The sequence below is a fragment of the Microbacterium sp. BR1 genome (assembly GCF_002812725.1).
GTDB lineage: Bacteria > Actinomycetota > Actinomycetes > Actinomycetales > Microbacteriaceae > Microbacterium.
This window is the reverse complement of record NZ_NMUN01000007.1, coordinates 1-181,092: the sequence shown is the minus strand read 5'-3', so window position 1 is coordinate 181,092 and position 181,092 is coordinate 1. Positions and strand designations below refer to the sequence as shown.

The window sequence follows — 181,092 nt, the reverse complement described above, 5'->3', positions numbered from 1 at the left end:
CGAAGCAACAAGAACCTGAAGCTCCTTTCAATCGCGGAAGACGTTTGCCGGTCGCGCGTCCGTGAACCAAGGTCGAAGGCTGAAATGCCGAAGCTTCTGCGCGTTTGTCGAAAGGCGGAAACCGAAAGTTTCGCCCAGAGGAGCGTCCGGTCGTTTGCGAGGTTTAGCCTTTGGCGAAGGTCTCGGGTTTGAACTCGGTGAATCTTTTGTTTGTTTTGCCGTCTTTTCGAAGCGTGTCAAGCGTACGCCTGGGCCTTTTCGCGCGCGCTTTCGGCTTTGCTGCTGTGCGAGCAAATGCGATGACGGTGATGACACCGGTCAGTGCGAGACCCGCTGCGCCCCCGAGGATCGCGGTTCGGTTGAAGCTGCCATTTGTCGTGTCGAGTGCAGTCTTCAACTCGAGATACTTCGCGCGAAGACCGACGGCGGCACCACCGAAGAGGAGTACGGCGGTCGTCGCGACCCCGATGACGAGCGCGGTCGTCTGCACCGGCTCGGGGAGTTCCCCGTATATGTCGACGAGCGCGGTCGCTGCCTGCACCATTGTGCGGAGCACTTCGTTCGCGCCGGACCCGGTCTTGATGAACGCGGTATCGAACGCACCACCGAGCTTCTCGACATCACCGGCCAGGTTGTCCTGACGGATCGCGGCCTGCTGAGCGGCGTAACCTGTGTCGTCGACTGCCTCAGTCCACTTATTGACTTGCTCAGCGCCACCTTCGTACAACAGGGTGGCCGCGTTGAGCGACTCGTTGCCGAAGATCCGACCAAGGGCCGCGAGCCGTTCCTGTTCGCTGAGGTTGCCGAGGCGAGTGCGCAGCTGCTCGGCGATGCCAGCCATTGAAAGCATGTTGCCGTTGCCGTCGAACATGCTGATGTTGTACTTTTTCATCTCCTTGTCCGCCGCAGCGGAGGGAGCCTGCAAAGAAGCAAGAACGCCCCGAAGGGACGTACCCGCCTTCTCGCCGATGATGCCCTGCGTCGCGAAGTACGCGATCGTGCCCGCCGTCTCGTTGAGGGAGAAGCCGACAGACCCCGCGAGCGGGCCAACGTATGACAGGGCGAGAGCGAGGTCGTCGACTGACCCTTGAGCCTTGCCGGCCCCGGCGGCGAGCACGTCCGAGACGTGCGCGGCTTGCTCGGCAGGTAGCCGGAACTGCGTCAGCGTGGTGGCCATGATCTCCGCGGACCGGGCGACTTCGAGTTGTCCGGCGGCGGCGAGAGCGAGCGCACCGTTCAGTGAACCGCCGACGATGTCCGCGACGTTGAGGCCCGCTTTCGCGAGCTCTTCCTGTGCACCTGCAGCCTCGGAGGCCGAGTAGGCGGTGTCCGCGCCAGCTTCGAGGGCCGCGTCGCCAAGGGCGCGCTGATCCTCCACCGTCGCCATAGTCGAAGCGCGAACGTTCGACATCGCCGAATCGAACTCGGCGTACTTCGTGACAGAGATGCCGACGAGCGCGCCGACAGCGACACCCGCAGCGAGCAGGCCCACGGAGAGGGACTTCGCCGCGTTGGCCTGCTGCTCGGTGACCTTCGCCTGTTCCTCTTGCGGGCGCTTCGACCGTTTCGACTCGTCGCCGACCCGTTTGGTCGCGTCAGCCTGCTCGTTCAGCGGGCCCTTCGCGGCCTTCGCCTTCTTGCCCGCGGTGTCCGTCGCGGTGCCGGCCTGGTCGAGGTCGTCTGCCGCGGTCTTCGCGGCCCGCCCGGTCTTCTCGAGCGCTTGGGATGCGTCGCCCTGCTCCTTCTTGAAGATCGCCGCGCCTACGGTCTGGATCTTGAAGAGGAGCGCTCCCGCGTCGAAGCCACCCATCACACACCCCCGAAGAACACAGCGCCGCCTGGTGTGTGAATCCCGAGCCCCCTGCACGCTGAGGCGACAGCCTGGAGGCGACGCAGCAGCCCCTCTTCGCCCGGGAGGGTGGATAGGTCCGCGGTGAGCGTCAGGTGGAGCGTGAGGCGGATGATTGCCCCCAGGATGACCCCGTGTGCGTAGTCCTCGTCATCGGGGAACCGGTCGAGCGTCTCCCGGATCTCCGCTGATGCCATCAACCAGTCGGGGGCGGTGATGATCGCCGTTGAGAGGCGGTCGACGTCGTTGAGGATCTGCTGCGGTTCGACTGCGGCGAGGTCGTCGAGTTGTGCCGCGAATGCCGCGACTTGATCGTCGATGTCGGTCATGAGCGTGCTCCGTTCTGGGCCTGTTTCCGCTGGGCGAGGAACGGGCATGTGGGGTCGTGCAGGACGGTCAGAACCCAGACGCCGGTGTCGAGTTGAGTGAGGTGCCCGTCGTTGAGGCAGTCGGGGCAGGTGTAGTGATTGGCGATCGCGGCAACCGGATTTCTCATGACGCACCCCCGTGGTTCCCGACGAGCGTTCCCCGTTCCCCGTCTATAGAGACGGGGAACACGGGAACACTCCACTCGTCACCCGTTCCCGGAACGTTCCCCGGTGTTCCGGGAACACCCTTGAACTCCTGAAAAGCCCTGGTCGCACGCGTTCCGCCCCACCTCATCCGCTCCTTCACATCACGCACAGAGGAGGGCGGGGGAACAAGCCGGTGCAGTTCGTCCAAATCGGACCGGGGAACATGCACTTGCATAGGAGCAGGGAACCTAGCGAGCAGCGCGTCGCCGCGCGAGTCGAGGGTGAAGTTGCAAACGATCGGTTCCCGTGAAGCCGTGGAGATCGCACGGAGTGCCCCGTGGCGGTCCTTCACGATCGAGAGTTGAGCTTCTCCACCACGCCCCGGAGTGAACGGGGAGACGTTCGTCACGCGGATCAGCGCACCGTCTACGGCCCGTTTCTTCGCCATGGTGCCGGTGGCTCCGTAGTTGCGTGAGTCGGTGCCCTTGGCCTCGTGGTCGATCGCGAGAACCCCTGTACCCGTCCGGGCGAGAGCGGTGAGGACGGCCCGGTGGACTCGGGTGTAGTCGTCGCTGTCGTTGCTCGAGGCCCCAAAGAGGGGGAGGAGCTCACCGATACTGTCGACTACCGCGAGAGTCGGGTTCCATGTCGTCGCGTCCTTCACGACAGCCATCACCGTTTCCGCGTCCTCCGGGATGGACAGCCGGAACCGGGAAGGGTCGATGAGCGTCTCGGCCGCGACTCCGTACTGGCGGAACCGGGTGAGGATCGCGGGTGCCCCGTTGTGGTCGAGGTCGACCCACAGCACCCGGCCCTCGGTGAAGAGTTCGTCTGCAGCCATCGCGCCGGCCACGAGCGTTTTCCCGGCTTCTGGGGCACCGAGCAGGACGTTCACAGCTGCGGCGTACAGCAGCGGTACACCGTCGCTCCTGCGCCCGCCGATCGATGTCTGTGGAGCCGTGAACGTCCCGTTGAGGATCGCCTCGACATCGACATAGCGATCCGGGCGGTCGGCTTCCTGTTCCTTGGTCACTCGGGCACCGCCTCGGTAGGCATCCCGGTCCGCCAGTACACGCGCCACCCTTCATCCATCGCCCGCAGTTGCATCTCGCGGATCTGTGTGGCGGAGTGGTTCGCGCGGAGGTACCAGTAGTCCGCCGCGGCTTCGGCCTGGTCGCGCTGTGCGCGCATCGCTGCCGCTCCCGCGTGAAACCCGTCACGCCAGAGGTCGTGTAGCTCGGCGGGGAGTTCGTGAGGGTCGCGCGACTGGGTGAGGATCTCGTCGACCGTGGCCGCACGTCGCCCTATGGGTGTGACGCGGGCCAGTCCTGGCGACGACGCAGCGATGCTCATGCCGCTTCGTTGATTTCGTTCAGCTGGGCAAGGAGACGTGCGTACCGGAGCCGCATGCGTCCACGTGGACGACTGGCTCCGGTCTCCCAGCGGCGGACGGTGTAGGGGTCGACTCGTAGCTCCATGGCAATCCAAGAGCCAGGCAGCTTGGCGCGCTCACGGATCTCCCGCGCCCGAGGCGGGTCGATCAGTCGCAAGGCGATTGCGTCTTCGGCGATGCTCACTGCTTGCTCCCTTCGTTTGTTCCTCCAGTGTCGCGCGACTGTGCTCTGAATGCGCTACGCTGAAAGTAGCGAGTTTGGAACGGAGCAATCATGAACACAGAGCCGAGCTGGCGCGAAGTCGCTGCGCTGATCACCGCGACCCCGGGATCCGCCGAACAGCGCCTACCGGAGCGCATCAAGTCCCTGCGCGAGTCGCACAGGGATGCTGCGGGCAACCCCAACCCCCTCACACACACCGAGCTCGCACGCCGGTTGCAGGACGTCGGATGGACCACGGATCGAACCACGCTGTGGAAGATCGAAAACTCGGCTGCAGGAAACGGACGCCGGAAGATCACAATCGATGAACTCCTCGCCTTCGCGAAGGTCTTCGGCGTGACCGTGGCAGAACTGCTCCTTCCGGAAGGCGGGGTCGCGCAACTCGAAACACATGCGGCGATGGTGGCCGCGATCGACGCCCTCGAGACCGCTCAGAAGGCTTGGATCGCATACGCGGTCGCGGTGGGTAACGCGCAGCAGTACCTCAACGACGCGACCAACCGGGAGCAACTCAGAGCACGATTCGAGGCGTGGCGAGATGACCTAGAGGAGAACCAGACCGCTCAAGAGGTGACGCTATGGAAACGTGACGTTGCGAAGCGCATCGAGCAGGGGAAGCGCCCCCCCGAAGCCTCGCTGCTGATGCACGCGAGCGATGAGGAGATCGTTGCATCGCCTGAGTTCCGCAGCTTCCGCCAGGGACTGGACGTCCAGCCCGTCTACGCGGCGTACGACGATGTTCTCGGCGGCAAGTTGATAGCGCGCGACGCGATCCAGCCTGGGCGCGCGCGGAAGATCGACGAGGTCGACTGATGGCCGGCCACAACCGTGCCCCCTTACAACTGTCATCATGGAAGTGTCGGAAGCAGGGCCGACTTCACCGCCGCACTAAACCGCGGCCGAACATAGGAGAAACATGGCCCTGACCAAGACCGAAGCCTCGGCACGCTCACGCGCATTTGTCGACGCCGACCAAGAACTCAGCGCATGGCTCGCATCCAAGCTCGCGGAGATCGACGTAGCGAGCGCCGAAGAGCACTTCACCGACGAAGAGACCGCCGCGTCTCGTCTCCTGATCTACAAGGATCTGGGGCGGAGGGCGAAGCGGACGCTCGCGCAGATCGTCCGGGAACACAAGTGACCGCCCTCGACCACGAGCGGGCCAAGTACCTGCACAGTCAAGGCTTCTCCTGCAGCGGCATCGCCCGCAGCCTCAACGTAGCCAAGTCGACCGTGTCCGAATGGGCAGCCAAAGAGGGCCTCAGCTTTGACCGCACCAAGACCGAGAACGCCACCCGGGCGTCGCAAGTCGACCGTGCCGCCCGGCGAAGCCAGATCATCGAACGCCTCTACGACCAGGTCGACACCGTCCTCGACCGCCTCGAACAGACCGAAGACACCCCAGCGCGGGACCAACGCGACTACTCCGTCGCACTCACCAACTACCTTGAACGCGTCACCCGCCTCGAACTCGTAGACGGCGAACCCGGTCTCGCGCAAGCCGAATCGATGCTCGGACGTCTCGCCGAAGGATTCGGGTTCACGATGAAAGGCGAACCCATCTGACACCGCGCTTCGCGCGCGCGCGAGGGCCGAACGTTCGCCCCGCCACGGAAGTTCTCATCGTCACCTGCGGTGCGGTGGGGGTCCTCGTGGGTGGGCGGTCGCCCGGCGAGGCCCATCGGGGTAATTCAGTCGGTGGATTGCGTGCCGGTGGTCGAGGTCGCTTCGGTTCGTGCTCGCGCGAACTCGTCGAGGTTCCACACGAGCCGGGACCACCAGACGGCTGCTCCCATCTCCGCTATGAATCGGCCTGACTTTCGTTCCTATCGGGAGCCTTGTCCAGCAGGTGCCGGATTGGCTGATTCCAGGTCAGCGTAGTACGCGTCTTCGACCTCGATCGGGGTGCGCATGTCGAGCTCGCCGTGGAGGCGCTGATTGTTCCACCACCACACGTACTCAAGGGTTGCTAGCTCGACCTGCTCGACGGTTCGCCAGGGGCCGCGCTGACGGATCAGCTCGGTCTTGTAGAGACCGTTGACCGCCTCCGCGAGGGCGTTGTCGAACGAGTCGCCGACGGTCCCGGTGGAGGGTTTCGCGCCGAGTTCCTCGATCCGATCGGTGTAGACCACGGCGAGGTAGTTCGATCCGTGATCGGCGTGATGAACCAGGCCGTCGAGGCGTCCGCCGGCGTCCCAGGCGGCCATATCGAGCGCCCGTAGTGGCAGGATGTCGGACTTGAGCGTGGCTGCGACGTTCCAGCCCACGATGCGACGCGAATAGACATCGGTGACGAACGCGACATACGCGAACCCGGACCATGTTGCGACGTATGTCACGTCAGCGACCCAGAGGCGGCGCGGGCCGGGGGCAGTGAACCGGCGTTGCACGAGATCCTTCGGCTTCTCCGCTGCCGGGTCGGACTTCGTCGTGAACATCCGCTTGGACCGCTTCACGCCCTCCACCCCGGCGAGCCGCATGAGCCGTTCGGTCTGATCGCGACCGATCTCCCACCCTTGCCGCCGCATGAGTGCGTGCATCTTCCGGCGTCCGTAGACGCCGTAGTTCTCCGCATGTAGGCGAGCGACCTCCGGCACCAGCAGGTCGTCGCGCAGCTGCCTCGCTGACGCCGCACGGCTGACAGCGGCGCGGTAGCCGCGCGCGGTGAGGAAGCCCTGGACTGCCGGTTTGAGGACCCGGCAGATGAGCTCGACCCCGAAACGATCCCTGTGTTCATCGATGAACCGGACCATCTCGGTCAGGGGCGGTCGAGCTCCTTCGCGAAAAACACGCTCGCAGCCTTGAGGATCTCGTTGGCCTTGCGCAGTTCGGCGTTCTCCTTCTGCAGCCGCTTGATCTCCACCGCCGCGTCCGTCGTCAGCCCGGGCTTGACACCGGCGTCGACCTCGGCCCGGCGCTGCCACAGTCGCAACGTCTCCGGGCTCATCCCCAGCAGCCCAGCCACATGCCTAACCGCGCTCATCATCGTCGGGTGCGACGGCCGCGTCTCCGCGAGCATCCGCAACGCCCGCTCACGCATCTCCGGCGAATACTTCCTGTTCATCGTGTTCCATCCTTGCTTGAAGAACGGAACGAAAGTCAGGCCGATTCACTAAGACCGCTGCGATCCCCGTGGCGATCACGGCGTACGACCACCATGTGTACGGCATGACGTGTGTCACGCCGACGCCGATGCTGATCCCGAGCATGATGCCGACGCAAAGCAGCCAGCGGCGATGAACGATCGCGGTCGATTCCACGAGACGCGATGTGGGGTCGGTGTGTTTGGATCCGTGGTTCCTGCTCATGGTCATGTCTCTCTTTCGTGTGTGACTTGTCATTGAAGGCGGGGGCGATGTCGGCACGATGGCCGAGATTTGGACGCGGGGCGGCTAGTGACCGCGGGTGTTTGTGAGGTCCATCGCGCGCGAAGATGGGCCGATGATGCCGACCTATCTTTCTCCCGCTCAGGTTTGCGAGTTATTGCCGGGTATGACCGAGGAGATCCTCGAATCTCGCCGTAAGCAGCGCCTTGATCCCCCGTATTTCAAGCCGACTGGCGAGCGCGGGAAGGTCGTCCTCTACGACCGCGCCGAGGTCCTTGCGTGGGTGCAGCGCAACCGTGTCCAGACCCGAGCAGGCGCGACGTGAGGGCACGCTGACTTGTCACGACGAACCGACTTCCCATAGGCGTTGCGCGAGATCGTCGGCGTACCGGTCGATCATCATCTCGAGTTCGAGCTGCACAACCGGATCGTCGAGGAACCTGCCCAGCGAAACCCGCCAGCAGTAGTGACCAGCCGGCGTTCGATACTTGAACCAACACTTAGGCCTGTAGCGCGCCCAGCGACCATCCGGCATAAGCGCCAGCACGCGCTCGGCGGACTCGCGCTCGGCGGGTGTGGATCCGGCCATGTGCCGCAGCACGAACTCTTTGCGGCTCGGGACCCGGTAGATGAAGTAGTGGAGGCGTGCTGCTGCGCCATCGACGGTGACGTAGTGCGCCGCGGTCGTTGCGTCGCGCGCAATGCGTGTGGTGTAGTCGCGGTATTTCTTGTCAAAGGAAGCCTCGCACGTGCTCATCGTCCCGCCTCCGAGGTTCCGTCGAAGATGTCGGCCATGGCAAGCAAGTCCCGCGCGATCGTTCTCAGGTCGTCACCGGACGAGACCTCGACCTCGTTCGGTAGGTAGAGGTTCGGCGTCTGCTCGCCAGAGATCCGTACGACCCCGTTTGTCAGGCGTCCACAGCCGTACAACTCGACCTCGCCCTGTCGAGTGAGGAAGCTGAAAATCGTGCCCTCGAGTTCGTCGTCGATGGCTTCGATGTCGATGGTCTCGGCCCACGTCGGCACCGAGGCCCGGATCTCCGGGTGTGCTGCGAGGTAGTCGGCTTCGACCTGATCCCACTGCTCGAGGTCCGTGGGGTGTGCGATAGTGGTGGTGTTCATTTGAGTACCTTTCGTGGGTGCTTGGGCCTCGTCGAGTTGCACCTCGGCGGGGCCATTTTTCTTGCGAGGGTCTGTCAGAAGAGACACTTCGTCTCCTTCGCCGCGATCGTGAGAGCCCACACAGTCGCGGGACGCCCGAAGTCCGAGCGGCCCTCTAGGCGAGTAGCGCTCACCGTGCCACTGCGGCACAGTTCCGAGCGACGGGAACGCAGGGAACTGGGCGAGGCCATGGGTGCGTCGTGCGTCCGCACGCGCACCTCGTACGCGGCACGGATCGCATCGTCGGTCATCGGGCCGTCACGCAAGATCGCGACGATGTGTTCCCGCACGGTCGTCGTGTGCGTTTCGGTTTGACTGAGTGCGGCCTCGAGCGACGTGCCCGTGTCGACTGCCATCGCGCGGGCGCGTGAGTTCATGACGCGGCCGAGAACTGGTCTTCGATCCACGCTTCAACATCCGCTTCGCGGAAGCAGATCCGACCGGAGATCTTCGCGTGCTTCGGGGCACGCTTCTGGTTGATCATCCAACGCACCTGGGCGGGGGAACGACGAAGCCGCTCGGCGACCTCGTCTATGAAAAGCAACTTCTCCATCGGGAGCATCCCTTTCGGCTATGTTTCCTAGTCGCCAGTCGACTATGAAGCACAGTAGACCATGAATTCCCGTTAGCGGTCAACTAGCAATTGAGGTACCGTTTGTTCAGTGCAGCCACTCGATACACACATCGGCGCGAACCTCTCTCAGCTTCGGGGTGCGATGACGCAAAAGGACCTTGCTGAACGGATGCGCCAGCTCGGACACAAGTGGTCCCAGGCGACCGTTTGGAGCGTTAGAAAGGTGAGCGACCGTTGCGGCTAACGGAGGCGCTCTCGCTGGTTGGGGTGTTGAATACGCAGATCTCGGTCCTTGTGGCGGATCCGAATGCGGTTGCGGTCAATCGGCGTGCTGAGCTCGAGAGGTTGCAGACAGAAATCGAGCGGCTGACTTTCGAGAGCGAGAAGAAGCGTTCGGCCTCCCAGGGCCTCGAGCATGAACTCGGTGTCTTGGCGGGGGAGGTATCCCAGATCGACATGAGGCTTGCTCGCCTCGTAACTCGCCGCAACTTACTGGCCCATCAGGAGAGTCCTCCAGATGGCTTCGATTAAGCAGAGGACTGACGGGAAGTGGCGTGCCCGGTACCGCGACGGGACAGCCGGGAGCACGCGCGACACTTCTCATTGAAGCGTGACGCGCAGCGTTGGATCGACGAGGTCACCGCAGCCGTAGTCACCGGCCAGTACGTCGACCCCAAAGCGGGACGATCGACGTGGCGGGAGTGGTGCACCGGTTGGATGGCGAGGCAGTCGTGGGCCCCGGGCACGACGGATGCGGCCCGTACATCTGTTGAATCTGTCCCGTGGGTCGATCATGCGATCGGGCGTGTGAAGCCGTCCCAGGTGCAAGCGTGGGTCGCGGCAGAGGTGAAGCGCGGACTCGCGCCATCCACCGTCAAGACTCGCTTGAACTACGTGCAGATGGCGTTTCGTGCCGCGGTGGTCGACAAGGTCATCTCGGAGTCGCCGGCTGCAGGGGTGAAGCCGCCACGGCAACGTCGCGCGGACGCGGCGATGAAGACGCTCACCGCTGAGCAACTGCGCAGGGTGCTCGAGGTCGCGGGCGACTTCCGTCCCTTCGTCGCGGTCTGCGTGTTCGCGGGTCTACGCCTCGGTGAAGCCGCCGGCCTTCAACTACGCGACATCAACTTTCTTGGCCGTTCGATCGCCGTATCGAGGCAGGTCCAGGTCTCGACAATCAAGACGGTCGAGCTCGTGCCACCCAAGGCGGGATCCGAGCGGACGGTATACGTTCCCGACGAACTTCTCCGGATCCTGTCGGCTCACATCGCCGGGGAGGGCATCGGAGCGCCGGACGAGATGCTTTTCCTCACTCCGTTGCAGCGTGTGTGGAACCGCAACAACGCGGCAGGGGAGTGGCGGCGCATCCGAGAGGCAGCGGGCCTCCCCGACGATGTCACGTTGCACGCGCTACGTCACACCTACGCGTCGAACCTGATCGCCGCGGGCTGTGACGTCGTGACGGTGCAGAGGTCGCTGGGGCATTCGCAGCCGTCGATCACGCTCAACGTGTACAGCCACCTGTGGCCGTCTGCAGAGGATCGCACGCGGTCCGCGACGGCGGACTTTATGGCTGGAATCCTGGATTCCGCGGACTCCCTGCGGACTGAACCAGGAAAACCCCAGGTCAGCTAGCCCACCTAGCGGTAGTTGACGAACTGCAGGTCGACGTCGAGGTCGGCGGCCTTCAGTACCCGGATGACCTCTTGCAGGTCGTCGCGGCTCTTCGACTGCACGCGCAGCTCGTCGCCCTGGATCTGCGACTTGACGCCCTTGGGGGCCTCGTCGCGGATGATCTTGCCGATCTTCTTCGCGTTCTCCTGCGAGATGCCGTCCTTGATCGTGGAGACGATGCGGAACTCCTTGCCGCTCGCGAACGGCTCACCCGACTCGAGGCTCTTCAGCGAGATGCCGCGCTTGATGAGCTTGGACTGGAAGACATCCAGAACCGCTTTCGCGCGCTCTTCGCTGTTCGCCTTGATCAGAACGGACTCGCCGCTCCACTCGACGGATGCACCGGTGCCCTTGAAGTCGTAGCGCTGCTCGATCTCTTTGCGCGCCTGGTTCAGGGCGTTCTCGGCCTCCTGGTGGTCGACTTTGCTGACGATGTCGAAGGATGAATCGGCCATCCATCCAGTCTATCCGGCGTCGTTCGTAGACTGGAGGGGCACGATGCATGGAGGTGGGATGCGACCGCTGACCGAGGACGAGGTTCGGGCGTCGTTCGTGAACGTCGTCGACGAAGAGATCAGGCAGCTGCAGTTGCCGCACGACTTCCTGTTGACCGACTGGGATCACCTGGACTTTCTGGCGTGGCGTGATCCCGAGGCGCGTGGACGCGGATACGTCGTCACGGAGCAGGACGGCAAGCCGCTCGGCGTTGCGTTGAGGGCCGCTTCGACGACCTCGCGGGCCCGCTCCGGGATGTGCGACATCTGCCACACGCTCCAGCCCGCCGATCAGGTCTCGCTGTTCACCGCCCGTAAGGCGGGCCCATCCGGTGCGCACGGCGACACTGTCGGCACCTATATCTGCGCCGATCTGTCGTGTCACGAGAACGTCAGGCTCGCGGCTCCGCTCGCCCCCTCCGAGGTGCGGGCGAGTGTCGACCGGCGGATCGACGGCGCCCGACGTCGCACGGAGCGGTTCGTCGAACGGGTGCTGGCGTAGTCTCGCGTCATGACGCAAGGACGGGTTGTGGTGGTCGGTGACGCGCTCATCGACGAGATGCGGGACGACCTCGGGGTGCGGGAGTTCGTCGGGGGAGCGGCCCTCAATGTCGCGGTCGGAGTGGCTCGTCTGGGCATTCCGACGACGCTCATCGCGATGGTCGGCGACGACGACGCCGGTGCCCGCATCCGCGCCTATCTCGCCGACTTCGACGTCGAGCTGCTCGCGACTCCATCGCCCCTCGGGACGTCGCGCGCCGTGAGCGAGCGAGCCGGGGGCGCCGAACCCGTCTACGTGTTCAACGCCGCGGCCCAGGCCCGACGCATCCGTTTCGGCGATGTCGAGCGGGCGGCGATAGCGGATGCGCCGATGACCGTCGTGAGCTGCTTCCCCTTCGATGACGCGGCGCAGGCGGCGGAGTTCGCCACGGCTGTTCACGGCTCGTCGACGCGCCTCGTGATCGATCCGAATCCGCGAACCGGCATGATGCGTGATCTGGCCGAGTTCGTGGCCGGGTTCGAGGATTTGGCGCCGCGCGCGTCGCTCGTGAAGATCGGTGACGACGACGCGCATCTGATGTTCGGGGAATCGCTGGATGACTCGGCCGAGCGGATGCGTGAGCTCGGTGTGCCCATCGTGTTGGGCACGCGCGGCGCGGACGGTGCGTTCGTTCGCGCCGTCGCGCTCGGTGACGATGAGCTCGTCGCACCCATCGCGGACCTGCCCGGGCGGGTCGTCGACACGATGGGTGCCGGTGACGCGACGCTTTCGGCGGTCGTCGCCCGCCTCGCGCAGGATGGTGAGCCCCGCGACGCGGAGGGGTGGCGCGGGGTTCTCGACGAGGCGATGCTCATCGCCGCCACCACCTGCCGGTTCGAGGGTGCGTTGCTGCGAACCCCGAGCGAACTGCGTGGTGTGGATCTCGACAGCCTCGGCACCTGACCCGCGTACTTCGGAGCGCCGCCGATTGGGTAATATGGGAGATCGCGCTTCCGGTCGTCTGAGAAAGTCGGACGGGCGCGCCCTGGCGAGTTACCCAAGCGGCCAAAGGGATCTGACTGTAAATCAGCCGGCGTAGCCTTCGGGGGTTCGAATCCCTCACTCGCCACAAAAACGAAGAACGCCCCCGTGCATGCGGGGGCGTTCTTCGTTCACCGGGTGCTGCGCGGTTCGAACAGCCGCGCGTCCCGCGCTTGGTCAGGGCTTGCCGTTGTCGACCCAGCCCCTGTGTGCCTTGAGCGCGTGGTAGACCGCAACCATTCGGCCAGCCTAGGGCGGGCATGCGCAACAACGACAGGTCAGTCGCGCCAGGAATGCTGGGGGTCGTATCCGAGCAGGCGCCGAGCTTTCGCGATCGAGAGCATCGTGTCGTTCACGCCGAGGTCGCCATGGACAGGCACGTCGGGGAAGACCTCGGCCACGAGTTCGACGTTCGGCCGGGTCGTGACGGTGTCGGCCGCCGCGATGATGAAGCGGTCGAAGCCCGGGGGAGCGACCTGCAGCGCCCGATCGATCGCCTGGGCGCCGTCGCGGGCATCGATGTACCCCCACAGGTTCCACTTGCGATCGCGCGGATCGGCGTCGTACGGGAACGCCGCGTAGTCCTCGGGCACCATGACGTTCGAGAAGCGCAGCGCCGTGATCGAGACATTCGGATGCCACCGCACGAGCTCGATCGCGAGCTGCTCCTCGAGGTGCTTGACCAGCGAATAGACCGACTCGGGGCGAGCGGGGTACTCCTCGTCGACCGGAATGTAGGGCGGCGGCACGTCGAACGGCAGGCCGAGCACGGTTTCGCTCGATGCGTAGACGATGCGCGTGATGCCGAGCCGGATCGCGGCCCAGAACACGTTGAACGTGCTGGGCATGTTGTTGTGGAACGTTGCGACATCCGGGGCGATACCGGGCGCCGGGATGGCGGCCAGGTGGACGACCGCATCGAACCCGTCGTGCTGATCGTTGACCGCGGTGAGGGCATCGACGACCTGGCCGTAGTCGGTGAGGTCCACGCGCACGAAGCCGGGGCCGCGCTCGCCGACGATGTCCATGCCGATGACGTCGTGGCCGGCCGCGCGCAGTTCGCGCAGGACGACAGAGCCGAGCTTGCCGGAAGAACCCGTGAGAGCGATGCGCATCCATCCAGGCTCGCACACAGGCGCGGTGCGAGGGCGGGCGGAGTGCGGTCGATCAGAACGGAGGTGGTGCAGAACTCACGTAACCGGTCGGCGTCTCGACCCTGACGGTGCCGTCGCGCCGCGTCATGAAGCGGAATCTGGTGCTGTGCCGATGCCGATGATCCGGAGGGCACAGGGGGCGCAGATTGTCTTGATCGGTGCGCCCGCCCAGAGCCCACGGCCTGTCGTGGTCGATGTCGGCGTCGAGCGCCAGCCGGTTGCATCCATCCCGCGCGCACTTTCCGTGGCGCAGGATCAGCCACGTGCGCTGCGCCTCGGTCGGGCGGTAGGTGCGACGGTCCATCTCGAGCACGATCCCGCGAACCGGATCGGTGATCACCCGGTGGAAAGCCTGGGCGTCGGTGAAGATCTGGGCGGCGGTGAGCGGATCGATCGGGCCATGGCCCACGAGTTGTGCATCTTCGCGGGGGAGGGCGGCGAGCCGGGCCGCGATGTCGGCCCGGCTGCCGTCGCCCGTCAGCAGAGAGACCGGCACCGTGACGAAGACCTTCGTCTTGACCGCCGTCGGGGTTCCCTCGCCCATCAGCCACGACGCGAACAGATCGGCGCGGATCTGATCGCGGGTGCGCGACTCGCGCGCGTCCTTCGACGTCGCCTTCGCGGTGGCGTCGAGGCGTCGACCCATGGCCACGGCGCTGACGGTCGGTACGAGAGCCGAGACCCACGACATCCCGTCGTCGATGTGCTCGATGACCACGCGACGGTCGCGCATCGCGGCTGCGTGCCGCACATCCTCGCGTCGCGCGTCGAGGCGTTCGAGGAGCCTCGTGAGGCGCGCACGGAACGCTGCGCGCGAGCACGACAGCACCCATTCCGAAGCAGCGGCGTCGAGTTCGGCGATGGCGGCTTCGGCCTCGGCGTGTTGCTCGGGCGACGCGTCGACCGGCGCCTGCAACCGTGCCACGCCCGCGACGACCGCGTCGACCAGCACGAGCGGCGCAAAGCCATCGAGCGCGCGGCGCCAGAGCCACGGCAGCGACTCGGCGGCGGTCGCGGCGGTGTGCGCGAGGGAGCGGAGAGTCTGCTCGGCGACGTTCAGACGCAACGCGAGATCGAACAGAACTCCGCGCACCGCCATCTCTTCGCCATCGGCTCCGACGATGTCCGTGTACACGTACGGGTGCCTGCGAGCGATCTCGATCGCTTCTGCAATGCCAGCCGCGCGACGCGCCTCGTGGCGGATCGCCGCGAACTGATCGCTCTGCAGGTCGTCGAACAAGAACCCCAGCGACTCTTCCATCGACACGCTCGTCGGCGTGGATTCGAGAAGTTCGAGGCGCTCGATCATGAATCCATATTAGTACAAAAATACGATTCCGACAATGATCTAAGGGAAAGTGATAGAACATAGCTTCTATCACTACGCTGATGCTCAGCCCAGGGGAGGAAGACGATGACGCAGCCCGCGCCCGCGCGTGCCGTCGGTGTGCGCGATGTCGCAGCGCATGCCGGGGTCTCGACGCAGACGGTTTCACGCGTGCTCAACGGGCATCCGCATATCCGTCCCGAAACGCGGCAGCGGGTGCTCGACGCGATCCAAGCGCTGGGGTATCGCATCAACAACGCGGCGAGGGCCCTGGGTACCAGCACGTCGCGCACCCTCGGCGTGCTGGCATCCGATGCCGCTCTCTACGGCCCGGCCGAGGGGGTTGCCGCCCTCGAGGCAGCGGCCCGAGCGGAGGGGCGCTGGATCGCCACGGCATACGCGGATGCGTCGGATGTCTCGGCGGTCGAGGCCGCGGTGGGGCACCTGCTCGCGCAGGGCGTCGACGGCATCGTGCTCGTCGGATCGCATGCCCTGACGCTCGAGACCGCGAAGACCGTGGCGGCCGGAGTCCCGATCGTCGCCCTCCACGGCGGCACGGGTACGGTGGCGCAGTCCGCCGGGGCGGCACTCGCGGTCACGCACCTGCTCGATCTCGGCCATCGGCGAATCGCCGAAGTCGCGGGTCCCGGGGATTGGCTCGAGGCGATCGCGCGCTCGAGAGGGGTGGCCGAGGCGCTCGACGCGGCCGGTCTCGCCGTCGCCGCACGGTGGGAGGGCGACTGGAGTGCGGCCGCGGGGTACGCGCTCGCGGGGGACATCGTCGAGGCGCTGGGGCGCCCCGACCCGCCGACCGCGCTCGCGGTGGCCAACGATCAGATGGCTCTCGGTCTGATGGCCGGACTGCACGCGCGCGGCGTCGAGGTTCCGACCGTGCTGTCGGTCGTCGGCTTCGACGACAACCCCGATTCGGCGTTCTACCTGCCCGCGCTGACGACCGTACGACTCGATCTCGCGTCCGAAGCTCGGCGGGTGGTCGCCGAGGTCGTTGGAGGGAGCAGCACGACGAACATCGAGACCCCTCGCCTCGTTGCGCGTCGCTCCACCGCCCCTCGATGAGTCGACGCGACAGTAGTGAAGATCGAATGATACCGGTAACATAGTCTCCGTCGCCGGTCGTACGGCGATCGCCGCGAGACCGATGGAGACTCCGTGAGCACAACCGAAGACCCGTATTCCGTCGAGGCGGCGATCTCGGCCACCCGCGATGACGTGTCCCGTCTGCACGCGGAGTTGGTGCGCAATGACCTGGTCGTCTGGACGGGCGGGAACGTGTCGGGCCGGGTGCCGGGTGCGGATCTGTTCGTGATCAAGCCGTCGGGTGTGTCCTATGACGATCTGGCTCCGGAGAACATGATCCTCTGCGACCTCGACGGGAAAGTCGTGCCGGGGACGCCGGGGAGCGATCGTTCTCCGTCGAGTGATACGGCGGCTCATGCGTATGTGTATCGGCATATGCCGGATGTCGGGGGTGTGGTGCACACGCACTCCACCTACGCGGTGGCGTGGGCGGCGCGCGGCGAAGAGATCCCGTGTGTGATCACGGGGATGGCGGATGAGTTCGGCGGCCCCATTCCGGTGGGTCCGTTCGCGGTGATCGGGGACGACTCGATCGGGCGGGGGATCGTGGAGACCTTGACGGGGCACCGGAGCCGCGCGGTTCTGATGCAGAATCATGGGCCGTTCACGATCGGGGTATCGGCGAAGGATGCGGTCAAGGCCGCGGTGATGTGTGAGGACGCGGCGCGCACGGTGCACATCGCGCGCGAGGCAGGGCCCCTGATCCCGATTCCGCAGGACAAGATCGACGCGCTCTACGGCCGCTACCAGAACGTTTACGGACAGAACGAGGACGATCGCCGATGACCGCCGCCGACGGCGGCAAGCCGGGAACGGCTGCCGAAACGATCCGGTCCGGACGCACGGCGCTCGGCGTCGAGTTCGGCTCGACCCGCATCAAGGCGTGCCTGGTCGACGCGGACGATCCCGCCGATGTGCTCGCCGTCGGCGGCTTCGCGTGGGAGAACGGCTTCGAAGGCGGTCGCTGGACACATCCCCTCGAGGATGTCTGGACGGGACTCGCCGCCGCGTACGCAGACCTGAGGACGGATGCCGAGCAGCGCCACGGTGTCAGCCCGGTCACGGTGGGCGCGATCGGGGTCTCGGCCATGATGCACGGCTACCTCGCCTTCGGCGACGACGATGACCTGCTCGTGCCCTTCCGTACCTGGCGCAACACGTCGACGGGTCGCGCCGCGGCGAAACTGACCGAAGTCTTCGGTGTGAACATCCCGTTGCGCTGGTCGATCGCCCATCTGCACCAGGCGGTGCTCGACGCGGAAGAGCACGTTCCCGACATCCGGTTCGTCACGACCCTTGCCGGGTACGTGCACTGGCGCCTGACCGGGCGCCGCGTGCTGGGCGTCGGCGATGCGTCCGGGATGTTCCCGATCGATCCGGCAACCGGGGATTACGACGCGACCATGGTCGCGGCCTACGATTCGCTGGCGGATGGGCGCCTTCCCGCGCCTCTCGCCGAGCTGCTGCCTGAGGTACTCACCGCGGGTGTCGGCGCGGGCGAGCTGACGTCCGAGGGCGCGGCGCTCCTCGACTCGTCCGGGACCCTCGCCCCCGGCATCCCGTTCTGTCCGCCCGAGGGTGATGCCGGTACCGGCATGGTCGCCACGAACTCGGTCTCGCCCCGCACGGGAAACGTCAGTGCGGGCACCAGCATCTTCGCCATGGTCGTGCTCGAGCGCCCGCTCGCGAACGTGCACCACGAGCTCGACGTCGTCACGACACCGGCCGGGGACCCGGTCGCGATGGTGCACTGCAACAACGGGGCGAGCGAACTGGCCGCCTGGGCCGGCATGTTCGCCCGTTTCGCCGAGGCCGCGGGAATCCCGCTCGGGGCGGACGCCGTCTACGAGGTCCTCTTCCGCGAGGCGCTCGAGGCCGAACCGGATGCCGGGGGTCTGTTGGCCTACAACCACCTCGCCGGCGAACCGATCGCCGGGCTCGACGCGGGCCGACCGCTCGTCGTCCGCACCCCCGACTCGCGCCCGACACTGGGCAACTTCGCCCGCGCGCAGCTCTACGCCGCGTTCGGCACGCTGAGCCTCGGAATGCGCGTGCTGCACGGCGAGCGCGTCACCGTCGACACGATGTACGCGCACGGCGGCATGTTCCGCACGGCCGGGGTCGCGCAGCGGTTCCTGGCCGCCGCGATCGAGGCCCCCGTCGCCGTCGCCGAAACCGCTTCCGAGGGTGGCGCGTGGGGTATCGCGGTTCTCGCCGCCTACCGGAAGGCGGCCGACGACCTCGCCCTCGATGCGTATCTGGCCGAGCGTGTCTTCGCCGCGGCCGGGTTCGCGATCGTCGCGCCCGATCCCATCGACCTGGCCGGATACGCCACCTATCTCACGCGCTACGAAGCCGGGCTCGCCATCGAGCACGCCGCCGTCGCCGCCCTCTGACGCCTCATCGAAAGCAGCACGACATGCCCCGCACCCCCCTCTCCACCTCGCTCGAGTCGTACGAGGTCTGGTTCGTCACCGGCAGCCAGAATCTCTACGGCGAAGAGACCCTCCGGCAGGTCGCCGATCAGTCGCAGGGCGTCGTCGCTCAGCTCGACGGCAACGTGCCCGTCACGGTCGTCTGGAAGCCCGTGCTGAAGGATGCCGACAGCATCCGTCGCCTCGCCCTCGAGGCCAACGCGGCGGACAACGTGATCGGCCTGATCGCGTGGATGCACACGTTCAGTCCCGCCAAGATGTGGATCGGCGGGCTCGACGCCCTGCAGAAGCCCCTCCTGCACCTGCACACGCAGGCGAACGTCGAGCTGCCGTGGGCGGACATCGACTTCGACTTCATGAACCTCAACCAGGCTGCGCACGGCGACCGCGAGTTCGGGTACATCCAGACCCGCCTCGGTGTCGCGCGCAAGACCGTCGTCGGGCACGCCTCCGATGCCCGCGTGCGCGGCGAGATCGCCTCGTGGCAGCGCGCGGCGGCGGGGTGGGCCGCGTCGCGCAGCTTGAAGCTCGCGCGCTTCGGCGACAACATGCGCTACGTCGCCGTCACCGAGGGCGACAAGACCGAGGCCGAGCTGCGGTTCGGCGTGCAGGTCAACACGTGGGGTGTCAACGAGTTGGCGGATGCGGTGGCCGATGCATCCGCATCCGACGTCGACGCGCTCGTCGCCCTGTATGAAGAGGAGTACGACGTCGTTCCCGAGCTGCGCTCCGGGGGAGAGCGCCACGAGTCGCTGCGCGACGGCGCGGCGATCGAACTCGGCCTGCGCTCGTTCCTCGAGGAGGGTGGCTTCGGCGCCTTCACGACGAGCTTCGAAGACCTCGGTGCGCTCAAGCAGCTGCCGGGTCTGGCCGTTCAGCGCCTCATGGCCGAGGGCTACGGCTTCGGCGCCGAGGGTGACTGGAAGACGGCCATCCTGGTGCGCGTCGCGAACGTGATGGGCGCGGGCCTGCCCGGCGGCGCGAGCCTCATGGAGGACTACACCTACGACCTCGTTCCCGGCAGCGAGCGCATCCTCGGGGCGCACATGCTCGAGGTGTCGCCGTCGCTGTCGTCGCAGAAGGCACGCCTCGAGATTCACCCGTTGGGTATCGGCGGCAAGGACGACCCCGTGCGCCTGGTGTTCACGGCCGACCCCGGGCCCGCCCTGGTCGTCGCGATGAGCGACATGCGCGACCGGTTCCGCCTCGTCGCGAACGTCGTCGAGAACGTCGAGGCGCCCGATCTGCCTAAGCTCCCGGTCGGGCGCACGATCTGGAAGCCGCAGCCCGACTTCGCCACGAGCGCCGCGGCGTGGCTGACCGCGGGCGCCGCGCACCACACCGTCATGACGACGGCCGTGGGCATCGAGGTCTTCCGCGACTTCGCCGAGATCGCGAAGACCGAGCTGCTCGTCATCGACGACACGACGACGGTTCGCGGATTCCAGCAGGAGGTGCGCTGGAACCAGGCCTACTACCGTCTGGCTCAGGGGCTCTAGCTCACCGGACCCCGAGGGCTCAGAGAGCCGCGAGCGCGCCCACCGGGTCGTCCAGCAACCGCGCGAAGGCCGCCTCTGCCGCACCCACCAGGAGGCGGTCTTCGCCGAGCGCCGCTGACCGGATGTCCACGTCCTCGCCCGCGGCCGGCATCGCGAGCGAGCGCACGTCATCGAGCAGCTCGCCGGTGCCTTCCTCGGCGATCGTCGCGAGAAACCCACCCAGCACGATCATCTGCGGGTTGAGGACGTTGACCGCGTTGGCGAGGGCCGTGGAGAGGATGCGTCGCTGCCGCGCGATCTCTTCGCGGGCGTCCGGCAGTTCGCTCGCGGCCAGGGCGGCGGCGAGAGTGGGCTCATCGGCGCTGACCAAACGCGCGACCGCGAGCAGACGGGCGCGGCTGACCTCGTCCTCGAGCACGCCGTCCCCGGCGAGCCGGTCGGCCGTCGAGGGGATGCCCGGCCGGTTCTGCCCGAACTCCCCGGCATAACCGGATGCGCCGGCCACGGGCATCCCGTGCACGATCAGGCCGCCACCGATTCCACTCGCGCCGCCGTTCAGGTACACGAGGTTGTCGATGCCGCGCCCCGCGCCGAACAGGTGCTCGGCGACAGCGCCGAGGGACGCGTCGTTGCCCACCACGATCGGGAGTCCGGTCGCTTCGGCGGCGAGCTCGTGCAGCGGCACATCGTGCCAGTCGAGGTGCGGGGCGTTTCGCACCATCCCGTCGACTCCGCGGACGAGGCCGGGAACGGCGAAGCCGAGGCCCACGAGCCGTGCGTCGCGCAGATCGTCCGTACGCCAGGACGCGATCGTCTCGGCCACCAGTCGGACGGTCTCGGCGGGCGTGAGCAGGTGGTCGACCTCTATGCGGCGGCGGGCGGCGACCGTCCCATCGAGTCGTACGGCAGCGATGGCGAGGGCATCGACCTCGGGATTCGCGGCGATCGCCATGATCGACGGATGCGTCACCACGACCGGAGACGGACGTCCCGCGCGCGTCGACGGAGCCGGCGGAAGCTCTTCTGCCAGGCCGATCGAGGCGAGTTCCGCAACCAGGTCGGCGATCGTCGAGCGGTTGAGTCCGGTTGTCGCCGTCAACTGCGCGCGCGACTGGGGGCCCGCCAGATGCAGGATCCGCACCAAACGCGCGAGGTTCGCTCGACGCACGGCTTCGAACGTCGTCGCGCGGTCGGTCATCGCACCAGCGTAGGGGGTCGCCGCGTCCGACGGAATGGTATAGGTTGTGTTCAACAACATTTCCGTTCAGCGAGGATCAGGATCACCCATGAGCACCCCTACGCCCACGCCCGCCGACAAGTTCTCCTTCGGCCTCTGGACCGTCGGCTACAACGGGACCGACCCGTTCGGTGGCCCGACGCGTCCGCCCCTCGACACCGTGCACGCCGTGGAGAAGCTCGCCGAACTCGGCGCGTATGGCCTGACCTTCCACGACGACGACCTCTTCGCCTTCGGTTCGACCGAAGCCGAGCGCGAGAAAGAGATCGACCGGCTGAAGGGCGCACTCGCCGACACCGGCATGATCGTGCCGATGGTCACGACCAACCTCTTCAGCGCCCCTGTCTTCAAGGACGGCGGCTTCACGTCGAACGACCGCGGCGTCCGTCGCTTCGCTCTCCGCAAGGTTTTCCGCCAGCTCGACCTGGGCGCCGAACTCGGCGCCAAGACGTTCGTCATGTGGGGCGGCCGCGAGGGTGCCGAGTACGACGCCGCGAAGGACATCCGCGCCGCGCTCGAGCGCTACCGTGAGGCCGTCAACCTGCTCGGCGACTACGTGATCGACAAGGGTTACGACATCCGCTTCGCCATCGAGCCCAAGCCCAACGAGCCGCGCGGCGACATCCTGCTGCCGACGCTGGGTCACGCCCTCGCGTTCATCGACTCGCTCGAGCGTCCCGAACTCGTCGGCCTCAACCCCGAGGTCGGGCACGAGCAGATGGCGGGCCTGAACTTCGCGGCCGGTATCGCCCAGGCGCTGTACCACGGCAAGCTCTTCCACATCGACCTGAACGGCCAGCGCGGCATCAAGTACGACCAGGACCTGGTGTTCGGACACGGCGACCTGCACAATGCGTTCGCGCTCGTCGACCTGCTCGAGAACGGTGGCCCCGGTGGCACGCCCGCGTACGAGGGCCCGCGCCACTTCGACTACAAGCCGAGCCGCACCGAGGACGAGACCGGAGTCTGGGACTCGGCCGCCGCCAACATGCGCACCTACCTGCTGCTCAAGGAGCGCGCCGCGGCCTTCCGCGCCGACCCCGAGGTGCAGGAGGCGCTCGAGGCTTCGCGCGTTCCCGAGCTCTCGGTTCCGACGCTGAACGAGGGCGAGTCGTACGACGACTTCCTCGCGGACCGCTCGGCGTACGAGGACTTCGACACTGCCTCCTACCTGGGTGGCAAGGGCTTCGGCTTCGTTCGCCTGCAGCAGCTCGCGACCGAGCACCTGCTCGGCGCCCGCGGCTGAGGAGAGCAAATGACGCTCGTCGCGGGGGTCGATTCGTCGACGCAGTCGTGCAAGGTCGTCATCGCGGATGCCTCGACCGGCCGGATCGTTCGCACCGGCCGGTCGGCGCATCCGGATGGCACCGAGGTCGACGCGGAGGCGTGGTGGAACGCTCTGCAGGCCGCGATCGTCGACGCCGGTGGGCTCGACGACGTGGCATCGGTGTCGATCGCGGGTCAGCAGCACGGCATGGTCGTGCTGGATGCGCAGGGCGCGGTCATCCGTCCCGCCCTGCTCTGGAACGACACGCGTTCGGCCGTGGCGGCACGCCAGCTCATCGCGGAGGTCGGGGCTGACACGTATGCGGAGCGGACGGGCGTCGTGCCCGTCGCCTCTTTCACCGCGACGAAGTTGCGCTGGCTGCGCGACGCCGAACCCGAGAACGCGGCCCGCGTCGCGGCAGTGGCGTTGCCGCACGACTGGCTGACGTGGCGCTTGCGCGGGTACGGCCCGGCGGGATCGCCCCTCGGCCCCGTGCTCGACGAGCTCGTGACGGATCGGTCGGATGCCAGTGGCACCGCCTATTGGGGCTCCGCCGGCTATCAGCCCGACCTGTTCGAACGCGCGCTGGGTCACGCGGCCGTGCTGCCACGTGTGCTGGGTCCGCTCGAGCGCGCGGGTACAACGCCGAGCGGGCTCGTCATCGGCCCCGGCGCGGGGGATAACGCAGGCGCGGCCCTGGGTCTCGGTGCCACGGGCGGCGACGGCGTCATCTCGATCGGTACATCGGGAACGGTTTTCGCCGTCACGGAGACTCCGATCGCGGATGCCTCGGGTACGGTCGCCGGCTTCGCCGACGCCACAGGACGGTTCTTGCCGCTCGTCGCAACGCTCAACGCGGCGCGCGTCCTGGATGCTTTCGGCGGGCTGCTCGGGGTCGATCACGATGAGCTCGGTCGCCTCGCGCTCGAGGCGGCACCGGGGCCGAAAAGTCCTGTGCTCGTGCCGTACTTCGAGGGTGAACGAACGCCGAATCTGCCGGATGCCACGGCATCCCTGTCGGGTCTGACGCTCGCCGGTACGACGAGGCCGGCGATCGCGCGCGCGGCGATAGAAGGCATGCTCTGCGGTCTGGCCGCGGGTCTCGACGCGATCCGCGAACAGGGGGTCGAGCTTCACCGTCTGCTGCTGATCGGCGGCGCGGCTCGAAATCCCGCGGTATCGGCGATCGCCGCGCAGGTTTTCGACCTGCCGATCGTCGTGCCTGCGCCGGGCGAGTACGTCGCGCTCGGTGCCGCACGCCAGGCCGCGGGGGTCCTGTCGGGCGTTCTTCCCGACTGGGTTGCCGCGGGGGAGCACGAGGTGCCGGTCGACACCCGGCCGGACATCCGCGCCCGCTATGTCGCCGCCGCGCTAGGGTTCCATCGGTGACTTCGCGAGAACGACGCCCGGCATCCGGCACCCAGCACCTGCTGCGATCTGGGGATTATCACGCCGTCGTCGCCAGCGTCGGGGCGTCCCTCCGGGTTCTGCGGCACCGCGGTCCCGCGGGCGAACGGGATCTGATCGTCCCGTTCGACGCCGACGAGGTCCGGCCCGCCTACCGCGGCGTCTCGCTCGCGCCGTGGCCCAATCGGATCGTCGACGGCCGTTACCGCTTCGGCGGCGTGGACCACGTCCTTCCGCTCACCGAACCCGAGCGCGGGCACGCGCTGCACGGCCTCGTGTCCTGGCTCGACTTCGACGCCGTCGACAAGGGTGCCGACCATGTCACGCTCGCAGCCGAGATCGAGCCGCAGACGGGGTATCCGTGGCGGTTGTGCGTGGAGTCGGCCTTCCGGCTCACGGCCGACGGACTCGAGCAGACCGTCACGGCGACGAACATGTCCGACACCGTGGCGCCGTTCGGAGCCAGCGGGCACCCGTATCTGGTGGCGGGTCCCGGCCGCGTCGACGACTGGACGCTCGAGTTGCCCGCGGACATCGTCCTCGCTGTCACGGACGATCGCCTGATCCCGACGACCGAGCAGGCGGTCGATGCGAGCGACCCGCAGCGCTTCGACTTTCGCCGGGCTCGCCGTATCGCGGATGCGCGCATCGATCACGCTTTCACGGGCCTTCGGCGTGCCGACGGGGTGGCCCGCGTGCGGTTGACGGATGCCTCGGGCTCGGGCGTATCGATGGCCTGGAACGAGGCGTGCCCCTGGGTTCAGATCCACACCGCGGACGTGCCCGGACGGGCGACGGATCGGATCGGATTGGCGGTCGAGCCGATGACCTGTCCACCCGACGCGTTCAATTCTGAGAACTCTCTCATATACCTTGACCCGGCCGCCCGCGCCGGGGGAAGCTGGACCATCGCCGCGATCTGAGCAAGATCGAACGGCACCGTTTTTCCCCTGGTACCACCTCCTTCCTCGGCGTTTGGATCGTCAGTCCGCCGAAAAGGGCGCAAATGAATCCGTTTTGTCCCCCAAAAAGGGGACATACGTGGTGTGCGCAGTGGGGTTATGCTCATTTCAGCTCCTTCTGAAGCATTCGAACCGTCGTCCCCAGCGTCGGGCGGACCGTTTCCCCAAGCGGTTCTGCGATCGGATGGGAAGGAAGCGGGGCCCCCTCGAGTCGCCCAGTCCCCAATGGGCCACCCGAGGGGGCCAATTCTTTGCTCCGGCCCTCCCCACGACTCTTGATCGTGATGACGTCCACAGGTCGCCGAAACTCCTCCGCGCACTCGCGCGGTCACCTGTCAGGATGGAAAAAGCCCGTTCCCTCGTGATCGAAGAGAGCCACCATGTCGCAGCCGCACGGCGCCTTGCCCGCAGAGACCGAAGAAGCGCGCAGTCCTTACTGGAAGTTCGCCGTCTGGATCGCGATCGGCGCCCTCATCGCCGCGGCCCTCGTCTGCGTGGTCGGGGTGCTGGTCGGTGACCAGAACGGGCTGATCGGGCGCGCGTTCCTGACGATCGTGCTGCTGGCCGCATTCGCCGGAGCCGCCCTGCTCGATGCGAGCGTCGCGCCGCGGCGGCCGCAATGGTACGTGCTGGTGAGCATGGTCGGGTGGGTGCTCGCGCTGCTCGCCGGCGCCATCAAGATCTGGGCTCCCATGGACTGGGGCTGGCCGTGGGGGTCGTCGCCCGTCGTCCGCTTCTTCGAATTCGTCGGTATCGTCATCGTCCTGCGCCTGGCGATCCTGCACATCCGTCTCTTCACGAAGACGCAGGGCGAACCGCGGAGCTCCTTCTCGCGCATCGTCGTGCCGATCACGGTGGCGCTGGTCGCTGTGCTCGCGATCCTGCTGATCCTGCCGTTGCTGCTCGCCCGCGCCGTCGAGTTCTCGGAGTTCTACTGGCGTGTCGTCGTCGCGATCACGATCCTCGCGGCCGTCGGCACCGCGCTCGTCCCCCTGGTCAAGGCGCTGAACGGTCCTCGGCGTGTGGCGCCGCCGGCACCGCCCGTGCCCGCACCCGTGTGGCCGACCTACGCCGACGGCGTCACGCCGCTCCCGCCGCTCCCGGATGGTTCGCCCGACTGGAACGCCTACTACACGGGCTACCCGACGCAGCAGACGGCGCCCCCGCTGCAGGCGGCGCCCGTCCCGCCGCCGGTTCCGCCCGTGCCTCCCGTGCCTCCCGCGCCCGAGGCGACGCCTCCCGCTTGAAGTCGCCGCGATGGGTAGCGTAGGTGTGTGGATTCAGACGCGCAGCTCCTGTCCTTGGCCGTCGAGATCGCGCGGGAGGCTGGTGAGCTCGCGCGCACCCGGCGTGACGAGGGAGTCGCTATCGCCGCGACCAAATCGGGCCTCGCCGACATCGTCACCGAGGCCGATCGCGAGGTCGAGCGCCTCATTCGGGACCGTATCGCCCAGGCGCGACCCGACGACGGATTCTTCGGCGAAGAGTCGGCGGCCGAAGAGGGTTCCTCGGGCCTGACCTGGGTGGTCGATCCGATCGACGGCACCGTCAACTACGCCTACGGAATCCCCGCATACGCCGTGTCCATCGGCGTCGTCGAGGGGCCGCCCGACCCGGCGACGTGGACAGCGGTCGCGGGCGTCGTCAACAATCCCGCCACCGGTGAGCTCTTTCGCGCGGCGCGCGGCGAAGGCGCGCATCTCGGTTCGCAGCGACTCGCGATCCGCGACGAACCGGATGCATCCGGCGCGCTCATCGCGACGGGGATGAGCTACGACGCCGAGCGCCGCACGCAGCAGTTCGAGATTCTGGGGCGAGTGCTCCCACTCGCTCGAGACATCCGTCGTATCGGCGCGGCGTCGCTCGATCTCGCGTTCGTCGCCGCCGGCAGGCTCGACGCGTACTACGAGTGGGGCCTCTGGCCGTGGGACATGGCAGCGGGTTCGCTGCTCGTCCGCGAGGCGGGCGGAATCGTCGGCGGCTTGGGGGGATTACCCGCGGGACGCGACCTGCTGATCGCGGCGGGCCCCGAATTCTACGGATCGCTGGAGGCCGTGCTCGCCCGTTGAGCAGTCTGCTCACACATGGCATTCTCAGTCCGGACGGGTTAGTGTTTACCTATTCGTTACCTCCGCCCGAACGGGAGTGACGAGAATCTCAGAAGCCCAATCCCGAAGCCAGACGTCCCGAAACCCGTCGCGTTTCACCGCGATCCCGATCCGAGAGCCCCACCCGCTTGCAGCCCGACGCCCCCGAGTCGGAGCCCGGCCTTACACGCCGTGCTCGCCGTGCCGACGCCTCTGCGTCTGCCCTGGACTCTGCCTCCGATTCTGCTGCGGCGCGTTCGTCCGTTGAATCCGAGACGCGTGCCGCTCGTCGGCGAGCAGCGATTCAGGATGCTCCGCAGAGCCGGCGCCAGGCCCGACTCAGTGGCACGCCGCCTGTCGTACCGGTGGCCGAGACGGCTTCGGATGCTCCGACCATCCCGTCACCGGCCGATCTGACGGCTCCGGTGAGCACGGTCGACAGCGACGCCGCAGACGCGTTCGAAGCCGCGGCTCGTCTGTTCAGCTTCACCGGTGAGAACCCCGTGATCGTGCCGACCTCGGACCCCGTGGCCGCGGACGAGTCGGAAGAGCCGGGGGCCCCGGCATCCGCTGCGCACCGTGTGCCGCGTCGCGCCCGTCGCTCGGGAGCCGCCGTCAGGCGCATCGCGGCGACCGGGTTCAGCATGGGTGTGATGGCGGCGGTCGGACTGCTCACGGTCGCGGTGACCGTGCCCGCTGAGGCCCTCGCCGCGGCGACTCAGGCCGACGCGGTCACCTCGATCGCCGTGGCTTCGAGCGACGAGGTCACTAAAGACAAAGAGATCCAGGCTTTCGTCGCACCCGAGGGTGCCGACACCGAACTCAACCGCGATGAGAAGTATTCGACGGCGACGTTCAGCGAGATCGCTGCGGCAACGGGCATCAGCCGCCACACCAACTTCTTCGTCAACGACCCGAGCGCGCCGATCCAGTGGCCCTTCGCGGTGGGCGTGCCGATCTCGGACGGATACGGTCCGCGCTGGGGCTCGTTCCACTACGGTCTCGACTTCACCCCGGGCGAGGGTGCCGAGATCCAGGCCGTCGCGGCCGGCACGGTTCGCGTGGCAAACGAAAGCGGCGGCGCCTTCGGCGTGCACGTGATCATCGACCACGAGATCAACGGCGAGGTCTTCGCGACGCACTACGCGCACATGCTGTACGGCTCGCTTCAGGTCAAGCCGGGCGATGTCGTGCAGGCCGGCACCGTTCTCGGCCATGTCGGAGACACGGGCCTGTCGTACGGAGCGCACCTGCACTTCGAGGTCTTCGTCAACGGCGCACGCATCGATCCGCTGCCCTGGCTGCGCGAGCACGCCGGCGGTTGATCCGAGGTCATCTCGGTTTCTGCTCGGCGCCTCGCCGATGGTATTCTCTTGTGGTTGCCCGCTTGCGGGTGCGCCCCGATAGCTCAGTGGCAGAGCACTTCCATGGTAAGGAAGGGGTCGTCAGTTCAATCCTGACTCGGGGCTCGCAGCATCCTGGACCGGGATGCGGTGTGGCGGGGTAGCTCAGTTGGTGAGAGCGCACGACTCATAATCGTGAGGTCGCGGGTTCAAGCCCCGCTCCCGCTACGAATGAAGCGCCCCCTCGTGGGGCGCTTCTTTCGTTGCTGGAGCGGTTGGTAGAGCTACCCGAGTTCGCCGGGGTGCGTCAGCCGCCACCATGCGCTCGGCTGCGCGATCCCGCCGTCGAGCGTCACATCGACGGTCGCGGTGTTCGGACCGGCGCTCCAGGTGATGGTGCCGACGGACTCGCCGTCCGCGTAGTTCTGCGGCGTCGACGTGTCCATGGTCACCTTGATCGGAGTGTCGGACCAGGTCCGGATCGATGCGCTTCCGGTGACGATCATCTGCCCCGCGGAGCCCCACGCGGTCGAATACGTGCCGACCCGGTCTCCCCGGCCGATGAGGGGCACACTGTGGAAGCCCGCGCGGATGCTGTCGAGCAGGTTGACGACCCCGTTGCTGACCGACTCGCGAGAGAATCCACCGAGCACGACGCCGGTCACGCTCAGCGGCAGATCGGTTCCGATATCGAGGATCGCCGTGTACAGCAGGGTGTAGTCGTTCTCGCCGAGCGTCCCGGTCTTGAGTCCGGTGATTCCGGATGTCCCCAGCAGGCCGTTCGTGTTGGACATCGTCCCCGGACCCGGAAGAGTCAGAGACGCCGTCGCCGCGATCTGGGCGATCACGGGGTTCGCCGCCGCGATCTTGCCGATCGCGATCATGTCGCTCGGCGTGCTCGTGTTGCGCGGGCTGAGGCCCGTGGGCTCGACGATCGTCGTGCCCGTCAGGCCGTTCGCCTCCAGCCACCGGCGTGCCGCGCTCACGAAAGCGCCCTGCGAGCCGAACGCCCAGGTCGAGACGGCCTCGGCATAGTTGCTCGCCGAGGGGATCAGTATCGTCGCGAGCGCGTCGTGCAGCGACATCGACGTGCCCCGGGGCATCTCGGCGACCGTCGCCCCGAGCACGTAGTACTCGTCGAACAGATCGCGATCGGTCTCGTCGAACGCGATCGTCGGTCCGGGGTCGTCCGGGCCCGCGAGAGGTTTCGCATCGAGGATGACGAGCGCCGTGATCAGCTTGCTGATGCTCGCCATCGGGCGCGGGTCGGCCGATCCGCTGGTCATCCAGATCCCGCTCGCCTCCGCCCCGAGGTAGTCGTCGGCGCCCGCGACGCTGATCGCGGCGGAACCCTCGACGGGCAGGGCGATCGTCGCGGCCGGCGGAACCGAGACATCCGGGGTCTGCCACTCCACGGTGGGTTCGGGCAGCGGGGCGTTCAGGGCCCACGCCGCGTAGCCACCGGCGGAGCCTAGGACGACCGCGACGACGATCGCCACGATGATCCAGGCCTTCCGGCGACGGCGCCGCCGGATCGCGGAATCGGCCCGGGTGCGGCGTGTGGGAAAGACCTGCTCGTCACGCATCAACTCGGTCAGACCGGGCAATCCGCTGGCGGAATCGTCCTGAATCGTGATGGCGGGCCCCCGTCCGTCGACCGAATCCCCATCATGCCCGGCCCGTGTTGCCCCGTCCAGCGCGCGCATCGCGGCTACAGTCGATCGCGAGCGCCATGACGAATCGATTCCCCCGTTCCCTGTACAGTCGCGGGTCTGAGCCGGACCCCCGGTTCAGCCTCGCCAACGAGCGCACCTTCCTCGCCTGGATTCGAACGTCGTTGGCACTGCTCGCCGCGGGCGTCGCGCTCGAGGCGCTGCAGATACCCGTGTCAGCCGGGTTCCGGCTCGCCGCCGCGGTCGTCTTCGTCGTGCTGGGGGTGGTCGCCGCGGGTCACGCATGGTTGTCCTGGCTCCGCACCGAGCGCGCCCTGCGCGAGAATCGGGCGCTTCCCTCCACCGGAGTGAGCCTCGTGATCGTGGCGGGCATCGTCGTAGCCGTCGTGCTGCTCACGGCGGGCTTCTTCTGGTGAGTGCGCCGAGCCACGCACCGTTCGATCCGGGTCTTCAACCCGAGCGGACACTGCTGGCTTGGCGGCGCACGTGTCTGGCTCTCGCGGTGGCGAGCGCGGTCGTGGTGCGCTTCTCGGCAGAGGTCATCGGACCCGCAGCGGCCGTCGCCCTCGGGTTGATCGGTGTCATCGCGGCCGGGGCCGGATATGTCCGCGCATCCGTCCGGTACCGGCGCGCTCATGATGGCCTCGTCGCCGACGGGGAACTGCCGATCGACGGGCTGGCTCTCGCCCTCGTCACCCTGACCTTGCTGGTGGTCGGCATCGCGGCTGCCTTGTTCGTCATCGGACGCGGGTTGGCACGCCTGGGCTGACGACCGCTGTCACGCGGACGTCACAAGACATGATCCCGCCCCGTTGTCAAGGGTGGATCAGCTGCGAGTGAGCCGCAGCACACTGGACGGATAGCGGTTGGAGAACCATGTCCAGCATCCACAACCCGCACTACGCGTTGCAGCCGACCACCACGATGATGTGGCTCGTGCTCGATCTCGGGCGTCCTCTCGGAGATCCGCGCCGCACGGTCGCGCGCGTCTACGAGGTCGAGGCGGACGAAGTCGAGGTCGAGTGGCTTCTCGATCTCCCGTTTCCCGCCCGATACAGCTCGCCGACCGCGGTCGTCCGGGACCTTCAGCGGCGAGAGGCGCGATCCCGATCCGAGCGCCCGGTGCCCATTCCCCATCGCGGTCCGCCCCGTTCGGCTCTGAGCTCGGCGGACTAGCTCCGCAGACGAGCGAATCCCTCGCACAGAAGGGCCCTCTCGCGTCGTCGTCTTCCCCAGCCGTCGACACGAGAGGGCTATCCTGATTCCCCTCGAACATTCGTCTCATCGCACGAAAAAACACGCGCCGTTTCGGGCGCGTATCAGATCGCACAGCGATAGGACACGGTGATCAGTCCCCACGTCACACCGTTGAGATCGGGTTCTCGTAACCTAGCAAAGCCGCTCACAAACTGTCCACCGAAAGGGGGACAGTTTCGAATAATTCGTCGGGGTGTTACGCATCGGTTGCGGGCGAGTTGCGCGGACGCGCGGTGGGCCATCCGCGAGAATGCGGACATGACCCCAGAACGGTGGCAGAAGCTGACCTATTGGCCGCTGATCGTGGCTTCGTTCGCGTTCATCGTCGCTTACTCGTGGCAGGTCATCGCAGAGCTGCGCGGGGGTCCCCGCATCATCACGGCGACGATCATCCTCGTCACCTGGGTCGTCTTCGCCGCCGACTATCTGGTGCAGCTCTCGATGGCGCCGAAGAAGGGCGTGTGGTTCCGCGCGCACCTCTTCGCCCTCGCGGTCGTCATCATCCCAGCGCTCAAGCCGCTCCGGCTCCTGCGCGTGCTGACGCTGTTCCATCCCTTCGGGCGGAGCGCGGGCGATGCCCTGCGCGCACGCCTGATGATCTACGGCGTCGCGTCCGCCCTGATGGTCATCTACATCGCGGCGCTGTCGGTGCTCGAAGCCGAGCGTGCGTCGCCCGACGCGAACATCACCAGCTTCGGCGATGCGATCTGGTGGGCGTTCGTCACGATCACCACGGTCGGCTACGGAGACTTTCACGCCGGTTGACCGTTTTGCGGGCCGCGTTCGTTCGCGGTTTTTCTTGCTTCATGTTTTCTTCGGGTTGTTCGCCGTGCTCGGCATCAGCACCGCAACCCTGGCCTCGTGGGTCGCCGAACGCGCGACCGCCGGTCACGAGGAGTACCAGCCGGCGACCCGAGCGGAGGTGAGCAGGCTCTCGGCGCAGCTCGCGGCTCTCGGTGCGCCGGCGGATCCTCCGGCACCACCCCGTTCTCCGGACGCCTGATGGCGGCGGGAGTGCCCTCCGCGCTGGACTAGGGTTTTGCTGGTGTGCCCGCGAGGGCGGAGAGGTCGGGTCATGCCAGGACGTGGTGCAACCGGGGGAGACGGCGGAGTCGTCGAGGGCTACCGATGGACGCCGGGACGGGTCATCCTGCACATCGCGGTCGGGCTGTTCGCCGGTCTCCTCTCCGGCATGTTCGGGGTCGGCGGCGGAATCGTCATCGTTCCGCTGCTCGTGCTGGTTCTCGCATACCCGCAGCGCCTGGCCTCGGGCACCTCACTCGCGGCGATCATCCCCGCGGCGAGCGTCGGCGTCGTCTCCTACGCCCTGAGCGGTGACGTCGCCTGGATCCCGGCGCTGATCCTGGCAGCGGGAGCGGTCATCGGTGCGCAGGTCGGCACGTGGCTGCTGCCGCGCGTGCCCGTCCGGGTGCTGCAGTTCGGGTTCGCCGCGTTCCTCATCGTCGTCATCGTGAGCCTCTTCCTGATCATCCCGAGCCGCGGCGAGCCGTTCGAGCTCAGTTTCCTCGTCGTGCTGGGCCTCATCGCGCTCGGGCTCGTCACGGGCGTGCTCTCGGGGCTGCTCGGAGTCGGCGGCGGAATCATCGTGGTTCCCGCGCTGATGCTGTTGTTCGGGACGAGCGACCTGATCGCCCGCGGCACCAGCCTTCTCATGATGATCCCGACGGCCCTGTCGGGAACGTTCGGCAACGTGCGCCGAAAGAACGTCAACCTGCTGGGCGCCGTGCTCGTCGGGGGTGCTGCGTGCACGACGACCGCTCTGGGTGCACTCATCACCAAGAGCGTCGATCCGCTCTCGGCCAACATCATCTTCGCGGTGTTCCTCTTCTTCATCGTCGTGCAGATGATCGTGCGGGCCATCCGCGGGCGATCCAAGTAGGGCCGGCACGCCGTCATAGGATGGCGGAGTGCCAGTGAATCCCGAGCTCGTCGGACGTACGTTCCCGGCGACCGAGCCCTACCTCGTCGGACGCGAAAAGGTGCGCGAGTTCGCCCGTGCCGTGTTCGCAACGGATCCCACCCACACCGATGTGGCAGCCGCGCAAGCGCTCGGATACACGGATGTCGTCGCACCGCCGACCTTCGCGATGGTGATCCAGGACCTCACGCTGCAGCAGCTGCTCGCCGAACCCGACTCGGGGGTCGTGCTCGAGCGCACGATCCACGCCGAACAGAAGTTCCGCTACACGCGCCCCATCGTCGCGGGCGACGAGCTGACCGGCCGCCTCGCGGTCACCGGTGTCCGCGCGATCGGAAAGGGCGCCATGGTCACGAGCGAAGCCGAGATCACGGATGCCTCGGGCGCTCACGTCGTGACCGCGACATCCATCCTGCTGATCGGTGGCGAAGAATGACCGACCTGGTTCCCACGGTCGGCGAGATCGTCGCCGACCGCACCGTGCATCTGTCCCGGGAATCCCTCGTGCGCTACGCCGGTGCGTCGGGCGACTTCAACCCCATCCACTACAGCGACGAGGTTGCGGCCCGCGTGGGCCTGCCGGGCGTTCTCGCCCACGGCATGCTGACGATGGGACTCGCGGGCTCGACGATCGTCCCGTGGCTCGGCGACGCCGGGCGCATAACCGATTACGGCGTGCGCTTCACGCGTCCCGTCGTCGTCGACGCCGAGGATGGCGCCGACGTCCGGGTCGTGGCCACGGTGGCCGAGGTCGACGAGGCCGCCGGCACCGCCCGCATCGATCTCGTCGTGTCGCACGCCGAGACGACGGTGCTCGGCAAGGCGCAGGTGCGCGTCCGGTTGGGCTGAGGCCCATGCCCGACATCGATCCGATCCCGCTTGCCGAGCTGACGACGCTGCGCACGGGGGGTCGTCCGACGCGCATGATCGCGGCGCGTACGCGTGATGAGCTGGTCGCCGCGCTCCGTGACGTGTGGTCGAGGGATGAACCGTGGCTGGTACTCGGAGGAGGCTCGAACCTCTTCGTCGGCGACGCCGCGTTCGACGGCACCGTCGTGCGCATCATGACGAAGGGGATCGAGCGCGTGCCTTCCCCGCGCCCCGGTTTCACCCGCCTGCGGATCGAGGCGGGCCACGACTGGGACGACCTCGTCGCGTATACCGTCGCCGAGGGCCTGGCCGGCATCGAGGGGATGTCGGGCATTCCCGGTACGGTCGGCGCGGCGCCCGTCCAGAACGTGGGGGCGTACGGGCAGGAGATCGAACAGACCCTGGTCGAGGTCGAGCTGATCGACGAGGCGACGGGGGACGTCGAGACCGTACCGGTCGACGAGCTCGGCCTCGGGTTCCGCACCTCGGTCTTCAAGGCCCACTACGGGTCGGTCGCCGAGCGACCGTCCGTGATCCTGTCGGTGACGCTCGAGCTCGAAGAGGTCGGTGCCGAGCCGCGGATCGTCCGCGGCGAGCAACTGCGGCGTGCCCTCGGATACGAGCCGGGGGCGTCCGCGACCCTGGGCGACGTGCGCCAGCGCGTCCTCGCGACGCGCCGCGCCAAGGGCATGGTGCTGGACGGTCTTCCTGACGACCGCGCCGACCCCGATACCCGTAGTGCCGGATCGTTCTTCCAGAATCCGATCGTCTCGGCCGCTTTCGCGCACACGCTTCCCCCCGAATGCCCCCGATGGCCGGTGCGACCCGACGTCGAGGTCGACAGGGTGATTCCCCTGGCGTCCTACGACGGGTATGTGCCCGTGGCATCCACGTCGGCGCCCGACGTGAAGATCAGCGCCGCCTGGCTGATCGAGCACGCGGGGTTGCGCAAGGGCTTCTCGTTGCCGCGCTCGCGCGCCGGACTCTCGACCAAGCATGCGCTCGCCCTGACCAATCGCGGGGGAGCGACGGCGGCCGAGATCGCCGAGCTCGCGCGGTTCATCCAACAGCGCGTCCAGGCCGAGTTCGGGTTGGTCCTGCAGCCGGAACCCGTCCTGATCGACGTGGAGCTGTAATCGGTCGGAATCAATTTCAGCCGAACTGATGACTTTGGTCGCCGGGTCGGCTAGAACAGAGGGGTTCCGAAGGAGGAATCCCATGTCGACGATGACATCCCATTCCGATCAGCGCCTGTTCACCGGCGGGGAGTGGCTCACGCCGCACTCGACCGCGCGCATCGAGGTGGAGAACCCCTACACGCGGACCCTGGTCGGTACCGCGCCGGACGCCGACGCGAGCGACGTCGACGCGGCGGTCCGTGCGGGGCGCGGGAGGCCTTCGACCACGGACCCTGGCCGCGCATGAGCCCCGACGAACGCGCCACCCTGCTGGAGCGGCTCGCGGACGAGCTCGAGCGACGCGGTGCCGAGATCTCCGACCTGGTGACGGACGAGATCGGCCAGCCCACGGGCCTGTCACGATTCGTCAACGGAATGATGCCGGCCGGTCAGCTGCGGTTCTTCGCGGGGCTCATCCGCGATTTCGCGTTCGAGGAGGAACGAGCCAACGTCGCGGGTCCGGGCGCCTCGCTCATCCGGTACGAACCGGTCGGTGTCGCGGGTCTGATCGTGCCGTGGAACTACCCCCAGTCGCTGCTGTCGGCCAAGCTCGCTCCCGCGCTCGCCGTGGGGTGCACCCTCGTCATCAAGCCCGCCGCCGAGACTCCGCTCGACGCGCTCGCGCTCGCCGCGGCCGTCGAGGCGGTCGGATTCCCGCCCGGGGTCGTGAATGTCGTGACGGGCGGTCGTGAGACGGGCGACGCCCTGGTGAAGCATCCGGGTGTCGACAAGATCGCCTTCACCGGATCCACCGCCGCGGGCCGCATCATCGCCCGCAACTGCGGTGAACGGCTCATCCCGGTCACGCTCGAACTCGGAGGAAAGTCCGCGGCGATCGTGCTGGACGACGCCGACATCGACGTCACGCTGGCCGGGCTGCGCGGGAACTCCTTCATGAACTCGGGACAGACCTGCTTCCTGCTCTCGCGCGTGCTCGTGCCGCGTTCGCGGCGGGACGAGGTCGTGGACGGTCTCGTCGACGTGGCGCGCTCGTTCCGGCTGGGTGACCCCCGGGATGCCACCACAGAGCTCGGCCCGCTGGTCTCGGAGCGCATCCGTTCGCGCGTCCGCGGGCTGGTCGACGGGGCGCGTGCGCGCGGGGCGCAGGTGCTCACGGGAGGACGTGATCTGCCCGGCGAATCCGGCTACTTCTACGAGCCGACCATCCTGACGGGGGTCTCGCCGGATGACGAGATCGCGCAGGAAGAGGTGTTCGGTCCCGTGGTCACCGTGCTGGAGTACACGGACCGTGAAGACGCCGTGCGCATCGCCAACGACTCGCATTACGGGCTGGGCGGAGCCGTCTTCTCGCGCGACATCGATGCCGCCCGAGACATCGCACGCGCGGTGCAGACCGGCACCATCGGGGTGAACGGGTACTCCCCGGACCTCGCGTCCCCCTTCGGCGGGTACAAGTCCTCGGGGCTCGGACGTGAGCAGGGTCACGAGGTCTTCTACAACTACCTCAACACCAAGTCGATCAACGTCGTGCTCGGAGCCGGATCATGAGGGCCGCGGTCGTGAACGCCTTCGGCGGCGGGTTCGACATCGAAGAGATCGACATCGACGAGCCGCGCGGACGCGAGGTGCTCGTCGATATCAAGGCATCGGGTCTGTGTCACTCGGACCTGCACTTCGCCGAGACGAACTTCGGGATGGAGCCGCCCATGGTGCTCGGCCACGAGATCGCGGGAGTCGTCGCCGCGGTCGGCCCGGATGTCACCGAGTTCGCGGTGGGCGACCACGTCGTGGGCTCGCTCGTTCAGTTCTGCGGAGCGTGCGTCGCCTGCCTGAGCGGCGAAACCGTGCGGTGCCTGCATCCCGAGGCGACCCTGCGTGCGCCCGGCGAACCCCCGCGTCTGAGCCGTGATGGCGAGCCCGTGCTGGCTGCGATGGGAACCGCTGGATTCGCCGAGCAGGCGCTTCTGCACGAGAACCAGGTGGTCGGAATCGACCCCGCGGTGCCCTTCGCCGAGGCATCCGTTCTCGGTTGCGGCACCATCACGGGTGCGGGTGCGGCGATCAATTCCGCGGGTGTACGCCCCGGCCAGACGGTTGCCGTGATCGGCCTCGGTGGCGTCGGCCTGAACGTCGTCAGCGGAGCGCGCCTGGCGGGTGCCGCCCGCGTGGTCGGCATCGATCTGAACGACGAGAAGCTCGAACTCGCTCGCTCGTTCGGGGCCACCGACGTGATCAACGGCCGGAACGTCGACGTCGTCGCGGCCGTGCAGGAAATGACGGGCGGGGGTGTCGACCACGCGTTCGAGGTGATCGGGCGGAAGGACACCGCGCTGCAGGCCATCGCGATGCTCGGCGTCGGGGGCACCGCCAGCCTGATCGGCATCCACGGCGCGGGCTCGACGATCGAGCTCGATCCGAACGACTTCCTGCGAGCGCAGAAGAAGGTGCAGGGCGTCTACATGGGACACGCGAACATCAAGCGCGACATCCCGTTCTACGCCTCGCTCTTCCTGCAGGGGAGGCTCAACCTGACCGACCTGATCTCTGCCGAGATCTCGCTCGGCGACATCGACGAGGCCTACGAAGAGCTGCGCACGGGACGCACGGCGCGCAGCGTGATCACGCGGTTCTGACGCGCGGCTGCGCGACGGCGTTCACGCGAACAGCTGCTGCAGGCGCCGGATGCCCTCGACGAGCTGGTCGTCGCCGAGCGCGTACGACAGGCGGAGGTATCCGCTCGGTCCGAACGCCTCACCGGGCACCACGGCGACCTCGGCCTCTTCGAGGATGAAGTCGGCGAGCTCGAGCGAGGAGTTCAGCGTGCGACCGCGCCATTCGCGCCCGAGCAGGCCGGTCACGTCGGGGTAGACGTAGAACGCGCCGAGCGGAACCGGCACGACCACGCCATCGATCTTCGACAGTTCATCGACGATCAGGCGGCGTCGGCGGTCGAAGGCGAGCCGGAATTTCTCGGCCTCGTCCTGCGGACCCGAGAGCGCGGCGAGCGCGGCGCGCTGCGCGATGTTGTTGACGTTGCTCGAGAGGTGCGACTGCAGGTTCGACGCGAGGGCGATCGCATCGCGCGGACCCACCATCCAGCCCACGCGCCAGCCGGTCATGGCGTAGGTCTTCGCGACGCCGTTGACGAGGATCGTCTGACCGGCGAGCTCGGGGACCGCCTCGACGATCGATACGGCATGCGCGCCCTCGTAGACGAGGTTCTGGTAGATCTCGTCCGAGATCACCCAGATGCCGTGCTCGAGCGCCCATTCGCCGATGGCCCGCGTCTCTTCGGGGGTGTACACCGAGCCCGTGGGGTTCGAGGGTGAGACGAAGACGAGCACCGTCGTGCGCCCGGTGCGCGCGGCCTCGAGTTGCTCGACCGTGACCTTGTAGTCCTGGTCGGCGCCGGCGAAGACCTCGACCGGAACACCATCGGCGAGGGCGATCGCCTCGGGATACGTCGTCCAGAACGGTGCGGGGAGCAGGACCTCGTCGCCCGGGTTCACGACGGCCTGGAACGCCTGGTAAACGGACTGCTTGCCGCCGTTGGTGACGACGATCTGGGCGGGGTCGACCTCGAGCCCGGAGTCGCGTAGCGTCTTGGCCGCGATCGCCTCGCGCAGCACGGGCAGTCCGGCGGCCGGGGTGTAGCGGAAGTTGGCGGGGTCGTGGAGCGCCTCGGCCGCGGCATCGACGATGAACTGCGGCGTTGCGAAATCGGGCTCGCCCGCAGCGTAGGAGATCACGGGGCGGCCCGCGGCCTTCAGTGCCTTCGCTTTGGCATCGACCTTGAGGGTCGCCGACTCGGCGATGGCGGACAGTTTGCGGGAGAGCGGTGCGCGTTCGGTCACGACTAGATCGTAGTCGCGCCTCCCGTGCGCCGCCCTCCCGCGCACCTCCCTAAATGCGCGCGCCGCCCCCGGAACGCAGGCGCGACAGGGCGTCGACCGTGGCGGCCAGGATCAGCACACCACCCGTCACCAGCAGGTTGATTCCGGCGGGCAACCCCAACAGGCCGAGACCATTCGTGATGACGGCGATCACGAGTGCGCCGATGGCGGCGTGCACGAGGCGTCCTTTTCCTCCGAAGAGGCTCACCCCACCGACGACCGCCGCGGCCACACCGCTGAGGACGATGTCACGACCGACCGTCGCATCGACCGAGCCCACGCGAGCGACGCTGAACAGCGCCGAGAGCACCGCGAGCGTCGAACAGATCACGAAGGCCCACCACATGATGAGCCGGACCTTGACGCCCGACCGGCGTGCCGCCTCTTTGTTGCCGCCGATGGCGTAGATGTAGCGCCCGAACTTGGTGCGGTCGAGGACGAAGGTGCCGATCCACAGTACGGCGAGGACGATCGGCACGATGACCGGCACGCCCTCGACGGCGACGACGGACTGCCCGCGGTTCTGGTTCAGCACGAAGACGACGACGCCGCCGATGACGGCGATGGCGGCGAGCTTGATCCAGAGAACGGTGATGGTGCGGTTGGGCACCCCCGCCCGAGTGCGGCGCCGGCGATCCCACCAGGACGTGCCGCCCGACACCGCGAGCATGATGATCAGCAGAGCCCAACCGGCCCAGACGGGCAGGTTGCTGTTCTGGATGGCGACGAGCTCGGGCACCTGCAGGCGGTAGAGGCCTCCGTCGCCGATGATCAGCAGCGCGAGACCCTGGTAGCCGAGGAACAGGCCCAGCGTCACGACGAAGGATGGTATGCCCACCCTGGCGACGAAGAAGCCGATCAAGGCCCCGGTGCCGAATCCCACGGCGAAGCCGATGAGCAGCGCAATGGGCCATGGCACACCGAACTGCGCGTTCAGGACGACGAAGAGCGCCATCGCGACGCCGCCCGTGACGCCGGCCGACAGGTCGATCTCTCCGAGCAGGAGGACGAAGACCAGCGCGATCGCGAGCATCACGAGGGTCGCGGCCTGATTCATCAGGTTCGCGAAGTTGCGCTCGGTGAGGAAGAACGGGCTCAGGAAGCTGAAGAGGGCGCCGAGCACGACGAGTCCGCCGATTGCGGGAAGGGCGCCCATGTCGCCCGAACGCACCCGCTGGACCCAGCCGCGGATCTGATCGCCGAGGCCGCCTTCGATGCCGGACCCGATCATGCCCTCGCCGGTGAGAGGCGGGGCGGCGTCCTTCGATGTGGTGGTCATTCTGCGCCTCCCGTGGCGATCGTGCTGGTCTCCTGGACGGTGAATCCGGGCGGGGTCTTCGTGCCGGTGATGTACCCGACGACGTCGTCGCGGGTCGTGTCGGAGATCTGCAGCTGCGCGACGAGCTGTCCGAGGTAGAGGACCGCGACGTCGTCGGCGACCTCGAACACGTCCGCGAGGTTGTGGCTGATGAGGACGACGGCGACGCCCTGCTCGGAGAGGCGCCGCACGAGGTTCAGCACCTGCTCGGTCTGCGCGACGCCGAGTGCGGCGGTCGGCTCGTCGAGGATGACGACGCGGGCCTTCTTCAGAACGGCGCGGGCTATCGCCACGGTCTGGCGCTGGCCACCGGAGAGCGAGGAGACGCGCTGCCGCACCGATTTCACGGTGCGCACGGACAGCGAACGCAGCGTGTCGGACGCTTCCTTCTCCATACGACCCTCGTCGAACGTGCCGAAGGCGGTCTCTTCCCGCCCGAGGAACATGTTCTGGACGATGTCGAGGTTGTCGCACAGCGCGAGGTCCTGGTACACGACCTCGATGCCCAGTGCCGAGGCCTCGCGGGGCGTCGCGAGGTCGCGGTGCACGCCGTCGATGCGCACCTCGCCCTGGTCATAGGGCTGCACGCCCGCGAGCCCCTTGATCAGAGTGGACTTTCCGGCGCCGTTGTCGCCGACGAGCGCGGTGACCTTGCCGGGGTAGACCTTCAGGTCGATTCCCTTCAGCACGGAGACGGGGCCGAATGACTTCTTCACTCCGACCAGTTCGATAATCGGGTCTGGCATCTTCGTTCCTTCGATGGTCAGTTACGAGGTCGTGGGTGGGGGCGTCGCATCATGCTGTTGATGCGACGCCCCCGGGGTGTTCGCGCTACGGTGCCGTGACGCCGAACTCCTCGCACTTGGCCATGACGTCCGGGGTGCAGACGTCGTCGTAGGCGGCGTCGCCGGCGGCGATGACGTCCTTGACCATGTCGGGCCCGACCAGGACCGGCGTGACCTGGACATACGGCGTGCCGTCGTCCAGCTTCGCGTCGGTGCTGACCGTCTCGCCCTTCAGGAGCGCGACTGCGGTCTCGACCGCGGCGTCGGCCTCGTCTTTGACGGGCTTGTAGACGGTGGCGGTCTGCCAGCCCAGCAGGATGTTCTGCAGGCCCGCGACGTTCGCGTCCTGTCCCGAGACGGCAACGCCGCTCAGGTTGTTGTCCTGCAGGACCTTGATGACGCCCGCCGCGTTCGTGTCGTTGGCGACCCACACGCCGTCGACCTTGCCGCCCAGACTCGTGAGGGCCTGCTCGAAGTTGGTCTGCGACTTGGCCTGATCCCAGACCCCCGGCGGCTCGGCGGCCGGCTTGATGCCCGCGGCTTCCATCACCTCGACGGCGCCCTTCTTGAACATCGCGGCATTGCCGTCCGTCGGGTCTCCACCCATGTAGACGACAACGGCGGTCGCGGGGTCCTTGCCAGCGGCCTGGAGGCCGTCGAGGACGGTCTGGCCCTCGAGTGCACCGACCTTGACGTTGTCGAACGAGACGTAGTAGTCCGCGCCTTCGAAGGGGCGGTCGTAGGCGATGACGGGGATGCCCTCGGCGGTGGCCTTGGCGGCGACCGCCTCGGCCGCACCCTGGTAGTCGACAAGAAGCATGACGCCGCAGCCCTGGGTCAGCTGCTGGTCGGCGATCGTGGAGTACTTGTTGACGTCGCCCTGTGCGTTCTGGATGTCGACCTCGAACCCGGCGCCCTCCAGGCCTTCCTGGAGGTACTTGCGGTCGAAGTTCTCCCAACGGGGCGATGACGCGGCGTCGGGGAGGATGACGCAGGCACGACCGGCGGCGTCGCCGCCGCCGTTGTCACCCGAGGACGAGGGGGTGCCCGAGCCGGAACAACCGGCCAGCAGCACCGCCGAAGCTCCGACGGCAGCGAGCGCCGGGAGCAGGAGAGACTTCTTCATCTTTCGCCTTTCCACCATGAATATGCGATTGCCGGAGCAGCAGTGCCCCGCAGATCGATCATGACGATGTGGCGATCTAACGTCAAGAGTTGAACGCAAGAACGCTCCCAGGGCAACCGAATCGATTCAGAGCCGTCGGCTACTCGGCAAGAGAGGTGGATATGCAGGCTAAACGGCCTGAATATTGTGCAGAATGATCAGTTGCCGCGTCATTCTCGCGGAACGCCACTCGGCAACGATTCAGTAACTGAATCCAAAACGGGACGCGTCGAGTCCTCGGGTTCAGTTCCGGCCGGATGCGGCGCGGTTCTTGCGAGACGTCGAGTCGATGATCACGGCAAGTACCAGGACGACGCCGGTGACGATGAAACGCACGGATGAATCCAGGTTGAGCAGGGTCAGACCGGACGAGATCGACTGGATGACGAGGATACCGAGCAGCGCCGCCCACGCCGTGCCCCGACCGCCGAACAGGCTCGCTCCGCCGATCACCGCGGCGGCTATCGCATTGAGGTTGGTGTCGGCCGCGCCGGAGCTCTGATTGACCGCGGCGAGACGTGCCGCGGCGAGGATTCCACCTGCCGCCGCGAGGGTCGAGCAGAGGACGAACGCCGAGACGTAGATGCGGTCCACACGGATCCCGGCCCGTCGTGCCGCCTCGACCGAGCCCCCGACGGCGTAGACGGCCCGGCCCCAGCGCGTCCGCGTCAGCGCGAAGTCGGCGACGACGACGAGCAGGACGAAGAGCAGGAAGGACAGCCCGACCCCGCGCGACAGATTCAGATACCAGGCCGCCGCAGAGAGCCCGACGAGTACGGCTGCAGCGCGTAGGAGGATCGCGCGGGTGCTCTGGAAGGTCAGGTTCGCCCGCTCACGTCGCCGGGCGGTGCGGAGGCGCCCCCAGGCGCTGCCGGCCACCGCAACCGCGATCACCGCGTACGAGGCCCAGGGCGGCAGGAACAGCTGCTGTGCGAACACGACGAGCCACGAGTCGAAGGGCAGGTTGATCGAACCCACCTCCCCGAGCACCCAGAGCTGCACTCCCAGGATGCCGAGGAGCCCGGCGAGGGTGATCACGAAGCTCGGTATGCCGAAGCGGGTGAAGAGGAATCCGTAGAGCAGCCCGACGACCGTGCCCGCGAGTACCCCCGCGACCATGGCGAGCACGAGCGGCCAGCGGGACTGGACCATCGCGACGGCCAGGACGGCGGCGGAGAGACCCGACACGGACCCGACCGAGAGATCGATCTCACCGACGAGCAGCACGATGACGACCCCGAGGGTGATGGTGCCGATCGCCGCGGACTGCAGCGTCAGGTTGACCAGGTTCGTGCTGGAGAGGAACACCGGATTGAGGATCTGGAAGACCGTCCAGATCACGGCGAGCCCGAGGATCACCGGCAGGGCGCCGAGGTTACCGCTGCGCGTTCGCTCGACGAGCGCCCCCGCACCGTCCCGAATACGTCCGATGAGCGCGCCGATGGGTCGATGTGCCGATTCAGAGGCGGTCATCGGGGCGCCTCCGGCGGCGACGGCCGCGGTCGGCCAGCGAGATGACCCCGTCGCGGGCGGCGCGGGGCTCGGACGGGGGCGGCTCGATGGCCCCGGTTATCGCGGCGAGCAGCGTCTCGGTCGTGATCTCGGCGACGTTGTAGACGCCGTTGTTACGGCCGAGACGCAACACCGCCACCCGGTCGGCCACCGCCATGACGTCGGCCATGTTGTGGCTGACGAGCACGACGCCGTGCCCACGCTCGCGCAGACGCTCGATGAGATTGAGGACCTCGGCCGTCTGCGCCACGCCGAGCGCCGCGGTGGGCTCGTCGAGGATCACGATCTTCGGCTCGCCGACGAGTGACCGCGCGATCGCGACCGTCTGGCGCTGCCCGCCCGAGAGGGTCGACACATGGTCGCGAACGGACGGGATGCGTGCCGACAGATCGCGCAGGAGAGACCAGGTCCGCTGTTCCATCTCGACCTCGTCGAGCCGGCCCTCCGCGACGAGTTCACGTCCGAGCCAGACGTTGGCCACGACATCGAGGTTGTCGCACAGCGCCAGATCCTGGAAGACGGTCGCGATGCCGAGGTCGTGGGCGTCGGCGGGATCGGCGAGGGACACATCGCTCCCGTCGAACTCGAGGGTGCCGCTGTCGGGAGCGTGCACCCCGGCGAGGAGCTTCACGAGCGTGGACTTGCCCGCCCCGTTGTCGCCGACGAGCGCGACGACCTCGCCCTCGTCGACCCAGAAGTCGACGTGACTGAGTGCCGTGACGGCGCCGAAACGCTTCGTGGCCCCGGTCACGGTGAGGATCCGGTCGCGGGTCACCCCGGGCCGGGCGAGGTCCGCTCGTGTGCTGCCGCTCATGGAGTGATCAATCCTGCCTCAACACACGCCTGTTCGTAGTCCTCCGTGCAGATCTGATCGATCGTCCAGAAGCCGTCGGCGACGATCGTCTCGGCGATGTTCGCGCGGGTCACGGCGACCGGGAGCAGAAGAGTCGCGGGGACACCGTCGATCTCGACGGACGAGGTGACCTCCTCGCCCCGGGCAAGGGCGACGGCGACCTCAGCGGCCTTGCGTGCCTGCGGACGAATGTCCTTGAAGACCGTCATGAACTGGTCGCCCGAGATGATCCGCTGGACGGCGGTGAGCTCGGCATCCTGACCCGTCACGAGCGGGGGCGGGTCGAGGTTGGCGCTGCGCACGGCAGAGATGGCGCCGCTGGCCGTGCCGTCGTTCGCCGCGTAGATGCCTTCGATCTCGGCCCCGAAGCGGGCGATCTGCCCCGCGACCCACTCCTGCGCCTTGTCGGGACTCCAATCCGGGGTGTCGTACGCGGCCAGAACGTGCAGGTGACTGGAGTCGATGACGCTGAGCGCACCCTCTTCGAACTGGGGCGCGTTGCTGTCCGTGGGCGATCCGTTGACCATCAGGATCCCGCCGCCGCCGCCCGTCGCAAGGGCGTTGACCAGCGCCTGCGCCTGCAGAACGCCCACCAGGGCGTTGTCGAACGACACGTAGTAGGCCAGGTCTCCGCCGGCGATCAGGCGATCGTACGAGACGACCGGCACACCGAGCCCGGATGCGGCGTTGACGATGCTGACGGCGGCCTCGGCATCCACGGGGTCGAGCACGAGCACCGAGACCCCCGCGGCAAGCAGGGACTCGGCCTGTTCCTGTTGCTTGCTCATGTCCTGATCCGCGTTGGCGTAGAGCACCTCGTAGCCGCCGAGTTCCGCCACCCGTTCTTCGAAATAGGGGCGGTCGAAGGTCTCGTAGCGCGCCGTCTTCGCGTCGGGCAGCAGCAGCCCGATCTTGCCGCCCCCCGCCCCGGCACCCGTGCACCCGCTCAGCATCGCCGCCGCGAGCAGCATCATCGCGATCGCCGCTGCCACGCTCGCGCGAGCACGCACGAACGGGGCACAGCGAATCACCATCGACACGCGACGAGTCTAAGCTCGCGCTCACGCGGGGAGAGCGACGGACTCCGAATCGACGACCACGTGGTCGAGGGCCAGGGCGATCGCGCCGCGCGTCTCGGTCCACTCGCCGAAACTGCACTCCATGATCTCGGGGAGCTCGCCGGACGCCGACAGCGCGGCGCGCTCGAGCGCGTGCCGCATGGGCGCGAGCAGGATCTCGCCGGCGCGAGACAGTTCGCCCCCGACGACGATCGCCTCGGGGTCGAACAGGTTCGTCAGGCTCGCTGCCGCGATCCCGAGGTGCTTTCCGGCGTCCGCGATGACGCGGCGCGCTCGCCCGTCGCCGAGATCCGCCGCCTGGACGAGGTCGCTGAGGCGCCGGAAGGCCCCGTCCGGGGCGAAGAGACTCAGCAGGGCGGGACCCCCCGCGTAGGTCTCGAGGCATCCGCGGTTCGAGCAGCGGCAGACCGGACCGTTCTCGTCGAGCGTGATGTGGCCGATCTGTCCCGCCTTGCCGTTCACGCCGTGGAAGAGATCGCCGCCGACGACGAGTCCCGCGCTGATCGTCTGACCGACGCGGATGTAGACGGATGAGGCGGACGTGCGGGTCGCGCCCTCGCGCGCCTCCGCGAGGCCGCCGAGATTCGCCTCGCTGTCGATGAACACCTCGCGCCCGGTGCGGGCGGCGAGGCTCGCCGCGACGTCCACGCCCTCCCACCCGCGCAACAGGCCGGGTGCCGACACCCGCCCCGTGCGCGGGTCGATGGGGGCGGGCAACGCCAGGCCGATGGCCAGGATGTCGGAGAGCGATCCGCCGATCGAGTCCATCATGTCGCTGAGCAGGAGGGCGAGGCGATCGAGCTCGGCGTCGTGACGGTGATCGACGGGAAGCGGAAGCGTCGACTGGCTGACGATCGTGCGGGTCGCGTCGGCGATGGCGATGTGCAGGTGGCGCGACGAGAAGTGCACCCCCGCGACGATCCCGAGGCGCCGGGCGAGCGAGACGAGCGTCGCGCGCCTGCCGCTGCGTGAGGTGATCGACGTGTTCAGGATCCCGGCGGCCGTCAATTCCTTGACGATGTTCGACACCGTCGCGGGCGAGAGGCCCGTGATGCCCGCAAGTTCGATCTGCGTCAGGCGTCCGTAGCGCTTCAGGCCGTCGATCACGCGGGCACGGTTCGCCTCGCGCAGGGATGTCTGCGATCCCGGAGAGGCCTGATACCGTGCCACGAAGCTCACTGTAGCGGACCTCTCCGGGCGCGCATCCGTTCGTCTGAACGCCGCTGGTTCAGCCGAACTGGCTCATCGTGTTGTCCTTGCCGCCCGCCTTGAGCGCGGCGTCGCCCGCGAAATACTCCTTGTGGTTGTCGCCGATGTCGCTGCCGGCCATGTTCTGGTGCTTCACGGTCGCGATGCCCTCGCGGATCTCGCGGCGCTGCACGCCCGTGACGTAGGCGAGCATCCCCTCGTCGCCGAAGTAGCCCTTGGCGAGATCATCCGTCGACAGCGCGGCCGTGTGATAGGTCGGCAGGGTGATGAGGTGATGGAAGATTCCCGCGCGGGCAGATCCATCCTTCTGGAACGTCCGGATCTTCTCGTCGGCGAGGCGCGCCAGCTCCGTATCGTCGTAGGCGACGCTCATCAGATCGCCGCGGTCGTAGGCCGACACGTCGGCACCCTGCTCGACCAAGAGGTCGTACGCCTGTTGACGGAACTTGAGCGTCCAGTTGAAGGACGGACTGTTGTTGTAGACGAGCTTCGCGTTCGGGATCGCCTTGCGGATCTCGTCCACCATGCCCGCGATCTGCTCGACATGGGGCTTCTCGGTCTCGATCCACAGAAGGTCGGCGCCGTTCTGCAGCGAGGTGATGCAGTCGAGCACGCATCGGGCCTCGCCCGTGCCGGGGCGGAACTGGTAGAGGTTGCTCGCGAGCCGCCGCGGGCGCAGCAGCTTGCCGCCCCGACGGATGACGACGTCGCCGTCGTCCAGCTCGGACGCGGGTATCTCTTCGACGTCGAGGAAGGCGTTGTACTGGTCGCCGAGATCGCCCGGCGTCTGCGAGACGGCGAGCTTCTGGGTGAGGCCTGCGCCGAGCGAGTCCGTGCGCGCGACGATGATGCCGTTGTCGATCCCGAGTTCGAGGAACGCGTACCGGACGGCGTGGAGCTTGGCGATGAAGTCGTCGTGCGGCACGGTGACCTTGCCGTCCTGGTGGCCGCACTGCTTCTCATCCGACACCTGGTTCTCGATCTGGATGGCGCACGCGCCCGCCTCGATCATCTTCTTCGCGAGCAGGTACGTCGCCTCGGGGTTGCCGAAGCCGGCATCGATGTCGGCGATGATCGGCACCACGTGCGTCTCGTAGGTGTCGATCTGGGAACGGATGAATTCCTCGGCCGTCTCATCTCCTGCGGCGCGGGCGGCGTCGAGCTTCGTGAACAGAAGGTCGAGTTCGCGCGCATCGGCCTGCCGAAGAAAGGTGTAGAGCTCTTCGATGAGGGCAGGCACCGAGGTCTTCTCGTGCATGGACTGGTCGGGTAGCGGACCGAACTCCGAGCGCATCGCGGCGACCATCCACCCCGACAGGTAGAGGTAGCGCTTCTTCGTGGTCTTGAAGTGCTTCTTGATCGAGATGAGCTTCTGCTGTCCGATGAAGCCGTGCCAGACGCCCAGGGACTGCGTGTACGACGATGAGTCGCCGTCGTACTCCGCCATGTCGTGCCGCATGATGTCGGCCGTGTACTGGGCGATTTCGAGCCCGGTCCTGAAGCGGTTCTGCGCGCGCATGCGGGCGACGTGCTCCGGGTTGATGGCATCCCAACTCGGTCCGTTCTGCTTCTTGAGGGCGTCGACGGCTTCGATGTCGTCTGAGTAGTGGGTCATGTCCATTCCTTAGGCATGTGGGGTGGATAGTGGGGGTCGAGCGCTCGATCAGGCGAGCTCGACGAGGTACTTCGCGTATGCGGGGAGCGTCAGGAAGGCCGGGAAGTCCTGGCCCAGCGCCACCTCGCGGAAGATCTGCGCGGCATCGTCGTATCGGTCGCCCGCGCGTCGGTCGGCCTCACGCAGAACCTCGCCGATGAGACCTTCGACGTACTCGCGGGTGATCGGGTCGCCCTCCGCGGTGGAGCGGTCCTGGTGGATCCACTGCCACACCTGGCTGCGGGAGATCTCGGCCGTTGACGCATCCTCCATGAGGTTGTCGATCGCCACGGCTCCGAGGCCCCGCAGCCACGCTTCGATGTAGCGGATCGCGACCGACACGTTCGCGTGCACGCCCGCGGCGGTCACGGGCCTGCCGATGTGCACGTCGAGCAGATCCGCGGCCGTGACATGCACGTCATCCCGCTGGCGATCGAGCTGGTTCGGTCGGTCGCCGAGCACCGCGTCGAACTCGGCCATCGCGGTGGGGATCAGGTCGGGGTGCGCCACCCATGTGCCGTCGAACCCGTCGCCGGCCTCGCGCTTCTTGTCCGCCGCGACCTTCTCGAAGGCGCGCGCGGTCACCTCGGGGTCGCGACGGTTCGGGATGAACGCGCTCATGCCGCCGATCGCGAAGGCTCCACGCTTGTGGCAGGTCTTCACGAGCAGTTCGGTGTAGGCGCGCATGAACGGCACCGTCATCGTCACCTCGCTCCTGTCCGGCAGGACGAACCGCGCACCGCGACCGCGGTAGTTCTTGATGATCGAGAAGATGTAGTCCCAGCGGCCCGCGTTCAGGCCGGCGCAGTGGTCGCGCAGCTCGTAGAGGATCTCGTCCATCTCGAACGCCGCGGGGAGCGTCTCGATCAGCACGGTGGCGCGGATCGTGCCATGCGCGATGCTGAGGTAGTCCTCGCTGAACGAGAACACGTCGTCCCAGAGCTTGGCCTCCTCGCTCGACTCGATCTTGGCGATGTAGAAGTACGGCCCGCGTCCCGAATCGATGAGCGCTTGGGCATTGTGGAAGAAGTAGAGGCCGAAGTCCACGAGCGATCCGGATGCCGCGAGCTGCCGCCCCGCGCGGTCCGTGTACCGCATGTGGTGCTCGCCCAGGTGCCAGCCGCGCGGGCGCATCACGATGGTCGGGGTGCGCTCGGCGGTCACGCTGTAGGTCTTGCCTTCCGGCGACGTGAACGACAGCTCGCCGCGGATCGCGTCACGCAGTGACAGCTGGCCCTCGATCACGTTCTTCCAGGTGGGGGATGTGGCGTCCTCCTGATCGGCCAGCCACACCCGCGCGCCGGAGTTGAGCGCGTTGATCGTCATCTTCGGGTCGGTCGGCCCGGTGATCTCCACGCGGCGGTCTTCGAGACCGGGCCCCGCTCCCGCAACGCGCCAGGTGTCGTCGGCGCGGACGTGCGCGGTGTCGTCGCGGAAGCGCGGGTCGTGACCGTTACCGATCTCGAACCGGCGACGCATCCGGTCGGCGAGGCGATCGTGCCGACGGGACGAGAAGCGTTGGTGCAGTTCGGTGAGGAATGCGAGCGCATCGGGAGTGAGGACCTCGTCGTACCGGTTGCCGAGTGCGCCGAGGACCTCGATCGAGGGAGCGGTTGTGGTGGGGGGCAGCGTGCGGGTTTCTGTGATGGTCATGATCTGTGTCCTTCGTGATCGGCGCCTCGGTGGGCTTGCCTCCACTTTGGGTGAAGAAAGCAGATGGACATCACCGATCCAGGCGTGAATTTTTCTGAAAATTCTGCTTTCGTGACAGAATCGGGGTATGAGTAGCGTCACGCGCCCGGTAGCAGGCCTCGAGCCCGACGAGGATGAAGAGGTGGATCCCCTCACGATCGGCCGACGCATCCGGCAACTGCGCACCGCGCGCGGCATGACGCTCGAGGAGCTCGCCGCGGCGGTCGATCGCGTGCCGAGCCAGCTGTCGATGATCGAGACGGGCAAGCGGGAGGCGAAGCTCAGCCTGCTGCGCTCGATCGCCCGCGCACTCGGCACGAGCCTCGACGCGCTGCTCGAGTCCGAGCCGCTGGACGAGCGGTCGACGCTCGAGATCTCACTGGAACGAGCGATGTCGGGACAGACGTTCCGCGCGCTCGGAATCGAGCCGTTCCGGATCGGCAAGACGATGCCCACCGAGGCACTGCGCACCATGCTCGCGCTGCAGGGCGAGATCGAGAGACTCCGCGACGAACGTGCGGCGACGCCCGAAGAGGCCCGGCGTGCCAACGTCGAGCTGCGCCACCTGATGCGGCGGCAGCACAACCATTTCCCGGAGCTCGAGGCGCACGCGGTGCGCATTCTGGAGGCGGTACGGCATCCGGGTGGACCGCTCACCCAGCGATCCGCGTCCGACATCGCGGCCCACCTGGGCTTCACGATCCACTACGTGCCGGACCTGCCGCAGACGACCCGGAGCGTCGCCGACCTCAAGAACGGCCGTCTCTACCTCTCGAGCCGGATCTCGGCGAAGGGCGACCCGCGCACCGCGGTGCTGCAGGCGCTGTCGAGTCGCATCCTGGGGCACGCCGAGCCGACGAGCTATGCGGAGTTCCTGCGCCAGCGCGTCGAGACGAACTATCTCACCGGGGCTCTGCTCATCCCCGAGGCGCACGCCGTGCCGTTCCTGCGGGAGGCGAAGGAGCGGCGCGCCATCTCGATCGAGGATCTGCGTGACGCCTACTCGGTGTCGTACGAGACCGCGGCGCACCGGTTCACGAACCTGGCGACCCGGCACCTCGACATCCCGGTGCACTTCTTGAAGGTGCACGAGTCGGGCACGATCACGAAGGCCTACGAAAACGATGACGTGAACTTCCCGACCGACCGCCTCGGATCGATCGAGGGCCAGATGTGCTGCCGGCGCTGGACCAGCCGCGTCGTCTTCGACGTCGACGACCGCTTCAACCCGTACTACCAGTACACCGACACGGGCAACGGCACCTACTGGTGCACGGCCCGGGTCGAGGCATCCAGCGAGGGCGCCCACTCCGTGAGCGTCGGGGTGCGCTTCGACGACACGAAGTGGTTCATCGGTCGCGACACCCCGAACCGTGGCGTTTCGAAGCACTCGGTGGAGGTGTGCTGCCGCCGTGCGCCCGCCGACCTCGAGGACGTGTGGCGCGATCAGGCCTGGCCGAACGTGCGGACGCCCCGCACGCTGCTCGCGACGCTGCCGACCGGGTCGTTCCCCGGCGTCGACACGACCGACGTCTACGAGTTCCTCGACGCGCACGCCCCTCGCTGAGTCGTTCGGGCGGTCGACGCTCAGGACGGATGCGGGCTGCACGTGTTGCGCCAGACGCGGCACGGGGTTATTCTTGCGAACATTGTTTAAGCGCATAAGAAGCATCCGTACCGTTCGTGGTGCGCGTTCGAGGAGGAACAACATGAAGAACACTCGATGGGGCGCGGTCGCCCTGATCACGGCGGCGGCTCTCGCGCTCGCGGGATGCGGTCGCGCGGCCGAGACGGACGGCGGGCCCGACAGCGCCACCACGATCGGTGACGCGAGCGCGACCGGAACGATCACGATGTGGGCCATGGGCGCGGAGGGCGAGGCGCTGCCCGACTTCGTCGCGCAGTTCGAAGAGGCCAACCCCGGTGTGACGGTCGAGGTGACGGCGATTCCGTGGGATGCCGCCTACAGCAAGATCCAGACGGCGATCGCGGGCGGCACGACGCCCGACATCGCGATGATGGGGTCGACGTGGATGGCCGACTTCGCCGACGCCTTCCAGACGGTGCCCACCGACTTCGAGACCGACGGCATGTTCCCGGGCGCCCTGGACTCGACCGAGATCGACGATCGCGCCACGGGAGTGCCGTGGTACGTCGACACGCGGGTGCTCTACTACCGCACCGACCTGGCCGCAGCAGCGGGCTGGGACAGCGCCCCGACGACGTGGGACGAGCTGAAGCAGTTCGCCGCCGACATGCAGTCCAAGGCGGGCGCCGAGTACGGCATCCGCTTCCCGGCCGGCAACGACTCGTTCCAGGGAACGCTCTGGATGCCGTGGTCCAACGGGGTCGAACTCGAGAACGGCTCGGAGTGGACCCTCGACAGCCCCGAGGCCGTCGAGGCGTACGAGTACTACCAGAGCTACTTCACCGACGGCATCGCCAACCCCGCCGCGGATCGTTCGGCGGGTGCCCAGGAAGCCGACTTCATCTCGGGAGCGACCCCGATGCTCATCGATGGGCCGTTCCTCATCGGCCAGCTCGAAGAGCTCGGCGGAGAGGGCTTCGCCGACACCTTCACGACGGCGGTCCTGCCGACCCGGGAATCCTCGACCTCGTTCAGCGGTGGCGCGAACCTCGCGGTCTTCGCCGACTCCGACAACGCCGTCAGCGCTTGGAAGCTCGCGCAGTGGCTCACCGAGCCCGAGACGCAGACGGCCTGGTACGAGGCCACGGGCGACCTCCCGGCCGTCCAGGCGGCCTGGGAAGACGACGCGCTCTCGTCGCAGCCCACCCTCGCCGCCTTCGGCACCCAGCTCGAGACGGCCAAGTCCGTACCCGCCACCACCACGTGGGTGCAGGTCGCGGCCGCGGGTGACGCCATGCTCGAGAAGATCCGGCTCGGTCAGCAGACTCCGGCCGAGGGGCTGAAGGAGTTGCAGGCGACTGCCGACACCCTCGGTCTGGGCTGAGCCGTGGCCCAGGCGCTCGCGGGGACGACCGGGCTTCGGCTCGGGCGTCCCCGCCCCGCCCGCGGCGTGAACCGTCGACGCCGTCGCGGATGGATCGCATGGGGCTTCGCCCTGCCGTTCGTCATCGTCTTCGCGCTCTTCATGGTCGTGCCGATCGTCGGGTCGTTCGCGATGTCGTTCACGGACTTCCGGGCCGCCGACATCCGCTCGCCCTTCTCGGTCAACTTCGTCGGGCTCGAGCAGTACGCGGCCGTGCTCGGCGACCCGGTGTTCCTGACGTCGATGGCCGTGACCGGCACATTCGTGATCATCGGCATCCCCGTGACCATGGCGCTCGCTCTGGCCCTGGCGCTCGCTCTCAACGCGGGGAACGGTCGCGTCGTCTCGGCTCTGCGGGTGGGCTTCTACGCCCCCGTCGTGACGAGCATCGTCGCCGTCTCGGTCGTCTGGCGATACATCCTGCAGCCCGACGGTCTGCTCAACGCGGCGCTCGCGCTCGTCGGCATACAGGGCCCCGACTGGCTCAACGACACCTCCTGGGCGCTTCCCTCACTCATCGCCATGGCGGTGTGGCGGAACGTCGGGACGCTCATGGTGATCTTCCTGGCGGGGCTGCAGGCCATTCCCGTCGACGTCAAAGAGGCCGCGCTCATGGACGGCGCCTCGGCACGGCGGCGCCTGACCTCGATCACGCTGCCCCTGCTGCGTCCCACACTGCTGCTCGGGGCCGTGCTCATCTCGGTCGGCTTCCTGCAGTTCTTCGAAGAGGCGTTCGTGATGACGCAGGGCGGCCCTCTGAACTCCACCATCTCGGTGGCCTACTACACCTTCAAGCAGTTCGGCTTCGGACAGTACGGCACCGCCTCCGCGGCCAGCTACATCCTGTTCCTGGCCATCGCGCTGTTGAGCCTGCTGCAGTTCCGACTGCTGCGCTCGCGAGACTGAGAGGAGTCGACATGACTCTGACCGCACCCGGGCCCGCATCCGCATCAACTCCCGCACCCCCACCCGTCGTGCCGGCCACCGGGCCCCGTCGCACACCGCGTGCCCCGCGTCGGATGACGGGCCGTGCCCTGACCTACACCGTGCTCGCCGTCGGCCTGGTCGTCTGGCTGACCCCGTTCGCCTGGATGCTGCTGGGCTCGGTCAAGACGCAGCGCGAGATCCTGCAGCGCCCGCCCACGTGGTGGCCGCAGGAGTTCACGTGGGACAACTTCGCCGCGTGGTTCGGCGAACTGGGCTTCGGGCAGTTCTTCGGCAACAGCCTCCTCGTCGCCGTGCTGACCGTTGCCGGCAACCTGCTGTTCTGCTCCATGGTCGGCTACGCCCTGGCGAAGATGGACTTCCCCGGCAAGCGCGCGTTGTTCCTCGTGGTGATGTTGACGCTCATGGTTCCGGGGGTCGTCACCTTCGTGCCCCTGTTCGTCATGGTGTCCTCACTCGGCCTGGTCAACAGCTACGCCGCGCTCGTCCTGCCCTTCATCACGACCCCGCTGGGCGTGTTCCTGATGCGGCAGTTCACGCTCGGCATCCCCGACTCGCTGCTGGAGGCCGCCCGCATCGACGGCGCGGGCGAGTTGCGGATCTTCGCCCGGATCGTGATGCCCCTGTGCGGGCCGCCCCTGGCGACCCTCGGCATCCTGACCTTCCTGGCCTCGTGGAACAACTTCCTCTGGCCACTCGTGTCGGCCCAGACCGAGGACATGTACACCCTGCCCGTGGCGCTCTCGCTCTACTCGACCGGGCAGAACGCGACCGACTACGGTCTGCTGCTCGCCGGCTCCGTCCTCGTGATCACGCCGATCATCCTGCTGTTCGTCTTCCTGCAGCGCTACTTCATCCAGGGCATCGCCTCCACGGGACTCAAGTGACCCGGCGAGCCCCCACGGAAAGGACCCGATGACCTCGCCCCGCTTCCTCACCGCGCCCGACGGCACGCGCTTTCGCGACCTCAACGACAACGGTGTGCTCGATCCCTTCGAAGACCCGCGCGTCGACGTCGACACGCGCACCGAAGACCTCCTCCAGCGGCTGAGCCTGGAGGAGAAGTGCGGGCTGATGTTCCACACGGTCATCGAGGTCGGCGAATCGGGGGAGCTTCTCGAGTCGCCCGGCCGTATCTCGAAGTCGCCCACGTCGACCGTCGTCGTCGGCAAGAACCTGACGCACTTCAACGTGCACGCCATCCGCACGGCCCGGCAGGCGGCCGAGTGGAACAACCGGCTGCAGGCGCTCGCCGAGACGACCCCGCACGGTATCCCGGTCACGATCAGCACCGATCCGCGGCACGCGTTCGTCGAGAACACCGGTGTCGGCTTCGCTGCCGGACCGTTCTCGCAGTGGCCCGAGGGCCTCGGGCTCGCGGCTCTCGACGACGTCGAGACGGTGCGGGAGTTCGCCGAGATCGCCCGGCGGGAGTACCGCGCCGTCGGCATCCGTGCGGCCCTGCATCCGCAGATCGATCTCGCCACCGAGCCGCGCTGGGGGCGACAGGCGCAGACGCTGGGACAGGACGCGGCGCGCGTGACCGAGTTCACCGCGGCGTACCTGCGGGGCTTCCAGGGCGAGGAGCTCGGTCCCGACAGCGTCGCGTGCACGACCAAGCACTTCCCGGGAGGTGGCCCGCAGGCGGGCGGAGAGGACGCCCACTTCCCGTACGGCCGAGAGCAGGTGTACCCGGGCGGCATGTTCGAGTACCACCTCGAGCCCTTCCGCGAGGCGATCCGGCGCGGGACGGCGGCGATGATGCCCTACTACGGCATGCCGGTGGGACTCGTGCGCGACGGCGAGGCCATCGAAGAGGTCGGGTTCGGGTTCAACCGGCAGATCGTGACGGGGCTCTTGCGAGAAGAGCTCGGCTACGACGGCGTCGTGGTGACCGACTGGGAACTCGTCAACGACAACCACGTCGGTGACCAGGTGCTGCCGGCGCGGGCGTGGGGTGTCGAGCACCTGACTCCCGCCGAGAGGATGGAGAAGATCCTCGACGCCGGGGCGGATCAGTTCGGCGGCGAGGAGTGCGTCGACCTGCTGATCGACCTGGTGCGCTCGGGGCGCGTGCCCGAGCAGCGCATCGACGCGTCGGCGCGTCGGCTGTTGCGCGTCAAGTTCGCGCTGGGGCTGTTCGACGACCCGTACGTCGACGTGGACGAGGCCGAGCGCGTCGTCGGAAATGCCGAGTTCCGGCTGCGGGGGGAGCGCGCCCAGTCCCGTTCGCTCACGGTCCTCGTCAACGAGGAGCGCGACGGGCGCCCCGTCCTGCCCATGAGCCCGGTCGGCGCGGTCTACGCCGAGGGGTTCCGTCCCGAGGACCTCGCGGGTGTCGGAGCGATCGTGACCGACCCCACGCAGGCGGATCTCGCGCTCGTGCGGATCGCGGCGCCGTTCGACCAGCGCGACGATCTGTTCCTGGAGGCCTGGTTCCACCAGGGGTCGTTGGAATTCCCGCCGGGGCTCGTCTACCGCCTGCAGCAGCTGGCCGCGCAGTGCCCGCTCGTGCTCGTCGTCACCCTCGATCGCCCCGCGATCCTGACGCCCTTCGTCGGCCACGCGGCGGCGATCGTCGTCGACTACGGCAGCTCGGGACACGCCGTGCTGGAGGCGCTCCGGGGGCGCGTCGCACCGCGCGGCCGTCTGCCGATCGAGATCCCCCGGTCGATGGATGCCGTGCGCCGGTCGCGCGAGGATGTACCGTCGGACACCGAGGATCCGTTGTTCCCCGTCCACTTCGGACTCGATCTTTCCGGGGACGAGGGCGGTCGGCCGGACGAGGAGTGACGGGGCGCATGGGGGATGACAAGAGCGCGCGGCGCCCGACGGTCTACGACGTCGCCGAGGCGGCGGGCGTGTCGATCGCCTCGGTCTCGTTCGCCTTCCGTCGGCCGGACCAGCTCAGCGAGGCCACGCGTGAGCGCGTCCTCGCCGCGGCGCGACGTCTCGGATACGCGCCGAGTGCGGCGGCCCGCGGTCTCGCTCGCGGACGAACCGGCACCCTGGGACTGCACGCCTTCGACCTGCTTCTGGAACGTGCCGAACCGGTCGCCGAGTCGAAGCATCCGCTCGCCGGACTGCACACGCCGCGGCTGGCGGAGAGACGCCTGATCGAATGGTCGGAGACGGACGACGACGTCCTGGCCGATCCGCGGGCGTTCCCCCTGTACGTCGACGAGGTGCAGCGCGGGTTCGAACTGGAGTGCTGGGCCCTCGGACGACCCGTCATGCTCAGCAGCGGTAACAACAGCGACGTGTCGGTGGCCGATACCGCCGGGCGGGTGGACGGACTGGCGATCTTCCCCTCCGAGCAGACCTCGCCGACGCTCGCGCGCTACGCGCCGACGATCCCGATCGTCCTCTTCAGCATCCTTCCCGCGGATGACCCGCACCACCGCGTCCGCGTCGACAACGTCGGCGGGATGCGCGACCTGGCCGACCACCTCGTCACCGTCCACGGTGTGCACGACGTGGCGTTCGTCGGTCGACGCGAGGCATCCGATAGCGCGCAGCGCTTCGACGGACTGTGCGAGGGCCTGGCGACCCACGGCGTGCGCATGCGCACGGAGGCCATCGACGCCACCGTGCGGGGGGACGACGAACTCATTCCGCAACTCGGCGCGCTCCACGCGGCGGGACGGTTGCCGAGGGCGCTCGTCTGCGCGACCGATCAGCACGCGTTCGCCACCCTCGACGCGCTCGCCGCGCTGGGCGTACGCGTGCCGGACGACGTGATCGTCACGGGTTTCGACGGCACGCTCGCGGCACGTCTGAGCACGCCGCCCCTGACGACGGTGCGGCAGCCGATGGAGGCCATGGGGCGTGCGGCGGCCCGGATCCTCGCCGGCGCCGCGGGCGCGCCCCCGGAAGACGGCCGGCCGTTCGACGTCGTGTTCGCGCCGCGCCTGATCGTCCGCGGCAGCTGCGGCTGCGCCTGAGGTCAGGGCTCGATCGGGGACTCAGCCGAGGGTGCGGAGCGCGGCCCAGAGCTCGGCGCGCGCCGCGAACGTCGCGAGATCGCGATCGATCAACCGGCCCGCCGTCGCGACTCGCGCGCGCACCGTATGGCGATGGATGCCGAGCGCCCGCGCCGTCGCCTCGTGGGATCCGTCGTGCTCGAGCCACGACCGAACCGTCTCGACGAGGGCGCTACCCCGCTCGGCATCGTGGCGGAGGAGGGGTTCGAGTTGTGCGCGCCCGGCGGCGCGAGCGTCCGGCCCGCCGAGCAGCGCGAGCACACCGCCCGCGCCGAGATCCGCGAACCGCGCGAGTCCGGCGCCCGCCGCGCGGTCCCGGGCCGTACGTGCCTGTGCGGCGGCAGCGGAGAACGTGTCGTACCGGGTCGGGTCGGAGAGCCCGATCCGCAGGCCCAGGTCCGCGGCCACCTCGGCGAGCACCTCCGCGTCGTCGGGTGAGAGGACGAGAACGACTCCGGATGTCTCACGCCCGAAGAAGAGACGGCCGTGAAGCTCTTCCGCGAGCAGCTCGAAGCGGTCGGTCACGGCCTCGCGGCGCGAGGCCGCGGCATCCGCCACCGCGACGACGACGGGCGCCTCGGGCAGCCCGCCCCACATCTCTCGAGCGATACGCGCCGCGATGCCCGGCTGTCCGGCCAGCAGCATCTGGATGACGCCCGCTCGTAGCTGCCCCCGCGCCCGCGCCGCGCCCTCGCTCTGTTCGAGGGCGAGACCGGCCATCGCGATGACCGCGGTCACGACGCTCCGGCTCTCTTGGTCCAGGTCGCCCGCGGCGATCGCGATCGCCCCGCGCAGGCGCCCGCCGCGGCCCAGTGTCTGGAGCGTGAAGGGTACGTCGCCGACCCGCAGCGTCGAACCCGCCCGCGCGCCGCGCCGGAGCACTCGCCGAGCCTCGTCGTGCAGGCCATCGAAGACCTCGGCGTCCAGCCCCGAGGACGGATGCTGGCGCGTCAGCATTCCGGTCGCGTCGAACAGGCCCACCCAGGTGTCGAGCTGCCGCGAGAGCTCGGCGAGCGTCGCGCCGAGCCCATCCGGCCGGAGCGCAGCGAGGGAGATCGCCCGCTGCGCCGCCAGGGACCAGCTGCGTCGCGCGTACGTCTGGGCCGCGACGGCCTCGGCGTTGGCGCGGGCCACCGCAATGAAGGGAGTGCGGTAGGGAACCTCGACCAGAGGCATCCCGTGCCTCTGGCAGGCCGCCCCGAGTCCCCGGGGAATGCCCTCGCGCACGACCTCGGTTCCGAAGCCGAGGGCGACGACACCGCGGGCGGACAGGCGTGCGACGTACTCGTCATAGGTCGTCGCGTCGTCCGTGTCGAGGAACTGCGTCCCCGTCGTGAGGAGGGCGAGCCCCTCGGAGAGGAACGGAGTGGGGTCCGCGAGGTCCGAGCTGTGGATCCAGCGGATGGGTCGGTCGAGCGCGTCGTCGCGCGGCTCTCCGCCCTCGCCGGCGAGCCGCAGGCCAAGGTCCGTGCGTGCCAGCAGGGCACGCAGCGTGGGTGCCGACGGAGTCGGCGGAGCGGGGGAGGCCACGGGACCAGGCTATACGCGGTGGATAGTAAGCGCGACAAAGTTGTACACGACGGTGAGTGCGCGCGCTTGCCATCCGGGCCTACGCTCCCCATCATGAGCGTCATCGAGAGCTTCACAGCGCTGCCCCTCGGCGGGCCCTCGCTCCCCCAGGAGCGCCGCCTCGTCACGAGCCTGCCGGGACCGCGGTCCCGCGAGATCCTGGACCGCAAGGCCGCCGCCGTGGCGGCGGGCGTCGGGCACACGGTCCCGATCGCGGCCGTCGCCGCCGGCGGGGGAGTCGTCGTCGACGCCGACGGCAACTCGCTGATCGACCTCGGCTCGGGGATCGCCGTCACGACGGCAGGAAACTCCAACCCGCGCGTCGTCGCCGCGGTCACGGAACAGCTGAACCGCTTCACGCACACGTGCTTCATGATCGCGCCGTACGAGTCCTACGTCGCCGTCGCCGAAGCGCTCAACGAACTCACCCCGGGCACGCATGAGAAGCGGACCGCCCTGTTCAACTCGGGGGCCGAGGCCGTCGAGAACGCGGTCAAGATCGCCCGCAAATATACGAAGCGCAACGCCATCGTCGCGTTCGATCACGCGTACCACGGGCGCACCAACCTGACGATGGCCCTGACGGCGAAGAACATGCCGTACAAGCACGGCTTCGGTCCGTTCGCGGGAGAGATCTACCGCGCTCCCATGTCGTACCCGTTCCGCGACGGGCTCACGGGGCCCGAGGCCGCCGAGAAGGCGATCTCGCACATCGAGAAGCAGGTCGGCGCCGACAACGTCGCGGCCGTCATCATCGAACCCATCCAGGGTGAGGGCGGCTTCATCGTGCCCGCCGACGGATTCCTGCCCGCGCTCGCGGAGTGGTGCCGCGAGAACGGCGTCGTCTTCATCGCCGACGAGGTGCAGACCGGCTTCGCCCGCACCGGACGCTGGTTCGCCAGCGAGCACTTCGACGTCGTGCCCGATCTGATCGTCACCGCGAAGGGCATCGCCGACGGGCTGCCGCTCTCGGGCGTGACGGGCCGGGCCGAGATCATGGATGCCACGCACGCGGGTGGGCTCGGCGGCACCTACGGCGGCAACCCGCTCGCGTGCGTCGCGGCGCTCGCCGCGATCGAGTCCTACGTCGAGGACGGCCTGCTCGATCGAGCGGGCGAGATCGGCGACATCCTGACGTCCCGGCTGCGCGCCCTGGCCGCAACCGACGCCCGCATCGGTGACGTGCGCGGCTACGGTGCGATGATCGCCGCCGAGTTCGTCGATCCCGAGACGGGCGAGCCCGATGGCGCGCTCACGGCGCGGATCGCGAAGGACTGCATCGCGAACGGCGTGATCGTGCTGACGTGCGGAACGTACGGCAACATCATCCGGTTCCTGCCACCCCTGACCATCCCGAACCACCTGCTGAACGAGGGACTCGACGTCGTCGAGGGCGCCCTCGCTCGCGATTGAAGGAGAACGCCAGATGAACGAGATCACCCGTGACGTCGTCGTCATCGGGGCGGGGGCCGCGGGTCTGACCGCGGCGAACGCGCTGCGCAAGGCCGGGTTGTCGGTCGCCGTGCTCGAGGCCCGAGACCGCGTCGGCGGTCGGCTCTGGACCGACGAGATCGACGGCGCCATGCTCGAGATCGGTGGACAGTGGGTCTCTCCCGACCAGGACGCCCTGATCGACACGGTCGCCGAGCTCGGTCTCGAAACGTTCAGTCGCTACCGGGAGGGCGACAGCGTGTACATCGGACCGGATGGCGTGGCGCACCGGTTCACCGGGGAGATGTTCCCCGTGTCTGCCGAGACCGAGCGCGTGATCGCCGAGATCACCGAGCGTCTCGACGCGATGGTCGCCGAGATCGACCCCGACCGGCCGTGGGCGCACGAGAAGGCCGCCGAGTGGGATCGGATCTCGTGGGATGCGTGGCTGCGCACGCAGACGGACGACGACGAGGCCGTTCGCAACCTCGCCTTCGCCACGGGCTCGGCCATGCTGACGAAGCCGACGCACAGTTTCTCGCTGCTGCAGTCGCTGCTCATGGCGGCTTCGGCCGGTTCGTACTCGCACCTCGTCGACGCCGACTTCATCCTCGACAAGCGCGTCGTGGGTGGCCTCCAACAGGTGCCCATCCTCCTGGCCGAGCGCCTGGGCGATGACGTGCTGCTGAACGAGCCCGTGCGGACGCTCGAGTGGGGCGAGTCCGGGGTCACGGCGATCGCCGAATCGACGACGGTCCGGGCCCGCTTCGCGATCAACGCGCTCGCCCCCAACCTCTACTCGCGCATCTCGTACGTTCCCGCGCTGCCGCGGCTGCAGCACCAGATGCACCAGCACCTCTCGATGGGATTCGTCATCAAGGTGCACGCCGTCTACGAGACGCCGTTCTGGCGCGACAAGGGGCTCTCCGGCACGGCGTTCAGCCCGTACGAGCTCTCGCACGAGGCGTACGACAACACCAATCACGGCGATGCGCGCGGGACCCTCGTCGGCTTCGTGTCGGACCAGACGGCCGACGACCTGTTCCGGCTGAGCGCCGAGGAGCGCAAGGAGCGCATCCTGGAGTCGCTCTCGCACTACTACGGCCCCGAGGCGAAGAACCCGATCGTCTACTACGAGAGCGACTGGGGCTCGGAGGAATGGACGCGCGGCGCCTACGCCGCGAGCTTCGACCTGGGTGGCCTGTCCCGGTACGGCGCGGACCTGCGCACCCCGGTCGGTCCCATCCACTTCGCCTGCAGCGACCTGGCCGGCGCCGGCTACCAGCACGTCGACGGCGCGATCCGCATGGGTCGCGAGGCCGCCGCTCACATCATCGAGGAGGCCCGCGCATGAGCGCACCCGTGTTCGTCGTGGGTTACACCGCGACCGATTCCGGCGCCGACGCCGTGGCGCTCGCCGCCCGTCTCGCCACCGCCGCCCACGGACGGATCGAGCTCGTCACGGTTCTGCTCGACGAGGGCCGCGGGGCCGTCGTGCCCCCGGACGCCAGCTACGACGCGTACGTGCGCGAGCAGGCGACCGGATGGCTCGATCAGGCCGCCGCGGGACTGCCCGAGGGTCTGGCGCTCGGCACTCACGTGCGCCACGCGGACTCCTTCGCCGAAGGGCTCCTCGAGGTCGCGACGGAACTCGGCGCGGCATACATCGTGGTCGGTGCCTCGCCCGGGGGCCTCCTCGGCCGCTACACGCTGGGTTCCGTGGCGAATGAGCTTCTGCACTCCTCGACCGTGCCGGTCGTGCTCGCACCCGCCGGTGCCCGCACCGTGTCGGCACCCCTCACGCGTATCACCGCGGCCGTCGGAACGCGCCCCGGTGCGGATGCCCTGATCGAGGACGCCGTCGCTCTCGCCACGGCCACCGGCGTGACGCTGCGGCTCGTGTCGCTCGTGACGATCGATCTGCCATCGGGGGTCGACACGGGCGTCATCCGGCTCGCCGGATCGACGCACGCCGACCTGGTCCTCGCGCAGGCCCGTGCGGCGCTTCCCGCCGATATCGTCGCCGAGGCCTTCGCCGCCCAGGGCGCGAGCATCGAGGACGCGGTCGCCGCTCTGGACTGGCAGGACGGAGAGGTCGTGCTGGTCGGATCGAGCCGCCTCGCGCAGCCGCGCCGCCTGTTCCTCGGCTCCACCGCCGCCAAGATGCTCCGGGAGCTCCCGGTGCCCATGATCGTCGTACCCCGCACGCACGCTTTGGAAGGAGACCGCTCATGAGCACCACCCGAGAAAGCGTCCCGGGGACGGGAGACCCGTTGGACGGAGGCCTCTCCAAGAAGGGGCTGAGCGCGGGGACCGTCGGCTTGATCGGCGCGGTCGTCATCGGCATCTCGTGCATTGCGCCGGCGTATACGCTGACGGCGGCCCTCGGCCCCACCGTCTCCGAGGTCGGGTTCCAGGTACCCGCGATCATCCTCATCGGATTCATCCCGATGCTGCTCGTCGCGTTCGGCTACCGCGAGCTCAACCGCCAGATGCCGGACTCCGGAACATCGTTCACGTGGGCCGCCCGCGCGTTCGGTCCGTGGGTCGGATGGATGGCGGGGTGGGGGCTGATCGCCGCCACGATCCTGGTGCTGTCGAACCTCGCGGGCATAGCCGTCGAATTCTTCTTTCTGCTGATCGACCAGATCGCGCAGACGAACGGCGCCATCGCGGATCTCGCGTTCAACCCGTTCATCAATGTCGCCGTCTGTCTGCTGTTCATGCTGGGCGCGACGACGATCTCGTATCGCGACATGCAGACGACGCAGAAGCTGCAGTACTTCCTCGTCGGGTTCCAGGTGCTCGTGCTCGTCATCTTCGCGATCGCCGCTTTCGTGCACGTCGCGCAGGGCAACGCCTTCGACGGTTCGATGCCCGAACTGTCGTGGTTCAACCCCTTCGCGGTCGGTTCGTTCACGGCCGTCGTCGCGGGCCTGTCGCTGTCGATCTTCATCTTCTGGGGGTGGGACGTCACCCTCACGATGAACGAGGAGACGAAGGATCCCGAGAAGACGCCGGGTCGCGCGGCAACGCTCACCGTCATCACGATCGTCGTGCTCTACCTGCTCATCTCGATCTCGCTGCTCGCCTTCGCGGGGATCGGGACGGGCGAGCTCGGACTCGGCAACGAGGACATCCAGGCGAACGTGTTCTTCTTCCTGAGCGGACCGATCCTCGGCCCCCTCGCCTTCCTCGTCTCGCTCGCGGTGCTGACCAGCTCGGTCTCGTCGCTCCAGTCGACGTTCGTCTCCCCGGCGCGTACCCTGCTGGCGATGGGGCACTACGGGGCCCTGCCGAAGAAGTTCGCCGCCGTCACGCCGCGCTTCTTCACCCCGGGCTACGCCACGATCGTGTCGGCCGTGATCGCGTCGGTCTTCTACGCCGTCATGCGCTTCGTGAACGAGAACGTGCTCTGGGACACCATCACGACCCTCGGTCTGATGATCTGCTTCTACTACGGCATCACGGCCTTCGCGTGCGTCTGGTACTTCCGCAAGCAGTGGTTCGACTCGGTGCGGAACGTCTTCTTCACCCTGCTGTTCCCCCTCGTCGGCGGGATCATCCTGGCGGCACTGTTCGTCATCACGCTCGTCGAGAGCATGGACCCCGACTACGGCAGCGGAACCGAATGGTTCGGCCTCGGTAGCGTGTTCGTCCTCGGGGTCGTGATCATCGGCCTCGGTATCGTGATCATGGTGATCCAGCGCTTCCGCAGCCCCGCGTTCTTCCGCGGTGAAACCCTGTCCCTCGACGCCCCCATCAGCGCACGTCGCGCACGTAAGGAATCTCTCCGATGAGCATCACTCCCGAGCGCGAAGCCGCTCTTCTGGCATCCATCCCCTCCGGTCTCTTCATCGGGGGTGAGTGGACGGATGCGACGGGCGCGCGCACCTTCGACGTCCGCGACCCCGCGACGGGCGCCGTCATCAAGACGATCGCCGATGCGACGCCCGAAGACGGCATGCGCGCCCTCGACGCGGCCGTGGCGGCTCAGGATGCCTGGGCTGCCACGCCCCCGCGGACGCGGAGCGACATCCTGCGCCGCGCTTTCGATCTGGTGCAGGAGCGCAAAGAAGACCTGGCGCTCGTCATGACGCTCGAGATGGGCAAGCCGCTCGCCGAGGCGCGCGGCGAGGTCGCCTACGGCAGCGAGTTCCTGCGCTGGTTCTCGGAAGAGGCCGTGCGGATCGCGGGTCGTTACGGGCTGAACCCCGAGGGCACCGGCCGGATGGTCGTCTCGCAGCGTCCGGTCGGCCCGTCGTTCTTCATCACGCCGTGGAACTTCCCGCTCGCGATGGCGACGCGCAAGATCGCCCCGGCGCTCGCCGCCGGGTGCACCGTCGTGATCAAGCCTCCCGCTCTGACACCGCTCACCACGATGCTCTTCACGACCATCCTGGAAGAGGCGGGCCTCCCCGCGGGTGTGGTCAACGTCGTGAACTCGTCGTCGTCGTCGGCGCTGTCGGCGCCGATCATCGCCGACCCGCGGCTGCGGAAGCTGTCTTTCACCGGATCGACCGGAGTGGGACGCAAGCTCATCGCCCAGGCCGCCGAGGGCGTGCTGCGCGTCTCGATGGAGCTCGGCGGCAACGCTCCGTTCGTCGTGTTCGACGACGCCGACCTCGACAAGGCCGTGGAGGGCGCCCTGCAGGCGAAGTTCCGCAACATCGGCCAGGCGTGCACCGCCGCGAACCGGTTCATCGTGCACGACTCGGTCGCGGACGAATTCGCCCGCCGCGTGGGTGAGCGCGTCGCCGCGATGCGGATCGGGCGCGGCACCGAGGACGACGTGCAGATCGGGCCGCTCATCGACGACGACGCCGTGGCGAAGGCATCCGGTCTCGTCACGGACGCCGTCGAACGCGGTGCGCGCCTCGTGACGGGTGGATCGGCGATAGCCGGCGAGGGGTCGTTCTTCGAGCCCACCGTCATCGCCGACGTCGCCCCGGGCAGCGAGATCCTGCGCGAAGAGATCTTCGGGCCGGTGCTCGCGATCGCGCGCTTCCGGGACGAGGACGAGGCCGTCCGGCTCGCGAACGACACCGAGTACGGTCTGGTGTCGTACGTCTTCACGCAGGATCTCGCCCGCGGACACCGCATGATCGATCGCCTCGAGACGGGGATGATGGGGCTGAACGTCGGTGTCGTCTCGAACGCGGCCGCACCGTTCGGCGGCGTCAAGCAGTCCGGCGTCGGGCGCGAGGGTGGCCTGGAGGGCATCCACGAATACCTGTCGACCAAGTACACGCTGATCCCCGTCGACTGACGCGGGCGAATGGGAGCGATCATGACCGAATACGCCGTCGTCAATCCGGCCACGGGCGAGACCCTCGCCACATACGCCACCTTCACGGACGCGCAGATCGAGGCGAGCGTCGCCGCGGCCACCGCCGCGTACCGCGACTGGGCGCGCGACGCATCCGTCGCCGAACGCGCCGAGCGCCTGAACCGCGTGGCGGACCTGCACCGCGAGCGGCGTGGGGAACTGGCCGAGATCATCGTGCGCGAGATGGGTAAGCCGCTCGCCGCGGCGCTCGGTGAGGTCGATTTCGCCGCCGACATCACGCAGTTCTACGCCGACAACGCCGCGAAGATCACGGCCGATCAGCCGATCGACATCCTCGGCGAGGGCACGGCGGTCGTCCGCCGGTCACCGCTCGGCCCGCTGCTCGGGATCATGCCGTGGAACTTCCCGTACTACCAGGTCGCCCGATTCGCGGCGCCGAACGTCGCGATCGGCAACACGATCCTGCTCAAGCACGCCCCGCAGTGCCCCGAGTCCGCCGCGGCGATCGAGCGGATGTACCGCGATGCCGGATTCCCCGAGGGCGTCTACGTCAACCTGTACGCCACCAACGAGCAGGCCGCGACGATCATCGCCGACCCGCGCGTGCAGGGTGTCTCGGTCACCGGATCCGAGCGCGCGGGTGCGGCGGTCGCCGAGGTCGCCGGTCGGAGCCTGAAGAAGGTCGTCCTCGAACTCGGCGGCTCGGACCCGTTCATCCTGCTCTCGACGGACGACCTCGACGCCGCGGTGGAGTCCGCGGTCGAGGCGCGGCTCGACAACGTCGGCCAGTCCTGCAACGGCGCCAAGCGGTTCGTCGTCGTGGATGCGCTGTACGACGCCTTCGTCGAGAAGTTCACCGCGGCGATGGCCGCCGCGACCGTCGGTGACCCGATGAGCGAAGACACCGTGCTCGGGCCGCTGTCGTCGCTCGCAGCCGCCGAGCGTCTCGAGCAGCAGGTGCAGCGTGCCGTCGAGCAGGGTGCGACGCTCGTCACGGGCGGCGTGCGAGACGGCGCCTTCTTCCCCGGCACGGTCCTGACCGACGTCACCCCCGAGATGGATGCCTACGGCGAAGAGTTCTTCGGACCCGTCGGTGTCGTCTACCGCGTCGCGGACGAGGCGGCCGCCGTCGCCCTGGCCAACGACACCGGCTTCGGCCTCGGCTCGTATGTGTTCACGACCGACGAGGCCCAGGCCGAGCGGGTCGCCGACGCGATCGATGCGGGCATGGTCTACGTCAACCTCGTGCTCGCGGACTCACCCGAACTGCCGTTCGGCGGGGTCAAGCGCTCGGGTACGGGTCGCGAGATGGGGCTGCTGGGCGCCGACGAGTTCGTCAACAAGAAGCTCATCCGCGTCGCGTGATCGGGTAGGGACCATTTTCACGGCCGTGACGCGTAGCGGGCGCGAGGCATCCGGGGGGACGATAGGTGTGAGGAGGTCTGTCTCATGGACGAGATGAACGAGGTCGTCAATCGCCTGGGCGAACAAGCATGCTGGGATCGGCTGCGAACGCAGCAGCTCGGCAGGCTCGTCACGCACGTCGGAGAAGTCCTCGATGTCTTCCCCGTCAACTACGTGGTCGACGACGAGACGATCGTGTTCCGGACCGCCGAGGGCAGCAAGCTGTTCGAGCTCACCGTGAACGACGAGGTGCTGTTCGAGGTCGACGACCACTCGGGAACGGATGCGTGGAGCGTCGTCGTGCGCGGTCGCGCCCATCGGCTCGCGACGAGTGCCGAGGTGCAGGCGGCCGATGGTCTGCCGCTGCGGCCCTGGATCCCGACCCTCAAGTACAACTACGTGCGTGTCGAGCCGACTTCTATGACCGGCCGCGCTTTCGTGATCGGCCCGGAGCCCGACCGTTACGGAGTGGCGGACTACTGACGGCACGGACCGACGGGGCAGGCATTCGCGACCTCCCCCGGGCATGACGTAGACTGGGCATGCAGTCGAAATCTGCATTCTTTGCCGTGCCCGCGGTCGGGCGCAATCCTCTTCGTGAGCGCGGTGCAAGAGTGTGGGTCCGGGGCCGGAAACGGTCCTTAGGGCGGTAGCTCAATTGGCAGAGCAGCGGTCTCCAAAACCGCAGGTTGCAGGTTCGATTCCTGTCCGCCCTGCGCGTCAGCCCCGAGCTGACACACGAAAGGTACATTCAGGTGAGTGCAGTGGCCCAAGACGAGCCGAACGGCGAGATCGTCGCGGCGGGCAAGGCTGACCGCGGAAAGAAGCCCGGCTTCTTCGCCCGGATCGCCCTGTTCATCCGACAGGTATTCGCCGAGCTCCGCAAGGTCGTCACGCCGACGCGCCAGGAACTGTTGAAGTTCACGGCCGTGGTGCTCGGATTCGTCGTCGTCATGATGGCGATCGTCTACGGCCTCGACTTCGTCTTCTCCTGGATGGCCTCGGTCGTCTTCGGGGTGCCCGGCGAACTCGTCGGCGCATAGGTGAGAAACACCCCGCCGAGACGCACCCAGACCGAATCATCGGTGGCCCGGATCGGGCTGCCACCAACGGAAGTGATCCAGTGACCGAGAGATTCACCGACGACGCCGACTGGGCGACGGCCGCCGAGCAGTCCAGTGAGGACGACGAGGCGCAGGAGGGCGACCAGCTCGCCGCCGAGGAGCGCTCCGTCGAGCCCGCCGAGCACGCCGCGCTGCACGTCGTGGACGATGAAGACGAGGATTTCGCGGAACTGGATGACATCGAGATCGACGACCCGGAGGCCGACGCCATCGTGAACGACGCCCTGCACATCGACCAGGCCGACGAGGCCGAAGCGGCCGCCGAGGTGCTGACCGAGTCGCTCGAGGACGAAGAGACCGAGCGCGAGGCGGCGGACGCCGACGAGGTCACCCCCTACGACGGCCCCGACGTAAACGGTGAGCCCGACGCGCCGGTGCTCGACGAGGACTTCGTCGCCGAGGTCGCCGACGCCGAGGCGGTCGTCGACGAGGTCGAGGAGGACCCGTACGAGGCGTTCCGCGCCGAACTGCGCTACCTGCCGGGCAAGTGGTATGTCATCCACTCCTACGCCGGGTTCGAGCGCAAGGTCAAGGCGAACATCGAGCAGCGCAAGTCGTCGCTCGAGGTCGAGGACGAGATCTACCAGATCGAGGTCCCGATGGAGGACGTCGTCGAGATCAAGAACGGCCAGCGCAAGATGGTCACGCGCGTCCGGATCCCCGGTTACGTGCTCGTGCGCATGGACCTGAACGAAGACACCTGGTCGGTCGTGCGCCACACGCCCGGCGTGACCGGCTTCGTCGGCAACGCCCACAACCCCACGCCCCTCCGCTTCGAAGAGGCCTTCAACATGCTGAAGTCCCTCGTCGAGATCAAGGAAGTCGCCACGACCAAGTCCGGCAGCGGCAAGGGTTCGGCGACGCAGGCGCGCAGCGTCGTCACCGAGGTCGACTTCGAGGTCGGCGAGACGATCACGATCAAGGAAGGCTCGTTCGCGGGTCTGCCCGGAACGATCAGCGAGATCAAGCCCGAGAGCGGCAAGCTCACGGTCCTGGTATCGCTCTTCGAGCGAGAGACCCCGGTCGAGCTGTCGTTCGACCAGGTCACGAAGCAGTAATTCAGACCACCGCCCCGGAGAGACCGGACGCGGGAGAGCGGATGCGGCACGCATCCGTTCGACGAGAGGAAAAAGAATGGCACCCAAGAAGAAGGTGACCGGCCTGATCAAGCTCCAGATCAAGGCCGGAGCCGCCAACCCGGCGCCCCCGATCGGGCCCGCGCTCGGTCAGCACGGCGTCAACATCATGGAGTTCTGCAAGGCGTACAACGCGGCGACCGAGGCCCAGCGCGGCAACGTCATCCCCGTCGAGATCACCGTCTACGAGGACCGCAGCTTCACGTTCATCCTGAAGACGCCGCCGGCAGCCGAGCTCATCAAGAAGGCCGCTGGCGTTGCCAAGGGCTCGCCGACGCCGCACACGACCAAGGTGGCCAAGCTCACCAAGGCTCAGGTGCGCGAGATCGCCGAGGTCAAGCAGCCCGACCTGAACGCGAACGACATCGAGGCCGCCTCGAAGATCATCGCCGGCACCGCCCGTTCCATGGGCATCACGGTTGAGGACTGAGGGGATAACGACAATGGCTACCAAGTCCAAGGCCTACCAGGCCGCCGCCGCGAAGATCGCGGCTGACACGTTCTACACGCCCACCGAGGCCGTCGCCCTCGCGAAGGAGACCGGCTCGGCGAAGTTCGACTCGACCGTCGAGGTCGCGCTGAAGCTCGCCGTCGACCCCCGCAAGGCGGACCAGATGGTGCGCGGCACCGTCATCCTGCCCCACGGCACGGGCAAGACGGCCCGCGTCATCGTCTTCGCCACCGGGCCCGCGGCCGAGGCCGCCCTCGCGGCCGGCGCCGACGAGGTCGGTGGAGCCGAGCTCATCGAGAAGGTCGCGGGCGGCTACACGTCGTTCGATGCCGCCGTCTCGACGCCCGAGCTCATGGGCCAGGTCGGACGTCTCGGAAAGGTGCTGGGCCCCCGCGGCCTCATGCCGAACCCGAAGACCGGCACCGTGACCCCCAACCCGGCCAAGGCCGTCGAGGAGATCAAGGGCGGAAAGATCGAGTTCCGCGTCGACAAGCACGCCAACGTCCACTTCGTGGTCGGCAAGGCGTCGTTCTCGGCCGAGCAGCTCGACGAGAACCTGAAGGCGGCGCTCGACGAGATCGTCCGTCTGAAGCCGTCCAGCTCGAAGGGTCGCTACATCCAGAAGGGTGCCGTGTCGACCACGTTCGGCCCCGGCATCCCGCTGGACGTCAACGCGATCTGACGCACTGCGTACACGAAGGGCCTCGCCGGAAACGGCGGGGCCCTTCGTCGTTCCCGGCAGGACGTCAGCGGAAGACGACGAGGCTGATCCCGAGCCCGATCATCACCACCGCGATCGACGCGTCCAGGATGCGCCAGGCTCGTTCGGTCGACAGCAGTCGGCCGAGGTAGCGGGCGCCGAACGCCAAGCCCGAGAACCAGACCGCGCTGGCGACGATCGCGCCCGCGGCGAAAGCCCATGGGCTGACGTGCGTCGCCGCGATGGAACCGAGCAGGAAGACCGTGTCGAGGTAGACGTGGGGATTCAGCCATGTGAGGGCGAGCGCGGTCGAGGCGACGGCGATGGCGCCGGTCTGTGTCGCCGTCGCCGCGGTGGGCGTCAAGACCGCCCCGCTCGGGCGCCACGCGCGGCGTGCGGCGAGGCATCCGTAGGTCACGAGGAATGCGGCTCCCGCCCAGCGGACGATCTCGGTGAGCCAGGGGAGGGCTTGCAGTGCGAGACCGATGCCCGAGACGCCCAACGCGATCAAGACGGCGTCCGAGGCCGCGCAGATCGCGGCCACCAGCACGACGTGCTCGCGTCGCATCCCCTGACGCAGCACGAACAGATTCTGCGCGCCGATGGCGACGATGAGCGAGAAGCCGAGGCCGAGCCCCGCGGCGGCCGAGACGAGCATGGTCCGACGCTATGGCGCACGCGGGCATAAGACCAGTTCATGTTTCTTGTGTACCATTAGCCTTGCTTCATGAAGCTCCCGCTCGAACTCGTCGCCACCGTCGCCGCCGCGATCGACGCGGGCACTCTCGACGCGGCGGCACGGACGCTGCACATCACGCCATCCGCGGTCAGTCAGCGGATCCGCGCGCTCGAGGAACGGATCGGGCGGTCCCTGCTCGTGCGTACCAAGCCGCTGCGGGCGACCGAGGCCGGCGAGGCGGTCGTGCGGCTGGCTCGTCAGCTCGCGCTCCTCGAGCACGACACCCTGCGCGTCCTCGGACTCGACGACGAGGGGCCCGTCCGGCTCGCGCTGGCCGTGAACGCCGACTCGCTCGCCACCTGGTTTCTCCCCGCGCTGGCGCGCATCGTCGCGGATGGGGACGTCGCGATCGAACTCCACCGCGACGACCAGGACTACACCGCCCGCTTGCTGGCGGACGGAACCGTCTCGGCGGCGGTCACCTCGCAGAGCGCCGCGGTGGTCGGCTGCTCGGTGACCCCGCTCGGCGTCATGTCGTACCGGGCGTGCGCGACGCCGGGCTTCGTCGAGCGCTGGTTCGCAGACGGTGTCACCCCCGAGGCTCTCTCGTCCGCGCCCGTCATCGAGTACGACCGGCGCGATGACCTGCAGTCGCGATGGCTGCGCGCGCGGGGGGCATCCGTCGCGGCGCCCCCGCGCACGTTCGTTCCCGCGTCGCACGACTTCGCGACGGCCGTCCGTTCGGGGCTCGGCTGGGGCATGCTCCCGCCCCTGCAGGCGGACGGCCCGATCGAGCGGGGCGAGATCGTGCTGCTCGCGGGTGATCCCATCGCCGTGCCGCTGTACTGGCAGCAGTGGGATCTGCGGTCATCGCTGCTCGATCGCGTCGCGCGCGTCGTGGTCGCCGAGGCGCAGCGGATGCTCGACCCGGCGTGAGGGCGAACGGTCAGTCGTCGCTCACGCGCAACACGATCTTCCCGCGCGTGTGCCCGTCCTCGATCTCCCGGTGGGCGGCCGCGGCGTCCTTCAGGTCGAAGACCCGGTCGATGTAGACCTGTATCGAGCCGGACGCGAGCAGGCGGGCGATCGTCGCGAGCACGCCCCCGTCGGGGATGATCTTGTAGGTCGATGCGCGCACGTCCGCCTCCGCGGCATCCTCTTCGAACGTCGGCCAGCTTCCCGTCGGTACATTGACGATCAGGCCGCCGCGGCGCAGCACACCGAGCGATCGACTCCCGGTTTCGTCGAGGGTGTTACCCACCAGATCGATCACGACGTCGACATCGGCGACGACATCCTCGAACTTCGTCGTGGTGTGGTCGATGACGACGGATGCTCCGAGCTCGCGCAGCCACGCGGCGTTCCGGCCCGATGCCGTGGCCGTGACGTGGGCACCGAAATACGCGGCGAACTGCACGGCGAAGTGACCGACGCCTCCGCTGCCCGCATGGATGAGGATCCGCTGACCCTCGTGTGCGTGCGCGGTCTCGACGATCAGTCCCCAGGCCGTCAGTGCGGCGAGCGGCACACCCGCTGCCTCGACGTGCGAGAGACCTGTCGGCATCTTGGCGACGGAGAGCGGCGAAACGACCGCATACTCCGCGTAGCTCCCGGGGGTGCGCGGAAAGGCCGCCATGCCGTACACGGGGGTGCCGGGCTGGAGAGGATGGGTCTCGAACGGCGCGCGAACCACGACGCCGCTGAAATCGAAACCGGGAACCGCGGGGTATGACGTGATCGCCCACGAGACGCCGCGGCCCGAGCGCGTCTTCGCATCGATGGGGTTCACACCCGCGGCGACGACGCGCACGAGCAACTCGCTCATCACGGGAGCCGGGGTCGCCACCTCGGCGAGGTGGAGCGAGTCGGCGTCTCCCGGCTCGTCGAACACGACGGCGCGCATCGTGTCCGGGACGCTCGGAGCCTCGGCGGGCGCTCCCGCGGGTCGTGGGGGGCGAACTGCCATGGCGGTGCTCCATTCTGCGCGAACGGCACATACGGCAAGCCTGCCCATATGGCTGCATGAGCGCATATTGCCCAGAGGATCGGACTCGTCCCAGTAAAGCCGGGGATTGTCTCGACGGTGTTACGCAGGTGCTAACGTGCCGCTACGCGGAGCGGGGCGGTGATTCGCGGGTCGACGCCGCGCGGAGCAGGCGGGTCAGAGTCCGGATGTCCGACACATCCCAGTCCGCGAGCCGATCCTGCAGGGCGTGCGGATCGGCGCTCCGTGCTGCCGCGAGCCGCTCGACGCCATTCGGTGTCGCGGTGAGGCGGGCCGAACGACCGTCGGCCGGATCGGCGGTCCGCTCGATCAGACCGCTGCGTTCGAGTTCGCGCACCGTGCGGCTGACCTGCCCCTTGTCGGCGACGAGCGTCTCGGCGAGGGCGGACGGCGTGATCGGTCCGTGCTTGACGATCGTCGTGAAGACCTTGTAGGTGCCCGGCAGCATGCAGGGTTGCAGTCGGTCGGCGCGTGCAGCCATGACCTGACGCATCCGTGCCGACAGTTCACCGAACTCCGACTCGAGCTCGCGCACCGCATCCTGCCAGTCGGGGTTCGAGGCAGACTGCGGTTGATCGGTCATCGTTCGCCGGTGCCCTTCGCATCGGACGGGGCTGTGGGTGATTCGGTGCCCGTCGACTCCACGATATCGGCCGGGCCGGCGGATGCGCTTCCCGATGCGGGGATCGACTCCATGCCCTCGCTCGCGGTGAACATGGCCAGGTCCGCCTCGCCCGCGGCCAGCCGCTCGGTCGTGGTCATACGCGTCAGCGGGCGGTTCGGCATGAAGAGGATCGCGATGAGGCTGATGATCGCGAGGGGGACGGCGAACAGGAACGAGTGCGCGATGCCCTGCGCGTAGATGTCCTCGACGATGACCCGGACGTCGTCCGGGAGGGTGTGCACGGCCGGAAGGGTGCCGGTCTTCAGCTGCGCCGCGACCGCGAGGCCCTGTTCGCCGAGCGGGGCGAGCGCGGCGCCGATCGCATCGCGATACCTCACGAACCCGTCGGTCACGCTCGCGGCGAGAGCCGCGCCCATCACGGAAACGCCGATCGTGCCGCCCAGACTGCGGAAGAAGGTGACGCCCGAACTCGCGGCGCCCATCTCTTCGGGCTTGGCCGTGTTCTGCACCACGAGCACGAGGTTCTGCATCGTGGCGCCGACGCCGGCGCCGAGCAGGAACATGTAGAGCGCGACGAGGGGGTAGGGGGTGTCGTAGTGGAGCGTCGAGAGCAGCACCGAGCCCGCGATGAGCGCCACGGCGCCGCCGATCATGTACGGCTTCCAATGACCGAACCGGCTGATCAGCTGGCCGATCAGGATCGAGGTCACGAGCAGTCCGCCCATCATGGGGACGGTCAGGATGCCCGCCTCCGCCGGGGTAGCCCCGCGCGACATCTGCATGTACTGGCCGAGGAACACCGCGGCACCGAACATCGCCAGCCCGGTCGCGATGGATGCGACGACCGAGAGCGTGAACGTGCGGTTGCGGAACAGCGAGAGCGGGATGAGCGGCTCGCGCGAGCGCAGCTCGACCACGATGAACAGCGCGGTGGCGACGACGACCCCGCCGACCATCAGCGCCGTGTCGACGCTCCACCAGTCGTAGTTCTTGCCGGCGTTGGTGATCCAGACCAGCAGGAGCGAGACCGCGGTCGAGAGCAGAACGATGCCGACGTAGTCGATGCTCACCTTGCCGCGCCGGATGCGGGGGACGTGCAGGGTGCGCTGCAGGATCACGAACGCGGCGATGGCGAAGGGGATCGCGACGAAGAAGTTCCACCGCCATCCGATTCCGTCGGTGATGAATCCACCGAGCAGCGGCCCGCCGACCGTGGCGAGGGCCATCACGGCGCCGAACAGGCCCATGTAGCGGCCGCGTTCGCGCGGGCTGATGATGTCGGCCATGAGCACCTGACTGAGTGCGGCGAGACCGCCGGCACCGAGGCCCTGCACGGCGCGGAACGCGATGAGGGTGCCGGGGTCCTGCGAGAAGCCGGCGGCTGCGGTCGCCAGCACGAAGAGCGCGAGGGCGAGCTGGATCAGCAGTTTGCGATCGAAGAGGTCGGCGAGCTTGCCCCAGATCGGCGTCGAGATCGCCGTCGTCAGCAGCGTCGCCGTCACGACCCACGTGAAGACGGTCTGGTCGCCGTCGAGGTCGTGGACGATGACGGGGAGCGATGTCGAGACGACGGTCGCGGCCAGCATCGAGACGAACATGCCGAGCAGCAGCCCGGAGAGCGCCTCGAGCACCTTTCGGCGGGACATGGGTGCGGATGTGGTGGCGTCGGTCGGCGCAGTGACAGAGGCGGCCATCGGGTCCTTCCTGGGGAAGCGAGTTCTGATGGAGCGACCGCGCCGGAGCGTGGTGCGAAAGTTGAGTAAAGTCAACTATATTCGATGATTGATAAAAGTCAACCAGTTTGCCGTGACGGCTCCGCACGCGGGGGAGCCATGAGCGGAGCGATCGCAGGCCCTGGGGAGGCGCCGCTGGCCGCGAAGGGGCCGCTAGTCGGCGAGGGTAAGCGCGCGGAACGGTTCGCGTGCGGCGCGAGGCATCCGCTCTTCCACGAACTCGAGCGTTCGCGCCGGGCGCGTCGGCGGTTGCGTCGTGCGGCGATGCAGTTCGTCGATCAACGCGTCGGCGAGCCGGATCAGTCGCGAGATCTCGCGGTCATCGCGGTCGACCCACGCGCACCGGGGTTCGTCGCCGATCGGCACGAACCCGTCGTGCTGTTCCCACGCCACCAGCGTGCGCTCGGCGCCCAGCACGTGCTGCTGCCACCACACCTGACGCATGTACGAGCGGGGGATGGATCGCCACGCCTTGTTGGTCGTCTTGATCTCGGCCAGCGTGATCGATCCGCTCGGGGTCGTGGCAACGCCATCGGGCGTCGCGAGGTGCCGCTTCTCGGAGACCGCGTGGAACAGGGCCGACGAGGGCAGGATTCCATGGGTCGCGGCCACCCACGCGGCGATCTCGGGTTCGCGGCGGCGTCCGTGGTCGGTGTAGGCGTTGCCGCTGAAGCGGCTGCCGACGAGCTTGGCGTCGGCAGCCTTCGCGATCGCGTTCTCGCTCGTGAGGCTCGCGACGTCCGTTGCCGTGATGCCGCGCGAACGTGCCCGCACCCATGCGACCCGGTCGCGAGAGTCCGCGACGATGCGGGCGGCGAGTTCGGGAAGCACCTCTCGACTCTAACCCCGCACCCCGCCGGGCCCGGCCCCGGCACGCGGTCCGCGTCCGTCCGCGGTGCACGTCGAGCCCGCCGCTTCGCGCGCACGCTGATCGGGCTCATCGACGGCCGCTCGGAGCTGCCTCTGGAGAGCATCACGAAGCTGCAGCTTCGGCGCCTCGGATTCCGCACCCCGAGGCTGCAAGTCCCGGTTCGCTCACCGGGAGACGGATCGTTCTGGATGGATATCGATCGAGCAGGTGCTTCTCGCAGAAAAGCAGCGCGAGGACTGGGTTCGCGGAACGACGGGCAAGACCGCCTGTTGCTGCCGAGAAGACCCCTTCTCTACGGGCAACAACGGGCGACCTCGCCGGCAACCGGCGGGTTCGCGAGAACTGGCGGAGCGTATGGGCGGCGCGGGATTTGGGGGACGGATGCCCGTGGCGTAGAGTGTTCGTAACCACAGACCGCTGGTCATCGGCGTGCGCGCGAGCGCAGGACGATCGAAGCTCTGCACATGCAGGGGCCCGCGCAGGTGACACGAACGACATAGCCCGTGAGGGTCGTCCAGCTCCGTGCGCTTGCGCCGGAGCTTTTTTCATGTGCGGAACCGGTTTCTGTGGCCGGTGTCCCGCCATCGTGGGGCGCCTCGTACACACAAGGAGTGGCCATGGCGCAGAAGGACGCATCGGTTGCCGAGCTCACGAAGAACTTCGAGGACTCGACCGCCGTACTGCTGACCGAATACCGCGGGCTCACGGTTGCCGAGCTCAAGCAGCTCCGCAACAACATCCGTGAGCACGCCAGCTACGCCGTGGTGAAGAACACGCTGACCAAGATCGCGGCCAACAAGGCCGGGATCTCCTCGCTGGATGACGAGCTTCAGGGCCCGTCCGCCATCGCGTTCGTGCACGGCGACCCGGTCGCCGTCGCGAAGGGCCTGCGCGACTTCGCCAAGGCACACCCTCTTCTGGTCGTCAAGGGCGGTTACTTCGACGGTAACCCCCTGACTGCGGAAGAGGTCGGCAAGCTCGCCGACCTCGAGAGCCGTGAAGTCCTGCTGGCGAAGCTCGCCGGCGCGATGAAGGCCTCGCTGTTCGGAGCCGCCTATCTGTTCAACGCACCGCTGTCGAAGGCCGTTCGCACGGTCGACGCGCTGCGCGAGAAGCAGGAATCCGCAGCCTAACCCTCGGGTCAGGCGCGGCAAGCACGTAAAACCAACACAAGGAGAAACATCATGGCAAAGCTCACCACCGAGGAGCTGCTCGACGCGTTCAAGGAGCTCACGCTCATCGAGCTCAGCGAGTTCGTGAAGAAGTTCGAGGAGACCTTCGAGGTCACCGCCGCCGCTCCGGTCGCCGTGGCCGGCCCCGCCGCCGGTGGCGCGGGTGCCGCCGCTGAAGAGGTCGAGGAGAAGGATTCCTTCGACGTCGTCCTCGAGGCTGCCGGCGAGAAGAAGATCCAGGTCATCAAGGTCGTCCGCGAGCTCACCTCGCTCGGCCTCGGCGAGGCGAAGGCCGTCGTCGACGGTGCCCCCAAGGCCGTGCTCGAGGGCGCGACCAAGGAAGCCGCCGAGAAGGCCAAGGCTTCGCTCGAAGAGGCCGGCGCGACCGTCACCCTCAAGTAGTTCGGAACGGTCGGCGGGCGCGAAGCGCCCCGAGATCGACTCCCGTCAGAAGGCCCCGGATGTCCGCATCCGGGGCCTTCCGCGTACGCCCGTACTCAGGCGGGCGTCGGGGCGGGGGTGGTCGTCGATGCCCGCATGACCATGCGCGCCGGTGCCGTCGTGCGCCCGACGACCGGCGCGCCGTCGATCATCGACATGAGCATCGCGACGGCCCGTTCGCCCTGATTGCAGGGGTCCTGCTCGACCGTGGTGAGGGCGAACATCTCGGCGTAATCGTGCCCGTCCACCCCGATGACGCTCAGCTGCGAGGGGACGGCGATGCCCAACCGCTGAGCCGCGATGATCGCGCCGATCGCCACCTCGTCGCAGGCCCCCACGATCGCCGTGGGTCGCGAGTCGGTGTCCGCCAGCACCGGGGTCGCGGCCGCGTACCCATCCGTGATCGTCAGCGCTGCCGCGTGGACCGTCGGCTCGAGGTTCGCGGCCCGCATCGCCTGCACGTATCCCGACTCGCGGTCATCGACGTCGCGGGCGGGAGGATCGTCGTTCGGCGTGGCACCGAGGAACGCTATCCGGGTGTGGCCGAGAGCCAGCAGATGCTGCGTGATCATCCGTCCTATCGCGACGTTGTCTATGCCCAGGGTGACGACTCCGGGCAGCTCGTTGCCGATGCACACGGTGGGTTTGGCGAAGCCGACCAGACGCTCGAGATCGCTGTCGTCGGGTTCGAGTGCGACGGCGATCACACCGTCGAATCGCTTTCGCGCCAGGAAGTGCCGGTACAGACGATCCCGGTCGCGGGAGTCGGGCTCGGCCACGTAGAGCGTCAGGTCGTAGCCCAACTGCATGAGCGAGCGTTCGATCCCCTCGATGATCTCGCCGAAATACCATCGCCCGACGCGTGGCACGACGAGGGCAACGGTGTGGGTGCGCCCGGTGACCAGGCTCGACGCGCTGCTGGATGCGACGTAGCCGAGCTCGTGGGCCGCTTGCTCGACGCGCGCCCGCGTATCGGGCGCGACATAGCCATGACCGGTCAGGGCGCGGCTCGCCGTCGCCTTCGAGACGCCGGCCCGACGCGCAACCTCGGCGATCCCGCTCATCGCATCTCCCTTGATGTGGCTCCGTGCGAGGGGTTCACGATGGTCGTGAAGAAAACGTTTCCATACCGCGATGTGCTCCATCGCTGTGGGCATCGTCGATAAACGGGACACTATCACGGGGCATTTTAGGAGATTCTTCACGGTTACCGAGTTGTGACTTTGCATCAATTGTGGGCCGCTCGAGAGTCCTCTACGGTGATCATGGAATCGGTTCCAAGGCTGGACACGGCCCGGGCGATTCTTCGGCGCGATAACCCGCGCACTCAACGAGGAGGACCACATGAAGACATCGCGACGGGGCAGGATCCTCGTCCTCGGATCGCTGCTGACGGTCGGTGGGCTCACGCTCGCGGGCTGCACGGGCGGTCCCGGCGGCTCGACCGGAAGTGGTGGCGAGGACGACAACGTCGTCACGATCTACGGAACGATCGCCGACACCGAAGCCGAACTGCTCGAAGAATCCTGGGCGGACTGGGAGGAAGAGAACGGCATCGACATCGAGTACGAATCGTCGAAGGAGTTCGAAGCTCAGATCGCGGTCCGTGCGCAGGGTGGCAACGCCCCCGACCTGGCCATCTTCCCGCAGCCGGGCCTTCTCGCCGACATGGCGAACCGCGGATATCTGGTGCCCGCGCCCGAGGGTGTCGTGAAGAACGTCGAAGACAACTGGTCCGAGGACTGGGCCGCCTACGGCACGGTCGACGGCACGCTCTATGGCGCGCCCCTGATGGCCAGCGTCAAGGGCTGGATCTGGTACTCACCGTCGATGTTCGCCGAGAACGGCTGGGAGATCCCGACCGACTGGCAGGGCCTGCTCGACCTCACCGCGCAGATCCAGTCGACGACCGGCAAGGCGCCGTGGTGCGTTGGGTTCGGATCGGACGCGGCAACGGGATGGCCCGGCACCGACTGGGTGGAGGACGTCGTCCTGCGCCAATCGGGTACCGAGGTCTACGACCAGTGGGTCGCGAACGAGATCCCGTTCACCGACCCCCAGATCGCCTCGGCGTTCGATGAGGTCGGCAAGATCATGCTCAACCCGCAGTACGTCAATGCCGGCTTCGGCGACGTCGCCTCGATCGTCACGACGCCGTTCGGAGACCCGGCCAACGCGCTCGTTTCCGGCGAGTGCGCGCTGCACCACCAGGCGTCCTTCTACGACGGCTTCATCACGGATGCCGGTGGCACCGTCGCCGAGGACGGCGACATCTGGGCCTTCCTGATGCCCCCGTTCGAGGCCGGAGCCGAGGGCTCGGTCGTCACGGGCGGTGGCGAGATCGTCGGAGCCTTCGACGACAGCGAGTCGACCGTCAAGGTGCAGGAGTACCTCTCGAGCGCCGAGTGGGCCAACTCCCGCGTCGCGCTCGGTGGCGTGATCTCGGCCAACAACGGTCTCGACCCGGAGAACGCGTCGAGCGAGATCCTGTCGGCGGCGATCGAGATCCTGCAGGATCCGACGACGACCTTCCGCTTCGACGCATCCGACCTCATGCCCTCGAGCGTGGGTGCCGGAACGTTCTGGAAGGGAATGATCGACTGGGTGAACGGCACGCCGACCGCCACGGTGCTCGAGCAGATCGAGTCCGGCTGGCCGTCGAGCTGACGCACGGCAGGTAAGGGGGGCCGCCTCTATCGCGGGGCGGCCCCTTTCCCTACTCTGGGGGCAGGCAGAGCGACCCGCGCCGAGCCCCGAGTCCAGTGACGTACTCGAAAGGACCCCATGTCCGCATTCTTTCAATGGCTGAGCACGCTCTCGCCGTGGTTGGAAATCCCGATCATCATCGGCGCGTTCGTCGCGGTGGTGGCGATCGTCCTGTTCTTCGTGGAGATCGCCCCGCGCAAGGGTCGGCTCTACACGATCCTCCGGCTCGCCGCGTGCGTGCTCTTCCCGCTGCTGCTCTTGTGGGCGCTCCAGTCCTACACGTGGGCGATCATCGCCGCCGGTGTGCTGGGTCTGCTCTTCTTCTGGCTGGACTACCGCAGCCGCGCGGGTGCCGGGTACCTGTTCCAGCTGTTCGGATTCCTGAGCCCCGCCATCCTGCTGCTCATCATCGGGCTCGTCGTGCCGACCATCCAGACGTTCTTCCAGGCCTTCATGAACTCGCGGGGCACCGCGTTCATCGGCCTCGACAACTTCGTCTGGATCTTCACGCAGCCCCAGGGCATCCGCACCGTGCTCAACACGATCGTGTGGGTGCTGATCGCGCCGACCGTTTCGACGATCGCCGGCCTCGCGTACGCGTACTTCATCGACAAGACCCGGGGCGAGAAGTACTACAAGATCCTGGTCTTCCTGCCGATGGCGATCTCGTTCGTAGGCGCGTCGATCATCTGGCGCTTCATGTACACGGCGCGTCCGTCGGATCAGAACCAGATCGGCTTCCTGAACCAGGTCATCGTCTGGTTCGGGGGCGAGCCGATCTCGTTCCTCGCGGTCGAGCCCTGGAACACGCTGTTCCTGATCGTCGTGCTCATCTGGGTCCAGACCGGTTTCGCCATGGTCGTGCTGTCGGCCGCCATCAAGGGTGTGCCGACCGAACAGATCGAGGCCGCGGAACTCGACGGGACGAACGCGTGGCAGCGCTTCATCAACGTGATCGTTCCCGGCATCCGTTCGTCGCTCATCGTCGTGCTGACGACGATCTCGATCGCCTCGCTGAAGGTCTTCGACATCGTCCGCACGATGACCGCCGGCGCGAACAACACCTCGGTCATCGCCAACGAGATGTACACGCAGTTCCGCAGCTTCGAGGCGGGGCGGTCCGCCGCGTTCGCCGTCGTGCTGTTCGTGCTCGTCCTGCCGATCGTGATCTATAACGCGAGACAGCTCCAGAAGCAGAGGGAGGTGCGCTGATGAGTGCAGTCATGCCGGTCGATCTTCCCATCGACGAAGACACCAAGAAGGAGTTGCGCCGCGGCGAGAAGAAGGCCGAGCGTCAGGCGCTCGGGCGGGCGAAGAGGCGGCTCACGTCGCGCTGGGCCACTCTCGCCGCTCTCGTCATCGCGATCATGTGGACGATCCCGACGTTCGGGTTGTTCATCTCGTCGTTCCGCCCTCGGGAGCTCATCCAGACCACCGGTTGGTGGACGGTGTTCGAGAACTGGGGATGGACGCTCGACAACTACTCGACGGCCCTGACGACGGGCAACAGCCAGCTGGACATGGCCGGGGCCTTCGTCAACTCCATCGCGATCACCCTGCCGGCGACGGTCATCCCGATCGTCATCGCCTCGCTGGCCGCCTACGCCTTCGCGTGGATGGACTTCAAGGGCAAGAACCTGATCTTCGTGCTGGTCTTCGCGCTCCAGATCGTCCCGATCCAGATGGCGTTGATCCCGCTCCTGCAGCTGTTCTCGCAGGGCACGATCTTCGGCTTCCCGGTGATCGAGGCGATCGGTTCCTCCGGGTACACGCAGGTCTGGATCGCGCACACGATCTTCGCGCTCCCGCTCGCGATCTTCCTGCTGCACAACTTCACGGCGGAGATTCCCGCCGACGTGATCGAGGCCGCGCGCGTCGACGGCGCGGGGCACGGACAGATCTACTTCCGCATCATCCTGCCGCTGACGGTTCCCGCGCTCGCCTCGATCGGGATCTTCCAGTTCTTGTGGGTGTGGAACGATCTGCTCGTGGCGTTGATCTTCGCCGACGGCAACGTCGCTCCGATCACGAAGCTGCTGGCCGAGATGACAGGTAGCCGCGGACAGGACTGGCACCTGCTGACCGCGGGAGCGTTCATCGCGATCATCGTGCCGCTGATCGTGTTCATCGCGTTGCAGAGGTTCTTCGTGCGAGGCCTGCTGGCGGGCTCGACGAAGGGCTGATCGTGCAGACGGGGCGGGCGGCGCAACGGGGGGCCGCCCGTCCCGTCGCCGTTCCGGACGGGCGCCGACGCCGCCGCTAGGGTGAGTGGCATGGATGCACCGGATGCGCCGCCCACCGTTTCGGCAGTCGACATCGAGGCCGCCACGTCGGGACTCAGCGCGGCGGACGTCGCGGAGCGGGTCGCATCCGGACGCACCAACGCGTTCAACGCCGACACGAGCCGGACCTGGTGGAGCATCATCCGGGCCAACATATTCACGCTGTTCAATGCCATCGTGTTCGCCTGCTTCGCGGCGCTTCTCGCGCTCGGCCGCTGGCAGGACGCGCTGTTCGGGCTCGCGGCCATCTTCAACGCGCTGATCGGGTGCTACCAGGAGATCCGCGCCAAGGTCGCCCTCGACCGGCTGGCGCTCTTGAACGCGCCGCGCGCGCGGGTTCGTCGCGACGGCGTCGAGGCCGAGATTTCTCCGGCGGACGTGGTGCAGGACGACATCCTCGTCTTGCGCGCGGGTGATCAGGTCCCCGCGGATGCCGAAGTTCTGAGCGAGCAGGGCCTGCAGGTCGACGAGTCCATGCTGACGGGCGAATCGGACCCCATCGACAAGCACCCGGGCGGGCAACTGCTGAGCGCATCGATCGTCGTCTCGGGTCGCGCCGATGCCCGCGCGACGCAGGTCGGAGCCGACTCGTACGCGAACAGATTCGCGGGGGAGGCGAAGCGCTTCTCGCTCGTCCAGTCCGAGCTGCGGCGCGGCGTCAACAAGGTGCTCGCGTGGGTGGCGTGGGGTATCGGCCCGATCGCGTTGCTCGTCACCAACGCACAGGTGCAGGTGCAGGGCGGCTGGGAAGAGGCGTTCGCGGATGGCTCGTGGCGCCAGGCCGCGGTGGATTCGATCGCCGTCATCACCGCGATGATTCCGCTCGGGCTCGTGCTGCTGACCAGCATCGCGTTCGCGGTCGGGGCGGCTCGGCTGGCGGCCGAGAAGGTTCTCGTGCAGGAGCTTCCCGCCGTTGAGGGTCTCGCTCGTGTCGACATCGTGTGCCTCGACAAGACCGGCACCCTCACCTACGGCGACATCGCGTTCGACGCCGTGTATCCGTTCGATGAGCGCGTCGAAGGCTGGCGCGGTGCGCTCGGGTGGTTCGGTCGCGCGCCCGACGCGAACGCCACGGCACGGAGCCTGGCCGGGGGATTCCCCGAGGGCGACACCCTCGTCGCCGAGCGCGAGATCCCCTTCTCGTCGAAGCGGAAGTGGAGCGCGGTCTCGTTCGGGGGAACGGATGCTCCAGGCACCTGGGTCCTCGGAGCCCCGACGATGGTCCTGCCCGACGCGGTGACGCGCTCGGTCCCGTGGAGCGGACCAAGCGCCGAGAACGACGAGGCATCCCTGGCCGACGCGACGAACGAGCTCGCCTCGACGGGTCGTCGCACGATCCTGCTCGCATACAGCCCCGTGCCGCTCGAGGACGCGCATGTGAAGGCGGAGTCGTTGCCGGAGCATCTCGACCCGATCGCCGCCATCACGTTGCAGGAACACGTGCGAGAGGACGCGGCGCAGACGTTGGCGTACTTCGCCGAGCAGGGCGTCGACGTCAAGATCATCTCGGGCGACAGTCCGCAGACGGTCGCGGCGATCGCCCGCGATCTGGGCCTCGACGTGCCCTATGGGTTCGACGCCCGCGAGTTGCCGACCGACAACGATGCTCTCGCCGACGTGCTCGACCAGCACACGGTGTTCGGACGGGTCTCGCCCGAGCAGAAGAAGGGGATGGTCATCGCCCTGCAGTCCCGGGGGCACGTGGTCGCGATGACCGGCGACGGCGTCAACGACGCGCTCGCGATCAAGCAGGCCGACATCGGCATCGCGATGAACTCGGGCTCCGCGGCGACGAAGGCCGTGGCGCGTCTGGTCCTGCTGGACGGTCGCTTCTCGCACCTGCCGACCGTCGTCGCCGAGGGGCGTCGCGTGATCGCGAACATGGAACGCGTCTCGATGGTGTTCCTGACCAAGACCGCCTATGCCACCACGATCGCCGTCCTCTTCGGCGTTCTGATCATGCAGATCCCGTTCCTGCCTCGCCAGCTGTCGATCACCGACGGCCTGACCATCGGCATCCCGGCGTTCTTCCTGGCGCTGCTGCCGAATACGCAGCGCTACATTCCGGGGTTCCTGCGTCGATCGCTGAGCTTCGCCATCCCCGCGGGACTCGTCGTCGGGCTCGCGCTGACGGTCTTCTCGCGCATCGCCGGCCACCTCTGGGAGATCCCGATCGAAGAGGTGCGCACCGGATCGACGGTCATCGTGGGCATCCTGGGCATCTGGGTGCTCGCCCTGATCTCGCTGCCGCTCAGCTGGATCAAGGCCGCGATCCTGGTCGCGATGGTGGGCGGTCTCGCGCTCGTGCTGAACGTTCCGTTCGCGATCGACTTCTTCCAGCTGGACTGGCCGCGAGAGGACGCCGTCGTTCTGATCGCGGGGCTCTGCGCGGTCGGCATCGTCCTGATCGGCATCATCCGTGCCGTGCAGCAGAGCTACATCCGGCGGCAGCTCACGAACATCCCAGCCGCAACGCCGCGGCGGCCATAGCGTCGAGCTCGAACTGCTGCACGTCCTTCATCGACTGCGCGACCTGAAGAACCCGCGGCTCGGATCCGAGACTCAGAACGGCATCGACCATGTCGATGGCTCCCTCGTGGTGTCGTGTCATGAGTGCCAGGAAGCGGCAATCGGCTTCGACGCCCGAGGCCGCCTCGAAAGCGTCGAGTTCTTGCTCGGTGGCCATGCCCATGTCGCGCAGCAGGTCGGCTTCGGTCGCGGGCGCGGCTGAGGCCCCGTGGTCCAGGTGTCCCGGTTGCCCGGCCATCCATGCCATGAGCGTGCCGCCACGCTGTGGCAGGCCCCATGAGACCAGCCACGAGTACATCTCGCCCGACTGCGCCGACTGCGCCGTGGCGATGTCATAGGCGAGGGCCCGCAGATCCGGGTCCTCGGTCTCGGGGTACAGGGTCATCGCCATGTCGACGGCCTGCGCGTGATGTACCTGCATGTCGCGCGCGAATCCCGCCTCGGCCGAGTCGGTCGCGGGCGCCGATGACTGGGCCGACACGCCGAACGTCGAAAAACGTCCGATGGCGAAGGCGAGCGCGGCCACCGCGACGGCCGCCAGCGTGACGAGCAGCCAGCGCGGAGGACCCGTCCTCTCCTGCGTCGTCCGATCCGCCGTCACGCGTTACTGCTTACCGGGGCCGTCGATCGCACCCGTGCAGGCCGCGTTCGGCTCGGGAGCGTTCTGGTTGCGCCAGAACTCCTCGAAGAACGCGGGGATGCGCTCGTCATCGGCCGCGTCGAGCTTCAGCTGCGCGTTCCAGGCGCTGAGGACGATCGGGCTGTCGAGGCCTTCGTAGGGCGAGAGGATGACGTAGCTCGAGGGCAGGTGGCCCTTGAGCGCGGCGAGCTCGTCGCCCTGCACCCGGGCTGCGTCGTAAGTCACCCAGACGGCGCCGTGCTCGAGGGAGTGCACCGCGTACTCGTTCTGCTGCGGCTCGGTGTAGATGCCGCAGTTCAGCCAGACCTGGTTGTGCGGGCCACCCGCGGGCGGCGACTGGTCATAGTCGACGACACCCTCGACGTGGGTCGTCTCGTTCGTGAACGTCTCGACGCCCGCGATCTCGGCACCGGTGCCGCCCGCGTCGTACGACGGCGGTGGTTCGGGGGCGAAGACGATGGATGCGACGACAACGCCGGCGATCGTGAGGGCGGCGACTCCGCCGACGATCCACCACATGAGTCCGCGGCGACGGCGCTTCGCGACCTGTCGCTGGTACTCGGCGAGCTTCTCCGCGCGCCGCTGGTCTCGCTGCTGCTTGATCGTGAGCTTGGCCTGGGCCTGGTTCGCGGGGTTTCCGCTCGTGCGCTGGGGAGTCATGCGAAGGTCTCTCGGCTCGGGGTGCGTCGGGAGTCGCGCTCGCGCGCGGGTGCCCTGCAAGTGTATTCGGACGCATCCGTGAGGGGGCTGGGCGTGTGGCGATCGGGTGTTTCGCCGTCCGGGCGGCGGTAGGATGGGGACACCGAATCGATTCGATGCGCGACATCCGTCTTCGGTTTCCGGGACCGTCCCCCTTTTCATCGCTCCGTTCCTTCTGAGGTTTCTTCTTGCCCGAACATTCCGCCACCGGCGCCATCCGGACCCTCGGGCCGAACCCCGCCACGGCGCCGATCATGCTGCACCCCGGCGATCGCATCTCGACCGGTCGCCGCATCGTCTACGTGATCCTGCTGGGTGCGTTGACGGCGCTCGGCCCCTTCACGATCGATCTGTATCTGCCCGCCTTCCCGGTGCTCGAGGCAGACTTCGACACCACCGCGGCGGCGATCCAGCTGACGCTGACGGGCACGATGATCGGCTTCGGCATCGGTCAGCTCCTCGTCGGCCCCCTCAGCGACAAGGTCGGACGGCGTCTGCCGTTGATCGGCGTCACGGCTTTGCACGTGATCGCGAGCGCGGCTGCCGCCCTCGCACCCACGCTCATGCTGCTCGGGGTCACACGCGTCGTGATGGGTGCGGGCGCGGCCGCCGGAGGCGTCGTGGCCATGGCGATCGTTCGCGACCTGTTCGGCGGGCGCCGACTCGTCGTGATGCTCTCGCGCCTCGCGCTCGTCAGCGGCGCGGCGCCCGTCATCGCCCCGCTCATCGGCTCGGCGCTGCTGCTGGTGATGTCGTGGCGCGGCATCTTCGTCGTGCTCGCGATCTACGGCGCGGTGATGCTCACCGCGGCGATCGCACTCGTGCCCGAGACGCTCCCGCGCGCGCGGCGCAGCGAGCTCGGATCGACCACGGTCGGCCAGCGCTACCGAAGCGTGCTCACAGCCCGCGTCTTCCTCGGCGTGCTCATCATCGGCGGGATGACCTTCAGCGGTCTGTTCTCGTACCTCTCGGCGTCGTCGTTCCTCTTCCAGCAGTCGTTCGGATTCGACGCGCAGCAGTACGGACTGCTCTTCGCCGTCAACTCGCTCGGCCTCGTCGCCGGGGTGCAGATCGCATCCCGCCTCGCGGCGCGATTCGGCCCGCAGTGGGTGCTCGCCTGGTCGACATCGACCCTCGTGGTCGCGGGCGTCGGGATCATCGTGGCCGACCAGCTCGGCCTCGGGCTGTGGGGCATCCTGGTGCCGCTCTTCGTCTTCATGACGGCGTGCGGATTCACGTTCCCCTGCGTGCAGGTGCTGGCGCTCGACCGGCATGGCAAGGCCGCGGGAACCGCCGCATCCATCCTCGGAGCGGTCAACTTCGGCGTCGCCGGGTTCGTATCGCCGCTGGTGGGCTGGATCGCCGGTGAGAGCGGCATCACCGCGACCACGATGGCCGTCGTGATGGCCGGGTGCGCCGTCATCGGTGTGCTCGGGCTGTGGCTGGTCGTGCGGCCACGCTCGGTGCAGGCACTCACTCCCTGACAGAATCGACGGATGCCGTCCCCCCGTCCATCGCGCCGAGCGACCGTCACTCTGCTCGTCACCGGCATCGTTCTGCTCCTCCTCGCGGCCGGGCTCGGGGCGTGGATCGCGATCGGGCGGGGCAACGCCCCGTTCACGATCGACGCGATCTGGGCGAGCTGGCTGGCCGAGGGACGCACCCCCGTGCTGCTGTGGATCTCGTTCGCGATGAACTGGCTGGGCGGCGGGTGGTTCGGGGTTCTGGTCGCTCCGCTCCTGATCGCGGGGGTGTTGGCGCTCCGGGGTCGCTGGTGGGCCGCGGCCTACTTCTTGTCGGCCGAAGCCGCGACGGCCGTGGTCGTCCAGATCTTGAAGCACCTGTTCGGGCGCGCTCGTCCCGAAGAGATCATCGTGCTGTCGGACTTCGGATCGTTCCCCTCGGGACACGTCGCAAACGCCGCCGCGATCGCCGTGGCGCTCGCCGTGATCGTCCCGCGCCTCTGGGTCGTGCTCGCGGGCGCGGCGTGGGTTCTGCTGATGGCTTTCTCGCGCACGTACCTCGGTGCTCACTGGCTGAGCGACACGCTCGGAGGCGCGCTCGCCGGGGCCGGAGCCGCGCTCGTCCTGGCCGCCGTGTTCGTCCGACACATCCCGCTCGTTCCCTATCGCCATAGGTATTCAGCGCTTCGCGGCGTACGATGAGGGTATGGCGACGAAGCCCCCCGCATCAGACATCGATGAATCCCGCCTGCATGTCACGCAGCCCAAGAAGGTTGCGGTCGGCATCCCGGCGGTGCTGCACGCCCTGCAGATCTCGGTCGACCAGATGGGGGTCGCGCGCACCGCGCAGACCCTGCTGAAGGTCAACCAGAAGGACGGGTTCGACTGCCCCGGATGCGCCTGGCCCGAAGAGGACAAACGGCACATCGCCGAGTTCTGCGAGAACGGCGCCAAGGCCGTCGCCGAAGAGGCGACGATCCGCCGCATCGGCCCCGCCTTCTTCGCCGAGCACTCGATCGCCGAGTTGTACGGCCACGACGACTGGTGGCTCGGGCAGCAGGGGCGGCTGACGCATCCGATGATCCTCGACGAGGGCGCCACGCACTATCGGCCGCTCTCGTGGGACGACGCGCTGCGGACGATCGCCGACGAACTCGCCGCGCTGGACGATCCCGATCAGGCGGTCTTCTACACCTCCGGCCGGACATCGAACGAGGCGGCCTTCCTCTACCAGCTGCTGGTGCGGGGCCTCGGCACGAACAACCTGCCCGACTGCTCGAACATGTGCCACGAGTCCAGCGGCTCCGCCCTGACCCAGACCCTCGGCATCGGCAAGGGCACCGTGTCGATCACCGACATGCACGAGGCCGACCTGCTGATCGTGGCGGGGCAGAACCCCGGCACGAATCATCCGCGCATGCTGAGCGCTCTCGAAAAGGCGAAGGAGCGCGGCGCGAAGATCATCGCGGTCAACCCGCTGCCCGAGGCGGGCCTGATGCGCTTCGAGAACCCGCAGACGCCGAAGGGCATGGTCCTCGGCGGCACCAAACTCGCCGACCAGTTCGTGCAGATCCGCCTCGGTGGCGATCAGGCCCTGTTCCAGGCGATCGCGAAGCACCTCATCGAGGCGGATGACGCTTCGGACGAGGCCGAGGGTGTCATCGACCGGGCCTTCATCGCGGCACACACGAGCGGGTTCGCCGAGTTCGACGCGTTCATCCGTCAGGTGCCGTGGAGCGAACTCGTCACCGCGACGGGCGTCTCGGAGGCAGAGCTGCGCGAGGTCGGCGAGAGCGTCCGGCTGTCGAAGGCCACGATCGTCTGCTGGGCGATGGGGCTGACGCAGCACAAGCACTCGGTCGCGACACTCCGCGACGTCGTCAACGTGCTGCTCCTGCAGGGCAACATCGGCCGCCCCGGTGCCGGTGTGTGCCCCGTGCGCGGCCACTCGAACGTGCAGGGCGACCGCACGATGGGCATCTACGAGAAGCCCTCCGAGGCCTTCCTCGACGCACTCGACGCGGAGTTCGGATTCAGCGCGCCGCGCGAGCACGGTTACGACACCGTCGAGGCGATCCGCGCGATGCGCGACGGCAAGGTGCGGGTCTTCATGGGCATGGGCGGCAACTTCGTCAGCGCCACGCCCGACACGGCGGTCACCGAGGCCGGGTTGCGCCGGACCGACCTCACCGTCCAGGTTTCGACCAAGCTCAACCGTTCACACCTCGTGACGGGGCGACGCGCCATCATCCTGCCGACACTCGGACGTACCGACCGTGATGTCCGCGGCGGCGTCGAACAGCGCGTCACGGTCGAGGACTCGATGGGTGCCGTGCACGGTTCGCGCGGACGTCTCGTTCCCCCCGCCGAGGACATGCTCAGCGAGGTCGCGATCATCACGCGCCTGTCGGGGCTGCTGTTCCCCACCGATGCCTCAGCGCACCCGTTCGGTCAGCCCCCCGTCCACAACGGCGACCACGATCGCGGGTACCCCGAGCGCTCGCCGCAAGAGGAGCGCGAGCCGAAGACGGATCCGCCCGAGGCCGGGACACCGGCCAACTACCCGCGCGCCGACTGGGACGCACTCGAGCGCGACTACGCCCAGATCCGCCTGCACATCGAGCACGTGATCCCCGGCTTCGAGGAATACGACCGCCGCATCGCCAAGGGCCGCACGTTCTACCTGCCCAACGGCCCCCGCGACGAACTGTCGTTCGCGACCGAGACCGGGAAGGCGATGTTCACGGTCAACGAGCTCGAGTACCCGGTGATCCCGGAGGGGCGCCTGCTGCTGCAGACGCTGCGATCGCACGATCAGTACAACACCACGATCTACGGCAAGGACGACCGGTACCGCGGCATTCACGGCGGGCGACGGGTCGTGCTCGTGAACGCGGAGGACATCGCGCAGCTCGGGTTCGCGGAGGACGAGGTCGTCGACCTGGTCTCGGAGTGGCGCCGCCCGGACGGCACGATCGAGGAGCGGCGAGCCGAGGAGTTCCGCATCATCGCGTACAGCACCCCGCGTGCCAACGCCGCGGCGTACTACCCCGAGACCAACGTGCTCGTGCCCCTGGATTCGACGGCGGATGTCTCGGGCACGCCGACCTCGAAGTCCGTCGTCATCCGGCTCGAGCACCGGGACGTTCCGTGAACGACCCGTCCCGGATCGCCGCGTTGTGAGCGAGCTCGCCGCCCCGACGGGGCGCGAAGAAGCACTCCGCGCCGTGCCGCGCGCAGAGGGTGAGCAGCCCCGTGCCCTCGTCATCGGCTCGACGGGCTACATCGGCGCGCGCCTCGTGCCGCGACTCATCTCGGCGGGCTACCGCGTGCGGGTCCTCGCGCGGCGGGCTTCGCGGGTCGCGGCCTACGAGTGGGGTGCCGACGTCGAGGTCGTCGTCGGTAACGCCGCAGATCCGGCGGCCGTCGTCGAGGCCGTTCAGGATGTCGATGTGCTCTACTACCTGGTGCACTCGATGGCCGCGGGCAAGAGCTTCGCCGACGTCGATCTCGCCGCGGCGCGAGCCGTCGCCGATGCATCGGCCGCGGCGAGCGTCCGTCGCATCGTCTACCTCGGCGGCCTGCATCCCGCCGACGTGCAACTCTCGCGCCATCTTCGCTCTCGCGTCGAGGTCGGGCAGGCGCTGCTCGACAGCGGTGTTCCGACGCTCGTGCTGCAGGCGGGGGTCGTGATCGGATCGGGCTCGGCGTCGTTCGAGATGGTGCGTCACCTGACGGAGGTGCTGCCATATATGCCCGCACCGAAATGGGTGCGCAACCACATCCAGCCGATCGCCGTGCGCGACGTGCTGCACTACCTGCTCGGCGCCGCTCGCGTCGCGCCCGAGATCTCGCGGACCGTCGACATCGGCGGGCCGGACGTGCTCCGGTACGGACAGATGATGAACGGCTACGCGGTCGAGGCGGGCCTGCCGCAGCGCCCGATCGCCCCGCTGCCCGTTCTCACACCCCGTCTCGCCTCGCACTGGGTGGGGGTCGTCACACCCATTCCGGCAGCCCTCGCGCGGCCGCTCGTCGAGTCGCTGCAGAACGACTGCGTCATGGCGAACCACGATGTCGACGCCTTCATCCCTCGGCCCGAGGGCGGGCTGACCCCGTATCGACGCGCGGTCGCGCTGGCGCTCGGCCGTGTCCGCGAGGGCGTCATCGAGACCAGCTGGCAAGACGCGGCGGTCCACAACGCGCCGAGCGATCCTCTTCCCGCCGACCCGGACTGGGCGGGCCGCACCGTCTTCACCGACGCGCGCATCGCCCGGACCTCTGCCTCGGCCGAGTCGCTCTGGCGCGTCATCGAGGGCATCGGCGGCAGTCGCGGGTGGTACTCATGGCCGCTCGCGTGGGCGGTGCGCGGCTGGATGGACCGGTTCGTCGGGGGAGTGGGGCTCCGGCGTGGACGCCGCAACCCCGACCGCCTCGCCGTCGGCGATGCGCTCGACTTCTGGCGCGTCGAGAATCTCGAGCGCGGCGGACGGGACGAGCCATCCGTTCTGAGGCTACGTGCCGAGATGAAGGTGCCGGGCCTGGCCTGGCTCGAGATGAAGGCCGTGCCGGACGGGGCGGGATCTCGCTACGAGCAGCGCGCCGTCTTCTTTCCGCGCGGGCTCTCGGGTCGGCTGTACTGGTTCGCGGTCCTGCCGTTCCACGGGTTCATCTTCGCGGGGATGGCCGCACGCATCGTCGCGGCCGCCGAACAGGCGACCGGCGCCGCTGCGCAAGACGCCCCATAGGCTGGGTTCGTGAACGCCAACCCGTATCGAGCCGTTGTCGTGACGGTCTCGGATCGATCCTCCGCGGGCCTGCGCGAGGACCGCAGCGGCCCCGCGGCCGTGGAGGGGCTGCGCGCGGGTGGTTTCGACTGCGCCGATCCCGTGGTCGTGCCCGACGGTGCAGACAGCGTCGAGTCGGCGCTCCGTGCGGCGCTCGCGGAGGGCGCCCGCCTGATCGTCACGACGGGCGGAACGGGCGTCGGCCCGCGCGACGTCACACCCGAGGGGACCGCGCGCGTCGTCACGCGGGAGATCCCGGGCATCGCCGAAGAGCTCCGCCGCATCGGCGCATCCGAGAAGCCCGGCGGGATGCTCTCCCGCGGCCTCGCGGGCGCCGTGGACGCGGCTCCCGGGGTGACGGCGGGCGCGCTCGTGGTGAACCTGCCCGGCTCGACCGCGGCCGTCGGCTCGGGCATCCCGGTCATCCTGTCGGTCGCCCGGCACGTCATCGACCAGCTCGGCGGAGGGGACCACACGTGACGGATTCACCTGCGACGACGACCGCGCGGGACGCGGTCCGCCTGACCCGCATCAGCACCGAGCCGCTCGATCTCGACACGCATCTGGCCGCGGTCGAGGATGCTTCGGCGGGCGCGGTCACCACGTTCGTCGGGCGCGTGCGCGACCACGATCCGGATGCCTCGGGTGCCGTCGTCGCGCTCGAGTACACGGCGCATCCCGATGCGGAGGCGACCCTGCGCCGCATCGCAGCCGAGGCGATCGGGTCCTCCGAGGCGGTCGTGGCCGTCAGTCACCGCGTGGGGCGCCTGAGCGTCGGGGACGCGGCGGTCGTGATCGCGGTCGCCTCACCCCACCGCGCCGAGGCCTACGAGGTCAGCCGCACGCTGATCGAGGCGATCAAGTCCGAGCTGCCGGTCTGGAAGCGTCAGGTCGAGGCCGACGGAACCACCGCGTGGAAGGGTCTGGGCGGCTAGACCTTCGCGATGGCGGGCCGCGCTTCGAGAGCGGCCGCTATGCGCTCGATGGCCTCGCGGAGGATCGGGCGGGGCAGGGCGAAGACGAGGCGCGCGTGCCCGATGCCCGCGACGCCGCATGCCGCGCCGTCCGTCATCGCGACACCCGCGTTCGTGCGGAACCACTCGCCCAGGTCGCCCTCGAGACCGTAGGCACGGAAGTCGACGAGCGCGATGTAGGTCCCCTCGGGCGTTATCAGCCGTGCCGCCGGCAGCAGCTCGGCAACGAGCTCGGCCAACAGGCGGCGGTTGCCGTCGAGGTACTCGATGACCTCGTCGAGCCACGGCCCGCCATCCGCGTAGGCCGCCGTGTTGGCGATCACGCCGACCGTCGCGGTGCCGTGCCCCGCCCACATCCCGAACCCCTGCCACGCGGCTTCGTCGGCCTCGTTCGACAGGATCAACTGGGCGCACTTCAGCCCCGCGAGGTTCCAGGCCTTCGACGCCGAGGTCGCGGTGATCGTGTGGGCGGCCGTGACGTCCGAGAGCGATGCGTAGGGCAGATGGGTCGCGGGAGCGTAGACGATCGGCGCGTGGATCTCGTCCGAGAACACGCGTCCGTCGTGAGCGGCGACGACCTCGGACACCGCCTGCAGCTCCGACCGGGTGAAGACCGTGCCGAGGGGGTTGTGCGGGTTGCAGAGGACGAGCAGCCCGCCGCCGTCGTGGAAGGCGCGATCGATACCCTCGAGGTCCATGACCATTCGTCCGTCGCGCTCGATGCTCGGAACCTCGATGACCCGGCGGCCGAGCATCTGGGGCACCATCAAGAACGGCATGTACGCCGGCGTGGGGACGATGACAGCCGAGCCCGGCGGTGTGAAGCGCTCGATCGTCACCTCGAAGGCGGTGATGACATCGGGCAGGTGGTGCACCCGTCCCGCGGGCACGTGCCATCCGTAGCGCTCGGCGCACCAGGCGGCCGTCGCGGCGGCGAGTTCGTCCGCGAGCGCGGTCGGCAGGTAGCCCGTCACGCCGCGGGCGAGCGCCGAGGTCAGGGCGGTGTTGATCGCGGGGGCGAGCCCGAAGTCCATCTCGGCGACCCAGGCGCCGATCGCGTCGGGGAACATCGTCCACTTCACGCTTCCGGCTTCGCGCAGCCGCTCCTGCGTGATGTCGTCGAACTCGCTCGCACTCACCCGCTCAGCCCCCTGCGAAGGGGGGAAGGACATCGACCAGGACGTCGCCCGAGAGCGATACCTCGTCGCCCGCGCGCGACCCGCCGACCAGCACGGCACACCGGGGCAGGATGCGGCCCAGCTCGGGGTAGTCGTTCGTCAGCGCGGCGCGGAGTTCGCCGAGAGTCGCCTCGGAACGTGCCTCTTCTTCGCGACCGGCGGCTTCTTCGGCGGCGGCGAAATAGCGGACGCGGGCCACTAGCGCTTCTCCGCCCACTTCTCGGCGAGTTCGGTGATCGCGCGCACGGCCTCGCGCACGGATTCGGGCGAGCCACCGGCGCGCCCGGCGACGAGTCCCGCCACGAAGGCGCTCACGGGCGCCGCGGGGCGCGCGACCCCGTTGGCGACATCGCGGGCGAGGTCGAGGATCAGGGCGACGTGCACGTCGTCGTTCGCGAGTTCGAAACGCTCGCCGAGCGCGTTCGCCCACTCGTCGAGCGCCTCGGGCGGGAGGGTGCGATCCGACACGATGATGTCCTCTCCGGGCTCACCCGAAACGCGGCGGGCCCACTCAAGATCCTCCCATGTGTCGACATCGCGGGTCGCGGCTTCGGGGGCACGCACGGCCGACAGCCGCAACGCGCCGACGAGGGACCTGACCGGAGCGTTGCGTCCCGACGCGGGCACGGATGCCGCGGCCTCGCGAAGAGCGGCCGTGCGGTACAGGGCGGTCAGCCACTGCGACCGACCCGAGGCATCCGTCAGGTGTGTTCCGTCTTCACGTGGATCTCTCAGCGGAAGCAGGGCGAGCGCCTGGTCGATTCCGGGCAGGTCGCACGCGAGCACGAGGGTCCACTCCGCCTCGATCCGCGGGAGCGCCGCGATGATCGCGGCGACGGGGCCGCCGAACGGCGGATCTTCGCGCACCCACTCCACCAGCGGCTCATCGAGCATCCGCTCACCGGCGACGACGATCCTGTTCGCTCCCGCGTTGCGGGCGGCCGCCACCGTGCGAGCGAGGAGCGCGGTGCCGTCGACCTCGAGGAGGGGCTTCGCGGCGCCGCCCAGACGAGAGGCGCGACCGCCCGCGAGGACGATCGCGTCGAACCCGGTGCCCCGCGGCGCGTTCACTCCTCGCCGGGGCGCTTCCACGATCCCGAACGTCCGCCTTCTTTGGCGGTGATGCGCACGTTCTCGATCGAGCTCGACTTGTCGAGCCCCTTCACCATGTCGACGATCGCGAGCGCGGCCACCGAGACGGCGGTGAGGGCCTCCATCTCGACGCCCGTGCGATCGGCCGTGCGGACGGTCGCCTCGATCGCGACGCCCTCGTCCTCGATCGCGAGGTCGACGGATGCACCGTGCACCCCGATGATGTGCGCGAGAGGCAGCAGCTCGGCGCAGCGCTTCGCGCCCTGGATGCCGGCGATCCGCGCCACGGCGAGCACATCGCCCTTCGGCACGGACCCGTCGCGTAGCGACGCGACGACCTCGGGCGCGCACCGCACGAACCCGCGGGCCGTGGCCGCGCGAACGGTCGGTTGTTCGTCGGTGACGTCGACCATGCGCGCGTGGCCGGACTCGTCCAGGTGGGTGAAGCTCATGAGACCAGCATGACATCGACGGGGTCGCCGGGCTCGACCCGTGAGAGCTCGGCGCCGACGACCGCGTAGGCCTCGGCCCGCGCGAGCCCGCCGGCCAGGTGCGAGCCCGAGCCGCCGGCCGTCGCGGGGCGCACCGTCCACCGGGCGGGGTCGGTGCGGTCGATCGCGGCCGGGAGGTACTGGCGCCGACCGGGCGGGGTCGTCCAGCCCTGTGCTGCGGGCAGTCGGAGCAGCGGTCGATGGATGGTGGTCCTGCCCTGCAGGGCGAGCAGCGCGGGGCGCACGAACGTCTCGAACGACACGGCCGAGCTGACGGGATTGCCGGGCAGTCCGAAGAACAGCGCGCCGCCGGGCAGCGTGCCGAAACCCTGCGGCTTCCCGGGCTGCATCGCGACCTTCACGAACGAGATCGCGGTGTCCGAACCCAGGGCGTTCTTGACGACCTCGTACGCGCCGGCGCTGACGCCGCCCGATGTGATGACGACATCCGCGCCGACGGCGGAGGCCAGGACGGCGCGGAACTCGGCCTCGTCGTCCCCGACGCTGCCGACGTGAACCACATCGGCACCCGCCTCGCGGGCGAGCTCGGACAGCAACACCGAGTTGGACTCGGGGATCTGCCCGCGGCGGAGCGCCGTGCCGGGTTCGGCCAGCTCGGTGCCCGTCGACAGGACGACGACGCGGGGGCGCCGGGTGACCGTCACGTGGGCAATGCCCGCCGCCGCGGCGGCCGCGAGTTGCAGGGCCCCGAGTACCGCCCCCGCCGGGACGATCTCGTCGCCGGCGCGCGCGTCACCGCCGCGTCGCCGCACGTGGGCGCCGAGTGCACGGGGTGCCGCGAGCACCACCGTTCGCTCGAGGGAGTCGTCGAGTCCGCCGGCCGTGTCCTCGAACGGCACGACGGTGTCGGCCGCGGTCGGCAGCGGCGATCCCGTCATGATGCGGGCCGTTTCGCCCTCCGCCAACGCGGGATCGAGCTCCGTGCCCGCGGGCAGGTCGGCGACGACGCGCAGCGTGACGGGGGCATCGGCCGTGGCGGACTCGACGTCCGAGAAACGGACGGCGAAGCCGTCCATCGCCGAATTGTCGAAGACGGGGATGTCGACGCGCGCGAGCACGGGGGCGGCGAGTGTGTGCCCGGCCGCCGCCGCGAGCGGGACCTCGACGGTGTCGAGGGGGTGGGCTGCGGCGAGGATCTGGGCGAGGTGCTCTTCGACCGTGCGGAGGCTCATGCGCCGGCCGTCGAGAGGTGCGCCGTGGGGTGTGGGGCGGCCCAGGCATCCATTCCGCCCGTCAGCACGATGGCGTCGACGCCGACGGAAGCGAGGGCGCGGGCGGCGCGGGCGGCGCGCACGCCCGCCTGGCAGATCACGACCACGGGGCCGCCGATCGACTCCGCGAACGCCGTCGGGTCGGCCAGCACCGCGCCCAGCGGGAGGTGGTGCGAACCCGGGATCGTGCCGCCCGCGAGTTCGTGCTGCTCGCGCACGTCGATCATCGTCGGCGCCGTGCCGGCGGCGAGCTCGGCGGCGAGCTCGGCGGGTGAGATCTCGGGGAGGGCGGAGTTCGTTGCGGGGGCGGTTGCCGCGGAGGGGACGGATGGCTCGACCCCGGCGCCGCGCAGCGGCACCTCGCGCTGCCGGCCACGCAGGCTGTCGATGACCAGGACGCGGCCGAGCAGCGGGTCGCCGATGCCGGCGATGAGCTTGATCGCCTCGATCGCCATGAGGCCCCCGACCTGCAGGCAGAGCGCCCCCAGCACCCCGACATCGGCGCAGGTCGGCACGAAGCCGACGCTGCCCGTGGGGTAGAGATCGCCGAGGCGGACGGGGTCGGTGCCCGCGGGCGGTGCGCTCCAGAAGACCGTGACCTGCGCGGCGAACTCCTGCACCGTGCCCCACACGAGCGGCACCCCGAGTGCCTCGCACGCGGTGGCAACGGTCTCACGTGTGTCGAAGGTGTCGCTCCCGTCGATCACGAGGTCGGCTCCCGCGAGCAGCTCCCGCGCGTTCGTGGGGTCGATCCGGGTCTTGCGGCCGCGCACCTCGGTCTCGGGTGAGAGCCCCGCGATCCGCCGGGCGGCGCTGTCGATCTTCGGCTCGCCGACGTCGGCGAGCGAGTGGATCACCTGGCGCTGCAGATTGGACGCCTCGACCGCGTCGTCGTCGATGACGGTGAGCGTGCCCACCCCGGCCGCGGCGAGGGCGAGCAGCACGGGTGACCCGAGCCCCCCGGCGCCGACGACCGCGACGTGCGCGGCGCGCAGGCGGCGTTGCCCGAGTTCACCGAATCCGGCGAGGCTCGCGTGCCGAACCGTGCGGGCGCGTTCGTGCTCGCTGAGGGCGGCGACGGGCTCGACGAGGGGGGGAAGAGGCATGACCCCAGGGTAATCCGGTGGGCGGCGGGGTGGCCGGGATGTGCCATCCGCACGACCGGACCGCGACGCGCCGGAGCATCCGAGGTTCTCGCGGGGTGTCGCAGGTTTGATCGTGCGGACGGCACGGTCGGCGCGGGCGGCCGCGTTCACGGCATCCGCTCCTGCGGAGAAAAGTGCGGCGATGGGGCGCAGATGCGGACATAGACTGGCCGTATGCGCAGCTACAAGATCGCCGAGGCCGCCCGACTGCTCGGGGTGAGCGACGATACCGTGCGCCGGTGGATCGAGCAGGAGCTGCTGCCCACCACCGGGGCCACACCCGCCGAGGTTCCCGGCGATGCGCTCGCCGCCCGTGCGGTCGAGCTGGCGCGTGCCGCCGCCGACCCCACCGACGTCCTCTCCAGTGCCCGCAACCGCTTCGTCGGGCTGGTGACGCGTGTGCAGATCGACGGCGTCATGGCGCAGCTCGACATCCAGGCGGGCCCCCACCGCGTCGTTTCGCTGCTGTCGGCGGAGGCCGTGCGCGAGATGAACCTCGATGTCGGCTCGCTCGCCGTCGCGGTCGTCAAGGCGACCAACGTCATCGTCGAAGCGCCCCGCGAATGAGAGCGCGGGGGTCCGCGCGGCGGACGGGTCGGATCGTCGCGCTGGCGGCAGCCGCGGTCGCCGTGGCGCTCGCGCTCGCCGGGTGCGCGGCATCGCCAGGAGCGGAGCCCGAAGCATCCGAATCCGGCGAGCTCTCGGGAAGCCTGTCGGTTTATGCGGCCGCGTCCCTGCGCACGGCGTTCGATCGGATCTCCGCAGAATTCGAGGCCGAGAACCCGGGAGTCGATATCCTTCCCCTCGTGTACGACGGATCGAGCACGCTGGCCCGGCAGATCGTCGAGGGTGCCCCCGCGGACGTCTTCGCCTCGGCGGACGAGAAGAACATGGAGACCGTGGAGGACGCCGGACTGCTCGCGGGATCCGCGGAGCTCTTCGCCGGCAACACCCTCGTGATCGTCGTTCCCGCGGGCAATCCCGGTCGGGTGACCTCGCTCGAGGATCTCGCCGATGCCGACCTGTCGATCGTGCTGTGCGCTCCCGAGGTTCCGTGTGGCGCGGCATCCGCGACGCTGCTCTCGAATGCCGGGGTCGTCGCGCGACCGGTGAGCGTCGAGCAGAACGTCACGGCGGTGCTGACGAAGGTGGCTGCGGGCGAGGCCGACGCCGGCCTCGTCTACCGCACGGATGTCGTCGGGCGCGAGGACGTCGCGGCCATCGTGCCCGACGGGGCCGAGGACGTCGTCAACAGGTATCCGATCGCCGCACTCGCGGGTGCGGCCGACCCCGACGCCGCCGCCGCGTTCGTCGCTTTCGTGCTCGGTGCGCGCGGGCAGGCGATTCTCGCCGACCTGCAGTTCGCGGACCGCGGGTTCGGGTCCCCGTGATGTCGGGGCGCGGTGCGGTGGGGTTCGTCCCGCCGATTCTGGCCGTGCCCGCCGTGCTCGGGCTCGCCCTGCTCGTCGTGCCTCTCGGTGCGCTCGTCGCGCGCGTGGAATGGTCGACGCTCTGGGCCGACATCACCTCGCCCGCGGCGCTCGATGCCCTCTGGCTGTCGCTCCGCACCGGATTCGTCGCGACCGCGATCTGCGTGCTGCTCGGTGTGCCCCTCGCGCTGGTCATCGCCCGTTCGGGGCCCCGCGTCTCGGCGCTGCTGCGCGTGATCGTGACCGTGCCGCTCGTCCTGCCCCCGATGGTGGGTGGCGTCGCTCTGCTCTTCCTGTTCGGCCGGACGGGACCGCTCGGCCAGGCGCTCGAGACCTGGGGCATCCAGATCCCGTTCTCGACCACGGCCGTGATCCTCGCGCAGACGTTCGTCGCCCTGCCCTTCCTCGTGCTCGCGCTCGAGGGCTCGATGCGCACGGCCGGGGTCGAGTTCGAGCGCACGGCATCGACGCTCGGGGCCGGGCGGTGGCGGATCCTGTGGCGGGTCACACTGCCGCTCGCCGCGCCCGGACTCATCGCCGGGGTGATCCTCGCGTTCGCCCGGGCGATCGGCGAGTTCGGGGCGACCGCGCTCTTCGCCGGGAACGCTCCCGGCGTGACGCAGACGATGCCCCTCGCGATCTACACGGCATTCAACGGCTCGGGGGTCGGGCAGGGGACCGCGGTGGCGCTGTCGCTGCTGCTGCTGGTCACGGCGATCCTCGTGCTGCTGCTCGTGCGCGCGTGGCGGCCCCCTTCCGCAGACGCGAGCCGTGGCGGAACGGAGACCGTCCGATGACCGGGGCAGCGCTCGCCGCCGAGATCGTCGTCGAGCGCAAGGGCTTCCGCCTCGAGGCGCGGATCGACTGCGCGCCCGGCGAGGTCGTCGCCGTGATGGGGCCGAGCGGGGCGGGCAAGTCGACGCTGCTCGCGGCGATCGCGGGCCTCCAGCGGCTCACGGACGGACGCGTCCGGATCGGGGATCGGGATGTCGCATCCGCCACCCGCCCGCGGCGCCACGTTCCGGCGGCGCAGCGCGGCGCGGTGCTGCTCGGCCAGGACGCCCGACTGTTCCCGCACTTGACGGCGCGCGAGAACATCGCGTTCGGGCCTCGCGCCCGCGGCATCGACCGCAAGGTCGCTCTCGGCGACGCCGACGACTGGCTGTGGCGCGTCGGGCTTCCCGGGATGGGCAACCGTCGTCCCGCACAACTATCGGGTGGACAGCAGCAGCGCGTCGCGATCGCGCGTGCTCTTGCCACCTCGCCACAGGTGCTGCTGCTCGACGAACCCCTCACCTCGCTCGACCCCGAGACCGCCGCGGACGTCCGCGCCATGCTGCACGATCAGCTCGCCGCGACCCACGCGACCGCGGTCGTCGTGACGCACGACGCCGTGGACGCCGCGGCCCTCGCGACGCGCCTCGTGGTGGTGGAGGGCGGTCGCGTCACGCAGTCCGGGGGAGTGCGCGAGGTGCTGCGCGCACCCGCGACGCGCTTCGTCGCGACGGTGGCCGGTGTCAACCTGATCCACGGCGTCGCCCACGACGGGCGCTGGCGCGCCGTTTCCGCGTCGCCCGAGGTGCTCATCGCCTCCGCGGATGACGCGTCCATTGCCGCGGCTGCGACCGAGGGCGCACCGTTGGCGGCCGTCTTCCGCCCCTCGGAGGTACGCCTCGAGCGCGCGGTCGAGTCCACGTGGACGGGCGCGCTGCGGCTCGCCGCCGAGGAACAGGCGACGCCCGGGACGTGGCTCGCCCGGGTCGTCCGCGTCGAGCAGACACCGGTCGGTGCGAGAGTGCACACGGCCGAGCCCGCTGTCGCGGCGGACGTCGCGGCCGAGGCCATCGTCGAGTCGGGGCTCGCCCCGGGCGTGCCCGTGCGCGTGAGTGTGGATCCCGCCGCCGTGAGACTCCTCGCGGTCGCGGGCGCCTAGGCGCGGTTGCCCACGCGGCCGTGATCCAGCCGCACGATCCGGTCGACGAGCCCATCGGGGACCGTCACGTGCGAGATCAGCACGACCGCGCGGTCGGCCGGCACCGCCGCGAGCAGATCCGTGAGCAGGGCATCGGATGCCGCGGGGTCCACGCCCGCGGTCGGCTCATCGAGCACGAGCACCGGGAACTCGCGCAGCAGCGCCCGGGCGAGCGCGATCCGCTGCGCCTGGCCGCCCGATACCAGGGCCCCGCGCTCGCCGACGCGGGCATCCAGCCCGCCGCGCTCGCGCAGCCATGTGCCGAGGCCGACGCGGTCGAGGGATACCTCGAGCTCGGCATCCGTCGCCGTATCGCGCGCGAACAACAGGTTCTGCCGGATGGTCTCGTCGAAGAGCATCGGGCGCTGCTCGCAGAGGCCCACCGTCAGGCGCAGGTCGTCGTCCGCGATCCGGTCGACGGGGGTGCCGCCGATCTCGTACGTTCCCGCGCAGTCGAGGAATCGCACGAGCACGTGGGCGAGCGTCGTCTTGCCCGCCCCGCTCGACCCGACGACGAGGACGCGCTCGCCGGGCGCGACGTCCAGGTCCACTCCGCGGAGCGCCGGCCCGTCGGCGTGGGGCCAGCGCGCCGAGACATCCCGCAGCCTCAGACCGGTCCCGAGGTCTGGCGCGACCCCCGTCGGCGCGATCGACGCGGCGACGAGGCCCGCGGGCAGGGTGTCAGGCAGGGACTCGGCGATGCGTGTCGCGCTCGCCCGCACCTGACGCCAGGCCGCGGCGGCGAGGGGGACGGCCGCGAAGACCTCGAACACCGCCATCGGCACCAGGACGATGACCGCGAGCGCGGGGCCATCGAGCGCAGCCGGTGCCGCGACGGCGATGGCGGCGATCGAGGCCGCCCCCGCCAGCAGCGTCACGAGCGCCGTGGTGCCGGCCTGCGCCACCGCGCGGCGGACGACGGCCCGGCTGACCGCCGCATCGGCGTCCCGGATGCGGTCGCGGCTCGCCGACTCGGCGCCGTACGCCACGAGCACGTCGAGCGAACCGAAGTGATCGAGCAGGGCATCGGTCAGGCGAGCACGGAGGGGCGCGATGGATCGCTCGGCCCGACCGCCGACCGCCCAGCCCCACAGTGTTGCGACGAGACCCGCCGCAACGAGGCAGACCGCGAGCGTGAGCCCGGCCGGCGGATAGACGACCCCGACGAGCACGATCGATCCGAGCACGACGAGGGCCGATCCGGCGAGGGGTTCGACGACGCGGAGCGGCAGATTCTGCAGGTCGTCCACGTCGTCGACGAGGGCACCGAGGACGGATCCGCGGCGGGTGCGCCCCAGCCCGTCGGGGGCGAGGGGGATGAGTCTGCGCACCATCCCGCTGCGGGTCGCCGCGAGCTGTCGAAGGGCGGCGTCGTGCCCCGTCAGGCGCTCGAGGTAGCGGAAGCTCGCGCGGGTGAGGGCGAAGAGCCGCACCCCCACGACCGCTATCGAGAGGTAGAGCACCGGCGGCTGTTCGCTCGCGCGCACGATCAGCCACGCGCTGACCGCCAGCAGCGCGACGGCCGAGGCCTCGGAGAGGAAGCTGGAGGCGATGGCGGGCCAGAACCGGCGCGCGGGCGGCATCGCGCCGCGCAGCACGGCGGCGGTCGTCGTCCCCATGACGGGGGTCGCGGGCGCGGTCATGCGCTCACCCCTGCGAGCTGCAGGGCGACGACGAGGTCCGCGATGCCGCGGGCGCTCTGCCGGTGCGAAACGAGCAGGATGGTGGCCCCGGCATCCGCGATATCACGAAGACTCCGCCAGAGCGCGGCCTCGGTCATCGCGTCGAGGGCCGAGCTCGGCTCGTCGAGCGCGATCACGGCCGCGCGTCCGCTGAGGTGACGGTAGAGGGCGCGCGCCACGGCAACGCGTTGCGCCTGACCACCCGAGAGCCCCGAGCCGCGCACGCCGAGGGGGAGGGATGCGTCGATGCCGTCCGCCTGCGCCAGCGACAGCGCCCGGTCGATCAGAGTCGGGTCCGGCGACGGATCGCCGAGGGCGACGTTCTCGGCGACGGTGCCGGCGATCAGGCCGGGCTGCTGCCCCGCCCAGGCGAGCCAGCCCGACGGTGCGGTTCCCCGCAGGTCGGTGTCGCCGAGCGTCGCGGTGCCGTCCCACTCGGCCGCGCCGCGCAGGGCAGCGATGAGGCTCGTCTTGCCGACGCCGCTCGGACCCTCGATGACGACGATCTGCCCGGGCGAAGCCGTGATGCTCACGGCGGGCAGCATCCGTTCGCCGCGCCTCACGCGAACGTCGGTGAGCGTGAGAACACCGGATGCGCCCGTGCCCGCACACGAAGATTCCGTCGCGCGCTCGCCGTGTGCCGCGTCGAGCACCGCGAACACGTCGTCCGTTGCGGCGACCCCCTCGGCGGCTGCGTGGAACTGGACGCCGACCTGGCGCAGCGGCAGGTATGCCTCGGGCGCGAGCAGCAGCACGAACAAACCGATCGAGAGGGCGAGTGCCCCATCGACCAACCGGAACCCGATCGACACCGCGATGATCGCGACCGAGATGCTCGCGAGGAACTCGAGAGCGAAGCCCGACAAGAAAGACACCCGCAGCACCCGCATCGTCTCGATCCGGTACCGTTCGGTCACGGATTCGATGGATGCCGCGGCCCGGTGCTGGCGGCCGAACACCTTCAGCGTGCCGAGCCCCTCGACGGTGTCGGCGAAGCGCGCCGCCAGCTGCTGCAGCGTGCCCCACTGTCGCTTCTGCACCGCTCGCGTCGCGAGGCCGATCAGGATCATGAAGATCGGGATGAGCGGGATCGTCAGCAGGACCGTCAGTCCGCTGACCCAGTCCTGCCACCACATCACGAGGATGATCAGGGGCGTCGCGATCGCCGTCTGCACGAGCTGCGGCAGGTAGCGGCCGAAGTACGCCTCGAGCGCGTCGAGGCCATGCCCGGCGGTCACGGCGAGGTGCGCCGAGTTGCGCTCGTCGAGCCACCCGGGACCGAGGATGCCGACCGCTTCGACGAGGCGGGTCCGCAGCTGGGCCTGCACGCGCGCCGCCGCGAGGGCGGCCGACCGCTCGCGCACCCACACCAGCACGGCACGCAGCGCCACGACGCCCGCGAGGGCGCCGAGGGTCACCCACAGGTCGGCCGCAGGCATCCCGTCGATGACGCCCACGATCGCCCGGGTCAGCAGCCACGCGAACGCGACGATCACCGCCGTCTGCACGAGCGCGATCACGGCGATGATCGCGAAGAAGGACCGCGACGCGGTCGCGTACTTCAGCAGTCGGGGGTCGACCGGTGGGGTGCGCGCGGACGGCGCATCCGGGACATCCTGATCCTGACTCACAGCATTTCGACGATACCGGTGCGCACGCGTCAGTGCGCGGCTGCCTCCGCGGCCTTCTCGATGTGCGAGCGCGAGACGCGGCGCCGGAACACCCAGTAGGTCCAGCCCTGGTAGGCGAGGACGAGGGGCAGGAAGACGAGCGCCGCCCACGACATGATCGTCAGCGTGTAGTCGGTGCTCGACGCGTTCTCGATCGTCAGGCTGTACGCGGGATCGGTCGACGAGGGCATCACATAGGGGTACAGCGCGAACCAGAGGGTGCCGACCGCCGACACGACGGTTGCGGCGGCGAAGCCGAACGCCCATCCCTCACGGTCGCGCAGGTTTGCGCCGACCGACAGGATCAGGAACACCGCCGCAGCGATCGCCAGCACCATGACCGGCATGGCCGGGTGGGCGATGACCGTCCACAGCAGGAACGCCGCGGCGACGACGATCGTCAGGAACCCCGCGCGTGCGGCGAGACGCCGGGCGTCGTCGTGCACCTGGCCGTCGGTCTTCAACGCCACGAAGCTCACGCCGTAGGTGAAGAAGAGCAGGAGCGTCGTCACGCCGCCGAGAAGGGCGTAGGGGTTCAGGAGCGTCAGCAGGGTGCCGGTGAACTCGAAATCCTGATCGATCGGCACGCCCTGCACGATGTTGGCGAACGCGACGCCCCACAGCAGCGCGGGCACGGCGGACCCGATGACGATCATCGTGTCGAAGCCCTTCTTCCAGCGCAGACCGTCGCGCTGGTGGCGGTACTCGAACGAGACGCCGCGCAGGATCAGCGCCAGCAGAATCAGCAGCAGGGCGAGATAGAAGCCGCTGAAGAGCGTGGCGTACCACTCGGGGAACGCGGCGAACAGCGCCGCACCCGCGACGATCAACCAGGTCTCGTTGAGGTCCCAGACGGGGCCGATCGTGTTGATGATCTGGCGGCGGCCGACGTCGTCCTTGCCGAGGAACGGCAGAGACATCCCGACGCCGAAGTCGAAACCATCGAGCAGGAAGTACCCGATGAAGAGGAATCCGATGATCCAGAACCAGAGGTAGGCGAGGTCCATGGCGATTCTCCTAGTAGACCGTCGTCGTGAGTCGGTGGGTTGTGTCTTTGCCGGATTCCGGGTCGTCCGGATCGGGCAGCGGATCCGGCCCCTTTCGGGCCGCCTTCAGGATCAGACCGAACTCGACGACGGCGAGTGCGGCGTAGATCGCGGTGAACGCGACGAGCGATATCAGCACGGTCCAGCCCGGAACGTTCGGCGAGACGCCATTCTCGGTCAGCATCAGGCTGAACACGATCCAGGGTTGGCGACCCATCTCGGTGAACGCCCAGCCGACCAGGCTGGCGAGGAGCGGCAGGGGAGCCGACCAGATCGCGACCTTCCACATCCACTTCGCGACGGGGCGCTTGGCGCTCTTGCGCGTGACCCACAGTCCCACGATCGCGATGAGCGTCGCGGCACCGCCGAGCCCGATCATCCAGCGGAACGACCAGTACGTCACCCAGATGATCGGCATGTAGCTGACGCCCTCGCCGAACTGCGTCTCGTACTGCGCCTGCAGGTCGTTCAACCCCTCGACGCATCCGTCCAGCGTGTGCGTCGACAGGAACGACAACAGATACGGAACGCGCAGCGACCAGATCTCTTCCGAGCCGTCCGGGGTCCCGAGCGAGAAGAGGGAGAACGAGGCATCCGCGCCGCACGCCGTATTCCACAGCGCCTCGGCCGCCGCCATCTTCATCGGCTGCGTCGAGACCATGACCAGTCCCAGCTGATCGCCCGTGAGGGCGGTGCCCGCGAACGAGATGATCATGAACCAGAGCCCGAACCGCAGCGACGAACGCATCGTCACCAGGTGCTGACCGCGCGACAGATGCCAGGCCGAGACCGCGATCACGACGGCCGCCGCGAACATCCACGCGGCGAAGATCGTGTGCGGGAATGCAGCGAGCACGACCGGGTTGGTCAGGACCGCCCCGAAGTCGACCAGTTCGGCACGACCGCCATCCGCGGCCATCTGATACCCGACGGGATTCTGCATGAAGGCGTTGGCGGCGAGGATGAAGTAGGCCGACAGCGTCGAGCCGAGCACGACCATCCAGATCGACGCGAGGTGCAGGGCGCGGGGGAGCCGGTCCCATCCGAAGATCCACAACCCGATGAAGGTCGCCTCGAAGAAGAACGCCATGAGGCCCTCGAACGCGAGCGGGGCTCCGAAGACATCGCCGACGAACCGCGAATATGCCGACCAGTTCATACCGAACTGGAACTCCTGCACAATGCCCGTCACGACACCCATCGCGAAGTTGATCAGGAAGATCTTGCCGAACAGGCGGGTCAGATGCAGCCACTTGACGTGACCGCTGCGATGCCAGGCCGTCTGGAAGATCGCGACGACGAGGGCGAGGCCGAGCGTGAGGGGGACGAAGAGGTAGTGATAGAGCGTCGTCAGGCCGAACTGCCAACGGGCCAGTAGCAGCGGGTCGAGGAAATCCATGGGCGACGCTCCTTTGGTGCGCATCGGGGCGTCATTGCACCGGTCTATCGAAGAGGAGCTCGCCCGACGCGGTAAGACAATGATCTCAGGTCGTCTGGCTGGGGAGGCACCGGGCGGGCCGTGTAAAAGGAGCGACGCCCGGCCCCCGTCCCGGGACGCGCGGATAGGCTCGACCCATGCGTGCGTGCGAGGGACGAGAGGGCGGCAGCCGATGACGGCCGTAGCCGTCACGATCGCCCGGCGCGTCGAGCTCCCCGTTCGCGCGGGCGGCGCCGATGGTGCGGCCGGCGCCCAGGCATCCGGTCCGCTCGTCGACACGCACGGCCGCGTTCATCGCGACATGCGCATCTCGTTGACCGATCGGTGCTCGCTGCGGTGCACGTACTGCATGCCCGAGCAGGGCAACGAGTGGCTCGCACGAACCAGCATCCTGACCCTCGACGAGATCGAACGGATCGCTCGGGTCGGCGCCGCCGCGGGAATCACGACGTTCCGCCTGACCGGCGGCGAGCCTCTGCTGCGTGCGGACATCGTCGACGTGGTGCGACGGCTCGGCGCGATCGAGGGGCCGGACGGCCCGATCGAGATCGCGATGACGACCAACGGCATCAGACTGCCCGAGTTTCTGCCGGCCCTGATCGACGCGGGATTGCGACGGCTGAACATCAGCATCGACACGATCCGCCGCGACCGCTTCCACGAACTCACCCGCCGCGACCGCCTGGACGACGTGCTCGAGGGCATCGCGGCCGCGCAGGCATCGGGGCTGCGTCCGCTCAAGCTCAACGCGGTGGCGATGCGGGGTGTGAACGACGACGAGATCGTCGAGCTGACCGAGTTCGCGATGGCCCACGACGCGCAGCTGCGCTTCATCGAGCAGATGCCGCTCGACGCCGGCCACACGTGGGACCGCGCCTCGATGGTGACACGCGAAGAGATCCTGGACGCGCTGGCCGCGCGCTGGACCCTCGTGCCGATCCCCGGTCGTGGCGGGGCACCCGCCGAGCGGTGGGCTCTCGATGGCGGTCCCCACACGGTGGGCGTCATCGCCTCGGTCACCGCGCCGTTCTGCGGAGACTGCGACCGACTGCGACTGACGGCGGATGGGCAGATCCGCAACTGCCTGTTCTCGACGACCGAGTACGACCTGCTGCCGATCCTGCGGGCCGAGAACCCGGCGGCCGGTTCGATCGACGCGGCTCTCGACGACATGCTGCGCTCGAGCGTTCGGGGCAAGCTCCCCGGGCACGCGATCGACGACCCCTCCTTCCTCCAGCCGCTGCGCAGCATGAACGCGATCGGCGGTTGAATCCATGGGACGGATCACGACGCGGCGTCCGGTGACGAAGATCACGCTCGGCGGCGAGCCCGTGCGCCGCTCCGACACCCTGGCCGTCGAGGAGCCGCTCGAGATCCGCGTCGGCGGAACGTCGCTGGCGATCACGATGCGCACGCCCGGGAACGACGTGGAACTGGCCGCGGGGTTCCTCGTCTCGGAGGGCGTGATCTCGGCGGGCGAGCATTTTCGCGGTGCGATCCACTGCGGCGGTCCCGGCACCGGCGGCCCCCTCGCGGGCAACACCGAGAACACCTACAACGTGCTCGATGTCACCCTCGCCGCGGGCGTCGCACCGCCGGATCCGGATCTCGCGCGCAACTTCTACACGACGAGCTCGTGCGGTCTCTGCGGCAAGGCATCTATCGAGGCCGTGGAGACCGTCTCGGTCTACGACGTCGCATCGGATGCGGTGGCCCTGTCGGCCGGATCGCTCGCGACGTTCCCCGAGAAGCTCCGCGCCCAGCAGGCCGTGTTCGACAAGACGGGCGGGCTGCACGCCGCGGCCCTGTTCGACGCGACGACCGGGGAGCTGGTCGTGCTGCGCGAGGACGTCGGACGCCACAACGCGGTCGACAAGGTCGTCGGCTGGGCAATCCTGAACGACCGGTTGCCGCTCAGCGGCCACGTGCTGATGGTCTCGGGCCGTGCCAGTTTCGAGCTCGTGCAGAAGGCGATCATGGCCGGCCTGCCGATCCTGTCGGCCGTATCGGCGCCGTCGTCGCTCGCGGTCGAGCTGGCCGACGCATCCGGTCTGACCCTCGTCGGGTTCCTGCGCGGGTCGTCGATGAACGTCTACGCGCGACCCGACCGCATCCGGGTGTGAGCCGCGCCTACGCCATCGTCAGTTGGACGACGCACTGCGTCGGATCGCAGGAGGGTCGCATACCCGCGACGGTGAGGGGACCGCGCGCCTCCGCCAGCACACCCTGCATGATGCCCAGGTGCACCGAGCACAGCGTGTCGCGGTGGGCCGATTGCGATGCCGCGTGCGGGCACGGGGTCAGGTCGATCGTGAACTCGCGCTCGTCGATCAGGGGATCGAAGCCCGACTCGCTCAGGTGGTCGACGATCGCGTCGAGCTGGTGTGTCGTCTCGGTGCCGAGCTCGCGGACGGATGCTCCGGTCCACGGCATCACGCGCCGCATGATGTCGCCGCGCTCGGCCGCCGCGCGGGCCTTGCGGCGCGCGATGGGGCTGGAGGCGTCGGGCTGGCCGGTCGCGGCGCGGTAGAGGACCCGCGGGCGTCCGCGCGTCGTCCGGTGTTCGGTCTCGCGCACGATGTGACCCGCATCGAGCAGGCGCTCGAGGTGCTCGCGGACGGTGTTGGGATGCAGGGCCGTCGCCGCGGCGAGCGCGGCGACGGTCTGCTGCGGGTGCATCTGGATGAGGTGGAGGATCTCGACGCGGCTGAAGCTCGAAATCGCGCTGTATCCGACGCTCTGCATGGTCATGCCTCGATTATTCACGGCGCCGAGCGGTGCCACCGTGACCAAAGTCCCACGGAGTGGGTGCGGATCAGGCGGGGGCGGCGGGCGGAATCAGCTCGGCGATCAGGGCTTCGACGCGGGCGCGGATGTCATCGCGGATCGGCCGGACGGATTCGATGCCCTGACCTGCCGGGTCGTCGAGTTCCCAGTCCTCGTAGCGCTTTCCGGGGAAGATCGGGCACGCATCGCCGCAGCCCATCGTGATCACGACGTCGGACTCGCGCACCGCCTCGACGGTGAGCACCTTCGGCGTGTTGTTCGCGATGTCGATGCCCTCTTCGGCCATGGCATCGACGGCGACCGGGTTGATCGTGTCTTTCGGGGCAGAACCGGCCGAGAGGACCTCGATCGAATCGCCGGCGAGTGCACGGAGGTATCCTGCGGCCATCTGCGAGCGTCCCGCGTTGTGGACGCAGACGAACAGGACGGTGGGCTTGTCGGTCATCGGGACTCGCTTTCTCTCTGAAGTAAAAGCATAGGCGAATATCTATGGATTGCGAATCGACGTCAGTCCTGGCCGTTGATCCGGCTGCGGCGCTCGATCAGCACGGTGTCGCGCCAGTGGCCCGCTCGCGGCCCCCGGCCCGACCGTGCGATCCGTTCGCGGCGCCCGACGGTTCGGAAGCCGGCGCGCTCGTGCAGCGCGAGGCTCGCCGCGTTCTCGGGGAAGATACTCGACTGGATGCACCAGAAGCCCGCGTCTTCGGCGGCGTCGATCAGCGCAGCGAGGAGCGTACGGCCGATCCCGAGCCCCCGTGAGCTGCGCGCGACATACACCGAATGCTCGATCACGCCGCGGTAGGCGGCACGGATCGAGACGGGGGATGCCGCGGCCCAGCCGAGGATCGACTCACCGTCGACCGCGACCGGGCGTAGGTCCGGCAGGCGGGACGCGTCGAAGGCGGCCCAGGTCGGCACCTCGACCTCGAAGGTCGCCTCGCCGTCTTCGATCCCCTGTTCATAGATCAGGGCGACCGCGTCCCAGTCCGCGGCTCGCATCTGGCGAACCGTCGTCATGTGCAGCAGGCTCCTCCGCCGATGTCGGTCGAGCACACTCCCGTCGCCGGCAGCGTGAGCGCCACGCGAAGGGCGCTCTCGGTGTCGCCCGCCAGGTGAGCCGCGACCGAGCGGACCTGTTCGTAGCCCGTCGCGAGCAGGAAGGTGGGCGCGCGCCCGTACGACTTCATGCCCACGATGAAGAAGTTCTGCTCGGGATGCGTCAACTCGCGGAACCCGTGCGGCTCGACCGTTCCGCACGAGTGCACGTTCGGGTCGATCAGCGGGGCGAGCCGCCGCGGCGCCTCGACGATGTCGTCGAGCTCGAGGCGCAGCTCGCGCAGAATGCCGAGGTCGGGTCGGAACCCGGTCGCGTTCACGATCTGATCCGTGCGGTGTGAGACGGTCTCGCCCCGGCGGAGTCCGACGAGCTCGACGGGGCCCGCCGTGAGGTCATCGGATTCGTCGACCCGGCGTGCGCCGACGATCTCGAACCCGTCGACCAGATCGATCGCGCCGTCGCGGACCAGTTGCTCGACGCGTCCGCCGAGCTCGGCGCGCCCGGCGAGTTCGTCGTCGGGCGCCGTGGTGACGCGTGCGGCGCGAGAGTTTCGGATCAGCCAGGTGATGCGTGTGCCCGGCTCGTCCGAGGCGAGCTTCACGAGCGCGAGGAGCGTGTTCGCCGCCGAGTGCCCCGCGCCGACGACGGTGGTGTGCCGACCCGCGAACCGCGCCCGGTCCCGACCCAGCACATCGGGGAGTGCGGGCGAAACGCGGTCGGCCACATCGCCCAGACCCAGGGGGTCGAGTCCGCTCGAGCCGAGGCTGTTCGGTGTGCGGTACGTGCCCGAGGCGTCGATGACCGCCCGGGCCGCGACATCCTCGATCGTTCCGTCGGCGCGGCGGATGCGCAGGGCGAACGGGGTGACAGCGCGCGCCCGGGTGCGGGTGCGATCCATGCCCTCGCGGGTCACGGCCAGCACCTCGGTGCCGGTGCGGGTGCGGGACGCGATCGCGTCGAGCTGGGCCAGGGGAATCAGGTACCGGGAAACGAGCTCGGCGCCGGTGGGGATGCGGGATGCCGCGGGTGCCTGCCATCCGGACGACTCGAGCAGGCGCGCCGCGGCGGGGTCGACCAGGTGCTCCCAGGGGGAGAAGAGGCGGGTGTGGCCCCACGCCCGCACGCTCGCACCGATCGCGTCGCCGGCTTCGTAGATCGTGAAGTCGATGCCGCGCTCGGTCAGATGTGCCGCCGCGGCGAGCCCGATGGGGCCCGCGCCGACGATCGCGACCGGCAGTGTATCGAGGCGGCTCGCGCGAGAGGCGCGCGGCGTGAGGTCGAGCAGGGTCATGATCCCCTCCGAATATCGATGGTCTTCGATGTTCGAGTATCCGCCGTCTATCGATGAGTGTCAATATCGATTAGCATCGATGCGTGACTCTTCTTCCCCTGACGGATGTCTCCGCACCCGCGTGCGGCACCGCCCTCGTCCGCGAGCCGCTCGGCGCCGACGAGGCCGTGGCTCTCGCGCACACGATGAAGGCCCTCGCCGATCCCGCCCGGCTGCGTCTGCTCTCGATCGTCGCCGCGTCGGAGGGTGCCGAGGCGTGCGTCTGTGACCTGACCGAACCGGTCGGGCTCAGCCAGCCGACCGTGTCGCACCACCTCAAGGTCCTCACCGAGGCGGGGTTTCTCACGCGCAGCAAGCGCGGCACCTGGGCCTACTACGGGCTGGTTCCCGGTGCGCTCGACCGCGTCTCACGTCTGCTGATCGGCTCGTGAGGGCAACTGCGCGCGCCGTCGGCGCGGAGTTCCTCGGCAGCGCCCTGCTCGCGGCGATCGTCATCGGCTCGGGCATCATGGCGCAGCAGCTCTCGCCGCGCGACGTGGGTCTGCAGCTCTTCGAGAACGCGTTCGCCACGGCGCTCGGTCTCGGGGTCCTGATCCTGATCCTGCAGCCGGTGTCCGGCGCACACTTCAACCCCGCCGTGACGATCGCCGACATCGTGCTGCATCGCCGCCCGTGGTCGGTGGCGGGCGTCTACCTCCCGGCGCAGATCGCCGGGTGCATCGCCGGCGCGGTCCTCGCGAACCTGATGTTCGGGCTCGCCGCCGTGTCGTGGAGCACGACGGATCGCGCCGACGGCCCGCGGCTGCTGTCCGAGGTCATCGCGACGGCCGGGCTGGTGTTCCTCATCTTCGCGCTCGTGTGCACGGGCCGGGGTCATCTCGCCGCTCCCGCGGTCGGCGCATACATCGGTGCGGCCTACTTCTTCACGTCGTCGACGAGCTTCGCCAACCCGGCCATCACGATCGGCCGCGCCTTCAGCGACACCTTCGCCGGCATCGCGCCCACCTCGGTCCTGCCCTTCATCGTGGCGCAGCTGGTCGGTGCGGGTGTGGGTGTTGCGGTCGCGCTCGCACTGTTCCCCCTGGCCAAGCGCGCACCCGATGGCCTCGACGTGGTCGCGCAGGCCGATCCCCGCACCTAGCGTCGGCGCGAGTACAGGGCGACGAGCGCGACCATCACGATCAGCTCGATCAGCGTCTGCGTGACCACGACGAGCGGCGTCAGCGCGAATGCCGACGGCAGGGCGAGCGCGAGGGGCAGCACGACAAGCGAATTGCGGGTGACTCCGCTGAAGACGACGGCGCGGCGGGTGGGGGTGTCGAGTCGAGCGACCCGTCCCACGGCCGCGCCCAGGCCCGTCATGATCGCTGCGAACGCAACGAATACCGGCACGACCGCGACGAGCGTGCCGAGGGATCCCACGACCGCCGCGACCTGCGACCCGACAACGGCGGCGAGCGTCAGCATCATGAGGGGCACCATCGCCGCGAGCGCCGCGGTCATCACCGCACGCGCGACGCGCGTCCGCGCGGCCAGCGCACGCGTCAGGGCGGCGAGCGCGAGCGGCAGCGCGATCAGGAGCAGGAACGCCATCACGAAGGGGTGCAGATCGACGGATGTCGCGGATTTCGATCCCACCATCAGCCACAGATAGAGCGGGAGCAGCGCCATCTGCGCGAGCATCAGCAGGGGCGTTGCCGCGAGCAGGCGTTCCCTGGACCCGCCCGCGAGTCCGGTGAACACGATGACGTAGTCGACGCACGGCGTCAGCAGCACCAGCAGCACGCCGACGACGAGCGCCTGATCGAACGCCACGAAACGAGAGAGTCCGAACGCGATCGGCGGGACGATCACGAAGTTGAGGATCAGAACGGTCGTCAGAAACCGGCCGTCCCGAAACGCGCCCGCAAGCCGCCCGAACGGCACGCCGAGGAAGGTCGCGTACAGCAGCAGCCCGAGGGTCGGCGTGATCGACAACTCGAGCGGGCCCGCCGCCGCGGGATATCCGAGACCGACGGCCGCCCCGACCGCGATGGCCGCGAGGGAGAGCGCGACCTGGTGTCGCTCGCCCCATTCGATGACCCGCGACATCCGCCCAGTCTGTCAGCCGTCCGCGGGGTGCCGTCCGCCCACGCCGCGCACGCGCAGCTAGTGCCCGGCGCCGAGTCCGCCGCTCAAGCGCCCGTGCATCTGCGACGTGGCCTCGTTCATGCCCTCGAGAATGACGCGCTTGCCGAGGTGCTCGTACTTGGTCTGGATCGCATCGAGCGCGGCGACGGTCGATGCATCCCAGATATGCGAGTGGGACATGTCGATGACGACGCGCTCGGGATCGTGCGTGTACGCGAACTGCGTCGTGAGGTCGTTGCTCGACGCGAAGAACAGCTCGCCGTCGACCGTGTAGCGAACGGTGGGGACGGATGCCTCGCGGTCGGTCGCACGGGTGACGGACACGAAGTGCGCGACACGGCGGGCGAACAGCACCATCGCCGCCAGTACGCCGGCCCCGACCCCGATCGCGAGGTTGTGGGTCCATACCGTGATCGCGACCGTGATGAGCATGACGGCGGTCTCGCTCTTCGGCAGGCGCTTGAGCGTCGACGGGCGCACGCTGTGCCAGTCGAAGGTCGCCACCGAGACGACGATCATCACGGCAACGAGCGCCGCCATCGGAATGACGGCGACCACGTCGCCGAGCGCGAGGACGAGGATGAGCAGGAAGACACCGGCGAGGAACGTCGAGATGCGTGTGCGCGCCCCGGATGCCTTGACGTTGATCATGGTCTGGCCGATCATCGCGCAACCGCCCATGCCGCCGAAAGCGCCGGAGAGGATGTTGGCGGCGCCCTGGCCGAAGGCCTCGCGGGTCTTGCGCGAGTGGGTGTCGGTGATCTCGTCGACGAGCTTGGCGGTCATGAGCGACTCGAGCAGGCCGACGATCGCCATCGCGGCCGCGTAGGGGGCGATGATCGAGAGCGTCTCGACGTTCAGCGGCACGTTCGGGATGAACAGCTCGGGAAGGCTGCGGGGGAGTTCGCCCTGGTCGCCGACGGTGGGAACGCTCAGGCCGAACACGACGGCTGCCGCGGTGAGCAGGACGATGGCGATCAGCGGCGCGGGGACGACCTTCGTGAGGCGAGGCATCAGGTACATGATCAGCAGCCCGATCACGACGAGGGGGTAGACGAGCCAGGGGACGTCGATCAGCTGCGGAAACTGGGACACGAAGATCAGGATCGCGAGGGCGTTCACGAACCCGACCATCACCGAGCGGGGGATGAAGCGCATGAGTTTCGCGACTCCGAGCGCCGCGAGCACGATCTGGATCGCGCCGCCGAGCAGCACCGTGGCGATGAAGTAGTCCATGCCGTACTCGCGCGCCACGGGTGCTATCACGAGGGCGATCGCGCCGGTCGCGGCCGTGATCATGGCGGGTCGGCCGCCGAGGAACGCGATCGCGACGGCCATGATGAACGACGAGAACAGGCCGAGGCGCGGATCGACGCCCGCGATGATCGAGAACGCGATCGCCTCGGGGATCAGTGCGATCGCGACGACGAGCCCGGCGAGCACCTCGCGGGTCAACAGTCGGGGGCTCCGGAGTGCCTGCATGACCGTCGGCTCGATGCGATAGCGGGACTTCGGGTCCTGGACGGGGATGACGTCGGTCATGGCGCTCCTGACGGGGGAGGGGGCGGTGTGGGTCGAGGGCGCCGATGCGCCGGGGCCGGCGATGCCGTCCTGGGAAGATGGGGAGGGCGCCGAAGATGCGCCACTGGCCAAACTCTACCGTAACGTAAGGTTTGACCGCGAGCGAGCTTCCGAGGAGCGACGTGAGTAACCCAGGGCCCATGCACATCGGCGAGGTCGCCGAGCGCACGTCGTTGTCGCTGCGGACGCTGCGTCACTACGACGAGATCGGCCTGATCGTGCCGTCCGGTCGCACCGAGGGTGGCTTTCGCCTGTACGCGGAAGAGGATGTCTCGCGCATCATGCTCGTGCGCCGGATGAAGCCGCTCGGCTATTCGCTCGACGAGATGCGTACGGTGCTGGCGGCGTTCGACGAGCTCGCTCGGGATCCCGCATCGGCGGAACATCTCGCGACGATCCGCGCGATCCGAGAGGCCGCCGAGGATCGACGCCGAAGGCTCGTCGAGCAGGTCGCGATGGCCGAGGAGTTCCTCGATCAGCTGGCGTCGCTCGAGGTCCCACGGTAGACATCCGTCCCCCCGGGATGGCCGCGCATAGACTTGTATCTATGAGTGCGTCCGAGACTTCCGGGGAGTGGACGATTCTCGGCGACCCCACGCGCGCCCGGATCGTGCGGCTGATCCGCGAGTCGCCGGACGGGCGGGCCCTGGTCGGCCGCCTTGCGGACACGCTCGGGTTGCGCCAGCCGACGGTCAGTCATCACATGAAGGAATTGACCGCCCGGGGAATCGTCGTGCGCCAGCCCGAGGGGCGCCGGGTCTGGTACTCCCTCGATCCCCGTAACGCGGATCGTGTCGATGCCCTCCTGGGTGAGGACGCCTCGGCGCCACGCGTCGAGCTGGATCTGCCCCGGATCGTCGACCGTCTCACCGAGCGTTATCGCGGCACGTTCAGCCGCGAAACGATCGAGCGCTACGTGACCGAGAGCCACGACCTGATGTCGGCGAACAATCCCACGACGCTGATCGGGTCCCGCACCGCGGCGTTCGCGACGGGGCGCCTGGATGCCCTGGTTCGATCGAGCGCACCTCGCGGTGCCGTGCCGGAGGTCCTGTTCGTCTGCGTCGAGAACGCGGGGCGATCCCAGCTCGCGGCCGGGATCCTCCGACAACTCGCGGGCGACCGGGTGATGGTTCGCACAGCGGGCTCCGCGCCCGCGGGTGCCGTGCGCACCACCGTCGTCACCGCCCTCGACGAGATCGGCGTCTCTCTCGGGGGCGAATTCCCGAAACCGCTCACGGACGAAGCGGTGCGTGCCGCCGATGTCGTCGTGACCATGGGCTGCGGGGACGCGTGCCCCGTGTATCCCGGCCGACGGTATCTCGATTGGGACCTCGAGGACCCGCTCGGCAAGTCGCTCGAAACGGTGCGGGGCATCCGTGATGACATCGAAGCGCGCGTGCGAGAACTGCTGGGTGAGCTTACGCCCACCTGATCGTTCATCTCTCGGTCTTTCGTATTGATAGATGGAGGTCTATGCTTTCGAGTGAGGAAAGCGAGACACCATGAACGTCACATCCATCGTCGATTCGCCGCGAGGCGCCCGGCGCGTCAGATCATTCGGCATGGCCGTCGCGGTGATCTCGGGGGCGCTCCTGCTGAGCGCATGCGCGGGGGAGTCCGGGGGCAACGAGACCAGCGGAACGCTCGGCGGCACCGTCGTCACCGACGGGTCGTCGACGGTCGCGCCCCTCACCAACGCCGCCGCCCATCTCTTCGCCGGGCAGGAGCCGGACGTCGACGTCGTCGTGACGATCACGGGCACCTCCGCCGGATTCCGTGCCTTTTGCGACGGCGAAACCGACCTGTCGAACGCATCTCGCGCGATCTCGGACGATGAGATCGCTGCCTGCGAAGAGGCCGGGGTCGAATACACCGAGATCATCGTGGCCAACGACGGTCTGTCGGTCATCATCAACCCCGAGAACGACTGGGCAACAGATCTCACCGTCGAGCAGCTCGCGACGATCTGGGCACCCGAGTCCGAGGGCGACATCACGAACTGGAACCAGGTCGACCCCGACTTCCCCGACGAGCCGATCGTGCTGTTCGGCGCGGGCGACGACTCGGGGACCTTCGATTACTTCAGCGAGGCGATCAACGGCGAAGAGGGCGCTATCCGCTCCGACTACAGCGCCTCGGAAGACGACAACGCGACGGTCGACGGGGTCGGACGGGAGCGCGGTGGCATCGGATTCCTCGGTCTGAGCTACGTCGAAGAGAACGAGGGGGTCATCGTCGCCGCATCCGTCGACGGAGTCTCGCCGACCGTCGAGACCGTTCAGGACGGCAGTTATACGCCGCTCAGTCGTCCGCTGTTCATCTACGTCAACAACGCTTCGTATGCCGACAAGCCCGAGGTGAAGGCGTTCGTGGACTTCTACGTCGAGAACGCGGTGGACATCGCGCAGCGGGCCCTCGTCGTGCCGCTCACCGCCGAGCAGATCACCCTCGCCCAGGACGAACTCGCCTCACTCGGCTGAAAAGGACCATCATGCACATCGTCGCCATCGGCGGAAGCGACGCGGGAATCTCCGCCGCGCTCCGTGCCCGCGAGCTCGACCCCTCCGTCGACGTGACCGTCGTCGTCGCCGACGAATACCCGAACTACTCGATCTGCGGCATCCCCTACTACTTCTCGGGGGACGTGCAGCCCTGGCAGTCGCTCGCGCATCGGACGCACGCCGACCTCGAGGCGACCGGGATGCGCCTGCGGCTGAACACCCTCGCGACACGCATCGATGCGGGTGCGCGGCGCCTGACGGTCCGCGACGGGTCGGGGGAGTCGCAGATCGCCTACGACGAACTCATCGTGGGCACGGGCGCTCTGCCCACGTACGCCGGAATCGCGGGGCTGGGGACGCTGGGTCCCGCGGACGGCGTCCACGTCATCCACTCGATGGGTGACACGTTCGCCCTCGACGCCCACCTGGCCGAGCGCGACCCGCGCACCGCGGTGATCATCGGTGCCGGATACGTCGGCCTCGAGATGGCCGAGGGATTCCGCGCCCGCGGGATGCGTGTGATCCAGTTGCAGCGCGGGCCCGAAGTGCTGTCGACGCTCGATCCCGAACTCGCCGCCACCGTGCACGACGAACTCGCCGCCCACGGCGTCGAGGTCCACACCAACACCCTGGTCAAGGGCGTCGAGAAGACGGATGCGGGACTCGTCGTGCACGCGGAGCGCCTCGGCCAGGCCGTTTCGCACACCGCGGACCTCGTGCTCGCCGTCGTCGGGGTGCGGCCCAACACGTCTCTGCTCGAGGAGGCCGGAGCGAGCCTGGGCGCGGGGCGTGCCGTCGTCGTCGACGAGCAGATGCGCACAGGACTGCCCCACGTGTTCGCCGCGGGAGACGGCGTCGTCACGCACCACCGCCTGCTCGGGGTGACCTACCTGCCGCTCGGCACCACCGCGCACAAGCAGGGCCGTGTCGCGGGCGAGAACGCCGTCGGCGGGCAGGCGCGCTTCGCCGGATCGGTCGGTACCCAGGTTGTGAAGGTGTTCGATGTCGTCGCAGCACGCACGGGCCTGCGCGAACACGAGGCGATCGCGGGCGGCTTCTCGCCCGCGACGACGCAGACGACGGCCGACGACCACAAGCGCTACTATCCGGGCGCTCAGCCGATCGACATCCGCATAACCGCAGACACCGAGTCCGGCCTGCTCCTGGGCGCACAGCTCGTCGGGCGACTCGGAACCGAAACCGCGAAGCGGGTCGACACCTACGCGACCGCCCTGTTCGCCGGGCTCTCGGTCGAGCAGATCAGCGACCTCGACCTTTCGTACACGCCGCCCCTCAGCTCGCCCTGGGACGCCGTCCAGATCGCAACGCAGGCCTGGTCGCGGGCCCACAACATCATCGGAGTAAGCGCATGACCACGGAATCCGTCACCGCCAAGCCCACGGTTCTCTTCATCTGCCAGCACAACGCGGGCCGCTCGCAGCTCGGCGCGCACCTGCTCGACGTCGTCGCCCCGGGGCAGTTCCTCGCGACCAGCGCGGGGCTGAAGCCCGCGGCCGAGATCAACCCCGTCGTGGCGGAGTCGTTGCACGAGCTGGGTGCCGACACATCCGCTGCCATTCCCCGCCTCGTCACCGAGGCCGATCTGGCCGACGCGGACGTCGTGGTGACCATGAAGCCCGGGCTCGCGCTTCCCGCGCCGGTTGGCGAACGCCTGGTCGAGTGGGAGTTCCCGAACCCCGAGGAGTGGGATCTCGACGGCGTGCGCGGGATGCGGGACGCGGTCGCGGCTCAGGTCCGCGAACTCGCCGCGGAACTCACCGCGCTGCGATAGGAACTGCTGGCGGAGGATAGGGGATTCGAACCCCTGAGAGCTTTCACTCAACACGCTTTCCAAGCGTGCGCCATAGGCCACTAGGCGAATCCTCCTGGGGCCCTCGCGGGCCGCCGACCATCCTATCGTGCCGCTCGCATCTCTGCCGCCCGCCGACCGAAGAGCGACCGGGGGATCAGGGCCGCGGTGACACGCGTCCGCCGGTCCGCGACGGCCAGCATGCTCGCACGGACGGTGCGCACGGCATCGTCGAGCGGCGGTTCGGCCGCGCGCGGATCCTTCGTCTTCGGCGGCGCGTAGCTCACGTGTTCGATCGCGGCGACGAGCACGGCCATCGCCGCGGCATCCGCTCCCTCTTCGTCGACCAGTCGTCGTCCCAGCACCCGCGGCGACTCTCCGCGGGGCAGAGCGATGCCGAGGTCGAGGGCGGTGTCGGATGCCTCGTCCCACGCCGCCGCGGCGTCGCCCGTGTGCGCCACGATCAGGCGGTGCCGCCGCCGGATGGCACGCCACACGCCGGGCAACGCGAGCACGAAGACGACGGCGAGCGCGAGGCCGATGGGCGGACCCGCGTTGACGCCGGTGGTGCCGGTCGATGCATCGGTGCCATCCGTCCTATCCGTCTCGTTCGGCGCGTCCGATGCCGATGGCGCCTGGGAGGCGAGCGGCGCGGCCTCGCCCGCGAACCCGTCGGCCGTCCCCGAGGTCGCGGACGAGGCGAACGCCGTCGGCACGCCGAGGCTGTTCGTCGGCTCGAACGGGATCCATCCGATGCCCTCGAAATGAACCTCGGGCCAGGCGTGCAGCTGCGAGCTGTAGACCTCGTGGACCGTCTGATCGTCGATCGACTCGTTCGTCGCCGTGCCGGGCAGGTACCCGACCACGATCCGGGCCGGCATGTCGAGGGTGCGCGCCATGATCGCGAATGCCGAGGCGAAGTGCACGCAGTAGCCGCTCTTCACTTCGAGGAACTCCTGCACGGCCTCGAGGCCCGTGCCATCGAAGCCGGATCTGACGGGCGCGTTGAGCGAATACTCGAACTCGAGTCCCCGGAACCATCGTTGCAGCGCGACGAGGGCGTCGTAGTCGCTGCTCGTCGCGGACGTCACGGCGAGGGCCTGCTCGCGGATGGCGATGACGGCGGGGTCATCCTCGGGCAGGCCCAACGTGGGCGAATCGGCTTCGATGGTCGCTTCCGAAGCGCGGATCCGTTCGGCGGATGGCCGGGCGACGTCGTAGGTGATCTGGTAGTCCTGGCCCTGCGGTGACGAGGAGCGCGAGATGACCGTTCGGTTCTGGGGAAGTACCGACCAGTCGCCCTCGATGCCCTCGAGTGCGACAGCCGGGTAGGGCACCGGAAGCCACGGACTCACGTAGTTCACGACCTGCACCGTGGCGGTGTATTCGACGATGGGCACGTCGGGGTCGACCGCGACGGGCTCGAACTCCTCGTCGAGGGATGCCGTCAGGCCACGGTCGGGCTGCCAGTCGTCGCCGTCGAACCGCGACAGCGTGACGGCGCGGAGGTAGGGCGGAGCGGGCGCGTCGCTGCGCACCTGCAGCACCTCGGTGTCCTGAGGTCGCCGCAGGTCGCGACCGAGATCGAGTGACGGATCGATCGAGTTGCCGCGGACGGCGACGACGCTCGTGCCTCCCAGGACCGGCGCGGGGAGCGCGGGTGTCGCGACGATCGCCACGACGAGCGCGACGGCCCCCACTCCGACGGCGGTGACGGCTGTTCCGCGCCGCGTGCGCTCTGTCGGTGCGAGATCGTCGGCGGAGCGGCGGGTCCCCTCTGCGCTGGAGCCGCGGGCGCGTGTCGCCGTCTCGACGCCCAGCAGCAGCAGCAACCCGACGGCGAAGGCGATGAAGATGCCGATGTCGATGCTCTGGGGTACGGCGATCGACGGGATGAGGTAGATGGTGATCAGCGCCACGATGGCGAGCAGGGGCATCCGAGCCGTGACGACGACATGGTCGATCGCGATCGCGAGCAGCCCCGCGGCCGCCACGATGACGAAAGAGAGGGGCGTCCCCGCGATCAGCGGGGCTGCGCCGTCGCGTACCTGCGTCATCGCGGCATCGATGAGGAGGGGGACCTCACGGAACGTCGCGGGCATCGGGATCACGCCGAGCAGAGCCGAACCACGTGCGAACACGGCCGTGATCGTGACGACCCACACGCCGAGCCCGATCAGACTCACGGCGAGCGGAGGCAGGCCGAAGCGTCGTGCGGTGTAGCCGGTCGCCAGCACGAGGACGATGATCGCGAACGAGCCGGCGATCCACGCTCCCGGTTCTACGACGCGGGCGAGGGGCAGAAGCGCCGTCGACACCGCGACGAGCACGGCGAGCGCGAGCCCGATCGATGGTCGGGCCCGGCGCCGCGCCTCACGCGTAGACATGACTCGAGGCCTCGGCATGGTGCGCGCCGCGGTCGGCGACCTCCGACCACACGCCCGCCAGATCGACCTCGGGGCCGATCGCGGCGGTCCGCCACCCGGCCTGCGTAGCGCGCTCGAGGGCTTCCGCGGACGGTGTGGCGACGAGCAGGATCGGAAGGCTCGAGTGGTGTGCGAGCGGTGCCAGCGCGTCCGCGTCCTGCAGGCGCAGGATGCCCGTGATCAACACGATCGGGCCGGCCTGAGCGCCGGCATAGCGCTGAGCGAGACCCGGCAGCGTGTCGTGGCGGCGTGACGTGAGGGATGCGAACCGCAACAGCATCTGTTCGACGTCCTCGGGCGCATCGATACCCGGGAGCGGCTCGCAGATCGGTGTGCCGTCCGTATCGATCACGCCGACCTGGTACCCGTCGCGCGCGAGCCGCAGGACGATCGACACGCACGTCGACAGTGCGGATTCGAACGCGGGATCCTGCCCGGTACCGTCCCGAGCCGAGGCATCCCACCGCGGAGCGCCGAGATCGAGCAGTACGGTCGCCGCGTGGGTCGACTCCTGCTCTTCTTGTCGCACCATGAGCGTGTCGCGGTGTGCCGTGGCGCGCCAGTGGATGCGCCGCATCGAGTCGCCCGGCACATAGGGGCGGGCGATCAGGTTGTCGGCACCCTGCCCGAGCTGGTCGGACGAGGCGTGCAGGGCGCCGCCCGCTTCGCCCGCGGAGATCGCGACATGGGGGAGCGGGATGGTCGCGGGCACCGCCACGATCCGCGTATCGCCGGCCGGGGTGTGCGTGCGTCGGACGAGGCCGAAGGGGTCGGTCGTCCGCAGGGTCAGGGGCCCGATGCTCCACACGCCTCGACGTACGGCACGTGCCGAGTACGCGATGTCGAGTGGCTGATCCGGACCGGCCGAGCGGGTCGCGAGTACGGACGCGTCGCCCCGAGCGTCGCCCTCGAGCGCCTCGGGCAGGTGGTCCGACCAGCGGATCGCGCCGAACGGCGAAACGCTCCGCATCGAGACGCGCGCGTGCACCCGCGTCTCGGATCCGACCGGCACGACATCGGGCCGGAGCGTGCGTTCCGCCTGGCCGACCCGGCGACCGATGTGCAGCAGGGCGAACCCGGCGACGAGCAGGGCGAGCAAGAGGCATCCGATATACATCAGCTCGACGATGCCCAGCTCGCGGGCCGCGACGAAGCTCACGATCGCGACCAGGAGGGCGCCGCCGCCCCGAACGGTCAGCGGCCAGTTCCTCGAGGTCGGCCGTTTCACGAGCGTGCCGCGACCGGTACCCGAACGGTTGCGGCGATACGGTCGATGATCGCGGCGACGGTGTCGGTCCCGCCCCGAGCACGCGTGCCCGTGACGCTGCGGGTCGGGATGAGGCGATGCGCGAACACGGGCTGGAGCAGCGCGATCAGGTCATCGGGGATCACGAAGCTCCGCGCGTCGAGCGCGGCCCAGACCTTGGCTGCGCGCACGAGCTGGAGCGTCGCGCGCGGGCTCGCGCCCAGCCGCAGGTCGGGGTGCGTTCGCGTCGCCCGCGAGAGCGCGACGGCGTACTCCTCGACCGAAGGTGAGATGTGCACGGCGCGGGCGAACGCGATCATCCGCGACACCTCGGCGGTCGTCACGACGGGCTGCAGGGCGACGAGCGGGTTCACGGTGTCGCGCTGACGCAGCATGAGCGCCTCGGATGCAGCGTCCGGGTAACCCATCGAGATGCGCATCATGAACCGGTCGCGCTGCGCCTCGGGCAGGGCGTACGTGCCCTCCATCTCGAGGGGATTCTGGGTCGCGACGACGAGGAAGGGGTCGGGCAGCGGATGCGTTCGGCCATCCACCGTCACCTGCCCCTCTTCCATCGCCTCGAGCAGCGCCGACTGCGTCTTGGGCGATGAACGGTTGATCTCGTCGGCGATCACGATGTGGGCGAAGATCGCGCCGGCCTTGAACTCGAACTCGCGTTCTGCCGGGTCGTAGACGGATACGCCGGTCACGTCGCCAGGAAGCAGATCGGGGGTGAACTGGATGCGTCGCACGCTCGCATCGACGGACGTCGCGAGGGCCTTCGCCAGCATGGTCTTCCCGACCCCCGGCACGTCCTCGATCAGCAGGTGCCCCTCCGCGAGGAGGGCCACGAGCGCTGTGCGGACGGCGGCGGGCTTGCCGTCGATCACGCTCGAGACGGAGGAGGCGATGGCGCCCGTGAGCGCGGCGAACCGTTCCGCGTCCATCTGCGCGGAAGGCGCGGGGGGCACCGCGGGCGCGGGGGGCACGCCGCGTCGTGCATCGGTGCGAGCCTGCTCAGACTCGTGCAGCAGCTCAGCAGGTGCGGGTGAATCCGGCATGCGACCCCCTGGATCGTCGTCGGGTGGGGAGGGTCGACAGTGACCCTGCGTTATCCAATCGTAACCCGACGGGAGCGTGCCCAGGCCGGGAGTTGCCTGACTCTCGGCGGACGCGCACGGTCGGAGGCATCCGTTCGTTTCTGCGCCGCACGACGGTTAGACTCGATGCAGCTCTCCGCGCGGCGGCATCCAGGCCAACTCCCCCAGGACGGAAACGTAGCAAGGGTAACCAGGCTCTGCCGGGTGCGCGGAGAGTCTTATTCTTTCGCGGCGCCTAGGCTGGACGACGTGGCGCAGAGCATCTTCATCACGTCCGCAGAGGGCAGCTCCGGCAAGTCCTCGATCGCACTCGGCGTGCTCGACACGCTGAGCCACGCGATGGCCCGCGTCGGGGTCTTCCGTGCCATCGCGCGCTCGACCGTCGAACGCGACTACGTCCTCGAGATGCTGCTCGAACACGACGGTGTCGACCTGTCCTACGAAGAGTGTGTCGGTGTCACCTACGACGACGTGCGAGCCGACGCCGAGGCCGCGCTCGCCACGATCGTCGAGCGGTTCAAAGCGGTCGAAGCGCGTTGCGACGCCGTCGTCATCCTCGGCAGCGACTACACGGATGTCGGGAGCCCGGCAGAGCTGGCATACAACGCACGCATCGCGGCCAACCTCGGCGCGCCCGTCCTGCTGGTCCTGGGGGGCCGAGCGGGGCAGGGGCAGGGCGAACAGCTCGGAACCTCCGTCGCCCGCACCCCGGACGAGATGGGCCAGATCGCCGACCTGGCGCTCGTCGAGCTCGCCCATGGTCGCGCCGAGCTCTTCGCGGTGGTCGCCAACCGTGCCGACGCCGATCGTCTCGACGAGACCGTCGCGTCGGTCCGCCGCGCCGTGGCGGCCCACGGCAGCGCGGGCGTGCCGGTGTGGGCGATCCCCGAGGACAAGTTCTTGGTCGCGCCCTCCATCCGGGGCATCATGCGCTCGGTCGACGGCGCGCTGCTGAAGGGTGACCCGGACCTGCTCACGCGCGAGGCGCTGGGCGTCGTCGTCGCCGGTATGTCGATGGTCAACGTGCTGCCCCGCCTGTTCGAGGGCGCGGTCGTCGTGATCCCCGCCGATCGGTCAGAAGTGCTGCTCGCCGCCCTGCTCGCAAACGCCTCGGGCACCTTCCCCTCGATCTCGGGGATCGTGCTGAACGGCGGATTCCCCGTGCCCGACCCGATCATGCGCCTGATCGACGGCCTGGGATCGACGCTCCCGATCATCACGACCGACCTGGGCACGTACGACACGGCCGTTCGCATCATGAACACGCGCGGTCGCCTCGCAGCGGACTCGCAGCGCCGCTACGACACCGCGCTCTCGCTGTTCGAGACGCACGTCGACACGACCGAACTGCTCCGCGCCATCGGCGTCGCACGCGCCACCGTCGTGACACCTCTGATGTTCGGATATCAGCTCGTCGAGCGTGCACGATCCGATCGCCGTCGCATCGTCCTGCCCGAGGGCGGAGACGACCGCGTGCTGCGCGCCGCCGCCCGGGTGCTCGCCCGCGGCATCGCCGACCTGACGATCCTCGGCGAAGAGATCGAGGTGCGAAACCGCGCGATCGAGCTCGGGATCGACATCGCCGCCGCCCAGGTGCTGAGCCCCTTCGACGCTGTGCACGTGCACCGCTTCGCGGAGGAGTACGCCCGGCTGCGCGCGCACAAGGGCGTGACGTACGCGAAGGCCGCAGACACCGTGACGGACGTGTCGTACTTCGGCACGATGATGGTCCACCTCGGGCTGGCCGACGGGATGGTCTCGGGAGCCGCGCACACGACGGCCCACACGATCCGGCCCGCCTTCGAGATCATCAAGACCAAGCCGGGCGTCTCGGTCGTCTCGAGCGTCTTCCTGATGGCGCTCGCCGACCGCGTGCTCGTCTACGGCGACTGCGCCGTGATACCCGACCCGACCAGCGAACAGCTCGCCGACATCGCCATCTCGTCCGCCGCGACGGCCGAGCAGTTCGGCATCGAGCCGCGCGTGGCGATGCTGTCGTACTCGACCGGCACGTCGGGATCCGGAGCGGATGTCGAGAAGGTGCGCGCCGCGACCGCACTGGTGCGCGAGCGGGCGCCTCAGCTCGCCGTCGAGGGACCGATCCAGTACGACGCGGCCGCCGACGCGGCGGTCGCCGCCGCAAAGATGCCCGGGTCGAATGTCGCGGGCCGGGCCACGGTCTTCATCTTCCCCGACCTCAACACCGGCAACAACACGTACAAGGCCGTGCAGCGCTCTGCCGGCGCGATCGCCATCGGGCCCGTGCTGCAGGGACTGAACAAGCCCATCAACGACCTGTCGCGTGGCGCGCTCGTCGAAGACATCGTGAACACGATCGCGATCACCGCCATTCAGGCGCAGGGGGAGGCGGACGCGTGAGCGCGATCCTGGTCGTCAACAGCGGGTCGTCGTCGTTCAAGTACCAGCTGATCGACGTCGACACCGAGGCGCTGCTGGCCTCCGGCCTCGTGGAGCGCATCGGCGAGGCGGTCGGCCGTGCGACCCACACGGTGACCGCGGCGGGGTTCGGTCACGGGCGCGCGGGGGAACCGGCGCCGACGGTGCTCGACGCGACCTATGACCGTGAGCTGCCGATCCCCGATCACACCGCCGGATTCGCCGTGATGCTCGAGGCCTTCGCCGAGAACGGTCCCTCCCTCGGCGAGACACCTCCCGTCGCCGTCGGGCATCGCGTCGTGCACGGGGGCGCTCGCTTCTTCGAACCGACCGTGATCACGCCGCTCGTCGAGATCAACATCGAAGACCTCTCGGTGCTCGCGCCCCTGCACAACCCCGCGAACCTGCAGGGGATCCGTGCCGCCAAACGGGCGTTTCCCGACATTCCGCACGTCGCCGTCTTCGACACCGCGTTTCATCAGACTCTCGCGCCCGCCGCATACACCTACGCCATCGATCGCGAACTCGCGCAAGCGCACCGTGTCCGCCGGTACGGCTTCCACGGCACCTCGCACAAGTTCGTGAGCGAGGCGGCCGCCCGATTCCTCGGGCGGGACAACGACGACACAGGCGCCGACCTGCGTCAGATCGTCTTCCATCTCGGCAACGGGGCCTCGGTCACCGCGATCCGCGGCGGGCGCTCGGTGGACACCTCGATGGGTCTGACACCGCTCGAAGGGCTCGTCATGGGCACCCGCTCGGGCGATCTCGACCCCGCCGTGCTCATCCACCTGGCCCGCCGCGCGGGAAAGAGCATCGACGACCTCGACGACCTGCTGAACCGCCGGAGCGGACTGCTCGGTCTCGCCGACGTGAGCGACATGCGCGATCTCGTGGCCCGCAAGGATGCCGGCGACGAAGCGGCGGCGCTCGCGTTCGACGTCTACATCCATCGGCTCCGCGCCTATGCGGGGGCCTACCTCGCGCAGCTCGGCGGCGCCGACGTGATCTCGTTCACGGCCGGCGTCGGCGAGAACGCCGCGCCGGTGCGAGCGGAGGCGCTCGCGACGCTGGGCTTCGCCGGCGTGCAGATCGATCCCGAGCGGAACGCCGCCCGGGCCGGAGGCATCCGTGTCATCTCGACGGATGCGTCGCCCGTCACGGTGCTCGTCGTGCCGACGAACGAAGAGCTCGAGATCGCACGGCAGAGCATGCAGGCCGTCAGTCGTTGAGTGACGGGCCGGGGCGCCGGCCGAGCCGCTGAACGAGGGTGTCGCACGGGTGAGTGCGCCGCCAGTACGCTGAGATCGCGACGAGAGCGAGTGTCGTCCGAAATGCCTCTCATCCGACCGTCGCCTGGAGGATCCGTGCCCGACGCTCTGCCCGATCTGTCCACGTACGATGGCGTGCTCTTCGACCTCGACGGCGTCCTCACGCCCACGGCCGAGGTGCACATGCACGCGTGGAAGACGATGTTCGAAGAGCTCTTCACGGCGTGGGACATCACCCCGCCGTACACCGAACGCGACTACTTCGAGTACCTCGACGGCAAGAAGCGCTACGACGGCGTCGCCAGCCTGCTCCGCAGTCGCGATGTCGAGGTGCCGTGGGGTGATCCGTCCGACCCGCCGACCGCCGACACGGTCTGCGGCATCGGCAACAGGAAGAACGTCGTCTTCTCGGGCGTGCTGCGCTCCGAGGGCATCACCGCGTACCCCGGTTCGGTGCGCCTGCTCGACGCGCTGCAGGCCGCGGGCACGCCGATCGCCGTCGTTTCCAGTTCGAAGAACGCGACCGAGGTCCTGCAGGTCGCGGGTCTCACGGATCGCTTCCCCGTCGTCATGGACGGCGTGATCGCCGAGCGCGACCACCTGTCGTCCAAGCCCGCCCCGGATGTCTTCGTCGAGGCCGCGCGGCTTCTCGGCGTCGAACCCGCCCGCGCCGCGGCCATCGAAGACGCCATCTCGGGCGTCATGTCGGCGGCCGCCGGTGGTTTCGGCCTCGTGATCGGTGTCGACCGCGGCGTCGGCGCCGACGAGCTGCTGAAGGCCGGTGCGCACCTCGTGGTCACCGACCTCGGCGAGCTCGTGCCCTGATCTGCTTCCCGTCACCCCTTTTTCAGCTGGACCCGCGCTAAGGAGCACCCTCCGTCATGATCGATCGCGATCGGTTCCCCGTCGACCCGTGGCGCCTCGTCGAGACCTCGTACTCGGAAGAGGACACGGGCGTCACCGAGACCCTGTTCGCGGTCGGGAACGGATATCTGGGGCTGCGCGGCAATCAGCCCGAGGGACGTCGCGCGCACGAGCACGGCACCTTCATCAACGGCCTGCACGAGACCTGGCCGATCCGGCACGCGGAGCAGGCGTACGGTTTCGCCGAGGTCGGGCAGACGATCGTCAACGCGCCCGACGCCAAGGTCATGCGGGTGTACATCGATGATGAGCCGCTCTCGCTCGATGTCGCCGATGTGCGGGAGTACGAGCGCGTGCTCGACTTCCGGGAGGGCCTCCTGCGACGCCACGTGGTGTGGTGCACGCCCTCCGGCAAGCAGGTGCAGGTCGACTTCGACCGCATCGTGTCGTTCGATGAGAAGCACCTCGCGGTCATGCGCCTGACCGTGACGGTCCTGAACGCCGATGCCCCGGTGACGATCTCGTGTCAGCTGATCAACCGCCAAGACGGCGAAGACGTCTACGGTGGCTCGGTCAAGCGCGCGAAGGCCGCGGGATTCGACCCGCGCAAGGCCGAGCGGATCGCCGCCGACCGCGTCCTGCTGCCGCAGGAGTACTGGCAGGAGGGCGTCCGCTCCACCCTCAGCTATCAGGTCAACGAATCGGGCATGACGGTCGCCGTGTCGGCCGATCACCTGATCGAGACCGACAACGACTACGAGGCGCGCACCCTCATCGAGCCCGACATCGCCAAGAACGTCTTCCGCGTCCAGGCGAAGCAGGGCGTGCCGATCACCGTGACCAAGCTCGTGTCATACCACTCGTCGCGGGGTGTGCCCGCGCGCGAACTCGTCGACCGCTGCCGCCGCACGCTCGACCGGGCCGAGTTCGAGGGCGTCGAGTCGATCTACGCGCGCCAGCGCGAATGGATGGATGCGTTCTGGAAGCGCTCCGACGTGCGCATCGGCGGCCACGACGACCTGCAGCAGGCCACGCGCTGGTGCCTGTTCCAGCTCGCACAGGCGGCGGCGCGCGCCGACGGCCAGGGCGTTCCGGCCAAGGGCGTCACGGGATCCGGGTACAGCGGGCACTACTTCTGGGACACCGAGATCTACGTCCTGCCGTTCCTCACGTACACCTCACCGCTGTGGGCGCGCAACGCGCTGCGCATGCGAGCGCTCATGCTCCCGGCGGCGCGGCGCCGGGCCTTCCAGCTCAACGAGGCGGGGGCGCTCTTCCCCTGGCGGACGATCAACGGCGAAGAGGCATCCGCGTACTACGCCGCAGGGACGGCGCAGTACCACATCAACGCCGACGTGACCTATGCCCTCGCGAAGTACGTCCGCGGCACGGGCGACGTCGATTTCCTGTACCGCGAGGGCATCGACATCGCGGTCGAGACCGCGCGGCTGTGGACGACCCTCGGGTTCTGGCGCGAGGGCGAGGGCGACCCGACGTTCCACATCCACGGTGTCACCGGTCCCGACGAGTACACGACCGTCGTCAACGACAACCTGTTCACCAACGTCATGGCGCGCTTCAACCTGCGTTTCGCCGCGCGCACCGTGCGCGAGATGGAGCACGACGCCCCGGATGCCTACCGCCTGATGATCGATCGCCTGGGCCTCGACCCCCTCGAGGCCGAGGGGTGGGATCTCGCGGCCGAGGCGATGCACATCCCGTTCAGCACGGCCCTCGGCATCCATCCGCAGGATTCCCTGTTCCTCGAGCGCGAGGTGTGGGATCTCGAGAACACCCCCGCCGAGCGGCGCCCGCTGCTGCTGCATTTTCACCCCCTGGTGATCTACCGCTTCCAGGTGCTCAAGCAGGCGGATGTCGTGCTCGCGCTCTTCCTGCAGGGCAACCACTTCTCGGCCGAAGAGAAGCTGGCCGACTTCCAGTACTACGACCCCCTGACGACGGGCGATTCGACGCTGTCGGCGGTCGTCCAGGCGATCCTCGCGGCAGAGGTCGGGTACCAGGACCTGGCCCTGGAGTACTTCGAGCAGTCGATCTTCGTCGACCTGGGCGACCTGCATCACAACGCGTCGGACGGCGTTCACGTCGCCTCGGCCGGTGGAGTGTGGACCGCGCTCGTGTGCGGGTTCGGCGGCATGCGCGACCACTACGGCGAGCTGTCGTTCGATCCGCGGCTGCCCGCGTCGTGGCCCGAGCTGTCGTACACGCTGCGCTGGCACGACGCCCACCTGAACGTCACGCTCACGCGCGAGGCACTGACCCTGCGCCTCGACGAGGGCGAGGGGGAGCCGGTGGCCTTCTCGGTGCGCGGGACCGAGTACGTCGTCGCACCGGGCGAGACGCTCTCCGTGGAGCTCGCCGGTCAGGGCCCCGTGCGTGGGGGGCGGCCGACGATCGAGCAGTTCGAGGACATCCGGCGCGAAGACGGCACGCTGCTCTCGGCGTCGGTGCCCACCGTCACCACGGCGATCCCGATCCTCACCGGGCCGATCCCGGTCGGAAGCGCGGGCGGGCTCGGGGTCGGAGACGACGCGGACCTCGGCGCCGATTCCTGAGGGGCGCGGTCCGGATGTCGTCAGCGGTTCGGATGTCACAGCCACGCCGTAGGCTGGGGGCGTGACCGCCGCCCTCTACCGCCGCTATCGACCCGAGACGTTCGGGCAGATGATCGGTCAGGCGCAGGTCACCGAACCCCTGATGACGGCCCTGCGCAACGATCGGGTGGGTCACGCGTACCTGTTCTCGGGGCCGCGTGGTTGCGGTAAGACGACCTCGGCGCGGGTTCTCGCGCGCTGCCTCAACTGCGCCGAGGGCCCGACCGATACGCCGTGCGGTGTCTGCCCGAGCTGTGTCGAACTGTCCCGTGCGGGTGGGGGATCGCTCGATGTCGTCGAGATCGACGCGGCATCCCACAACGGCGTCGACGACGCCCGCGACCTGCGCGAGCGGGCGATCTTCGCCCCGGCCCGCGACCGCTTCAAGATCTTCATCCTCGACGAGGCTCACATGGTCACGCAGCAGGGCTTCAACGCGCTGCTCAAGCTCGTCGAAGAGCCGCCGGACCACGTCAAGTTCATCTTCGCGACGACCGAGCCCGACAAGGTGCTCGGCACGATCCGGTCGCGCACCCACCACTATCCTTTCCGGCTCGTGCCCCCCGGGCCGATGCTCGAGTACGTCCAGGAGCTCGCGACCCAAGAGGGCGTGCAGGTCGAGCCCGGGGTGCTTCCCCTCGTTGTCCGCGCGGGCGGGGGATCGCCCCGAGACACCCTCTCGCTGCTCGATCAGCTGATCGCCGGGTCGGACATCTCCGCCGACTCGGGTTCCGCGACCGTCCGGTACGAGCGAGCCGTTTCGCTGCTCGGGTACACGCACGCCGAGCTTCTCGATGAGGTCGTCGAGGCACTGGCCGATCCCGATCCCGCCGCGGCGTTCGGCGCCGTCGACCGCGTCGTGCAGACCGGCCAAGATCCGCGCCGCTTCGTCGACGACCTGCTCGAGCGCCTGCGCGATCTGATCGTCGTCGAGGCGACGGGCCCCGCGGCATCCGCTGTGCTGCGGGGTGTTCCGGTCGACGAACTCGAACGCATGGGGCGCCAGGCCGGCATCTTCGGCGGCGAACGCCTGTCCCGGGTCGCCGATCTCGTCAGTCGCACCCTCGACGACATGACCGGTGCGACGTCGCCGCGGCTTCAGCTCGAGCTGATGATCGCGCGGGTGCTCGCGTCCGAGGCGCCCGCGGCCGAGTCGGCGCACGCACCGGTCGGTTCGAGTGCGGCGCCGGTGAAGACACCGGTCGCTGCGGCTCCGGCGAAGCCGGCGGCCGAGCCCGCTCCCGTTGCGGTCGCTCCCGTGGCCGCGCCGACGCCGCAACCCGCGCCGACGCCGCCACCCGCGCCGACCGCACCGGAGCCGGCGCCGACCGCACCGGAGCCGGCGCGTGCCCGTCCGACCGGTCCTGTCACGGCCGCCATGTTGCGCGACACCTGGCCCGAGGTGCTCTCGACGCTCGAAGACATCAGCCGCACGTCGTGGCTCGTGGCGAGCAACGCCCGCGTTCACGCGTACGAGGGTGACGTGCTCACGGTGACGTTCCAGAGTCAGAGCGACGTTCAGAAGTTCCGTCAGCGCGGCGTCGCCGCGAGTGCCAGCGAAGATCTCCGGACGGCGATCGATCGCGTCCTGGGCGTTCGGGTCAAGTTCCTGGCCCGACTCGACGGCACCGATCCCGCACCCCCGCCGGACGAGCCGCCACCCCCGGACGACGGTCCCCCCGATGATCTTCCGCCGGACGATCAGCCGCCCCCGGGCTGGAGCACCCGCACCCCCGGGTCGGTTCCGCGTCGGCCCGAGGCCACGGCATCCGTTTCGTCGGCCGGGCTCTCTGCCGCGCCGGTCACCGAGTGGGCTGTCGCGGCGATTCCGCGCACCGCCGATGAGCCACCGGTCGCCCTCGGCACGATGCGCGCCCCGGCGCAGCTCGCGGTCGACGACGAGCCCGAAGAGGCGGTCGCCGCACCGGCACCGGCCCGAACCGTCATGCCCGAGCGCGAGGGCCAGGTACTCGGCGCCGACGAGCCCTCGGCCGACGAGCCCGATGTCGATGTGCTCGGCCCGGGCTCCGTGCCCACCCCACCCGCGCCTGTTCGCGGGGCCGCGTCCGCCTCGGCCGGGCGCGGCAGCGATCGTTACGGTGAGGCGGTCGTCAGACAGGTTCTCGGCGCGACGTTCGTGCGCGAAGAACCCTTCGAGCAGCGCACGAGGTTCAGCTGATGTACGACGGGATCGTTCAGGACCTGATCGACGAGTTCGGGCGGCTACCGGGCATCGGGCCGAAGTCGGCGCAGCGCATCGCCTTCCACATTCTGCAGACGCCATCGTTCGATGTGAAGAGACTCGCGTCCCTGCTCGCCGATGTGCGCGAACGCGTACGTTTCTGCGAGGTCTGCGGCAACGTGTCCGAGCAGGACCGCTGCAGCATTTGTCGCGACCCCCGTCGCAACCCGCAGGTCATCTGCGTCGTGGAAGACGCGAAGGATGTCGCGGCGATCGAGCGCACGCGCGAGTTCCGCGGGCTCTATCACGTGCTCGGCGGGGCGATCAGCCCGATCGACGGCGTCGGCCCGGACGACCTGCGCGTCACCGAGCTCATGACGCGGCTCGCCGACGGTACGGTGCAGGAAGTCATCCTGGCGACGAACCCGAATCTCGAGGGCGAAGCGACGGCGACCTACCTGAGCCGCCTGTTGTTGACCCTGCAGCTCCGGGTCTCGCGCCTCGCGTCCGGACTGCCGGTCGGCGGAGATCTCGAGTACGCGGACGAGGTCACCCTGGGTCGCGCCTTCGAGGGTCGTCGTACCCTCTAGCGCAGGACCTCGACCAGGACGATCCACGAGATCATGAGGGCGACCGGGATCGCGACGATCGCGCCGATCGCCACCACGATCAGGCCAGCCGGAGCGCCGACGACGAGCAGGACGGCGCCCACCGCGTAGATAACCGCCGGGAGGAAGTTGATCGCCGAGCGCACGCCCTTGTAGCGGCTGAGGGGATTGTGGTCGGCCATGAGTGTGCGCGCCGCGTGAATCGGGAACGCGGATGACAGCAGGGCCGCAACGAGCACTGCGGCGCCGTACCAGACGAGCGTGATCCCGGGAAAGAGCGCCAGGGCGGACGCCGTGATCGCGAGCACGAGTGTCGCGATCCCCGCGCCGAGACGTGCGGTGAGCGAGCGTTCTTTCACGATCTCGGCGATGTTGACGCTCGCCGCGACGATCACGAGGCCCGCGAGGGCGGCTGCGGCCCCGAGGATCCCGAGGCTGAACTCGTTCCAGCCCATCTCATCCAGAGTCATGCCCGCACCATAGCGTGCATGGGCATCGCGGCATATGGGGGTTCCGTAGAATGGTGCTCGGCGTTTCCGCCGCTCACCCCTGGAGAATCATCGTGGCGCTGATCGTGCAGAAGTACGGCGGCTCGTCGGTCGCAGATGCCGAGAGCATCAAGCGCGTCGCCAAACGCATCGTCGATGCGCGGCGCGCGGGCGACGACGTCGTCGTCGCCGTGAGCGCCATGGGCGACACGACCGACGAACTGCTCGACCTCGCCTCGCAGGTGGCGCCGATTCCCGCGCCGCGCGAACTCGACATGCTGCTCTCGAGCGGTGAACGCATCTCGATGGCCCTGCTGGCCATGGCGATCCACTCGATGGGCTTCGAGGCGCGGTCGTTCACGGGCAGCCAGGCCGGCATGATCACGGATGCCACGCACGGCGCCGCACGCATCGTCGATGTGACCCCGGTTCGTCTCCGCGAGGCACTGGACGAGGGTGCGATCGTCATCGTCGCCGGGTTCCAGGGCTTCAACCGCGACACCCGCGACATCACGACCCTCGGTCGCGGGGGATCGGACACCACCGCCGTCGCCCTCGCCGCGGCGCTGAAGGCCGACGTGTGCGAGATCTACAGCGACGTCGACGGCATCTTCACGGCCGACCCGCGCATCGTTCCCCGTGCACGCAAGCTCAACACCGTCACGACGGAGGAGATGCTCGAACTTGCGGCCAACGGCGCGAAGGTGCTGTACATCCGCGCCGTCGAGTACGCCCGCAGGCACGGCGTCCTCATCCACGCACGATCGACGTTCTCATCTTCCGAGGGCACCTATGTGCTCGACGAGACGCGCCATGCGGCGCTGCAGCAGCAAGGAGATGGCATGGAAGAACCCATCGTCGCGGGAGTCGCGACCGACCTCGGCCAGGCCAAGATCACGGTCATCGGCGTTCCCGATGTGCCCGGCAAGGCCGCCGAGATCTTCAAGATCGTCGCCAAGTCCGGCGCGAACGTCGACATGATCGTGCAGAACGTCTCGGCCGCCGCAACGGGTCGCGCCGACATCTCGTTCACGCTGCCCAAGGCCGATGCGCCGCTGGCCCTCAAGGCGCTGTCGGGCGAGCAGGGCTCGGTCGGGTTCGAGAGCCTCGTGCACGACGACCAGATCGGCAAGCTCTCGGTCGTCGGCGCGGGCATGCGCACCCACTCGGGTGTCTCGGCCACGCTGTTCGAGGCGCTGAGCGTGCTCGGGGTCAACATCGAGATGATCTCGACCTCCGAGATCCGCATCTCCGTCGTCGTCCGCGCCGACGATCTCGCCGAGGCGGCGCGCGTCGTGCACAGCGCGTACGGGCTCGACGGCGAGACCGAGGCCACGGTCCACGCCGGCACGGGTCGCTGACCGTCCTCCTCTCGCACCTATGTCCCGCTTTTCGGGCTGTGTGTCCCACTTCGGCCCGTTTTGACCCCTCCAAACCGATTCAAAGTGGGACATGTCGGGGTGGGGTGGCCCGGTATTTGTCTGTCCCGGCGGCCATAGCGGTCGAAAGTGGGACATGCCGGGGAGGATGCCTCGGCAGCACCTCGGTAGAATCGTCGCAATCCACGCACTGAAGAGAGTTTCACCATGACCCGCATCTCAGATTCCGGACTCTCCGTCGCCGTCGTCGGCGCCACCGGCCAGGTGGGCACGGTGATGCTCGAGATCCTGATCGAGCGTTCGTTCCCGATTCGCGAGCTGCGACTGTTCGCCACGGCACGCTCGGCGGGCACGTCGCTCGAGTTCGGCGGGCACAGCGTCGTCGTCGAGGATGTCGCGACCGCCGACCCCGCGGGCATCGACATCGCCCTCTTCTCGGCCGGTGCGACCGGAAGTCGGGCGCACGCGCCGCGGTTCGCCGAGGCCGGTGCCGTCGTGATCGACAACTCCAGCGCCTGGCGGATGGATCCCGAGGTTCCGCTCGTCGTGAGCGAGGTCAACCCCCACGCGATCGCCCAGGCGCACAAGGGCATCATCGCGAACCCGAACTGCACGACGATGGCCGCGATGCCGGTGCTGAAGGCGCTCGACGCCGTCGCCGGACTGGAACGCCTCATCGTGAGCACGTACCAGGCCGTCAGCGGCTCGGGGATCGCCGGCGCCGAAGAGCTGCTCGGACAGGTCGAGGGCGTTCTCGCCCAGGGCGAAACCCTCCGGCTCGTGCGCGATGGTTCCGCCGTCGACTTCCCGCAGCCGGAGAAGTACATCGCCCCGATCGCCTTCGACGTGATCCCCTTCGCCGGCAACCTCGTCGACGACGGCGACAACGAGACGGACGAAGAGAAGAAGCTCCGCAACGAGAGCCGCAAGATCCTCGAACTGCCCGGTCTGCGCGTCTCAGGTACCTGCGTCCGGGTTCCCGTCTTCACGGGACACTCGCTCAGCATCAACGTGGAGTTCGCGAACGAGATCACACCGGCTCGCGCGCGGGAGGTGCTCTCGGATGCCCCCGGAGTGCAGCTCGAAGAGGTTCCGACGCCCCTCCAGGCCGCGGGCAAGGACCCGAGCTTCGTGGGCCGCATCCGTGCCGACCAGTCCGCGCCCGAGGGCCGCGGGCTCGCGCTCTTCATCAGCAACGACAACCTGCGCAAGGGCGCGGCGCTGAACGCGGTGCAGATCGCCGAGTTGGTCGCGGCCGGACTGGCCGTCGACGCCTGAGGTTTGTCGGGCGCGTAAGAACGCGGGAGTTTTCGCCCTCAGCGACGCCCGCACGTCCGACCACCCCGGACCGCAGAACTAGACTTGTCCGGTGAGCGAAACAGTCGACGTCGTGCTCATCGGTGGCGGCATCATGAGCGCCACCCTTGGCACCCTCCTGCATCAACTCGAGCCCGACTGGAAGATCGTCCTGCTGGAACGGCTCCCCGACGTGGCCCTTGAGAGTTCCAACGCCTGGAACAACGCGGGCACCGGCCACGCGGCCCTCTGCGAACTCAACTACATGCCGCAGGCGCCGGACGGTTCGGTCGACGCCGCCAAGGCGGTCTCGATCAACGAGCAGTTCCAGCAGAGTCGCCAGTTCTGGGCGAACCTCGTCCAGCGCGGCGTGCTGAGCGAGCCCAAGACTTTCATCAACGCCACACCCCACATGACGTTCGTGCGCGGCGAGAAGGATGTCGAGTACCTGCGTCGTCGCTACGAGGCGCTGAAGACCCAGCCGCTGTTCGCGGGCATCGAGTACAGCGAAGACTCCCGCGTGATCAACCAGTGGGCTCCGCTCTTGATGCAGAAGCGCCTGAAGAGCGATGAGCCGTTCGCCGCGACGCGCGTTCCAGCGGGCACGGATGTGGACTTCGGCGCGCTCACGCGCCAGCTGATCGATCACCTGCGCAACGATGGGGTCGAGGTCATCACCGACCGCGAGGTCCGCAGGCTGAAGCGGCAGAAGGATGGGTCCTGGCTCGTCAAGACCCGCAACCTCCTCGGTCGTACGCCCGGCGAGATCAACGCGAAGTTCGTCTTCGTCGGCGCGGGTGGATGGGCGCTCAAGCTGCTGCAGCGTTCGGGCATCCCCGAGATCTCGGGGTACGGTGTCTTCCCGATCGGCGGTCAGTGGCTCAAGACGTCCAACCCCGCCCTCATCGCTCAGCACCGGGCCAAGGTCTATTCGCAGGCGTCCGTGGGCGCACCGCCGATGTCGGTCCCGCACCTCGACACGCGTGTCGTCGACGGTGAGGCTTCGCTGATGTTCGGCCCGTTCGCGACGTTCAGCCCGAAGTTTCTCAAGAACGGTTCGGTCTTCGATCTCGTCACGCAGGTCCGGCCGGGCAACCTCCTGCCGATGCTGAAGGTCGCCGTCGACAACCCCGGACTCCTCAAGTACCTCATCGCCGAACTGCTGAAGAATCACGCGCGCAAGATGGACTCGCTGCGCGAGTTCGTCCCGACGGCGAAGGACGAGGACTGGCAACTGCTCAATGCGGGCCAGCGCGCCCAGGTCATGAAGAAGGACCCGAAGAAGATCGGCGTGCTGCAGTTCGGCACCGAGGTCGTCGCGGCGAAGGATGGCTCGATCGCCGGCCTGCTCGGGGCGTCCCCGGGCGCATCGACGGCCGTGTCGATCATGCTCGGCCTGCTGCAGACGTGTTTCCCCGACCGCATCGAGGAGTGGAAGCCGGAGCTGCGGGAGCTGATCCCGAGCTACGGCGAGACGCTCAACACGCGACCCGACGTCGCTCGTGCCACGATCGAAGAGACCGCGGCGGCGCTGGCCATCACGGCCGTCTGACTCTTCCCGCTTTCCGTAGACTCTGCGCGTGGCAAAACTGTACTTCCGCTATGGCGCGATGAACTCCGGAAAGTCGACCGCGCTCCTGCAGGCGGCGTACAACTACGAGGAGCGCGGCCAGAGGGTGCTGCTCGCCAAGCCGGCGATCGACACGAAAGCGGATGACCAGATCGCCTCACGCCTCGGCGTCTCGCGAACCGTCGACTTCTTGATCGAACCCGAGGCCGATGCGGGGACGCTGTTCCGCGAGCTGCGGGACCGGTCGCTCGCCGCGACGGGTGTGGATGTCTCGTGCCTCCTGATCGACGAGGCACAGTTCCTGACGCCCCGGCAGGTCGACGACCTGTTCCGGATCGCGATCCACGACGACATTCCCGTTCTCGCCTACGGCATCCGATCCGACTTCCTCACGGCGGCGTTTCCCGGCTCGCGACGGCTGCTCGAGATCGCGCACACCCTGGAAGAGCTGAAGACCATCTGCCGGTGTGGTCGGAAGGCGGTCTTCAACGGACGCGTCATCGACGGACTGTTCGTGTTCGACGGCGACCAGGTGGCGATCGACGAGGCGGGTCAGCCCGCGGAGCACGTCGTGACGTATGAATCGCTGTGTGGTGCCTGCTACCTGGAAGAGTCCGGCGACCGCCTCGGCCGCTGACCGGACGGAGAGGACTCGTCGCCCGGTTTAGGCTGAGAACATGCGTGTTCTTCTCGCCGGCGGTGCCGGTTATATCGGTGCCCACACGGCCGTCGCCCTGCTCGATGGGGGACACGAGGTGGTCCTGCTCGACGATCTGTCGGGAACCCACGCCGAGGCGGCCGCGCGCATCGAGAAGATCACGGGCCGCCCCGCGCCGCTCGTGATCGGGGACGCCGCCGACGACGCGGTCGTCGAGGGCACCTTCGACGAGTTCGGGCCGTTCGACGCGATTCTCCAGTTCGCGGCGCACAAGGCGGTCGGCGAATCGACGCAGAAGCCGCTGCAGTACTACGCGAACAACCTCGGCAGCACTTTCGCGCTCCTGCGCGTGGGGCTGGCCCGAGGCATCCGTTCCTTCGTGTTCTCCAGCACCGGCACGGTCTACTCCGACCCGGCAGATCTGCCGTTCCGCGAGACGTCGCGCACGAGCATCGACCTGTCCAACCCGTACTCGAAATCGAAGCGGATGAACGAGGTCGTGCTCGAGGACGTGGCGCGCGTGAATCCCGAACTCGACGTGACGGTGCTGCGCTACTTCAATCCCGTCGGTGCGCACGAGAGCGGACTGATCGGCGAGGACCCGGCGGGCATTCCCAACAACCTGATGCCGTACGTATCGCGCGTCGCGATCGGTTCGCTCGAGCGCATCGGTGTGTTCGGGGATGACTACGACACTCCCGACGGCACGGGTCTGCGCGATTACATCCACGTCGTCGACCTGGCCGAGGGGCACGTCGCGGCGCTGGAACAGGCCAAGCCCGGGTACGCGGTCTACAACCTGGGCACGGGAGAGCCGGTCAGCGTGCTCGGTCTCATCGCCGCGTTCGAGAAGGCCGTCGGGCACGAGCTGCCGAAGCAGATCCTCGACCGCCGACCCGGGGATGTCGCGGCAACCTATTGCGACCCCGCCAAGGCGGCCGCGGAGCTCGACTGGACGACGCGACTGTCCATCGACGACGCCTGCCGTGACTACTGGCGCTGGCAGCAGCAGAACCCCCGAGGCTACGCCTCCTGAGGTCCGCCGCGTTTCGTCTCGCTACGCTCGCTCGACGACCGGCGAGCGCCTGCGCGGGGGCAGAGGCACCAGCATCGACGTCGTCCGCTGGTACTCGGCATAGGCCGGGTACTTCGCTGACGAGATCGACTCGGTGAAGATCGTCGAGCCGATGAAAAGCACGGTGAGCAGGACGGCGCCGATGATCGTCCAGTTGATGGCGCCGCCCCAGACGCCGAGCCCCGACGTCACCGCCGCGGTCGCCCCCATTGCGTAGAACACCCACCACTGGGACTGCTCGAAGAAGAAGTTGGGGTGTCGGCTGAGGCGGAACAGCCCCGCGGTGACGAAGCCCTCGCCGAAGCGGCCACCCGCCCGCGCCTTGGCGCGATGGAAGTTCCATTGCTGCTGGTCCGCCACGGTCTCGCCCAGCAACAGCAGGAGGAAGAGGATCGCGAACACGGCATCCCACACGCCGAGCGGCGCGTCGTACTGACACGCGATCAGTGCGGGCAACGTGATGAGAACGAGAAGGGCGTTCTGGTACAGGACGATGAAGAACAGGTTGAATAGCTGGAACTGCCAGGGCTTCATGCGCCCGCGCAGGATCGCCCAGCGGTAGTCCTCCATGCCGGTGTACCCGCCCTTGCGGGCGAAGTTGAAGGTCAGCCGGGCACCCCATGCGGTGACGAGCACCGCCATGATCACGAGGCGGGTGGCATCCTTCCCCTCCGCCAGGGCTGCTCCGGCGAAGATCCAGACGTAGGCGATCGGCACGATCGACCAGATCCGGTCGACCCACGACGTGTCCTTCGTGATCAGCGACAAGATCCAGCAGGCGGCGCTGACGACGGCGGCGACGATCAGGACGAGGGTGAGTGGTTCCACGCCGTCAGCATAGCTCCGGCGGGCGGTCGCGCTCGATAGCGGGGGCGTTGAGCGGCGTCAGACGCGCGGCGCCAGTGTGGGCAGGAGGGCGTCAAGGTACTCGACGGTCTCTTCCCATCCCTCGACCGCGTGGCACGGCACACCCAGCGCGAGCACGGGGTAGTCGTTGCCATCGGGGTCCAGCCGATCGCCGACGAACAGCATCTCGTCGAGCGCGATGCCGGTGTGCTCGGCGAGCCGCGTCATGCCGTACGCCTTGTCGATGCCGCGATGCGTGATGTCGACCGAGGTGGATCCCCCCGAGCGCACCTCGAGGTCGGGAATGCGCGCCGCGACGGCATCTCGCAGGGCCGATTTGCGCGAGCCGGTCGGGTCCCACGCCACCTTGGCCTCGAGCGGCGCTCGCTGGCCGAGGGCCGAGAAGGTGATCTGCGAACCCCGGTCCTCGAGAATGTCGCCCCACGGCTCCGCTTCCCACAGCCCGAGTCGCCGTGCCTCTTCCTCGACGGCCGTGAGTGCGCGCGTCTTCTCATCGTCGGTCAGCGAGTGGGCGTAGATCGTGTCGATCTGGCCGCTCGCGTCGAACCGGTAGTACTGCGTGCCGCACGTGGGCATGAGATGCACGTGCGCCAGAGAGACGGGTGAGGCATCCGGAAGTCGCTCGACGACCTGGGTGCGGAACTGCCCGAGCTGACCGCCTGAGATGATCGCGACCTCGACGCGCTCCGCGAGCGCGAGCAGGTGCGCGCCGATGGCGTCCGGAATCGGGCTCTTCGAGGGCGCGAGCGTGTCGTCCAGGTCGAAGGCGACGAGACGGATCTTCGGCGTCCCCGTGGGAAAGGGCGTCGCAGTGGCGTTGGTCATCGAGCTCCAGCTTCGGGTCGGGGAGGAACGAAGAAGGAGGGCCGCTGTTGGCGACCCTCCTTCGTCTGTCGGGGTGACAGGATTTGAACCTGCGGCCTCGTCGTCCCGAACGACGCGCGCTACCAAGCTGCGCCACACCCCGTGGCAACCCTCCGAGTCTACCCGAACTCGTCGGCCGACCAGAACCGCGTCATTCGCGAGCGACGAGCGTCAGCAGGGTCGCCTCGGGTCGGCAGGCGAAGCGGACCGGCGCATAGATCGAATGGCCGAGGCCCGCGCTGACGTTGAGCGGAACCGTCCGTCCACGTCGCGTCCAGGCGGAAAGACCCCTCGATTGCTTCAGGGGGATGTCGCAGTTGGCCACGAGCGCACCGAAGCCCGGGAGGCGGACCTGGCCCCCGTGGGTGTGGCCGGCGAAGATCGCGTCGGCTCCCGCATCCGTGAAGGTATCGAGGACGCGCCGGTACGGGGCATGCGCCACACCGATCGTCAGCGCGGCCGGTGCCTCGTCTCTCTCGCGCAGGCTCGCGGCCATGCTCGGCACCAGATCGAGCCGATCGTCGTCATGGTGCGCGTCGCCGACACCGAACGCATCCACCCGCAGTCCCGAGAGATCGATCGAACCGGCCGCGTTGTTCAGGTTCGTCCAACCGAGGTGCTCGGTGAAGTAGTTCTCCATCGCGCCGACATCGAGTCGCGGGGCAGCGCGGCGCTTGCGTGACGGGCCGAGGAAGTAACGCAACGGATTGCGCGGTGTCGGGGCGTGCATGTCGTTCGACCCGTGGACGAAGAAGCCGGGCGTCCCGCGGAAGCCCGCGAACGCCGCGCGCACGCCGCGTAGCCCATCGATGTGTCCCAGGTTGTCGCCCGTGTTGACGATCAGATCGGGGCGGAGCGACGCGAGCGAGGCGATCCACGCCTGCTTGCGGCGCTGCCACGGCGCCATGTGGACGTCCGAAATGTGCAGGACCCGGAGCGGTGCGGCGCCCGCGGGCAGGATCGCCAGCTCGGCGCGCCGCAGCGTGAACAGGTAGCGCTCGATACCGACACCCCAGACGAACGCTGCGGCACCGATGGCGCCCGCGGCCGCCAGGGCGCGCAGGCCCTGGCGGGATCGCGAGGTCACGAGCAGTTCGGGCGCTGGTATGTGATGGAGATCGGCGTATTCCTATTCGCGATCGTGCCCTCACCAGGCGAGACAGCCGAAACGACACCATCACCGGGCGCAGCCGCCGCGTTCACCTCGCAGATCGCGTCGACTCGACCGAACCCGGCGCCGCGGATCGCCGCCTCTGCTGCTCCACGGTTGGTTCCGATCAATCCGTTCGGCACGGCGAGACCCTGCCCGTTGCTCGGCGAAAGGGTGACCGTCGTCCCACCGCTGACGCGACCCGCACCCGGGTCCTGACGCTCGACGATTCCCGGGCCCTGAGTACCGTCGACCGCGTCGCCGACGATCACGGAGAATCCGGCATCTTCGAGCGTCTTCGTCGCCTGGTCGATCGGCTGGCCCACGACGTTGGGCAGATCGATCTGCACCTGGCGCGTGAGGTTGGAGTCGGGCTTGGCGAATGCGTCGCCGCCGTACTTGGCGTTCGCGGCGCGCTGCATGGCAGGCCAGATGGTGTGACGCATGCGCCACAGGGAATAGCCGTTGGCCGAGTTGCGGTCCAGGCGCTGCTGCCCCTTGACGTTCCCCACCCAGACGACGGTCGTGACCTTGGAACTGCTGCCGTCCATCCAGGTCTGGAACTGCTCGTGGATGCCTGTCTTGCCGAACACGGGGATACCGTCACCGGGACGGGACGCCGCGGCGGAGCCGCCGTTGATGACGCCGGCGAGCGCGAACGCGGCCGTCGACGCCACGGAGCCATCCAGCACCTGATTGCAGGTGGTGTTCGGGAGGGGGAGCGCCTCGCCATCGGAGTTGAAGACCGCGTCGATCGCCTTCGGCGGGCAGTAGAGGCCGTTGCTCGCGATGGTCGCATAGGCCGCGGCCATGTCGATGGGGGCGATGTTCTTCGAGCCCAGGATGTCGTAGGGGACGTTGACCGTGTTATTCGGGTCGCTCTCGTTGCCGATGTACGTCTTGAATCCGTTGGCGTACTCGACGCCGAGTCGATCGGCGATCTTGTTCGTGTCGCAGACGCTGACCTTCTCGCTCATCGCGAGGAATCCGGTGTTCAGCGAGTCCGCCGTGAACTTCATCGGGGTGCCGCTGTAGCCGCCGACGCCCTCGAAGTTCTTGATCTCGCCGGAAGAAACGCGCTGAGTGCCTCCGTCGCAGTCGGTCAGCACGGTGAAGTTGCGCTGCCGACCGTTGATGACCTCGTTCACGGAGTGTCCGTGCTCGAGCCAGTTCAAGAGGGTGAAGAGCTTGTAGGTCGATCCCGGGTTGAAGCCGTTCGAGCCACCGTTGACGTACCGCGTGTTGTAGTTGATGGACGTATACGCCGCGTCAGCGGCCGACTGGTCCGCATCCTGCGTGTACTTGCGGTTCTGCACCATCGACAGCACGCGCCCGGTGCCCACCTCGAGCTGGACTCCGGTCGACCCGAGGTCGAGGTTCGGGTGCGTGGCCGGCACGATCGAGATGGCCTTCTCTGCCGCGAACTGCAGGTCGAGGTCGAGCGTCGTGTAGATCTTCAGCCCACCGCGGCGCAGAGCCGCGCTCCGCTCCTCGGGCGTCTGGCCGAAGGCGACATCGTTCAGGACGATTGTCCGGACGTAGTCGCAGAAGTATGCGGCACCGCCGGCCTGCTGGCACCCCTGTTCCGTCGCGTTGATCGCCGGGGTGATGACCTCGGCCTTCGCCGCGTCGTACTGCTCCTGCGTGATCTTGCCCTCGGTGAGCATCTGGCGCAGGACGTAGTTACGACGGTCCGTCGTGACGGCGTACCCGTCCGCGGCGCCGTTGGTCTCACGCTCGGGCCTGTCGATGCGGTACGTGTTGGGGTTCTGCACCATGCCGGCGAGCGTCGCGGCCTGCGACAGCGTCAGATCCGACGCGTTCACGCTGAAGTAGTACTGGGCGGCGGCGCCGATTCCGTACGTCGTGCCACCGAAGTTGGCGATGTTGAGGTATCCGAGCAGGACATCGTTCTTCGAGTAGCGCTGCTCCAGCGCGATCGCGTAGCGCATCTCTTGCAGCTTGCGCTGATAGCCCTCGATCCCCTTGGCCAGGGTGACCTTCTCCCAGCACGCGGCGAGCTCTTCTTGTGTGGGCGCTTCCTTCTCGCACTTCTGCACGAGGACGTTCTTGACGTACTGCTGGCTGATCGAGGACCCACCCTGCGTCTGGCCGCCCTGCGCGTTGCTGAGCAGCGCGCGCGTCGTGCCGATGAGGTCGACGCCACCGTGCTCGTAATAGCGGGGGTCTTCGCTCGAGAGGATCGCGTCGAACATGACGGGCGCGATCTGCTCGTAGGTGACGGGCAGGCGGTTCTGGTCGTAGAACCGGGCGAGCAGAAGATCACTGCCGTCGCTCTGCTTCGCGTAGATCTCGCTCTGCTGCATCAGATCGTCGATCTCGAGGTAGCTCGGCATGTTGTCGAACATCGTGATCGCGCTCGACGCCGCGGCGCCCGATACGGCGATGGCCGGCGTAACGGTGGCGGTCACCAAGAGACCAGCGACTGCGCTCAGGCCTACGAGGCCGGCGATCCCGCCGAGCACGCCCGTAGCCGTCCGATTCTTATCAGGCATAGGGTTGATCGTAAGGGAGTTAGCTGAGCGATGACCGAAACGGTCGCGCGCGCCTCCCGTTCGGAAACGATCCGACCACCGCGATCTCGGGAGTGCGATGACCACCTGGGAGTACCTCACTACTCCGCTGCTGATTCACAACACGGCAGCGATCCTGAACAATTGGGGCAAGCAGGGCTGGGAGCTCGTCCAGGTCGTTGCGGGCCCCGAGGGTGGCCTCGTCGCCTACCTCAAGCGTCCCGTCGGCGGAGCGGATGCCTCGGGCAACGCCGGTCTCGCCGCCGCGGCCGAAGCATCCCGTCAATTCGAAGGACAGTGATCTCATGAGCGTTTCCGCGAAACTCGCCGAGCTGGGCATCGATTTGCCCGATGTCGTACCGCCCCTCGCCGCCTACGTGCCCGCCAAGGTCCACGGCGACCTGGTCTTCACCGCTGGTCAGCTGCCGCTCGTCTCGGGCCAGCTCCCGGCGGCGGGGAAGGTCGGCGATGGGCACGGTCTGGTTCCCGCTGCGGATGCGAAGGCGTATGCGCGTCTGTGCGCGCTCAACGCGATCGCCGCCGCCGCCGCGGCGGCCGGGGGCGTGGACCGGCTCACGGGCGTCGTGAAGGTCACCGGGTTCGTGGCATCCGTCCCCGACTTCCTCGGCCAGCCCGGCGTCGTGAACAGTGCGAGCGAGGTGCTGGGCGAGATCTTCGGCGACGCCGGCCGCCACGCCCGATCGGCGGTCGGCGTGCCGGTGCTGCCGCTCGACAGCCCGGTCGAGGTCGAGGTCATCTTCTCGCTCGCCTAAGCCGATCACCCGGTGAAGCGGGCGAGGAACGCGCGGGTCCGCTCCTCGCGCGGTGCGCCGAGGACCTCCGCGGGCGTGCCCTGCTCGAGTACGCGCCCCTCGTCGAGGAACAGCACGCGGTGCGCGACGTCGCGTGCGAAAGCCATCTCGTGCGTTGCCATCAGGATCGTCGTGCCCTCTTCGGCGAGGGCCCGCACCAGCTCGAGAACCTCGCCGACCAGTTCGGGGTCGAGGGCCGACGTGATCTCATCGAGCAGCAGGACCTCGGGGTCGGTCGCGATGGCCCGGGCGATCGCGACGCGCTGCTGCTGACCGCCCGACAGCCGGTCGGGGTGTTCGGCAGCCTTGTCGGCGAGTCCGACGCGCTCGAGGATCGCGCGGCCGCGAGCCTCGGCATCCGCTCGTCTCTCACGCCGCGTGACCCGCGAGGCGAGCGTGACGTTGTCGAGCACCGACATGTGCGGGAACAGGTTGAAGCCCTGGAACACGAATCCGAGGCGCGACCGCACGCGGTTCGCGTCGACGCGCGGGTCTGAGATGTCGTCGCCCGCGAGCAGGATCCGGCCGTCGTCGATGGGCTCGAGCAGATCCAGACAGCGCAGCAGGGTCGACTTGCCGGATCCGCTCGCCCCGATCACGGCGACCACCTCGTGCTTCGCCAGCTCGAGCGAGACGCCCCGCAGCACATCCTTCGATTGGGATCCGTCACCGAAGGACTTCCACAGGTCGGTCGCCGACAGCAGCGCGGTCACAGCAGTACTCCGCTCATAGAAGTACCCCGCTCTGCTCACGGGCGCGCAGCCGAGCCGCGTACCAGTCCGTCAGGCGGATCGTGGGGATCGCGAGCAGGATGAACAGGATGCCGGCCACGATGTACGGCGTGAAGTTGTAGGTCTGCGCGCCCTCGATCTTGGCGGCGAGCACGGCGTCGGTCGCGCCGAGGATCGAGATGAGGCCGACGTCCTTCTGCATCGCGACGAAGTCGTTCATGAGCGGCGGGGTGATCCGGCGGAAGGCCTGGGGGAGCACGACGCGGCGGAGCGTCTGGCCGTAGCCGAGCCCGAGCGCACGCGCGGCGAGGCGCTGCGAGGGGTGCACGGATTCGATTCCGGCCCGGATGACCTCGGACACATAGGCGGAGTAGGTGAGTGTCACCGCGAGCGTGCCGAGATAGATCACGGGGATGCGCTCGTTGACGAGCGTCGGAATGCCGAAACCGACCAGGTACAGCACGATGATGAACGGCAGGCCGCGGAAGACGTCGGTGTACGCCGCGGCGAGGGCACGCAGCGGAACGAAGACCGGGCCCGGCAGGGTGCGCAGCAACGCGATGGCGATGGCGACGATCAGCACCGTGATGAGCGACAGGCCCAGCACCTGCAGGTTCAGGAGGAACCCCGCCCACACGGCGGGGAGGGCCTGCCAGGCGATGGCCGGATCGAAGAATGCCCGCTGCACCCCGGCCCACCCGGGGGTGTTGATGACGGTCGCCCAGACGATGATCGCGAACACGATCGACGAGGCGATCGCGACCAGCACCGAACGGCGCGACTGGCGCGCGCGAAAGGCTCTGCGCTCGAGTTCGAGCTCGCTGGGGGAGTGGGCGCTCACGGCTCGACGGTATCGGAGGTCGAGCGGAGGATGCCGCGAGGATTCATCGCGGCGTCCTCAGTTCGGCGGGGTCACTGCGGCGCACTCACTGCAGGAGGGTGACGCCCTGGCCCGCGCCGAGCCATTCGTCCGTGATCGCGGCGAGCGTTCCGTCCTCGCGCAGCTCGTCGATCGCGGCCGAGACCTGGTCGGTCAGGGGCGAGTCCTTCGAGAGCACGACGCCCCACTCATCCGGGATTCCTCCGGCCGGAAGCTCTCCGACGATGAACGAGTCCTCGATGTACATCGCGGTCGCGAGGTAGGCGGTCGGCAGGTCGATCACGAAGGCGTCGATCTGCCCCGCGTTCAGGGCGGCCACGACATCTTCGTTCGACCCGAACAGCTGCGGCGCGCTCGTGGGCTGAACGACCTCATCGAGGGTCAACGCGCTGGTGGATCCGGCCATGGCACCGATCACGAGGTCTTTGAGTCCGTCGATCGAGTCGACGCCGTCCGCCGCGCCACCCTTGACGGCGACGATCGCCTGGCTGGCCGAGTAGTAGGGCGACGAGAAGTCCACGGCCTGCTTGCGCTCGTCGGTGATCGTGTACTGCTGGATGTTGAAGTCGAAGTTCTTCGGGCCGGGCGCGATCGCGGCTTCGAAGCTCGTACGCACCCACTCGACGTCCTCGGCCTGGAAGCCGAGCTTGTCGGCGATGGCGTAGGCGATGGCGGCCTCGAATCCCTCACCGGACGCCGGGTCGTCGTCGATCACGTACGGGTAGTAGGCGATGTCGCCGGTAGCGATCGTCAGCTTGCCCGGCGTCACGTATCCGGCATCCGGCTCAGCGGACGGGTCGGCGCCTGTCGCGCTCGAGCACCCCGCGAGGGCGAATGCGGCGACCGCGATTCCGGCGGCGAGGGTGAGCAGGCGGGAGCGCGACATGAGATGCCTCCAAGGCGAGGGGATGTGCCCGGATGCTGTGGGCAGGTGCCCCTCTATTGTTGCGGCAGCCTGAGAGACCGGGCGCACGCGGCGTCGAATTGTTACACCGAGTCCGGAATTGCTGCGCGGCGACACGAGGCGTGGGGAGAACCGGAACGCGTAGCACAGACGAGTCGTCGCGCGCAAGAAGCACTCTGGGGCGGGCTCCGGCGGTCTGAAGGTCAACGGTGGGCCCCGTGGGGCTCGAACCCACGCAAGGCTAGTGGCAGCATGTCGTCCTTTGTTCAAAACCCTGAAAACATGCGGATTTCAATTGTGCTCGAATGGACTGAATCAGGTCGTTTTCGTTCAGTTGTTGTCAGATTGTTGTCACGCGCACGGTCTTCGGCGACCCGCTTAAGTGTGCAACTGACGGAGGCCTATGACAGTGGGTCTCGGGTTTTCTGTTTGAGCCGTTCGTAGGGTGTGTTACCGGCGAGGGCTCCGTGTGGTCGATCGTAGTTGTAGTGGTCTTCCCATTGCTGGAGTCGGTCATTGAAGAGATTGACGTCGTCGATGACTTCCCCCTCGAGGAGCCGGTAGAACTCCTCGGAGTCGATGCGGTGCGAGCGCTCGACCTTGCCGTTGAGGCGGGGCGTGGCCGGCCGGATGCGGACGTGCCCGATGCCTTTGTCGAGCAGATGCCAGTGGAACGACTGCCCGAACTCGCTGCCATTGTCGGTCTGAACCTTCTCGACCTGGAACGGCAGTCTCGAGAGCACGTGATCGATGAAGCGGATCGCTGTCTTCTGATCGTGCGTCGGGTAGGCCCGCAGCACGCGCAAGCGGGTGCAGTCGTCGATGGCGGTGTATTGGTAGTAGCGCTTCTTCTTCCCGGTCTGCCCGAGCGGCTCGATGAACTTCACATCGACCTGCAGCGCATGGCCTGGGCGTTGCTTCTCGTAGCGTTTCCAGCGGGTCTCCGTGCGTTTGTATCGCTGCGATGCTGGGAGGCGGTTCAGGCCGAGCTTCTTCAGGATCCGCCAGACACCGGACGCGCTGACGGTGACGTCGTGGTACCGCTTCAGATACATCGTGATCTTCGCCGGGCCGAAGTGATACTGCTGACGCAGCCAGAGGATCTTCTCCACGACTTCCGCGTCCGTCGCGGTCGGTGAGTGGTGCGGGGCGCTGGAGCGGTCCTTCAACCCCTCGAAGCCTTCCGCCCCGTAGCGTTTGAGCCAGGCGTAGTACGCCTGCCGGCTCACGCCGAAGTAGCGGCAGCTCGCCGCGACGTTCCCGCTGACTTCCTCGACGTGACGCAGGACGGCGAGCTTGTGATTGGCCCGTCGCTCGATAGCTCGCAACGCAGACGCGGACAGAGTTGATGTCATGAAGTCTTCCTCCCAACTGGAAGACCCGGCTGTCAACAACCTCCGTCAGTTCTATAGTCAGAGATGTCCTGATAGATCACAGGCGACCCGCTTAAGCAGGACTCCTGACGCCATTTGTGAGCGGGGTGGCTCAGGGCGCTTGACCTGTTGGCCGACGCTTCAGCGACCTGTTGATCGACGCTGCGGCGACGACGCCGCCATCAGCTTTCGTGGTCACCAGCGGCCTTCCCCGCCCCCGGCGTCGACGTAGACGGCGTGCGCCGCAGCAGCGAGGCGAGAACCCCGGCCCTGAGAACGGATTGCTCGCACGCCGAGCGCGGGGCGGGAGGGACGATTACCATCGAAGTAGGAGGTGAGATCTCGGTGATCGCTCTCGCGCGGTATCTGCGCCGTAGCCCGCACGGGCTGGGTAGATCTGTGCTGCTGCTCATCGCGCTCACTGCCGCGCTGATCGTCGGGCTGCTCGCCATGCACGTGCTGACTTCCTCTGCCGTGCACGCGGAGCCTGTCGCCGCCGTGTCCCTGCAGGAAGTCGGCGCCGCTCACGGCCATGATGCGCCGCCGGCCGACGATGGCTGCCCGGGCTGCGGTGGGCATGACGCCATGCTCGCGATGGCGTGCGTGTTGGCCCTGTTGGTCGTGTCGCTGCTGTTCCTGCTGCCTCGCGCCGGTATCTCCTGGGGTGTCGCGTTCGGCCGGGCCGGCCCCCTTATGGCGGCCGTTCAAGCGGCGATACCGCGACCACCGTCTCTTCTCGTTCTTTGTATCAGTCGTACGTGAAGGTTGTTCGCTGACCCGATGAAGGTCAGCTGAGCTTCTGCGCGCGGTCATCCTGACCGTGCGCGCCACACAGACGACTGAGGAGAACCAATGAACAACCGTGCCGCGGCGACCGCTGCAATTACCCTGACCGCACTGCTCGCTCTCGCCGGCTGTGCCGGCACCACCGGCGCAGGTGGAATGGACAACATGCCCGGAATGGGCTCATCGGCTTCCGCATCTACGGCGGCCGACGTGAACGACGCCGACATGCAGTTCACGATGATGATGATCCCGCACCACGAACAAGCCGTGGAGATGGCCGACATGATCCTGGCGAAGGAGAACATCGACGAGCGCGTGATCACGCTGGCTGAGCAGATCAAGGCCGCGCAGGGCCCGGAGATCGAGCTGATGGAGTCCTGGCTTGATGAGTGGGGCACGCCAATGGGTGACATGGGCGGGATGGATCACGGAGGGATGATGTCGGAAACCGACATGCAGGCCCTCGAAGACGCCACCGGGGCGGAGGCGTCCCGCCTCTTCCTGGAGCAGATGATCGTCCACCACGAGGGAGCGATCGAGATGGCGCAGTCCGAGGTCGACAACGGTGGGAATGCCGATGTCCTCGCGCTCGCTGAGGCCATCATCGCTTCGCAGACCACAGAAATCACCACGATGGAGGACATTCTCGCGACGCTCTGACCGCTAGGGGCTGGCCGCACCCGACGGCCGGCCCCTGGCTCAGGGAGAACGCAACTATGAAGACAACTACACGCACCCTCGCCGCAATCGGCTTGGCCACGACACTCACCATCACAACCGCCGCGTGTGCTGCGGCGCCCGACGGTGCAACATCGCTCGATCTCATCCCGCACGTCCACGACGTTGCTTTCGACGCAGACGGTGCGCTGCTGGTAGGCGCACATACCGGCGCGTACCGGGTCGACCCCACCTCAGAGGAGGTGTCCCTGGTCGGAGGTGTCAGTTTTGATGCAATGGGCCTCACGGTACAGGCGGGCACCCTCGTCGCCTCTGGCCACCCCGCCCCGGACAATCAAGACGACACCTTCATTGCGCCGAACATCGGCCTGGTCCGGCACACCGACACGGGCTGGGAGCAAGTTTCCCTGGCAGGAGTCACCGACTTCCATATGCTCGCCGCCACCCCCGCCGCGCCGGACTTCCTCCTCGGGCTGCCCTCGGACCGGCCTGTTTTGGCGGCAAGCATCGACGCCGGGCAGACGTGGACGGACATCGGGTCGCTGACGGCGCGGGACATCAGCATCGACGCCATGAATCCCTGGGTGGTCACCGCCACCACCCCGGACGGTTTGATGGTCAGCCGCGACGCTGGACTCACCTTCGCGAACGTCGCAGACTCACCCTCCCTTCTGGTCATTGCCGCTGATCCCACGGTGGAAGAGGGCATCATCGGAGTCGCTACGGACGGCACCATATGGGCTGGCAGCACGATGGAAGGGGTGGTCTGGAACACCGTCGGGAAAGCCATCGGGGAGGCCGCCGCGATCTCCGTCAGTTTCGACGGCGCTGTAGCAATCGCTGATGGCGGCGGAGTCCGCGTCACCACGGATGCTGGCAACACTTGGCGGACTGTCATCAGGACGGACGACTCACGATGAGCGCGACGATGCCGTGTCTCCTCGGCTCAGACGGGTGCATCACGGCTTCGGTGCAGATCCAACCGACGCGGTGCGTCGCGCCCGAACACGTCCGGGATTGACGCGACGGCCGGGGGCTGAGCGGCAAGCCAGCCCCCGGCCGGGACGAGATGAGTCAGCTGACCCCCTTGCCGGTGCCGGCCTACTTTTTGTTGATGACGGCGTCCGGATTGAGGTCCAGCCGCCGCAGCAGCTGGGCGTTGAGGGCTACCACGATCGTGGACAGCGACATCAGGATCGCGCCGACAGACATAGGCAGTACGAACCCGATCGGGGCGAGGACGCCGGCGGCGAGGGGGACGGAGATGAGGTTGTAGCCGGCTGCCCACCATAGGTTTTGTGTCATCTTGCGGTAGCTGGCTCGGGACAGCTCGATCACTGAGACCACCGACCGGGGGTCGTCGCTGGCGAGGATTACGCCTGCGGAAGCAATGGCGACGTCTGTGCCCGCGCCGATCGCGATTCCGACGTCGGCTTGGGCGAGGGCGGGGGCGTCGTTCACTCCGTCGCCCACCATCGCGACCTTTCGGCCTTCGCTTTGCAGCTGCTTGACCTTGGAGGCCTTGTCTTCGGGGCGGACGCCGGCGAAGTACCGGTTGATGCCGAGCTCGGCGGCCACGGACGCGGCGACGGCTTCCGCGTCCCCGGTGATCATGACCACGTGAACGCCGCGTTCCTGCAGCGCGATGATGGCTTCTCGGGATTCCGGGCGGATCTCGTCCGCGAGCCGCAAGGCGCCCGCCACCGTCCCGTCGATGAGGACATGGAGGATGATCGCGCCTTCATCGCGCCACTCGTCCGCGATGGGTAGCTCGGTCGCTTCTTCCTGCTCGAGAAGGTACGGGCCGCCGACCTGAATGATGCGCCCGTCTACGAGCGCGCGGACGCCGACCGCGGGTGACGACGCGAAGTCGCTGGAGCGAGGGATGGCGAGTTGCTTCTCGTGGGCGGCGTTGACGATCGCGCGGGCGAGGGGATGCTCGGAGTCGATCTCGGCGGAAGCCGCCAGAGCAAGCAGTTCGTCCGTTTTGGTGCCGTCGATGGGGTGGATGGCAGTGACGGCGGGGGTGCCCTTGGTGAGGGTGCCGGTCTTGTCGAACAGGACCGTGTCGATGGTGCGCATGCTCTCCAGCGCCAGTCGGTCCTTGACCAGTACGCCGGCGCGGGCGGCGCGCTCGGTGGCGATGGACACCACCAGTGGGATCGCCAACCCCAGGGCGTGGGGGCACGCGATTACCAGCACGGTGATGGTGCGCACGACAGCCATATCGGGCTGTCCCACGACGGTCCACACGATGGCGGTGATGGCCGCGGCTCCGAGCGCGAACCAGAACAACCACCCTGCGGCGCGGTCTGCGAGACGCTGCGCACGGGAGGAGGAGTTCTGCGCTTCGGTGACGAGCTTTTGAATCCCAGCGAGGGCGGTGTCCTCACCGACCGCCGTGATCACTACTCGGACCCCAGAGTCGGTGGCTACGGTCCCGGCAATCACCGGGTCCCCGTCGCTGCGTCGCACCGGTCGGGACTCGCCGGTGATCATGGACTCGTCCATGCTTGCCGAGCCCTGCACGATCCGGCCATCCGCCGGCACGCGCCCGCCGGGTCGGACGACCACGACGTCTCCGACCTGCAGGTCTGCGGGGGCGACGGTGACGGTGCTGTCGCCGTCGACCTTCTCGGCCTCATCCGGCAAGAGGGCGGCGAGGGAGTCCAGAGCGGAAGTGGTCTGGGCTAGGGATCGCATCTCGATCCAGTGGCCCAGGAGCATGATGACGATCAGGAGCGCTAGCTCCCACCAGAAGTCCAGCTCGTGGTGCAGCAGCCCCACGCTCGCACCCCAGGAGGCGACAAATGCGACAGTGATCGCGAGGGCGATCAGCAGCATCATGCCGGGTTTGCGGGCGCGGAGCTCACCGATGGCGCCCGTCAGGAACGGGGCACCGCCCCACACGTACATGGCCGTGCCCAGGACCGGGGACACCCACCCCACCCATGCGATGTCCGGGAGGGGGTAGCCGATCAGCATGGAGAACATCGTGGAGAATCCCACCACCGGGACGGCGAGGATCAGCATGATCCAGAACAGCCGGCGGAACCTTGCCACATGGTCGCCGTGACCGGCGTGACCGGCGTGGCCGCCATGACCGGCGTGACCGGCGTGGCCGCCATGACCGGCGTGGTCGCCATGGTCCGCGTGACCGTGCCCCGAGTGCCCCGAAGCTGGCGCTTCGTCATCGCCGTGCGCGGAGTGGTCCATCGCGGCGTGTTTGTGCGCGACAGGCGTCGTAGCGGACGCGGCGGCCTGATCGTCTCGGTCCACAGATTCAGGGAAATGATCGTGCTGGCTCATGTGAGCCTCCTTGTTTGCGTTGCGTCGAAGTGTTGTAGGCCTAGTTGTCGGCCAGGGCGTATCCGGCTTCTTCGATAGCTGTTTTGACCGCGGAAGCGTTGATCGGCGTCGAGCTGTGAATGGTGACGCGGGATGCGCCGCCGGCGTGTAGGTCAACGGTGACGTTCTCAACACCCGTGAGGCGGGTCAGCTCCTTGGTGACGCTGGACACGCAGTGCCCGCATGTCATCCCGGAGACGAGAAGTTCTTCCGTCACTGCCGGGGTCACAGCGATCGGGCTGTCGGTGGCTGGGGATGTCGCCGTGGAACAGCAGGAGCAGCTGGCGGCAGTGCTTTCTTTCAGACCGAGGTCGATGGGGTCAGTCATGGGGATGTCCTCCGATGGGTGCGTGGGTGTTTAGGAACGGACCAGACGCGCGATCGCGTCGTTGGCTTCACGGATCTTCTCTGCGGCGACCTGGCCGCCTTCGGCAGATGCCTCCGCGACGCAGTGACGCAGGTGATCGCCCAACAGAGACAGCGCAACCGTCTCCAAGGCCTTCGTCGCTGCGGACACCTGGGTGAGGATGTCGATGCAGTACTTGTCCTCTTCGACCATCCGTGCGATACCGCGCACCTGGCCCTCGATGCGCCGCAGCCGCTGTTGGAGATCGTCCTTGTTTCCGTCGTACCCGTTCATGTGGATACCATACCCCCCTAGGGTATAGAAGCGATACGAGACCGACTGTATTCCCCCAGCCACGCATCCCGCCTTCAATACACGCTCTACTTAATTCAGAATCTCCTGTATTGTGCAAACATGGCTGCTGCGATCACTTCTGCCACGGCGACGCATACCGCCGCGCTTGCCCGGCTGGGACACGCGCTGTCCGATGCCACCCGCACGGGCGTGCTGCTGGCGCTTCGGGAAGCTCCCGCCTACCCGTCGGATTTGGCTGATGCGCTCGGAGTCTCTCGTCAGGTGATGTCCAATCAGCTCGCGTGCCTGCGCGGCTGCGGGCTCGTAGAGGCCGTGCCGGACGGTCGCCGCACCTGGTATCGCCTCGCGGACTCCCACCTTGCCCCCGCCTTGGACGAACTGCTGCGGGTTGTGCTTTACGTCGAGCCCGGATGCTGTGCCGGAGAGAGCTGCACTTGCGCGTGACTACCGCTGCTCCCGCGATCGCCGAGGATCGCCGGCACATCCTGCAGCGCCGGATCCGATGGATCGTCACCGCGACCATCGCCTACAACCTGGTCGAAGCTGTCGTCGCGATCACCGCTGGCGCAGTGGCGTCCTCGGCGGCGTTGGTCGGTTTCGGGTTGGACTCCACGATTGAAGTCCTTTCCGCGGCCGCAGTCGCGTGGCAGTTCACCCGCCGGGACCCGGAGCGGTGGGAGAAGGGAACGCTGCGCGTCATTGCGGTCGCGTTCTTCGCCCTCGCTGCGTACGTGACCGTCGCGTCCGTTCTTGCATTGGTTGGTCGAGTCGACGTCGAGCATTCGACGCTCGGCATTGTCATCACCGCTCTCAGTGTCGTCATCATGCCGTTCCTTTCCGTGGCCGAGCGTCGGGCGGGACGTGAGCTGGGATCCGCCACCGCGATCGCGGACTCCAAGCAGACCCTGATCTGCACCTACCTCTCCGCGGCCGTACTCGTCGGCCTGGTCGTAAACAGCCTGTTCGGGTGGTGGTGGGCCGACGCGGTCGCCGGCCTCGTCATCGCTGCGTTCGCGATTCGGGAAGGTACCGAGGCTTGGCGCGGCGACGCCTGCGCAACGTCGGTCGGCATGCTCCTCGAGGAAGGCCACGAGGGCGTTCAGGGCCGCGACCATCACTGAGCTCTCGGCGTTCGACCCTCGGACTAGTCCGGGCAATCCCTGGTTTGAGGCCGCCGCGCGCTCGGGATGAGTGTAATATCCGCGTATGAGCGCAGATAAGCAGAAATGCGGCTATCGATCGGATAGTTCGTATGTGGAGCTTGCGGTGGAGGTATTCGGGATGTTGGCGGACGCCACAAGGGTGCGGATCATCCTTGCTCTGCAAGGCGCAGAGGAGCTGTCCGTGAACAGCATTGCTGAAGCGGTCAAGAAGTCACCGGCCGGGGTGTCGCAGCATCTGGCAAAGCTGCGTCTTGCGCGCATCGTTGCGACCCGGCAGGAAGGGCAGAAGGTGTTCTACCGGTTGGAGAACGAGCACGCTTCCAGACTGGTCGCGGACGCCATCTTCCAAGCCGAACACTCGCTGGGGGGCACTCCGCGCCACCATCATGCGGATCGAGTCGGCGAATGACAACCGGCCACGAGCACAATGACACCCACCGGCACGAACGCGGTCACGGTGGCCATGACCACCGTGACCGCGACCACGCGCACGCCGATCATGACCACGGACACGGCAGCGATCACAGTCATCCAACAGGGTTCAAGGGGTTCGTTTACGGGCTGTTCGTGCCGCACTCGCATGACGCCGCGGACGCCATCGATGATGCGATGGAGGCGAACAGCTCCGGCATCCGGGCGCTGAAGATCAGCCTGCTCATCCTGCTGGTAACGACCGTCCTGCAGGCGGTGGTCGTCTTCTTCAGTGGCTCCGTCGCGCTGCTCGCCGACACGATCCACAACTTCTCCGACGCACTCACTGCCGTCCCGCTGTGGGTGGCGTTCATCCTCGGCCGCCGCGCGGCGTCACGCCACTACACGTACGGCCTCGGCCGCGCCGAGGACCTCGCGGGGTTGTTCATCGTGTTCGTCGTCGCCCTGTCCGCGATCGTCGCCGCCTGGCAATCCATTGACCGCATCATCCACCCGCAGCCGCTGACCAATATCGGCTGGGTGATCGCCGCCGGAGTGATCGGGTTCCTCGGCAACGAGATCGTCGCCGTGTACAGGATCCGCGTCGGACAGCGGATCGGCTCCGCCGCCTTGGTCGCTGACGGTATCCACGCCCGCACTGACGGATTCACCTCGCTGGCCGTCGTTGCCGGTGGGATCGGTGTGCTGCTCGGCTTCCCCCTCGCTGACCCCATCGTCGGGTTGATCATCTCCGCCGCGATCTTCGTCCTCCTCATTGGCACCGTGCGCAGTATCGGCCGCCGTCTGCTTGACGGAGTGGAACCCGAGTTGGTCGACAAGATCGCGCACGCGCTCGACCACGTCGACGGCATCGACCACGTCGATCGGATCCGGCTGCGCTGGAACGGACACCGCCTCGAGGGAGACGCGATACTCGCCGTCGAGGCCACCGCATCCCGTCAGCAGATCGACGCCATCAGCGCCGACGCGAATCGCAGCGTCCGTGCCCATCTCCCGAACGTGGACGAGTTTCTCGTCAGCGTCCATAGTCCCGAGGACGGACACGCACCTCGTTGATCCGCGTCAGTGTCCTAACTGCGTCAAGCCGATTCCCGTGGGCGATGTGCACTCCGCAGTCTGGTCGTGCGTGAACTGCGAATTGATTCGAACCACCGAGCCTGTCTAGCGACTGCATCTCGACGGGGCCACCTCGAAGCGACCGGTTACTCGAACCAAGTCTCCAGTTCTTCACGTCCAGACCCAAGCGCGCCAGAACAACGCGAGCGACAAACGAGCAATGCACGCAGGCACCATGCCTAGCGGTGACACATCTACGCATGTACTCTTGCCCTATGCGCGGAGGACTCGAGCGGTGGAAGCGGGGAGTGGACTCCCGCGGAGTTCGGAACGCGATCGCATACGCGCTCGAGGGCACCTGCGACGCGCACCTCCAACACTCCAAAGGTGCAGAGGCGCTCGAGGCCTACAGCGAGTCCGGCGACTCGTCAGTGTCGAGACTGGTCGTTGAGCGCGGCATGATTCGTTCGGATGAACTGTCGGCGGACGCACTACGAGTGTGGCTAAGTGGGCGTGACCCGGCCACCGGCGATGAGCGCGGCAATCCGCTTCTGCGCCCAAATGCAGACCTGCTCCTGGACGGCACGTTGAATCACCCGAAGTCCTACAGCGTTGCCGCTTTGCTGCATGCGGACCTCGCGACGGAGTTCGAGGCACTCCAGGACCGACTGCGCGACCGCATCCTCCTTCTGTGGCAGCGAGAGCTGAACGCCCGCCGCGGTCACGGCGGATTGATCCGCGAGTCCATCGTCCGGCTCGAGGTTGTCGAACTTCAACATCGCCGCTCTCGCGCGTTGGACCCACACGCGCACCGACACCTCTGGCTGAACATCAAAGTCCAAGGCAACGACGGCAAGTGGACCAACGTCGATTCGCGTGTGGCGATGAAGTTCCACACGATCATCAACGCCGAAGGAGAGTTGGCCGCGCGCACCGATCCGCAATGGGTCGCTGCCCTCGCCACGCATGGGTACTCCATCGGCGCCGACGGAGAGATCGCGGAACTAGCGACCGCCGTGCGACCACTATCGCGACGGTCCGCGCAGATCGAAGCCAACCGCGCGCGGCTCATCGTCGAGTGGACCGCGGCGCATCCAGGAGCCCATCCAAGCCTGGCCGTGCTGACGCAGATCGACCGGCGCGCGTGGGCGCTCTCACGACCCAACAAGCCCGTCCACCTCGACGAGGAGGACTGGGAGTCAACAATCCGCGACGAGCTCACGGCGATCGACCCGAAGCTGACGAATGCGAGACTTCCGCTCCCGTTCACAGTCGTCGACCTCGCCGGCCTCGACATCGCCTCGCTTGCCGGTGCCGCCGTCGCGGACGCGGATGAACGCTCGCGAGCATCCAGCGGCCGGTTCAGCCGATTCGATCTACGCGCCGGCGCGATCCGTGCCCTATCCAGATCCGGCATCGTCGCCGACCGCGACGCCCTCGACAGCGTCATCGACGACATCGTTGCTAGCGCCGCGCATCTCGTCGCAAGACTGACGACCGCCCGGAATGTCCCCGGACACGTGAAGACGCTCATGGCTACCGACACGATGCGGTTGAAGATCCGATTGGCCGGTCGTTTCGACGCAGTGGCCACCGCCGGGCATTCGCTCACGCCTGGCGAGCTGAAGCGAGTGACAGTATCCGTTGAAGGAGCCGAACGCCTCGACGCTTCACAGGTAGCTGGCGCCTGCGCGATCGCCGGCACCTGCGGACTGGTCACGGTCACCGGCCCCGCCGGAACAGGCAAGACGACCATGCTCCGGGCCGCACTTGCCGCCCTGACCAATCAACACCGACGGATGATGGTCGTCGCGCCGACCCGGAAAGCTGCCTCTGTCGCGGCACGAGAGACCGGCGCCGCCGCCTCGAGCCTGCACGCATTGCTTCACGACTATGGCTACCGGTGGACGCAGAAACCTGGTGAACCACAGATCTGGACACGTCTGCAGCCTGGCGACATCGACCCGATGTCCGCGACGCGATACACCGGCCCGCACAAGTTCGCATTGATGCCGCGCGATCGCATCGTCGTTGACGAGGCCGGCATGGTCGACCTCCAGACCGCGGCAGCCCTCGCCGAGATTGCTGTCGAAAGGGGTGTCGGCGTCGCAATGGTCGGCGATCCTCATCAAGCGCTCCCCGTCGGCCACGTCGGCGCCATGGCGACCGCGGTAAGACACACGACGGCCAACGTCGAACTGGACACCGTGCACCGATTCACGGACCCCGAGTACGCGGCCCTCACGGTGCAGCTGCGGAACCCACGTGACAAAGCCCACGCGCTGCAGATCGCGGACAGCCTTCATGCCCAAGGTCGGGTCATCCGGGTCGAGAGTGCAGACGGCGCTCGCGCGGCAATCGTCGAGCGATATCTGAGCACGCGTGCGCAGCGCGTAGCGGTCGTCTGTGGAACAAACAGCGAGGCCGACGCGATAAACGCATTGATTCAGCAACGCCGTGTTGACCGCGACGAACTCGATGCGACGACGCTGGCGTGGGGGATGGGGGAGCAGCGGCTCCTCCCCGGCGACATCGTGCAGACCCGCCGGAACGACTCTCGGACCGGAGTCGAGAATCGCGCCTCATGGATCATCGACCGCATCCACCCCGACACCATCGACCTCGTCTCGCCCGCAGACAGTGGCGAACGTCGTCGCGTCACCCGCGACTATGCCCTCGAACATGTCCAGCTCGCCTACGCATCGACCGTGCACGGCATCCAAGGAGACACTGTCGACAGCGCCATCGTCGGCCCAGACGTGGACGCCGCTGGCCTCTACGTCGGCCTCACCCGAGGTCGTCGCCACAACATCGCCATCGTCATCGCACGAACAGACGTCGCGGCGAGAGATCGCCTCGCGCAGACGATGCTGCACGGCACCACCGAAGTCACCATCAACGAATCAATACACGCCGCACATGCCGAACTTGCACGCGCGGCGCGAGACCGCGCAACAGGACCCGTCGGGCATGGCGACCTCAAGGCCTCGCAGATTTCCCTAGACCGGTAGGCCACTCTGCGATGCGTATCCATGTCAGAAACACGCATCTCTGTGACAAGATGTGGAGGTGACAACGCAGAGCGTGAGATCGCGTGGCCAGAGCATCGTCGTTGCCCCGGGCATCTCCCTGAAGCCGATCATCGAAGGGTCGGTCGGTGTCGGCCCCGTCGACATCAGCGCGCTCGACGGAACTGAGCGCGCGCGAGCTTCCTTCCGCCTCGAGTACTCCCCCCACGCCGGCCGCTACGAGATCGCGTCCTTCGGCATTGATCGAGGGATGCTCCCACTCGAGGTAAGCGGCGCCTTCCTACGCACCGTTCGCGTCCACTCCATCGTTCGACGCAGTGTCTTGCGATCTCTACCTCTGTGGACATTCCCCGTCTCGATGCTTCGCGAAAGGCGCCGGTTGGGCACATTGCCGAACCCCGTCGAGTTCGAGCTGAACCGCGTCGACTCTCTGCTTCTCACGGCGTTGGTCTACCGGATGGCAGAGATCGCCGACGAGAACCCCGTCGAGGCAGTCGCCGAAACCCTGGGCTTGAAGCTGCGGACCGCGACGAACTGGATTGCTCGGGCACGCGCGGCGGGCCACATGACCACCACCATGGAACAGGCAGCTGTGCGCAAAATCGCGATGGGCCTGATCGAGGCGATGGGGCTCGAACTCGACGTCAGCGAAAAAGAGCACCAGCGATTCTTGGACTCCCTGCGGAAGGAAGAGTAGGAGCAGGCCGTGGGCAGCATCCATCCCTACACATCAGCGGCGGGCAAACGCGTCTATCGGATCAGCTACCGCAAACCGGATGGCCGTCAGGCGACGCAGCGCGGATTCCGCACCAAACGCGACGCCGAAATGCGCCTGGCCGAAGTCGAGATCTCAAAGAATCGCGGCGCGTTCGTCGATCCGGCTGATGCTCGCATCACGATCGGGATTCTCGGGGAGGAGTGGATCTCCTCGCGTCGCGCCGACCTCAAACCGTCAACCTTCCGCAGCACGGAGTCTGCGTGGCGCATCCACGTTCGCCCGAAATGGGATTCCCGCCAGGTCGGCGGGATCCGACACTCCGAGATCCAAGCCTGGATCGCCGGTCTGTCGGCGACCCACAGCCCGACAACCGTGCGGCGTGTACACGAGGTGCTCGCAGGGATCCTCGACGTGGCGCTGCGGGATCGACGCATAGCGGCGAATTCTGCGCGCGGAGTGAAGCTCCCGCGCAAGACTTCGAAATCGCGTGCCTATCTCACCCACACCCAGGTTGCGGAGCTGGCTGGCGAGTCGGCTCGACCCGAACTGGTCGTGTTCCTCGCCTACACCGGGCTGCGGTGGGGTGAGGCGACGGGCCTGCGCGTCCGGCACGTGGATCTCAACCGGCGTCGCGTGAGCGTGGAGGAGAATGCCGTCGAGGTCGGGAGCTTTATCGAGATCGGCACTCCCAAGACCCATGAGAAGCGCCAGGTTCCCTACCCGGCGTTCTTCGCCGAGACGATGAGGCGGCTGGTCGCTGGAAAGAGCCGCGACCAGCTGGTGTTCGGTGACGGGCGCATCCACGTCCGCCGGCCGAAATCGACCACTGGGTGGTTCAACAGCGCCGTCGTCCGAGCCCAGGTGAACTCGGTCGCCGCGATCGAGCGGGCTCTCGACGCGGGAAGGGAACCGCCGCCGCCGTTCCCACGGGTCACGCCACACGATCTGCGACACACCGCGGCGTCGCTCGCGATCTCGGCCGGAGCGAATGTGAAGGCTGTACAACGGATGCTCGGACACGCATCCGCGGCGATGACTCTCGACACCTACGCCGACCTGTTCGATGACGACCTCGACGCCGTCTCTGCGGCGCTTGACAACGCGGCGATCTCGTCGGGTGTTGTCAGATTGTTGTCACGCGGCAGTTTTGGCGGAGCGTAGACCGCCGCGATCCCAGTCGAGAGTAGGGATCGCGGCTGCTGAAACGCGGTGGGCCCCGTGGGGCTCGAACCCACGACCCGCGGATTATCAGGGTGACGTTTCAGAAGTGATCCACCTCGACTTCACCCGCAAGACGCGAGAGGCATGCTGATGGCGACCGTACTCGATCTCGGCAACGGACGCTATATCGCGGGCGACCCTCCCACCACCCTGTCCGAGGGACAGCATTGGTGTGGTTCCTGCGGCGGCAGCGGTCTCGAATATGGGTGGGATGACGAGCTCGGCATCTGCTTCGACTGTTGCGGCACGTGTGTGACGAACTGTACCGACACCGCATGCCCGAACCACAGCACCCTCCACCCGATGACGGCATAGACCTTCCCCAGCATGCCCGAACGCGCTTTCCAGCGTTCCCGTACATTCCTCCACACGCATCCTCAACGTGGAGGACGCATGAACCTCGGGGGAGGATCACCATGAACTGGGAAACCGTTCTGCACCACTTCGCACTACACCAGCGCGCACAGAGCCTGTCGGAGAAGACCATCGCGGAACGGGACCGCATGTTGCGAACGCTCGCCACCATGTCCGGCCGGTCACCGATCCTCGTCGACACGATCGACATGCTCGAGCTACTCTCCCGCAACCACCACCGCACCGGGCAACCGATCTCGGCTGGCACGAAACAGTCCGAACGGTCCTACCTTCGCGTGTGGGGTAAATGGATGGTCGATGAAGGGTATCGGGCGCACGACCCCGCTGCGCGGCTCCCGAAGGTGAAAGTCCCCCGCCGCCGCGCCCGCCCCTTGCACCTCGAGCATGTTGAGTTGCTGCTGGACTCGGGCGCCTACCAACGCACACGCGACATCATCACGATCGCCGCGCTCACCGGGCTCCGCATCGGAGAAGTCGTGAAGATCCGGGGCGAAGACATCGACTGGGTCACGGGAACCATCCGATCGATCCGGAAAGGATCACTCGACCACGCCGTGCAAATGCCGCCACCCGTCCGGTTGCTCGCCCGAGACAAGCCCCGCACCGGATGGTGGTTCCCGTCACTTTACAAAAACGCCGACTTCCCCGAGGGCGGAGGGCATGTGCTTATGAAATCCGCATCCACCGGCATCAGCCGACTCCTCCGCCGTGTGGGGATCGTGGACCCGAAGATCACCGCCCACTCACTCCGCCACTTCTACGCAACCATGCTGCTCCGCGGGGGCGTCAACGTGCGCGTCGTCCAAGAAATGATGGGGCATGCGTCCCTCGCCACCACACAGCTGTACATGGAAGTCACTCAGGACGAAATGGCCGAAGCCTCCAACGTGCTCCCGATGATCGATATCCGGTCACGCTCGGGACGTGGCAGACTAGCGGCCTAGCCCCTATAGCTCAGTTGGTAGAGCATCTGACTTTTAATCAGCGGGTCGTAGGTTCGAGTCCTACTGGGGGCACCATCCGCTATGATCCGGGGCATGAACACCCGAACAAAGCAGGTAGCCGCGAGTGGCGCCGCCATTGGTGTGGTGGCCGTGATCCTGGGCACCGTATGGGCGTTTGGCGCGACGGCGGGCACGGCGAACCCGGAACCGACCGCGACAGTGTCGGTCACACCAGCCGATTTCCGCGAGTTTCAGACCGACGTGCAGGAAGTGATCGACGCGCAGGTCGCGCGGGTCGAAGCGGAACGAGTGGAGGCTGAGCGGGTCGCCGCCGAAGCGCAGGCGGCAGCTGACGAGGCTGCACGGGTCGCCGCGGAACAGGCAGACGCGGCCGCGCAGGAAGCATCCCGGCAGGCAGCGAACCGGAGCGCGCCCGAAGCTCCCGCCGCGCCGGCGGAGCCGGTGCGATGCCCTGCAGGGTCCACGGCGAACTCGAGCGATGGTGTGAACGACACGTCGTGTTTCCCGGAGGAGTGCCAGTTCGCGGTTGAAGGACCGCCACGTCCGCAGTGTGACACGGCGTTCCGGCCGTGAAACGTGTGGCCGGGGCCGGTGTGCTGGCGCTGATCGGGGTGGCCCTGGTCGGGTGTGGGGTGTCGGTCGAGTCTGTTGCGGAGACGTGCGGGGGTGAGACGGCTGGGGTCACGGTGACCGGTGACGTGTTGGAGTATGACGAGAGCCGGGATTCGACGGGCGATGCGTGGATGTGTCTGCTCGACGAGTTCGTGCCCGACGACACCGACCAGTACACGGTCACGCAGTCTCTCACGGGTGCCGCGAATGATGCCCGGTTCGGGGAGTACACGGTCGTGTGGGGTGTGAACTCGCGGGGCGTGCAGATGTCGTTCTGGCGGACCCTCGACTGAACGACAAAACGCCCCCGCCCTGCAGCCGAAGCTGAGGACGGGGGCGTTCGTGTTGCGGGCCCGTTTGGGGACCGGGTGCCGCTGGGGGAGCGGTGGTCTAGCCGAGATCCTGGTTGACGCGGAACCTCGGAAGTGTCTTCGTTCCAGGGAACGTGAACGGGCCTTCCGCGCCGCGCATCACTTCAAGTTCGGTAACGTAGTCACCGACCTCGAGAGTGCCGTCCGTGGAGTGTTCAACCTCACCGGCCGCGGCATCCGTGACTGTGTGGGCCAGTTCGATCACTGGGTCAGGGTATCCTTCGCGTTGTGCGAGAAACCGGACGGTGCACCCAGTCAGGTCCATGTTCGCGGTGGCGGTGATGACGTATCCGACGTCGCCGCGTTTGAACTCTGGGATCGCCATGGGTTAGCTCCATTCGAGAGTGCGCACGGGCCCGGACACCCCGAGCGTGCGAGACGGACCACTGAGTGTCAGGGTGCGTGACGGGCCGGTGAGGACCAACGTCCCCACAACCGGGAACGGGGCGAGGATCAGCGACGTCCCGGCGATCGTGAACGTGTAGCCGAGCGACCCGACCCCTTCGCGTGCCGCGCGCCCCGCACCCGTGAGAGTGAACAGGAACGCGACAGCACCCGCCCCGGTCGCGTCATCGACCGTTGGTGCTTCACCAACCCCGGCCAGTGCGAACGCATAGGCGAGCGCACCGGCAGCCTCACGGGCGGTAGAGCCCGCCCCAGTGACGGCGAACCCGTACGTGAGCGAACCATCCCCGCCGCCAGCCGATGACCCGGCACCGGACAGGGATAACCCGAATGCCAACGCCCCGACGCCCTCACGGGTGGTCGTGGCGTCACCGTCCACGGCGACACCGAACGCGAGCGCCCCGGCCCCGCTCGAGGCGCGTTCCCCTGCACCCGACAGGGCGAACCGGAAGCCGAGCGCACCCGTGCCGGTCGGGATGGACCCGGCCGCACCAGACACGGTGAAGTCGTAACCGACAGCACCAGCACCGGACGAGTCGCGTGCGCCAGTCCCGGCGAGCTCGAAGAGGTATCCGAGCGCACCAGACCCCTCGGGGGCAGATTCGCCCGCACCAGCGAGAGTGAACGCGTAGGCGAGCGACCCGGCACCTGCAGGGGCGGACTCTCCCGCCCCGCTGAGCCCGAAAGCGTAGCTCAGAGCACCGGCACCAGAACGATCCGTTACCCCGGAGCCGCCGATCCCGTACGCGTACGTCAGAGCGCCTGCACCATCCGGTTGGGTCTCGCCCGCCCCGGCCAGGCCGAAACCGTAGCTGAGGCTGCCAGCTCCGCTCCTAACCGTTTCTCCGGTGCCTGTGACTGCGAAAGCATAGGCGAGCGCGCCAGTCCCTTCGGGAGGCGGCGTGCTGGTTGCGCCGTACACTTCAGCGTCGGAGACGCGTACCCAGTCGACGCGCATGACGTTGTCGCTCGGTGTGGTGCCGTCTGTCTGACCGCCCCACCCTGACCCGCCCGTGGCAAGGTTCACGATGATGTGCTGCGGGTTGTCGAACGGCCATGCCCGGCCCGCAGAGGTTGCGGCGGCTTTCGTGTACGAGTCGAGCGTGGTCCCGTCGACACCGAACGTGATGCCCGAAGTCGTCCACGTCGCCCAGAACTCGTAGAAGCCGGCCGAGAGCGTGAGGCTACCGTACGTGTCGTCCTCAACCCACGGGGTCACACCATCGGTGCCGATACCGTGCAACGCCTGAATGAGCGACGTCGCGGGACCGTACGTCTCCATGATGTCGTTCTCACCGATGGCAGGCCACCCGCCGATCCCGACCCGCTCATCACCGAGAGCCCAGAACGCAGGCCACAACCCGACCCCGGCCGGCACCCACACGCGTGCACGGATCTCGCCGTACCGGAACATCGGGACCGACGTGATCCGCCCCGACGTCCACGACGAGGTAATCCCATCAGCCGAGAACGATTCGCGGAGACCGTGGATGCGCAGCTCGGAGCCGGTGAGTTCGAGGTTGTCGGTGCGGGGCGTGTACGCCTGCTCCTCCAGCCGGTTGAACTTCCCCGGTGGCGTGTACGCGGGAACCCACTTCGCGGCGTCCAGAGTGCCCGCGGTGAATTCGTCCTGCCACACAACACCAGACCCGGCAGAGACCGCAGTGAACGGTGGCAGGGACGTGTACGCGACGACCGTCATCGACATCGGGTCAGGGACGCTCGATGCAGAGTCGAGAACGGTGGTCCCGAACGCCCACGTTGCTGAGCCGACCGAACCACCATCACTGTCGGTGGCTGATGCGACCGCATTGAAAACGTAGGGTCCGCCAAGGTCCGCCTGAGTGATGTACTGCGCGAGAGAATGACCACTCGGATACGTCGGCCCAGGGACACCGGCCGTCACACCTGATGCGACACGCGTGACCGTGCATGCCCCACGGGCAAACAGGGTGGGGGCGATCAGGCTGTCCTCAGTGAGGCTGATATCCAGGGCCACTTCACGGTCGTACCCGATGACGACGATCGCTGCGAGCCCTGTCGTTTCCGTCCATGTCGAACCGGGGGATCCGGTCGTGGCAATGTACATGGCCCGGTTCGTGCTCGCCCCAGCGATGTCGGTCGTGAACCCGACGAGCTTCCACCCGGAAGCGGTGGGCGCGTTCGCGGTCGTGGTGAAGTCACCGAACGCCACCGCGATACGAGTGCCCGCACCAGCGGGAGGAGTGATCGACAACGTTCCCGTGGTGATGCGTGTCGCGCCGATCGCTCCCACGATCACGGGGCTGGTCGTCGGGTCAGGGTAGGCGTCCCGGATCCGCATGACCACGACGGGCCCGTATGCGTTCGTCCCCGACGAGAGCGTGGCCGAAGCGGTGACCGTCGTGCCAGACATGGTGCCCGACGACACCGTGGCATACCATGACGCCCCGCCGATGTCGTTGCCGGTGCTCGTGACAGCTTCACCGATCTCCGTTGCGGAGCCGATCGTCAGGCCCGTCGCGGCGAACCCTTCCGACGCCCACGTGACCGTGTCAGACGGGCCAGCGGAGAACGCCACGAGCATGTCGCCTGGGATGACGGCGCCCGCGTAGGCGCTGCAGGACGCGCTGTACCCGGTGCCAGACGACGCGTCCTCACCGATGTACGACACGAACGACACGACACCCGTGGACGACGCAAAACGCATCGCCTGACCGGTGGACGAGTTGCCCGACGTGATCGAGACACTCAGCGACCCTGACTCGGTGCCATCTGCGATCTTCGCGAACACGACCACACGAGTCGGACCCGTGTCGGCACCGTTCGTACCGGACGTGCCAGCCATCTCACCGACACGGGACCAACCGCCGCCCCAACCAGTCGGGGTCGCGACAACCGCGGTAGCGCCCGGCTTCGTCGACACCCGCACCACAGCGAGCTTCCCAGCCGTGAACCCACCAGACGGAAGCGCAATCGACAGGGACGTGGAACCGACAGCTACCGCACCAGCAGCCTCGTAGGAAACGCTCATGTGCCGCTCCTCTCAGAGACTCAAGAAGCGGACAGGTGTCAGGATACGGAGCCGTCTACGGTGATCTCGGTGACTGTGTACTCGCCAGCTGCGTTGAACGCTGTGTCGCCGGTCGGGACGAAGTAGCCGTAGAACGTGCCCGAAGTCCCTGCCGACCAGAGGCCGATCGCAGCGACCGCTTCACCGGACGCGCCGCCCGCGAACGCGAGGGCCGTGGCGAGGTCGAAGTCACCAGCAGAGGCAGCGTTCCAGGTGATCGCTTCCCGCCCCGCGGTGCCCTCATTCGAGCCCGAGGCGTTCGGAGTCGCGGTGTGGGTCGATGCGTGGGTGATGGCAGTCCGCATCGCGGACGCGCCGATGTTCAGAATCGTGGTGTTCAGGGCCATGATGCGACCTCCAGGTCAGTTGATGTGGTGAAGGACGAGCAGAAGAATGGTGAGGTCGAGCACGGCGAGCAGGAAAGTCAACGCCCCAAGAAGGGCGAGCTCACCCGCCCGCCGGGTCGACATGAGGTCACTTGGGTGAGGTGGCGATCTCGAGCGCCGTCGCGGACGGCTTCGTAATCAGCGCGTACGACGCCGCAGCGACAGTGATCGCAAGGATCACGAACACGGGCCACGCGGGCACGACATCGCCGGTCATGAAGTAGTAGAACGCGAGCACGATGACCGTCAGCACGACCGCGACAGCGACTGTGACGACCTTCTTCCACTTCGCGGGCCACTCCGGGCGCTGGATGATCGCCTGCGCGTACGGGGCAAAGAACGCCAGCAGCACAAGCGCGCCGGCCGGGATTGCGGGGAGAGTGATGTCCATGAGCTACTGCTCCTTCGTGTTGGGTTGGGTGTCTTGGATGTCTTTCCGCAACTGCTCATCCGCAGCCGCGAGACGCTCATCTTCTTCCGCGAGCGCGGCGACCTTCTGATACAGGCCCTTCACGCCCCGCTCGAGCCGGTCGCTCGTGTTATCGAGCCGTTTCACACCGGCCTCAACGCGCCGCAAAGAATCGTTCATGCTCGTGCCACCATTGGGATGCAGTTCGTGGTGAATGCTCGAAACCTGTTTCGCCATCGACGGCAACGTGACCAGAGCGTTCACGATCGCGACCGCGTTGGAGATGAACGGCCACAGCTTGATCACGACCCCGATCAGCACGACCACCGCGACAATCCACAGGACCCCCTGCAGCAACGTCACGTCGGGGATGATGACGGCCCAGTCGGGGATCACGTCGCCGCAGCCCGGATCGTTGCCGTGGCCCCGTTGATCGCCTCGCCGGTGCCTTCTTTCGCGCCAACCCTCGCCGCGTCCTTCACATCCGCCACGAACTCCGCAGGGAACTCGCCAGGCCGACCGGAGACTTCCTTGACCAGTTCAGCGCGGCGCCCATTCGCGGCACCCACCAGCAGACGCCAATGCTCATCCGCGAGCGGTGCAGGGTCCGCGTCCATCTCGTGAATGAACTTCGCCGCGGCCCACAACTCCGCATCACGCGGCCACTCAAGGATCTGTGCAGAGAACTCTCCCAGCAGGGCGAGAGCACCACTACCCGACTTGATCGGAAAAGGCATGTCTGACTCCTTCAGTTTCTTCTTCACCGGGACGGGCGGCTCGAACGGTTTCGAGGCACCGCCAGAGAGCGATGTGAAGTAGCGTTCCGGGTCGGAGTGCGCACCGGACTGGATGGTGTCGCCGCCGCCTGTGCGACGCTCACAGTGTGTGTGGACACCGAATGCGAGTCCCGTCGCACCCTGCGGTGCGAGATACTCATTGACGGTGACGCGTTGACCGCGGGCACGGCCGTTCAGGTTCTTGTGGTGCGCGAGGTTCCACACGACATCGCCATTGCGGACGAGGATCGCGTTACCGAACGCGCCCGCATAGCCGGCGAACACGATCGTCCCCGAATCGGGGGAACGATTCCCACGCCCGACACGGTCAGATCCGTAATGGAACGGGCCAACACCGGGACCGATCTCCGAGCCCTTCCGCGGCCCGTACGGTGACGTGACCGGGCCATCAGCGGGTGGGACTGGCATCGTCCACCTCAATCCCGAGCGACTGACGCTGCTCGACCGTCAACTCCGCGTACGGGGGCAACGTCGACACCCACCAGTCATCCGGATCAGCCGCATCGATCTTCGACACGTCGACACGCAGCGCATCCCACGTCTGTGTGGCCTCGGTCTCCCACGGCCAGAACACCTCGAAGAACACGACCGTCTCGCGGGTCATCGCGGCAAGCTGGATCGCATACGCAGCGATCTGATCCAGACCATCCCCACGCCCACTGATCCGATACGTCTCACCAGTCGGTGACACGAACGACTCAGGACCGGACGCAGGCTCATGCGCGACCGTCAACCGATGCATCATCACACCGCGGTCAGGAAGCTCATCGAAACCAGCCCACCAGTCAACGTCCCACCCGTGTCACTAGCAACCTGAAACTCGATGTACTGCCCGACATCCAGAAGCACATCAGCCCACGCGGTCGGCTTCGCAACACCACCACTCGCGTTGAACGTCGACTCGAAAAACGTCGTCGCCCCACTCCGCTGGAACCTCCCAGAAGCAGACGCAGACGCAGCGACATGAGCCGACCCAACAGCCCGGTAACGGCCCTTCACCGTCGCCGTCAACCGCCCCGGGTTACCGACTGACCATGTGACGCCCTTCGCAGCAGACGGCGAGGACAGGGCCAACGTCACCCATGCGCCCCCAGTGATCGTCCCGGCGGTCACGGCAGCGTCCGCGTACGGGAGAACACCGCTGGTGAGCTTCCACGCGCCGTCGATTCGGGTGAACGCCCAGTCCTGATCGATCCGGTACGCGGTTGAGCCGTCGTGGGGTTCCCACGCTTGCAGTTCGGTGTCGTTGCGAACGAGGACCGTGCCGCCCTCCATCGCCGTGTACGGGACGGTTTCTGTGATCGTCACACCCACATCGAGAGTGTTCGCGGCACCCGCATCCACCTGCACGTACCCGAGCTCAAGCGCACCCGCGGGCAGCAGGGCGCGTGCGGCGGACAGGGATGATGTCGATTCGACCTTGTCGATCTGCGGGCCATCAGCCGCGTCGGAAAACGGGGAGTCCGTTTCGCGTTGCTTGTCGAACAGCACCGACCATCGTGACCCCGAAACGGGCGCCGAGGACAACGTCACGGGTGCGACACCCTCATTCGGCATGAATACGGCCCCGTTGCGGTCCAGTACGGCAACATGTGTCGCAACGTTGACGACCATCGTTGCCGTGCCCGACAGTAGGGCGGATGTCGAGATCGGCAGGATGCCCTTCCGCAGCACCCCAGCACTCGACTTCACGACCGTGCCCGCGAGGGCGCGGCGAATGTCCTGGAACGTGGCGGCACCGGAGACGGCCGGCCACCCGTTGACTGCGGTCATGATTCTCCTAGTGGTTTCAGATTCCGGCGGTGTCGAGGCGTTCGACGATCCAACGGAGGACGGACTGTTGCGCGACGACCCACATGCTGTACTCGATGCCCTCGGGTTGCCCATCCGCACCGAAGATCACGAACTGGGAGAGCCCCGCGTCGACGAGACGTTCCGCGATGAACCCGAGCTCAAGCGCTACCGGGTAGCTCGGGTTCCAATCCGCATACGGCGAGGGGAGGGCGGCGCGACGTTCATGCTCCGCGATCTGTGCGATGTACTCGAACACGACCGGTTCGATGGAGAGGACAGCGCGCGGGTCGATCACCGCCGGGGCGATGTTCGTCTTCGCGCGTTCCGACGATGACGCATACCCGATGCGGCCCGTGGAGTCCTCACCCCACAGGGTGCGGCGGGTGCCGGTGATGTTGAACGAGATGATGTCGGGGGCCCGCAACTGCCCACCGACCTGAACGGTGCCCGATGTGGTCACCGACCCGGTCACGTTCACGTTCCCCGACGTCGTCACCGTCGTCGGGGCGATCGCACCCGGGGAGGCGATCTTCGAATCGATCTCACTCTTCGTGTACGTCAACGACGGCACGAGGTCGTTCACCAGGTCTGTGACGGTGGTCACCAGGTTGGCGATGAGCGCCTGCATTTTCTCGTACAACCGGACGAACTGGGAACCATCGAACCGGAGCGCGTCCCGCGTGCCCTTGTCGGTCTCCTCACGGTCCTTGTTCTGCCGCCCGAACCTGGTCGTTTCGGGGACACGGCTCACCATGATTCACCCATCAGCGAGCACCTCATCCGTTGTCACAGCCACCCACCGGGAGCGAAGATTCCCCGACATCGCGGCAACCCGCCGCGGGTGCTTCCCATCCGGGAGGTACGCGTTGTTCCGCAAGATCACGTCAGCGTGGTCGCCGAGGAACAGCGACCCGAGTTTCGGGACCGAGTCGATGTTCGTTTCGAACGTCCACCACTCAGCGGGTGCGGACCCCAGCGCGAGATCATCATCCGCGTACGCGTCCAACGTGTCCTGCTGGTCAACGGTCGAGTGTGCGGACGACAGGGATTCCATGCGCGGGTACCCGCGGTCCAGGAGCATCGACGACGCTTTTTCCGGGAGATCAACGCGATCGCCGCCTGACGCCCACCGGTAGCCCACGCTTCACTGGACATTTCTCGTGCGGAAGACCGCACCCGCAACTTGCGGACAGTGCGTTTCGGTACAGAGAAATCGAACCGGTGCGGGAGTCCCAGACTGCTGATCTGCGGGCGTGTGTCATCCCCGACGAGCACGTTCCATTCCAGGCCGCGCCGGTCAGCGGAGAACTGGGGGCGGAACTCGATCTCTGGACCGTTGACGAGCTCGGTGAGGTCGGTGAGTGCTTCACCCTGCGACTTGAACGACGACGCGTCATACGACTTGTCGTGCGCACCGGTCCCGGCTGGCCCGAACACGAGCGGCAACGCGCCACCCGCGCGCGCGAAACCCTGCTCAAGGATGCCTTGCACGATCGTCGGCCACGAATCTCCGGTGAAGATCGTTGCGACGGCCGGGTTCGGTTTCCCCGCATCATCCCCGGACTCGAGGAGGAGACTGATCGTCTCGACCGCGGCGGGCATGATGAAGCGGCGCATGAGCAGCGACCACATGCCTTCCGCCTCGATGTGGAGGTGGCGGGCGTCGTCGTCGTAGTCGTGATCCCAGATGGGGCCGGCGGCGAAGATGTGTTCGCCTTCACCCAACGCAAGGTAGGTGTGCCCGACTGCGGCGTTCTGCCGCAAGTCGAGACGCCTGTGCGCCCTGGTTGAGAGGGTGACGTCGCAGGACAACGAGCCGGAACGGTTGCGGCGGATCTCCCAGTCGCCGCGGTGTGCGGGGATCGGGATGATGTTGCGGCCCGTGGCAAGGTCACCGACGAACAGTTTCATGAATCAGCGTCCCGCCACTCGGCCGTGAGAACGGGTGTGCCGGTGACGGTGCCGATGCTGTCGAACTGCACGGTCGCTGTCTCCCCGGAGTTGAGAACCCACCAGTCCGCGATCGTCAAGTATCCGGCGATCGGTGACTGTTCGTTCAGCCACACCTGCCCGTCACCGGGACTGAACCGGACCACATCGGTTCCGAGGAGCGGCCACTCGAGGCGGAGTTTCTGGGCGGTCTCGATGCGGGTCAACTCGACCCCGCCCGACATTCCCCCACCGGTCACGGTGAAGCTGGGGATCGTGTCGGTGGTGCCGTTGTTCGTCAACACCACACGCCCCGGGTTTCCGCCACCGATCTGGGAGAACGGGGACGTCACCGGTGACACGACACCAGCCCCAGCCACCGGTAGGCCCGTTGACTGTGTCTGCAGGGGCCCGTACTTGCGAGGGTCGGGCGCCCACAGGGGGATCGAGAAGTCGGCGTAACCGGACTCGTCGATCAGGTCGAAGATGATCGTCCCGACGACACGCACCCGCAACGTGCGGGCCACGCTTGTCGTCACCGTGACGTCAAACCATCCGGCCGACGCCAACCCGACGACGCTGCGGCGCAGCGCATCCCAGTCGCCGCCGGGCACCCGATATTCACCGAACACGGTGAACGTGAGCCCCGGCGATTCCGGGTCGTCATCATCGAACTCGCCGACACTCAACGGGCGTTGCTCTCGTTGCGGGACGACCGTGTACGAGTCGAGCAGGTCGGGCAGGTCACGCAGGTACGGGACCGTGTTCGATGGTTCGTTGACGAGCGTGAAGATGGGCAGTTCGAAGGAGATCACTGCAGCAGCCTCTCCACCGCTTCGACGGCAGCCTGTGCGGCCTTGCGTACCAGCTGGTCCTCGTTCATCCCCGGCGTACCGTGGACATGCAGTTCACCGATCAGCGGGCCACCGGCAGCGCGTCCAGCACCGACCACATCGCCGTCAGCGAACCGCCGCGCCCCAGCCGGGATATACGTCCCACCGAATATTGCGGCAGTCTCAGCCATGATCTGTTCAGATCGGGCCCGCTTCGATACCGCGTGAGGCACGTACGTTTCGCCGGCCGTTTCTGGTTCGTTCCACACCCGCACCGCACCACCACGAGCCATCTGTGCGACATGGTTCTCCCGCACACCGCCGCCCGCGTAGTACTCGACGACAGCCCCGTCAGCGAACTGCCCCAAGTTCACGGGGCGCCCGTCCGGTGCGCGCATCTGCGTGACGTACATGGGGATCGTGCGGCCCGAGTAGTCCCGAATGAAACCGTCCGCCTGTGTGCGTGCGGTCTGCGTGTCCGCGATGATCTTCCACTCCGTCTCGGACGGGATCTTGAAGATCGCATCCGCGAGCGCCTGAGCCTCTTCTTCCGTCGCGCCGAGATCCTTCGCACGGTCGATGAGCGCCTGCCGGCTGGACTCGAGCGTCTGCCGGTACCGGTTCGTGTCACCGTCGAGGTTGAACTGTGCGAGCGCGGCGTCCTGCGCGTCCTTCGCGAGGTCCACGAGCAGCTGCTTGTTCGCGGCGCCCGCTTCGGTCGTGATGTCGAGGGTTTTCGCGTACCCTTCTGTGCCGGCGTTGACGTTCGTGATCTGCTCATCGACCTGACGCAGCGCGTCCTGGTAGTCGATGTTCGAGGTGATCGCGTCCTGCCCGACCCCGTTCGCTTCGTTGATCAGGTCGATCAGTTCCTGCAGCGAATCGGTGAGGTCGTCGGCACCGGAGGACGCTTCAATGTAGGCGTCGGCGGCGTTCTTCGTGACACCCACACCCTCGTCGGTGACCTTGTTCTTCTGCTCCTCGAGGCGGCGGGCTTCGTTGAGCGCGTCACCTTCGGTGCGGATTCCGGTGACGAGCAGGTCGATCTGGTTGATCGCTTCGATCCGGCCCAGCCCGGTCTCTTCCATGACCTTCTGCAGGGCTTGTTCGTCACCGTCAGCAGCTTTCGTGATCGTGGAGAGTTCCTTGAGTGCGTCCGCGTGACCGAGCGCGGCATCCGCGGCCGTGTCGAGCGTGACACCCAACTGTTCCGCAGCGTCCAGGGCTGATCCGCGTTCGAAGAACAGGAACGACTGCTCCGCCTGCAAGTTCGCGGTCGCGAGTTCCTTCGTCGACTTCGTGATCCGCAGGTTGCCCTCTTCGAGGGTGTCCGCGTAGCTCTCCGCACGCTGACGGGCTTCTGCCTGCCGTTGCGCGAGCAACGCGACCACAGCAACCACACCGGTCAGGGCGAGACCAGCGGCGCCACCGAGGAGCGCGGTACGCGCGAAGCTGATGTTCGCAAGATCCATCTGAGCCTTGAGCTCGATGATTTTCACCCGCAAGCCGACAGCACCCGCACTGAAAATCAGGGCAGCAGCCGTCGCGACACCGAGGACGAGCGCGGTCGCCTGCACAGGTTCGGGGAGCTCCCCGTAAATGTCGACGAGCTCGGTCGCTGCCTGCACCATTGTGCGGAGCACTTCGTTCGCGCCCGCACCCGTCTTGATGAACGCGGTATCGAACGCCCCGCCGAGTTTCTCGACGTCACCGGCCAGGTTGTCCTGCTTGATCGCAGCCTGCTCGGCGGCGAACCCGGAGTCGTCGACCTTCTCGGTCCACTCCTGAACCCCGGCGGCGCCCTCCTTGTAGAGGACGTTCGCGACGTTCATCGACTCGTTGCCGAAGATCCGGTTCAACGCGGCTGCGCGTTCTTCCTCGGTCAGATCAGCGAACGCGGTCCGCAACTGCCCGGCAACCCCAGCGAGACCGACGAAGTTGCCTTGCGCGTCGAACACCTCGACGCCGTATTCCTTCATCGTCTTCGCGCCGAGCGCGGAAGGCCCCGTGAGCG

179 protein-coding genes, 7 tRNA genes and 1 other RNA gene are annotated in these 181,092 nt (G+C 68.0%); 105 read left to right on the top strand and 82 right to left on the bottom strand.

What is annotated here, in order from left to right; genetic code table 11:
* Positions 1–163 precede the first annotated feature (163 nt).
* From CGU35_RS12715 to CGU35_RS18220, 6 genes are read right to left on the bottom strand one after another with little or no spacing between them, the layout of a single operon-like run.
* Positions 164–1,810 (bottom strand): phage tail tape measure protein, encoded by a 1,647-nt coding sequence (locus tag CGU35_RS12715; RefSeq protein ID WP_100811948.1) that lies wholly within the window; start codon positions 1,808–1,810, stop codon positions 164–166.
* On the bottom strand, positions 1,810–2,178 hold the full coding sequence (locus CGU35_RS12710; protein WP_100811947.1) for a hypothetical protein: 369 nt from the start codon (positions 2,176–2,178) through the stop codon (positions 1,810–1,812). Before CGU35_RS12710 ends, CGU35_RS12715 begins: the two co-directional genes overlap by 1 nt.
* On the bottom strand, positions 2,175–2,345 hold the full coding sequence (locus CGU35_RS18225; RefSeq protein ID WP_157813978.1) for a hypothetical protein: 171 nt from the start codon (positions 2,343–2,345) through the stop codon (positions 2,175–2,177). The genes CGU35_RS12710 and CGU35_RS18225 overlap by 4 nt, the downstream gene beginning before the upstream one ends.
* A complete protein-coding gene (locus tag CGU35_RS12705; RefSeq protein WP_232711296.1) occupies positions 2,342–3,397 on the bottom strand; it encodes an AAA family ATPase in 1,056 nt (351 codons plus the stop codon). Before CGU35_RS12705 ends, CGU35_RS18225 begins: the two co-directional genes overlap by 4 nt.
* Positions 3,394–3,717 (bottom strand): hypothetical protein, encoded by a 324-nt coding sequence (locus CGU35_RS12700; RefSeq protein ID WP_100811946.1) that lies wholly within the window; start codon positions 3,715–3,717, stop codon positions 3,394–3,396. The genes CGU35_RS12705 and CGU35_RS12700 overlap by 4 nt, the downstream gene beginning before the upstream one ends.
* On the bottom strand, positions 3,714–3,941 hold the full coding sequence (locus CGU35_RS18220; protein ID WP_146047983.1) for a hypothetical protein: 228 nt from the start codon (positions 3,939–3,941) through the stop codon (positions 3,714–3,716). Before CGU35_RS18220 ends, CGU35_RS12700 begins: the two co-directional genes overlap by 4 nt.
* Before the next feature lie 90 nt (positions 3,942–4,031).
* On the opposite strand from CGU35_RS18220, the gene CGU35_RS12695 reads away from it, so the two are divergent.
* The 3 genes from CGU35_RS12695 to CGU35_RS12685 all read left to right on the top strand — a co-directional run bounded on the left by CGU35_RS12695 (position 4,032) and on the right by CGU35_RS12685 (position 5,546).
* A complete protein-coding gene (locus CGU35_RS12695) occupies positions 4,032–4,793 on the top strand; it encodes a helix-turn-helix domain-containing protein (protein WP_100811945.1) in 762 nt (253 codons plus the stop codon).
* 103 nt (positions 4,794–4,896) lie between these two features.
* The gene (locus tag CGU35_RS12690) at positions 4,897–5,121 is read left to right on the top strand and encodes a hypothetical protein (RefSeq protein WP_100811944.1); all 225 of its coding nucleotides are present in this window, start codon (positions 4,897–4,899) and stop codon (positions 5,119–5,121) included.
* Complete coding sequence (locus CGU35_RS12685; RefSeq protein WP_100811943.1) at positions 5,118–5,546, top strand: terminase gpP N-terminus-related DNA-binding protein; 429 nt, start codon at positions 5,118–5,120, stop codon at positions 5,544–5,546. The genes CGU35_RS12690 and CGU35_RS12685 overlap by 4 nt, the downstream gene beginning before the upstream one ends.
* Positions 5,547–5,806: 260 nt before the next feature.
* Here the strand turns inward: CGU35_RS12685 and CGU35_RS12680 are convergent.
* Together CGU35_RS12680 and CGU35_RS12675 are read right to left on the bottom strand one after the other, a co-directional pair.
* Positions 5,807–7,044, bottom strand: a protein-coding gene (locus CGU35_RS12680; RefSeq protein ID WP_100809984.1) for an IS3 family transposase whose coding sequence is annotated in 2 segments (ribosomal slippage) — positions 5,807–6,759 and positions 6,759–7,044 — 1,239 coding nt in all. Because the reading frame shifts where the segments join, the coding sequence is not laid out codon by codon here.
* Positions 7,013–7,294 (bottom strand): hypothetical protein, encoded by a 282-nt coding sequence (locus tag CGU35_RS12675; protein WP_100811942.1) that lies wholly within the window; start codon positions 7,292–7,294, stop codon positions 7,013–7,015. Before CGU35_RS12675 ends, CGU35_RS12680 begins: the two co-directional genes overlap by 32 nt.
* Positions 7,295–7,421: 127 nt before the next feature.
* On the opposite strand from CGU35_RS12675, the gene CGU35_RS12670 reads away from it, so the two are divergent.
* Positions 7,422–7,631, top strand: coding sequence for a DNA-binding protein (locus CGU35_RS12670; RefSeq protein ID WP_146047985.1), 210 nt, complete (start codon positions 7,422–7,424; stop codon positions 7,629–7,631).
* A gap of 15 nt (positions 7,632–7,646) precedes the next feature.
* Here CGU35_RS12670 and CGU35_RS12665 read toward each other — a convergent pair whose 3' ends face one another.
* From CGU35_RS12665 to CGU35_RS12650, 4 genes are all read right to left on the bottom strand, one after another.
* Positions 7,647–8,063 (bottom strand): hypothetical protein, encoded by a 417-nt coding sequence (locus CGU35_RS12665; protein ID WP_100811940.1) that lies wholly within the window; start codon positions 8,061–8,063, stop codon positions 7,647–7,649.
* On the bottom strand, positions 8,060–8,428 hold the full coding sequence (locus tag CGU35_RS12660) for a hypothetical protein (RefSeq protein WP_100811939.1): 369 nt from the start codon (positions 8,426–8,428) through the stop codon (positions 8,060–8,062). Before CGU35_RS12660 ends, CGU35_RS12665 begins: the two co-directional genes overlap by 4 nt.
* A 74-nt stretch (positions 8,429–8,502) precedes the next feature.
* Positions 8,503–8,844, bottom strand: coding sequence for a hypothetical protein (locus CGU35_RS12655; RefSeq protein ID WP_100811938.1), 342 nt, complete (start codon positions 8,842–8,844; stop codon positions 8,503–8,505).
* A complete protein-coding gene (locus CGU35_RS12650; protein ID WP_100811963.1) occupies positions 8,841–9,020 on the bottom strand; it encodes a helix-turn-helix transcriptional regulator in 180 nt (59 codons plus the stop codon). The genes CGU35_RS12655 and CGU35_RS12650 overlap by 4 nt, the downstream gene beginning before the upstream one ends.
* A 624-nt stretch (positions 9,021–9,644) precedes the next feature.
* Here CGU35_RS12650 and CGU35_RS12640 point away from each other — a divergent pair.
* Positions 9,645–10,676 (top strand): tyrosine-type recombinase/integrase, encoded by a 1,032-nt coding sequence (locus tag CGU35_RS12640; protein WP_232711295.1) that lies wholly within the window; start codon positions 9,645–9,647, stop codon positions 10,674–10,676.
* 5 nt (positions 10,677–10,681) lie between these two features.
* On the opposite strand, the gene CGU35_RS12635 is transcribed toward CGU35_RS12640, so the two are convergent.
* On the bottom strand, positions 10,682–11,170 hold the full coding sequence (locus tag CGU35_RS12635; protein WP_100811936.1) for a YajQ family cyclic di-GMP-binding protein: 489 nt from the start codon (positions 11,168–11,170) through the stop codon (positions 10,682–10,684).
* A 58-nt stretch (positions 11,171–11,228) separates the two neighbouring features.
* Here CGU35_RS12635 and CGU35_RS12630 point away from each other — a divergent pair, with 58 nt between their 5' ends.
* The 3 genes from CGU35_RS12630 (at position 11,229) to CGU35_RS12620 (ending at position 12,819) form a co-directional block, all read left to right on the top strand.
* Positions 11,229–11,711 carry an FBP domain-containing protein gene (locus tag CGU35_RS12630; protein ID WP_100811935.1) on the top strand — a complete coding sequence of 161 codons (483 nt, stop codon included), beginning with the start codon at positions 11,229–11,231 and terminating at the stop codon, positions 11,709–11,711.
* A 9-nt stretch (positions 11,712–11,720) separates the two neighbouring features.
* On the top strand, positions 11,721–12,653 hold the full coding sequence (locus CGU35_RS12625) for a carbohydrate kinase family protein (RefSeq protein ID WP_100811934.1): 933 nt from the start codon (positions 11,721–11,723) through the stop codon (positions 12,651–12,653).
* An 84-nt stretch (positions 12,654–12,737) separates the two neighbouring features.
* A tRNA-Tyr gene (locus tag CGU35_RS12620) sits at positions 12,738–12,819 on the top strand.
* Positions 12,820–13,009: 190 nt separating this feature from the next.
* Here the strand turns inward: CGU35_RS12620 and CGU35_RS12615 are convergent.
* Both CGU35_RS12615 and CGU35_RS12610 read right to left on the bottom strand, forming a co-directional pair.
* A complete protein-coding gene (locus CGU35_RS12615) occupies positions 13,010–13,846 on the bottom strand; it encodes an NAD-dependent epimerase/dehydratase family protein (RefSeq protein ID WP_100811933.1) in 837 nt (278 codons plus the stop codon).
* A 52-nt stretch (positions 13,847–13,898) separates the two neighbouring features.
* On the bottom strand, positions 13,899–15,194 hold the full coding sequence (locus CGU35_RS12610) for an HNH endonuclease signature motif containing protein (RefSeq protein WP_100811932.1): 1,296 nt from the start codon (positions 15,192–15,194) through the stop codon (positions 13,899–13,901).
* 105 nt (positions 15,195–15,299) lie between these two features.
* Here CGU35_RS12610 and CGU35_RS12605 point away from each other — a divergent pair, with 105 nt between their 5' ends.
* The 4 genes from CGU35_RS12605 to araA all read left to right on the top strand — a co-directional run bounded on the left by CGU35_RS12605 (position 15,300) and on the right by araA (position 20,244).
* Positions 15,300–16,289 (top strand): LacI family DNA-binding transcriptional regulator, encoded by a 990-nt coding sequence (locus CGU35_RS12605; protein WP_100811931.1) that lies wholly within the window; start codon positions 15,300–15,302, stop codon positions 16,287–16,289.
* Positions 16,290–16,382: 93 nt separating this feature from the next.
* The gene (locus CGU35_RS12600; RefSeq protein WP_100811930.1) at positions 16,383–17,096 is read left to right on the top strand and encodes an L-ribulose-5-phosphate 4-epimerase; all 714 of its coding nucleotides are present in this window, start codon (positions 16,383–16,385) and stop codon (positions 17,094–17,096) included.
* Complete coding sequence (locus CGU35_RS12595) at positions 17,093–18,706, top strand: xylulokinase (RefSeq protein ID WP_100811929.1); 1,614 nt, start codon at positions 17,093–17,095, stop codon at positions 18,704–18,706. The genes CGU35_RS12600 and CGU35_RS12595 overlap by 4 nt, the downstream gene beginning before the upstream one ends.
* A 23-nt stretch (positions 18,707–18,729) precedes the next feature.
* Positions 18,730–20,244: an L-arabinose isomerase gene (araA, locus tag CGU35_RS12590; protein ID WP_100811928.1), complete on the top strand. Its 1,515-nt coding sequence runs from the start codon at positions 18,730–18,732 to the stop codon at positions 20,242–20,244.
* Between the two features lie 19 nt (positions 20,245–20,263).
* Here araA and CGU35_RS12585 read toward each other — a convergent pair whose 3' ends face one another.
* The gene (locus tag CGU35_RS12585) at positions 20,264–21,442 is read right to left on the bottom strand and encodes an ROK family protein (RefSeq protein WP_100811927.1); all 1,179 of its coding nucleotides are present in this window, start codon (positions 21,440–21,442) and stop codon (positions 20,264–20,266) included.
* A gap of 88 nt (positions 21,443–21,530) precedes the next feature.
* Here CGU35_RS12585 and xylA point away from each other — a divergent pair, with 88 nt between their 5' ends.
* The 8 genes from xylA to CGU35_RS12545 all read left to right on the top strand — a co-directional run bounded on the left by xylA (position 21,531) and on the right by CGU35_RS12545 (position 28,775).
* Positions 21,531–22,727 (top strand): xylose isomerase, encoded by a 1,197-nt coding sequence (gene xylA, locus CGU35_RS12580; protein WP_100811926.1) that lies wholly within the window; start codon positions 21,531–21,533, stop codon positions 22,725–22,727.
* A 9-nt stretch (positions 22,728–22,736) separates the two neighbouring features.
* Positions 22,737–24,137: a xylulokinase gene (locus tag CGU35_RS12575; RefSeq protein ID WP_100811925.1), complete on the top strand. Its 1,401-nt coding sequence runs from the start codon at positions 22,737–22,739 to the stop codon at positions 24,135–24,137.
* Complete coding sequence (locus tag CGU35_RS12570; RefSeq protein ID WP_100811924.1) at positions 24,134–25,078, top strand: aldose 1-epimerase family protein; 945 nt, start codon at positions 24,134–24,136, stop codon at positions 25,076–25,078. The genes CGU35_RS12575 and CGU35_RS12570 overlap by 4 nt, the downstream gene beginning before the upstream one ends.
* Before the next feature lie 419 nt (positions 25,079–25,497).
* Positions 25,498–26,364 carry a hypothetical protein gene (locus CGU35_RS18215; RefSeq protein ID WP_157813977.1) on the top strand — a complete coding sequence of 289 codons (867 nt, stop codon included), beginning with the start codon at positions 25,498–25,500 and terminating at the stop codon, positions 26,362–26,364.
* Between the two features lie 27 nt (positions 26,365–26,391).
* Positions 26,392–27,186, top strand: coding sequence for an inositol monophosphatase family protein (locus CGU35_RS12560; RefSeq protein ID WP_100811923.1), 795 nt, complete (start codon positions 26,392–26,394; stop codon positions 27,184–27,186).
* A gap of 383 nt (positions 27,187–27,569) precedes the next feature.
* Entirely contained in the window at positions 27,570–28,529 is a 960-nt protein-coding gene (locus CGU35_RS12555; RefSeq protein ID WP_100811922.1) for a M23 family metallopeptidase, read from the top strand.
* Between the two features lie 72 nt (positions 28,530–28,601).
* Positions 28,602–28,673, top strand: a tRNA-Thr gene (locus CGU35_RS12550).
* A 28-nt stretch (positions 28,674–28,701) separates the two neighbouring features.
* Positions 28,702–28,775, top strand: a tRNA-Met gene (locus CGU35_RS12545).
* A gap of 56 nt (positions 28,776–28,831) precedes the next feature.
* Here the strand turns inward: CGU35_RS12545 and CGU35_RS12540 are convergent.
* Entirely contained in the window at positions 28,832–30,253 is a 1,422-nt protein-coding gene (locus CGU35_RS12540) for a D-alanyl-D-alanine carboxypeptidase family protein (protein ID WP_232711294.1), read from the bottom strand.
* Positions 30,254–30,279: 26 nt separating this feature from the next.
* Here CGU35_RS12540 and CGU35_RS12535 point away from each other — a divergent pair, with 26 nt between their 5' ends.
* From CGU35_RS12535 to CGU35_RS12485, 12 genes are all read left to right on the top strand, one after another.
* Positions 30,280–30,636: a YidH family protein gene (locus tag CGU35_RS12535; protein WP_100811921.1), complete on the top strand. Its 357-nt coding sequence runs from the start codon at positions 30,280–30,282 to the stop codon at positions 30,634–30,636.
* Positions 30,633–30,989, top strand: a complete 357-nt coding sequence (locus CGU35_RS12530; protein WP_100811920.1) for a DUF202 domain-containing protein — start codon at positions 30,633–30,635, stop codon at positions 30,987–30,989. The genes CGU35_RS12535 and CGU35_RS12530 overlap by 4 nt, the downstream gene beginning before the upstream one ends.
* Positions 30,990–31,096: 107 nt before the next feature.
* Entirely contained in the window at positions 31,097–31,396 is a 300-nt protein-coding gene (locus CGU35_RS12525) for a hypothetical protein (RefSeq protein WP_100811919.1), read from the top strand.
* Positions 31,397–31,735: 339 nt separating this feature from the next.
* Positions 31,736–32,242 carry an ion transporter gene (locus CGU35_RS12520; RefSeq protein ID WP_100811918.1) on the top strand — a complete coding sequence of 169 codons (507 nt, stop codon included), beginning with the start codon at positions 31,736–31,738 and terminating at the stop codon, positions 32,240–32,242.
* 34 nt (positions 32,243–32,276) lie between these two features.
* A complete protein-coding gene (locus CGU35_RS12515; protein ID WP_100811917.1) occupies positions 32,277–32,480 on the top strand; it encodes a hypothetical protein in 204 nt (67 codons plus the stop codon).
* A 72-nt stretch (positions 32,481–32,552) separates the two neighbouring features.
* Complete coding sequence (locus tag CGU35_RS12510) at positions 32,553–33,377, top strand: sulfite exporter TauE/SafE family protein (protein WP_100811916.1); 825 nt, start codon at positions 32,553–32,555, stop codon at positions 33,375–33,377.
* Positions 33,378–33,405: 28 nt separating this feature from the next.
* Positions 33,406–33,852: an FAS1-like dehydratase domain-containing protein gene (locus CGU35_RS12505; protein ID WP_100811915.1), complete on the top strand. Its 447-nt coding sequence runs from the start codon at positions 33,406–33,408 to the stop codon at positions 33,850–33,852.
* A complete protein-coding gene (locus tag CGU35_RS12500; RefSeq protein ID WP_100811914.1) occupies positions 33,849–34,265 on the top strand; it encodes a MaoC/PaaZ C-terminal domain-containing protein in 417 nt (138 codons plus the stop codon). The genes CGU35_RS12505 and CGU35_RS12500 overlap by 4 nt, the downstream gene beginning before the upstream one ends.
* A gap of 5 nt (positions 34,266–34,270) precedes the next feature.
* Positions 34,271–35,422 carry a UDP-N-acetylmuramate dehydrogenase gene (locus CGU35_RS12495; RefSeq protein ID WP_100811913.1) on the top strand — a complete coding sequence of 384 codons (1,152 nt, stop codon included), beginning with the start codon at positions 34,271–34,273 and terminating at the stop codon, positions 35,420–35,422.
* 82 nt (positions 35,423–35,504) lie between these two features.
* The gene (locus CGU35_RS18395; RefSeq protein ID WP_198519584.1) at positions 35,505–35,711 is read left to right on the top strand and encodes a hypothetical protein; all 207 of its coding nucleotides are present in this window, start codon (positions 35,505–35,507) and stop codon (positions 35,709–35,711) included.
* Positions 35,708–36,973, top strand: a complete 1,266-nt coding sequence (locus CGU35_RS12490) for an aldehyde dehydrogenase family protein (protein WP_198519583.1) — start codon at positions 35,708–35,710, stop codon at positions 36,971–36,973. The genes CGU35_RS18395 and CGU35_RS12490 overlap by 4 nt, the downstream gene beginning before the upstream one ends.
* The gene (locus CGU35_RS12485) at positions 36,970–38,058 is read left to right on the top strand and encodes a zinc-binding dehydrogenase (protein ID WP_100811912.1); all 1,089 of its coding nucleotides are present in this window, start codon (positions 36,970–36,972) and stop codon (positions 38,056–38,058) included. The genes CGU35_RS12490 and CGU35_RS12485 overlap by 4 nt, the downstream gene beginning before the upstream one ends.
* A 21-nt stretch (positions 38,059–38,079) precedes the next feature.
* On the opposite strand, the gene CGU35_RS12480 is transcribed toward CGU35_RS12485, so the two are convergent.
* The 10 genes from CGU35_RS12480 to aceB form a co-directional block, all read right to left on the bottom strand.
* The gene (locus tag CGU35_RS12480) at positions 38,080–39,279 is read right to left on the bottom strand and encodes a pyridoxal phosphate-dependent aminotransferase (protein ID WP_100811911.1); all 1,200 of its coding nucleotides are present in this window, start codon (positions 39,277–39,279) and stop codon (positions 38,080–38,082) included.
* Between the two features lie 49 nt (positions 39,280–39,328).
* Positions 39,329–40,597, bottom strand: coding sequence for a sugar ABC transporter permease (locus tag CGU35_RS12475; protein WP_100811910.1), 1,269 nt, complete (start codon positions 40,595–40,597; stop codon positions 39,329–39,331).
* Positions 40,594–41,382 (bottom strand): ATP-binding cassette domain-containing protein, encoded by a 789-nt coding sequence (locus CGU35_RS12470; RefSeq protein ID WP_100811909.1) that lies wholly within the window; start codon positions 41,380–41,382, stop codon positions 40,594–40,596. Before CGU35_RS12470 ends, CGU35_RS12475 begins: the two co-directional genes overlap by 4 nt.
* Before the next feature lie 85 nt (positions 41,383–41,467).
* On the bottom strand, positions 41,468–42,547 hold the full coding sequence (locus CGU35_RS12465; protein WP_100811908.1) for a sugar ABC transporter substrate-binding protein: 1,080 nt from the start codon (positions 42,545–42,547) through the stop codon (positions 41,468–41,470).
* Positions 42,548–42,829: 282 nt separating this feature from the next.
* Positions 42,830–44,059 (bottom strand): sugar ABC transporter permease, encoded by a 1,230-nt coding sequence (locus CGU35_RS12460; protein ID WP_100811907.1) that lies wholly within the window; start codon positions 44,057–44,059, stop codon positions 42,830–42,832.
* Positions 44,046–44,912, bottom strand: coding sequence for an ATP-binding cassette domain-containing protein (locus CGU35_RS12455; protein WP_100811906.1), 867 nt, complete (start codon positions 44,910–44,912; stop codon positions 44,046–44,048). The genes CGU35_RS12460 and CGU35_RS12455 overlap by 14 nt, the downstream gene beginning before the upstream one ends.
* Positions 44,909–45,985 (bottom strand): sugar ABC transporter substrate-binding protein, encoded by a 1,077-nt coding sequence (locus tag CGU35_RS12450; RefSeq protein ID WP_100811961.1) that lies wholly within the window; start codon positions 45,983–45,985, stop codon positions 44,909–44,911. The genes CGU35_RS12455 and CGU35_RS12450 overlap by 4 nt, the downstream gene beginning before the upstream one ends.
* A 27-nt stretch (positions 45,986–46,012) precedes the next feature.
* The gene (locus CGU35_RS12445) at positions 46,013–47,200 is read right to left on the bottom strand and encodes an ROK family transcriptional regulator (protein WP_100811960.1); all 1,188 of its coding nucleotides are present in this window, start codon (positions 47,198–47,200) and stop codon (positions 46,013–46,015) included.
* Between the two features lie 58 nt (positions 47,201–47,258).
* Positions 47,259–48,854, bottom strand: coding sequence for an isocitrate lyase (locus CGU35_RS12440; RefSeq protein ID WP_100811905.1), 1,596 nt, complete (start codon positions 48,852–48,854; stop codon positions 47,259–47,261).
* A 48-nt stretch (positions 48,855–48,902) separates the two neighbouring features.
* Positions 48,903–50,546: a malate synthase A gene (aceB, locus tag CGU35_RS12435; protein ID WP_100811904.1), complete on the bottom strand. Its 1,644-nt coding sequence runs from the start codon at positions 50,544–50,546 to the stop codon at positions 48,903–48,905.
* Between the two features lie 127 nt (positions 50,547–50,673).
* Between aceB and CGU35_RS12430 the strand changes: the two genes are divergently transcribed.
* The 6 genes from CGU35_RS12430 (at position 50,674) to CGU35_RS12405 (ending at position 58,485) form a co-directional block, all read left to right on the top strand.
* The gene (locus CGU35_RS12430) at positions 50,674–52,152 is read left to right on the top strand and encodes an XRE family transcriptional regulator (RefSeq protein ID WP_100811903.1); all 1,479 of its coding nucleotides are present in this window, start codon (positions 50,674–50,676) and stop codon (positions 52,150–52,152) included.
* A 142-nt stretch (positions 52,153–52,294) separates the two neighbouring features.
* Positions 52,295–53,557, top strand: coding sequence for an extracellular solute-binding protein (locus CGU35_RS12425; RefSeq protein WP_100811902.1), 1,263 nt, complete (start codon positions 52,295–52,297; stop codon positions 53,555–53,557).
* A 3-nt stretch (positions 53,558–53,560) separates the two neighbouring features.
* Positions 53,561–54,502 carry a carbohydrate ABC transporter permease gene (locus CGU35_RS12420; protein WP_100811901.1) on the top strand — a complete coding sequence of 314 codons (942 nt, stop codon included), beginning with the start codon at positions 53,561–53,563 and terminating at the stop codon, positions 54,500–54,502.
* Positions 54,503–54,513: 11 nt separating this feature from the next.
* Positions 54,514–55,428, top strand: coding sequence for a carbohydrate ABC transporter permease (locus tag CGU35_RS12415; protein WP_374935748.1), 915 nt, complete (start codon positions 54,514–54,516; stop codon positions 55,426–55,428).
* Positions 55,429–55,456: 28 nt separating this feature from the next.
* Positions 55,457–57,334, top strand: a complete 1,878-nt coding sequence (locus CGU35_RS12410) for a glycoside hydrolase family 3 protein (RefSeq protein ID WP_100811899.1) — start codon at positions 55,457–55,459, stop codon at positions 57,332–57,334.
* Between the two features lie 8 nt (positions 57,335–57,342).
* Positions 57,343–58,485, top strand: a complete 1,143-nt coding sequence (locus CGU35_RS12405; protein ID WP_100811898.1) for a LacI family DNA-binding transcriptional regulator — start codon at positions 57,343–57,345, stop codon at positions 58,483–58,485.
* A gap of 21 nt (positions 58,486–58,506) precedes the next feature.
* On the opposite strand, the gene CGU35_RS12400 is transcribed toward CGU35_RS12405, so the two are convergent.
* A complete protein-coding gene (locus tag CGU35_RS12400; RefSeq protein ID WP_100811897.1) occupies positions 58,507–60,054 on the bottom strand; it encodes a PucR family transcriptional regulator in 1,548 nt (515 codons plus the stop codon).
* A gap of 93 nt (positions 60,055–60,147) precedes the next feature.
* Between CGU35_RS12400 and gabT the strand changes: the two genes are divergently transcribed.
* From gabT to rplA, 12 genes are all read left to right on the top strand, one after another.
* Entirely contained in the window at positions 60,148–61,506 is a 1,359-nt protein-coding gene (gene gabT / locus CGU35_RS12395) for a 4-aminobutyrate--2-oxoglutarate transaminase (protein ID WP_100811896.1), read from the top strand.
* 13 nt (positions 61,507–61,519) lie between these two features.
* On the top strand, positions 61,520–62,878 hold the full coding sequence (locus tag CGU35_RS12390) for a flavin monoamine oxidase family protein (protein ID WP_100811895.1): 1,359 nt from the start codon (positions 61,520–61,522) through the stop codon (positions 62,876–62,878).
* On the top strand, positions 62,875–63,759 hold the full coding sequence (locus CGU35_RS12385; protein WP_100811894.1) for a universal stress protein: 885 nt from the start codon (positions 62,875–62,877) through the stop codon (positions 63,757–63,759). Before CGU35_RS12390 ends, CGU35_RS12385 begins: the two co-directional genes overlap by 4 nt.
* Positions 63,756–65,324 (top strand): APC family permease, encoded by a 1,569-nt coding sequence (locus tag CGU35_RS12380; protein ID WP_100811893.1) that lies wholly within the window; start codon positions 63,756–63,758, stop codon positions 65,322–65,324. Before CGU35_RS12385 ends, CGU35_RS12380 begins: the two co-directional genes overlap by 4 nt.
* Complete coding sequence (locus CGU35_RS12375) at positions 65,321–66,793, top strand: NAD-dependent succinate-semialdehyde dehydrogenase (RefSeq protein WP_100811892.1); 1,473 nt, start codon at positions 65,321–65,323, stop codon at positions 66,791–66,793. The genes CGU35_RS12380 and CGU35_RS12375 overlap by 4 nt, the downstream gene beginning before the upstream one ends.
* Before the next feature lie 21 nt (positions 66,794–66,814).
* Entirely contained in the window at positions 66,815–68,179 is a 1,365-nt protein-coding gene (locus tag CGU35_RS12370; RefSeq protein ID WP_100811959.1) for an NAD-dependent succinate-semialdehyde dehydrogenase, read from the top strand.
* 84 nt (positions 68,180–68,263) lie between these two features.
* On the top strand, positions 68,264–68,701 hold the full coding sequence (locus CGU35_RS12365; RefSeq protein WP_100811891.1) for a pyridoxamine 5'-phosphate oxidase family protein: 438 nt from the start codon (positions 68,264–68,266) through the stop codon (positions 68,699–68,701).
* A gap of 160 nt (positions 68,702–68,861) precedes the next feature.
* Positions 68,862–68,934, top strand: a tRNA-Trp gene (locus CGU35_RS12360).
* 48 nt (positions 68,935–68,982) lie between these two features.
* Positions 68,983–69,261, top strand: a complete 279-nt coding sequence (gene secE / locus CGU35_RS12355) for a preprotein translocase subunit SecE (protein ID WP_100811890.1) — start codon at positions 68,983–68,985, stop codon at positions 69,259–69,261.
* Positions 69,262–69,341: 80 nt separating this feature from the next.
* Positions 69,342–70,400, top strand: a complete 1,059-nt coding sequence (nusG, locus tag CGU35_RS12350) for a transcription termination/antitermination protein NusG (RefSeq protein WP_100811889.1) — start codon at positions 69,342–69,344, stop codon at positions 70,398–70,400.
* A gap of 76 nt (positions 70,401–70,476) precedes the next feature.
* Positions 70,477–70,908 carry a 50S ribosomal protein L11 gene (gene rplK / locus CGU35_RS12345; protein WP_036302113.1) on the top strand — a complete coding sequence of 144 codons (432 nt, stop codon included), beginning with the start codon at positions 70,477–70,479 and terminating at the stop codon, positions 70,906–70,908.
* A gap of 13 nt (positions 70,909–70,921) precedes the next feature.
* On the top strand, positions 70,922–71,611 hold the full coding sequence (rplA, locus tag CGU35_RS12340) for a 50S ribosomal protein L1 (RefSeq protein ID WP_100811888.1): 690 nt from the start codon (positions 70,922–70,924) through the stop codon (positions 71,609–71,611).
* Positions 71,612–71,675: 64 nt separating this feature from the next.
* Here the strand turns inward: rplA and CGU35_RS12335 are convergent, their stop codons facing one another.
* Entirely contained in the window at positions 71,676–72,287 is a 612-nt protein-coding gene (locus tag CGU35_RS12335; RefSeq protein ID WP_100811887.1) for a LysE/ArgO family amino acid transporter, read from the bottom strand.
* Positions 72,288–72,356: 69 nt separating this feature from the next.
* On the opposite strand from CGU35_RS12335, the gene CGU35_RS12330 reads away from it, so the two are divergent.
* On the top strand, positions 72,357–73,244 hold the full coding sequence (locus CGU35_RS12330; RefSeq protein ID WP_100811886.1) for a LysR family transcriptional regulator ArgP: 888 nt from the start codon (positions 72,357–72,359) through the stop codon (positions 73,242–73,244).
* Positions 73,245–73,254: 10 nt separating this feature from the next.
* Here the strand turns inward: CGU35_RS12330 and CGU35_RS12325 are convergent, their stop codons facing one another.
* From CGU35_RS12325 to CGU35_RS12310, 4 genes are all read right to left on the bottom strand, one after another.
* A complete protein-coding gene (locus tag CGU35_RS12325; RefSeq protein WP_374935749.1) occupies positions 73,255–74,274 on the bottom strand; it encodes an NADP-dependent oxidoreductase in 1,020 nt (339 codons plus the stop codon).
* 142 nt (positions 74,275–74,416) lie between these two features.
* Positions 74,417–74,896 (bottom strand): MarR family winged helix-turn-helix transcriptional regulator, encoded by a 480-nt coding sequence (locus tag CGU35_RS12320; RefSeq protein ID WP_100811885.1) that lies wholly within the window; start codon positions 74,894–74,896, stop codon positions 74,417–74,419.
* On the bottom strand, positions 74,893–76,632 hold the full coding sequence (locus CGU35_RS12315) for an MDR family MFS transporter (protein ID WP_100811884.1): 1,740 nt from the start codon (positions 76,630–76,632) through the stop codon (positions 74,893–74,895). The genes CGU35_RS12320 and CGU35_RS12315 overlap by 4 nt, the downstream gene beginning before the upstream one ends.
* 192 nt (positions 76,633–76,824) lie before the next feature.
* Positions 76,825–77,502: a YqaJ viral recombinase family protein gene (locus CGU35_RS12310; protein ID WP_100811883.1), complete on the bottom strand. Its 678-nt coding sequence runs from the start codon at positions 77,500–77,502 to the stop codon at positions 76,825–76,827.
* Positions 77,503–78,159: 657 nt separating this feature from the next.
* Here CGU35_RS12310 and rplJ point away from each other — a divergent pair.
* Both rplJ and rplL read left to right on the top strand, forming a co-directional pair.
* Entirely contained in the window at positions 78,160–78,675 is a 516-nt protein-coding gene (rplJ, locus tag CGU35_RS12305) for a 50S ribosomal protein L10 (protein WP_100811882.1), read from the top strand.
* A gap of 51 nt (positions 78,676–78,726) precedes the next feature.
* Positions 78,727–79,116 (top strand): 50S ribosomal protein L7/L12, encoded by a 390-nt coding sequence (rplL, locus tag CGU35_RS12300; protein ID WP_100811881.1) that lies wholly within the window; start codon positions 78,727–78,729, stop codon positions 79,114–79,116.
* A gap of 95 nt (positions 79,117–79,211) precedes the next feature.
* Here rplL and CGU35_RS12295 read toward each other — a convergent pair whose 3' ends face one another.
* Positions 79,212–80,219 carry a LacI family DNA-binding transcriptional regulator gene (locus CGU35_RS12295; RefSeq protein ID WP_100811957.1) on the bottom strand — a complete coding sequence of 336 codons (1,008 nt, stop codon included), beginning with the start codon at positions 80,217–80,219 and terminating at the stop codon, positions 79,212–79,214.
* A 280-nt stretch (positions 80,220–80,499) separates the two neighbouring features.
* On the opposite strand from CGU35_RS12295, the gene CGU35_RS12290 reads away from it, so the two are divergent.
* The 4 genes from CGU35_RS12290 (at position 80,500) to CGU35_RS12275 (ending at position 86,633) form a co-directional block, all read left to right on the top strand.
* Positions 80,500–81,822: an ABC transporter substrate-binding protein gene (locus tag CGU35_RS12290; protein ID WP_100811880.1), complete on the top strand. Its 1,323-nt coding sequence runs from the start codon at positions 80,500–80,502 to the stop codon at positions 81,820–81,822.
* 117 nt (positions 81,823–81,939) lie between these two features.
* Positions 81,940–83,073 (top strand): carbohydrate ABC transporter permease, encoded by a 1,134-nt coding sequence (locus CGU35_RS12285; protein WP_100811879.1) that lies wholly within the window; start codon positions 81,940–81,942, stop codon positions 83,071–83,073.
* Positions 83,073–84,044: a carbohydrate ABC transporter permease gene (locus CGU35_RS12280; RefSeq protein ID WP_100811878.1), complete on the top strand. Its 972-nt coding sequence runs from the start codon at positions 83,073–83,075 to the stop codon at positions 84,042–84,044. Before CGU35_RS12285 ends, CGU35_RS12280 begins: the two co-directional genes overlap by 1 nt.
* A gap of 90 nt (positions 84,045–84,134) precedes the next feature.
* Positions 84,135–86,633 (top strand): HAD-IC family P-type ATPase, encoded by a 2,499-nt coding sequence (locus tag CGU35_RS12275; RefSeq protein WP_100811877.1) that lies wholly within the window; start codon positions 84,135–84,137, stop codon positions 86,631–86,633.
* Here the strand turns inward: CGU35_RS12275 and CGU35_RS12270 are convergent.
* Both CGU35_RS12270 and CGU35_RS12265 read right to left on the bottom strand, forming a co-directional pair.
* Positions 86,596–87,273: a DUF305 domain-containing protein gene (locus CGU35_RS12270; protein WP_100811876.1), complete on the bottom strand. Its 678-nt coding sequence runs from the start codon at positions 87,271–87,273 to the stop codon at positions 86,596–86,598. The genes CGU35_RS12275 and CGU35_RS12270 overlap by 38 nt on opposite strands.
* Positions 87,274–87,276: 3 nt before the next feature.
* On the bottom strand, positions 87,277–87,972 hold the full coding sequence (locus CGU35_RS12265) for a DUF3105 domain-containing protein (RefSeq protein WP_100811875.1): 696 nt from the start codon (positions 87,970–87,972) through the stop codon (positions 87,277–87,279).
* Positions 87,973–88,265: 293 nt separating this feature from the next.
* On the opposite strand from CGU35_RS12265, the gene CGU35_RS12260 reads away from it, so the two are divergent.
* From CGU35_RS12260 to CGU35_RS12235, 6 genes are read left to right on the top strand one after another with little or no spacing between them, the layout of a single operon-like run.
* Entirely contained in the window at positions 88,266–89,495 is a 1,230-nt protein-coding gene (locus CGU35_RS12260; protein WP_100811956.1) for a multidrug effflux MFS transporter, read from the top strand.
* Between the two features lie 12 nt (positions 89,496–89,507).
* On the top strand, positions 89,508–90,176 hold the full coding sequence (locus CGU35_RS12255) for a phosphatase PAP2 family protein (RefSeq protein WP_100811874.1): 669 nt from the start codon (positions 89,508–89,510) through the stop codon (positions 90,174–90,176).
* 4 nt (positions 90,177–90,180) lie between these two features.
* Entirely contained in the window at positions 90,181–92,628 is a 2,448-nt protein-coding gene (locus CGU35_RS12250; protein WP_100811873.1) for an FdhF/YdeP family oxidoreductase, read from the top strand.
* 25 nt (positions 92,629–92,653) lie between these two features.
* Positions 92,654–94,222 (top strand): SDR family oxidoreductase, encoded by a 1,569-nt coding sequence (locus CGU35_RS12245; protein WP_100811872.1) that lies wholly within the window; start codon positions 92,654–92,656, stop codon positions 94,220–94,222.
* A gap of 9 nt (positions 94,223–94,231) precedes the next feature.
* Positions 94,232–94,741 carry a MogA/MoaB family molybdenum cofactor biosynthesis protein gene (locus CGU35_RS12240; RefSeq protein ID WP_100811871.1) on the top strand — a complete coding sequence of 170 codons (510 nt, stop codon included), beginning with the start codon at positions 94,232–94,234 and terminating at the stop codon, positions 94,739–94,741.
* Positions 94,738–95,196 (top strand): molybdenum cofactor biosynthesis protein MoaE, encoded by a 459-nt coding sequence (locus tag CGU35_RS12235; RefSeq protein WP_100811870.1) that lies wholly within the window; start codon positions 94,738–94,740, stop codon positions 95,194–95,196. Before CGU35_RS12240 ends, CGU35_RS12235 begins: the two co-directional genes overlap by 4 nt.
* Here the strand turns inward: CGU35_RS12235 and CGU35_RS12230 are convergent.
* From CGU35_RS12230 to CGU35_RS12205, 6 genes are read right to left on the bottom strand one after another with little or no spacing between them, the layout of a single operon-like run.
* Positions 95,193–96,374 (bottom strand): MalY/PatB family protein, encoded by a 1,182-nt coding sequence (locus tag CGU35_RS12230; RefSeq protein ID WP_232711293.1) that lies wholly within the window; start codon positions 96,372–96,374, stop codon positions 95,193–95,195. The genes CGU35_RS12235 and CGU35_RS12230 overlap by 4 nt on opposite strands.
* Before the next feature lie 4 nt (positions 96,375–96,378).
* A complete protein-coding gene (locus CGU35_RS12225; protein WP_100811868.1) occupies positions 96,379–96,612 on the bottom strand; it encodes a MoaD/ThiS family protein in 234 nt (77 codons plus the stop codon).
* Positions 96,612–97,505 (bottom strand): NTP transferase domain-containing protein, encoded by an 894-nt coding sequence (locus CGU35_RS18605; protein ID WP_232711292.1) that lies wholly within the window; start codon positions 97,503–97,505, stop codon positions 96,612–96,614. Before CGU35_RS18605 ends, CGU35_RS12225 begins: the two co-directional genes overlap by 1 nt.
* Positions 97,481–97,957: a cyclic pyranopterin monophosphate synthase MoaC gene (gene moaC, locus CGU35_RS12215; protein WP_100811867.1), complete on the bottom strand. Its 477-nt coding sequence runs from the start codon at positions 97,955–97,957 to the stop codon at positions 97,481–97,483. The genes CGU35_RS18605 and moaC overlap by 25 nt, the downstream gene beginning before the upstream one ends.
* The gene (locus CGU35_RS12210; RefSeq protein ID WP_100811866.1) at positions 97,954–99,189 is read right to left on the bottom strand and encodes a molybdopterin molybdotransferase MoeA; all 1,236 of its coding nucleotides are present in this window, start codon (positions 99,187–99,189) and stop codon (positions 97,954–97,956) included. Before CGU35_RS12210 ends, moaC begins: the two co-directional genes overlap by 4 nt.
* The gene (locus tag CGU35_RS12205) at positions 99,186–100,334 is read right to left on the bottom strand and encodes a ThiF family adenylyltransferase (protein ID WP_100811865.1); all 1,149 of its coding nucleotides are present in this window, start codon (positions 100,332–100,334) and stop codon (positions 99,186–99,188) included. The genes CGU35_RS12210 and CGU35_RS12205 overlap by 4 nt, the downstream gene beginning before the upstream one ends.
* A 213-nt stretch (positions 100,335–100,547) precedes the next feature.
* Between CGU35_RS12205 and CGU35_RS12200 the strand changes: the two genes are divergently transcribed.
* Genes CGU35_RS12200 through CGU35_RS12185 form a run of 4 tightly spaced genes read left to right on the top strand, consistent with a single transcriptional unit; the run spans position 100,548 to position 103,736 of the window.
* Positions 100,548–100,940 (top strand): TOBE domain-containing protein, encoded by a 393-nt coding sequence (locus CGU35_RS12200; protein WP_100811864.1) that lies wholly within the window; start codon positions 100,548–100,550, stop codon positions 100,938–100,940.
* The gene (gene modA / locus CGU35_RS12195) at positions 100,937–101,764 is read left to right on the top strand and encodes a molybdate ABC transporter substrate-binding protein (RefSeq protein WP_100811863.1); all 828 of its coding nucleotides are present in this window, start codon (positions 100,937–100,939) and stop codon (positions 101,762–101,764) included. Before CGU35_RS12200 ends, modA begins: the two co-directional genes overlap by 4 nt.
* Positions 101,764–102,600 carry an ABC transporter permease gene (locus tag CGU35_RS12190; RefSeq protein ID WP_100811862.1) on the top strand — a complete coding sequence of 279 codons (837 nt, stop codon included), beginning with the start codon at positions 101,764–101,766 and terminating at the stop codon, positions 102,598–102,600. The genes modA and CGU35_RS12190 overlap by 1 nt, the downstream gene beginning before the upstream one ends.
* Positions 102,597–103,736 carry an ABC transporter ATP-binding protein gene (locus CGU35_RS12185; RefSeq protein WP_100811861.1) on the top strand — a complete coding sequence of 380 codons (1,140 nt, stop codon included), beginning with the start codon at positions 102,597–102,599 and terminating at the stop codon, positions 103,734–103,736. The genes CGU35_RS12190 and CGU35_RS12185 overlap by 4 nt, the downstream gene beginning before the upstream one ends.
* Here the strand turns inward: CGU35_RS12185 and cydC are convergent.
* From cydC to CGU35_RS12165, 4 genes are read right to left on the bottom strand one after another with little or no spacing between them, the layout of a single operon-like run.
* The gene (gene cydC / locus CGU35_RS12180; RefSeq protein ID WP_232711291.1) at positions 103,733–105,418 is read right to left on the bottom strand and encodes a thiol reductant ABC exporter subunit CydC; all 1,686 of its coding nucleotides are present in this window, start codon (positions 105,416–105,418) and stop codon (positions 103,733–103,735) included. The genes CGU35_RS12185 and cydC overlap by 4 nt on opposite strands.
* Complete coding sequence (gene cydD / locus CGU35_RS12175) at positions 105,415–107,088, bottom strand: thiol reductant ABC exporter subunit CydD (protein ID WP_100811860.1); 1,674 nt, start codon at positions 107,086–107,088, stop codon at positions 105,415–105,417. Before cydD ends, cydC begins: the two co-directional genes overlap by 4 nt.
* A gap of 29 nt (positions 107,089–107,117) precedes the next feature.
* Positions 107,118–108,134, bottom strand: coding sequence for a cytochrome d ubiquinol oxidase subunit II (cydB, locus tag CGU35_RS12170; RefSeq protein ID WP_100811859.1), 1,017 nt, complete (start codon positions 108,132–108,134; stop codon positions 107,118–107,120).
* A 10-nt stretch (positions 108,135–108,144) separates the two neighbouring features.
* Entirely contained in the window at positions 108,145–109,572 is a 1,428-nt protein-coding gene (locus CGU35_RS12165; RefSeq protein ID WP_100811858.1) for a cytochrome ubiquinol oxidase subunit I, read from the bottom strand.
* Between the two features lie 211 nt (positions 109,573–109,783).
* Between CGU35_RS12165 and moaA the strand changes: the two genes are divergently transcribed.
* Both moaA and fdhD read left to right on the top strand, forming a co-directional pair.
* A complete protein-coding gene (gene moaA, locus CGU35_RS12160; RefSeq protein ID WP_100811857.1) occupies positions 109,784–110,881 on the top strand; it encodes a GTP 3',8-cyclase MoaA in 1,098 nt (365 codons plus the stop codon).
* Positions 110,882–110,885: 4 nt separating this feature from the next.
* Positions 110,886–111,734 (top strand): formate dehydrogenase accessory sulfurtransferase FdhD, encoded by an 849-nt coding sequence (gene fdhD, locus CGU35_RS12155; RefSeq protein ID WP_100811856.1) that lies wholly within the window; start codon positions 110,886–110,888, stop codon positions 111,732–111,734.
* Positions 111,735–111,741: 7 nt separating this feature from the next.
* Here the strand turns inward: fdhD and CGU35_RS12150 are convergent, their stop codons facing one another.
* The 4 genes from CGU35_RS12150 to CGU35_RS12135 all read right to left on the bottom strand — a co-directional run bounded on the left by CGU35_RS12150 (position 111,742) and on the right by CGU35_RS12135 (position 114,746).
* Positions 111,742–112,362, bottom strand: a complete 621-nt coding sequence (locus CGU35_RS12150; RefSeq protein WP_100811855.1) for a winged helix-turn-helix transcriptional regulator — start codon at positions 112,360–112,362, stop codon at positions 111,742–111,744.
* Positions 112,363–112,426: 64 nt separating this feature from the next.
* Positions 112,427–112,843: an arsenate reductase ArsC gene (locus tag CGU35_RS12145; protein ID WP_100811854.1), complete on the bottom strand. Its 417-nt coding sequence runs from the start codon at positions 112,841–112,843 to the stop codon at positions 112,427–112,429.
* A 62-nt stretch (positions 112,844–112,905) separates the two neighbouring features.
* Positions 112,906–113,415, bottom strand: a complete 510-nt coding sequence (locus tag CGU35_RS12140) for a GNAT family N-acetyltransferase (protein ID WP_181003315.1) — start codon at positions 113,413–113,415, stop codon at positions 112,906–112,908.
* Positions 113,412–114,746: an FAD-dependent oxidoreductase gene (locus CGU35_RS12135; protein WP_100811853.1), complete on the bottom strand. Its 1,335-nt coding sequence runs from the start codon at positions 114,744–114,746 to the stop codon at positions 113,412–113,414. The genes CGU35_RS12140 and CGU35_RS12135 overlap by 4 nt, the downstream gene beginning before the upstream one ends.
* 83 nt (positions 114,747–114,829) lie before the next feature.
* Between CGU35_RS12135 and CGU35_RS12130 the strand changes: the two genes are divergently transcribed.
* The gene (locus tag CGU35_RS12130; RefSeq protein WP_100811852.1) at positions 114,830–115,177 is read left to right on the top strand and encodes an ArsR/SmtB family transcription factor; all 348 of its coding nucleotides are present in this window, start codon (positions 114,830–114,832) and stop codon (positions 115,175–115,177) included.
* Positions 115,174–115,887, top strand: coding sequence for an aquaporin (locus CGU35_RS12125; protein WP_100811851.1), 714 nt, complete (start codon positions 115,174–115,176; stop codon positions 115,885–115,887). The genes CGU35_RS12130 and CGU35_RS12125 overlap by 4 nt, the downstream gene beginning before the upstream one ends.
* Here CGU35_RS12125 and CGU35_RS12120 read toward each other — a convergent pair.
* The gene (locus CGU35_RS12120) at positions 115,884–116,837 is read right to left on the bottom strand and encodes an arsenic resistance protein (RefSeq protein WP_100811850.1); all 954 of its coding nucleotides are present in this window, start codon (positions 116,835–116,837) and stop codon (positions 115,884–115,886) included. The two genes, CGU35_RS12125 and CGU35_RS12120, sit on opposite strands and share 4 nt — an antisense overlap.
* Before the next feature lie 57 nt (positions 116,838–116,894).
* Positions 116,895–118,418: a SulP family inorganic anion transporter gene (locus tag CGU35_RS12115; protein WP_100811849.1), complete on the bottom strand. Its 1,524-nt coding sequence runs from the start codon at positions 118,416–118,418 to the stop codon at positions 116,895–116,897.
* A 179-nt stretch (positions 118,419–118,597) separates the two neighbouring features.
* Between CGU35_RS12115 and CGU35_RS12105 the strand changes: the two genes are divergently transcribed.
* The 5 genes from CGU35_RS12105 (at position 118,598) to CGU35_RS12085 (ending at position 122,753) form a co-directional block, all read left to right on the top strand.
* Positions 118,598–118,963, top strand: coding sequence for a MerR family transcriptional regulator (locus tag CGU35_RS12105; protein WP_100811847.1), 366 nt, complete (start codon positions 118,598–118,600; stop codon positions 118,961–118,963).
* A gap of 41 nt (positions 118,964–119,004) precedes the next feature.
* Positions 119,005–119,892, top strand: a complete 888-nt coding sequence (locus CGU35_RS12100; protein WP_100811846.1) for a metalloregulator ArsR/SmtB family transcription factor — start codon at positions 119,005–119,007, stop codon at positions 119,890–119,892.
* Positions 119,893–119,962: 70 nt separating this feature from the next.
* Positions 119,963–120,940, top strand: coding sequence for a PstS family phosphate ABC transporter substrate-binding protein (locus CGU35_RS12095; RefSeq protein WP_232711290.1), 978 nt, complete (start codon positions 119,963–119,965; stop codon positions 120,938–120,940).
* Positions 120,941–120,951: 11 nt separating this feature from the next.
* Positions 120,952–122,334, top strand: a complete 1,383-nt coding sequence (locus CGU35_RS12090; protein WP_100811845.1) for an FAD-dependent oxidoreductase — start codon at positions 120,952–120,954, stop codon at positions 122,332–122,334.
* Positions 122,331–122,753 carry an arsenate-mycothiol transferase ArsC gene (locus tag CGU35_RS12085; RefSeq protein ID WP_100811844.1) on the top strand — a complete coding sequence of 141 codons (423 nt, stop codon included), beginning with the start codon at positions 122,331–122,333 and terminating at the stop codon, positions 122,751–122,753. The genes CGU35_RS12090 and CGU35_RS12085 overlap by 4 nt, the downstream gene beginning before the upstream one ends.
* Before the next feature lie 7 nt (positions 122,754–122,760).
* Here the strand turns inward: CGU35_RS12085 and CGU35_RS12080 are convergent.
* The 4 genes from CGU35_RS12080 to CGU35_RS12065 form a co-directional block, all read right to left on the bottom strand.
* Positions 122,761–122,848: transfer RNA gene (locus CGU35_RS12080), tRNA-Ser, on the bottom strand.
* A gap of 27 nt (positions 122,849–122,875) precedes the next feature.
* Positions 122,876–125,158, bottom strand: a complete 2,283-nt coding sequence (locus CGU35_RS12075; protein ID WP_157813976.1) for a transglutaminase family protein — start codon at positions 125,156–125,158, stop codon at positions 122,876–122,878.
* Positions 125,145–126,425 (bottom strand): DUF58 domain-containing protein, encoded by a 1,281-nt coding sequence (locus tag CGU35_RS12070; protein ID WP_100811842.1) that lies wholly within the window; start codon positions 126,423–126,425, stop codon positions 125,145–125,147. Before CGU35_RS12070 ends, CGU35_RS12075 begins: the two co-directional genes overlap by 14 nt.
* Positions 126,422–127,390 carry an AAA family ATPase gene (locus tag CGU35_RS12065; protein ID WP_100811951.1) on the bottom strand — a complete coding sequence of 323 codons (969 nt, stop codon included), beginning with the start codon at positions 127,388–127,390 and terminating at the stop codon, positions 126,422–126,424. The genes CGU35_RS12070 and CGU35_RS12065 overlap by 4 nt, the downstream gene beginning before the upstream one ends.
* A gap of 280 nt (positions 127,391–127,670) precedes the next feature.
* Here CGU35_RS12065 and ffs point away from each other — a divergent pair.
* The 7 genes from ffs to recR all read left to right on the top strand — a co-directional run bounded on the left by ffs (position 127,671) and on the right by recR (position 137,459).
* Positions 127,671–127,767, top strand: an RNA gene (gene ffs, locus CGU35_RS12060) — signal recognition particle sRNA small type.
* Between the two features lie 25 nt (positions 127,768–127,792).
* Entirely contained in the window at positions 127,793–129,922 is a 2,130-nt protein-coding gene (gene pta, locus CGU35_RS12055) for a phosphate acetyltransferase (RefSeq protein WP_100811841.1), read from the top strand.
* The gene (locus CGU35_RS12050; protein WP_100811840.1) at positions 129,919–131,172 is read left to right on the top strand and encodes an acetate/propionate family kinase; all 1,254 of its coding nucleotides are present in this window, start codon (positions 129,919–129,921) and stop codon (positions 131,170–131,172) included. Before pta ends, CGU35_RS12050 begins: the two co-directional genes overlap by 4 nt.
* A 102-nt stretch (positions 131,173–131,274) precedes the next feature.
* Positions 131,275–132,036: an HAD-IA family hydrolase gene (locus tag CGU35_RS12045; protein ID WP_100811839.1), complete on the top strand. Its 762-nt coding sequence runs from the start codon at positions 131,275–131,277 to the stop codon at positions 132,034–132,036.
* Between the two features lie 56 nt (positions 132,037–132,092).
* Positions 132,093–134,648 (top strand): glycoside hydrolase family 65 protein, encoded by a 2,556-nt coding sequence (locus CGU35_RS12040; RefSeq protein WP_100811838.1) that lies wholly within the window; start codon positions 132,093–132,095, stop codon positions 134,646–134,648.
* A 61-nt stretch (positions 134,649–134,709) separates the two neighbouring features.
* Complete coding sequence (locus tag CGU35_RS12035) at positions 134,710–136,866, top strand: DNA polymerase III subunit gamma and tau (protein WP_100811837.1); 2,157 nt, start codon at positions 134,710–134,712, stop codon at positions 136,864–136,866.
* Positions 136,866–137,459, top strand: coding sequence for a recombination mediator RecR (recR, locus tag CGU35_RS12030; RefSeq protein WP_100811836.1), 594 nt, complete (start codon positions 136,866–136,868; stop codon positions 137,457–137,459). Before CGU35_RS12035 ends, recR begins: the two co-directional genes overlap by 1 nt.
* On the opposite strand, the gene CGU35_RS12025 is transcribed toward recR, so the two are convergent.
* Positions 137,456–137,947, bottom strand: a complete 492-nt coding sequence (locus CGU35_RS12025; protein ID WP_100811835.1) for a hypothetical protein — start codon at positions 137,945–137,947, stop codon at positions 137,456–137,458. The two genes, recR and CGU35_RS12025, sit on opposite strands and share 4 nt — an antisense overlap.
* 92 nt (positions 137,948–138,039) lie before the next feature.
* Between CGU35_RS12025 and CGU35_RS12020 the strand changes: the two genes are divergently transcribed.
* The 5 genes from CGU35_RS12020 to galE all read left to right on the top strand — a co-directional run bounded on the left by CGU35_RS12020 (position 138,040) and on the right by galE (position 143,904).
* The gene (locus CGU35_RS12020) at positions 138,040–139,326 is read left to right on the top strand and encodes an aspartate kinase (protein WP_100811950.1); all 1,287 of its coding nucleotides are present in this window, start codon (positions 138,040–138,042) and stop codon (positions 139,324–139,326) included.
* A gap of 225 nt (positions 139,327–139,551) precedes the next feature.
* Positions 139,552–140,622, top strand: a complete 1,071-nt coding sequence (locus CGU35_RS12015) for an aspartate-semialdehyde dehydrogenase (protein WP_100811834.1) — start codon at positions 139,552–139,554, stop codon at positions 140,620–140,622.
* A gap of 91 nt (positions 140,623–140,713) precedes the next feature.
* A complete protein-coding gene (locus tag CGU35_RS12010) occupies positions 140,714–142,192 on the top strand; it encodes a malate:quinone oxidoreductase (protein WP_100811833.1) in 1,479 nt (492 codons plus the stop codon).
* Between the two features lie 28 nt (positions 142,193–142,220).
* Positions 142,221–142,847 carry a thymidine kinase gene (locus CGU35_RS12005; protein WP_100811832.1) on the top strand — a complete coding sequence of 209 codons (627 nt, stop codon included), beginning with the start codon at positions 142,221–142,223 and terminating at the stop codon, positions 142,845–142,847.
* Positions 142,848–142,887: 40 nt separating this feature from the next.
* Positions 142,888–143,904, top strand: coding sequence for a UDP-glucose 4-epimerase GalE (gene galE, locus CGU35_RS12000; protein WP_100811831.1), 1,017 nt, complete (start codon positions 142,888–142,890; stop codon positions 143,902–143,904).
* 21 nt (positions 143,905–143,925) lie between these two features.
* Here galE and CGU35_RS11995 read toward each other — a convergent pair whose 3' ends face one another.
* The 5 genes from CGU35_RS11995 to CGU35_RS11975 form a co-directional block, all read right to left on the bottom strand.
* The gene (locus tag CGU35_RS11995; protein WP_100811830.1) at positions 143,926–144,771 is read right to left on the bottom strand and encodes a DUF1295 domain-containing protein; all 846 of its coding nucleotides are present in this window, start codon (positions 144,769–144,771) and stop codon (positions 143,926–143,928) included.
* 57 nt (positions 144,772–144,828) lie between these two features.
* Positions 144,829–145,635 carry an HAD-IIB family hydrolase gene (locus tag CGU35_RS11990; RefSeq protein WP_100811829.1) on the bottom strand — a complete coding sequence of 269 codons (807 nt, stop codon included), beginning with the start codon at positions 145,633–145,635 and terminating at the stop codon, positions 144,829–144,831.
* Positions 145,636–145,703: 68 nt separating this feature from the next.
* Positions 145,704–145,777: transfer RNA gene (locus tag CGU35_RS11985), tRNA-Pro, on the bottom strand.
* A 48-nt stretch (positions 145,778–145,825) separates the two neighbouring features.
* Positions 145,826–146,761, bottom strand: a complete 936-nt coding sequence (locus CGU35_RS11980; protein WP_100811828.1) for a metallophosphoesterase — start codon at positions 146,759–146,761, stop codon at positions 145,826–145,828.
* Positions 146,758–149,340: a transglycosylase domain-containing protein gene (locus CGU35_RS11975; protein WP_100811827.1), complete on the bottom strand. Its 2,583-nt coding sequence runs from the start codon at positions 149,338–149,340 to the stop codon at positions 146,758–146,760. The genes CGU35_RS11980 and CGU35_RS11975 overlap by 4 nt, the downstream gene beginning before the upstream one ends.
* A gap of 97 nt (positions 149,341–149,437) precedes the next feature.
* Between CGU35_RS11975 and CGU35_RS11970 the strand changes: the two genes are divergently transcribed.
* Together CGU35_RS11970 and CGU35_RS11965 are read left to right on the top strand one after the other, a co-directional pair.
* Positions 149,438–149,659, top strand: coding sequence for a hypothetical protein (locus CGU35_RS11970; protein ID WP_100811826.1), 222 nt, complete (start codon positions 149,438–149,440; stop codon positions 149,657–149,659).
* Positions 149,660–149,663: 4 nt separating this feature from the next.
* Positions 149,664–150,131, top strand: coding sequence for a RidA family protein (locus CGU35_RS11965; RefSeq protein WP_100811825.1), 468 nt, complete (start codon positions 149,664–149,666; stop codon positions 150,129–150,131).
* A 5-nt stretch (positions 150,132–150,136) separates the two neighbouring features.
* Here CGU35_RS11965 and CGU35_RS11960 read toward each other — a convergent pair whose 3' ends face one another.
* From CGU35_RS11960 to CGU35_RS11945, 4 genes are all read right to left on the bottom strand, one after another.
* Positions 150,137–150,883, bottom strand: a complete 747-nt coding sequence (locus CGU35_RS11960) for an amino acid ABC transporter ATP-binding protein (protein ID WP_100811824.1) — start codon at positions 150,881–150,883, stop codon at positions 150,137–150,139.
* Between the two features lie 13 nt (positions 150,884–150,896).
* On the bottom strand, positions 150,897–151,742 hold the full coding sequence (locus tag CGU35_RS11955) for an amino acid ABC transporter permease (protein ID WP_100811823.1): 846 nt from the start codon (positions 151,740–151,742) through the stop codon (positions 150,897–150,899).
* Between the two features lie 85 nt (positions 151,743–151,827).
* A complete protein-coding gene (locus CGU35_RS11950) occupies positions 151,828–152,667 on the bottom strand; it encodes an ABC transporter substrate-binding protein (RefSeq protein ID WP_100811822.1) in 840 nt (279 codons plus the stop codon).
* A gap of 419 nt (positions 152,668–153,086) precedes the next feature.
* A complete protein-coding gene (locus CGU35_RS11945; protein ID WP_198519582.1) occupies positions 153,087–154,079 on the bottom strand; it encodes an IS481 family transposase in 993 nt (330 codons plus the stop codon).
* A gap of 378 nt (positions 154,080–154,457) precedes the next feature.
* On the opposite strand from CGU35_RS11945, the gene CGU35_RS11940 reads away from it, so the two are divergent.
* The 3 genes from CGU35_RS11940 (at position 154,458) to CGU35_RS11930 (ending at position 156,442) form a co-directional block, all read left to right on the top strand.
* Positions 154,458–154,820: a DUF6153 family protein gene (locus tag CGU35_RS11940; RefSeq protein WP_146047987.1), complete on the top strand. Its 363-nt coding sequence runs from the start codon at positions 154,458–154,460 to the stop codon at positions 154,818–154,820.
* A gap of 90 nt (positions 154,821–154,910) precedes the next feature.
* Positions 154,911–155,504 carry a DUF305 domain-containing protein gene (locus tag CGU35_RS11935; RefSeq protein WP_100811819.1) on the top strand — a complete coding sequence of 198 codons (594 nt, stop codon included), beginning with the start codon at positions 154,911–154,913 and terminating at the stop codon, positions 155,502–155,504.
* A gap of 56 nt (positions 155,505–155,560) precedes the next feature.
* Positions 155,561–156,442: a hypothetical protein gene (locus tag CGU35_RS11930; protein WP_100811818.1), complete on the top strand. Its 882-nt coding sequence runs from the start codon at positions 155,561–155,563 to the stop codon at positions 156,440–156,442.
* A gap of 181 nt (positions 156,443–156,623) precedes the next feature.
* On the opposite strand, the gene CGU35_RS11925 is transcribed toward CGU35_RS11930, so the two are convergent.
* From CGU35_RS11925 to CGU35_RS11915, 3 genes are read right to left on the bottom strand one after another with little or no spacing between them, the layout of a single operon-like run.
* Positions 156,624–158,831 carry a heavy metal translocating P-type ATPase gene (locus CGU35_RS11925; protein WP_198519581.1) on the bottom strand — a complete coding sequence of 736 codons (2,208 nt, stop codon included), beginning with the start codon at positions 158,829–158,831 and terminating at the stop codon, positions 156,624–156,626.
* 40 nt (positions 158,832–158,871) lie between these two features.
* On the bottom strand, positions 158,872–159,198 hold the full coding sequence (locus CGU35_RS11920) for a heavy-metal-associated domain-containing protein (RefSeq protein WP_100811817.1): 327 nt from the start codon (positions 159,196–159,198) through the stop codon (positions 158,872–158,874).
* A 30-nt stretch (positions 159,199–159,228) separates the two neighbouring features.
* Positions 159,229–159,510, bottom strand: coding sequence for a metal-sensitive transcriptional regulator (locus tag CGU35_RS11915; protein WP_100811816.1), 282 nt, complete (start codon positions 159,508–159,510; stop codon positions 159,229–159,231).
* 120 nt (positions 159,511–159,630) lie between these two features.
* Here CGU35_RS11915 and CGU35_RS11910 point away from each other — a divergent pair, with 120 nt between their 5' ends.
* The 3 genes from CGU35_RS11910 to CGU35_RS11900 all read left to right on the top strand — a co-directional run bounded on the left by CGU35_RS11910 (position 159,631) and on the right by CGU35_RS11900 (position 161,103).
* On the top strand, positions 159,631–159,975 hold the full coding sequence (locus tag CGU35_RS11910; protein WP_100811815.1) for an ArsR/SmtB family transcription factor: 345 nt from the start codon (positions 159,631–159,633) through the stop codon (positions 159,973–159,975).
* Complete coding sequence (locus tag CGU35_RS11905) at positions 159,942–160,652, top strand: cation diffusion facilitator family transporter (protein ID WP_100811814.1); 711 nt, start codon at positions 159,942–159,944, stop codon at positions 160,650–160,652. The genes CGU35_RS11910 and CGU35_RS11905 overlap by 34 nt, the downstream gene beginning before the upstream one ends.
* Before the next feature lie 85 nt (positions 160,653–160,737).
* Positions 160,738–161,103 (top strand): ArsR/SmtB family transcription factor, encoded by a 366-nt coding sequence (locus CGU35_RS11900; protein ID WP_181003318.1) that lies wholly within the window; start codon positions 160,738–160,740, stop codon positions 161,101–161,103.
* Here the strand turns inward: CGU35_RS11900 and CGU35_RS18600 are convergent.
* On the bottom strand, positions 161,079–161,225 hold the full coding sequence (locus CGU35_RS18600; protein WP_232711287.1) for a hypothetical protein: 147 nt from the start codon (positions 161,223–161,225) through the stop codon (positions 161,079–161,081). The genes CGU35_RS11900 and CGU35_RS18600 overlap by 25 nt on opposite strands.
* Positions 161,226–161,261: 36 nt before the next feature.
* Here CGU35_RS18600 and CGU35_RS11895 point away from each other — a divergent pair, with 36 nt between their 5' ends.
* From CGU35_RS11895 to CGU35_RS11860, 8 genes are all read left to right on the top strand, one after another.
* Positions 161,262–162,182: a cation diffusion facilitator family transporter gene (locus tag CGU35_RS11895; RefSeq protein ID WP_370651699.1), complete on the top strand. Its 921-nt coding sequence runs from the start codon at positions 161,262–161,264 to the stop codon at positions 162,180–162,182.
* A gap of 275 nt (positions 162,183–162,457) precedes the next feature.
* Positions 162,458–165,193, top strand: coding sequence for an AAA family ATPase (locus tag CGU35_RS11890; protein ID WP_100811811.1), 2,736 nt, complete (start codon positions 162,458–162,460; stop codon positions 165,191–165,193).
* Positions 165,194–165,251: 58 nt separating this feature from the next.
* Positions 165,252–165,908, top strand: a complete 657-nt coding sequence (locus CGU35_RS11885; protein WP_157813975.1) for a hypothetical protein — start codon at positions 165,252–165,254, stop codon at positions 165,906–165,908.
* A 9-nt stretch (positions 165,909–165,917) separates the two neighbouring features.
* Positions 165,918–167,090, top strand: a complete 1,173-nt coding sequence (locus CGU35_RS11880) for a tyrosine-type recombinase/integrase (RefSeq protein WP_100811809.1) — start codon at positions 165,918–165,920, stop codon at positions 167,088–167,090.
* Positions 167,091–167,566: 476 nt separating this feature from the next.
* Complete coding sequence (locus CGU35_RS11875) at positions 167,567–168,469, top strand: tyrosine-type recombinase/integrase (protein WP_157813974.1); 903 nt, start codon at positions 167,567–167,569, stop codon at positions 168,467–168,469.
* Positions 168,469–168,544, top strand: a tRNA-Lys gene (locus tag CGU35_RS11870). The genes CGU35_RS11875 and CGU35_RS11870 overlap by 1 nt, the downstream gene beginning before the upstream one ends.
* An 18-nt stretch (positions 168,545–168,562) precedes the next feature.
* Positions 168,563–169,063, top strand: coding sequence for a hypothetical protein (locus CGU35_RS11865; protein ID WP_157813973.1), 501 nt, complete (start codon positions 168,563–168,565; stop codon positions 169,061–169,063).
* On the top strand, positions 169,060–169,395 hold the full coding sequence (locus tag CGU35_RS11860; RefSeq protein WP_100811806.1) for a hypothetical protein: 336 nt from the start codon (positions 169,060–169,062) through the stop codon (positions 169,393–169,395). Before CGU35_RS11865 ends, CGU35_RS11860 begins: the two co-directional genes overlap by 4 nt.
* A 97-nt stretch (positions 169,396–169,492) precedes the next feature.
* Here the strand turns inward: CGU35_RS11860 and CGU35_RS11855 are convergent, their stop codons facing one another.
* From CGU35_RS11855 to CGU35_RS18205, 10 genes are all read right to left on the bottom strand, one after another.
* The gene (locus CGU35_RS11855) at positions 169,493–169,798 is read right to left on the bottom strand and encodes a hypothetical protein (RefSeq protein ID WP_100811805.1); all 306 of its coding nucleotides are present in this window, start codon (positions 169,796–169,798) and stop codon (positions 169,493–169,495) included.
* Between the two features lie 3 nt (positions 169,799–169,801).
* Positions 169,802–172,891 carry a glycoside hydrolase family 16 protein gene (locus CGU35_RS11850; RefSeq protein WP_100811804.1) on the bottom strand — a complete coding sequence of 1,030 codons (3,090 nt, stop codon included), beginning with the start codon at positions 172,889–172,891 and terminating at the stop codon, positions 169,802–169,804.
* A gap of 38 nt (positions 172,892–172,929) precedes the next feature.
* A complete protein-coding gene (locus CGU35_RS11845) occupies positions 172,930–173,277 on the bottom strand; it encodes a hypothetical protein (protein WP_100811803.1) in 348 nt (115 codons plus the stop codon).
* A 127-nt stretch (positions 173,278–173,404) separates the two neighbouring features.
* Positions 173,405–173,707, bottom strand: coding sequence for a hypothetical protein (locus CGU35_RS11840; RefSeq protein ID WP_100811802.1), 303 nt, complete (start codon positions 173,705–173,707; stop codon positions 173,405–173,407).
* Positions 173,708–173,710: 3 nt separating this feature from the next.
* Entirely contained in the window at positions 173,711–174,121 is a 411-nt protein-coding gene (locus tag CGU35_RS11835) for a hypothetical protein (protein ID WP_100811801.1), read from the bottom strand.
* Positions 174,118–174,930 (bottom strand): M23 family metallopeptidase, encoded by an 813-nt coding sequence (locus tag CGU35_RS11830; protein ID WP_100811800.1) that lies wholly within the window; start codon positions 174,928–174,930, stop codon positions 174,118–174,120. The genes CGU35_RS11835 and CGU35_RS11830 overlap by 4 nt, the downstream gene beginning before the upstream one ends.
* Entirely contained in the window at positions 174,911–175,126 is a 216-nt protein-coding gene (locus CGU35_RS18210; RefSeq protein ID WP_157813971.1) for a hypothetical protein, read from the bottom strand. Before CGU35_RS18210 ends, CGU35_RS11830 begins: the two co-directional genes overlap by 20 nt.
* Before the next feature lie 140 nt (positions 175,127–175,266).
* Positions 175,267–176,295: a hypothetical protein gene (locus CGU35_RS11820; protein WP_100811798.1), complete on the bottom strand. Its 1,029-nt coding sequence runs from the start codon at positions 176,293–176,295 to the stop codon at positions 175,267–175,269.
* 16 nt (positions 176,296–176,311) lie between these two features.
* Complete coding sequence (locus tag CGU35_RS11815; RefSeq protein WP_100811797.1) at positions 176,312–177,070, bottom strand: tail fiber domain-containing protein; 759 nt, start codon at positions 177,068–177,070, stop codon at positions 176,312–176,314.
* Between the two features lie 3 nt (positions 177,071–177,073).
* Complete coding sequence (locus CGU35_RS18205) at positions 177,074–177,397, bottom strand: hypothetical protein (RefSeq protein WP_157813970.1); 324 nt, start codon at positions 177,395–177,397, stop codon at positions 177,074–177,076.
* Positions 177,398–177,537: 140 nt separating this feature from the next.
* Between CGU35_RS18205 and CGU35_RS18200 the strand changes: the two genes are divergently transcribed.
* On the top strand, positions 177,538–178,107 hold the full coding sequence (locus CGU35_RS18200; RefSeq protein ID WP_157813969.1) for a hypothetical protein: 570 nt from the start codon (positions 177,538–177,540) through the stop codon (positions 178,105–178,107).
* 116 nt (positions 178,108–178,223) lie between these two features.
* On the opposite strand, the gene CGU35_RS11805 is transcribed toward CGU35_RS18200, so the two are convergent.
* Positions 178,224–179,060, bottom strand: coding sequence for a phage distal tail protein (locus CGU35_RS11805; RefSeq protein WP_100811795.1), 837 nt, complete (start codon positions 179,058–179,060; stop codon positions 178,224–178,226).
* On the bottom strand, positions 179,057–181,092 hold a 2,036-nt coding region (locus CGU35_RS11800; RefSeq protein WP_100811794.1), incomplete at its 5' end, for a phage tail tape measure protein. The genes CGU35_RS11805 and CGU35_RS11800, both read right to left, overlap by 4 nt.

Bases quoted from the DNA above. Each gene is read 5' to 3' on its own strand.
- CGU35_RS12715 (WP_100811948.1), bottom strand. From the start codon at position 1,810: ATGGGTGGCTTCGACGCGGGAGCGCTCCTCTTCAAGATCCAGACCGTA.
- CGU35_RS12710 (WP_100811947.1), bottom strand. From the start codon at position 2,178: ATGACCGACATCGACGATCAAGTCGCGGCATTCGCGGCACAACTCGAC.
- CGU35_RS18225 (WP_157813978.1), bottom strand. From the start codon at position 2,345: ATGAGAAATCCGGTTGCCGCGATCGCCAATCACTACACCTGCCCCGAC.
- CGU35_RS12700 (WP_100811946.1), bottom strand. From the start codon at position 3,717: ATGAGCATCGCTGCGTCGTCGCCAGGACTGGCCCGCGTCACACCCATA.
- CGU35_RS12695 (WP_100811945.1), top strand. From the start codon at position 4,032: ATGAACACAGAGCCGAGCTGGCGCGAAGTCGCTGCGCTGATCACCGCG.
- CGU35_RS12690 (WP_100811944.1), top strand. From the start codon at position 4,897: ATGGCCCTGACCAAGACCGAAGCCTCGGCACGCTCACGCGCATTTGTC.
- CGU35_RS12675 (WP_100811942.1), bottom strand. From the start codon at position 7,294: ATGACCATGAGCAGGAACCACGGATCCAAACACACCGACCCCACATCG.
- CGU35_RS12670 (WP_146047985.1), top strand. From the start codon at position 7,422: ATGATGCCGACCTATCTTTCTCCCGCTCAGGTTTGCGAGTTATTGCCG.
- CGU35_RS12665 (WP_100811940.1), bottom strand. From the start codon at position 8,063: ATGAGCACGTGCGAGGCTTCCTTTGACAAGAAATACCGCGACTACACC.
- CGU35_RS12660 (WP_100811939.1), bottom strand. From the start codon at position 8,428: ATGAACACCACCACTATCGCACACCCCACGGACCTCGAGCAGTGGGAT.
- CGU35_RS12655 (WP_100811938.1), bottom strand. From the start codon at position 8,844: ATGAACTCACGCGCCCGCGCGATGGCAGTCGACACGGGCACGTCGCTC.
- CGU35_RS12650 (WP_100811963.1), bottom strand. From the start codon at position 9,020: ATGGAGAAGTTGCTTTTCATAGACGAGGTCGCCGAGCGGCTTCGTCGT.
- CGU35_RS12635 (WP_100811936.1), bottom strand. From the start codon at position 11,170: ATGGCCGATTCATCCTTCGACATCGTCAGCAAAGTCGACCACCAGGAG.
- CGU35_RS12630 (WP_100811935.1), top strand. From the start codon at position 11,229: ATGCGACCGCTGACCGAGGACGAGGTTCGGGCGTCGTTCGTGAACGTC.
- CGU35_RS12625 (WP_100811934.1), top strand. From the start codon at position 11,721: ATGACGCAAGGACGGGTTGTGGTGGTCGGTGACGCGCTCATCGACGAG.
- CGU35_RS12615 (WP_100811933.1), bottom strand. From the start codon at position 13,846: ATGCGCATCGCTCTCACGGGTTCTTCCGGCAAGCTCGGCTCTGTCGTC.
- CGU35_RS12610 (WP_100811932.1), bottom strand. From the start codon at position 15,194: ATGATCGAGCGCCTCGAACTTCTCGAATCCACGCCGACGAGCGTGTCG.
- CGU35_RS12605 (WP_100811931.1), top strand. From the start codon at position 15,300: ATGACGCAGCCCGCGCCCGCGCGTGCCGTCGGTGTGCGCGATGTCGCA.
- CGU35_RS12595 (WP_100811929.1), top strand. From the start codon at position 17,093: ATGACCGCCGCCGACGGCGGCAAGCCGGGAACGGCTGCCGAAACGATC.
- araA (WP_100811928.1), top strand. From the start codon at position 18,730: ATGCCCCGCACCCCCCTCTCCACCTCGCTCGAGTCGTACGAGGTCTGG.
- CGU35_RS12585 (WP_100811927.1), bottom strand. From the start codon at position 21,442: ATGACCGACCGCGCGACGACGTTCGAAGCCGTGCGTCGAGCGAACCTC.
- xylA (WP_100811926.1), top strand. From the start codon at position 21,531: ATGAGCACCCCTACGCCCACGCCCGCCGACAAGTTCTCCTTCGGCCTC.
- CGU35_RS12575 (WP_100811925.1), top strand. From the start codon at position 22,737: ATGACGCTCGTCGCGGGGGTCGATTCGTCGACGCAGTCGTGCAAGGTC.
- CGU35_RS18215 (WP_157813977.1), top strand. From the start codon at position 25,498: ATGTCGCAGCCGCACGGCGCCTTGCCCGCAGAGACCGAAGAAGCGCGC.
- CGU35_RS12540 (WP_232711294.1), bottom strand. From the start codon at position 30,253: ATGCGCGCGCTGGACGGGGCAACACGGGCCGGGCATGATGGGGATTCG.
- CGU35_RS12535 (WP_100811921.1), top strand. From the start codon at position 30,280: ATGACGAATCGATTCCCCCGTTCCCTGTACAGTCGCGGGTCTGAGCCG.
- CGU35_RS12525 (WP_100811919.1), top strand. From the start codon at position 31,097: ATGTCCAGCATCCACAACCCGCACTACGCGTTGCAGCCGACCACCACG.
- CGU35_RS12520 (WP_100811918.1), top strand. From the start codon at position 31,736: ATGACCCCAGAACGGTGGCAGAAGCTGACCTATTGGCCGCTGATCGTG.
- CGU35_RS12510 (WP_100811916.1), top strand. From the start codon at position 32,553: ATGCCAGGACGTGGTGCAACCGGGGGAGACGGCGGAGTCGTCGAGGGC.
- CGU35_RS12500 (WP_100811914.1), top strand. From the start codon at position 33,849: ATGACCGACCTGGTTCCCACGGTCGGCGAGATCGTCGCCGACCGCACC.
- CGU35_RS12495 (WP_100811913.1), top strand. From the start codon at position 34,271: ATGCCCGACATCGATCCGATCCCGCTTGCCGAGCTGACGACGCTGCGC.
- CGU35_RS18395 (WP_198519584.1), top strand. From the start codon at position 35,505: ATGTCGACGATGACATCCCATTCCGATCAGCGCCTGTTCACCGGCGGG.
- CGU35_RS12490 (WP_198519583.1), top strand. From the start codon at position 35,708: ATGAGCCCCGACGAACGCGCCACCCTGCTGGAGCGGCTCGCGGACGAG.
- CGU35_RS12485 (WP_100811912.1), top strand. From the start codon at position 36,970: ATGAGGGCCGCGGTCGTGAACGCCTTCGGCGGCGGGTTCGACATCGAA.
- CGU35_RS12475 (WP_100811910.1), bottom strand. From the start codon at position 40,597: ATGACCACCACATCGAAGGACGCCGCCCCGCCTCTCACCGGCGAGGGC.
- CGU35_RS12470 (WP_100811909.1), bottom strand. From the start codon at position 41,382: ATGCCAGACCCGATTATCGAACTGGTCGGAGTGAAGAAGTCATTCGGC.
- CGU35_RS12465 (WP_100811908.1), bottom strand. From the start codon at position 42,547: ATGAAGAAGTCTCTCCTGCTCCCGGCGCTCGCTGCCGTCGGAGCTTCG.
- CGU35_RS12460 (WP_100811907.1), bottom strand. From the start codon at position 44,059: ATGACCGCCTCTGAATCGGCACATCGACCCATCGGCGCGCTCATCGGA.
- CGU35_RS12455 (WP_100811906.1), bottom strand. From the start codon at position 44,912: ATGAGCGGCAGCACACGAGCGGACCTCGCCCGGCCCGGGGTGACCCGC.
- CGU35_RS12450 (WP_100811961.1), bottom strand. From the start codon at position 45,985: ATGGTGATTCGCTGTGCCCCGTTCGTGCGTGCTCGCGCGAGCGTGGCA.
- CGU35_RS12440 (WP_100811905.1), bottom strand. From the start codon at position 48,854: ATGACCCACTACTCAGACGACATCGAAGCCGTCGACGCCCTCAAGAAG.
- aceB (WP_100811904.1), bottom strand. From the start codon at position 50,546: ATGACCATCACAGAAACCCGCACGCTGCCCCCCACCACAACCGCTCCC.
- CGU35_RS12430 (WP_100811903.1), top strand. From the start codon at position 50,674: ATGAGTAGCGTCACGCGCCCGGTAGCAGGCCTCGAGCCCGACGAGGAT.
- CGU35_RS12425 (WP_100811902.1), top strand. From the start codon at position 52,295: ATGAAGAACACTCGATGGGGCGCGGTCGCCCTGATCACGGCGGCGGCT.
- CGU35_RS12415 (WP_374935748.1), top strand. From the start codon at position 54,514: ATGACTCTGACCGCACCCGGGCCCGCATCCGCATCAACTCCCGCACCC.
- CGU35_RS12410 (WP_100811899.1), top strand. From the start codon at position 55,457: ATGACCTCGCCCCGCTTCCTCACCGCGCCCGACGGCACGCGCTTTCGC.
- CGU35_RS12405 (WP_100811898.1), top strand. From the start codon at position 57,343: ATGGGGGATGACAAGAGCGCGCGGCGCCCGACGGTCTACGACGTCGCC.
- gabT (WP_100811896.1), top strand. From the start codon at position 60,148: ATGAGCGTCATCGAGAGCTTCACAGCGCTGCCCCTCGGCGGGCCCTCG.
- CGU35_RS12390 (WP_100811895.1), top strand. From the start codon at position 61,520: ATGAACGAGATCACCCGTGACGTCGTCGTCATCGGGGCGGGGGCCGCG.
- CGU35_RS12385 (WP_100811894.1), top strand. From the start codon at position 62,875: ATGAGCGCACCCGTGTTCGTCGTGGGTTACACCGCGACCGATTCCGGC.
- CGU35_RS12380 (WP_100811893.1), top strand. From the start codon at position 63,756: ATGAGCACCACCCGAGAAAGCGTCCCGGGGACGGGAGACCCGTTGGAC.
- CGU35_RS12375 (WP_100811892.1), top strand. From the start codon at position 65,321: ATGAGCATCACTCCCGAGCGCGAAGCCGCTCTTCTGGCATCCATCCCC.
- CGU35_RS12370 (WP_100811959.1), top strand. From the start codon at position 66,815: ATGACCGAATACGCCGTCGTCAATCCGGCCACGGGCGAGACCCTCGCC.
- CGU35_RS12365 (WP_100811891.1), top strand. From the start codon at position 68,264: ATGGACGAGATGAACGAGGTCGTCAATCGCCTGGGCGAACAAGCATGC.
- rplK (WP_036302113.1), top strand. From the start codon at position 70,477: ATGGCACCCAAGAAGAAGGTGACCGGCCTGATCAAGCTCCAGATCAAG.
- rplA (WP_100811888.1), top strand. From the start codon at position 70,922: ATGGCTACCAAGTCCAAGGCCTACCAGGCCGCCGCCGCGAAGATCGCG.
- CGU35_RS12335 (WP_100811887.1), bottom strand. From the start codon at position 72,287: ATGCTCGTCTCGGCCGCCGCGGGGCTCGGCCTCGGCTTCTCGCTCATC.
- CGU35_RS12330 (WP_100811886.1), top strand. From the start codon at position 72,357: ATGAAGCTCCCGCTCGAACTCGTCGCCACCGTCGCCGCCGCGATCGAC.
- CGU35_RS12325 (WP_374935749.1), bottom strand. From the start codon at position 74,274: ATGGCAGTTCGCCCCCCACGACCCGCGGGAGCGCCCGCCGAGGCTCCG.
- CGU35_RS12320 (WP_100811885.1), bottom strand. From the start codon at position 74,896: ATGACCGATCAACCGCAGTCTGCCTCGAACCCCGACTGGCAGGATGCG.
- CGU35_RS12315 (WP_100811884.1), bottom strand. From the start codon at position 76,632: ATGGCCGCCTCTGTCACTGCGCCGACCGACGCCACCACATCCGCACCC.
- rplJ (WP_100811882.1), top strand. From the start codon at position 78,160: ATGGCGCAGAAGGACGCATCGGTTGCCGAGCTCACGAAGAACTTCGAG.
- rplL (WP_100811881.1), top strand. From the start codon at position 78,727: ATGGCAAAGCTCACCACCGAGGAGCTGCTCGACGCGTTCAAGGAGCTC.
- CGU35_RS12295 (WP_100811957.1), bottom strand. From the start codon at position 80,219: ATGAGCGGGATCGCCGAGGTTGCGCGTCGGGCCGGCGTCTCGAAGGCG.
- CGU35_RS12290 (WP_100811880.1), top strand. From the start codon at position 80,500: ATGAAGACATCGCGACGGGGCAGGATCCTCGTCCTCGGATCGCTGCTG.
- CGU35_RS12285 (WP_100811879.1), top strand. From the start codon at position 81,940: ATGTCCGCATTCTTTCAATGGCTGAGCACGCTCTCGCCGTGGTTGGAA.
- CGU35_RS12280 (WP_100811878.1), top strand. From the start codon at position 83,073: ATGAGTGCAGTCATGCCGGTCGATCTTCCCATCGACGAAGACACCAAG.
- CGU35_RS12275 (WP_100811877.1), top strand. From the start codon at position 84,135: ATGGATGCACCGGATGCGCCGCCCACCGTTTCGGCAGTCGACATCGAG.
- CGU35_RS12265 (WP_100811875.1), bottom strand. From the start codon at position 87,972: ATGACTCCCCAGCGCACGAGCGGAAACCCCGCGAACCAGGCCCAGGCC.
- CGU35_RS12260 (WP_100811956.1), top strand. From the start codon at position 88,266: ATGCTGCACCCCGGCGATCGCATCTCGACCGGTCGCCGCATCGTCTAC.
- CGU35_RS12255 (WP_100811874.1), top strand. From the start codon at position 89,508: ATGCCGTCCCCCCGTCCATCGCGCCGAGCGACCGTCACTCTGCTCGTC.
- CGU35_RS12250 (WP_100811873.1), top strand. From the start codon at position 90,181: ATGGCGACGAAGCCCCCCGCATCAGACATCGATGAATCCCGCCTGCAT.
- moaC (WP_100811867.1), bottom strand. From the start codon at position 97,957: ATGAGCTTCACCCACCTGGACGAGTCCGGCCACGCGCGCATGGTCGAC.
- CGU35_RS12210 (WP_100811866.1), bottom strand. From the start codon at position 99,189: ATGAGCCTCCGCACGGTCGAAGAGCACCTCGCCCAGATCCTCGCCGCA.
- CGU35_RS12205 (WP_100811865.1), bottom strand. From the start codon at position 100,334: ATGCCTCTTCCCCCCCTCGTCGAGCCCGTCGCCGCCCTCAGCGAGCAC.
- CGU35_RS12200 (WP_100811864.1), top strand. From the start codon at position 100,548: ATGCGCAGCTACAAGATCGCCGAGGCCGCCCGACTGCTCGGGGTGAGC.
- modA (WP_100811863.1), top strand. From the start codon at position 100,937: ATGAGAGCGCGGGGGTCCGCGCGGCGGACGGGTCGGATCGTCGCGCTG.
- CGU35_RS12190 (WP_100811862.1), top strand. From the start codon at position 101,764: ATGTCGGGGCGCGGTGCGGTGGGGTTCGTCCCGCCGATTCTGGCCGTG.
- CGU35_RS12185 (WP_100811861.1), top strand. From the start codon at position 102,597: ATGACCGGGGCAGCGCTCGCCGCCGAGATCGTCGTCGAGCGCAAGGGC.
- cydC (WP_232711291.1), bottom strand. From the start codon at position 105,418: ATGACCGCGCCCGCGACCCCCGTCATGGGGACGACGACCGCCGCCGTG.
- cydB (WP_100811859.1), bottom strand. From the start codon at position 108,134: ATGGACCTCGCCTACCTCTGGTTCTGGATCATCGGATTCCTCTTCATC.
- CGU35_RS12165 (WP_100811858.1), bottom strand. From the start codon at position 109,572: ATGGATTTCCTCGACCCGCTGCTACTGGCCCGTTGGCAGTTCGGCCTG.
- moaA (WP_100811857.1), top strand. From the start codon at position 109,784: ATGACGGCCGTAGCCGTCACGATCGCCCGGCGCGTCGAGCTCCCCGTT.
- fdhD (WP_100811856.1), top strand. From the start codon at position 110,886: ATGGGACGGATCACGACGCGGCGTCCGGTGACGAAGATCACGCTCGGC.
- CGU35_RS12150 (WP_100811855.1), bottom strand. From the start codon at position 112,362: ATGACCATGCAGAGCGTCGGATACAGCGCGATTTCGAGCTTCAGCCGC.
- CGU35_RS12145 (WP_100811854.1), bottom strand. From the start codon at position 112,843: ATGACCGACAAGCCCACCGTCCTGTTCGTCTGCGTCCACAACGCGGGA.
- CGU35_RS12140 (WP_181003315.1), bottom strand. From the start codon at position 113,415: ATGACGACGGTTCGCCAGATGCGAGCCGCGGACTGGGACGCGGTCGCC.
- CGU35_RS12135 (WP_100811853.1), bottom strand. From the start codon at position 114,746: ATGACCCTGCTCGACCTCACGCCGCGCGCCTCTCGCGCGAGCCGCCTC.
- CGU35_RS12120 (WP_100811850.1), bottom strand. From the start codon at position 116,837: ATGTCGCGGGTCATCGAATGGGGCGAGCGACACCAGGTCGCGCTCTCC.
- CGU35_RS12115 (WP_100811849.1), bottom strand. From the start codon at position 118,418: ATGACCGACGTCATCCCCGTCCAGGACCCGAAGTCCCGCTATCGCATC.
- CGU35_RS12105 (WP_100811847.1), top strand. From the start codon at position 118,598: ATGCACATCGGCGAGGTCGCCGAGCGCACGTCGTTGTCGCTGCGGACG.
- CGU35_RS12100 (WP_100811846.1), top strand. From the start codon at position 119,005: ATGAGTGCGTCCGAGACTTCCGGGGAGTGGACGATTCTCGGCGACCCC.
- CGU35_RS12095 (WP_232711290.1), top strand. From the start codon at position 119,963: ATGAACGTCACATCCATCGTCGATTCGCCGCGAGGCGCCCGGCGCGTC.
- CGU35_RS12090 (WP_100811845.1), top strand. From the start codon at position 120,952: ATGCACATCGTCGCCATCGGCGGAAGCGACGCGGGAATCTCCGCCGCG.
- CGU35_RS12085 (WP_100811844.1), top strand. From the start codon at position 122,331: ATGACCACGGAATCCGTCACCGCCAAGCCCACGGTTCTCTTCATCTGC.
- CGU35_RS12075 (WP_157813976.1), bottom strand. From the start codon at position 125,158: ATGTCTACGCGTGAGGCGCGGCGCCGGGCCCGACCATCGATCGGGCTC.
- CGU35_RS12065 (WP_100811951.1), bottom strand. From the start codon at position 127,390: ATGGACGCGGAACGGTTCGCCGCGCTCACGGGCGCCATCGCCTCCTCC.
- CGU35_RS12045 (WP_100811839.1), top strand. From the start codon at position 131,275: ATGCCTCTCATCCGACCGTCGCCTGGAGGATCCGTGCCCGACGCTCTG.
- CGU35_RS12040 (WP_100811838.1), top strand. From the start codon at position 132,093: ATGATCGATCGCGATCGGTTCCCCGTCGACCCGTGGCGCCTCGTCGAG.
- recR (WP_100811836.1), top strand. From the start codon at position 136,866: ATGTACGACGGGATCGTTCAGGACCTGATCGACGAGTTCGGGCGGCTA.
- CGU35_RS12025 (WP_100811835.1), bottom strand. From the start codon at position 137,947: ATGACTCTGGATGAGATGGGCTGGAACGAGTTCAGCCTCGGGATCCTC.
- CGU35_RS12015 (WP_100811834.1), top strand. From the start codon at position 139,552: ATGACCCGCATCTCAGATTCCGGACTCTCCGTCGCCGTCGTCGGCGCC.
- galE (WP_100811831.1), top strand. From the start codon at position 142,888: ATGCGTGTTCTTCTCGCCGGCGGTGCCGGTTATATCGGTGCCCACACG.
- CGU35_RS11990 (WP_100811829.1), bottom strand. From the start codon at position 145,635: ATGACCAACGCCACTGCGACGCCCTTTCCCACGGGGACGCCGAAGATC.
- CGU35_RS11975 (WP_100811827.1), bottom strand. From the start codon at position 149,340: ATGCCTGATAAGAATCGGACGGCTACGGGCGTGCTCGGCGGGATCGCC.
- CGU35_RS11970 (WP_100811826.1), top strand. From the start codon at position 149,438: ATGACCACCTGGGAGTACCTCACTACTCCGCTGCTGATTCACAACACG.
- CGU35_RS11965 (WP_100811825.1), top strand. From the start codon at position 149,664: ATGAGCGTTTCCGCGAAACTCGCCGAGCTGGGCATCGATTTGCCCGAT.
- CGU35_RS11950 (WP_100811822.1), bottom strand. From the start codon at position 152,667: ATGTCGCGCTCCCGCCTGCTCACCCTCGCCGCCGGAATCGCGGTCGCC.
- CGU35_RS11935 (WP_100811819.1), top strand. From the start codon at position 154,911: ATGAACAACCGTGCCGCGGCGACCGCTGCAATTACCCTGACCGCACTG.
- CGU35_RS11930 (WP_100811818.1), top strand. From the start codon at position 155,561: ATGAAGACAACTACACGCACCCTCGCCGCAATCGGCTTGGCCACGACA.
- CGU35_RS11925 (WP_198519581.1), bottom strand. From the start codon at position 158,831: ATGAGCCAGCACGATCATTTCCCTGAATCTGTGGACCGAGACGATCAG.
- CGU35_RS11920 (WP_100811817.1), bottom strand. From the start codon at position 159,198: ATGACTGACCCCATCGACCTCGGTCTGAAAGAAAGCACTGCCGCCAGC.
- CGU35_RS11915 (WP_100811816.1), bottom strand. From the start codon at position 159,510: ATGAACGGGTACGACGGAAACAAGGACGATCTCCAACAGCGGCTGCGG.
- CGU35_RS11910 (WP_100811815.1), top strand. From the start codon at position 159,631: ATGGCTGCTGCGATCACTTCTGCCACGGCGACGCATACCGCCGCGCTT.
- CGU35_RS11905 (WP_100811814.1), top strand. From the start codon at position 159,942: ATGCTGTGCCGGAGAGAGCTGCACTTGCGCGTGACTACCGCTGCTCCC.
- CGU35_RS11900 (WP_181003318.1), top strand. From the start codon at position 160,738: ATGAGCGCAGATAAGCAGAAATGCGGCTATCGATCGGATAGTTCGTAT.
- CGU35_RS18600 (WP_232711287.1), bottom strand. From the start codon at position 161,225: ATGACTGTGATCGCTGCCGTGTCCGTGGTCATGATCGGCGTGCGCGTG.
- CGU35_RS11890 (WP_100811811.1), top strand. From the start codon at position 162,458: ATGCGCGGAGGACTCGAGCGGTGGAAGCGGGGAGTGGACTCCCGCGGA.
- CGU35_RS11875 (WP_157813974.1), top strand. From the start codon at position 167,567: ATGAACTGGGAAACCGTTCTGCACCACTTCGCACTACACCAGCGCGCA.
- CGU35_RS11865 (WP_157813973.1), top strand. From the start codon at position 168,563: ATGAACACCCGAACAAAGCAGGTAGCCGCGAGTGGCGCCGCCATTGGT.
- CGU35_RS11855 (WP_100811805.1), bottom strand. From the start codon at position 169,798: ATGGCGATCCCAGAGTTCAAACGCGGCGACGTCGGATACGTCATCACC.
- CGU35_RS11850 (WP_100811804.1), bottom strand. From the start codon at position 172,891: ATGAGCGTTTCCTACGAGGCTGCTGGTGCGGTAGCTGTCGGTTCCACG.
- CGU35_RS11845 (WP_100811803.1), bottom strand. From the start codon at position 173,277: ATGGCCCTGAACACCACGATTCTGAACATCGGCGCGTCCGCGATGCGG.
- CGU35_RS11840 (WP_100811802.1), bottom strand. From the start codon at position 173,707: ATGGACATCACTCTCCCCGCAATCCCGGCCGGCGCGCTTGTGCTGCTG.
- CGU35_RS11830 (WP_100811800.1), bottom strand. From the start codon at position 174,930: ATGCCAGTCCCACCCGCTGATGGCCCGGTCACGTCACCGTACGGGCCG.
- CGU35_RS18210 (WP_157813971.1), bottom strand. From the start codon at position 175,126: ATGACCCGCGAGACGGTCGTGTTCTTCGAGGTGTTCTGGCCGTGGGAG.
- CGU35_RS11820 (WP_100811798.1), bottom strand. From the start codon at position 176,295: ATGACCGCAGTCAACGGGTGGCCGGCCGTCTCCGGTGCCGCCACGTTC.
- CGU35_RS11815 (WP_100811797.1), bottom strand. From the start codon at position 177,070: ATGGTGAGCCGTGTCCCCGAAACGACCAGGTTCGGGCGGCAGAACAAG.
- CGU35_RS18205 (WP_157813970.1), bottom strand. From the start codon at position 177,397: ATGCTCCTGGACCGCGGGTACCCGCGCATGGAATCCCTGTCGTCCGCA.